The organism is Algibacter miyuki (assembly GCF_030409805.1).
Lineage (GTDB): Bacteria > Bacteroidota > Bacteroidia > Flavobacteriales > Flavobacteriaceae > Algibacter > Algibacter miyuki.
This window is the reverse complement of the sequence record NZ_JAUFQP010000007.1, coordinates 115,344-346,029: the sequence shown is the minus strand read 5'-3', so window position 1 is coordinate 346,029 and position 230,686 is coordinate 115,344. Positions and strand designations below refer to the sequence as shown.

At 34.8% G+C, this 230,686-nt stretch carries 196 protein-coding genes, 3 tRNA genes and 1 pseudogene (2 of these 200 only partly in view); 136 read left to right on the top strand and 64 right to left on the bottom strand.

What is annotated here, in order from left to right:
* The 9 genes from QWY92_RS04540 to QWY92_RS04500 form a co-directional block, all read right to left on the bottom strand.
* Positions 1 to 256 carry the 5' portion of a M48 family metallopeptidase gene (locus tag QWY92_RS04540; RefSeq protein ID WP_290268804.1) on the bottom strand. The gene continues 1,238 nt to the left of window position 1, outside the view, so the window shows 256 of its 1,494 coding nt (coding positions 1-256); the start codon lies at positions 254 to 256; its stop codon lies off the left edge, out of view.
* A 7-nt stretch (positions 257 to 263) separates the two neighbouring features.
* Positions 264 to 1,436, bottom strand: a complete 1,173-nt coding sequence (locus tag QWY92_RS04535) for a DUF6882 domain-containing protein (RefSeq protein ID WP_290268802.1) — start codon at positions 1,434 to 1,436, stop codon at positions 264 to 266.
* Between the two features lie 45 nt (positions 1,437 to 1,481).
* Positions 1,482 to 2,138, bottom strand: a complete 657-nt coding sequence (locus QWY92_RS04530; RefSeq protein ID WP_290268800.1) for a hypothetical protein — start codon at positions 2,136 to 2,138, stop codon at positions 1,482 to 1,484.
* 14 nt (positions 2,139 to 2,152) lie between these two features.
* Complete coding sequence (locus QWY92_RS04525; protein WP_290268799.1) at positions 2,153 to 3,016, bottom strand: hypothetical protein; 864 nt, start codon at positions 3,014 to 3,016, stop codon at positions 2,153 to 2,155.
* Positions 3,017 to 3,167: 151 nt separating this feature from the next.
* On the bottom strand, positions 3,168 to 3,578 hold the full coding sequence (locus QWY92_RS04520; RefSeq protein WP_290268798.1) for a hypothetical protein: 411 nt from the start codon (positions 3,576 to 3,578) through the stop codon (positions 3,168 to 3,170).
* Positions 3,579 to 3,684: 106 nt separating this feature from the next.
* A complete protein-coding gene (locus QWY92_RS04515; protein WP_290268795.1) occupies positions 3,685 to 4,422 on the bottom strand; it encodes a LytR/AlgR family response regulator transcription factor in 738 nt (245 codons plus the stop codon).
* A complete protein-coding gene (locus QWY92_RS04510) occupies positions 4,422 to 6,335 on the bottom strand; it encodes a tetratricopeptide repeat-containing sensor histidine kinase (RefSeq protein ID WP_290268793.1) in 1,914 nt (637 codons plus the stop codon). Before QWY92_RS04510 ends, QWY92_RS04515 begins: the two co-directional genes overlap by 1 nt.
* Positions 6,336 to 6,392: 57 nt before the next feature.
* Entirely contained in the window at positions 6,393 to 7,055 is a 663-nt protein-coding gene (locus tag QWY92_RS04505; protein WP_290268792.1) for a DUF2490 domain-containing protein, read from the bottom strand.
* A gap of 54 nt (positions 7,056 to 7,109) precedes the next feature.
* On the bottom strand, positions 7,110 to 7,673 hold the full coding sequence (locus QWY92_RS04500; RefSeq protein ID WP_290268790.1) for a DNA-3-methyladenine glycosylase I: 564 nt from the start codon (positions 7,671 to 7,673) through the stop codon (positions 7,110 to 7,112).
* 281 nt (positions 7,674 to 7,954) lie between these two features.
* Here QWY92_RS04500 and QWY92_RS04495 point away from each other — a divergent pair, with 281 nt between their 5' ends.
* The gene (locus tag QWY92_RS04495; RefSeq protein WP_290268788.1) at positions 7,955 to 8,572 is read left to right on the top strand and encodes a thioredoxin family protein; all 618 of its coding nucleotides are present in this window, start codon (positions 7,955 to 7,957) and stop codon (positions 8,570 to 8,572) included.
* Here the strand turns inward: QWY92_RS04495 and QWY92_RS04490 are convergent.
* From QWY92_RS04490 to QWY92_RS04475, 4 genes are read right to left on the bottom strand one after another with little or no spacing between them, the layout of a single operon-like run.
* Complete coding sequence (locus QWY92_RS04490) at positions 8,569 to 9,288, bottom strand: hypothetical protein (RefSeq protein ID WP_290268785.1); 720 nt, start codon at positions 9,286 to 9,288, stop codon at positions 8,569 to 8,571. The two genes, QWY92_RS04495 and QWY92_RS04490, sit on opposite strands and share 4 nt — an antisense overlap.
* 52 nt (positions 9,289 to 9,340) lie before the next feature.
* Positions 9,341 to 10,033 carry a tRNA pseudouridine(55) synthase TruB gene (gene truB, locus QWY92_RS04485; RefSeq protein ID WP_290268784.1) on the bottom strand — a complete coding sequence of 231 codons (693 nt, stop codon included), beginning with the start codon at positions 10,031 to 10,033 and terminating at the stop codon, positions 9,341 to 9,343.
* A 1-nt stretch (position 10,034) separates the two neighbouring features.
* Complete coding sequence (gene uppP, locus QWY92_RS04480; RefSeq protein ID WP_290268783.1) at positions 10,035 to 10,829, bottom strand: undecaprenyl-diphosphatase UppP; 795 nt, start codon at positions 10,827 to 10,829, stop codon at positions 10,035 to 10,037.
* A gap of 50 nt (positions 10,830 to 10,879) precedes the next feature.
* Entirely contained in the window at positions 10,880 to 11,902 is a 1,023-nt protein-coding gene (locus tag QWY92_RS04475; protein WP_290268782.1) for a LacI family DNA-binding transcriptional regulator, read from the bottom strand.
* A gap of 140 nt (positions 11,903 to 12,042) precedes the next feature.
* On the opposite strand from QWY92_RS04475, the gene QWY92_RS04470 reads away from it, so the two are divergent.
* The 4 genes from QWY92_RS04470 (at position 12,043) to QWY92_RS04455 (ending at position 19,083) form a co-directional block, all read left to right on the top strand.
* Positions 12,043 to 14,745, top strand: coding sequence for a TonB-dependent receptor (locus tag QWY92_RS04470; RefSeq protein ID WP_290268780.1), 2,703 nt, complete (start codon positions 12,043 to 12,045; stop codon positions 14,743 to 14,745).
* 101 nt (positions 14,746 to 14,846) lie between these two features.
* Positions 14,847 to 16,148 carry an amylo-alpha-1,6-glucosidase gene (locus QWY92_RS04465; protein ID WP_290268779.1) on the top strand — a complete coding sequence of 434 codons (1,302 nt, stop codon included), beginning with the start codon at positions 14,847 to 14,849 and terminating at the stop codon, positions 16,146 to 16,148.
* Between the two features lie 153 nt (positions 16,149 to 16,301).
* A complete protein-coding gene (locus QWY92_RS04460) occupies positions 16,302 to 17,948 on the top strand; it encodes a sodium:solute symporter family transporter (RefSeq protein ID WP_290268777.1) in 1,647 nt (548 codons plus the stop codon).
* A gap of 13 nt (positions 17,949 to 17,961) precedes the next feature.
* Positions 17,962 to 19,083, top strand: a complete 1,122-nt coding sequence (locus tag QWY92_RS04455) for a glycerate kinase (protein WP_290268775.1) — start codon at positions 17,962 to 17,964, stop codon at positions 19,081 to 19,083.
* Between the two features lie 70 nt (positions 19,084 to 19,153).
* Here the strand turns inward: QWY92_RS04455 and QWY92_RS04450 are convergent, their stop codons facing one another.
* From QWY92_RS04450 to QWY92_RS04435, 4 genes are all read right to left on the bottom strand, one after another.
* The gene (locus QWY92_RS04450; protein WP_290268773.1) at positions 19,154 to 19,408 is read right to left on the bottom strand and encodes a DUF3098 domain-containing protein; all 255 of its coding nucleotides are present in this window, start codon (positions 19,406 to 19,408) and stop codon (positions 19,154 to 19,156) included.
* A 136-nt stretch (positions 19,409 to 19,544) separates the two neighbouring features.
* Entirely contained in the window at positions 19,545 to 20,696 is a 1,152-nt protein-coding gene (trpB, locus tag QWY92_RS04445; protein ID WP_290268771.1) for a tryptophan synthase subunit beta, read from the bottom strand.
* A 50-nt stretch (positions 20,697 to 20,746) separates the two neighbouring features.
* A complete protein-coding gene (locus QWY92_RS04440) occupies positions 20,747 to 21,625 on the bottom strand; it encodes a cell division protein FtsX (protein ID WP_290268769.1) in 879 nt (292 codons plus the stop codon).
* Between the two features lie 140 nt (positions 21,626 to 21,765).
* Positions 21,766 to 22,680, bottom strand: a complete 915-nt coding sequence (locus QWY92_RS04435) for a DMT family transporter (protein WP_290268767.1) — start codon at positions 22,678 to 22,680, stop codon at positions 21,766 to 21,768.
* Between the two features lie 174 nt (positions 22,681 to 22,854).
* Here QWY92_RS04435 and QWY92_RS04430 point away from each other — a divergent pair, with 174 nt between their 5' ends.
* From QWY92_RS04430 to ald, 3 genes are all read left to right on the top strand, one after another.
* Entirely contained in the window at positions 22,855 to 25,956 is a 3,102-nt protein-coding gene (locus QWY92_RS04430) for a leucine--tRNA ligase (protein ID WP_290268765.1), read from the top strand.
* Between the two features lie 81 nt (positions 25,957 to 26,037).
* Positions 26,038 to 26,310 carry a SemiSWEET family sugar transporter gene (locus tag QWY92_RS04425; RefSeq protein ID WP_290268763.1) on the top strand — a complete coding sequence of 91 codons (273 nt, stop codon included), beginning with the start codon at positions 26,038 to 26,040 and terminating at the stop codon, positions 26,308 to 26,310.
* 285 nt (positions 26,311 to 26,595) lie between these two features.
* Positions 26,596 to 27,696: an alanine dehydrogenase gene (gene ald / locus QWY92_RS04420; RefSeq protein ID WP_290268761.1), complete on the top strand. Its 1,101-nt coding sequence runs from the start codon at positions 26,596 to 26,598 to the stop codon at positions 27,694 to 27,696.
* 226 nt (positions 27,697 to 27,922) lie between these two features.
* On the opposite strand, the gene QWY92_RS04415 is transcribed toward ald, so the two are convergent.
* Positions 27,923 to 29,338 carry an SDR family oxidoreductase gene (locus tag QWY92_RS04415; protein WP_290268759.1) on the bottom strand — a complete coding sequence of 472 codons (1,416 nt, stop codon included), beginning with the start codon at positions 29,336 to 29,338 and terminating at the stop codon, positions 27,923 to 27,925.
* A gap of 178 nt (positions 29,339 to 29,516) precedes the next feature.
* Between QWY92_RS04415 and QWY92_RS04410 the strand changes: the two genes are divergently transcribed.
* From QWY92_RS04410 to QWY92_RS04385, 6 genes are all read left to right on the top strand, one after another.
* Entirely contained in the window at positions 29,517 to 30,215 is a 699-nt protein-coding gene (locus tag QWY92_RS04410) for a zinc metallopeptidase (protein WP_290268758.1), read from the top strand.
* A gap of 29 nt (positions 30,216 to 30,244) precedes the next feature.
* Complete coding sequence (locus QWY92_RS04405; RefSeq protein ID WP_290268757.1) at positions 30,245 to 30,949, top strand: Bax inhibitor-1/YccA family protein; 705 nt, start codon at positions 30,245 to 30,247, stop codon at positions 30,947 to 30,949.
* 128 nt (positions 30,950 to 31,077) lie between these two features.
* Positions 31,078 to 32,847 carry a MutS-related protein gene (locus QWY92_RS04400; RefSeq protein WP_290268756.1) on the top strand — a complete coding sequence of 590 codons (1,770 nt, stop codon included), beginning with the start codon at positions 31,078 to 31,080 and terminating at the stop codon, positions 32,845 to 32,847.
* A 268-nt stretch (positions 32,848 to 33,115) separates the two neighbouring features.
* Positions 33,116 to 33,640, top strand: a complete 525-nt coding sequence (locus QWY92_RS04395) for a hypothetical protein (RefSeq protein ID WP_290268754.1) — start codon at positions 33,116 to 33,118, stop codon at positions 33,638 to 33,640.
* A gap of 7 nt (positions 33,641 to 33,647) precedes the next feature.
* Entirely contained in the window at positions 33,648 to 34,214 is a 567-nt protein-coding gene (locus QWY92_RS04390) for a hypothetical protein (RefSeq protein ID WP_290268751.1), read from the top strand.
* A 14-nt stretch (positions 34,215 to 34,228) separates the two neighbouring features.
* Positions 34,229 to 35,011, top strand: a complete 783-nt coding sequence (locus tag QWY92_RS04385) for an amidohydrolase (protein ID WP_290268749.1) — start codon at positions 34,229 to 34,231, stop codon at positions 35,009 to 35,011.
* Between the two features lie 214 nt (positions 35,012 to 35,225).
* Here QWY92_RS04385 and QWY92_RS04380 read toward each other — a convergent pair whose 3' ends face one another.
* Positions 35,226 to 36,206: a LuxE/PaaK family acyltransferase gene (locus QWY92_RS04380; RefSeq protein WP_290268746.1), complete on the bottom strand. Its 981-nt coding sequence runs from the start codon at positions 36,204 to 36,206 to the stop codon at positions 35,226 to 35,228.
* 205 nt (positions 36,207 to 36,411) lie between these two features.
* The gene (locus QWY92_RS04375; RefSeq protein WP_290268744.1) at positions 36,412 to 36,753 is read right to left on the bottom strand and encodes a T9SS type A sorting domain-containing protein; all 342 of its coding nucleotides are present in this window, start codon (positions 36,751 to 36,753) and stop codon (positions 36,412 to 36,414) included.
* A gap of 195 nt (positions 36,754 to 36,948) precedes the next feature.
* Here QWY92_RS04375 and QWY92_RS04370 point away from each other — a divergent pair, with 195 nt between their 5' ends.
* Positions 36,949 to 37,629, top strand: coding sequence for a response regulator transcription factor (locus QWY92_RS04370; protein WP_290268742.1), 681 nt, complete (start codon positions 36,949 to 36,951; stop codon positions 37,627 to 37,629).
* A gap of 24 nt (positions 37,630 to 37,653) precedes the next feature.
* Positions 37,654 to 38,706, top strand: a complete 1,053-nt coding sequence (locus QWY92_RS04365) for a sensor histidine kinase (RefSeq protein WP_290268740.1) — start codon at positions 37,654 to 37,656, stop codon at positions 38,704 to 38,706.
* Here the strand turns inward: QWY92_RS04365 and QWY92_RS04360 are convergent.
* Positions 38,680 to 39,735 carry a glycosyltransferase gene (locus QWY92_RS04360; RefSeq protein WP_290268737.1) on the bottom strand — a complete coding sequence of 352 codons (1,056 nt, stop codon included), beginning with the start codon at positions 39,733 to 39,735 and terminating at the stop codon, positions 38,680 to 38,682. The genes QWY92_RS04365 and QWY92_RS04360 overlap by 27 nt on opposite strands.
* 277 nt (positions 39,736 to 40,012) lie before the next feature.
* Between QWY92_RS04360 and trmB the strand changes: the two genes are divergently transcribed.
* From trmB to QWY92_RS04345, 3 genes are read left to right on the top strand one after another with little or no spacing between them, the layout of a single operon-like run.
* Positions 40,013 to 40,687 carry a tRNA (guanosine(46)-N7)-methyltransferase TrmB gene (gene trmB / locus QWY92_RS04355; RefSeq protein ID WP_290268735.1) on the top strand — a complete coding sequence of 225 codons (675 nt, stop codon included), beginning with the start codon at positions 40,013 to 40,015 and terminating at the stop codon, positions 40,685 to 40,687.
* A gap of 2 nt (positions 40,688 to 40,689) precedes the next feature.
* Positions 40,690 to 41,325: a LysE family translocator gene (locus tag QWY92_RS04350; RefSeq protein WP_290268733.1), complete on the top strand. Its 636-nt coding sequence runs from the start codon at positions 40,690 to 40,692 to the stop codon at positions 41,323 to 41,325.
* On the top strand, positions 41,322 to 41,651 hold the full coding sequence (locus tag QWY92_RS04345; protein ID WP_290268731.1) for an MGMT family protein: 330 nt from the start codon (positions 41,322 to 41,324) through the stop codon (positions 41,649 to 41,651). The genes QWY92_RS04350 and QWY92_RS04345 overlap by 4 nt, the downstream gene beginning before the upstream one ends.
* 13 nt (positions 41,652 to 41,664) lie before the next feature.
* Here QWY92_RS04345 and QWY92_RS04340 read toward each other — a convergent pair whose 3' ends face one another.
* Positions 41,665 to 42,516: a hypothetical protein gene (locus QWY92_RS04340; RefSeq protein WP_290268729.1), complete on the bottom strand. Its 852-nt coding sequence runs from the start codon at positions 42,514 to 42,516 to the stop codon at positions 41,665 to 41,667.
* A 229-nt stretch (positions 42,517 to 42,745) separates the two neighbouring features.
* On the opposite strand from QWY92_RS04340, the gene QWY92_RS04335 reads away from it, so the two are divergent.
* The 4 genes from QWY92_RS04335 to QWY92_RS04320 all read left to right on the top strand — a co-directional run bounded on the left by QWY92_RS04335 (position 42,746) and on the right by QWY92_RS04320 (position 45,415).
* Positions 42,746 to 43,882 (top strand): Mrp/NBP35 family ATP-binding protein, encoded by a 1,137-nt coding sequence (locus tag QWY92_RS04335; RefSeq protein WP_290268728.1) that lies wholly within the window; start codon positions 42,746 to 42,748, stop codon positions 43,880 to 43,882.
* A 4-nt stretch (positions 43,883 to 43,886) separates the two neighbouring features.
* A complete protein-coding gene (locus tag QWY92_RS04330; RefSeq protein WP_290268726.1) occupies positions 43,887 to 44,132 on the top strand; it encodes a NifU family protein in 246 nt (81 codons plus the stop codon).
* 194 nt (positions 44,133 to 44,326) lie between these two features.
* Entirely contained in the window at positions 44,327 to 44,656 is a 330-nt protein-coding gene (locus QWY92_RS04325; protein ID WP_290268724.1) for a 2Fe-2S iron-sulfur cluster-binding family protein, read from the top strand.
* Positions 44,657 to 45,073: 417 nt separating this feature from the next.
* Entirely contained in the window at positions 45,074 to 45,415 is a 342-nt protein-coding gene (locus QWY92_RS04320; protein WP_290268721.1) for a YegP family protein, read from the top strand.
* Positions 45,416 to 45,556: 141 nt separating this feature from the next.
* Here the strand turns inward: QWY92_RS04320 and QWY92_RS04315 are convergent, their stop codons facing one another.
* A complete protein-coding gene (locus QWY92_RS04315) occupies positions 45,557 to 45,955 on the bottom strand; it encodes an SPOR domain-containing protein (RefSeq protein ID WP_290268720.1) in 399 nt (132 codons plus the stop codon).
* Positions 45,956 to 46,173: 218 nt separating this feature from the next.
* On the opposite strand from QWY92_RS04315, the gene QWY92_RS04310 reads away from it, so the two are divergent.
* The 31 genes from QWY92_RS04310 (at position 46,174) to QWY92_RS04160 (ending at position 94,692) form a co-directional block, all read left to right on the top strand.
* A complete protein-coding gene (locus tag QWY92_RS04310; RefSeq protein ID WP_290269983.1) occupies positions 46,174 to 47,466 on the top strand; it encodes a c-type cytochrome in 1,293 nt (430 codons plus the stop codon).
* A gap of 71 nt (positions 47,467 to 47,537) precedes the next feature.
* Positions 47,538 to 50,792: a TAT-variant-translocated molybdopterin oxidoreductase gene (locus tag QWY92_RS04305; RefSeq protein WP_290268718.1), complete on the top strand. Its 3,255-nt coding sequence runs from the start codon at positions 47,538 to 47,540 to the stop codon at positions 50,790 to 50,792.
* A gap of 28 nt (positions 50,793 to 50,820) precedes the next feature.
* Positions 50,821 to 52,278 (top strand): NrfD/PsrC family molybdoenzyme membrane anchor subunit, encoded by a 1,458-nt coding sequence (nrfD, locus tag QWY92_RS04300; RefSeq protein WP_290268716.1) that lies wholly within the window; start codon positions 50,821 to 50,823, stop codon positions 52,276 to 52,278.
* A 3-nt stretch (positions 52,279 to 52,281) separates the two neighbouring features.
* The gene (locus tag QWY92_RS04295; protein ID WP_290268715.1) at positions 52,282 to 52,812 is read left to right on the top strand and encodes a DUF3341 domain-containing protein; all 531 of its coding nucleotides are present in this window, start codon (positions 52,282 to 52,284) and stop codon (positions 52,810 to 52,812) included.
* A gap of 80 nt (positions 52,813 to 52,892) precedes the next feature.
* Positions 52,893 to 53,444, top strand: coding sequence for a c-type cytochrome (locus tag QWY92_RS04290; protein ID WP_290268713.1), 552 nt, complete (start codon positions 52,893 to 52,895; stop codon positions 53,442 to 53,444).
* 22 nt (positions 53,445 to 53,466) lie between these two features.
* Positions 53,467 to 54,840 (top strand): quinol:cytochrome C oxidoreductase, encoded by a 1,374-nt coding sequence (locus QWY92_RS04285; protein WP_290268711.1) that lies wholly within the window; start codon positions 53,467 to 53,469, stop codon positions 54,838 to 54,840.
* A 30-nt stretch (positions 54,841 to 54,870) separates the two neighbouring features.
* The gene (locus QWY92_RS04280; protein WP_290268709.1) at positions 54,871 to 55,938 is read left to right on the top strand and encodes a cytochrome c oxidase subunit II; all 1,068 of its coding nucleotides are present in this window, start codon (positions 54,871 to 54,873) and stop codon (positions 55,936 to 55,938) included.
* A gap of 26 nt (positions 55,939 to 55,964) precedes the next feature.
* Positions 55,965 to 57,758, top strand: coding sequence for a cytochrome c oxidase subunit I (locus QWY92_RS04275; protein WP_290268707.1), 1,794 nt, complete (start codon positions 55,965 to 55,967; stop codon positions 57,756 to 57,758).
* A 201-nt stretch (positions 57,759 to 57,959) separates the two neighbouring features.
* The gene (locus tag QWY92_RS04270; RefSeq protein ID WP_290268705.1) at positions 57,960 to 59,840 is read left to right on the top strand and encodes a T9SS type A sorting domain-containing protein; all 1,881 of its coding nucleotides are present in this window, start codon (positions 57,960 to 57,962) and stop codon (positions 59,838 to 59,840) included.
* Between the two features lie 124 nt (positions 59,841 to 59,964).
* Positions 59,965 to 60,987: a Holliday junction branch migration DNA helicase RuvB gene (gene ruvB, locus QWY92_RS04265; RefSeq protein WP_290268703.1), complete on the top strand. Its 1,023-nt coding sequence runs from the start codon at positions 59,965 to 59,967 to the stop codon at positions 60,985 to 60,987.
* Between the two features lie 7 nt (positions 60,988 to 60,994).
* A complete protein-coding gene (gene queG / locus QWY92_RS04260; protein WP_290268701.1) occupies positions 60,995 to 61,924 on the top strand; it encodes a tRNA epoxyqueuosine(34) reductase QueG in 930 nt (309 codons plus the stop codon).
* Between the two features lie 154 nt (positions 61,925 to 62,078).
* Entirely contained in the window at positions 62,079 to 62,990 is a 912-nt protein-coding gene (locus QWY92_RS04255; protein WP_290268700.1) for a hypothetical protein, read from the top strand.
* 422 nt (positions 62,991 to 63,412) lie between these two features.
* Entirely contained in the window at positions 63,413 to 65,710 is a 2,298-nt protein-coding gene (locus QWY92_RS04250) for an NADP-dependent malic enzyme (protein ID WP_290268698.1), read from the top strand.
* A 35-nt stretch (positions 65,711 to 65,745) separates the two neighbouring features.
* Positions 65,746 to 66,327, top strand: coding sequence for a Holliday junction branch migration protein RuvA (gene ruvA, locus QWY92_RS04245; RefSeq protein WP_290268696.1), 582 nt, complete (start codon positions 65,746 to 65,748; stop codon positions 66,325 to 66,327).
* A gap of 66 nt (positions 66,328 to 66,393) precedes the next feature.
* Entirely contained in the window at positions 66,394 to 73,605 is a 7,212-nt protein-coding gene (sov, locus tag QWY92_RS04240; protein WP_290269981.1) for a T9SS outer membrane translocon Sov/SprA, read from the top strand.
* Between the two features lie 108 nt (positions 73,606 to 73,713).
* Positions 73,714 to 74,094, top strand: coding sequence for a glycine cleavage system protein GcvH (gcvH, locus tag QWY92_RS04235; RefSeq protein WP_290268694.1), 381 nt, complete (start codon positions 73,714 to 73,716; stop codon positions 74,092 to 74,094).
* Positions 74,087 to 74,461 (top strand): VanZ family protein, encoded by a 375-nt coding sequence (locus QWY92_RS04230; RefSeq protein ID WP_290268692.1) that lies wholly within the window; start codon positions 74,087 to 74,089, stop codon positions 74,459 to 74,461. Before gcvH ends, QWY92_RS04230 begins: the two co-directional genes overlap by 8 nt.
* A gap of 64 nt (positions 74,462 to 74,525) precedes the next feature.
* Complete coding sequence (locus QWY92_RS04225; protein ID WP_290268690.1) at positions 74,526 to 75,245, top strand: energy transducer TonB; 720 nt, start codon at positions 74,526 to 74,528, stop codon at positions 75,243 to 75,245.
* Between the two features lie 130 nt (positions 75,246 to 75,375).
* A complete protein-coding gene (locus tag QWY92_RS04220; protein ID WP_290268689.1) occupies positions 75,376 to 76,173 on the top strand; it encodes an energy transducer TonB in 798 nt (265 codons plus the stop codon).
* Between the two features lie 150 nt (positions 76,174 to 76,323).
* Entirely contained in the window at positions 76,324 to 78,450 is a 2,127-nt protein-coding gene (locus QWY92_RS04215) for a gliding motility protein RemB (RefSeq protein ID WP_290268688.1), read from the top strand.
* A gap of 328 nt (positions 78,451 to 78,778) precedes the next feature.
* Positions 78,779 to 79,030 (top strand): T9SS type A sorting domain-containing protein, encoded by a 252-nt coding sequence (locus QWY92_RS04210; protein WP_290268687.1) that lies wholly within the window; start codon positions 78,779 to 78,781, stop codon positions 79,028 to 79,030.
* Positions 79,031 to 79,107: 77 nt separating this feature from the next.
* Positions 79,108 to 81,423, top strand: a complete 2,316-nt coding sequence (locus QWY92_RS04205; RefSeq protein WP_290268686.1) for a chondroitinase-B domain-containing protein — start codon at positions 79,108 to 79,110, stop codon at positions 81,421 to 81,423.
* Positions 81,424 to 81,942: 519 nt separating this feature from the next.
* Positions 81,943 to 84,234: an alginate lyase family protein gene (locus QWY92_RS04200; RefSeq protein ID WP_290268684.1), complete on the top strand. Its 2,292-nt coding sequence runs from the start codon at positions 81,943 to 81,945 to the stop codon at positions 84,232 to 84,234.
* An 81-nt stretch (positions 84,235 to 84,315) separates the two neighbouring features.
* Entirely contained in the window at positions 84,316 to 84,690 is a 375-nt protein-coding gene (locus QWY92_RS04195; protein WP_290268682.1) for a cupin domain-containing protein, read from the top strand.
* A 458-nt stretch (positions 84,691 to 85,148) separates the two neighbouring features.
* The gene (locus QWY92_RS04190; protein ID WP_290268680.1) at positions 85,149 to 88,262 is read left to right on the top strand and encodes a SusC/RagA family TonB-linked outer membrane protein; all 3,114 of its coding nucleotides are present in this window, start codon (positions 85,149 to 85,151) and stop codon (positions 88,260 to 88,262) included.
* A 31-nt stretch (positions 88,263 to 88,293) separates the two neighbouring features.
* Positions 88,294 to 89,754, top strand: coding sequence for a RagB/SusD family nutrient uptake outer membrane protein (locus QWY92_RS04185; RefSeq protein ID WP_290268678.1), 1,461 nt, complete (start codon positions 88,294 to 88,296; stop codon positions 89,752 to 89,754).
* A gap of 27 nt (positions 89,755 to 89,781) precedes the next feature.
* Positions 89,782 to 90,726, top strand: a complete 945-nt coding sequence (locus QWY92_RS04180) for a PKD domain-containing protein (RefSeq protein WP_290268676.1) — start codon at positions 89,782 to 89,784, stop codon at positions 90,724 to 90,726.
* 11 nt (positions 90,727 to 90,737) lie between these two features.
* A complete protein-coding gene (locus tag QWY92_RS04175; RefSeq protein ID WP_290268674.1) occupies positions 90,738 to 91,661 on the top strand; it encodes a polysaccharide lyase family 7 protein in 924 nt (307 codons plus the stop codon).
* A gap of 135 nt (positions 91,662 to 91,796) precedes the next feature.
* The gene (locus tag QWY92_RS04170) at positions 91,797 to 92,501 is read left to right on the top strand and encodes a FadR/GntR family transcriptional regulator (RefSeq protein ID WP_290268672.1); all 705 of its coding nucleotides are present in this window, start codon (positions 91,797 to 91,799) and stop codon (positions 92,499 to 92,501) included.
* A gap of 84 nt (positions 92,502 to 92,585) precedes the next feature.
* Entirely contained in the window at positions 92,586 to 93,884 is a 1,299-nt protein-coding gene (locus QWY92_RS04165; RefSeq protein WP_290268670.1) for an MFS transporter, read from the top strand.
* Positions 93,885 to 93,927: 43 nt separating this feature from the next.
* The gene (locus QWY92_RS04160) at positions 93,928 to 94,692 is read left to right on the top strand and encodes an SDR family NAD(P)-dependent oxidoreductase (RefSeq protein ID WP_290268668.1); all 765 of its coding nucleotides are present in this window, start codon (positions 93,928 to 93,930) and stop codon (positions 94,690 to 94,692) included.
* 62 nt (positions 94,693 to 94,754) lie between these two features.
* Here the strand turns inward: QWY92_RS04160 and QWY92_RS04155 are convergent, their stop codons facing one another.
* Entirely contained in the window at positions 94,755 to 95,798 is a 1,044-nt protein-coding gene (locus QWY92_RS04155; protein WP_290268666.1) for a LacI family DNA-binding transcriptional regulator, read from the bottom strand.
* Positions 95,799 to 95,962: 164 nt separating this feature from the next.
* Between QWY92_RS04155 and QWY92_RS04150 the strand changes: the two genes are divergently transcribed.
* Together QWY92_RS04150 and QWY92_RS04145 are read left to right on the top strand one after the other, a co-directional pair.
* Complete coding sequence (locus QWY92_RS04150) at positions 95,963 to 97,009, top strand: sugar kinase (protein ID WP_290268664.1); 1,047 nt, start codon at positions 95,963 to 95,965, stop codon at positions 97,007 to 97,009.
* 90 nt (positions 97,010 to 97,099) lie between these two features.
* The gene (locus QWY92_RS04145; RefSeq protein ID WP_290268662.1) at positions 97,100 to 97,768 is read left to right on the top strand and encodes a bifunctional 4-hydroxy-2-oxoglutarate aldolase/2-dehydro-3-deoxy-phosphogluconate aldolase; all 669 of its coding nucleotides are present in this window, start codon (positions 97,100 to 97,102) and stop codon (positions 97,766 to 97,768) included.
* A 121-nt stretch (positions 97,769 to 97,889) separates the two neighbouring features.
* On the opposite strand, the gene QWY92_RS04140 is transcribed toward QWY92_RS04145, so the two are convergent.
* The 3 genes from QWY92_RS04140 to QWY92_RS04130 all read right to left on the bottom strand — a co-directional run bounded on the left by QWY92_RS04140 (position 97,890) and on the right by QWY92_RS04130 (position 102,225).
* Positions 97,890 to 98,702 carry an HAD family hydrolase gene (locus tag QWY92_RS04140; protein WP_290268660.1) on the bottom strand — a complete coding sequence of 271 codons (813 nt, stop codon included), beginning with the start codon at positions 98,700 to 98,702 and terminating at the stop codon, positions 97,890 to 97,892.
* A 126-nt stretch (positions 98,703 to 98,828) separates the two neighbouring features.
* A complete protein-coding gene (locus QWY92_RS04135; protein WP_290268658.1) occupies positions 98,829 to 101,336 on the bottom strand; it encodes a TonB-dependent receptor in 2,508 nt (835 codons plus the stop codon).
* Positions 101,337 to 101,409: 73 nt separating this feature from the next.
* Positions 101,410 to 102,225: a helix-turn-helix domain-containing protein gene (locus QWY92_RS04130; RefSeq protein ID WP_290268656.1), complete on the bottom strand. Its 816-nt coding sequence runs from the start codon at positions 102,223 to 102,225 to the stop codon at positions 101,410 to 101,412.
* Between the two features lie 148 nt (positions 102,226 to 102,373).
* Between QWY92_RS04130 and QWY92_RS04125 the strand changes: the two genes are divergently transcribed.
* From QWY92_RS04125 to QWY92_RS04070, 12 genes are all read left to right on the top strand, one after another.
* Entirely contained in the window at positions 102,374 to 103,381 is a 1,008-nt protein-coding gene (locus QWY92_RS04125; RefSeq protein WP_290268653.1) for a LacI family DNA-binding transcriptional regulator, read from the top strand.
* 306 nt (positions 103,382 to 103,687) lie between these two features.
* Positions 103,688 to 103,879 (top strand): hypothetical protein, encoded by a 192-nt coding sequence (locus tag QWY92_RS04120; protein WP_290268651.1) that lies wholly within the window; start codon positions 103,688 to 103,690, stop codon positions 103,877 to 103,879.
* Positions 103,880 to 103,938: 59 nt separating this feature from the next.
* Positions 103,939 to 104,130 (top strand): hypothetical protein, encoded by a 192-nt coding sequence (locus QWY92_RS04115; RefSeq protein ID WP_290268651.1) that lies wholly within the window; start codon positions 103,939 to 103,941, stop codon positions 104,128 to 104,130.
* A gap of 59 nt (positions 104,131 to 104,189) precedes the next feature.
* Positions 104,190 to 104,381 (top strand): hypothetical protein, encoded by a 192-nt coding sequence (locus QWY92_RS04110; RefSeq protein WP_290268651.1) that lies wholly within the window; start codon positions 104,190 to 104,192, stop codon positions 104,379 to 104,381.
* A gap of 59 nt (positions 104,382 to 104,440) precedes the next feature.
* Positions 104,441 to 104,632, top strand: coding sequence for a hypothetical protein (locus QWY92_RS04105; RefSeq protein ID WP_290268651.1), 192 nt, complete (start codon positions 104,441 to 104,443; stop codon positions 104,630 to 104,632).
* 59 nt (positions 104,633 to 104,691) lie between these two features.
* A complete protein-coding gene (locus QWY92_RS04100; protein WP_290268651.1) occupies positions 104,692 to 104,883 on the top strand; it encodes a hypothetical protein in 192 nt (63 codons plus the stop codon).
* A 59-nt stretch (positions 104,884 to 104,942) separates the two neighbouring features.
* Positions 104,943 to 105,134 (top strand): hypothetical protein, encoded by a 192-nt coding sequence (locus QWY92_RS04095; RefSeq protein ID WP_290268651.1) that lies wholly within the window; start codon positions 104,943 to 104,945, stop codon positions 105,132 to 105,134.
* A 58-nt stretch (positions 105,135 to 105,192) separates the two neighbouring features.
* The gene (locus QWY92_RS04090; RefSeq protein ID WP_290268651.1) at positions 105,193 to 105,384 is read left to right on the top strand and encodes a hypothetical protein; all 192 of its coding nucleotides are present in this window, start codon (positions 105,193 to 105,195) and stop codon (positions 105,382 to 105,384) included.
* Positions 105,385 to 105,442: 58 nt separating this feature from the next.
* Positions 105,443 to 105,634 carry a hypothetical protein gene (locus QWY92_RS04085; RefSeq protein WP_290268651.1) on the top strand — a complete coding sequence of 64 codons (192 nt, stop codon included), beginning with the start codon at positions 105,443 to 105,445 and terminating at the stop codon, positions 105,632 to 105,634.
* A gap of 58 nt (positions 105,635 to 105,692) precedes the next feature.
* On the top strand, positions 105,693 to 105,884 hold the full coding sequence (locus QWY92_RS04080; RefSeq protein WP_290268649.1) for a hypothetical protein: 192 nt from the start codon (positions 105,693 to 105,695) through the stop codon (positions 105,882 to 105,884).
* Positions 105,885 to 106,016: 132 nt separating this feature from the next.
* A complete protein-coding gene (locus QWY92_RS04075; protein WP_290268647.1) occupies positions 106,017 to 107,783 on the top strand; it encodes a tetratricopeptide repeat-containing sensor histidine kinase in 1,767 nt (588 codons plus the stop codon).
* Positions 107,784 to 107,792: 9 nt separating this feature from the next.
* The gene (locus QWY92_RS04070) at positions 107,793 to 108,467 is read left to right on the top strand and encodes a response regulator (protein ID WP_290268645.1); all 675 of its coding nucleotides are present in this window, start codon (positions 107,793 to 107,795) and stop codon (positions 108,465 to 108,467) included.
* 269 nt (positions 108,468 to 108,736) lie between these two features.
* Here QWY92_RS04070 and QWY92_RS04065 read toward each other — a convergent pair whose 3' ends face one another.
* On the bottom strand, positions 108,737 to 109,240 hold the full coding sequence (locus tag QWY92_RS04065; protein WP_290268643.1) for a DUF456 domain-containing protein: 504 nt from the start codon (positions 109,238 to 109,240) through the stop codon (positions 108,737 to 108,739).
* 136 nt (positions 109,241 to 109,376) lie between these two features.
* On the opposite strand from QWY92_RS04065, the gene QWY92_RS04060 reads away from it, so the two are divergent.
* From QWY92_RS04060 to QWY92_RS04050, 3 genes are all read left to right on the top strand, one after another.
* Entirely contained in the window at positions 109,377 to 109,742 is a 366-nt protein-coding gene (locus QWY92_RS04060) for a BlaI/MecI/CopY family transcriptional regulator (RefSeq protein ID WP_290268641.1), read from the top strand.
* Entirely contained in the window at positions 109,739 to 111,034 is a 1,296-nt protein-coding gene (locus QWY92_RS04055) for a M56 family metallopeptidase (protein WP_290268640.1), read from the top strand. The genes QWY92_RS04060 and QWY92_RS04055 overlap by 4 nt, the downstream gene beginning before the upstream one ends.
* A gap of 175 nt (positions 111,035 to 111,209) precedes the next feature.
* Positions 111,210 to 111,686: a hypothetical protein gene (locus QWY92_RS04050; RefSeq protein ID WP_290268638.1), complete on the top strand. Its 477-nt coding sequence runs from the start codon at positions 111,210 to 111,212 to the stop codon at positions 111,684 to 111,686.
* 210 nt (positions 111,687 to 111,896) lie between these two features.
* Here the strand turns inward: QWY92_RS04050 and QWY92_RS04045 are convergent, their stop codons facing one another.
* Together QWY92_RS04045 and QWY92_RS04040 are read right to left on the bottom strand one after the other, a co-directional pair.
* Complete coding sequence (locus QWY92_RS04045) at positions 111,897 to 113,021, bottom strand: glycosyltransferase (protein ID WP_290268635.1); 1,125 nt, start codon at positions 113,019 to 113,021, stop codon at positions 111,897 to 111,899.
* 2 nt (positions 113,022 to 113,023) lie between these two features.
* Positions 113,024 to 113,764, bottom strand: coding sequence for a lysylphosphatidylglycerol synthase domain-containing protein (locus QWY92_RS04040; RefSeq protein ID WP_496199479.1), 741 nt, complete (start codon positions 113,762 to 113,764; stop codon positions 113,024 to 113,026).
* A gap of 351 nt (positions 113,765 to 114,115) precedes the next feature.
* On the opposite strand from QWY92_RS04040, the gene QWY92_RS04035 reads away from it, so the two are divergent.
* The 8 genes from QWY92_RS04035 to QWY92_RS04000 all read left to right on the top strand — a co-directional run bounded on the left by QWY92_RS04035 (position 114,116) and on the right by QWY92_RS04000 (position 120,070).
* Entirely contained in the window at positions 114,116 to 114,736 is a 621-nt protein-coding gene (locus QWY92_RS04035) for a cell envelope biogenesis protein OmpA (RefSeq protein ID WP_290268631.1), read from the top strand.
* Positions 114,733 to 115,302 carry a crossover junction endodeoxyribonuclease RuvC gene (gene ruvC, locus QWY92_RS04030; RefSeq protein WP_290269979.1) on the top strand — a complete coding sequence of 190 codons (570 nt, stop codon included), beginning with the start codon at positions 114,733 to 114,735 and terminating at the stop codon, positions 115,300 to 115,302. The genes QWY92_RS04035 and ruvC overlap by 4 nt, the downstream gene beginning before the upstream one ends.
* Positions 115,303 to 115,422: 120 nt before the next feature.
* Complete coding sequence (gene hemW / locus QWY92_RS04025) at positions 115,423 to 116,586, top strand: radical SAM family heme chaperone HemW (RefSeq protein WP_290269977.1); 1,164 nt, start codon at positions 115,423 to 115,425, stop codon at positions 116,584 to 116,586.
* Positions 116,587 to 116,600: 14 nt separating this feature from the next.
* Positions 116,601 to 117,353, top strand: a complete 753-nt coding sequence (locus QWY92_RS04020; protein ID WP_290268629.1) for a cyclase family protein — start codon at positions 116,601 to 116,603, stop codon at positions 117,351 to 117,353.
* Positions 117,354 to 117,374: 21 nt separating this feature from the next.
* Positions 117,375 to 117,983 carry a DUF4230 domain-containing protein gene (locus QWY92_RS04015; RefSeq protein ID WP_290268627.1) on the top strand — a complete coding sequence of 203 codons (609 nt, stop codon included), beginning with the start codon at positions 117,375 to 117,377 and terminating at the stop codon, positions 117,981 to 117,983.
* Positions 117,984 to 118,024: 41 nt separating this feature from the next.
* Entirely contained in the window at positions 118,025 to 118,387 is a 363-nt protein-coding gene (locus QWY92_RS04010) for an MmcQ/YjbR family DNA-binding protein (RefSeq protein WP_290268626.1), read from the top strand.
* Positions 118,388 to 118,527: 140 nt separating this feature from the next.
* Positions 118,528 to 119,361: a hypothetical protein gene (locus QWY92_RS04005; protein ID WP_290268625.1), complete on the top strand. Its 834-nt coding sequence runs from the start codon at positions 118,528 to 118,530 to the stop codon at positions 119,359 to 119,361.
* A gap of 130 nt (positions 119,362 to 119,491) precedes the next feature.
* Positions 119,492 to 120,070 (top strand): PhnA domain-containing protein, encoded by a 579-nt coding sequence (locus QWY92_RS04000; protein ID WP_290268624.1) that lies wholly within the window; start codon positions 119,492 to 119,494, stop codon positions 120,068 to 120,070.
* Between the two features lie 42 nt (positions 120,071 to 120,112).
* Here the strand turns inward: QWY92_RS04000 and QWY92_RS03995 are convergent, their stop codons facing one another.
* On the bottom strand, positions 120,113 to 120,541 hold the full coding sequence (locus tag QWY92_RS03995) for a YybH family protein (protein WP_290268623.1): 429 nt from the start codon (positions 120,539 to 120,541) through the stop codon (positions 120,113 to 120,115).
* A 360-nt stretch (positions 120,542 to 120,901) separates the two neighbouring features.
* Here QWY92_RS03995 and QWY92_RS03990 point away from each other — a divergent pair, with 360 nt between their 5' ends.
* Positions 120,902 to 121,180 (top strand): hypothetical protein, encoded by a 279-nt coding sequence (locus tag QWY92_RS03990; protein WP_290268622.1) that lies wholly within the window; start codon positions 120,902 to 120,904, stop codon positions 121,178 to 121,180.
* A 23-nt stretch (positions 121,181 to 121,203) separates the two neighbouring features.
* Here QWY92_RS03990 and QWY92_RS03985 read toward each other — a convergent pair whose 3' ends face one another.
* The 10 genes from QWY92_RS03985 to QWY92_RS03940 form a co-directional block, all read right to left on the bottom strand.
* Complete coding sequence (locus tag QWY92_RS03985) at positions 121,204 to 122,304, bottom strand: DUF4407 domain-containing protein (protein ID WP_290268621.1); 1,101 nt, start codon at positions 122,302 to 122,304, stop codon at positions 121,204 to 121,206.
* 127 nt (positions 122,305 to 122,431) lie between these two features.
* A complete protein-coding gene (locus QWY92_RS03980) occupies positions 122,432 to 123,883 on the bottom strand; it encodes a T9SS type A sorting domain-containing protein (protein WP_290268620.1) in 1,452 nt (483 codons plus the stop codon).
* A gap of 28 nt (positions 123,884 to 123,911) precedes the next feature.
* Entirely contained in the window at positions 123,912 to 125,057 is a 1,146-nt protein-coding gene (locus QWY92_RS03975) for a cytochrome-c peroxidase (protein WP_290268619.1), read from the bottom strand.
* A 2-nt stretch (positions 125,058 to 125,059) separates the two neighbouring features.
* Complete coding sequence (locus QWY92_RS03970; RefSeq protein WP_290268618.1) at positions 125,060 to 126,538, bottom strand: hypothetical protein; 1,479 nt, start codon at positions 126,536 to 126,538, stop codon at positions 125,060 to 125,062.
* Positions 126,525 to 128,003: a RagB/SusD family nutrient uptake outer membrane protein gene (locus tag QWY92_RS03965; RefSeq protein ID WP_290268617.1), complete on the bottom strand. Its 1,479-nt coding sequence runs from the start codon at positions 128,001 to 128,003 to the stop codon at positions 126,525 to 126,527. Before QWY92_RS03965 ends, QWY92_RS03970 begins: the two co-directional genes overlap by 14 nt.
* A gap of 4 nt (positions 128,004 to 128,007) precedes the next feature.
* On the bottom strand, positions 128,008 to 131,367 hold the full coding sequence (locus QWY92_RS03960) for a SusC/RagA family TonB-linked outer membrane protein (RefSeq protein WP_290268616.1): 3,360 nt from the start codon (positions 131,365 to 131,367) through the stop codon (positions 128,008 to 128,010).
* A 3-nt stretch (positions 131,368 to 131,370) separates the two neighbouring features.
* Positions 131,371 to 132,486, bottom strand: a complete 1,116-nt coding sequence (locus QWY92_RS03955; protein WP_290268615.1) for a FecR domain-containing protein — start codon at positions 132,484 to 132,486, stop codon at positions 131,371 to 131,373.
* 222 nt (positions 132,487 to 132,708) lie between these two features.
* Positions 132,709 to 133,314 (bottom strand): RNA polymerase sigma-70 factor, encoded by a 606-nt coding sequence (locus tag QWY92_RS03950; protein WP_290268614.1) that lies wholly within the window; start codon positions 133,312 to 133,314, stop codon positions 132,709 to 132,711.
* A 102-nt stretch (positions 133,315 to 133,416) separates the two neighbouring features.
* Positions 133,417 to 134,277: a DMT family transporter gene (locus QWY92_RS03945; RefSeq protein WP_290268613.1), complete on the bottom strand. Its 861-nt coding sequence runs from the start codon at positions 134,275 to 134,277 to the stop codon at positions 133,417 to 133,419.
* 216 nt (positions 134,278 to 134,493) lie between these two features.
* Positions 134,494 to 135,882, bottom strand: coding sequence for a dipeptidase (locus QWY92_RS03940; protein WP_290268612.1), 1,389 nt, complete (start codon positions 135,880 to 135,882; stop codon positions 134,494 to 134,496).
* Positions 135,883 to 135,984: 102 nt separating this feature from the next.
* On the opposite strand from QWY92_RS03940, the gene QWY92_RS03935 reads away from it, so the two are divergent.
* The 22 genes and pseudogenes from QWY92_RS03935 to QWY92_RS03830 all read left to right on the top strand — a co-directional run bounded on the left by QWY92_RS03935 (position 135,985) and on the right by QWY92_RS03830 (position 172,256).
* Positions 135,985 to 136,066: transfer RNA gene (locus QWY92_RS03935), tRNA-Leu, on the top strand.
* A gap of 917 nt (positions 136,067 to 136,983) precedes the next feature.
* Positions 136,984 to 137,712 carry a phage tail-like protein gene (locus QWY92_RS03930; protein ID WP_290268611.1) on the top strand — a complete coding sequence of 243 codons (729 nt, stop codon included), beginning with the start codon at positions 136,984 to 136,986 and terminating at the stop codon, positions 137,710 to 137,712.
* Between the two features lie 11 nt (positions 137,713 to 137,723).
* Positions 137,724 to 138,494, top strand: a complete 771-nt coding sequence (locus tag QWY92_RS03925) for a phage tail-like protein (protein ID WP_290268610.1) — start codon at positions 137,724 to 137,726, stop codon at positions 138,492 to 138,494.
* Between the two features lie 2 nt (positions 138,495 to 138,496).
* The gene (locus QWY92_RS03920; RefSeq protein WP_290268609.1) at positions 138,497 to 139,291 is read left to right on the top strand and encodes a phage tail-like protein; all 795 of its coding nucleotides are present in this window, start codon (positions 138,497 to 138,499) and stop codon (positions 139,289 to 139,291) included.
* Positions 139,292 to 139,587: 296 nt separating this feature from the next.
* Positions 139,588 to 139,770, top strand: a pseudogene (locus QWY92_RS03915) (hypothetical protein); the annotation flags it as partial.
* Between the two features lie 163 nt (positions 139,771 to 139,933).
* Positions 139,934 to 146,284: a phage tail-like protein gene (locus QWY92_RS03910; protein ID WP_290268608.1), complete on the top strand. Its 6,351-nt coding sequence runs from the start codon at positions 139,934 to 139,936 to the stop codon at positions 146,282 to 146,284.
* A 121-nt stretch (positions 146,285 to 146,405) separates the two neighbouring features.
* Complete coding sequence (locus QWY92_RS03905; protein ID WP_290268607.1) at positions 146,406 to 146,912, top strand: hypothetical protein; 507 nt, start codon at positions 146,406 to 146,408, stop codon at positions 146,910 to 146,912.
* Complete coding sequence (locus QWY92_RS03900) at positions 146,912 to 149,509, top strand: hypothetical protein (RefSeq protein WP_290268606.1); 2,598 nt, start codon at positions 146,912 to 146,914, stop codon at positions 149,507 to 149,509. The genes QWY92_RS03905 and QWY92_RS03900 overlap by 1 nt, the downstream gene beginning before the upstream one ends.
* 137 nt (positions 149,510 to 149,646) lie before the next feature.
* Entirely contained in the window at positions 149,647 to 150,882 is a 1,236-nt protein-coding gene (locus QWY92_RS03895) for a T9SS type B sorting domain-containing protein (protein ID WP_290268598.1), read from the top strand.
* A gap of 22 nt (positions 150,883 to 150,904) precedes the next feature.
* Entirely contained in the window at positions 150,905 to 151,834 is a 930-nt protein-coding gene (locus QWY92_RS03890) for a PorP/SprF family type IX secretion system membrane protein (RefSeq protein WP_290268605.1), read from the top strand.
* 18 nt (positions 151,835 to 151,852) lie between these two features.
* On the top strand, positions 151,853 to 153,799 hold the full coding sequence (locus tag QWY92_RS03885) for an OmpA family protein (protein ID WP_290268604.1): 1,947 nt from the start codon (positions 151,853 to 151,855) through the stop codon (positions 153,797 to 153,799).
* Between the two features lie 580 nt (positions 153,800 to 154,379).
* Positions 154,380 to 159,632 carry a beta strand repeat-containing protein gene (locus QWY92_RS03880; protein ID WP_290268603.1) on the top strand — a complete coding sequence of 1,751 codons (5,253 nt, stop codon included), beginning with the start codon at positions 154,380 to 154,382 and terminating at the stop codon, positions 159,630 to 159,632.
* A 63-nt stretch (positions 159,633 to 159,695) separates the two neighbouring features.
* Entirely contained in the window at positions 159,696 to 160,367 is a 672-nt protein-coding gene (locus tag QWY92_RS03875) for a hypothetical protein (RefSeq protein WP_290268602.1), read from the top strand.
* A 66-nt stretch (positions 160,368 to 160,433) separates the two neighbouring features.
* Positions 160,434 to 161,276, top strand: coding sequence for a phage tail-like protein (locus QWY92_RS03870; protein WP_290268601.1), 843 nt, complete (start codon positions 160,434 to 160,436; stop codon positions 161,274 to 161,276).
* Positions 161,276 to 162,061 (top strand): phage tail-like protein, encoded by a 786-nt coding sequence (locus tag QWY92_RS03865; protein ID WP_290268600.1) that lies wholly within the window; start codon positions 161,276 to 161,278, stop codon positions 162,059 to 162,061. The genes QWY92_RS03870 and QWY92_RS03865 overlap by 1 nt, the downstream gene beginning before the upstream one ends.
* Complete coding sequence (locus tag QWY92_RS03860; protein ID WP_290268599.1) at positions 162,058 to 162,855, top strand: phage tail-like protein; 798 nt, start codon at positions 162,058 to 162,060, stop codon at positions 162,853 to 162,855. The genes QWY92_RS03865 and QWY92_RS03860 overlap by 4 nt, the downstream gene beginning before the upstream one ends.
* A gap of 28 nt (positions 162,856 to 162,883) precedes the next feature.
* Positions 162,884 to 164,119: a T9SS type B sorting domain-containing protein gene (locus QWY92_RS03855; protein ID WP_290268598.1), complete on the top strand. Its 1,236-nt coding sequence runs from the start codon at positions 162,884 to 162,886 to the stop codon at positions 164,117 to 164,119.
* A gap of 22 nt (positions 164,120 to 164,141) precedes the next feature.
* On the top strand, positions 164,142 to 165,071 hold the full coding sequence (locus tag QWY92_RS03850) for a PorP/SprF family type IX secretion system membrane protein (RefSeq protein WP_290268597.1): 930 nt from the start codon (positions 164,142 to 164,144) through the stop codon (positions 165,069 to 165,071).
* 18 nt (positions 165,072 to 165,089) lie between these two features.
* Complete coding sequence (locus QWY92_RS03845) at positions 165,090 to 167,036, top strand: OmpA family protein (protein WP_290268596.1); 1,947 nt, start codon at positions 165,090 to 165,092, stop codon at positions 167,034 to 167,036.
* Between the two features lie 499 nt (positions 167,037 to 167,535).
* Positions 167,536 to 169,101 carry a solute:sodium symporter family transporter gene (locus QWY92_RS03840; protein ID WP_290269975.1) on the top strand — a complete coding sequence of 522 codons (1,566 nt, stop codon included), beginning with the start codon at positions 167,536 to 167,538 and terminating at the stop codon, positions 169,099 to 169,101.
* A gap of 289 nt (positions 169,102 to 169,390) precedes the next feature.
* The gene (locus QWY92_RS03835; protein ID WP_290268595.1) at positions 169,391 to 171,763 is read left to right on the top strand and encodes a GAF domain-containing protein; all 2,373 of its coding nucleotides are present in this window, start codon (positions 169,391 to 169,393) and stop codon (positions 171,761 to 171,763) included.
* Positions 171,764 to 171,803: 40 nt separating this feature from the next.
* The gene (locus tag QWY92_RS03830; protein ID WP_290268594.1) at positions 171,804 to 172,256 is read left to right on the top strand and encodes a GNAT family N-acetyltransferase; all 453 of its coding nucleotides are present in this window, start codon (positions 171,804 to 171,806) and stop codon (positions 172,254 to 172,256) included.
* A 230-nt stretch (positions 172,257 to 172,486) separates the two neighbouring features.
* Here QWY92_RS03830 and QWY92_RS03825 read toward each other — a convergent pair whose 3' ends face one another.
* A complete protein-coding gene (locus tag QWY92_RS03825) occupies positions 172,487 to 173,683 on the bottom strand; it encodes a Pycsar system effector family protein (RefSeq protein ID WP_290268593.1) in 1,197 nt (398 codons plus the stop codon).
* A gap of 210 nt (positions 173,684 to 173,893) precedes the next feature.
* On the opposite strand from QWY92_RS03825, the gene msrB reads away from it, so the two are divergent.
* The 4 genes from msrB to QWY92_RS03805 all read left to right on the top strand — a co-directional run bounded on the left by msrB (position 173,894) and on the right by QWY92_RS03805 (position 180,341).
* The gene (msrB, locus tag QWY92_RS03820) at positions 173,894 to 174,340 is read left to right on the top strand and encodes a peptide-methionine (R)-S-oxide reductase MsrB (protein ID WP_290268592.1); all 447 of its coding nucleotides are present in this window, start codon (positions 173,894 to 173,896) and stop codon (positions 174,338 to 174,340) included.
* Between the two features lie 69 nt (positions 174,341 to 174,409).
* The gene (msrA, locus tag QWY92_RS03815) at positions 174,410 to 174,946 is read left to right on the top strand and encodes a peptide-methionine (S)-S-oxide reductase MsrA (RefSeq protein WP_377879452.1); all 537 of its coding nucleotides are present in this window, start codon (positions 174,410 to 174,412) and stop codon (positions 174,944 to 174,946) included.
* 54 nt (positions 174,947 to 175,000) lie between these two features.
* A complete protein-coding gene (locus tag QWY92_RS03810) occupies positions 175,001 to 176,563 on the top strand; it encodes a protein adenylyltransferase SelO (RefSeq protein WP_290268591.1) in 1,563 nt (520 codons plus the stop codon).
* 73 nt (positions 176,564 to 176,636) lie between these two features.
* Positions 176,637 to 180,341 carry a metallophosphoesterase gene (locus tag QWY92_RS03805; protein ID WP_290268590.1) on the top strand — a complete coding sequence of 1,235 codons (3,705 nt, stop codon included), beginning with the start codon at positions 176,637 to 176,639 and terminating at the stop codon, positions 180,339 to 180,341.
* A gap of 2 nt (positions 180,342 to 180,343) precedes the next feature.
* On the opposite strand, the gene QWY92_RS03800 is transcribed toward QWY92_RS03805, so the two are convergent.
* Positions 180,344 to 181,189, bottom strand: a complete 846-nt coding sequence (locus QWY92_RS03800) for a hypothetical protein (RefSeq protein WP_290268589.1) — start codon at positions 181,187 to 181,189, stop codon at positions 180,344 to 180,346.
* 47 nt (positions 181,190 to 181,236) lie between these two features.
* Here QWY92_RS03800 and QWY92_RS03795 point away from each other — a divergent pair, with 47 nt between their 5' ends.
* Positions 181,237 to 182,448: a BaiN/RdsA family NAD(P)/FAD-dependent oxidoreductase gene (locus QWY92_RS03795; RefSeq protein WP_290268588.1), complete on the top strand. Its 1,212-nt coding sequence runs from the start codon at positions 181,237 to 181,239 to the stop codon at positions 182,446 to 182,448.
* A gap of 61 nt (positions 182,449 to 182,509) precedes the next feature.
* Here the strand turns inward: QWY92_RS03795 and QWY92_RS03790 are convergent, their stop codons facing one another.
* From QWY92_RS03790 to gcvP, 4 genes are all read right to left on the bottom strand, one after another.
* Entirely contained in the window at positions 182,510 to 183,361 is an 852-nt protein-coding gene (locus QWY92_RS03790; RefSeq protein WP_290268587.1) for a glycosyltransferase family 2 protein, read from the bottom strand.
* Positions 183,362 to 183,370: 9 nt separating this feature from the next.
* Complete coding sequence (locus QWY92_RS03785) at positions 183,371 to 184,225, bottom strand: FkbM family methyltransferase (protein WP_290268586.1); 855 nt, start codon at positions 184,223 to 184,225, stop codon at positions 183,371 to 183,373.
* Between the two features lie 213 nt (positions 184,226 to 184,438).
* The gene (locus QWY92_RS03780; RefSeq protein WP_290268585.1) at positions 184,439 to 185,497 is read right to left on the bottom strand and encodes a 3-oxoacyl-ACP synthase III family protein; all 1,059 of its coding nucleotides are present in this window, start codon (positions 185,495 to 185,497) and stop codon (positions 184,439 to 184,441) included.
* 102 nt (positions 185,498 to 185,599) lie between these two features.
* Positions 185,600 to 188,449 carry an aminomethyl-transferring glycine dehydrogenase gene (gene gcvP, locus QWY92_RS03775; protein WP_290268584.1) on the bottom strand — a complete coding sequence of 950 codons (2,850 nt, stop codon included), beginning with the start codon at positions 188,447 to 188,449 and terminating at the stop codon, positions 185,600 to 185,602.
* A 46-nt stretch (positions 188,450 to 188,495) separates the two neighbouring features.
* Between gcvP and QWY92_RS03770 the strand changes: the two genes are divergently transcribed.
* Positions 188,496 to 189,404 (top strand): UbiA prenyltransferase family protein, encoded by a 909-nt coding sequence (locus QWY92_RS03770; RefSeq protein ID WP_290269971.1) that lies wholly within the window; start codon positions 188,496 to 188,498, stop codon positions 189,402 to 189,404.
* On the opposite strand, the gene QWY92_RS03765 is transcribed toward QWY92_RS03770, so the two are convergent.
* The 7 genes from QWY92_RS03765 to QWY92_RS03735 all read right to left on the bottom strand — a co-directional run bounded on the left by QWY92_RS03765 (position 189,401) and on the right by QWY92_RS03735 (position 195,774).
* Positions 189,401 to 189,664, bottom strand: a complete 264-nt coding sequence (locus QWY92_RS03765; RefSeq protein ID WP_290268583.1) for a hypothetical protein — start codon at positions 189,662 to 189,664, stop codon at positions 189,401 to 189,403. The two genes, QWY92_RS03770 and QWY92_RS03765, sit on opposite strands and share 4 nt — an antisense overlap.
* Positions 189,665 to 189,666: 2 nt before the next feature.
* Positions 189,667 to 190,218, bottom strand: coding sequence for a sigma-70 family RNA polymerase sigma factor (locus QWY92_RS03760; protein WP_290268582.1), 552 nt, complete (start codon positions 190,216 to 190,218; stop codon positions 189,667 to 189,669).
* A gap of 195 nt (positions 190,219 to 190,413) precedes the next feature.
* Positions 190,414 to 190,842, bottom strand: coding sequence for a hypothetical protein (locus QWY92_RS03755; protein ID WP_290268581.1), 429 nt, complete (start codon positions 190,840 to 190,842; stop codon positions 190,414 to 190,416).
* 374 nt (positions 190,843 to 191,216) lie between these two features.
* A complete protein-coding gene (locus tag QWY92_RS03750; protein WP_290268580.1) occupies positions 191,217 to 191,720 on the bottom strand; it encodes a GbsR/MarR family transcriptional regulator in 504 nt (167 codons plus the stop codon).
* Between the two features lie 144 nt (positions 191,721 to 191,864).
* Positions 191,865 to 193,901, bottom strand: coding sequence for a M3 family metallopeptidase (locus QWY92_RS03745; protein ID WP_290268579.1), 2,037 nt, complete (start codon positions 193,899 to 193,901; stop codon positions 191,865 to 191,867).
* Between the two features lie 162 nt (positions 193,902 to 194,063).
* Complete coding sequence (purE, locus tag QWY92_RS03740) at positions 194,064 to 194,543, bottom strand: 5-(carboxyamino)imidazole ribonucleotide mutase (protein ID WP_290268578.1); 480 nt, start codon at positions 194,541 to 194,543, stop codon at positions 194,064 to 194,066.
* Positions 194,544 to 194,619: 76 nt separating this feature from the next.
* A complete protein-coding gene (locus tag QWY92_RS03735; protein ID WP_290268577.1) occupies positions 194,620 to 195,774 on the bottom strand; it encodes a 5-(carboxyamino)imidazole ribonucleotide synthase in 1,155 nt (384 codons plus the stop codon).
* A 137-nt stretch (positions 195,775 to 195,911) separates the two neighbouring features.
* Between QWY92_RS03735 and QWY92_RS03730 the strand changes: the two genes are divergently transcribed.
* The 9 genes from QWY92_RS03730 (at position 195,912) to QWY92_RS03690 (ending at position 203,114) form a co-directional block, all read left to right on the top strand.
* Positions 195,912 to 197,021: an adenylate kinase gene (locus QWY92_RS03730; RefSeq protein WP_290268576.1), complete on the top strand. Its 1,110-nt coding sequence runs from the start codon at positions 195,912 to 195,914 to the stop codon at positions 197,019 to 197,021.
* A 109-nt stretch (positions 197,022 to 197,130) separates the two neighbouring features.
* Positions 197,131 to 198,129 (top strand): GTPase ObgE, encoded by a 999-nt coding sequence (obgE, locus tag QWY92_RS03725; protein WP_290268575.1) that lies wholly within the window; start codon positions 197,131 to 197,133, stop codon positions 198,127 to 198,129.
* Between the two features lie 268 nt (positions 198,130 to 198,397).
* On the top strand, positions 198,398 to 198,715 hold the full coding sequence (gene trxA, locus QWY92_RS03720) for a thioredoxin (protein WP_042496930.1): 318 nt from the start codon (positions 198,398 to 198,400) through the stop codon (positions 198,713 to 198,715).
* 84 nt (positions 198,716 to 198,799) lie between these two features.
* Positions 198,800 to 199,345: a ClpP family protease gene (locus QWY92_RS03715; RefSeq protein ID WP_290268574.1), complete on the top strand. Its 546-nt coding sequence runs from the start codon at positions 198,800 to 198,802 to the stop codon at positions 199,343 to 199,345.
* A gap of 71 nt (positions 199,346 to 199,416) precedes the next feature.
* Entirely contained in the window at positions 199,417 to 200,346 is a 930-nt protein-coding gene (locus QWY92_RS03710; RefSeq protein WP_290268573.1) for a DUF58 domain-containing protein, read from the top strand.
* Between the two features lie 81 nt (positions 200,347 to 200,427).
* Positions 200,428 to 200,501 (top strand) — tRNA-Asp (locus QWY92_RS03705).
* 257 nt (positions 200,502 to 200,758) lie between these two features.
* Entirely contained in the window at positions 200,759 to 202,219 is a 1,461-nt protein-coding gene (locus QWY92_RS03700) for a sulfatase-like hydrolase/transferase (protein ID WP_290268572.1), read from the top strand.
* A gap of 196 nt (positions 202,220 to 202,415) precedes the next feature.
* Positions 202,416 to 202,489, top strand: a tRNA-Asp gene (locus QWY92_RS03695).
* A 196-nt stretch (positions 202,490 to 202,685) separates the two neighbouring features.
* Positions 202,686 to 203,114: a GNAT family N-acetyltransferase gene (locus QWY92_RS03690; protein ID WP_290268571.1), complete on the top strand. Its 429-nt coding sequence runs from the start codon at positions 202,686 to 202,688 to the stop codon at positions 203,112 to 203,114.
* Between the two features lie 108 nt (positions 203,115 to 203,222).
* Here the strand turns inward: QWY92_RS03690 and QWY92_RS03685 are convergent, their stop codons facing one another.
* On the bottom strand, positions 203,223 to 204,089 hold the full coding sequence (locus tag QWY92_RS03685; RefSeq protein ID WP_290268570.1) for an MBL fold metallo-hydrolase: 867 nt from the start codon (positions 204,087 to 204,089) through the stop codon (positions 203,223 to 203,225).
* Between the two features lie 114 nt (positions 204,090 to 204,203).
* Between QWY92_RS03685 and cyoE the strand changes: the two genes are divergently transcribed.
* From cyoE to tsaB, 14 genes are all read left to right on the top strand, one after another.
* Complete coding sequence (gene cyoE / locus QWY92_RS03680) at positions 204,204 to 205,097, top strand: heme o synthase (RefSeq protein ID WP_290268569.1); 894 nt, start codon at positions 204,204 to 204,206, stop codon at positions 205,095 to 205,097.
* A gap of 2 nt (positions 205,098 to 205,099) precedes the next feature.
* The gene (locus QWY92_RS03675; protein WP_290268568.1) at positions 205,100 to 205,681 is read left to right on the top strand and encodes a cytochrome c oxidase subunit 3; all 582 of its coding nucleotides are present in this window, start codon (positions 205,100 to 205,102) and stop codon (positions 205,679 to 205,681) included.
* 296 nt (positions 205,682 to 205,977) lie between these two features.
* Positions 205,978 to 206,949 carry a cytochrome c oxidase subunit 3 gene (locus QWY92_RS03670; protein ID WP_290268567.1) on the top strand — a complete coding sequence of 324 codons (972 nt, stop codon included), beginning with the start codon at positions 205,978 to 205,980 and terminating at the stop codon, positions 206,947 to 206,949.
* A gap of 59 nt (positions 206,950 to 207,008) precedes the next feature.
* The gene (locus tag QWY92_RS03665) at positions 207,009 to 207,389 is read left to right on the top strand and encodes a cytochrome C oxidase subunit IV family protein (protein WP_290268566.1); all 381 of its coding nucleotides are present in this window, start codon (positions 207,009 to 207,011) and stop codon (positions 207,387 to 207,389) included.
* 98 nt (positions 207,390 to 207,487) lie between these two features.
* On the top strand, positions 207,488 to 208,204 hold the full coding sequence (locus QWY92_RS03660; RefSeq protein ID WP_290268565.1) for a hypothetical protein: 717 nt from the start codon (positions 207,488 to 207,490) through the stop codon (positions 208,202 to 208,204).
* Between the two features lie 8 nt (positions 208,205 to 208,212).
* A complete protein-coding gene (locus QWY92_RS03655) occupies positions 208,213 to 208,953 on the top strand; it encodes an SCO family protein (RefSeq protein ID WP_290268564.1) in 741 nt (246 codons plus the stop codon).
* Positions 208,946 to 209,476: a DUF420 domain-containing protein gene (locus QWY92_RS03650; RefSeq protein ID WP_290268563.1), complete on the top strand. Its 531-nt coding sequence runs from the start codon at positions 208,946 to 208,948 to the stop codon at positions 209,474 to 209,476. The genes QWY92_RS03655 and QWY92_RS03650 overlap by 8 nt, the downstream gene beginning before the upstream one ends.
* Positions 209,477 to 209,513: 37 nt before the next feature.
* On the top strand, positions 209,514 to 209,732 hold the full coding sequence (locus tag QWY92_RS03645) for a hypothetical protein (RefSeq protein WP_290268562.1): 219 nt from the start codon (positions 209,514 to 209,516) through the stop codon (positions 209,730 to 209,732).
* 149 nt (positions 209,733 to 209,881) lie between these two features.
* Positions 209,882 to 210,583: an ABC transporter ATP-binding protein gene (locus tag QWY92_RS03640; protein ID WP_290268561.1), complete on the top strand. Its 702-nt coding sequence runs from the start codon at positions 209,882 to 209,884 to the stop codon at positions 210,581 to 210,583.
* 37 nt (positions 210,584 to 210,620) lie between these two features.
* Positions 210,621 to 211,805, top strand: coding sequence for an ABC transporter permease (locus tag QWY92_RS03635; RefSeq protein ID WP_290268560.1), 1,185 nt, complete (start codon positions 210,621 to 210,623; stop codon positions 211,803 to 211,805).
* 2 nt (positions 211,806 to 211,807) lie between these two features.
* Positions 211,808 to 213,052, top strand: coding sequence for an ABC transporter permease (locus QWY92_RS03630; protein WP_290268559.1), 1,245 nt, complete (start codon positions 211,808 to 211,810; stop codon positions 213,050 to 213,052).
* Between the two features lie 13 nt (positions 213,053 to 213,065).
* On the top strand, positions 213,066 to 214,190 hold the full coding sequence (locus QWY92_RS03625; protein ID WP_290268558.1) for an efflux RND transporter periplasmic adaptor subunit: 1,125 nt from the start codon (positions 213,066 to 213,068) through the stop codon (positions 214,188 to 214,190).
* Positions 214,180 to 215,577, top strand: coding sequence for a TolC family protein (locus tag QWY92_RS03620; protein ID WP_290268557.1), 1,398 nt, complete (start codon positions 214,180 to 214,182; stop codon positions 215,575 to 215,577). Before QWY92_RS03625 ends, QWY92_RS03620 begins: the two co-directional genes overlap by 11 nt.
* Positions 215,578 to 215,711: 134 nt before the next feature.
* Positions 215,712 to 216,395, top strand: coding sequence for a tRNA (adenosine(37)-N6)-threonylcarbamoyltransferase complex dimerization subunit type 1 TsaB (gene tsaB, locus QWY92_RS03615; RefSeq protein WP_290268556.1), 684 nt, complete (start codon positions 215,712 to 215,714; stop codon positions 216,393 to 216,395).
* A gap of 89 nt (positions 216,396 to 216,484) precedes the next feature.
* Here tsaB and QWY92_RS03610 read toward each other — a convergent pair whose 3' ends face one another.
* The 3 genes from QWY92_RS03610 to QWY92_RS03600 all read right to left on the bottom strand — a co-directional run bounded on the left by QWY92_RS03610 (position 216,485) and on the right by QWY92_RS03600 (position 218,831).
* Positions 216,485 to 217,300: a mechanosensitive ion channel family protein gene (locus QWY92_RS03610; protein ID WP_290268555.1), complete on the bottom strand. Its 816-nt coding sequence runs from the start codon at positions 217,298 to 217,300 to the stop codon at positions 216,485 to 216,487.
* Positions 217,301 to 217,385: 85 nt separating this feature from the next.
* Complete coding sequence (locus QWY92_RS03605) at positions 217,386 to 217,739, bottom strand: DUF1304 domain-containing protein (protein WP_290268554.1); 354 nt, start codon at positions 217,737 to 217,739, stop codon at positions 217,386 to 217,388.
* A gap of 189 nt (positions 217,740 to 217,928) precedes the next feature.
* The gene (locus QWY92_RS03600) at positions 217,929 to 218,831 is read right to left on the bottom strand and encodes a NifU family protein (RefSeq protein WP_290268553.1); all 903 of its coding nucleotides are present in this window, start codon (positions 218,829 to 218,831) and stop codon (positions 217,929 to 217,931) included.
* A 172-nt stretch (positions 218,832 to 219,003) separates the two neighbouring features.
* On the opposite strand from QWY92_RS03600, the gene QWY92_RS03595 reads away from it, so the two are divergent.
* A complete protein-coding gene (locus tag QWY92_RS03595; protein ID WP_377879435.1) occupies positions 219,004 to 220,008 on the top strand; it encodes a PorP/SprF family type IX secretion system membrane protein in 1,005 nt (334 codons plus the stop codon).
* A gap of 263 nt (positions 220,009 to 220,271) precedes the next feature.
* On the opposite strand, the gene QWY92_RS03590 is transcribed toward QWY92_RS03595, so the two are convergent.
* Positions 220,272 to 221,441 (bottom strand): vWA domain-containing protein, encoded by a 1,170-nt coding sequence (locus QWY92_RS03590; RefSeq protein ID WP_290268551.1) that lies wholly within the window; start codon positions 221,439 to 221,441, stop codon positions 220,272 to 220,274.
* Here QWY92_RS03590 and QWY92_RS03585 point away from each other — a divergent pair.
* The 4 genes from QWY92_RS03585 to QWY92_RS03570 are packed head-to-tail and all read left to right on the top strand — an operon-like array spanning position 221,416 to position 225,170.
* Positions 221,416 to 221,631, top strand: coding sequence for a hypothetical protein (locus QWY92_RS03585; protein WP_290268550.1), 216 nt, complete (start codon positions 221,416 to 221,418; stop codon positions 221,629 to 221,631). The genes QWY92_RS03590 and QWY92_RS03585 overlap by 26 nt on opposite strands.
* A gap of 31 nt (positions 221,632 to 221,662) precedes the next feature.
* Positions 221,663 to 223,855 carry a histidine kinase gene (locus QWY92_RS03580; protein ID WP_290268549.1) on the top strand — a complete coding sequence of 731 codons (2,193 nt, stop codon included), beginning with the start codon at positions 221,663 to 221,665 and terminating at the stop codon, positions 223,853 to 223,855.
* 16 nt (positions 223,856 to 223,871) lie between these two features.
* The gene (locus tag QWY92_RS03575) at positions 223,872 to 224,606 is read left to right on the top strand and encodes a LytR/AlgR family response regulator transcription factor (RefSeq protein WP_290268548.1); all 735 of its coding nucleotides are present in this window, start codon (positions 223,872 to 223,874) and stop codon (positions 224,604 to 224,606) included.
* 48 nt (positions 224,607 to 224,654) lie between these two features.
* Positions 224,655 to 225,170, top strand: a complete 516-nt coding sequence (locus QWY92_RS03570; protein ID WP_290268547.1) for a gamma carbonic anhydrase family protein — start codon at positions 224,655 to 224,657, stop codon at positions 225,168 to 225,170.
* Positions 225,171 to 225,863: 693 nt separating this feature from the next.
* On the opposite strand, the gene QWY92_RS03565 is transcribed toward QWY92_RS03570, so the two are convergent.
* The 5 genes from QWY92_RS03565 to rodA all read right to left on the bottom strand — a co-directional run.
* Positions 225,864 to 226,664 (bottom strand): hypothetical protein, encoded by an 801-nt coding sequence (locus QWY92_RS03565; RefSeq protein ID WP_290268546.1) that lies wholly within the window; start codon positions 226,662 to 226,664, stop codon positions 225,864 to 225,866.
* Positions 226,665 to 226,714: 50 nt separating this feature from the next.
* Positions 226,715 to 228,301, bottom strand: coding sequence for a sulfatase (locus tag QWY92_RS03560; RefSeq protein ID WP_290268545.1), 1,587 nt, complete (start codon positions 228,299 to 228,301; stop codon positions 226,715 to 226,717).
* Positions 228,302 to 228,527: 226 nt separating this feature from the next.
* Positions 228,528 to 229,307: a glutamate racemase gene (gene murI / locus QWY92_RS03555; protein WP_290268544.1), complete on the bottom strand. Its 780-nt coding sequence runs from the start codon at positions 229,305 to 229,307 to the stop codon at positions 228,528 to 228,530.
* A gap of 1 nt (position 229,308) precedes the next feature.
* Positions 229,309 to 229,944 (bottom strand): peptide deformylase, encoded by a 636-nt coding sequence (gene def, locus QWY92_RS03550; protein WP_290268543.1) that lies wholly within the window; start codon positions 229,942 to 229,944, stop codon positions 229,309 to 229,311.
* Positions 229,945 to 229,965: 21 nt separating this feature from the next.
* A protein-coding gene (gene rodA / locus QWY92_RS03545) for a rod shape-determining protein RodA (protein ID WP_290268542.1) crosses the window boundary here: on the bottom strand, positions 229,966 to 230,686 show its 3' portion. Its footprint extends 557 nt past the window's final position; 721 of the gene's 1,278 nt are visible here — the last part of the coding sequence; the start codon falls outside the window, past its right edge — the gene reads right to left on this strand; it ends in the stop codon at positions 229,966 to 229,968.

Here is a 230,686-nt window from a genome sequence, read left to right as displayed (position 1 = left end):
TGTTAGTGTAGATTTGGGGTTCATTATCGGCTACAGCTTTATGATTTAAAGCGTTAATTTCTTCAATACGTTTGGTGTAATCTATAGCTAACTCTGTAGTTATATTTTGAAAATCAATACTTGCTACTTGTATTTTGATGTGGTTTCCTGAAGTTTGTGCTTCATTTAAATCTGCCATCATTTTTTCTTGAGCTGTGTTTAAAGCTGCTTGATGTTCTTTTTCTAAGTCTGAAATAGTTTCTGATGTATATGCCATAATATTTTTAAGCTTGAACTGTTAGTTTTGAATTAGAAATTTTCATAAGTCTTCCTTTTAAATCGAAAATGCCTAGAATTTGATCGTCATCCTTTTTAGCGATAATATTGTTGCCAGGAAGTTCTACTTGGTAACCTTTTGCTTTTAAGTAAAAGTATAAGCTGTATTTATGTGGAAATTTATAATTTGCAGCAGCTTGGGTAAAGTGAGAGCAAATTAAAGCCGGAATAGTTCGGGCTTTGCTGTCTGCTTCTTGAGAAGTAACGGTAACATAAACGGTTAAGCCTTTAAAAGTTAATGGTACGTAGCAACTCTCTTTTAGCATAGAAGATGCTATGGTTGAAAAATAAGCGCCAGGATCGGAGTTTAATTCTGTTTTAGGGTTTGTTAAATCGTTTATTTGGTAAGCTTCACCAATAGCTTTCATGGCTAAAGCGGTTTGTGTAAATTTTTCAGGAATGCCACTTTGGGTATTTGCCCATGCCCATAACCAGCTTTTTTCATTTTCCGCGTAAGTTCCTAACACTTGAATGTCAAAAACTTGATCGTCACCATAAGTTAATTTACCTTCTAGCATATCACAACTCCAGCCTAAACCTTCTACCATTTCGCTAAAAATCTCTTGCTTTTCTAGAGAAAGCACAAGCGATTGATTATACAATTCTTGTATTGTCATTTTGTTGGGAGTTTCTGTTGCTTCTTGTTTCTTTTCGGTTGTAGGAGCAGAAGTTTCTGTACTTGTTGTTTCAGGAGTGCCTTCAGCAAATTCTTCTAATTTGTCTTCTAATAAAGAAATGATACGTGCAGTTCTATCTTCAACCTTATCGGCATTAATAACTGGGCTGTGGTTTATTTTTAGTACACCAGATTCAAAAGTAATGGCACGTTCTATATTATGCTCGTTTTTTTCGTTTACAATAACCACTTCTTTTAATCCGGTTTGTAAAAGTTCAACACCCATAGAATCTACACAAATAGCTTTAAAAGCTTCTATTAATGGCAGAAAATATATTTTTGGAAACGTATCGTTGTAAATGTGAGAAAAGCGATCTTCCATAAGGGTATTCCATGAAATATTTAAAGGTACAGTGTAACCTGCAGCGGTGTTAATTTCAGTTTCTAATGCTGGAAATAGGTCGTTTTGAAAGGCTTGGATAATTCTTTTTTCTTTAAGTCCCATAATATTGTTTTTTTAAGATTGTATTTATTTTTTTGAGTGAATTTTTTATAATATTTGAAGAAGTTTTTCTTCTAAAGTGTGCGCTAGATTTTCAGGCAGCGCCTTATCTATAGCTAGAGATATGGTTAATGTTTTAGATTGAATTTTAAGTTGAAGTGTTTCGGCTTGTTCCAAGACAATGGTGTCAATGGTTTGATAAGCTTCCTGACCCAAGGCATCTATAATGATGTTATTTTTAGCGGTTTGTAATGCAGCAAACACGTCTTGAATATTCAATCTATTATTCAATACTTTTAAATCGAGTGTGTCTATTTTGAAATCGTTTATATGACTGCCTAATAGCAATTTTTCATTGTTTATCCAGCGTTTTAGTTGTAAAGCCGTCAGTTCTTGATTGGCAGATGATAAAGGCCTACTGATAGCGCCTTTAGATAATTCTACAACCATTTTTTTAGGTTGTTTTACCGTTACAAGTGTAATGTCGTGTATATTGAAAAATGATACGTTCTCGTTTTCTGAAAGCATACAAACCGATTTGTGATGCTTGTTTTCTGCTGAAATATCTAGGAGAGTACCTTCCATGTAACTGCCGTTGGTTAAAGAAATAGCTATTAAAATAGGTTCTTCTTTTTTTAAAATAGATTGTAGGATATCCTCTGGCGTTTGGGCTACAAACGCTTTATAATATGATGTTTTTTCCATGATGTAAGCGGGTGTTAAGGGTGCTCTATGAGGTATTGGTAATCTTCTGGTAACTGATCTATGAGATAAAGAAAGATGCCGTCTCTAGGTGTGGTTTTGTAGTCATAATAGGTTAAAGTTTTCATGTCTAGGTTGGGGTAGTTCATTTCTACCATATACACGCCCACAGCTTCCGTTAAATGTTTGTTTTTTTCGGGTCTTTTTAAAGGTTCATGATTTTCAAAAGCAATATAAAAGCTGTTTAATTTAGATTGATTTACCCAAATGTGCTTTAAATAAATAGGAGATTCGGGTTTCGAGAATTCCTGTTGTATCACATGGTCAATATGTTCTGCTTTTTTAGATCCCGAATTATTTGCAACAATAGCGTTTGGGTAATATCTAAACGTAAGCTTGCTGTCGTTATAGGTGTTAGGCTTTACTATAAGTTCGTAAAAACCTTTCTTTTCGTCTTTCAATTTAAAATCGACATGAGCTTCTTGAGTCCAAGTGTCTGGGTAATCTTGTAAAACGTAATCAATTTTTCTGGAAAAAGTTTCAAAATCTTTTTGCGTTGGCTCTTTCTCTAAAGTGATGCTAATGGTGTGGTTAAACACATTGACTTCCATATCCAAAACATCGTTGTCTAAGGTTTCATGAATTTCTTTTCTTAATACAATTTCTTGTTGTTGGTACCGTGTTAACGATTCAATGCTTAAGTCTTGTCTGTTATGAGACGATATGTATAGCGCATTATTTTTTGCATTCCAGTCAAAATTTATAATGATGTCGGGGTTTTCAATAAGTTTTAATTCTACCCAAAATAAATCAGGATTCATACTAGCGGTATTAAAGTCTCTTTTAAAAGTAAGCACCTCATACTTATCTTTATGATGCATTTTTAAATAAGCTATGAGCCCCCTTTTTGCTTCCATTCCAGAAACACCGCAACTAACAAGCGATAAAAACAATCCGATTAAAAAAATATAAAAAATAGATCTATACATATCAATAACTATTACCAATTAAACAACAGATTAAAACGCTTACTTATAAATTGTTTTCTAATAAATCAACGAGCACTTTGGTGCGTCTATCAACATCTTCCGCGTTAAGAATCGGGCTATGATCTAGAGTTAAAATTCCGTTAGAAAAACTAAAGGCATTGCTAGGATTGTGGTGATCTTGAGTATTTGTTATGTGTATTTCTTTTAAACTTTCAGCAAGCGCTTCTTTGCCCATATCGTCTGCTGTAATAGATGTGAAAGCTTCAATAAATGGTAAGAAATAAATTTTTGGGTAAGAGTCGTTGTAAAGGTGTAAAAAACGATCTTCGAATAAGTTTGTCCACTCAATATTTAAAGGTACATCGAAACCTGCCGCTTCAATTATTTGAGCTTTTAATTGTGGAAATTGTTCCTCTTGAAAAGTTTTAGTAAATCGGTTTTCTTTTAATCCCATGATTTTAAATTTTAAGGTTATTTGTTTATTTACCTCAAAACTAAGACTTGGATAGGATGATTTTAAAACCGTTTCACATGTGCCACTTTTCGTTTTGTATTTGCGCTTATAAAGTGTCTAAAAGTTGTTTTAGGTACGATTTTTTTCGAGTTGCCACTGGTATTTTTTCATCGTTTGTTAGGGATACTGTGTTATTCGCGCTAATCGTTTTTATGTATTTAATGTTAACTAAATGCGATTGGTGTACTCTAACAAAAGTGTGTTCGCTTAAAATGTTTTCGTAGTATTTTAGATTGCGCGCACTCATTATTTTTTTATCGACTGTATGGAAAATGGTGTAACTACCATCGGACTGGCAACGGATAATATCTTTTATTTGAAGAAAATATTGTGCGTCTGCCGTTTTAATTAATAATGTTTTTTGGTTTTCTTTTTCGTTAATTTCTGAAACCTTATCGATGGCACTTTTATAGACTTGTTCTTTTTTAAAGGCGACTCTAAAACGGTCTATACATTCTGATAATTCCTCAGAATCTATAGGTTTTAACAAGTAATCAATAGTGTCGAATTTAATGGCTTTTATAGCAAATTCATCATAAGCTGTTGTGAAAATTATTTTGAAAGCAATACTATCTAAAGCTTCTAAAATTTGAAACGCATTACCACCAATAAGCTCAATATCCATAAAAACCAAGTCTGGAGTTTGGCTTTTTAAAAAGGCGGTTGCTTCTATAATATTATCTATTTTAGCAATAACCTCAATATCTTTTTGAGTGTATTTAATTAGTTTGTCTAAGGTGTTTAGAGCGTTAAACTCATCTTCTATTATAACGGCTTTTATCATTAGAATTTTAATTTAAAAAACACTTTTGTGCCAATTGGATTATTGTTATCGTCAAATAAATCTTCGATAGTAAATGTTTTCTCTTCACCCTTTTTTCTCATTTTTAAGCGTTCTATAAAAATGGATGTGGCGTGTAACTCTTCGGTTATTTTTTCTTGTTTAGCTTTTGCTGATCGGCCTATGCCATTGTCTTGAATTATAAACAATAAACCTTGCTGTTCTTTTTCAATCCTTAAAAGTAGATTGCCTCCTTCTTTTTTCTCTTTTAAGCCGTATTCTATGGCGTTTTCAACAAAAGGCTGTAATAACATTGGAGGGACTTTTATTTCAGAAACAGCAATGGAATCTTCAATGTCGATGGTATAGGTAAATATGTTGTTAAAGCGTAATTGTTGGGTTTCTATATAGTTGGAAATCATGGCGATTTCTTTATCTAGTGTAATAGATTCTTTTCTAACATAGTCGAAATTCTGACGAATAAGTTTAGAGAATTTCGCAATATAATTAGACGATTTTATAGGGTTTCCTTCTAAAGTTACATTTTGAATGGCCGCTAAGGTGTTGAATATAAAATGCGGATTCATTTGCACACGCAACAAGCTTTGCTCTAATTTAGAGGCTTTGTTAGCGGCGCGTAACTTGGTGTTGTAAATATAAAATGCGGTTGCTATAAGCAGCATTACTGCCAACAGTACTGTGCTAATTAAAAGCCATTGATTTCTAGAGTTGATTTCTTTTTGATGATTAATTTCTGTTTCCTTTTGCTTGACTTCATAATTAACATTAGCAAAATCTAAAAGTCTGGTTTTTTCAATGCGACTTACGTTTAATTGTAAGCTATCTCTAACTATTTGATTGTTTAGTGCTTTTACGTAATCGCCAGCCATAATGGCTATTGCAATAAGTTTATCGCGTACTTCTATTTCTTCTTTTATGTTGTTGTTAGCCACATAGATGTCTAAGGCTTTTATGTAATTAACCTGAGCCGAATCATTTTTAGTGGTCAATAAAAACATAGAACCCAGACCCTTATAAGGTGCCGCGTTAATGACGTTTATGTTTTTATTTAACTGTATGGCACCTCTTAAAAATTGTTCGGCCATGCTATATTCTCCGGCTTCTATATACGTGTAACCAATATTATTCAAAATGCTAACCAATGCTTTTGGGTCGCCTTTAGATTGACTTAACGACATCGCTTCTGAGTAGCTTGATAACGCTTTATTATATTGCTTAAGCTGTAAGTAAACACTAGCGGTATTACTTTTTATCGCAATAATGGAGGCTGTGTCTGTGGTTTTAGAATATAAGCTGTCTGTAGCTTGTATATAAGTTAAAGCTTTGTCGTAATCTTTTAATTTAAAATGTAAACTAAAAAGTTGATTATAAGCTTTTCCTTCTATGCGTTTATCGTCTATTAATTGTGCTAAATGCAATGCTTTCAAGGCATAAACTTGGGCGGTTTCTATATCGCCCATGTGCAGTGCGGCGCCACTTAATGTGATTAATGAGCGGCTTTCGTTGTATTTATCTTTTAATTCAGAAAATAATGCATACGATTTTAAGTGGACGTTAAATGCTTCGTGAAATTTATCGTTTAGGTATAAGGCTTCCCCTTTGTTAAACAATAACATGGCGTGCTCTAAAGTGGTTAAATTGTCGCTTAGCAATAGGCTGTCTAGTTCTAAAATAGATTGCTCCGCCTGTGTTAGCGTTAACGAATCTAATGCTGCTAGACGTGTTTTTATATTAGGGCGAACGGTATCTTGCCTAGAACAGGTAGAAAAAAGTATTAAAAAAGAAATGACAAAGCCAAGTTGCCAAAGGCTTTTGTTTTTTACAATCATAAAAGCAAAAAGGGATGTTATTTGGAAAGGTAAAAATAAGCAATCATCAATGTTTAATGAAGACATTTAGCATTATGTTTTGCATTTTAACATATGGCCGTTCAATCTCGATATGTTGCATTTTTAAATACTTATAACTGCTTTTGTTAGAACAAATACATAATGTTGAGGTTCTATGTTAAAAGCTTCTAACCGATGCTCTAAACCGGCTTGTAGTTTTAATGTATCACTCAATAGCCAGCCAAATTGTGCGGTAGAACGTTCGTCTAGTTCAAAAGTTGTTTGCTTGCTTAAACTTAATAATCCTTCGAGTGCTCCAATAAAATAGGTGTCCGAATTTATAGGAAGGTTTAATGAAAAACGATAGCGTTCTCTAAAAATGGTTTTATTTTTCAAAACGCGTTGTTCAGCCCGGAATCTATGGCTAAAACGCATGTTTAATTTTCGCTTGTTGTAGGTAAACTGTTGGGTAAAGCGCAATTCATTGCTGCCACTATCAAACGGGTCTCGCGTTCTGTAATAAATGCCTAAACTTACGTTGTGACGTTTATCCAGTTTTAATTTTGAAAAATGATAGAGGTCTATTTGTTGTTGGTTGTATTTTAATTGATGATTGTTGTATAGAAAATATCGAGATCGTAACGTAAAGTTGGTTCCGTAGGTATTGGAAACCTTTTTATTTAGAGCAAATGTAGTTTCGCCTAAAGCACTAAAATGTTCTTGAGAAAAAGCTTCTACATTTATAAAAACAAAGATTAGAAAGATGAATTTTTTAATACAAGGCATGCTTAATATTTGGTGATTATTTTTTTTGAAATAATGATAAAACGTCGCTAAAAATCAAACTTCAGAATATCTAAAACAATTTATTTCATGGTCGTTTACCATACCTGTGGCTTGCATGTGCGCATAAACTACAGTACTGCCCACAAATTTAAATCCGCGTTTTTTTAAATCTTTACTCAAGGCATCGCTAATGGCGGTATTTGGTGGCGCATTTTTATAGAGCTCAACGCTGTTTTTAATAGGTTTCCCATCTACAAAAGCCCAAATATATTTACTGAAACTTCCAAATTCTTTCTGAATTTTTATAAAAGCTTGAGCATTGGTAATCGTAGCTTTTACTTTTAGTTTATTCCGAACAATTCCGGCATCTTGCAACAAGCTATCTTCTTTATTTTGGTCGTATGTTGCAATTTTTTTATAATCGAAATGATCAAATGCTTTTCTGAAATTATCTCGTTTTCGTAAAATCGTAATCCAGCTTAAACCAGCCTGAAAGGTTTCTAGAATCAAAAATTCAAAAATAGTAGCGTCATCAAAAACAGGAACACCCCATTCTTCATCGTGATAGGCTTCGTATAAAGCATCGCCTTGGCACCAGCCACATCGGTGTTTTGTCATGATTTTTGAGTTTTTAAATGAATTATAAAATCTGGTTTTTTTAGTCCACTTTAAAATGAATAGGCAAAATAGAGAAAATTGCTTACACATGAAAAGTCGGACGGATAAATGTTTTTTCGATACTAAAGAAACAGCACAACGTATTATGAAATTAGGACTTAAGGCTTCAAAGTTTTTATTCAATTTACAGTGTTGTAAGTTTTAGAAGTTAAACATGACAAATGTCATTATAAATATGAATACAAGATGTTAATTTTGTATAAGTTACTAAAATTAAAAAGATGAGCCCAAATTTAAAATCAGGATTAGAGAACGCCACAACCTATCAGGAGTATAGAACGTTAGTTAAACAATTAACCGAAGATGGCTTGTCGACAGGACCAGAACAAAATGCCGATTTGGCCAATTATACCAAGTTGAACAATCGTCGTATGAAGCGTTGGGATAAAACCATAAAAGTTTCAGAAAATGTTCAAAATCGTATTAAAAATGTGGAGCAAAAAACAACATGGTTAGTTATTACCGAAAGTTGGTGTGGCGATGCTGCGCATGTGCTGCCCGCCATTAATAAGCTCGCAGAGTTAAACGATAATATCAAAATGAAGGTGGTGCTTCGTGATGAAAATATCGGACTTATGGATGATTTTTTAACGAATGGCAACAGAGCTATTCCGAAGGTTATTATGATTGATGATGCATCGGGAGAGGTTATAAATACGTTTGGCCCACGACCTAGTGAAGCCACGAATTTAGTGAACCGTTTTAAAGCTGAAAATGGGGGTTTAACACCTGAATTTAAAGAAGATTTACAACACTGGTATAATAAAGATAAAGGGCAAAATATTATAAATGATGTTGTTAATAAGGTGGCGGAATTAAAAGCAGTAGCTGAAAATTAACCTTTACCAATAAAGTTAAACGTAATACTACCTATTTGCGATGCTTTCGATGCATCGCTGCTAAATCTAGATTTTTTAGCATACTCCAAAGCGTGTTTAATTAAGCAGTCGTTTGAGGAGTTTGATGAGGTGTTAACATAAGTATCGGTAACATCTCCACGCGCGTTTACGGTGATGTTTATTACAATTTTTCCGTCAACTTCACAAAGGTAAACTGGTATTGGAATATAGATTTTTGTCCTATTAACTAAAGAAAACCCAATAGTACTTTTTGAATTATTAGCCTCTTCATTTTGTTTTTTCAATAAGTCGTTAACTTTATTGAAAGATGATAAAGCGTCTTTATCTAATTTTGATTCTATGGCGCCGTATTTATCAGCATAAGTATTGGAAGCTATTACTGCAGCATCACTTCGTTGTTTTGGCACGTAATCTTCTGGCGGTGCAATGGTTTTGTAGGCTTGGGAAGCACGCGTGCTTTTTTGTGTTTCGTTAAAAGCCGAATTGGTTTCCGCTTTAGCGCTATTAAGTTTTTTTAAGGTTTCTAGAATTTTAATTTCTTCCTTGGTAAGTTCCTTTTCAGGTTCGAGTTCGTAATAACTTTCAGCAGCCAATTCTCTATGTTGGGTGAGGCCCAAATTAAACACAGTAAGTATAACCGTTCCTGAAATAAGGAGCGTTATAAGTAGGGCTTTATGTTGATCTGTTAGGTTCAAATCGATAGAATTACTAGCAATTATTTAATAAATATACGGAAAAATAAGGGGTTTAGACTTTTAATGCCGCTATAAACGCTTCAACAGAAAGGCCGTTATCTACCTTAAAGTCCCCAATTTTTGTACGGCGTAAGGCTGATAAATGGCCGCCAGATTGCACAGCCTTACCAAAATCGTTAGCTAATGATCGAATATAGGTGCCTTTACTACAAACAATTCTGAAATCAATATTTAAACCATCGATGTTCGTAATTTCAAATTCTGAAACATGAACGGTTCTCGGTTTAATTTCAACGGCTTCACCAGCACGAGCATATTCGTATAATCGTTTTCCGTCTTTTTTTAATGCTGAAAAAACAGGTGGAAATTGTTCAATATCTCCAATAAATTGCTCAGTTGTTTTGTGGATTAAAGCATTGGTAATATGTGCCGTTTCGAAGGTTTCGTTAATTTCGGTTTCTAAATCGAAAGATGGGGTCGTGCTTCCTAAAACGATAGTACCTGTGTATTCTTTTATTTGTCCTTGGAAGGTGTCTATTTGTTTCGTCATTTTCCCGGTACAAATCACCAATAAACCTGTGGCTAAAGGATCTAAAGTTCCGGCATGACCTACTTTAATTTTTTTAATGTTGAAAGCTTGACGAATTTCCCAACGCAGTTTGTTAACCACCTGAAAGGATGTCCAATTCAAAGGTTTATCAATTAATAAAACTTCGCCTGCTTGGTAGTCTTCTAACGTTTTCATCTTAGTTTAATAAAGTAAAAGTTATGGCAATAACACCAACAATTAAGCAGTAAATAGCAAAGTAGGATAGTTTACTTTTCTTCACTAGTGAAATCATCCAAGTACAAGCGAATAGTCCCGCAATAAAGGCCGCTACAAAACCAATGGAAAGGGCGGTGAAATTTCCGCTATCATAGGTTAAATCACCACTTAAAAGATCTTTTGCTATTTTTCCGAAGATTAATGGTACCACCATTAAAAATGAAAAACGAGCGGCTTTTGTTTTATCATTTCCTAATAAAACAGAAGTTGAAATGGTTGCTCCAGAACGCGAAATACCTGGTAACATAGCAATAGCTTGCGATATACCAATGATAAAAGCATTTTTAAAAGTCACGTTTTTATCGGTGTCTTTGGCTTTATCGGCTAAGTATAATAAAATAGCAGTTACAATAAGCATGCAGCCAACGAGTAAAATATTGCCGCCAAAAAGGGACTCTAATTGCTTTTCAAAAAATAAACCGACAATAACAGCAGGAATCATAGATACTGCAATTTTTGTAATAAACTGTAAATCCTCGTTCCATTCAAATTTTAAAGCACCTTTTATTAAGCTCAAAATGTCTTTTCTGAAAACAACAATGGTGCTTAAAGCGGTTGCAAAGTGCAGTACTACTGTAAAAAGTAAACTTTCTTCAGGAACCGAATGGTCTCCTAAAATCGCTTTTCCTAACTCTAAATGTCCGCTAGATGATACGGGTAAAAATTCGGTAAGTCCTTGAATAATACCGAGAATAATTGCGTCTATAATTTCCATGGCGCAAAAATATTAAAATAGAAGTTGTTAGCGATAACCTTTTTAATATTTTAAGCTTTAAAAGTAGAATCTCTAATAATTAAGGCTCCTTTAATTTCAATCATTTTATTAGAAATTGTAACGGATTTGGTTTCAATTTCTTCAATTAAATGTTTTACGGCATTCTTACCAATAGTTTCCCCGGGCTGATCTATAGTGGTTAAATTTGGCTCGATAACGGTGGATAGTCTGGAATTACTAAACCCAACAACTGCAATAGTTTCAGGGATTTTTATGTTGAATTTTTTTAACGTTTGTATCACGCCAACTGCAGCGCTATCAGTTATGGCAAAAATAGCATCGGGCGGGTGTTTTATACTTAATAAATGGCTGGTCATTTGTTTTCCGTTTTCCAAAGTAATATCATCTACACTCATAATTAATTTTTCATCAACTTCAATGTTGTTTTCTTTTAAAGCGCGTAAATAGCCAGCAAATCGTTTTTGAGAAGTGTATGAGAAGTCTTGTTCTTTTATAATTGCAATACGCTTTTTTCCTATATTTATAAGGTGCTCCACAGCGTCAAAAGCAGCTTGCTCATCATTGATAGTGACTTGCGTACACGGAATTTTACTAGAGACCTTGTCGAACAATATTAAAGGGAGTTTGTTTAATGTTTCTAATACATCATCAATCTCGCGTGTCATTTTTGTTAAGGATACTAACATGCCATCAACTCCAAATTGTAACATGGTATTAAGCATTTCGGTTTGTTTGGCGATATCATTATTCGATTCAGAAATTATAACCCGGTAACCTTTTATGGCAGCTTCTTCTAGAATACCTCTAACCATAGTGGTTGTAAAGTAATGGGTAATATTCGGGACAATAACTCCTATAATATTGGTTTTGTGTTGGCGGAATCCTTTTGCGAAAATGTTAGGTACATAGTGCATTTTTTTTGCGAGGTTTTTTACTTTTTCTTTTGTAGCCGCGCTAATATCTGGATGATCGTTCAATGCTCTAGAGACTGTAGAGGTCGATAAATCAAGTATTTGAGATAATTTTTTCAGTGTTACTACTTCTTTTTTCATCTTTTTAGAGGTGTTTTATTAGAATATTGTAAAAAACAAACGTTCCCGCAACCGTTTGCATAAATATATGGCAATTTTTTAGAACTTTTTTTATGTATGTCGTTATAAATTTGGACTAATATCAACTAAAACTAAATATTATGACCAAATTAATTTACACACTACTATGTGTTTTTAGTATTTCTACAACGTTTGCACAAACGGAAATTTCAGGTACTGTAAAAGACAATTCTGGAGTTCCCGTTACGGGAGCCAATGTAGTTATTGCGGCGAGCTCTTCTGGAGCCACAACCGATTTTGACGGTAATTACAGTTTCACAACAAGTGCTACTGGTGAACAAACCATTAAAGTTTCTTTTTTGGGTTATGAAACTTTAAATAAAGTAGTCTCATTAAATGGAAGTTCGATGACTTTGAATTTCGTTTTAATAGAAGGCGGAAACACTTTAGATGAGGTGGTGCTAACGGCATCTTCTACGTTTAGATCTCAAAAAGAAACACCAAATTCAATTTCATCATTAAAGACTCAAGAATTAACCCGCCTAAATGCGAATAGCCAAGCCGATATTGTGGCTTCTATCCCTGGTATTGTTGCCGATGGTGGTGGTGGCGAAGCGGCAACAAATATATTTGTTAGAGGTTTACCGTCTGGAGGTCAAAACGATTTTTCTCCTATACAATATGATGGGTTAACCTTGGCTGGTTACGGATTAAGTTCCACGGCCGGAGATGTTTATGCTAAAGTAGATCAAGGTGTAAAAGGTGTAGAGTTTGTACGTGGAGGTTCGTCTATTTTATATGGCGCAGGTTCTACTGCAGGTGTTATGAACTACATTTCGAAAACAGGTGATACCAACGATGAAAACATTATAAATTTTGAAGTAGCAACCAAAGGAAGAATAAAAGGAGAGTTTTATTCTGGTGGTAAAGTAGGAGGAGAAGATTCTAATACTTACTACGCTGTGTCTGGGTTTGTACGTAAGGATGATGGGCCTTTAGATTTTGGATTGCCAACAAAAGGATATCAGTTTAGAGGAAACTTAAAAAAGAAATTCGAAAACGGATCTTTTACTTTCTACACGCAGTTTATTGATGATAAAGCACAATTTCTATTAGGTCTGCCTTTAGATGGAGATTCTCGAGAAAGAATTACGGGTAATGATGGTGAAACGGTTTATCAATTAAATTCTTCACACGTTAGAAATATTAGTTTTTTAACTCCTGCCGGAGAATATAAAAGTCCGATAGGCGATGGTGTGCATACTAAAGGTTTCTATGCTATGGGAGTTTTTGATTACGATTTAGGTAACGATTGGAAAATTAATTCAAAAGTAAAAGTATCCGATTATGTAAATGATTTTGGACTATACGTTGCCGCTAGTGGTACCGTGAATACACCCGCTAATTTAAGCGATTATTTAGATGCCTATGGGTATGCCGGCGCTACTAATATCAATGCGTCGTATGTTGGAGGAACAGCGCTTGCTGCAAATGACAGAGTTATTGATAACTTAAATATCGATAGAAATAGACCTATTACAGATTTAACAGGGGAGTTTAGCATCACTAAAAAATTAGAAGGAGATAAAGTTGAGCACAATATTACTTTAGGTACGTATTTAACATCGTCTCAAGGAGAAGATAATAACTGGCAATACAGAACATTATCAGCTTTTAACGATGCTCCGGAATTAGTGAATCTTTCATTTACAGATGTTAATGGTAACGATGTTATTTTGGCACAAAATGGACTAACTGCTAGAATAGGCCGCACAGCTGCAACCTTTCTTACTCAAGATAGAACAGCGTTTTATTTAACCGATGAGATGGTTTTAGATAGATGGCGTATTGATGTTGGTTTCCGTGTAGAAAACCAAAAAGCCAGTAGAGAAATTGGAAGTACAGATACAAAACAAGTATATACTGATGTAGGTTTAACATCTGCATTACAAAACGTAGGTTACGCAACGGGAGAATATAAAAGAGCAGAGGTTAGTACTACTGGTTTTGCTGCTTCTTTGGCTGCACTTTATAAAATTAACGACAATTTAAATGCCTACGCCAACATGTCTAAAGGATATTTCTTCCCATTAACTAGAAGTATTAATGTGGTAAGTAATGATGTTATTGCAGGTGAGTATAAGCCTGAAAATATCTATCAAGTTGAAACAGGTTTAAAATATGGAAGCAGTAAATTCTCTGGAACCGTTGCGGCCTATTATACAACACTTGTTGATCGAGTTGCTATCCAAAGGTTGAATTATGGTGGCACTATAGGAACTGTAGATGGAATAAAAACCATTCAGGATACAAAAACACTAGGTATGGAAGTATCTTGGTTATGGAAATTTGCTGAGAATCTGTCTTTTAACGGAAACTTCACTTACCAAGGTCATGAGCTTAAAACAGATGAAAGAACGGTATTGCAATCTGGTACTGTAGATGGCGTGGTTTTAGTTGAAGGCGATGTTACAAATGGTGCAAATGTTGGAAAAAAATTAAGAAGACAGCCAACGACATTATCAACCTTACGTTTAGATTATGATAACAGAAAATTAGATGCTTTTGCATCTGCAAATATTAGAGGTAGTCAATTTAATGATGATGCCAATCTTGTAGAATTAGACGGATTCACAGTATTAAGAATAGGAGCTGGATATACTATAGGTTTTGAAGATGATAAGAAATTAAGACTTGGGTTTTCAGTGTATAACTTAGCCGATAGTCAAGGTTTATCAGAAGGCGATCCAAGAGCTTTTTCACAATCAACAAGTCAAGATTATTTTGTTGGTCGCCCAATTTTACCAAGACGTGCATTTTTCAATGCCACATTAACCTTCTAAACATTTCGTTTGTTTTAACCTGTGTAATTATAGGTTATATAAGTAGCTCACCACTTAAGGTTAAGTGTAAGTGGTGAGTTTTTTAAAAAAAAATATAAAATATGAAAGCATTAAAAGACAGAGCTCAAACAGTTCTAATTAACAATTTTAAAGATGGTTTTAGTATACCATGTGCCAAATTATATCCGTTTCAGTGGTTTTGGGATTCTGGCTTAATTGCCATAGGTTTTGCCCATTTTGAAATGGAAAAAGCCGAGTTGGAAATTAAAACTTTACTAGATGCCCAATGGGGAAATGGTTTTATACCGCACATTATTTTCCATACGGATACCGATACTTATTTTCCAGGAGCCGATTTTCATCGATCGGACTTACATCCAGAATCTTCAAAAAAATATAAATCGACCGGGATGACGCAGCCACCCGTTACAGGTTTTGTTTTAGAGGAAATGTATAGAATTAGTAAAGATAAACCAGCAACGCTAAAGTTTATTAAAACCGTTATAGATAAGGTTTACGATAACCATAATTACTTTTTTACACAACGCGATCCGCAAAAGGAAGGTTTAGTTTATATTTATCACAACTGGGAGTCGGGTACCGATAATTCACCAATTTGGGATGATATTTGGGATACCATGAATCCGCCAGAATACAATTTTGAAAGACGAGATACCACTCATGTAGATGCTGCACAAAGACCATCGAAAAGAGAATACGATCATTATTTACATATTATTGAAATTGCTAAAGAACATAATTACAGCGATGAGAAAATTGCCGAGTTATCACCGTTTTTAGTACAAGATCCTTTGTTTAATGCCATGCTTATTAAATCGAACCAAAGTTTAATTAATTTGTATGAATTATTAGGAGATCATACTAAAATTGAGCAACTTCAGCAATGGCAAAATAAAAGTATAAAAGCTTTTAATGAGAAATTATATGATGAAGAATTAGGAGCTTATATTCATTATGATTTAAGAAACGAAAAACCGTTGCGTTATTTATCATCATCATCTTTCGCGCCTTTATGCGCTAGCATTCCAAGTGAAGCCCGTGCCAAAAAAATGGTTGAGGTTATGATGGAAAAGTTTGGTGGAGAAGAACAGTATTTATGTGCTTCTTTCGATCCAACGAGTGAGCGCTTCAACCCTAAAAAATATTGGAGAGGCCCGGTTTGGATTAATTTAAACTGGATGTTGTTTAAAGGATTGAAACAATATGGGTTTACTGAAATTGCCGAACGTGTTAAACAAGATTCGGTTGATATGATTGATAAAAATGGCTTTTATGAGTATTTCGACTCGAGAAAAGAAATGCATAAAGATGGAACAGCAGGTTATGGTGGAAACGATTTTTCGTGGACTGCAGCGTTGCTAATAGATATGTTAAATGACTAATTAAAAAAACAAGGATTAATAGCAAATCCAATTCCTGAGTCTATATTATAGAACTAATTAAACAGGAGCTTAATATAAAAGGTTTTAGTTTTTATTAAAACCTTTTATATTCTAACTAACTAACTAAACCAACTAACAACAAAACTTAACATTATGAATTGGCTAGATTATAGTATCATAATATTTTATATCATATTCTTTTTAGGAATGGGGTTCTTTTTTAAAGACAATAAAGACTCTAAAGATTATTTTTTAGGCGGAAAAAGTATGGGCTGGTTTCCGTTGAGTTTATCAACCATGGCAACACAACTTTCAGCTATTAGTTTTATTTCGGCACCAGCATTTGTTGGACTTAAATTAAATGGAGGAATGAAATGGCTAACCTTTGAGTTTGCTGTGCCATTGGCCATGATTTTTATAATGATTGTTATTATTCCACCCTTATTTAGATCTGGTGTTGTTAGTATTTATGAGTTTGTAGAAAAACGCTTTAGCACATCAACACGATTAATTTTAAGTATTGTTTTTCAAATAAGTCGAGCGCTCGGAACCGGTGTTATGGTTTACACCATCGCTATTATTTTACAAGCTGTTTTAGATATCGATTTTGTGTATACCATTTTAATTATAAGTGTTATTACCATTATTTATTCATGGCAAGGCGGCATGAAAGCTGTGGTTTGGGGCGATGCCATTCAAATGATTATTTTGTTCGCAGGTTTAATAATTTGCCTGTATTTTGGATGGACGCTTTTGCAAGAGCATGGCGGTTTAGCCGCAGGGTTTGATCCGGAAAGATTAAAAGTTATCGACTATAATTTAGGTGTTGGCGAAGGCAACGAGTATGGTTTATTACCAATGATAATTGGAGGGTTTTTTCTATATACTTCTTATTATGGATGCGACCAAACGCAAGCGCAACGTATGCTGTCGGCCAAAGACGAGAAAACCATTAGAACACTTTTACTCGCTAACGGCTTGTTGAGGTTTCCCGTAGTTTTAGTGTATTGTATTATGGGGTTAGTATTAGGAGGCCTAATTACATTGGCGCCCGATTTTCTCACTGAAATAGCCGATACAACCCAAAAACATTTTCCTGGTGAGTTTGCCAAACATGGCATTAAAGCCGATTTAATGGTACCCGTTTTTATAATGAAATATCTACCACACGGTTTAATTGGTATATTAATGGTCGGCATATTATCTGCAGCCATGTCGTCTTTAAGTTCTACCGTTAATTCGCTTTCGGCAGTAACGGTTGAAGATTTTTTTAATCGTGGCGAAAAAAAGTTAAGCACCAAAAAATACATGATGATTTCAAAAGGGTCAGTCGTATTTTGGGGTGTAGTTTGTATTGCAAGTGCCTTTCTTTTCGGTGGTAGTAAAAATGCTGTTATAGAAATAATTAATGCCATAGGTTCCGTATTTTATGGTCCTGTTTTAGTGACTTTTTTTCTGGCTTTCTTTTCAAAAAAGGTAAACCATATCGGAATGAATGCTGGTATTATTTCAGCAGTATTAATTAATTTGATGTTTTCAAAAACAATTCAAGAGTTATTTCATATCGATTTAGGATTCAATATTTTTTGGATTTGGCTCAACTTTACAGGAGTCATTATAGCCTTAGTGGTGGCTTATTTAGTTTCTGCTTTAACGAGTAAAACTAAAGTAAAACGTATTTCTAACTTTAATGTAAGCATCAAAAAAGAAGATTTTATGATAAAAGAAGTGTATATTCTTTTAGTCTTTTTTGTTTTTATACTAATTTTCAGTTTGTTTCTTCCTTCTATTTTAAGCTAAAATATTTTAGACCATGAAAATTGTTCTCGCACCCGATAAATTTAAAAATTCCTTAACAGGTTTGGCTTTTTGCGATGCTGTTGAAGCTGGTATTCACGCTGTAGATCCAAACATCGATATTTTAAAATTACCATTGGCCGATGGGGGAGACGGCACTATTGAAGTGGTTGATTTTTATTTGAAAGGCGACATGATTTCTGTTGAAGTTAATAATCCTTTTTTTGAAAAAATAACCGCACGGTATTTATATGCTGAAGCTTCAAAAACCGCCTTTATTGAAATGGCTGAAGCTTCAGGTTTAAAATTATTACAATCCGAACAATTTGATTGTGTAAATGCTACCACGCTGGGCACAGGTGAAATGATTATGGATGCTTTAAATAAAGGGGCTAAAACTATTATTTTAGGTATTGGCGGGAGTGCCACTAACGATTGTGGTATTGGAATGGCAACGGCTTTAGGTTATCGTTTTTTAGATAAAAATGAAAAGGAAGTCAAACCTATAGGAGCTAATTTATCAAAAATAAAATCGATTGATGCAACGAATGTGCATCCTAACATTAGTGAAGTGAGTTTTAAAGTGGCATGTGATGTTACCAATCCGTTATACGGTAAAAATGGAGCTGCAGAGGTTTACGCTGCTCAAAAAGGAGCAACCGCGGACGATATTAAAATGTTAGATGCAGGTTTAAAGTCTTTTTCTGAAATATTAAATGCAGTCTTCGGTATCGATGTGCAAAGCATTCAAGGCGCAGGTGCTGCTGGTGGTATGGGTGCCGCATCAAAAGTGTTTTTAAAAGGGAGTTTAGAACGGGGTATTCAGCTTATTAAGGACTTAGCAAATTTTGACGAACAGTTGGAGCATACCGATTGGATTATTACAGGAGAAGGTAAGCTTGATACACAAACCATGTCTGGGAAAACCATTCAAGGCGTATTAACTTCAGCGAAAGCGAAACAAATAAAGGTTGCTGCCTTTTGCGGTGCTATTGATTTAGATGGAAAGCATGCGCAAAACTTCGGAATACAATACACCGATGCTGTTATAAATTACGCTAAAAACCTAGAGGATTCCATGGAGAACTCTAAAAATTACGTAGAAAAAATGGCTAAACAGTTTGCCGAACAATTATAGAAATCTACTTCAAAACTAGTGATTTCTACGATAGGATAAATCATATAAATGTGAGTTCCTTTAAAACATCTTACTTCTTATCCGGATTCAATAAAATAGCATAAACCTGAAAACCAAACCCAATAAGAATAAGCATTGGAGCCAAACGTATACGTCTCCAGCTAAAAATTTCTGGGTTAAAAACCGTAGGGTCGTCACTACCTCCACCAGACATTAGTATAAAACCAAGCGCAATAATGGCTAAACCAATAAACATAAATTTATAGTTCTTTTTTCCGAAGACAAATGTGGCTTTTACTGCGTCTTTTTGTTTTTTGTTTTCCATAGTAATTATATGTGCCTTAGTTTTTTACTAAAAAGCAAAGTAACAGTTTTTATTTCTTAAATTTTGTTAAGGGCATTTACTTTTTTTATTCTGGTATCCCGTAAGTGTCAATAATATAGTCTAAATCTTTATCGCCTCAGCCACTTAAATTAACTAAAATAGATTGTTGCGGATTTTTTTGAGCAAGTTTTATTGCGTAAGCCACAGCGTGCGAGCTTTCTAAAGCAGGAATAATACCTTCTAATCGGCTGAGTTCAAAAAAGGCATCAATACATTCTTTATCTGTAATAGAATCGTAGGTTACTTTTTCTAAATCTTTTAGCATACTGTGTTCTGGACCAACTCCTGGATAATCTAATCCACTAGCAATAGAGTGTACTGGTGCCGGTTCGCCGTTTTCATCTTGTAAAACGTAGCATTTAAAGCCGTGTATAGTACCTGGTTTTCCTAAAGTCATGGTTGCTGCGTGTTCTCCCATTTTTAATGATGTTCCACCGGGTTCAATGCCGTAAAGTGCACATTCATCATCAAATAAAAATGCAGAAAAGATGCCCATGGCATTACTTCCTCCACCAACGCAAGCCACAACGTTATCTGGCAGTTCTCCAGTCATTTCAAGAAATTGATCTTTAGCTTCAATACCAACAACACGTTGAAAATCTCTTACCATCATAGGGAAAGGATGAGGGCCAACCACCGATCCAATACAGTAAATGGAATTTATAGGGTCTTTTAAATAAGCTTCAAAAGCGCTATCTACAGCTTCTTTCAACGTTTTTAAACCATGGGTAACAGGTATTACGGTGGTACCTAAAACTTTCATGCGTTGCACATTTGGGTATTCTTTGGAAATATCAACTTCACCCATATGTATTTCGCATTCCAAACCAAAATATGCCGCAGCAGTAGCCAATGCTACACCGTGTTGTCCTGCTCCAGTTTCAGCAATTAGCTTTTTCTTACCCATATGTTTCGCGAGTAAAGCTTCGCCCATACAATGGTTTAGTTTATGAGCACCTGTATGATTTAAATCTTCTCGTTTTAAGTAGATTTGACCGCCATATTTTTGAGATAATCTGCCGCAATGGTATACTGGTGTTGGTCTGCCTTGAAAATGTTTTCTTATTTGTCGTAGTTCATTAATAAATTTATGAGACTTACTAATAGAGAAGTAAGCATCATTAATTTTTTTCATTTCTTCTTCTAAATTAGGCGGAATAAAAGCGCCTCCGTATGTTCCGAAAAACCCATCTTTATCAGGGTTATTTTTGAAATAGTTTTTAGACATTGGTATGATTTTTTTTGAAATACTAAATATATGTTTTTATTAGATTTAATCTAATAGTAAAGTTCGTCTGTTTTTAAATTCAAGAAACGTTGAGTTGCAAAATGGGTGCTTATCCAAGTGATTAAAATGCCTAAGGCAAAAATAACGCTGAATAAAGTAGCCACTAAAATAGGGTTGCTAAGCAGTTCCAATTCTGCAAAAGTTTTATCTAAATAATAGAGCACAACAGTCATGCCTATTAGTGCTAGTATAGCGCCAATAATGCCTAAACGCACACTTTTCCAAACAAAAGGACGACGAATAAAACGTTTTGTAGCCCCAACCATTTGCATGGTTTTTATTGTAAATCGTTTAGAATATACCGCCAAGCGAATAGAACTGTTTATTAATAATACTGCAATAAGTGTAAAAATACCACTGATAACTAAAACCCAAAAACTGATTTTTTTAACATTATCATTCATCAAGTTTACCAAGTCGTTATCGTAGGTAACTTCTTCTACAAAGTTTTTGTTTAACGCTTCCGCGGAAATTTTTTCAAGATGTTCCGATGTTACAAAGTCTGCTTTTAAGTGTACATCAATCGAGTTCTGTAATGGGTTATAGCCCACGAAATCCATAAAATCTTCACCATTTTCTGCTTTCATAAATTCGGCAGCTTGTTCTTTAGAAACGTATTCGGTAGATTTTACATAATCGGCCATGGCCAAACTTTTTTCAAGTTGTTTGGTTTCAACCTCTTTAGCAGAATCTTTCAAATAAATAGTAAGTACCACTTGCTCTTTAAAATGATCGGATACTTTTTTAGCATTTAAAACCAACATACCCAACAGGCCTAGTAAAAATAAAACTAGGGCAATACTTAAAACTACAGAAAAGTACGATGAAATTAGTCTGCGTTTTTGATGTTTTTCAAAAGATGAACTCATAAAAGGTGTCGATTAGTGCTGTAAAAATAATAAAGAATAAGCAATCTTCATTTATATAAACAGAAACATATTGAAATTGTTATTTTTCAACCTAAAATTATTTTAAATAACGCAAGTCGCAACTTGGTAAAACTTTACGGTTATGCTAGTTTTTTAGGCGGTTTACTAATAATGTAAACACCAACAACAACCATGAAGCAACTTAGTATTTTAACCAGGTTAATATCTTGTGCATATTCCTCTTTCATTAATACAAAAGCATAAATACTTACCATAGCAAAACTAATTACGGGTTGTAAATAAATATAGCTACTGGTTACCGATGGCATCACGTGGTTTAGCGCATACAAATTAAGTAAGTAGGTAGTGAATGTGGTAAATAGTACCACAAAACCAATAACTAAATACGTGTTGGTTGTAAAACCTGCAAAATCGGTTTCCATAATGGGTTTAATTGAAAACGGTAAAACAAAGAGTAAGCCAAACAAAAACATCCAACAGATAACGGTAAGGGCATTATATTTTCTCATTAAAGTTTTTGCAACTACTAAGTAAAGTCCGTAAGAGGTGGCATTGCAAAACACTAGGAAATTACCGAGTAGAGAGCTTGTGCCTTCAGATTTATTACCATAAGCAATAAGAAAAATGGCGGCAATACCAGCGATTATGGTACCTATAAATTTGTTCTTCGTCATGCGCTCTTTCAGAATAAAAAAACTGAAAATAAAAACCAAAACAGGCGTAACCGTCATAATAATAGAGGCATCTACCGGCGAGGTTTTATTAATACCATGGAAGAAAAACAGCATATTGGCCGCTGCCCCAAGTAAACCACAAAGCGCCAAACGTAATAAATCTTTACGTTCTACTTTTTCTTTTACAAAAATAAATTTAAGCGCCCAAAATAGCACAACGCAGCAAGCCAAACGGATAAATACAAAAGCCGTTGGGCTAATTTTATGTGGCATAATGCCTTTGGCAATAATATAATTGAGCCCGTAAATAACATTTGCGCCGAAAAGTGCAAAATGGGCCTTGTAGATGTTCGCGTTCAAGGAGTCTTGTTTTTAGCGTGCAAAAGTAAAAGTATCTAGTTAAAACAGCATGTTTTTTAACGGTTTTAACTTATGAAAATAAAAGATTTTTAAGTTGATTTATAAAACGTAAATTTGCGCCGAATATGGCCGTTTTAAAAACGACCTTATAGTAATACGAAAACAAGATATAGGATGATATACGATTTCAATAAAATCGAAGAAAAGTGGCAGAAATATTGGGCAACAAACCAAACTTTTAAAGCCGAAAACCAAAGCGAAAAACCAAAATATTATGTGTTAGACATGTTTCCTTACCCAAGTGGAGCAGGCTTACACGTTGGGCATCCGTTAGGTTATATCGCATCCGATATTTATGCGCGTTACAAGCGTCACCAAGGTTTTAATGTATTGCATCCACAAGGGTACGATAGTTTTGGTTTGCCTGCCGAGCAATACGCGATCCAAACCGGGCAGCATCCAGCAATTACCACGGCCGAGAATATAAAAACCTACCGTCGTCAATTGGATCAAATTGGATTTTCTTTCGATTGGTCTCGTGAGGTACGTACGTCAGATCCGCAATATTATAAGTGGACGCAGTGGATTTTTATTCAATTATTCAACTCTTGGTATAATAACGATACTAATAAAGCTGAAGATATTTCTACTTTAGAAAACATTTTTGCAACAGCAGGTAATACGAATGTCAATGCCGTTTGCGATGATAACATTGCGCCTTTTACAGCAGAAGCTTGGCAAGGATTTTCTTCGGAAGACAAACAAAAAGTATTACTTCAATATAGATTAACCTATTTGGCCGAAACGGAAGTAAACTGGTGCCCTGCATTAGGAACCGTTTTAGCAAATGATGAAATAGTAAACGGCGTGTCAGAACGTGGTGGTCACCCGGTTTTACGTAAAAAAATGACCCAATGGAGTATGCGAATTTCTGCTTATGCAGAACGTTTACTTCAAGGGTTAGAAACTATTGATTGGACCGATTCACTTAAAGAAAGTCAACGTAACTGGATTGGAAAATCGGTTGGAGCATCTGTTACTTTTAATGTGAAGGATAGCGATGCCGTTATTGATGTGTTTACAACAAGACCAGATACTATTTTTGGTGTAAGCTTCATGACGCTAGCTCCAGAGCACGAATTAGTAGCGAAATTAACAACACCCGAGCAAAAAGCTGAGGTAGAGGCTTATATTTTAGCAACTGCTAAACGTAGCGAACGCGATAGAATGGCCGATGTAAAAACCATTTCGGGTGCATTTACTGGGGCTTATGCCGAGCATCCATTTACAAAAGAGCCTATTCCGGTTTGGATTGGCGATTACGTTTTAGCAGGTTACGGTACAGGAGCTGTAATGTCTGTACCTTGTGGAGATGAAAGAGATTATGCTTTCGCGAAGCATTTCAATATTCCAATTATTAATATTTTTGATAGTGCCGATATTTCGGAAGCAGCCTTTACAGATAAAGAAAAAACCGTGATAGGAAACAGTGATTTCCTTAACGGCATGAACTATAAAAAAGCCACCAAACGTGCTATTTTCGAATTAGAAAAAATAGGGCAAGGTGAAGGAAAAACCAATTACCGCTTGCGCGATGCTGTATTTAGCCGTCAACGTTATTGGGGAGAGCCATTCCCGGTATATTATGTAAAAGGGATGCCGCAAATGATTGATGCTGCACATTTACCAATTAAATTACCAGAAGTAGAAAAATATTTACCAACCGAAACCGGCGAGCCACCATTGGGTAATGCAACCGTTTGGGCTTGGGACCGCCTCAAGGCGGAAGTAGTATCAAATGACTTAATTGATCATATAAATATCTTTCCGTTAGAACTAAACACCATGCCAGGTTGGGCAGGTAGTTCTTGGTATTTTAACCGCTACATGGATTCTACAAACACCGAAAAATTCGCTAGTAAAGAAGCGATGGATTACTGGAAAGATGTCGATTTATACATTGGCGGAAGCGAGCATGCTACAGGACATTTACTGTATTCTCGTTTTTGGCAAAAATTCTTGTTCGATAAAGGTGTTGTGCCTGTTGATGAGTTTGCTAAAAAACTGATTAATCAAGGGATGATTTTGGGGACTAGTGCTTTTGTGTATGGGCTTGTTAATTATGGAACAAGTGGTGTCGGAAAAGATGATAGTGGTGCTAAATTATCTAAGGTTTTTGTTTCAGAAAAATATGTTTCTGCTTTTAATCAACTTTTTATTGATAATAAAAGAGGTAATGATAACTTAGCTTTGTTTTTTACAAGAAATGGTGTCGAGCTTGATAATTTAAATGTTCAAAACGAGATTTTAGAAAAGTTAAGAGAAAAATTATTCGAAGTTGTTTCAGAGAATATTTCAGAAATATCGGTTGGAATTGATTCTTTTGGAAGAAGGAATGTCGATGTTTCATTAGTTAATTCATCTGAAGAAATAGATATAGATGGTCTTAGAAATTGGAGGTCTGAATTTAAAGAAGCTATTTTTATTGGAGATAAGGGTGAAATAATTGAAGGAGATAATGACGTTTACAAAGTAGGCAGAGAAGTCGAAAAAATGTCCAAATCGAAATACAACGTTGTCAACCCTGATAACATTGTTTCAGATTACGGTGCAGACAGTCTTCGTTTATACGAAATGTTCCTTGGGCCATTAGAACAATACAAGCCATGGAATACAGCCGGAATTACAGGGGTACACAACTTCCTTAAAAAACTTTGGAAATTGTATGTGGATGATAACGGACTGAAAGTTTCAGAAGCAGCAGCAACAAAAGACAATTTAAAAACCCTTCATAAAACCATTAAAAAGGTTCAAGAAGATATCGAGAATTTCTCTTTCAATACATCGGTTTCAACGTTTATGATTGCTGTAAACGAGTTAACCACTCAAAAATGTACTTCTAAAGCTGTTTTAGAGCCGTTATTGGTTTTATTGTCGCCTTACGCGCCACATGTAGCTGAACATTTATTTGCGAGTATTCAATTTAATAAAATTCTTAAGCCAGAAGAAGTTGAAGGTTTACCTAAAGAATTTAAAGGTGTTTCTACAGCGGCTTTTCCAGAATTCGATGCGAGCCACTTGGTAGAAAGCAGTAAAAATTACCCAATTTCTTTTAACGGAAAAATGCGTTTTACTTTAGAGTTACCAATGGATATGAGCAAAGACGAGATAGAAAAAACCGTTTTAGCTCACGAAAAAACACAAGAGCAACTTGCAGGTCGTACCCCTAAAAAGGTAATTGTTGTGCCAGGTAAAATTGTAAACATTGTTGGCTAACGGCAAATAACATATAGAAATAAGCCATCTTATTTTATAAGGTGGCTTTTTGTTTTAATCCTCTATTCTCAAATAAAAATTATGTTTGAAATTCAAGCTATAGAAATCGTTGGTTTGGTGGCGGCCACTTTAACCACATCGTCTTTTATTCCGCAGGTGTATAAAGCCTATAAAACTAAAGATGTCGAAGGTGTATCATTAACCATGTTTTTGGCCATGTTTGTTGGTGTCTTGCTTTGGTTGGTTTACGGGTTTTACATTAATAGTTTATCTATGGTTATTGCTAACATTATAACCTCTATATTATGCATGGCTATTTTAGTGTTAAAAATAAAACACAGAAAAAAAGTGTAAAAAAGACGTCGAAAACAGCCTGTTTTCCCTCAGTTCAAAAATGCTCGTTTTTGTTTAATTTCAGATAAAAACAGCTTTTTTTTTATCAATTTCTCTAAAAAAATACTTTTTTTGAGTAAAAAACCGACTATAATTCAATTTCCTATTAAACCGATGTAGATTATAGATTACTTAGTTTTATCGAGTTTGTGATGTTAAAAATTCAATAAAAATCAACTTTTGATTATAATTTTAAAATAATTAAACTAATTTTACTCCGATTTAAATTCATAAAAAGCTTAATAAATGAAGATTGGAGTTCCTATTGAGATAAAAAACAGCGAGAATAGAGTTGGTATGATACCTTCTGGAGTTTTCGAATTAACAAAAAGAAACCATGAAGTTTACGTACAAACAAACGCAGGTTTTAATAGTGGTTTTCTTGATGAAGAATATATAGAGGCTGGAGCCGTTATTTTAGACAGTATAGAAGCTGTTTACGAAATAGCAGAAATGATAGTGAAGGTAAAAGAACCTATCGAGGCCGAATACGAGTTAATTAGGGAAGACCAAGTGGTATTTACCTATTTCCACTTTGCATCTAGCGAGCCATTAACTATGGCTATGATTAAAAGTAAATCTATTTGTATCGCTTACGAAACCGTAGAAGATAACGACGGATCTTTACCACTTTTAATTCCAATGTCTGAGGTTGCCGGTCGTATGTCTGTACAACAAGGAGCAAAATTCTTAGAGAAACCTATTAAAGGTCGTGGTATTTTATTAGGTGGTATTCCAGGAGTTCCTCCAGCAAAAGTACTTATTCTAGGTGCAGGTATTGTAGGTTACCAAGCTGCAAAAATGGCATCAGGTTTAGGCGCACAAGTTACTATTATGGATATTAATATGAAGGCTTTACGTTATGTAAGTGATTCTATGCCAAACAACGTAATTAGTGAATTTTCTAGTGAATATAACATACGTAAACATATTGTAGATGCCGATTTAATTATTGGAGGTGTATTATTAAAAGGAGCAAAAGCGCCAAAATTAATAACACGCGATATGTTAAAAGAAATGCGTCCAGGTACCGTAATGGTAGATGTGGCCGTAGATCAAGGCGGATGTTTTGAAACTACACACCCAACAACGCACCAAGATCCAACATACATTATAGACGAGGTTGTACATTACACCGTAGCCAATATGCCAGGTGCTGTACCATACACATCTACAATGGGTTTAACCAACGTAACCTTACCATACGTTATTAAATTAGCAAACGAAGGTTGGGAGCAAGCTTGTCAAAACAGCGCGCCACTAGCAAGAGGTTTAAACATTATAAAAGGAAAAATTGTGTACAAAGAAATAGCCGAAGCTTTCGATATGTCTTTAGAAACTGCATAGTTTCTCAAAACACACAAACTATATGTTAAATCTGGTTTTAGGCATCGTGTCTAGAACCAGATTTTTTTTTTGTTTTAAATAATCATTTGGGCGTTACCCGAAAAGGGTCGGGCTATCACTACTCGCTCCCTCCCAAAAGGTCGGGGAGCTCAAACAGGCCGTTCTATCCCTAACGCAAAAAGATGTAACTGGTAAGTTGTGTCTTTTTTTTATGAAGGTGAAATTCTTACTCAGCTAAAGCCTTCAGCATACCTTTAAAAATAAACCCATGAAAAGGCAATACCGCATACCAATACAATCGGCCGGCTAAACCAAGCGGTCTAAAAGTTGCTGTTTGGGTCAGTTTGTTGTTAACCACTTTAAATTCCAGCCAAGCTTCACCCGGGAGTTTCATTTCAGCAAATAAAAGTAGGCGTCCTTCTTTTTTATCAGCATATAAAACACGCCAAAAATCAATAGAATCCCCAACGTTTATGGTCGCCGGATTGGTACGTCCGCGTCGCAATCCAACACCGCCAAAGAGCTTGTCCATATAACCTCTAATTTTCCAAAGCCATGTGCCGTAATACCAACCGGTATTTCCGCCAATAGCCCAAATTTTGTTTATAGAAGCTTCGCGGTTTTCAATAGCTTTCGTTCTACTATCTTTAAAACAACCAAAAGACGGGACTTGTATAAATTCCGATATATTAAAGTTTAATCCACTACTAGAGTAAGCATCTTTCCAACTCGAAAGAATTTCATTGCTTTCAATTTTACTAAAGGCGCGCTTTAAAGCTTCATTATAACTTAAAGGTGTTATGCCTAAAATGGTATTTATTCTGTTATCGCGACAAACCACTTCAACCTTCATGCTATGTACTAAAGACGATGCTAATTTGTACGATGTTGAGGTTACAAAATAAAGCCAGTATGATGATAGTTTGGGCGTCATTACCGGAACCGTATAAATTCTACGTTTTAAGTTTCTGGCTTTACCAAAATTTAAAAGCATCTCTTTATAGGTTAAAACATCAGGACCTCCAATATCAAAATTCTCATTATAAGTTTCGGGATTAAACATCGATTTAGAAAGGAAAGCCATAACATCGGAAATGCCGATCGGTTGACATTTAGTGTTTAACCATTTTGGAGTAATCATGATCGGGAGTTTTTCAACTAAATCCCTAATAATTTCAAAAGATGCACTTCCGGAGCCAATAATAATTCCGGCGCGTAAAGCTGTAAAGTTATAGTCTCCTTTTGCGAGTTCTATTTCTACGTTTTTTCTTGAGCTTAAATGTTTAGAAAGTTCGGTTTCGTTAACAATGCCACTTAAATAAACCACATGATTTACGCTGGTGTTTTTTAGAGCATTTCTAAAGTTTTTAGCTGATGTTTCTTCTAAAGACTTATAATCGCCATCCGAAGACATCGAATGGACCAAATAATAAGCACCATCAATATCTTTCGGAATATGTTCTAAAGAGCCCTGATCTAAAAGGTCTAATTGAAGTACCGTAATACTTTTTGCTAAAGATTCTGGCGGATTAAATCGTTTAGGGTCTCGTACGCAGCAAATCACTTCGTGTCCAGCTTCAACTAAAACCGGAATTAAACGTTTGCCAATATAACCTGTTGATCCTGTTAGTAGTATTTTCATTAGTATGAGTCAGAATGTCACGATATCAAATCGTTTCATTAATTAAAATTTGGTGGTAAACGAAGTTAACCATTTTTTTATAAAGCGTTATCCACTTAAATATTAACTGACAAACTAGCACAGCATAAAATTGGCTTTATTTTTGATATATTTACATTAGAATTAAAACTAAAAGAAAATGATTGGATATTATATATTATTAGGAGCCATAGGTTTAGTGAGTTGGCTAGTGAGTAGCACTTTAAAAAAGAAGTTTGCTAAATATTCTAAAATACAATTAAGAAATGGCATGAGTGGTGCCGAAATTGCTGAAAAAATGTTGGCCGATCATGGTATTACCGATGTTGAGGTTATTTCTACACCGGGGCAATTAACCGACCATTACAATCCGAAAAATAAAACGGTAAACTTAAGTGAATCGGTTTATAATCAACGAAATTCAGCGGCTGCTGCAGTTGCAGCGCACGAGTGTGGTCATGCTGTACAACATGCGCAAGCGTATGAATGGTTAGGAATACGATCTAAATTAGTGCCTATTGTTAGTGTAACTTCAAATATGTCGCAATGGGTTGTTATTGGCGGAATCATGTTGGGTGCAGCAGCTGGTTTAGGGCTTGGATATTGGATTGCTGTTGCTGGCTTGGTTATGATGGGTTTTGCAACATTATTCAGTTTCGTAACTTTACCGGTAGAGTACGATGCGAGTAACCGTGCTTTGGCTTGGTTAAAGAATAAAAACATGTTATCTCAAGAAGAATATGCCGGATCGGAAGATGCCTTAAAATGGGCTGCACGTACGTATTTAGTGGCGGCAATTGGTTCTTTAGCATCTTTAGTTTATTGGGCTTTTCAAGTCTTTGGTGGCTCTAGAGATTAATTAAAATAAAAAAAATAAAAACTATTTATATGAATCAAACATTTAATAATAAACTTATGGTAGGCGAACTATCCGAAGTGGATAAAGTCGCTTTTTATAAGAAAACCTACGCACATGTTGCTGGAGGTGTTTTAGTGTTTATTTTATTCGAATACTTGTTATTACAAAGTGAAACTGTTGTTCAGTTTGCTTTATCAATGACCGAAGGATGGCGCTGGCTTATTATGCTTGGTGGTTTTATGTTTATTACAAACTATGCCGAAGGTATGGCGCTTAAAACTCCAGATAAAAACAAGCAATATTTAGCTTACGGACTTTACATTTTGGCTGAAGCTTTTATTTTTGTGCCACTTATTTATATTGCTGCTTTCACCATGGAAACTGGGCTAGAGATTTTAAATCAAGCGGCCATTGTTACCTTATCTTTATTTTCTGGATTATCGGCTATTGTTTTAGTAACTAAAAAAGATTTTTCATTCTTAAAAGCGGGATTAACGGTTGGCTTTTTTATTGCTATCGGATTAATTATTGCGGGTAGCCTTTTTGGTTTCAACTTAGGACTTTGGTTTTCTGTAGGTATGTGCCTTTTAGCTGGCGGATCTATTTTATATCAAACTTCCAACTTGGTGAATAAATATTCTAATGACGAATATATTCCTGCTGCTTTAGGTTTATTTGCGTCATTAATGCTACTGTTTTGGTATATATTGCGCATTTTTATGTCTAGAGATTAGAATGACTAAACTGCGTTTTGAGCATTTTAAATAACATATTCAAATAACAAAAAAAGTATAATTAAAACGAAAGCTCTGAAATCAGTAATCAGGGCTTTTTCGTTTCTTTGCCACTTCAACCTTATATCATGAGTGCACACACAACCTATTACCAAGAACATAAAGTAAAGTACACGGCACAAGCCCAAAAATTGCATAAACAAATGATAACCTTGAGTATGCTGAGGTTGTTAGTGTTTATTGCTGCCGGTTTTGGTGTTTATTTTACAGTTGAAATCTGGCAAGTTACCTTGCTAATTGGAGTTTGTGGTTTGGCTGCATTTCTGTTTTTATTAACAAAATATAACGATATTAAACGTGAACGTGCATTTAATAAAGCGTTGGCAACTATTAATGAAGAAGAAATTGAAATAGGAGCTGGTCAGTTTCATGATCGCGATCAAGGTTTAGAATTTCAAGATCCTAATCATTTTTATAGTTTAGATATCGATTTGTTTGGGCGCGGTTCCTTTTTTCAGTTTATAAACCGTACCACCATTGCGGAAGGGCGAGAAAAACTAGCTGAATTATTAAAAGCGAATGTTACGGACGAGATTGTGTCTCGGCAACAGGTAATAAAAGAATTAAGTGCTAAACCGGAATGGCGTCAACATTATGCCGCAAATTCGAGTTTGGTAGAGGTTGAAACTTCAGCAAAACAAATTTTAAGTTGGTTAAAAAACTATAAACCCTTTTTGTCTAGTGTTGCAGCGTGGTTGCCTATAGCTTTTACTGCAGTTTCATTAGTTTTATTTGGTTTAGCTATTTTTAAAATTATTAGTGCCGAAATGGTGGGGTATTGGTTGTTTATTGGTTTAGGTTTTACAGGTATTTATGTGAAACGTATCAATAAACTTTCAGCTGGAGCTGATAAAGTAAAAGACACATTTCGACAGTATGCTTTGCTGTTGGATTTAATAGAGAATGAAACCTTTTCTTCGGAATTACTTCAGGAAAAACAAAAGAAAATTCAATCTGAAAATAAAAAAGCATCCCTGATCTTTAAAACGCTTTCCAAAAATTTAGATGCTTTGGATAATCGGAATAATTTAATTTCAGCCATTTTTGGAAATGGGCTATTTCTAACCGATATTAAAAATAGTTACCGTGTTGAAAAATGGATTAAGGAATACGGACATAAAGTATCCGATTGGTTCGAAGTGGTATCCTTTTTTGATGCATATAACTCGTTAAGTGGTTTCGATTTCAATCACCCTGAATTTGTTTTTCCGAAGATTGTGGATAATGGCGTCATCATCAAATCTGAGAATTTAGGGCATCCATTACTAAACAAAAACAAACGTGTAGATAGTGATGTGGTTATAGAAAACGAACAGTTTTTTATTGTTACCGGAGCAAATATGGCGGGGAAAAGTACGTTTTTAAGAACCATATCGCTACATATTGTTATGGCTAATGTTGGTTTGCCTATTTGTGCAAAACAGAGTGAATATTCTCCTGTAAAGCTCATTACAAGCATGCGCACCACCGATTCGTTAACCGATGATAGTTCGTATTTCTTTTCAGAATTAACACGTTTAAAATATATAGTTGATGCCATTCAAAAAGAGCCGTATTTTATTATTCTAGATGAAATTTTAAAAGGTACTAACAGTACCGATAAAGCTATTGGTTCTCGTAAGTTTGTCGAGAAATTAGTAGCCTCTCATGCTACAGGCATCATCGCAACACACGATTTAAGTTTGTGCGACATTGAAAAAGAACTTCCCCAAGTAAAAAACTATTATTTTGATGCTGAAATAATTAATGATGAACTTCACTTTGATTACACCCTGAAAAACGGTATTTGTAAAAACATGAATGCTTCCTTTTTATTGAAAAAAATGGAAATTGTTTAAAACAATCAATAAGATAGGCTTTAGGAATTAAAAGTAAATGCAGGCGCTTTTAAATATAAGTGCTAAGCTTTGCTTATTAGGTAATGCTTGCCTATTCTAACTTTAACATACTGCTTTTATGATAAATAGCGGGAATGTGGTGTTTAGCATCGGCTAATGTTACGTAAAAAAAGTAATAAGACTATTAGTATGTTAAAAGCGTGTTAAGCCAGTGACTAACACCTAAATTCGTGTCTAAATTATAAAGAGTCCTAAAAAAATATAGAATATGAAGTTGATAAAAATAATACCCATAGCATTAATTGGTGTTTTCATGTCTTGTGGCAGTGGAGAACGCGTTATTATGGAAGACGGAGCTGTTTATAAAGTTAAAAATGACACCTTTTATAGTGACGGTAAAGATATTACAGAACAGTTATCCGCAAACGAAAAAGAAGGGATTAAAGCCGTTTTAAATAAGCGTCTTGAAGCCGAGCGTCTTGCTGAAGATAAAAAAGAAAAGCTAGAAAAAGAACAAAATAAAATAGAAGAAACTATTGAAAAAGCTAAGGAAAAACAAAAGGCCTTAGAGGAAAGTCAAAAACAATTAGAAAAAAAGCAAGAAGCGAGAGAAGAGGCTCGTGAAGATGTTTTGAAAGCAAAAGAAAAACTACAGAGTAAAAAAGAAAAGTATAATAAACTAAAGGAAAAAGGTAAGCTATCACCTAGAGATGAAGAGAAATGGCAAGGTCGTTTTGAAGATTTAGAAGCAGAAATAGCAGAGTACAACACCATTTATAAAAAATTAAAATAAAATAATCATGAAAAAAATAATTGTAACCCTAGTCTTATTTGTGTTCTGTTTCGCTGTTAACGCGCAAGAGGTCGTATATAAAGAAGTAACATACCAAGTTAAAGGCAGTAAAATTTTAAAAGATGGAACTGATGTGACAAAAATATTATCTGTTGAAGATCAAGAACACATTAGGTCTGAATTTAATATAAAGAAAGAGGAGCTAGTAAAGGCAGAAGCCGAAGCTAAAAAGCAAAAAGAAGAGCAGGAAAAAGCGAAGCAAGCTTTAAAAAAGGAACAAGAAGAATACAAAGCCAAAGAGAAAGCTTTAAAGGAGCAAGCTAAAGAACAAAAAGCCCAAGAAAAAGCACTTAAAAAGGCTAAAAAAGAACAAAAAAAAGCTGAAAAAGCCCTAAAAGCTAAAGAGAAAGCAAAATCTAATTTTGAAAAAGCAGAAAAAAAGCATAAAGATGCTATTGCTAAGTATGAAAAGTTAAAAAATAAAGGTAAATTGTCTCCGGTTGACGAAGAGAAGTCGCTTGAGAAAATTGAAAAGCTTCAACAAAAGCTAGACAAAGCAAAAGATAAATTATAAAACAGAATCACGGAATGGGGAACGAACTTAAAGTAGCATTAATTCAAGCCGATTTAGTTTGGGAAAATCCACAAAAAAACCGTGAACAGTTTTCAGGTAAAATAGAACAAATTTCAGGCAGTATAAATCTAATTATACTGCCTGAAATGTTTACAAGCGGTTTTACCATGGCTGCTGAAAGGGTAGCAGAAACAATGCAAGGAGAAACCGTATGTTGGATGCGAACTATGGCTGCCAAAAAAGATGCTGCTATTATGGGAAGCATGGTGATATCAGAAAATAATACCTTTTACAATCGATTACTATTTGTAGAGCCTTCTGGGGAAATTACTATTTATAATAAACGTCATGCATTCACTTTAGTTGGTGAAGAAAAGACCTATACGGCTGGTCATGAGAAAATCATTATTAATTACAAAGGATGGCGTATTTGCCCTTTAATTTGCTACGATTTACGTTTCCCTGTTTGGTCAAGAAATACTGAGGATTATGAGTTGTTGGTTTATGTGGCTAACTGGCCAAAACCAAGAATTTCGGCTTGGGATACCCTTTTAAAGGCTCGTGCCATAGAAAATATGACTTATTGTATTGGTGTAAATAGAGTTGGTGTAGATGGTGTGCGAAGTGAGTATCCCGGACATTCGGCAGTTTATGATGTTTTAGGAAACGAAATTTTGAGTTTTCAGCCAAACGAAATAGCTACGCAAATAGTAACTTTAGAAAAGCGGCATGTGGAAGCTTACAGGAACAAGTTTAAGTTTTTAAACGATCAGGATACATTTCAGATAGATTTATAGCCCATAAAAAAGCCCGATTTTTTACATCGGGCCTAATAAATTAACCAAATTTATTACTAATCATTCTTTTTCTTAGCACTTATTTAGACGTAGGAGTGTTTCGTTTCTTACATAAAAAAATATTTTTATTTTTTTATGGTTTAGTTGGTCTTCATGTTTTGAGGATTAAAGCGGGCTTATGGCTTATTTTGGATATTATTTTTTTTAAATGAGGTTACAAAACCATTAAATTACAACCGCGAATATCCGAATTATCAAAGCGGCCTATAACTTCAAAAGAGCCATCGGGGTTAATGCGTCCCAAGTCTTGGGTGGCAATAAACGAGCAGGAATTTATATTTGCTAAATCAATCACATTAATACCACCAGCTTTGCCAATGGGGTTTATTGTGAGGGCATCTTCAGTATCACGGGTTAAGATATGCATCCAATTTGGGGTCTGGAATGTGCCATTGCCAAGAGAATAGGCCTGACTTAATAATTCTGTCATACCGTATTCACTATGTATGTGTTCTACTCCAAAACCAACTTTTAGTTGTTGGTGCAGTTCGTTTCTAATTAGTTCTTTTCGGCGCCCTTTCATTCCGCCAGTTTCCATAATAATGGTGTTGTTCAGGTTGAATTGATGCGCCTCAACCAAATCTAATAAAGCAAAAGAAACGCCAATAAGTAATATTTTTTTACCTTCAGTATCTAGTTTTATTAAGGTGTCTTTTAAATCGGATATGTTATCTAAGTAAAAGCCGCTTTCAGGGTGTTTAGAGGATGAAACCATAGCATCAACCATGTAAATTAAGGAAGAACCTTCGCGTTCTAAATAAGAAGGTAATAATCCTAAAATAACATAATCTTCAATCGGACCATAAAAATGCTCAAAACCTTTGGTGAAACTTTGCTCGTAAACTTCCAAATCGGTTACTAAGTGTTTGCTGGTGGCGCTACCTGTAGTTCCTGAACTTGTAAATGTGGTTTTTATTGCGGCTTCAGAGCTTAAAATATCATGGGTTTTAAAAAACTGAATAGGTAAAAAAGGAATATCTTCAATGGTTTTTACATCGCTAGGGTGGATGTATAGTAAATCGCAAAACGACCGATAGACGCGGTTATTTTTAAACTGAAACTGAAACACTTCCAAAGCTAAAGTTTCAAACTCGCTAGTGGTTTTAATATTAAAAATAGCGTTTTTATGTATCATAAATAGATGTCAATATCAGGTGAATTTCAAAAAAACAGAAATTTGAGTTAATCTTCATTCTAAATAAGACAAAAGTAAATATTAGCAATTGTTATTTGCTATTTCAGTAAAAGAAAATTCTGTAAAGTGAATTTTGTACGATATTAAGCATAAAAAAGCGCTACCAATTGGCAACGCTTTTTTTAGAGTTAGGTGTTTTGAATCCCTATTTTATGACTAATTTTCGGGTTTCACTAATATTGTTCTCTGTAATATTTAAAATATAAACACCTTTGCTTAAGTTTGAAATGTTAAGTGATTTTCCAATTAAATTAATCTGTAGCACTTGTTTTCCTAAAACATTAAAAATGCTAATTTTTTTAATTAAATTCTTGCTTGAAGCTATAGTTACCGTGTTCGTTTGGGTACTTACAGGGTTTGGGTAAATTGCTAACCCTTCAATACGTTCCTTGGATGGGTGGAAACTAGAATTGTTTTGTGCTTCCATAGTAGAAATAGCAAAAAAAGAACAAAGAGTAAAAAAGATTATAACGTAGAGTTTTTTCATGCCTTAAATTTTGTTATTCAAAATTACATATTTATTGCAATTTTAATGCCAAAAAATAGTTAAGATTTCTATGAATAGTAACCAAGATTAAGGATTTGTTTGAGGATTGTTACCTTAATGTTATTAAATTTATTATTTTAATAGAATTGTGTTATTAGCTTTACCTTTACGACAAGAAACAGATTTTCTTTACAAATGAAAAAAAAGGATATTAAAATTTTATTGGTTGATGATGAGCCAGATATACTAGAAATAGTGGGTTACAATCTATCAAGCGAAGGCTACCAAGTGATTACTGCGGAAAATGGAGCCGAAGGTGTGAGAAAAGCCAAAAAAGAATTACCTCAATTAATAATTTTAGATGTAATGATGCCCGAAATGGATGGTATTGAAGCATGTGAACTTATTAGAAAGCATCCCGATTTATCAAACTCGATTGTAACGTTTTTAACGGCTCGTGGTGAAGATTATTCACAAGTGGCCGGCTTTGATGCAGGTGCAGATGATTATATTACTAAACCCATAAAACCGAAAGTTTTAGTTAGTAAAGTAAAAGCACTTTTACGTCGCTTTAAAGAAGAAGATGTTGCGGATACTGTGAAAATAGGTAGTTTAGTAATTAATAGAGACGAATATAAAATCACTTTAAAGGGGAAAGAAATTATTTTGCCTCGTAAAGAGTTCGAATTATTATCTTTACTAGCCTCAAAACCAGGAAAAGTTTTTAAACGTGACGAAATTTTAGATGCCGTTTGGGGTAACGAAGTTGTTGTTGGCGGACGTACCATTGATGTGCATATTCGTAAATTGCGTGAAAAACTGGGAGACAAGAGTTTTAAAACCGTAAAAGGTGTAGGCTATAAGTTTGTCGAGTAATTAAATATTTTTAAGGGTATATCCATGCCAGTACAACAGACTAAATTCAAGAAATCGTATCGGTTTGCAACTATAACTTCGTTTTATATCACTTTATATATTACGCTTTTATTGGTTGCTTTTCTGTTGTTTTTCTCTAATATTGAGTTTTGGGAAATCCCAATATTTGCGATAAGCACTTATCTATTTTGTTTTATTGTTATCCAATTTCGAGTAGAGCACTTTATTTATCGCCGTGTAAAAAAAATATATGACGATTTAACACTTTTGGAATCTGCGAAACTCACCAAAGGCGCCATTACAACAGATATGCATACACTTACTCAAGAAATTGATAAGTTTGCCCGCGATAAAAAATTAGAGATTGAAACCTTAAAAGTTCGTGAGCAATATCGAAAAGAATTTATTGGTAATGTGTCTCACGAATTAAAAACACCACTTTTCACGGTTCAAGGTTATATTTTAACGCTGCTTGATGGCGCTATGGATAATAAGGAAATTCGTGAAAAATACCTCGAACGCGCCAGTAAAGGCATTGAACGCCTGAGTTACATAGTTCAAGATTTAGATATGATTACCAAGCTAGAGGTTGGCGATTTAAGACTAAGTATAGAAGATTTCGATATTGTAGAGTTGGTTGAAAATGTTTTCGACATGCTGGAAATGAAAGCCGCAAAAAAGAAAATTACACTCACTTTCGATATGAATTACAAAAAACCAATTTTTGTAAGGGCCGATAAAGAGCGTATTCAACAAGTATTGATTAATCTTATTGTAAATTCATTAAAATACGGTAGCGAAAAAGGAACCACAGAAATAAGCATTGAAAACCTGATAAAAAATAAGGTGATTGTGCGCGTAACCGATAATGGTGAAGGCATAGAAAAACCTCATTTACCCCGACTTTTCGAACGTTTTTACCGTGTGGATAAAACAGGTTCGCGTAAGGAAGGTGGCTCTGGTTTAGGTCTTTCCATTGTAAAACATATTATTGAAGCGCACGACGAAAAAATATATGTTGAAAGTGAATATAACGTAGGTAGCGAATTTTCATTCACTCTCGAAAAGACTGAATAACGCTTTAAAATTTACTTCAAAATCAAAAGCCTTTAATCCGGCATAACCTATAATGTTTTCTAGCTTATTCAAGCTAAATTCATCCTGACTACAAGTAGGTACTAAGCGCATCGCATTCAAACGCTCGGCCAAATATTCTTGTTCAAACTGTCCAGGTGTTGGTATAAAAAAGGCCTTTTTATTCAATTTAGCCAAATCCATCACGGTAGTATAACCCGATCGCGACACAATTAAAGCACTTTCATTAATGGTTTTTTCTAGCAAAGCGGAAGTCATAAAATTATAAATCGTTACATGGTCATAAACTACAAGGGTTTGTTCGGCCTCCATCACACCTTTTACAAAAACCACTTGCCCATTATAATATTTTAAATCCATTAGGAGTTTTTGCTCCAACATGCCACGCTGCGGTTCTGGCCCTGAAAGCAGCACCATTAAATCGTATTTTATAGGAATGTCCTTTTTAGTAAACCGGCTTAGTGGTCCAATATAAGTTGTCGGAATTTCAAAATGCTTAACATGACCTAATTTTCCGCTTAAATTAATATCGCCAGCCGTATCAGGAACCCAGCACGCATTGAACTTATTAATGATTTTTTGGTGCATTTTTGTGCTAAGCCACGTCGTACTGCCACTCAACACATTCAGTTGGTGGGTAATAAAAACCGACGGAACTTTTTTACTTCGAACACCCAATCTATTGTCCGAAATAATACCTGAAATCTCCATTGACTCCACTAAAAGTTTAGTGGTTTTCTTTTCCGCTTTAATAGCTTTCAAAAGCTTGGGTGAATCCTTTAAAAGTTTCAGTTTAAAATGTTTTCCGTTTTTAGCATACGTCACGTTGTAACTTGGTAATTCCACTGAAATTAAATCAGGAAATTCTTTCTTCAATAAAGTTAAAGCCACACCATCGCTTGCCAATACAGGTTCAAAACCATGTAAAATTAAAGCCTTAATAATCGGTACACAGCGTGTAGCGTGCCCTAACCCCCAATTTAATGGTGCTACCAATATTCGTTTTTTCATCTAAAAATATAATTATAAAAAGAAAGATTTGGGCGTTACCAAAAGGGTCGGGCTTTCCGCTATATCTTTTTAAAAGTTAGTTTAAAAAACTGTAATTGTCAAAATCAACCAAAAACGGTATCTTCCCCAATAATAGCTTTTTTTTACATTAAAAAGGATACCGCATCAATCCCTAACGCACATTTCCGCTAATTTCAAAGATAAGGATATAAACACTATTTTATATTTCCGTAATTTTACCAATTCAATAAAAATAATAACAAATAGTTAATATACTGTGGGTAGCAAAAACAAACTCAAACGATTTAGAGAAAACGATACATTTTCTAACGTATTTCAACCAACGCGAGACGAATTGGTACAATCCGATTTCGAATTAAAAGGCCATTGGCGAAGCAAAGTTTTTAAAAACGACAATCCGTTAGTGCTCGAATTAGGTTGTGGCAAAGGAGAGTATTCAGTAGCATTAGCAAAAAAATACCCTAATAAAAATTTTATTGGTATCGATATTAAGGGGGCTAGGTTTTGGCGTGGTGCAAAAACAGGTATTGAGGAAAATATTCCAAACTTAGCCTTTATGCGTACCCAAATAGAACTTATCGATCATGCGTTTGCAAATAATGAAGTAGACGAAATTTGGATTACTTTTCCAGATCCGCAAATAAAATACAAACGTACCAAGCACCGTATGACGAATGCTGTGTTTTTAGAGCGTTACAAACAAATTCTAAAACCAGAAGGCGTTGTAAACTTAAAAACGGATAGCGAATTTATGCATGGTTACACGCTTGGTTTATTGCATGGCGCTGGCCACGAGGTTTTGTATGCTAACCATAATGTGTACAAACAAGAAGGTAGCCCAGAGGAAGTGACTAGTATTCAAACGTATTACGAGTCGGTGTATTTGGAACAAAATAAGCCTATAACCTACATCAAATTTAAAATCAAATAATTTTGAGCATCACATTCATCTTTTTTTTAGGCTTATTTTTTGCGCTTATTGGTGTGGTTCCGCCGGGTTTATTGAATATGACTGCGGCTAAAATTAGCTTAAAAGAGGGGCATGTACGTGGTATTATGTTTTCTATAGGTGCTTGTGTTGTAGTGGTTATTCAAACCTATATTGCTGCTATTTTTGCTAGGTATTTAAGCAGAAATCATGATGTTATCGAGGTTTTACAGCGTGTGGCTTTCGTTATTTTTGTGCTCATCACAATCTATTTTTTGTTTATAGCAAAATCGGAGCCTAAAGAACAAGTAGAACCAAAAATTAGAAGTAAAGGTAGTCGGTTTTTTCAAGGCTTATTTTTATCGGGCATCAATGTATTTCCTATACCTTACCAAGCTTATATGACGATAACTTTAGCGTCTTTCGGTTGGTTAGATTTTAGTCAAACAAGTATTATTGCTTACGTTGCCGGTGCTGCTATGGGGACTTTTGTTACCTTATATATGTATATTTTCTTCTTCAATAAAATGAAAAGTAAAACCCTGACGTCTCAAAAAAATATGAATCGTATTATTGGGAGTATCACCGGTATTATAGCTATTGTAACTCTTGTAAATATTATTAGAGACTTATATCCATGAAGCCCGAAACCCTTAATTTTTATGATAAAGTGTATGCCGTAGCCAAGCTAATACCTTATGGTAGAGTGACGAGTTATGGCGCTATTGCAAAATATTTGGGCGCTGCTAGAAGTGCTAGAATAGTAGGTTACGCCATGAATGGTTCTCATGGAAAGGATGTGCCGGCTCACCGTGTGGTGAATAGAAAAGGGTTGCTTACCGGTAAACATCATTTTGATGGTACTAATTTAATGCAGCAGCTCTTGGAAAGTGAAGGTATTGAGGTTATTGAAAATCAAATTCAAAATTTAAAATCGGTGTATTGGGATCCTTCGGAGGAATTATGATTTTAGTATAGAATCAAAAAGCAACACCGATCCCCGCAGAAATAGTTGAGAATTCTACATCTCCCAATTTTAAATATTCGTAACCTAAACTGAATTTGTATTGTTTTTTGTAATAATTCAGTAAGGCATTAAATTTATTCACGGTATGATTGTTTACTAATACCTGATTGAAATTAGATTCCAAACTAAAGGGTTTCATAAAAAATAATTCAGCACCCAATCCATAAGTAAATCCAAATTTGTTCACAGCCCCATCAACGTATGCGGCGCCCAATCCCCAATAGGCGTTGAAACGTTCTGTACGCACCCGATTGTACTTTGCTAATGCCGTATAAATGGCCAAATTATCATTTCCAAAGTTGGTGTTTTTCTCCCAAAGTTGTAGATAATCTAGTTCTAAACCGAAACGTTGGAAAAAGTTCATATCAACATTTAGATGGTTTCCGTTGATTTTATTGGTTTCAAAAATAAAACGCGTAGCAATGGAAGTGGTAAATATTTCGCTGTCTTCTTGCCAATCGTAAGAATAATGCCCTGTACTCGAATTGTTATAAGGATGTTTTGTTAAAAACGCATTACTTGCTTTATGATCCATTTCAAAAGGACTCTCAATGGCGAGTCCGTAAGCGGTATATGCGAAAAGTTGGATGAATAAACCACCGACAATCTCTGTTAAAGTCTCATCTGCAAAACTGCTAGAGTTGTTATTGTAGTAGCTATTGGTTTCTTTCGGAGTGCTACTAGTTATTGTTTTAGGGGTAAATTCTTTTTTTAAACTCTTTTCGGCTTTATCAATTTTGCCTTGGCCATGGCTCGAAATTGAAATTAGTAAAAGGAATAGGAGCAGTGTAAAGTTGTTTTTCATGAACAGAGCGGGGTTAAAATGTTATAATTACACCACATAAATTATACCATTTTAAAATTCAAATGTTTAAAAATTAGGTTTGATAATTAAACCCTATCTCAACATAGTTAAATCTTCTAACTTAGGTGTTTCCACTTCCAACGATATTATTTATCTTTGCCCTTTAGAATTATTCTCAACTAAAAGGTCGTCTAACGTATTAGAGACCTGTTTTATTAGTAAAATACAGATGAAATTAGACAAACAAGATATATTAAAAGCGCTTGAATCTATAACGGTGCCTGGTGAAGGACAGAATATGGTTGAAAGTGGTGCTGTAAAAAACGTGGTTACTTTTGGCGACGAGGTTATTGTGGATATTACCATAACAAACCCAAGTTTACAAGCTAAAAAACGTACCGAGGTGGATATTTTAAAAACCATCCACGAGAAAGTTTACGAAAAAGCAAAAATTACTATTAACCTAAAGGTAGAAGCGCAAGCAAAACCTAAGGCAAACGTGATAAAAGGGAATCCAATTCCTGGAATTCAAAATATAGTTGCCGTAGCATCAGGAAAAGGTGGTGTTGGAAAATCTACAGTAACGGCAAATTTAGGGGTTACTTTAGCTAAAATGGGCTTTAAGGTTGGTATTTTAGATGCTGATATTTATGGACCATCGATTCCAATTATGTTCGATGTGGCTAACGAAAAACCTTTAGCTGTAAATATTGGTGGAAAGTCTAAAATGAAACCTGTAGAAAATTACGGAGTTAAAGTATTGTCTATTGGCTTTTTTACACAACCCGATCAGGCGGTAGTATGGCGTGGACCAATGGCTGCAAAAGCATTAAATCAAATGATTTTTGATGCACATTGGGGCGAGTTAGACTTTTTACTTTTAGATTTACCTCCAGGAACAGGCGATATTCATTTAAGTATCATGCAATCTTTACCTATTACAGGTGCAGTTGTGGTAAGTACTCCGCAAACTGTAGCTTTAGCAGATGCTAAAAAAGGAGTTGCTATGTTTCAACAGGAAAGTATAAATGTTCCTGTTTTAGGAATCATTGAAAATATGGCGTACTTTACTCCAGCAGAATTGCCAGATAATAAATATTTTATCTTCGGAAAAGAAGGTGCAAAGAACTTAGCAGAAGATTTGAACGTACCGTTTTTAGGCGAGTTGCCGCTAGTACAAAGTATTCGTGAAGCTGGTGATGTTGGTCGTCCAGCAGCATTACAATCGGGAACTCCAATAGGAGAAGCTTTTGAAAAGTTAACCCAAAACGTAGTGCAAGAAGTGGTAAACAGAAATGAAGATTTACCGCCTACTGAAGCTATAAAAATTACAACAATGGCTGGATGTTCAGCACCAAAAAAATAAAGTTATGACCAGCGAAGAAGTAAAAGTAAATGTAGAAAAAGCCTTAGAAGAAATTCGTCCGTTTTTGCAAAGTGACGGTGGCGATATTTCATTATTATCTATTGAAGATAATGATACACTTGTAAAAGTACAGCTTCAAGGGGCTTGTGTTGGTTGTTCTGTGAATCAAATGACACTAAAGTCTGGTGTGGAAATGACTATAAAAAAATACGCGCCTAAAATTGAAAAAGTAATCAATATTGAAGCATAGTTTCATATTTTGATTTATTTAAAAGACACGATTAAAATTGAATTTAAGAATCTTCGAATTGAAAAATTTTGAAGATTCTTTATTTTTTACAATAGTTTTTATTTTGTTCAATAAAAGGTGTTAAAATAAAGGAGTAAAACTTAAATTTGTGGCACGAAACATGACGTATCACAGATAGCATTACAAATTACAACATGGAAGATATAAATATTAAAATTACAGATAGAGACGGTGTAACCCACGAAATTGTAGCCCCTACAGATATGGCTATGAATTTAATGGAAGTTGTACGATCGTATGAGTTAGCACCCGAAGGAACCATTGGTATTTGTGGTGGTATGGCGATGTGTGCTTCTTGTCAATGTTACGTATTAAGCGAAACTGAATTGCCAGAGATGGGTGATGATGAAGAAGCTATGTTGTCTGAAGCTTTCGATGTTAAAGATAATAGCCGTTTAGGTTGCCAAATACAGATGACGCCTGAAATGGAAGGTTTAGAAGTGGAATTGGCTCCAGAAAGCTAGACATTTCTGTCTTGTTTGAAAAAGTAAGTTTGTTTGAGATTTATTTTGTCAATAGAACTTCTTCTAGTGTTAATAAATAGAAAACCAACATGTTGTTAGAAATGAGAACATGCTTGGTGTCGTTGAAAAATTAGAATAGCCTTCAGAATTATTTTCTTAATTCTGAAGGCTATTCATATTAAAAACAGTTCGTATTAAGTTAGTATAAGCGGTTTTTCTTCTCTAATGTTATAATGTTTTCATGTATCGGAAATAATCTTCGTGTACACATCGAAAAACTAATCTTACATTATCTGTACATGAACTATTATTTTACATTACATATCGTAATATCTCTGATTTCGTGTGGTTTACATGTGACTGTTTTCAGTTTAGGGTGTCTTAAATATTACCCCCAGTTATTTAAAACATGTTCAAATGCCATTATTTAAAATATTTACAGATAAGGAAGGGGTATATCGCTTCTTTTTAAAAACAGATTCTAAACATATTAGTTTTATAAGCACAGGTTGTTCTTCAAAATTTCAGTGTTTACAAAAGTTAGAATTATTCAAACAACAAGCTTTTAATAATAAGTGTTATATACGCTTAACTACGGAACGTGGTGATCCTTATTTTAAGTTTATTAAATCGGTTACTAATGAAGTTGTAGGAGATAGCGAGCTGTTTTTAAACCGTCGAATGATGGAGAAAAAAATTACTGAGATTAAAAAAGTGGTGCCTGTGGCTAAGGTGGATACGTTAACTTATTCGGGTTAATTTACAATTATAAGAATAGATAATTAACTGGAGTAATATCATGTTATTAATACAGTGTATTCTAAAAAAAAACCGCCTTACTATGTTTTTTGAACAAAGAGTAAGGCGGTTTTGTTGTATTTAAAAGGTAATGTTAGCGCGTTAGTTTTTTTCCTTTTTAGGTTTAAAGATAAATGCACTTGGGAATTTGTTTTTTATTTTCTTAAGGGCTCTGTCTGCTTCTAAACGTGTTACAAAATTTCCTGCCCAAATTTTAAAGTTTGGTGTTTCGTATTCAATTGAAGGTTCCCATTCTCCAAAAGCCTCATTAAAATTGTTTTTTGCACTTTGAGCGTCAGCACGATTACCAGAATAAATTTGAATCTTGTAACGATCAGAACTGTGTTCATTTTTATTCATTTCTTTTTTCAAATCTAATAAAACAGAAATGTTCTTATCTTGATTTATAGTGACATTTGACGCCTGTGAAAAAGTAATAGTAGAGGTGAGTAAAAGCCCTATAAGGCTTAGTTGTTTGATTTTCAATTTTATTGCGATCATTGTTTCCAAATATTTTGTACAAATGTATACGTTATAAATTTATTTTTGGTTTATTTGTTATTTAGAATCCCTCTAAATTATTAATTATCGTAGCTCTATTATTTCTAAAATCGACTTTTAATACTACTTTTGCGAGAGATTTTTTTAACTGTATTTTTTTCTATAATTTGTATATGAAAAAATCATACCAAAGTTTAGAAGTTAATTTAACCAACAATATGAGACAGGTGATTCACCGTATATTAAGTAAAAACACTCTTAGTTTCAGCTTAATTATTTTATTAGCGTTTACAACAGCTCTTTCTGCTCAAGAAGGCGATCCTGCAAAAGGGAAATCTTTATTTAATGCCAATTGTGCGGCATGTCATCAATTAGATAAGAAGATGACAGGTCCAGCTCTACGACATGTAGAGGCACGTTTGTCTGACGAGCAAGGTTTAGATCGTACTTGGATTGACGCATGGATTCGTAACAGTTCAGGTGTTATCAAATCTGGAGATGCTTATGCAAACAAAGTGTACAACGAGTATGGTAGTGCTGCAATGACAGCTTTCCCTCAATTATCAGATGATGATATTAGCAATATATTAGCTTATACTGCTGAAGAAAAGAAAGCTCCTGCCGCTCCTGCTGGAGGTGCTGTTGCTGTTCAAGCAAATTCTGATACTGGTGGAATTTCAAACGAAATTATATTAGGTGCTTTAGCAATATTATTTATTCTTTTAGCTGCTGGATTATATTTAGTAAACAAAACATTACGTCGTTTTGCTACTGCTCAAAATATTGAATTGCCAGAAGCTTCAGAAAGAACTCCAATTTGGAAAGCATTTGTGCAAAACCAATTTTTAGTAATGGTTGTTGCTATCTTCTTTTTGTTATCTAGTGCGTATTTTGTTTACGGCTATTTATCTCAAATAGGTGTAGATCAAGGTTACCAACCAGTACAGCCAATTCACTTTTCGCATAAAATACATGCTGGTGATAATGGTATCGATTGTAAATACTGTCACTCTTCTGCAAGAGTTAGTAAAACATCAGGTGTGCCATCGTTAAATGTTTGTATGAACTGTCATAAATCGGTTTATGAATATAACGGCGAAACATCTCCAGAGTATTCTAAAGAATTCTACGACGGCGAAATTAAAAAGCTTTATGCTGCTGCTGGATGGGATGATACGGAACAAAAGTACACCGGAGAATCGGAACCAGTTAAATGGGTTCGTATTCATAACTTACCAGATTTTGCTTACTTTAACCACTCACAACACGTAACAGTTGCTGGTGTTGAATGTCAAACATGTCACGGGCCAGTTCAAGAAATGGAAGAAGTTTACCAACACGCTCCATTAACTATGGGATGGTGTATTAACTGTCATAGACAAACAGATGTTAACGTAAAAGATAACGCATATTACACGAAGATACACGAAGAGTTATCTAAGAAATATGGTGTTGATAACTTGACAGCTGCTCAAATGGGCGGATTAGAATGTGGTAAGTGCCACTACTAAAAAAATGATTTCTCTTTTTCGCGAAAGCGGGAAACTATAAGTAATAATAAAAGAAGTAATTCAGATATAATATGTCATCAAACAAGAAATACTGGAAAAGTGTTGAAGAGCTAAACGAAAATAGCTCTATTGTTGAGACGCTAAAACAAAACGAGTTTGTAGCAGAAATTCCTACTGATGAATTTTTAGGTGATAAAGATACATTAGAAGAAAGCTCTACAACGCGTCGCGATTTCTTAAAATATGTTGGATTTAGTACTGCTGCAGCTTCTTTAGCGGCATGTGAAGGTCCAGTTAAAAAAGCAATTCCTTATGTAGTACAACCAACGGAAATTATTCCTGGTGTTGCTAACTATTATGCTACTACTGTAGCGAATGGTTTTGATTTTGCAAGTGTTTTAGTTAAAACTCGCGAAGGCCGTCCAATTAAAATTGAAAACAATGTTTTAGCAGCTACCAATGGTAGTGCAAATGCTAGAGTTAATGCTTCGGTTTTAGGATTGTATGATAGCTTAAGAGTTCAAGGTCCTAAAAAGGCTGGTTCTGCAGTTTCATGGGAAACGTTTGATGCTGAAACAACAAAGAAATTATCAGATTTAGCTGCGGCGAACAAAAGTATCGTGTTATTAACACAAACTTTTGCAAGTCCTTCAACAGATAAATTAATTTCAGAATTCAAAAATAAATATGGTAATGTAAGTCATGTAGTATACGATGCTATTTCAGAATCGGCTGCTCTTGATGCTTACCAAGCTAAATATGGTGAACGCGGATTGGCAAATTATGATTTTGCTAAAGCGATGACTATAGTTTCTGTTGGTGCAGATTTCTTAGGAGATTGGCAAGGTGGCGGATTCGATTCAGGATATTCGAAAAACAAAGTACCTACACATGGTAAAATGTCTCGTCATATTCAGTTTGAATCAAATATGTCGCTTACAGGAGCAAATGCAGATAAGCGTTTTCCGTTAACACCTTCAGAACAAAAATTAGCACTAGCTAAATTGTATAGTGCTGTTGTTGGTGGTTCAGTTTCTGGAACATTGCCTGCTCATTTAGATACGGCTGTAAAAAATGCTGCTAATCAACTTAAAAAAGCGGGAAGTAGTGCGGTTGTCGTTTCTGGTATACAGGACGTTAATGCGCAAGCTTTAGTATTAGAAATTAACGAAGCCTTAGGAAGTAAAGCTTTCGATCCTAATACACCAATAAAAACAAGACAAGGTAGCGATAAAGCAGTAGATCAATTAGTTGCTGATATGAAAGCTGGTAAAGTTGGCGCACTTATTATGAGTGGTGTTAACCCAGTGTATAGCTTACCAACATCTTCAGATTTTTTAGAAGGATTAAAAAAGGTTGAATTGTCTATTACGTTTTCTTTAAAAGAAGATGAGACGTCAACAGAATCAGAATATATTGCAGCAGCACCACATTATTTAGAATCTTGGGGTGATGTTGAAATCAAGAAAGGGCATTATTCATTAATGCAACCAACTATTCGTCCGTTGTTTGATACGCGTCAGTTTCAAGATGCTTTATTGAAGTGGATAGGTAGTGAGGAAACGTTTCATGATTATATTAAGAATAACTGGAACTCTAGTGTTTTAGGTGGTAATTCATTCAATCAAGCATTACACGATGGTGTGTTTGTTTACGGATCTTCAATAGGAGGTTTAAATGATGCTTCAACTAAAACGGTTACAACAACCACAACAGAATTAAAAGAGAAGAAGGATCGTACTTTAGTAGGTGGACTGCTTCATGGTGCTGCTGTAGGTGTTGGACTTAAAAAGGAAGATAAAGATGAGTATATTACAACATCTTCAACTTCAACTACTGTAGCTGGTGGTTCTAACGGATCTTCTACTATAAATGGTGGAGCTGCAGCGAATGCTTTAGCAGGTTCAGCAAAATCAACTGGTTTAGAATTAGTATTGTATTCTAAAACAGGAATGGGTGATGGTCAACAAGCCAACAACCCTTGGTTACAAGAATTTCCAGATCCTATTACAAGAACATCTTGGGATAACTATTTAACGGTTTCTAAAGCAGATGCAGAAGCACTTGGTTTAATGAACAAACATGTTGCAAACGGCGCGTTAAACGGTAGTTATGCTAATGTTACTGTAAATGGTGTAAGTTTAACTGTACCAGTATTAATTCAACCAGGACAAGCTAAAGGTTCGGTTGGTTTATCATTTGGTTACGGTAAAACAAAAGGTTTAAAAGAAGAAATGCAAACGGGAGTTAACGCCTATGCATTATATCATAACTTCAACACAACGCAAAACGTAACAGTGGAAGTTGCTGCTGGTGAGCATGAATTTGCCTCAGTGCAATTACACAACACGTTAATGGGACGTGGTGATATTATTAAAGAAACGACTTTAGAAATATTCAATACGAAGGATAAGCAAACATGGAATCCAATGCCGATGGTATCATTAAACCATCAGGAAACTCCAGTAACGTCTCCAGAGGTTGATTTATGGGATGAGTTTGATCGTTCTATTGGACATCACTTTAACTTATCTATCGACTTAAACTCTTGTACAGGTTGTGGGGCATGTGTTATCGCTTGTCACGCTGAAAACAATGTACCAGTAGTTGGTAAAACTGAAGTTAGAAGAAGTAGAGATATGCACTGGTTGCGTATTGATAGATATTATTCATCTGAAGAATCTTTTGCAGGTGATAGTGAAAAGAAAGATAATATTTCAGGTTTAGGTAGCTCATTAAGTGAGTTTGGTGAAATGGAGCATGCTTCGGATAATCCGCAAGTTGCTTTTCAACCAATCATGTGTCAACATTGTAACCACGCACCTTGTGAGACTGTTTGTCCAGTGGCAGCAACATCACACGGTCGTCAAGGACAAAACCACATGGCTTATAACCGTTGTGTAGGTACTAGATATTGTGCAAATAACTGCCCTTATAAAGTACGTCGTTTCAACTGGTTCTTATATAACGGAAACGATGAGTTCGATTATCATATGAATGATGATTTAGGACGTATGGTATTAAACCCAGACGTAGTAGTACGTTCTCGTGGTGTGATGGAAAAATGTTCTATGTGTATTCAAATGACACAAAAAACAATTCTTGATGCTAAGCGTGACGGACGTGTTATTAAAGATGGTGAATTCCAAACCGCTTGTTCTGCAGCTTGTAGCAGTGGAGCGATGGTATTTGGAGATATCAATGATAAAGAAAGTCAAGTTGCAAAACTTAAAGATGATAACCGTATGTATCACTTGTTAGAACACGTTGGAACAAAACCTAACGTACAGTATCAAACAAAAGTGAGAAATACAACCGAAGCATAAATCTAATTAAAGAATCAATTATATAATTATGGCGTCTCATTACGAAGCACCTATTAGAAGACCTTTAGTTACAGGGGAAAAATCATACCACGACGTTACTGTGGATGTGGCAAAACCTGTAGAGGGAAAAGCAAATAAGCAATGGTGGATAGTTTTTTCTATAGCACTTGCAGCATTTCTTTGGGGAATTGGGTGTATTACTTATACCATTACAACAGGTATTGGAACTTGGGGTTTAAACAAAACCGTAGGTTGGGCCTGGGATATTACTAACTTCGTTTGGTGGGTTGGTATTGGTCACGCAGGAACTCTGATTTCAGCAGTACTTTTATTATTCCGTCAAAAATGGAGAATGGCTATTAACCGTTCTGCGGAAGCAATGACCATCTTCTCTGTAGTTCAGGCAGGTTTATTTCCGGTAATTCACATGGGTCGTCCATGGTTAGGATATTGGGTATTACCAATTCCAAATCAATTTGGATCATTATGGGTAAACTTTAACTCGCCATTACTTTGGGATGTATTTGCAATTTCAACGTACTTATCAGTATCTTTAGTATTCTGGTGGACTGGTTTACTTCCAGATTTCGCGATGCTAAGAGACCGTGCAGTAAAACCATTCCAAAAGAAAATTTATGCTTTATTAAGTTTCGGTTGGTCGGGTCGTGCTAAAGATTGGCAACGTTTTGAAGAAGTATCTTTGGTACTTGCAGGTTTAGCAACACCATTAGTACTTTCTGTACATACTATTGTATCTTTCGATTTCGCCACATCGGTTATACCAGGATGGCATACCACGATTTTCCCACCTTACTTTGTTGCAGGTGCGGTATTCTCAGGATTTGCTATGGTAAACACGCTTCTTATTATTATGAGAAAAGTGTGCAACCTTGAAGATTATATTACAGTACAACACATCGAATTGATGAACATTGTAATCATGATTACGGGTTCAATTGTTGGTGTAGCTTATATTACTGAGTTATTCATCGCTTGGTACTCAGGTGTAGAATACGAACAATATGCATTCTTAAACAGAGCAACCGGTCCTTACTGGTGGGCATACTGGATGATGATGTCTTGTAATGTATTCTCTCCACAATTTATGTGGTTCAAGAAATTAAGAACAAGTATTATGTTCTCTTTCTTTATCTCAATTGTGGTAAACATCGGAATGTGGTTTGAGCGTTTTGTAATTATCGTAACATCGTTACACAGAGATTACTTACCATCATCATGGACCATGTTCTCTCCAACCTTTGTTGATATTGGAATATTTGTTGGAACTATCGGATTCTTCTTTGTATTATTCTTATTATATGCAAGAACATTCCCAGTAATTGCACAAGCAGAGGTTAAAACTATTTTGAAATCTTCTGGTGAACGTTATAAGAACATTAGAGAAAGAGGTGATAGTTTAGAAGGTACAGGATCGGACGCAAGAACGACTGTAAATAAAGTTACTAATAAAAAAAACGAAGCGTAGATAATGGAAGCATCTAAAGTAATTCACGCTATTTATACGGATGATGACGTACTCATGTCGGCTGTTAAAAAAGTTAAGGCAGAACGTTTTCATATCGAAGAAATATACACGCCATTTCCTGTTCACGGGCTAGACAAAGCCATGGGCTTAGCACCAACAAGAATTGCAATTACAGCATTTATATATGGTTTAATTGGTTTAACGGTTGCTACTGTAATGATGAATTTCATTATGATTGAAGATTGGCCACAAAACATAGGTGGTAAACCAAGTTTTAGCTATATTGAAAATATGCCAGCTTTCGTACCAATCATGTTTGAGCTTACGGTATTTTTCGCAGCCCACTTAATGGTATTAACATTTTATTTAAGAAGTAGAATGTGGCCTTTTAAAAATGCTGAAAATCCAGATCCAAGAACAACAGATGATCATTTTTTAATGGAAATAGCTGTTAACGGAAATGAGGAGCAACTTCAAGATTTATTAGCCGGTACAGGTGCCGTTGAAATTAATCTAGTAGATAAAGCGCATTAATTAATAGTACGAAAATGTAAGATTCAATAAAACGAATCAAGCAAAAGTCGTTCAATAATAAAGACAATATAAGTTGACCAATGAAAAGCTTAATTAAAATATTAGTAATAGCCGTTGTTTTACTAGCTGTTTCTTGTAGAAAAGATACCGCACCTAACTATCAATTCATGCCTAATATGTATGAGTCTGCTGGTTATGAAACTTACGGTGAGGCCGCATTTAAGAATGGTATTGAAGCTCAAATACCTGCTGAAGGTTCTGTAGCTAGAGGTCATGTACCTTTTGATATAGAAAACTCTACAGCTGGATATGAATTAGCGAAAGCGACTTTAAAAAGTCCGTTAAATGCTGATGATATTGATCTTGAAAGAGGTAAAGAACTTTATAATATTTACTGTGGAATCTGTCATGGAAATAAAGGTGACGGACAAGGTAACTTAGTAAAGCGTGAAAAAATATTAGGTATTCCTAGTTATGATGACGCTGGTAGAGCGATTAATGCAGGAAGTATTTATCATACAATTTATTACGGTAAGAATGCGATGGGATCGTATGCTAACCAAATAAATGAAGAAGAGCGTTGGCAAGTTGTCGCTTACGTTTTAGAGTTGAAAGCGGATTTAGAAAAGTAAGACTGATAAGATTATTATAGATATGTACACATTTTCAAATAAATTAAAGACATTTTCTTTTATCCTAATGATCCTTGGAGCAGTAGGAGTTGGATATGGTTTTTTCACATCTCATTTATCTTTTGAAGAGGTTGAAACCATGCTTGCAGAAAAAGAACACGGTGGCGGTCATGGTGAGCAAACAGCTCATGTAGCACCTGCACATGACGAACATGCTAAACCAGCACACGGTGAGCATGCAGAAGTAGGAGCACACCATGTTGATAAACATGTAGAGCATATCGAACATGTACAACATCAAATAGCGAATAGACCATGGTCTGCGTTATATGTTGCAGCATTTTTCTTTATGATGATTGCTTTAGGTGTTTTAGCATTTTATGCCATTCAAATTGCATCGCAAGCCGGATGGTCTCCAGTACTTTTCAGAGTTATGGAAGGTATCACAGCTTACTTATTACCAGGCGCTTTAATTGTATTAGCAATTGCAGTAGCTTCAGGTACAATTGGACATTACAATATCTTTATATGGATGAACCCAGATTTTTCAGATCCAGAGAGTGTTCATTACGATAAATTAATTGCTGGTAAATCAGGATGGTTAAACATTGGATGGTTTGCAGTAAGAGGTTTAATCTTTATCGCAGGATGGAGTTTATACCGTCATTTTGCACGTAAATATTCTATAGCACAGGATACTGCTGATGATAATAGTAACTTTAAGAAATCATTCCGTATCGCTGCAGCATTTTTAGTATTCTTTATTTATTCTGAATCTATTATGTCTTGGGATTGGATTATGAGTGTAGATCCACACTGGTTCTCAACATTATTCGGATGGTATGTTTTTGCGAGTATGTTTGTAAGTGGAATTACCGTAATTGCGTTAGTGACTATTTACCTAAAATCTAAAGGTGTTTTAGAGTTTGTAAACGAAAACCACTTGCATGATGTTGCTAAATTTATGTTTGCTTTTAGTATTTTCTGGACATACTTATGGTTCTCGCAATTTATGTTAATCTGGTATTCTAATATCCCAGAAGAGGTAACATATTTTGTAACACGTTTCCAAGATTATCAATTACCTTTCTTAGGAATGGTTGTAATGAACTTTGTATTCCCTTTATTATTGTTAATGAATGCAGATTACAAACGTATTCCATGGTTTGTAGTTATGGCTGGGTTAGTTATTTTATTCGGACATTACATTGATATTTTCAATATGATTATGCCGGCTACGGTTGGTGACCAATGGTTTATAGGAATTCCAGAAATAGCATCTGTTTTACTTTTCGCAGGGTTATTTATATTTGTAGTGTTTACCGCTTTAACAAAAGCACCACTACTTGTAAAAAGATATCCTTTTAGAAAAGAAAGCGAAGATTTTCATTATTAATTAAGATATAAATAAAGACGAACGATACCAATGACTGCTTTATTAACAATTATAGTTTTAGTATTTATTTTAGTTGCCATTTGGCAGATGGTTAAGATTTTCGATATAGCGCAAGCTAAAAACGAGAATACAGGCATAGCCACGGACAAAGACAATACCATGAATGGGTATTTAATGATGGGCTTTTTAGCTTTCATTTATATCATTACCATTGTGTGTTTTGTTAAATGGGGAGACTTGCCTTTGATGTCTAATTCGGCATCAGAACATGGCCCAACTATTGATAACCTTATGGTGATCTCAATGGTGCTTATTTTCTTTGTACAAACACTTACGCAGTTTTTGTTACACTACTTCGCTTTTAAATATAAAGGTGAAAAAGGAAAGAAAGCATTATTCTTTGCAGATAACAACAAGTTAGAGTTTATCTGGACTATTATCCCGGTAATTGTTTTAGCTGGTTTAATTATCTACGGATTAAGTACATGGATTAACATTACAAGTGTTGATGAAAGTGATGATCCTTTAGTGATTGAATTATATGCACAACAGTTTAACTGGAAAGCTAGATATTCTGGCGCTGATAATACCTTAGGAAAGGCTAACGTACGTTTAATCGATATCGATAGAGCTAACATATTAGGTTTAGATGAAGCTGATCCTAATGCTCAAGATGATATCATTACTACAGAGTTGCACTTGCCTGTAGGACGAACAGTATTATTTAAAATGCGTTCTCAAGATGTATTACACTCAGCTTATATGCCTCACTTTAGAGCGCAAATGAACTGTGTTCCTGGTATGATTACTCAGTTTGGGTTTACACCAACAGTAACTACTGCCGATATGCGTTTAACACCGCAAATGCAAGAGAAAGTTAAAAACATTAACGAGATTAGAGTTGAAAATAGTAAGCCATTGATCGCTAAAGGTGAAGAAGCTTTAGAACGTTATGAGTTTGACTATTTATTACTTTGTAATAAAATTTGTGGAACATCGCACTACAATATGCAGATGAAAATTATTGTAGAAACACAAGAAGAATTTGATGCTTGGATTGCTGAGCAAAAAGAATTTAAGAACTCTCTAATTAACTAATTCAAAGATAAAAACGATATAAGATTATGTCAGCACACGCAGATATTCACGCTCACGACGACGACCACGGACATCATCATAAAGAAACGTTTGTGACTAAGTATATTTTTAGTCAAGACCATAAGATGATTGCTAAGCAGTACTTAGTTACAGGTACTATTATGGGTGTTATTGGTGTTTTAATGTCATTAATGTTCCGTATGCAAATCGCTTGGCCAGAAGAGCCAAACGTATTATTCGAAGCGTTATTAGGTAAATGGGCACCAGGTGGTGTTATGGATGCAGATATTTATTTAGCATTAGTAACAATTCACGGTACCATTATGGTATTCTTTGTATTAACGGCCGGGTTAAGTGGTACGTTTAGTAACTTATTAATTCCATTGCAAATTGGTGCACGTGATATGGCATCTGGTTTCTTAAACATGGTATCTTACTGGTTATTCTTTTTATCAAGTGTAATCATGATCATTTCTTTATTTGTTGAAGCTGGTCCTGCTGCAGCTGGATGGACAATCTATCCACCGTTAAGTGCATTACCAATGGCTCAAGGTGGTTCTGGTATGGGTATGACGCTATGGTTAGTGGCTATGGCTATATTTATTGCTTCTTCATTATTAGGATCTCTTAATTATGTAGTTACAGTAATCAACCTGCGTACTAAAGGAATGTCTATGACTAGATTACCTTTAACAATTTGGGCCTTTTTTATTACTGCGGTAATCGGGATTATTTCTTTCCCAGTATTATTATCTGCAGCGTTATTATTAATTATGGATAGAAGTTTTGGAACATCATTCTTCTTATCAGATATATTTATTCAAGGTGAAGTTTTACATTACCAAGGTGGTTCACCGGTATTGTTCGAACACTTATTTTGGTTCTTAGGTCACCCAGAGGTATATATTGTAATATTACCTGCCATGGGATTAGTTTCTGAAATTATGGCGTCTAACTCACGTAAGCCTATTTTTGGTTACCGTGCGATGATTGCTTCAATTCTAGCAATTGCATTCCTTTCAACTATTGTTTGGGGTCACCACATGTTTATTTCTGGTATGAATCCATTCTTAGGTTCTGTATTTACTTTTACAACCTTATTAATTGCAATTCCATCTGCGGTGAAAGCCTTCAACTGGATTACCACCTTATGGAAAGGTAATCTTCAGATGAATCCTGCGATGTTATTCTCAATCGGTTTTGTATCAACATTTATTACTGGTGGTTTAACAGGTATTATTTTGGGAGATTCTGCTTTAGATATTAACGTTCACGATACTTATTTTGTAGTAGCTCACTTCCACTTAGTAATGGGGATATCTGCACTTTACGGTATGTTTGCTGGTATTTATCACTGGTATCCTAAAATGTACGGACGTATGCTTAATAAGAACTTAGGGTATATCCACTTCTGGATTACTGCAGTTTGTGCTTATGGTGTATTCTTCCCAATGCACTTTATTGGTATGGCTGGTTTACCACGTCGTTACTATACAAACTCTAACTTCCCGTTATTTGATGATTTAGCGAACGTAAATGTCGTTATTACAATTTTCGCTTTAGTTGGTGGTGTGGTTCAGTTAATTTACTTATACAACTTCTTTACAAGCATGTACTACGGAAAGAAAGCTGTTCAAAACCCATGGAAATCTACAACATTAGAATGGACTACTCCGGTAGAACATATCCACGGAAACTGGCCAGGAAATATTCCTCACGTATACCGTTGGGCTTATGATTACAGTAAACCAGGTCACGATGTTGATTTTGTTCCTCAGAATGTGCCATTAAAGGATGGTGAAGAGGAATTACAGCACTAAGCTTAAAATTAAAATATACATATTTAAAACCCTGTCTTATATAAAGACAGGGTTTTTTTATGGTCTTGTTTATTGTAGGGGGCCGTAGGTAGCAGATCAATTGTTTTGTTAAAAATATCGACATATTATCGAATTAACAGGTTTAAATGTTTTTCACATATTTATTTGTAGTATATTTAGGACTAAATATTAAATATTACTATGGGAAAAATTACTTTTTTACAATTTTTTATATTATCTGTTTTTATTGGTTATTCATCCTTTGCTCAGAGTGTGAGTATACTTCCAATATCTAATGACAGGGCGGAAGGTGAATCACAGGTGGCAATCGTTAAAAATGGAGGGGTTGATGTTGGTTACGTGATCTTTCATGCCGATAGAAGACTTCCTGTTGATGGTAACGATGTTTATTTACTTGCAAATTATTATGATCTTAATAATTTGCAAGTCGGAAGTTCTGTCGAACCACTTGGAGGGGGAAATAGTAGTGAGTACGATAATGCTAACGATTGGCAATTGGTTACGGATGATAATCTAGGTATGGCTGCTTCGTTTGAACAGGGTTCTAAAGATGCTACAGGATTCTACACCATCAATCCAAGTACAGGAAATATTTCAGAAGTGTTAAACGAAACTGCTGCCTCTGGACTTTCAGATTTAAACGGAACTTCTACAGTTGGAATTCTCAATAATGGGAATCTTATTTTTGTATATGCTAATAGTTATAGTGCAGGAGGAGATATTAGTTTTGATATTATCAATCCGATTACGGGTGTTGTAATTACTAGTGGAATGGTTGTTACATCAGTAGCGTCTAATCCAACGGTAACAGCGTTGCCTGATGGTGGTTTTTTCATTGCTTATGCAGAAGGTTCGGCAACACCATTCAATACCAAAGGGAAAAGATATAGTTCTAGTGGTGCTTTAGTAGGGAGTGAAGTAGTCATTTTTAATGGTACAGCAACTGTTTCTAATACAACAGAAACAACATTAAATAATGGTAATATCTTGATACAAGAAAGTGGTAAAGCCAAAATTTACGATTTTTCAGGAGGTAGTACACCTGTGCAAGTGGGCGATGAAATAGATATTCTACCTGGTGAATTTTCTACAGAAAAAGATGTTGGGGTTAAAGCTTTTAAAAGTGGTGGTTTTGTTGCGGCATACGTCGCAAGTGATGGTGCTGTGTTTCAGAATTTGGCTTACAGAGTGTTTGACAATAACGGAAACTCTGCAACATCTGGTCAAATTGATATTACCTCAAGAAGTAACCTCGATAGAATTGTAGTAACACCAGATTTGGCCACTTTTTCTGATGGTAGTTTTTTAGTTTCTTTTGGAAACGGAAACGGCTCAACTGGAGGGTATTCTAAAATCGAACGTGCTATTGTTAAAAACATGCATCCAATAATCGATTTAGATTCTGATAATTCTTCAGGTGCTACAGGTGTTACTTATACAGCTGAAACAGTAAATGGGCAATCAGAAGGGGTTGCTGTGGTAGATTCTGATGTATTAATAACAGATGCTGACGGTGAAGATATTCTTTCTATTGAAGTAGATATTTCAAATCAATTGGATGGCACTAGTGAGTTTTTAACTTTAAGCAGTGCAACAGGTATTACCATTTCTGGATCAGGCTCAAAAACATTGACATTAAGCAATAATGGTTCGGCTACCAACGCTAATTTCGAAACCGCTTTAAAGGCCATTCGCTATAAAAACACAAGTGCTTTAGATATGACAACCCGAAGTATCGTGATAACAGTTACAGATAACGAATCTTTATCGGCATCTGCTACAGCTACCATCGCAATTACAGGTTCTACTTTAAGCTCAGAAAAGAGTGTGTTAGAAAATTCAATAAGTTTATACCCAACTCCCGTAACTAATAAGTTGAATGTAAAAACAAATGCTGTTGAAATTCAAGAAGCCACTTTATTTAACATTGTTGGAAAATCAATAAAACACATGAATTTAATAAATGAAACATTAGATTTTACGACAATTAATTCTGGAATATATTTATTGAAATTGAAAACAAATAAAGGTGTACTTGTGAAAAAAATTATAAAGCAATAGCTTTTCGATTATAGCGTGTATATTTAAAAATCTAAAAAGCCTTTCCACTTCGGAGAGGCTTTTTGTTTATCTTTGCTATAACCGGTATTACACTAATACTTATACCTCTTTTGATTGCCTTGAAATGAACGAAAATCTAGATGCCACTAATGAGAATTTCTCTTCTGAGGAATTTGAAGTTGAAAAACAATTAAGACCACTATCATTTGATGATTTTACTGGTCAAGATCAAGTATTGGAAAACCTCCAAATATTTGTGAAAGCTGCCAATTTACGTGGTGAGGCACTCGATCACACCTTATTTCATGGCCCTCCAGGACTTGGTAAAACAACCTTGGCTAATATTTTAGCTAATGAATTATCTGTCGGCATTAAAATAACATCAGGTCCTGTACTTGATAAACCTGGCGATTTAGCGGGCCTGTTAACAAATCTAGATGAACGTGATGTGTTATTTATTGATGAAATTCATAGGTTAAGTCCTATTGTGGAAGAATATCTGTATTCTGCCATGGAGGATTATAAAATCGATATCATGATTGAGTCAGGACCTAATGCACGTTCTGTTCAAATAAATTTAAACCCTTTTACTTTAGTCGGAGCTACCACGCGTTCTGGTTTACTAACAGCGCCTATGCGTGCCCGTTTTGGAATACAAAGTAGACTTCAGTATTATAAAACCGATTTACTAACTAATATCGTACAACGAAGTGCCACTATTTTAGATGTGCCCATTTCTATGGAAGCAGCAATTGAAATCGCTGGTAGAAGTCGCGGAACACCTCGAATTGCCAACGCATTGCTACGTCGGGTACGCGATTTTGCACAAATTAAAGGCAATGGTAGTATTGATATAGAAATAGCAAGATACGCGCTAGAAGCCTTAAATGTAGATGCACATGGGTTGGATGAAATGGATAATAAAATCCTAACGACCATTATTGATAAATTTAAAGGCGGGCCTGTTGGTATTTCAACCATTGCTACGGCAGTAAGTGAAAGTCCAGAAACCATTGAAGAAGTTTACGAACCTTTTCTTATTCAACAAGGTTTTATTATGCGAACCCCAAGAGGACGTGAAGTAACCGAAGCTGCCTATAAACATTTAGGACGCGTAAAGGGACCAACTCAGGGCGGCTTGTTTTAACAACAATGTGATAAACGCTAAAACTAAAAATACAGACTTAATTAAAGCCGAAGCTAAACGCCTCGGCTTTATGTCTTGTGGTATAAGTAAAGCTGGGTTTTTAGAAGAGGAAGCGCCGCGTTTAGAAAATTGGTTAAACAAAAACATGAACGGCCAAATGCAGTACATGGAAAACCATTTTGACAAGCGCTTAAATCCAACCTTGCTGGTTGAAGATTCTAAAAGTGTGATATCCTTGTTGTTAAATTATTATCCATCGGAAACACAACAAGACCCCGATGCTCCCAAATTGAGTAAATACGCTTATGGTAACGATTACCATCATATTATTAAACATAAATTGAAATCGTTATTGTTTTTTATTCAAGATGAAATAGGAGAAGTTAGTGGCCGTGCGTTTGTCGATTCCGCTCCTGTTTTAGATAAGGCTTGGGCAGCAAAATCGGGTTTAGGATGGATTGGGAAACATAGTAATTTAATTACTCAGCAAGTAGGTTCATTCTATTTTATAGCCGAGCTTATTATCGATTTAGATTTAGAGTATGATGCGGCAACAACCGACCACTGTGGTACATGTACCGCCTGCATTGATGCCTGCCCAACCGAAGCGATTACGGAACCTTATGTGGTAGATGGGAGCAAATGTATTTCCTATTTAACCATCGAATTAAAAGAAAATTTACCCACTGATTTTAAAGGAAAAATGGACGATTGGATGTTTGGCTGCGATGTTTGCCAAGATGTTTGTCCATGGAATCGATTTTCTAAATCGCATAGTGAACCACTTTTTAATCCGCATCCCGAATTACTTTCCATGACAAAAAAAGATTGGGAAGAAATTACCGAAGATACGTTTAAAAAGGTATTTCAAAAATCGGCTGTTAAACGAACCAAATTCGCGGGGTTAACACGCAATATTAATTTTCTAAAAAAATAGATTTGATAAATAAAATAGGTTTTTTGAATTGTAGGTAAAACGAACGAGTTGTATCAATTATAAAAATAAAACACAAATTCAGAATAAGTGTAAATTACGTTTGAAAGGTTTAATAATTTAAATCGACTAAGCTTGATTAATTAACAAAAAGAACATGAAAATAAAAACACCATATAAACTTCTAGGTTTATTTTTAGTATTAAGTTTTGTAGCTTGTAAAGAAACCAGTAAAAAGGAAACTGAGAAAGTTGTAGAAATACCAGTATCTAAAACCGGATACGATATTCCAGACGCTTGGATTGAAAAACGAGTGGCTTCAGCTAATAAAAGATTGAACGCTACAGAGGCTGGTCAAGTATTATGGAATGCTATGGAAGCTCATGGCGGATTGGATAAATGGTACGGTAACGGTTATTTTTCTTTGCATTTTGACTATAAACCTTTAAATGGAAAAGGAATTAGAGACTCATACCAAACAATAAATACCTGGAGTAATCAGGCAAGACATAATAGTATTACAGATCCAACTTCTATTTATGGTTGGGATGGTGAAGAGGCTTGGATAAAAGCTAAAGACAGTACATCGTTTACTTACGATACCGAGTTTTGGGCTCTAACACCATTGTATTTTTCAGGTCAACCATTTGTGTTAGATGGTCAAGGTGTAAACCTAGAATTATTACCTGAAATAGAATTTCAAGGTGCTACCCAAAAAGTGGTTAAAGCAACTTATGATGCTGGCGTAGGTTCCGCACCAGACGATTATTATATTCTTTATATAAACGCAAAAACCAATTTGGTCGATGCTTTTAAATATATTGTATCTTACCCAAAGTACTTTCCTGATGGCGGACATGCTCCGGAAAAAATCACGGTAACTCAAGGGACTACTACGGTAGATGGTATTGTATTTGCAACGGGTTTTAAAACCTATTGGTCTACCGATGATAAGGATGGTTTAGGGGAATATATCACTAAAATTGATGTTAGCGATATTAGTTTTTCTCCAACCGTAGAAGATAATTTCTTCTCCAAACCAGAAGGAGCAGAGGTCTTAAACAAATAAGAGACGATCTAAAAATAATTAAAGCCTTAGCAATCATTTTTGAATGCTAAGGCTTTTTTAGTTTTAATATGTTTTTGTTTTTATCATTTCAGAATCTGTTTTTTGCATTGTTGAAGTTCGGATGAGCCTATGGGAATCTCCAATAATAAACTATTTTTAAACTAATGAAATATTAATATTTATTCAGGTATTTAAGAGAAAAAGACTTTATAGTATCAGAAACAGCAAAGAGTCCATCCAATAAAATGGCAAAATTTTATGGACGAAAAAGAAACACCAATTTTTTAAAAGTATAGCAGTTTACATAATAGGATTATTATATTTGTACGTTAGAAGTAAATGGTTTTTAGTTTAGATAGATTCAATAGATGAAGCGTTTAGAACTTGAAAACAGCTAACCAAAAATTAATATATCCAATCGTATGAGCGAAGAAAGCAAGCGTAGAGAAGCCCTTATTTATCACGCAAAACCAACTCCAGGAAAAATTAAAGTGGTTCCAACCAAAAAATATGCCACACAAAGAGACTTGTCTTTGGCCTACTCTCCGGGTGTTGCCGCACCTTGTTTGGAAATTGAAAAAGATAAAGAAGCGGCTTATAAATATACTGCTAAAGGAAATTTAGTAGCTGTAATTTCTAACGGAACAGCCGTTTTAGGACTCGGAAATATTGGTCCTGAAGCATCAAAACCTGTAATGGAAGGTAAAGGATTGTTATTCAAAATTTTCGCAGATATCGATGTATTCGATATTGAAGTCGATACAGAAGATGTAGATGCCTTTATTGAAACCGTAAAAAATATAGCGCCAACCTTCGGAGGTATTAATCTTGAAGATATTAAAGCACCCGAAGCATTTGAAATTGAACGTCGCTTAAAGGAAGAATTAGATATTCCGGTAATGCACGATGACCAGCATGGTACCGCTATTATTTCGGCAGCAGCCTTAATAAATGCCGTAGAAATTGCAGGGAAAAAATTAGAAGATGTCAAAATCGTAATTAGTGGCGCCGGAGCAGCAGCCATTTCATGTTCTCGTTTATACCAAGCTTGTGGTACAAAACGCGAAAACATGGTTATGTTAGATAGTAAAGGTGTTATTCGTGACGATAGAGACGTTTTATCTTCGGAAAAAGCAGAATTTGCAACCCATAGAAAAATAGATACCTTACATGAAGCTATGATAGATGCCGATGTTTTTATCGGATTATCAATGGCTGATATTGTAACTCCAGAAATGCTTTTAGTAATGGCCGAAAATCCTATTGTTTTCGCTATGGCTAATCCAAATCCAGAAATAAAATACCAATTAGCTGTAGATACCCGAAAGGATATTATTATGGCAACAGGTCGAAGTGATCATCCTAACCAAGTTAATAATGTATTAGGTTTTCCATTTATTTTTAGAGGCGCATTAGATGTTCGTGCTACTAAAATTAACGAAGCTATGAAAATGGCAGCCGTAAAAGCTTTAGCTAAATTAGCTAAAGAGCCGGTGCCAGAACAAGTAAATATTGCTTATGGAGAAACTCGATTAACCTTTGGTAAAGAGTATATTATTCCAAAACCATTCGATCCGCGTTTAATTGCCGAAATACCACCAGCAGTAGCAAAAGCGGCTATGGATAGTGGTGTTGCAAAACATCCTATTACAGACTGGGAACGTTATAAAGATAGTTTGTTATTGCGTTTAGGATCAGATAATAAATTAATTAGGTTGTTATTAAACCGTGCAAAGTTAGCGCCTAAACGTATTGTTTTTGCAGAAGCCGATCAATTAGATGTTTTAAAAGCAGCACAGATTGTACATGATGAAGGTGTGGCTATTCCTATTTTATTAGGAAGAAAAGAAACGATAAAGGAATTAATGGCAGAGATTGAATTCGATGCCGATATTGCTATCATCGACCCGAAGCAAGAAGAAGAAAATGAACGAAAAAATAAATACGCTAAAGTATACTGGGAACAACGCAGCCGTCGTGGTGTAACGTATTATTCAGCGCAACGCTTAATGCGCGAGCGTAACTATTTTGCAGCCATGATGGTGAATGAAGGTGATGCCGATGGATTAATTTCAGGATATTCTAGAAGTTACCCTTCCGTAGTAAAACCAATGTTAGAACTTATTGGTATGGCTCCTGGAGTTACTCGTATAGCAACGTCTAACTTAATGATGACAAAGCGCGGACCGCTATTTTTAAGTGATACGTCTATCAATATAGATCCAACAGCGAAAGATTTAGCCAAAATTGCGCAAATGACATCAAGCATTGTAAAAATGTTTGGTCTTGATCCTGTAATGGCTATGGTATCTTACTCTAATTTTGGGTCATCTATAAACGATCGTGCTTCAAAAGTAAGAGAAGCAGTATCTTATTTACATCGTCATTATCCAGAAATGAATGTAGATGGAGAACTGCAAACCGATTTCGCTTTAAATGATGATATGCTGCGCGAGAAATTTCCGTTTTCTAAACTAGTAGGAAAAAAGGTAAACACTTTAATTTTTCCGAATTTAGATTCAGCAAACATCACTTATAAATTATTGAAAGAGTTAAACGAAGCAGAATCTATAGGGCCAATTATGATGGGAATGCGCAAACCTGTGCACATCCTTCAACTTGGTGCTAGTGTGGACGAAATTGTAAACATGACGGCTATTGCGGTTATTGATGCACAACATAAAGAGAAGTTGGATGCCGATCAGGCGAACCAAAAATAATTTTATTACATTTGAAAGTGAACCAATAACTTTTTATGATAACACACATTCAAGGAAAGCTAGTAGAAAAAAATCCAACGCATGTTGTAATAGATTGCAACGGCGTTGGTTATATGTTAAATATATCGTTACACACGTTTTCAAATATACCAGATGCGGAACAATTAAAATTGTTTACGCATCTTCAGGTTAAAGAAGATTCTCATACATTGTATGGTTTTTCCTCGGTTGCCGAACGCGAAATTTTCAGATTATTACTTTCTGTAAGCGGTATTGGCGCTAGTATTGCACGCACCATGCTATCATCGTTAACACCTAAACAGGTGCGCGAAGGTATTGCAACGGCCGATGTGGCCCTTATTCAATCCATAAAAGGTATTGGAGCTAAAACAGCACAACGTGTTATTTTAGATTTGAAAGATAAAATTCTGAAAATTTACGATATTGACGAAGTTTCTGTTTCTAAAGGCAATACGAGTAAAGATGAAGCGTTATCTGCTTTAGAAGTGCTTGGATTTGTTAAAAAACAAGCAGAACGTGTTGTGGATAAAATTGTAATGGCTCAACCGGATGCCACGGTAGAAACTATTATAAAACAAGCCCTAAAAAATTTATAATACATTTTGAAAAAAATTAGCCTCAGTCTCTATAAGTCAATTAGTCACATTGCTTTTTTTGTGGTTATGCTGTTTGTTTCAACCTTGTCTTGGGGACAGGAGGTGGAGCAAGATTCAGTAAAAAAAGGATATCAGCAAGGTAATATTAAAACAGCGAGGCCTAATAGTATTGAGTCTAAGTATGTTTATGATGCCTTAACCGATCGGTATGTTTACACCGAAAAAATTGGGGAATTCAACATTAACTATCCCATTATTTTAACACCAAAGGAGTACTATGCTTTGGTGGCCAAACAAAACTTAAGTAGTTATTATAAAGAAAAAGTAGATGCTTTTTCGGGTAAAAAAGACGGCACTGATGATGCGCGTAAAAATCTGTTACCAGAATTTTATGTAGAATCAGATTTTTTCGAATCTATCTTCGGAAGTAATACTATAGAGGTTATTCCTCAAGGTTCTGTAGAAATGGATTTGGGAGTGTTGTTTTCTAAACAAGATAATCCTAATTTTTCACCAAGAAATAGAAGTAACTTCACCTTTGATTTCGATCAACGTATTAGTTTAAGTCTTTTAGGGAAAGTAGGAACACGCTTAACAGTAAATGCCAATTATGATACGCAGTCTACATTCGATTTTCAAAACCTTATAAAATTAGAATACGCACCAACCGAAGATGATATTCTTCAGAAAATTGAAATTGGTAACGTGAGTATGCCTTTAAATAGCTCCCTAATTACGGGTGCGCAAAGTTTATTTGGTGTAAAAGCACAACTTCAGTTTGGTAAAACGACTATTACAGGCGTGTTTTCCGAGCAACGTTCACAATCTAATACCGTGGTTTCTCAAGGCGGAGGCACGCTAGAAGAGTTTGAATTATACGTTCGTGATTATGATGAAAACCGTCACTTCTTTTTATCTCATTATTTTAGAGATAATTATGACGAAGCACTAAAAACTTATCCTTACTTAAATACAAAAGGTTTACAAATAACAAGAATTGAAGTTTGGATTACCAATAGAGCAAACCGAACGGATAACGTTAGAAATATTGTAGCCCTTCAAGATTTAGGTGAGAGTGACAGCGAAAAAGTTTACTCGGCAGTAAATATTTTAGCCGCTCCAGATGCTTATCCTAAAAATGAAAATAATGCATTCGATCCTACTAAAATTAATAGTTCAGCACCAACATCTCAATTAAATCAAAGTATTAGAGAGGTTTCAACCATCAAATCGGGTATTGAAGTATCGGGTATAAATGAAGGTTTCGATTATGCTAGTCTTGAAAATGCTAGAAAATTAACCGAAGGACAGGAGTATATACTCAATTCAGAATTAGGTTATATTTCGTTAAACTCACGTTTAAATAACGATGAAGTTTTAGCCGTTGCTTTCCAGTATACTGTGGGAGGTAAAGCGTATCAAGTTGGTGAGTTTGCCAACGATGGAGTGAATGCTACCGAGGTTACAGTGAATACTAATGGGGATGTTACCAATGTTGTAAACAGCAACCTTATTGTAAAATTATTAAAGAGTAGTATTACCAACGTCGATTTGCCTATTTGGGATTTGATGATGAAAAACATCTACGACACTGGAGCTTATAATTTAAGTTCGGAAGATTTCAAATTAAACATTTTTTATAATGAAGCGTCGCCGTTAAATTATATCACACCCGTCGGGACAACGCCATTTCCAGAGCCTGAAACCGGGTTAAAACCTTTAAATGAAACACCGCTTTTACGTGTTTTTAATTTAGATAAGTTAAATTATAATAACGATCCGCAAACAAGCGGTGATGGCTTTTTCGATTTTGTTGAAGGTATTACGGTATTTTCGCAAAACGGACAAATTATTTTCCCAAATGCAGAACCTTTTGGAGAACATTTATTCAACACTCTGTCTTTAGATGGTGGTAGTGATTCTTATGGAAATACAGCAACATACAACGAAAATCAAGCCAAGTATGTTTACGATGTACTTTATAGTAGTACAAAAACAGCTGCCTTAGAGGCTAGTGATAAAAATAAATTTAAACTTCAAGGTAGTTATAAATCATCAGGTAGCGATGGGATTTCAATTGGTAGTTTTAATGTGCCGCAAGGTTCAGTTAGAGTTACAGCCGGTGGTCGTTTATTGGTCGAAGGCATCGATTATACCGTAAATTATCAACTAGGAAAAGTTCAAATTTTAGATGAAGCTTTAAAAGCCTCTAGCACACCTATTGAAGTTTCAACAGAAAATAATGCTGTATTCGGGCAACAAACAAAGCGTTTTACGGGGTTAAATGTGGAACATAAGTTTAACGAGAATTTTGTTATTGGTGGAACATTTTTAAATCTTAATGAGCGCCCAGTAACTCAAAAAGCTAATTATGGTACAGAACCTATTAATAATACCATGCTTGGTTTTAACGGGAATTATGCCACAAAAGTACCGTTTTTAACGCGTTTAGTTAATAAGTTACCAAATATTGATACGGATGCCGAATCTAACTTTTCGGTACGTGGAGAAGTTGCTTATTTATTACCGGGTGCGCCTAGCGGAACAGATTTAGAAGGTGAAGCAACCTCTTATATAGACGATTTTGAAGGATCGCAGAATGCTATCGATTTACGGTCACAACAATCTTGGTATCTTTCAAGTAGACCAATCGGTTTAGGCGTGTCTACAAATCCTGATGAAGATGAGAATGGTATTCAGAATGGTTTCCAACGTGCTATGTTAAACTGGTACACCATCGATCCTGTTTTTTATACAAGCCAACGTCCAGACGGTATTACAGATGAAGATATGTCTAGCCTATATACGAGTCGTGTTTTTATAGATGAATTATTTCCGGAGCGCGATGTCGTACAAGGCCAAAATACGGTTATTTACACATTAGATTTAGCCTATTCGCCACAAGAACGTGGTCCTTATAATTACGATCCGGTTGCTGCAGATGGTATTGATGCTAACGAAGCTCGAGATAGTTGGGCTGGTATTACACGCCAACTTACATCGACAGATTTTGAGCAACAAAATGTTGAATATATCGAATTCTGGTTGCAAGATCCATTTCAAGAAAACCCTGCAAACCCAGGTGGTAAATTAGTTTTCAACCTCGGAAATATTTCAGAAGATATTATTAAAGATGGTAAAAAATTATATGAAAATGGACTGCCGGACGATGGAAATAACGATTTGCTTCAAAAAACAACTTGGGGAACCGTTGTACCACAAAACCAATCTTTAATTTATGCTTTTGATTCTACTGGAGATGAACGTGTAAATCAAGATGTTGGTTACGATGGTTATGCTGATAGCGATGAAACACCTGTAATACCCGGCGATCCTGAACTTACGGCGATTTACAATAATTACAGCTCCTTTGAAGATCCAGCGAACGATAATTACCAGTATTTTTTAAGTGCTGAAGGTAATATTTTCGATCGTTACAAACGCTATAATGGCGTTGAGGGAAATACACCTGATTCTTTTAGTAATACCGATCGTGGTGCCAATACACAACCCGATGTAGAAGATATCAACCGTGACAATACCATGAACACGATTGATAGTTATTTTGAGTATGAATTGGATATCACGAGACAAAACTTACCAATAACGGCAGCTGGGTTTGAAAACCTTGGAGATGCAAATCCGTTAAAAGAATTTTTACGCGATTTTAAAAGTCAGAAACGTACACTTCCAAATGGAGAAGAGGTTGATGTGCGGTGGTATCAATTCCGAGTTCCTGTGGAAGGAAGCCATGCGAAAGCTATTGGAGGTATTAGTGATTTAAGGTCGGTACGTTTTTCTAGAATTTATTTGAAAGACTTTACTGAAGCAACAGTTTTCCGTTTCGGAACTTTAGATTTAGTAAGAAGTGATTGGAGACGTTATACACAAGCGTTAGATAAAGATGATCCAACACCAGACGATCCGCAAACCGATTTTTCAGTAGGTATTATTGGTACTATTGAAAACGATGGAAGTTATGAAAGACCACCGGGTATTGAACCAGAAGAGCTATATAACAACAACACGATTGTAACTCAAAACGAACAATCTTTAGTATTGAAAGTTTGCGAATTAGAGGCGAAAGATTCTAAAGCGGTGTACAAAAACGTAAGTTTCGATATGCGTCAATACAAACGCTTAAGAATGTTTATGCATGCCGACGATGATGATTCTGGAGAGTTAGAAGATAAGGAAATGGTTGGTTTTATTAGAATGGGTAACGACCTTACTGAAAACTATTATCAAATAGAAATTCCATTAAGGTTGTCGTCATCAAATAGTCGTGACGATTTATGGCCAACAGAAAATGAAATTAATTTGCCTATTGAAATTTTAGGACAGATAAAAGCATTAGGGATTTCAGCAGGAACACTTGGAAATGAAGATGCTACTTTTTATGATGTTATTGGTGATGTTCCAGAACTCGTAGCCGATGAATTTGCTGGTTATGTGATAGGCCAACACCGTGTGGGAATTAAAGGGAACCCGAACTTTGGAGATATTAGAACACTTATGGTAGGTGTTAAAAACGTGGCCGAAAATGGCGATAATAACCTTTGTGGGGAAGTTTGGTTTAACGAACTCCGCTTATCCGATATGGATAATGAAGGCGGTTGGGCTGCTGTGGTAAGTATGGATACTAACTTTGCCGATTTTGCAAGTATTAGTGCTACAGGAAGCCAAAGCACATCGGGTTTTGGATCTATAGAACAAGGACCAAGCCAGCGTAATTTAGAAGACGTAAAACAATACGATGTGGTTGCCAATGTAAATGTGGGGCAGTTATTACCAAAAAAATGGGGTATTCAAATACCTTTTAATTATGGGCAAAGTGAAGAACTTGTTACTCCAAAATACGATCAGTATTACGAAGATTTAACTTTAGATTCTCGAATAAGTGCTGCGGATACAGCTGAGAAGAAAGAAACTATTAAACAACAATCTGAAGATTATACCAAACGCCAAAGTATTAACTTAATAGGTGTTAGAAAAAACAGAACAGGCGATGCTAAACCTCGTTTTTACGACGTAGAGAATGTTACTTTAAATTATTCATATAATAAAGTGGAGCATCGTGATTTCGAAATACAGAATTCGGTTAATAAAACCGTTCGGGTTGGCGCTAATTATGCGCATAATTTTCAACCGGTAACTATTCAGCCATTTAAAAAGAACGATTCGTTGTTTACGGGTAAATATTGGAAGATTTTAAAAGATTTTAATCTGAATTTAATGCCTTCAAGTTTCACTGTAAATACAGATTTAAACCGACAGTTCAACAGGCAAAAGTTTAGAGATATTGCTTTAGAAGGTACTACTAATATTGAAATTGAAGAACTATTTAGAAGAAATTACACGTTCGATTTTCAATATACCATCAATTATAATTTAACCGAATCGTTGCAGTTTAATTTTACAGCTTCGAATAATAATATTGTTCGTAATTATTTTAAAGATAATATTATTAATGGCGAGCAAGATTCAACACTCGATGTTTGGGATGGCTTTTTAGATTTTGGAGATCCAAACCGTCAAATGCAAAATTTAGGATTAACGTATCAATTACCTATCAATAAAATTCCAACGTTTAGTTTTATCAACGCAACTTACCAATATACAGGTAATTTTCAATGGCAAAAAGGGTCCGATTTATACGGGAATTTAGAATTAGATGGCGAAACTTACGATTTAGGAAATACCATACAGAATGCCAATACACATAATATTAATACCAATTTAGATATGAATAAATTGTATAAATATTTAGGATTGGTTAAAAAGCCAATTAGACGTGTGCGAACTAGAACTACTGGGCCTCCAGGTGCAAATTCTAGAAATACAAAAGCTCCTAAACCTAAAAGCCAGTCCACAACAAAATTATTAAATGCAGGTATTGATGTTTTAACAGCAATAAAACGGATACAGTTTAATTATTCGGAAAACAACGGAACGTATTTACCTGGTTATACACAAACGCCAGGGTTTATTGGAACATTAAAACCAACCTTTGGTTATACTTTTGGTAGCCAAAGTGATATTAGAAGTTTAGCGGCACGAAATGGTTGGCTTACTTTATATCAAGATTTTAATCAGCAATACACATCAACAAATACCAAGCAATTAGATGTTTCAGCTAGTTTAGAGCCTATAAAAGATTTAAAAATTGATATTGTTGGTAATAGAACGTATTATAAAAATTACACCGAGAACTATCAAGTCGATATTAATAATGATAACGAATACGTGGCATTAACGCCAAATACCTTCGGGAACTTTAATATATCAACACTTTTAATAAAAACGGCTTTCAGTAAAAGTGATGAAACAACCTCGGATGCTTTTAACGATTTTAGAAGTAACCGATTAATTATCGCACGAAGATTAGCTGCTGAAAAAGGTGCCGATGTTAACGATTTAGATGCCGATGGATATCCGAAAGGGTTTGGTAAAAACAACCAAGCGGTTTTGCTTCCTGCATTTTTATCGGCTTATACAGGTACCGATGCCAATAAAGTAACCACAAGCGCTTTTAGAGATGTCCCTATTCCAAACTGGGATTTAAAATATTCTGGTTTCATGAAATTTGCCTGGTTTAAAAAGCGTTTCAAACGTTTTTCATTAACTCATGGTTACCGTTCAACATATACCATTAATCAATTTCAAACTAATTTAGACTATAATGATCTTGATTATGATGGTACTGATATTAATTTTGCTTTAAGTTATGATGATCAGCCTGATAATACCAAAGATCAATCTGGGAATTATAAAAACGAACGCCTGTTTAGTAATATCAACTTAACAGAAATGTTTAGTCCGTTAATGCGTATTGATTTGGAGATGAAAAATTCAGTAAAAATCCTTGCTGAAATTAAAAAAGACCGATTACTTTCCTTAAGTTTTGATAACAACTTATTAACCGAGGTTATAGGGAATGAATATATTATAGGTCTAGGATACCGCATCAAAGATTTGCGCATCCGCTCTAAACTCGCAGGCCCAACAAAACGTATTGTAAGTGATTTAAATATGAAAGCCGACATATCGGTGCGTGATAATAAAACCATTATCCGTTACCTTGATTTAGAAAACAACCAAGTAACCTCTGGGCAAACTATTTGGGGACTCAAATATTCGGCCGATTATGCTTTTAGTAAAAACTTAACAGGTATCTTTTATTTCGATTATTCATTTTCAGAGTATGCTATTTCAACAGCGTTTCCATTAACAACTATTAGGTCTGGTTTTACCATTAGATATAATTTTGGTAATTAATAATCATTCTATTTGAATTTCAATTCTGAATAAATACATTTGTTCAAAATTAAAAGTGACCATTTTTGGTTAAATGAAAAGAAAACTTAAAAATTAAAGTATAATAATATGAATATTCCAGCAGAATTAAAGTACACAAAAGATCACGAATGGGTAAAAGTTGAAGGCGATGTTGTTGTCGTTGGTATTACCGATTTTGCACAAAGTGAGCTTGGTGATATTGTTTATGTTGAAGTTGAAACTGTAGATGAAACATTAGACGCCGATGAAGTTTTTGGAACTGTTGAAGCGGTTAAAACAGTATCTGATTTGTTTTTACCTGTTTCAGGTGAAGTTATCGAATTCAATGAAAGCTTAGAAGACGAGCCAGAAAAAGTAAACACAGATCCTTATGGAGCTGGTTGGATGATAAAAGTAAAATGTTCAGATGTATCTCAAATTGATGGCTTAATGTCTGCTGATGATTATAAAGCCTTAATTGGTGCTTAAAAAAATAGCATTACCCACAGCAATTTTATACACCATTGTTTTAACATTGGCCTGTTTGATGTCTTTAAAAAACGTACCCAGTTTAGGGGTTTCGTTTGCCGATAAAATATATCATTTTGGAGCTTATGCGGTGTTTACAACGCTTTGGAGTGCAGCTTTTGTATTCAATATAAAACTGAGTACAAAAAAAGCTTTAATTTATGCATGCGGCTTTGCTATAGTGTTTGGAGTTGTTATAGAAGTCTTACAAGGCACAGTAACAGCATATCGTTCGATGGATGTTTACGACATTGTAGCAAACAGCCTAGGCGCTTTACTCACCACTTTGATATTGTGGCAAATAAATAAAATGCAAGTTAAAAAGTAATAAAGACTTGCTTTTTTGATAAATAAATAGTTATTTTAGCATTCTTGATTAACTAAATTATATTATGGAACTTAAAAAAAATCATAAAGCAAATGTAGGACGTAACAGTTCTTTGTATTTCGCTATCGGCTTAGCGCTGATGTTATTTTTAACAAACTTCGCTATTAACTTTAAAACATATGATGATGTTATCACTGATATCGGAGTCGTAAGTATGGATGAAGAAATAGAAGAAGAAATTCCAATTACGGAGTTATTACAAACACCTCCACCACCACCGCCGCCACCTGCAGCTCCAGAAGTTATTGAAATTGTAGAGGATGAAGTGGAAATTGAGGAAACCATTATAGAGTCTACCGAAGTTGATCAAGAAACAGAAATTGTTGAGGTTGAAGAAGTAGAAGTAGTAGAAGTTGATGAAGATATTGAAGTACCATTTTCTGTAATTGAAAATGTACCAGTATTTCCAGGTTGCGAAAAAGGAAATAACGCAGCTAAAAAAGCTTGTATGTCTGAAAAAATTCAAAAATTTGTAACTAAAAAATTCAACACAGAATTAGCTAGTGATTTAGGATTATCAGGAAGACAACGTATCAATGTAATTTTTAAAATTGATAAAACAGGAAACGTTGTTGGTGTACGTTCAAGAGCACCACACCCAGGTTTAGAAAAAGAAGCAGCGCGTGTTATTAACATGTTGCCTAAAATGAAACCAGGTATGCAACGTGGAAAAGCAGTAACAGTACCTTACTCTTTACCTATTGTATTCCAAGTTCAAGATTAAGTTTTTTCATAGCTGTTGTAAAACAGCACTATAATATAAAATCCCGTTACATTTATTTGTAACGGGATTTCTTTTTTGGTACGCTTATTGTGACTTTAGCATAATATTAACATTTTAAATCATAATAATTATGAGTAATCCAAAAAAAACTCACGAACTCATTCGGCAAAATGAGCAACTCGTGAAAAAATCACAAAAGCATGATGCAAATTTACAAAAAAATTCCACCCTTTATTTTCAAGTCGGATTAATAGTCTGTTTGTTCATGGTCTACGGACTTTTAGAAATGAAGTTTGCAACGGAATTAGAAAGTATCGATGTCGGTATGGTTGAACCCAATGTTTCCGAAGAAATTCGAATTGAAAACTTCCAAGTTTATGAAGAGCCAAAAGTAGAAATGCGTCAAGAAGCTCAGCAGGTAGCAAAACTTATTGATGAAGTTACTATTGTTGATGATGATACGCCACTAAAAGAAGCTCTTAAAATTATTACTGCTGAGGAAAACACAACTTCCGATCCTATAGATATTATAGATATCGTTGTTGAAGGGGTGCCTGAAGAAGCGCCTCCTGTAGATTTTGTTAGCGTTGAATTTGTGCCTATTTATCCAGGTTGTGAAAACAAAAAAACAAATTTGGATAAACGAAAGTGCATGTCGGATAAAATCACCAAACTCGTTCAGAAAAAGTTTGATACCGATTTGGGTAGCTCATTAGGTTTGTCAGGAAAACAAGTCATTCGTACGCAGTTTAAAATTGATAAAACAGGGCGTGTTACCGAGATAAAAACTAGAGGAACGCATCCTGAATTGGAAAAAGAAGCCAAAAGGGTTATTAATTATATTCCAGAAATGACACCGGGAAAACAACGCGACAAAAATGTGAGCGTTATTTATACATTACCTATTGTGTTTAGTGTACAAAATTAGAACCTTCAATATGTTTTATTCAAAGCCGCTAATTGTTTAGCGGCTTTGTTATTTATACGAACAAGGGCGTGTTTTTAAGATGAAATGTAAAAAATATGGTATCTTTCACCCTTTAAGATATTTATTCGATTTGTCAATACCCTTCAAGCAATGAAACAAATTATTGTACTCCTTTTTATTTTTGTTCAATACTTTAGCCCTGCCCAAAACAATGCTTATTTAGAAAAATCTCCAATGTTCCCTAATTGCGATAGCATTGCGTTTAACGAACAGCGAAATTGTTTTGATAACAATGTATATAATCATATTTATAACTCGTTTAAAGTACCAGAAAAGGTTTTAAATGAAAACTATAAAGGTGAAGTTTCCGTGCTTTTCGAAGTTGATACCACGGGACAATTTAAAGTAGTGTATGTTGATGCGGTTTATGATGAATTAAAAACAGAAGTGAACCGTGTTTTTTCAATCTTTCCAAAAATAAAACCTGCCACGTATAATGGGCGTCCCAGTTTTAAGCAATACAGCATGCCAATAAAAATACCATTGGTAGACCAACGTTATACTCTAGAGTATAAAAGCAAGGCTAATGAAAATAACAAGAATAAAAGTATAACGGAGTTCTCTAAGCTAGAGCAAGAAGCAAAATCGGAATTCGATAAGGTGAATAAAGCATTAAAGGCTTTTGAAAATAAAGCGCACAGCAGTCAGTTAAATATTCAGTTCACGCATAGTGATTATGCACGATTCGATCGAAGTATGAATTTGGTTGGCACAAATAGTCATACAGCATCTAAGCCGTTGATTTATGAAGAGGTAGCGGCGTATTACGATTTTGATGCTGAAGCAGAAGCCTTGCAGCGAGAAACTAAAACTTGGGCAGGTGAAAAATTATGGAACGAACATTTAGTGCAGTTACAAAGTGATGATTACTGGTTTACTATCGATCCTATTTTAGATTTAGAAGTTGGAAAAGATACTGATGCCGACTTTAGTTCAACTTACAATAACACACGTGGGTTTTTAGTTCAAGGTGGTTTGGGTAAGAAATTCAATTTTTACGCTTCCGTTTTTGAAAGTCAAGGTCGTTTTGCCGATTATGTTAATCAGTATTCCGAAAGCTTAAAAGCCTTTGGTCCCGATCCAGCAATTATTCCTGGTCGCGGTATTGCGAAGCGTTTTAAAACAGATTCTTATGATTATCCAGTGGCCGAAGCGTACATGTCTTATGCTCCTGCGAAATTTATAAACATTCAATTCGGACATGGTAAAAACTTTATAGGAGATGGGTATCGCTCGTTGTTGCTTAGCGATGTTGCTAGTCCGCATCCGTTTTTAAAATTGAATACTAAGTTTTGGAAAATTAAATATACCAATACCTGGATGTGGTTAAAAGATGTACGTCCAGAAGTTACGGAAGATGGTGCTTTCTTAACCAAATATATGGCGAACCATTATTTAAGTTGGAATGTCTCTAAACGATTCAATTTAGGGTTGTTTGAATCTGTAGTTTGGAGCAATTCTAATAATAGAGGGTTCGATGTTAACTATTTAAATCCAATTATTTTTTACCGTGCTATAGAGTTTGAAACAGGACAAGATGCTGGAAATGCCATTGTAGGAGCTTCAGCAAAGTATAAATGGAACGATAATATCAATTTATACAGTCAATTTGTTTTAGATGAATTTTCGTTAAATGATATAAAAGGAGGAGAGAAAAGTTGGAAAAACAAATTTGGTTACCAGCTTGGTGTTAAATATTACAACGCCTTTGATGTTGAAAATTTATTGCTTCAGTTTGAATATAATCGCATTCGTCCTTACACGTATTCACATAATACAATAGCAACCAATTACGGCCATAACAATCAATCTATGGCGCATTTGTGGGGTGCTAATTTCAGCGAAGCCATTCTTATAGGGCGTTACCATTATAAACGTTGGTTTGCTGATGCTAAATTAATTTTTGGTGTACGTGGTTTAGATTTTAATGATGATACGGATGCATTTAGTTATGGTGCTGACATCTTTAAAAACTATAACGACCGGCCATTCGACGCGGGAGTTGAAGTTGGTCAAGGTTTAAAATCGAACATCTTTAACGGAAATTTACAAGCGGGTTATGTTGTAAATCCGGCATCTAATTTAAAAGTTTTTGCCGATGTTACCGTGCGTAATTTTAATCCGGAAGCTAATACTGCAACCACGTTTAAAAGTAATACGGTCTGGTTTAATTTTGGTATTAGAACCGATTTGTTTAATTGGTATTTTGATTATTAAGATATAAGCTTCTAGTAAACAGGTGCTTTTATTAATTTGTTACTTCACTAGCATTTATAATTATGTTTTTAGTTCGCATTTTTAATGTGCTAAGCAATGCCATCTTCAATTTAAAAAATAACTTGTAAATATACAGATATCTGTATTTTCTTATTAGAAAAGATCTATTCTTTTGAGTTTTTATCATTTTTCGTTAAAAATAATGCGTATTCATAATATTTTGTGTTAAAAAAATTTGGATAAGACCAAAATATGCATATATTTGGAAAACCAAACTGGTAAACCAATGTGGTTTTCCAGTGAAAACCCTAAACCAAACTAAACGATTGTGAAAAAAAAGGAACTTTTTACATTTTTGTTAGCGGCAGTTTCAGGATTTTATCAAGTTCATGCTGAAATAAATTTTAAAGCTACACATGTTATCTCATTAAATGGGAGTCATGTTGCTAGTAAATGCATGGCTTTAAAAACGAATTTGTTAAATAGTAAGTTAGATATATCAAGCTTGTCGAAAAGTGTTTATGCTATAAATATAATCGCTTCAGAAAAGAGCTTCATTAATAAATTAGTAGTTGAGTAGTTAGTTGTTTTAAAAAGAAGGTCTTTTTCCTAAAGAGGCCTTCTTTTTTGTTTAAATTAGTAAAAATATGTTTTTTTATGAATAAGTTGTTTTGTCTTTTAACTGTAGTGGTATTGTGTTTTTCTTGTGATAAGAAAGTTGATAATACAGGTGTTTTAGTGAAAACCAATGATGAATTGTACGAGGCTATCAAAAATGTAAAGGCCGGAGACGATATTATTTTAGCAAACGGTGTTTGGGAAAATGTTGAAATAAAGTTAATAGGAGAAGGCACTGAAGAAGCTCCAATTAGTTTAAGGGCAGAAACGCCAGGTCAAGTATTTATTGAGGGGGTTTCTAATTTAGAAATTGCCGGAAATTACTTAATTGTAGAAGGCTTGTATTTTAGGAATGGATATACGCCAACTGAAAACGTTATTGCATTCAGAACAAGTGAAGAAGAAGTTGCCAACTATTCTAGAGTGACCAATTGCGTGATTTTAGATTACAACCAAAAAGAACGCGATAAAGATGATCTTTGGATTCAGCTTTATGGAAAACATAACCAAGTAGATCATTGTTATATCGCAGGTAAAACGAATGGAGGACCCACACTTAGAGTCGATTTAAAAGGTAACCAAAGTATTAGAAACTTTCATCAAATTGTAAACAATCATTTTGGTCCAAGACCAAGAAAAGGTGGGGCTAGAGGAGAATCTATTCAACTGGGGAGTAGTTTTACATCGATGTCACCAAGTAATACTACTATTGCCAATAATTTATTTGAAGAGTGTAATGGAGAGGTGGAAATAATTTCTAGTAAAACCAATTTCAATGAAATTAGAAATAATGTATTCTATAAAAGTGAAGGTTCTGTGGTAACTCGTCATGGTAATTATGCTGTTATTGACGGTAATTATTTTATTGGAGATGGTAAGAATAAAAACTATGGAGGAATAAGACTTGTAAATACAGGGCATTGGGTTGTAAATAATTATTTCTATAATATTATTGGAGAAAACTTCCGAAGCCCACTAGCGGTTATGAATGGTATACCAAAATCGCCATTAAATAGATATAATCAAGTTACCGATGTTGTGGTGGCTTATAATACTTATGTAGATTGTAAATCACCTTGGCAATTTGGTGTTGGTACTAACATTGCGCAATCTGATGTGTTACCGAAGTCGGAAATTCGTTCAGCAAGACCTATTAGAACGGTTGTTGCAAACAATATTATTTATAACACAAAAGGCGATTTATTGCCAGTTGTTGAACATGATAAAGCTGATGGTGTACTTTTCAAAAGTAACGTTATCAATAATAAAAACGTCAAGTTTAAGGATTATAAAGGTGGTTTGCAGAATGCTAAATTAGAGTTGAAAAAAGTTTCTGAAAATATATCAATTCCGGTAGGTGTACCAAGTGAAATAACGCCTTATGTAGGTTTTGAATTTAATACTATAACGAAGGATTTATTAGGAAACTCAAGAGTAGGTAAAAATACAATTGGAGCTTTTGTAAATGCCGATATGCCAGATCCTAATATTTTAGATAAATCGAAGTATGGTGCGAGCTGGTATTCTAACGTAATAGAAGCTAAAGAAGCAAATACATTTGCTGTTGCTAATGCAGAAGAACTTCAATCTAAAATTAACGGGGCTCAAAATGGTGATATTATTGCTTTAGATTCGGGTGTTTTTCAAATTTCAAAATCTATAGAGATCAACAAAAGCATCACCATTCAATCTAAAGAAAAAGGGAAATCACAAATTATTTTCTCTGGAGAAGAAAACACACCGTTATTTGCTTTAAATCCAAAAGGGTTATTGACTTTGAAAGATGTGGTGTTAGTAGGAAATAACACTAATTATGCTTTTGCAAGTTTGAAGGAAAACATGTCTAACCATTTTGGTTTAACGGTTTCTGGTTGTGATATTAGTGAATTCAATTATATTTTAAAAGTGTATAAACAATCGTTTGCCGAGCGTATTACGTTTGAGAATTCTAATTTTTCAAACTGTGAAAATGGTATAGAATTATCTGAAGAAATTAATGATAAAGGCGATTACAATACAGAATACTTAACCGTAGAAAACTGCACGTTTAATGCTATTAAGCAAAATGTGATCGATTATTATCGTGGTGGTTATGATGAGTCTACTATTGGTGGAAATCTATTAGTTTCAAACAGCACATTTACAAACTGTGGTGCCAAAGAGAAAAATGGCATGTTGTTAAACCATCGTGGTATTGTGTATGTTAATATTAATAATAATACGTTCACAAATAATCCGGTAGAATTAGTTTCTATGCTGTGGGGAGCAAAAGAAAACTATGCAGCTGATAATACCTTCAATAATTCAGGAAGTATAAAAAGTGAGGAAAATCTAAAAATGAAGCTGATGTATTAATTCAGTATTTGTTTAAAATAATTGTAAAACAGTATTAAGAACTTGTTTTATACTTCAAAATCCATTTAATGTGTTTATTCTATATGAAGTTTAAAAAAGTTAATTTTAATGCTGTTTTTTTTGTTGCTAACTATAATGGTTTATGCTAGAGTTTTTCCTTCTGTAGGTGTTATTTAAACCGCGATCTTTAACTGTAAAGGGTATGCGAGTTTCTATAAAAAGGGAAATGAAACACAAACGAAATTACTTAATCCTCGAAAGATTGGTGTTTTCAATGGAGAATAATCTGGCTTTAATTTTTGTAAATTGTTAGTTTTAGATTGTTAAAATCGCTAAATTATCAATTATTGTTTTGGTTGACTAAGAAATATGTTTATATTTGGTCAACCAGTTTGGTTTACCAATTAGCTGTGTTTAGAAATAAAATAAAATTCAGAAGTAATAATTTCTTTTTAGAGTGACATAAATTGGTAGCAAGTTATAGAAATTAGATTTACGAATTATTTCAAATAAAGAACAATGAAGTTGACAAACAAAATAGTAATTCCTGTACTTTTTAGCGTATTATTTCTAGGCTTGATATCTTGCAAAGAACAAGAATCGAATCAAACCGAAGATGTTGCTTCTACAGAAGCCGATGGCGGTCACCCTAATTTAGTGCTTACCAAAAATGGCGTTAAAGAAATTCGTAAACATTTAGGGACGGTTCCTATTTTCGATAAGAGTTTAGCAGAAACAAAAGCGGAAGTCGATGCCGAAATTGAATTGGGTATCGAGGTGCCTATTCCTAAAGATTATTCTGGTGGTTACACACATTCGCGCCACAAGCTTAATTTTATAATGATGCAAAAAGCAGGTGTACTCTTTCAAATTTTAGATGATGAAAAGTATGCTGTTTATGTGCGAGACATGCTTATGGCTTATGCTAAATTATACCCAACTTTACCAGTGCACCCACAAACACGTTCGTATGCACGCGGTAAATTATTTTGGCAATGTTTGAATGATTCTAATTGGTTGGTTTATACTGCACAGGCTTACGATTGTGTTTACGATTGGTTAAGTGCCGAAGATCGTGAACTTTTTGAAAAAGATTTATTTGTTCCGTTTGCAAAATTTATTTCAGAAGGAAATCCGCAGTTTTTTAATCGCGTGCACAACCATAGTACTTGGGGAAATGTTGCGGTTGGAATGATTGCTTTAGTTATGGATAATGATGCGTTGTTAAAAGATGCTTTGGAAGGTTTGGAAACCGATAATTTAAAAGTAGGAATGAAGGATGATGATGGTGGTTTTATAAAAGTTGAAGGACAGAAATTAGGCTTTTATGGTAATTTGGATGAACCTTTTTCTCCAGATGGTTATTATACTGAAGGTCCCTATTACCAACGTTATGCCATGTATCCATTTTTAATTTTTGCTGAAGCACTTGAGAATGTAAAGCCGGAAATGAAGATTTTTGAATACAAAGATGGTGTGTTAATCAAAGCAGTAGATGCGCTTTTAAATTTAAGTGATGCTAATGGTGATTTCTTTCCGTTAAATGATGGTCAAAAAGGGATGAGTTACTACACGAGTGCAGTGGTTACAGCTGTTGATATTGCTTATTATTATGGCGGTAAAAACCCAGGATTATTGAGTATTGCAAAAAAACAAGATCGTGTGGTTTTGGATGATACTGGTTTAAGTATTGCTTTAGGTCTTAAGGACGGATTAGAGAAACCATTTGAAAAGAAATCGGTAGAACTTAGCGATGGTCCAAACGGAGACGAAGGTGCTGTCGGTATTTTAAGAAGCGATAATTTAGAAGTTGTTTTTAAATATGCAGCGCAAGGTTTAAGTCATGGACATTACGATAAATTATCGTATTCTTTATATGAAGATGGAGAGGAAGTAGCGCAAGATTATGGCCTAGCACGTTATGTAAATATTGAACAAAAAGGCGGTGGAAATTATTTAAAAGAAAATAAAACTTGGGCCAAACAATCTATTGCTCACAATACATTGGTTCAGAATGAAACGTCACATTTTCAAGGTAAATATGAAATAGGAAGTACGCATCATTCTGAAAAGTATGTTTTCGATGTTTCTAATCCAAAACTTCAAGTGGCTAGTGCTAAAGAAAACAATGCATATCCAGGAACAAAAATGCAACGTACTATGGTTTTTATAACTGATGACAGCTATAGCAAACCATACTTGTTAGATATTATGAAAGTGGTATCGGATAATAGCAATCAATATGATTTGCCTTTCTATTATTTAGGACAAATTATGCAAACCAGTTTCGATTATGAAAAATTAAATACGCCAACGGTTTTCGGGAAATCTAACGGTTACCAACATTTATACAAAGAAGCCGAAGGTGTTTCAGACGGCAGTAACGCGAAACTAAACTGGTTGCTTAATGGTAAGTTTTATTCCGTAACATCGGCAACTTCAAAAGGAGATGAGTTGATTTTAGCAAAAATTGGCGCTAATGACAAGGATTATAACTTAAGAAACGAACCTGGTTTTATCATCAGAAAAAAGAACGCTAAAAACACAGTTTTCGCATCGGTGGTAGAATCTCATGGTGCGTATAGTGCGGTTTCAGAATTTGCAGTTAATGCTTATAGTCACGTAAAACAAATGGATGTTGTTTTCGATTCTGATGCGTATACGGCTGTTGAAATTGAAACAGATAATGATAAGAAACAAATATTTGTGATTTCGAATTTAGATAATGATCCAGACTCGGAACACCAATTAACTATAAATGGAAAAGCATTAGCATGGACAGGTGCTTTTACTTTAAAAGCGTTAAATTAAATTCAAGAATAAACAACAAGAATGATACTTTACGATATTCTTGTTTTAGTAGGATTAAATAAATTATAAAAACAAAAAAAAATGAATCGATTTAGTGAAAAGTACGTCATCACAAAAAACATGGAATGGGAAGAGCTTGGAGGAGGAGTTTCAAGAAAGTTTTTAGGTTACGATAACCAAATAATGATGGTAAGAGTGAAATTTGAGACAGGAGCTTTAGGTTCTCCGCATCAACATTTCCATACGCAAGCTACTTTTTGTGCTTCAGGTAAATTTGAATTTGAAATTGATGGAGTAAAGCAAATTGTAGAAGCAGGAGATGGTGTGTATATTGAGCCTAATTTAATGCATAGTGCTGTTTGTCTGGAAGCAGGTGAACTAATTGATACATTTAGCCCGGTAAGAGAAGATTTTTTAAGTGGTGATGGTGTGTCTTATTTTGGAGATAAATCATAATTAAAAAAATATCTGAACCATTCTAAAAGTTAAAGTCTAGTAGCTTCTAGTGGCTGTTAGTAAGGGATTTATGAAAGGTGATTTCAGTATTATTTAGTTAAAATTTATCAAAAGGCTATAATTAACAAAATTTTGTATATATTTGGTAAACCAATCTGGTCAACCAAATTTTAGAGTTGTATAGCTTTAGATAATATATAAAAAAAAGGACGGGTGTGCGCCCATCCTTTTTTACTTGATTTACTTCTTTTAGGAGGGAAGTAAATTATAACATGCCATTACAGTAATAAAAACATGTGTTCTACAAAATTACAAAGATTACAGTAGTTCGTGTTGTTTTTAGGGTTGCTTTAAGAGTTAAATGTCTCTTAAAGTAATCAAGTTTTTTTGAACATTAAAGTGTTCAGTTAATGTTGGAGTAAAATTCCAAGCCAAATAAAAATTAAACTAAACCAATTATGAATTTGACAAACAAACTTACACTTATTGTAATATTACTGTTTAGTATTACAGTTTTTGCGCAAGACAAAAGGGTTCTTAAAGGTACCGTAGTGTCTGCCACAGATAACATTCCTATTCCTGGAGTAAATGTTATTGTAAAAAATACATCAAAAGGAGCTTCTACCGATTTTGATGGTGCTTTCGAAATACAAGTTGCAGCAGGAGACGTTCTTCAAGTTTCTTATATAGGCTTTGTATCTCAAACTATTATTGTAGCAAATCAAACGTCACTAAATATAGCACTAGAAGAAGATTTAGCTAAGTTAGATGAAGTTGTTGTTATTGGGTATGGAACTCAAAAAAAATCACACGTAACTGGTGCCGTTTCAAAAGTAGTAAACGACGATCTTGATCAAATTGCTGTATCAAGGGTTGATGATGCTTTAATAGGGCAAGTATCGGGTGTAAATATTCAAGCTACAGATGGTGAAGCTGGTGCAGCTCCAACAATCACGATTAGAGGTGTTGGTTCTATGGCTGGTGATTCTACGCCTTTGATAGTTGTTGATGGTATTATAGTAAGCTCAAGTTTTTTAGGTTCGTTAAATATGAATGATGTAGAATCTTTTGAAATATTAAAAGATGCAGCGTCTTCTTCTATTTATGGTTCTAAAGGATCTAATGGTATTATTATGATTACTATGAAATCTGGTGTTGCCGGAAAAACAAGAGTTAATTATAGTACGTTTACAGGTATGAAAACGGCTAGGCAAAGTGATGCTTATGGCTTTACAACTCAAGGTTGGGCAGACATGCAAATGCAAGAAAACGGTGTGATATCGCAGTATACACAAGCACAGTTACAAATAGGAACGGATCGTTCTTGGCAAGATGTATTTTTTGAATCAGGTGTTATAAAAAACCACTCTTTATCATTAAGAGGAGGAAATGAAAAAACTAAGTTTACTATAAGTATGAATTACTCTGAGGATGAGGGAGTAATGCTAGTGGATAATTATAAGAAAATTGGAACTAGAATAAAAGTTGATAGTAAATTAAATGATAAGTTTAGTGTTGGTGCTACTATAAGTCCATCTTACACAAACAGAAGAAGGTTTTCAGAAAACATTCATAACGTAGCAAGACATCAGCCTTGGTTACCTATTTATCATACGGAACAATCATTACAATATGTTGATCCAAATGGAGCTTATCCAGATTTAGCAATTGGTGATTATGCTAGACAAGATCATTTTACCATATTTGATTTAGATGGAGATGGTGAAATTAATGATATTCTTACCAATATCGGGAATAGTAATAATGCTAACCCTTACGCTAGAATTACTGAGCGTGACAGAACCGATAAAAAGTTTCAAATGTATGGTAACTTATATGGTCAATATAAAATAACCGATGATTTAAGCTTCAAGTCGTCTCTATCTGCTTCATATAACGATACTAAGCGTATTGATTATATGGGTACACAAGCTAGGGAAAACATTACTGATGCTTACATGGAAGAGATTTCTCAAAAAGAAAATTACATTATTTTTGATAACTTTTTCAATTATGATAAATCATTTGGTAAACATGATTTAGGGCTTGTTGCTGGTGTATCCATTGAAAGTAGAAACTTTTTCTATTCAGGATTTAAGGGTACAGGTTACACTAATGATATAGTGCAACAAATTACTAATGCCACATCTATTGCTGAATATGACGGTTTTGAATGGCAAAAACGTGGTATTTCTTATGTGTCAAGATTAACTTATGCTTATGATAATAAATACTTAGCATCACTTAGTATGAGACGTGATGGTAGTTCTATTTTCGGATCAGATTTTCAATATGGTAATTTCCCTGCTGCATCTGTAGGATGGAACATTGCTAAAGAAGACTTCTTACAAGATAGTAATGTTGTAAGTAATCTAAAATTTAGATTAAGTTATGGTGTTACAGGTAACGATAGATTAAATACAGGAGCGGTAGATCAAGACGCAAACGGAAGTTCTACAACCTTGAATACAGATAATATTCTAGTCGATTATTATCCGCATTTAGCTCTATTAGGAGCGTCAGGGAATAGTTATTCTGTAGATGGTACCATTACTGCTGGTATTTCTCCTGTAAACATCGCAAATCCACAATTAAAGTGGGAGCGTTTAGTTGAAATTAACCCAGGTATCGATTTTGGCTTTGCAAATAATAGAATAACAGGTTCTGTAGATTGGTACCAAAGAACAAGTGATCAATTACTATTAGATAACCCAATATCTGTAACTACAGGTTTTAAGGGGGCATTAGTTAACTTAGGTGAAGTTAAAAATGAAGGTTGGGAATTAGAGTTGAGAACAAAGAATATTACTGGAGAAAAGTTTCGTTGGAGTTCAACACTTATAGCTACTACAAATAAAAACGAATTAGTAGATTTTGCAGATTCAGATGGTCAGATTACAAGTTTAGACCCAAGTAGACCGGCAGAGTGGATAAATTTAGAAGGTCAACCAATATCTCAATATTATGGTTATGTTGTAGATAAGGAAATTCCTATAGAATATAGAGATAGACCATATAGACACGTAGGTGCAGAATCTGGTTTAGTATATGTTAAAGATTTAAATGGTGATGGGGTTTTAGATGAAGAAGATAAAACGGTATTAGGTAATCCTTATCCAGAGTTAATTTGGAGTTTAACTAACGAGTTTAATATTGGAGATTTCGATTTCTCTTTCATGTTCCAAGGTTCTCATGGTGCAGAAGTAAGAAATATAGCAGATCATTACTTGTTTAGTAATAACAATAACAGAACAATAGCAGCAGATACTCCAGATCAAGAGTTTTTAGTTGATAAGTATTTTACTAACAGTATTGTTCAAGATGCCTCTTACATTGCATTAAGAAACGTGAATATTGGATATAACTTCCCTAGCGCTGCTCTAGAAAGATTTAAAATTTCAGGGTTAAGAGTGTATGCAACAGGTCAAAATTTAATTTATAAAACCGCAGATAATTATACAGGGTGGAATCCAGAGGCTGTAGACAAAACAAGCCCTACCCAATATGGTTATCAAAGAGGTGGATCTCCAATTTATAGAACTATTTCTCTCGGTTTAAATTTAGATTTTTAATAATTTTTTTAACGATTTAATAAATAATATTATGAAATATTTTAAATATATCGCTTTAATGTTGATGGTGGGTTCCACGGTTTCTTGTAGTGACTTTTTGGAAGCGGAACTAAGCTCTGCGATAACAACAGATAATTATTATACCTCAGTCGATGAGTTGGAAACAGGTTTAATAGGTGTTTACGCCGCAATTAAAGGGGTAAATACTAGCAGTAAAGATTTGAACCACGGTGTGCAGTGGGAATTTTACTTAACAGAAATGCGTTCCGATAATACAAGTACTAAGAGTCCAGATTCAGAAGATGCTTCAGATGCGGGACAAATGGAAAGTTTTGCTGTACTTCCAACAAATAACTTTGTATTAAACTACTATACAAGTTCATTTGAAACTATTTATAGAGCTAATGTTATCATAGAAAAATTAGGAATTATTGAAGATGCTGAAGCAGCTGCAGCCATAGAAGGTGAAGCTAAGTTTTTAAGAGCATATTCTTATTTTAATTTAGTGAGATTATTTGGCGATTTACCGTTAATTGATCGCGTTGTCGCTCCGTTGGAAGTTGAAAAAGAGTTTACTCGAGTTGATACTGACATCATATATGATTTAATTGTTTCCGATTTAGAAACAGCTGCGAGTAGTATAGCAGATCATGGATATAAAACAAGAGCTTCAAAAGATGCCGCGAAAGCATTATTAGCAAAAGTACATTTAACTATAGGTACCTCAGAATCTTATACTAAAGCACAGTTACTTTGTGAAGAAATTATAAATGGAGGAAAATATAAGCTAGAAGATTTTCATGATGTATTTTATTCTGAATTGAACGATGAGGTTATTTTTGCCATAGGGTATAATAGTGGTGTACAAGATAACAGTCAGATATTCTCAGCAGAATGGATGAATGCTCAAGGACATACAAGTGGAGTTAATTACGCTACCACAGATGTTGTTGCTGCAATTGATGCTCGAGGAGGTAATAGAACGGAAAACTCTTACAGAGAAGATCCACTTACTCTTTTTGGAGGAACAGTTAGATATCAAGTTGCCAAATATTTTCCTGATGGTGATTCAGGAGGAACCAATGGACAAGATTTTACAGGTTTGCCACAGCTAGCAGGCAACGATTGGATCGTTTTACGTTATGCGGATGTGTTGTTAATGCATGCAGAAGCTATTTTAGCAGGTGGTACAGAAACAACCAATGGTAATGCTATAGGTTCTTATATGGAAGTTAGGGAAAGAGCTGGATTTACCGATACGCCTTCAACATTAACTAAATTAGAATTATTGGCTGAAAGACGCGTAGAATTGGCTTTTGAAAATCAAAGATTATTCGATTTAATTCGTTTTAATGAAGCACAATCTACACTTTCTGCGTTTGCAACTGCCAACGGGTTTAACTTTACTTCTACGGATTTGTTATTACCAATTCCTCAAAATGAAATAAATTTAAGTCAAGGCCTTATGAATCAAAATCCAGGTTATAATTAGGATAAATTAATTTTTAAATAAAAAGATATGAAAACAATTGTTAATTTAAAAAAACACGTATTTGGTACGTCGGTAAGTGCTTTGCTACTTATGGTGTGTATTTCATTTACATCTTGCGATCCTTCTATTAATGCTTTAGAATTTGATTTACCAGAAGCTAACTCCAAAGAGGATAAAACACCTCCAACGGCAAGTTTTTTGGCAATAGTAACATCAGAATTTGAAACCTATGATTTCTCTAACACATCATCGAATGCAACAGGTTATGTGTGGGATTATGGTGATGGTAATTCATCAACTGGTATTGATGGTGAAAATACTTACCCTGGAGAAGGAACATATACAGTAACATTAACAGCTACAGATAAACTTGGTAAATCAAGTACATTTACTTTAGATGTTGAGGTTGTTGAACCAGAAGTTCCACCAGCTATTAATCCAGAAATTGTAAATGGCGATTTTGAAAGCGGAACAAGTGGATGGAAACCGGCAGGTTGCTCTGGTTGTTCAACAAATGCATTTAACGCAAGTTCTGATGGGTCACCGCTTAATTATGAAGGTGGAGATTCTGGGGCAAGTAAAACACCAGGAGCTAAATATACAGGTTCTACATCTGCTGGACCTTCTTTAGGTAGTGGTACACGATATGGTTACCAAGCCATAACGGTAACACCTAATACTAATTATATTTTAGAATATGAATATGCTATTAAAACAGATAAAGATGATATTGAAGGTGGAGATAGAGCTATTATTTCAATAGTAGACGGTTGGTATGACGATGCCGCAACAGCAGCTTCTAGTACGCCTTTACTTACTTTAGTTGGTGATGAGGCTAACGGTAAAGGTAATTTTGAAGTCGTTAAACAAGTTTTTGCTTCAAATGCATCAGGTGAAATTGCAATATTAATGTATGCTATAACTAATGATGAGTTATACATTGATAACGTTAAAGTTTATCCAGCAGAATAATTAAAAATAAAATGAAAAATATCCGAAAAGAATTATTAGTACTTATTTTATCAATATTTCTATCTGTTAACGCGACTTCTCAAAACAAGAAAAGTGGCGTTACAGACTCGGATATTAAAACAGAAAAAAAAGCTAAGAAGAAGAAAAAAAAGAATAAAAAAGTTAAGCTTCCAAATATCGATTTAAGTCATTGGAGTGTTACCACGCCAGAACTTAATAAAAAAGGAGGCGCCATGAATATTGAACCACCAGAAATATTAAATTATGCCACAGACGAAAGGTTGATACCGTATATGTACAACGATTCTACTAGTGGAAGTTTGGTGTTTTATTCGTTCCCAAGTGTAGCTACAACAGCAAATACAAAGTACACCAGAACGGAATTAAGAGAACAAATGGTGCCCGGAGATAATAACACCAACTGGACTTTTGCACAAGGTGCCAACATGAAAGGGAAACTTGCCATGGATGAGGTTTCTAAAGATGCGGAAGGTAAATATCATAGAGTTATTATCATGCAAATTCACGGTAGATTAACTAATGAGCAACGGGATCTAATTGGTCAAAAAGATAATAATGCGCCACCGATATTGAAAATTTATTGGGATAAAGGTAAAATTAGAGTAAAAACGAAAGTACTTAAAGATTTAAGTGCGACTGGTGAAGCATTATTACATGAGGATGCTTGGGGAGATGACGATGGGTTTAATTTTGAACAAGAAGTAGGCTTTAGAAAGTTCACTTTAGAAGTTAAAATTTCAGAAGGAAAAATGGTTGTTATTTTAAATAATTCAGAATATAAAGTATATGAAGATGTGCACATGAGAAAGTGGGGCGTTTTCGAAAATTACTTTAAAGCAGGAAATTATTTTCAATCAAGAGATGAAGGTGCTTATGCTAAAGTAAAATATTATGATTTAGAGGTTAGCCATTAAAGATGAGGGTTTAGCAGAAATGAAAAAAACGAGATAGAAGCAATGGTATGTTTATCGGTTTTGTTTAAATTGGACGGCATTAATTGATTAGCCTAAAATAGATAGCGCTATTAATAATTATTAAATTAAGAACACATGAAATTAGAGATACTTACTATTAGCGAGAATCAGAAAACTCAAAACGATATTATAGGTAAGATAAAAGGTTTAATAAATTATAAAAATTTAGAACCGGGAGATAAGTTACCCTCCGAGCGCTCGTTGTCTGAAAAGTTTGAAGTAAGTCGTTCTAATGTTCGTGATGCCATACAAAAAATGGAATTTTACGGTCTTTTAAAATCTATTCCTCAAAGTGGAACATTTGTCGCAAACATAGGTGTTGTTGCTATGAACGGAATGATTGATGATATTCTAGGATTAGAAGCTCCAGATTTTAAGTCTTTGGTAGAAACTAGAATATTGTTAGAATTAAAAACAGTACGATTGGCAGCTTTACGCAGAACAGATGAAGATTTAGAAAATATAAAAATAAGCTTAGATGCTTATAAAGAAAAAGCCTTAGCGGGTGAAGACGCTGTTCAGGAAGATTTGCTTTTTCACTTGGCTATTGCGAAAGCCTGTGGAAACAGTACAATGAATACGTTTATGTTAACCATTACACCACAAATAATTATTGATTTTGGTAAGTATCATGTGTGCGACATCGATCAAGCTGTTGTTGGTATTCAAGAACATGAAGATATTTTTGAAGCTATAAAAAAACAAGATCCAGCATTGGCTAAACAAAAAATGAAAGATCATTTTAAAATACTATATCAATATTGTTATAAAATTAAATAAACGAACCTCTATTTTGAAATATAACCTTAGAGGTTATAGGTTTCAAATTTATACTAAACTAAATTAATTAAAACAAATAAACTTATGAAATTAAAAGGTCTAAGATGGTGGGTAATAGGCTTAATTGCTTTAGCTACTGTTATAAATTACATCGATAGGCAAGCACTGCCTGTGCTTTGGCCGGATATAGCAAAAGATTTGTATCCTGATAAAACACCAGATGAAAGAAAAGGTATTTACGCGATAATTTCAACTATTTTCATATTTTCTTATGCCTTTGGTCAAGCTATTTTTGGTAAAATCTTCGATAAGTTAGGAACTCGAATTGGGTTTACATTATCTATTGGGTTTTGGTCAATAGCAACGGCTTTACACGCTTTCGCAAGAGGTATTTTTACTTTAAGTTTATTCCGTTCGTTATTGGGGATATCAGAAGCTGGTAACTGGCCTGGTGCTGCAAAAGCTAATGCCGAATGGTTTCCTACTAAAGAGCGCGCATTTGCTCAAGGTTTGTTTAATTCTGGTGCCGCAATTGGGGGAATCATTGCATTTCCAACCATTGGATTATTATCGGTGTATTTTAGTTGGAATTGGATTTTCATCTTAGTAGGTGTAACGGGGCTGTTATGGCTTGTTCCTTGGTGGATTTTAGTAAAATCGCCACCTAAAAATCACCCTTGGATAACTGATGAAGAGCGTGAGTATATTTTAACAGGACAGAAAAATCAAGATGAAGATGACGATGGCGAGTTTGATGATGGGTATAACCCAGATACAAAAACGATGCTATCGCATAAAGAAAGCTGGGGTGTTATTTTGGCATCAGCAGCGTTAGATCCTATTTGGTGGTTATTCATTTTTTGGATTCCACTTTATCTAAACGAAGTTTATGGAATGGATGTAAAATCAATTGGTTTCTATGCTTGGGTGCCTTATGTAGGTGCTATGTTAGGTGCTTGGTTTGGAGGGTTATTAGCTCAAAACCGTATTAAAGTAGGTTGGACTGTAAACAAAACAAGAAAGTTTGTTATTACACTAGGTTGTGTAATTATGTTACCTGCATTATTGGCAATGGCAAATCCAGGAGGACCAGTAACAGCAGTATTATTAATGGCGGTTATTTTATTTGGTTTCCAAACAGCAATTGGAAATGTGCAAACATTACCAAGTGATTTATTTGGCGGAAAAACAGTTGGAACACTTTCAGGGTTTGCAGGAATGGCAGCTAAGTTAGGCGCATTTGGTTTAACAGCATTGGTGCCTTGGTTAACTTCAGGAGGTAATTATACTCCAGCATTTATTATTGGAGCAGGATTAGCAATTATTACAATGGCCAGTGTTTGGGTATTATGCCCTAAAATTGAACCATTAAAAGAAAAATAAAATTAATATCAAACAAGTATAATAAAGTTTAAATTTAGAGAATATGAGTAATTCAAATGTAAAAGTTGCAGTAATAACAGGAGCTACCGGAGGGATTGGTTTCGAAGTAGCAAAAAGATTAGGTAAAGACGGTTACACAGTAGTGTTAAATGGTATAGATGATGAAGCAGGTGCTGGAAGAGTAAAAGAACTTACTGACGCTGGAATCTCTGCTGAATATTATGGATTTGATGTTACTAAAGAAGAAGAAGTAACAGCAAACATCAATAAAATTGGTGAAAAATACGGAAAAATCAATGTACTTGTGAACAACGCAGGTGGGTTAGGTGGACGTTCTAGATTTGAAGAAATGACTACTGAGTTTTACAGATCTGTAATGGCTTTAAACTTGGATTCTACGTTTTTCGCTTCTAGAGCAGCAATACCTTTCCTTAAAAAAGGAGAGAATGCATCTATCATTAACTACACATCTATCGCTGGTTGGAATGCTGGAGGACCTGGTGCTGGAGTTTACGGAACATCTAAAGCTGGAGTTCACGCGATTACTAGAGCGTTAGCAAAAGATTTAGCTGAGTACGGAATTAGAGTAAATGCAGTATCTCCGGGTACTATTGATACCGCTTTCCACGCGCAAATTAAATCTACTAAGCCAGAAGTATTTGCTTCTTGGAAAAATAACATCTTATTAGGTGAACTAGGAAAACCAGAACAAGTAGCTGGTGTAGTATCATTCTTAGCTAGCGAAGATGCTTCTTTCCTTACAGCTGAAACGATTCAAGTTACAGGTGGTCAAGGTTTAGGAATCTAAGCTAAAAAAGTAATGTGAAAAATGGGTAGTTTTTTAAGCTACTTGATTTATAGAAATAAGCGTTACGGTGTAAAAACTGTAACGCTTATTTTTTTTTTAGAGGAGTCGCGAATCACTAATTCGGCGTCTAAAATTATTTTGTTTAACGTTTGTGTGATCGTGCTTTTTTTGGCGTGCTCTAAGAACGTTTTTGCAGCTTGTTTTCCTATTTGTACACTATGTTGCTCAATGCTGGTCATTGTTGGTGTTACCATAGCGGTAAAGGGTTCGTTTCCAAAACCAACCAGAGCAATATCTTCTGGCATGCGTATTTGTTGTTCGTTTAAAACCTGTAATGCACCTAAAGCGGCGTAATCTCCAGCTACGTAAACCGCATCTGGTCTATGTTTAAGGGCTAAAAGTTGTGTCATTTTTTCGCGACCATCTTCTATCGATAAACTGCTTTCAATTAAAAGTTCGGTATCTAACGGTAAATCATGTTTCTTTAAGGCATCAATATAACCGCGAATTCTATTATTGAAAATTCGTGTACGTTTAAACCCTCCAATATGCGCAATGCGTTTACAGCCTTGTTCTATTAAATGTTCAACAATCATGTGGCTGCTATGGTAATCGTTAATGCCAATATAATCTACATTCAAATCATTCTCACCACGATCAAATAAAATTAAGGGAATTCCACTCGATTTTACTTTTTCATAATAACTTAAATCTACTGTTTCATTAGCCATCGAAGCAATAATACCATCTACTTGTGTAAATAATAAGGTGTCAATATTGGCACATTCCTTTTTGTATGATTCGTTCGACTGGGTAATTATAATGTTATAACCTTCCTTATTTAAAACTTCTTCCATATTCTGGATTACTGAAGAAAAGAAGTTGCTATTGGTTCTCGGAACAATAACACCTACCAAGTTGCTTTTTCCTTTTCTTAAAGCACTTGCTAAATGGTTGGGTTGGTAGTTAAGGTTTTTTGCAACTTGTTTCACAGCTTTCTTCGTTTTCGCACTAATTCGCGAGTCGTCATGAAGGGCTTTTGAAACTGCAGCAGGTGAAATATTTAAAACGTTAGCAATATCTTTTATAGTAGTTTTTTTTTTCACATTAAAATTTTTTATATATTTGCTTAAACGTTTAAGCAAATATACTGAGTTAGTTTTTAGAATCAAAGCACTGCAATTAAAATATAGGGTTTTGATTTTATTTTAAAGACATTGGTTAAACGTTTAAGCAGAATTCAATTAAACTTAAATAAGTAGTAAAAAAAATGGGTAAAGTAGTAACATTCGGAGAAATCATGTTAAGATTAGCTCCTCAAGGATTTTTAAGATTTTCACAAGCAAATAATTTCGACGCTGTTTATGGTGGAGGAGAATCTAACGTAGCAGTTTCTTTAGCAAACTACGGTATAGATGTTGATTTTGTAACACGTTTACCAAAGAATGATATTGGCGAATGTGCCATGATGGAAATGCGTAAAAGAGGCGTTGGTGTTGATAAAATTGTTTATGGTGGCGATCGTTTAGGAATCTATTTCTTAGAAACAGGTGCTGTATCAAGAGGATCTAAAGTGGTTTACGACCGTGCACACTCTGCAATTGCTGAAATTGAATCAGGAATGATTAACTGGGATGATGTTTTTGAAGGATGTGAATGGTTCCATTGGACAGGAATTACACCTGCAATTTCTCAAGGTTCTGCAGATGTATGTTTAGAAGCTGTAAAAGCTGCTAGTGCAAAAGGAATTACTATTTCTACAGATTTAAACTACCGTGCTAAATTATGGAACTACTGTGATGATGCTCATAGAGAGGCTGTAATGACTGAATTAACATCTTACTGTGATATCGTTTTAGGAAACGAAGAAGATGCAGAAATGCATTTTGGTATTAAGCCAGATGGAGCAGCTGTTCAAACAGCAGGACATGATGTTAAGGCAGAAGCTTTCTTATCTGTTTGTAAGCAAATGACAGAAAAATTCCCAAGAGCTAAAAAAGTAATTACTACTTTAAGAGGTTCTATCTCTGCATCTCATAACACATGGGCAGGCGTTTTATACGATGGAAAACAAATGTTACAAACGCGTCAATACCAAATTACTGATATCGTAGATAGAGTAGGTGGTGGAGATTCATTCATGGGAGGTTTAATCTACGGATTATTAAAATACCCAGAAGATGATCAAAATGCATTAGACTTTGCTGTTGCTGCATCTTGTTTAAAACACACTATTAAAGGTGATGCGAACTTAGTAACTGTTGCCGAAGTTGAAAAACTTATGGGTGGAGATGCTTCAGGACGTGTTGCAAGATAATATATGAGTTTATTTGTTAAGCTGTTGAGTCGTTATTTGCGAATCAACAGCTTAACAGCTTATTTAACTTAACGAATAAAAAATAAAAAAATGGCACAATTTTCAAGATTAGAAGTGGCACAAGCTATGAAGGATACAGGAATGATTCCTTTATTTTTCAATAACGATATTGAACTAAGTAAAAAAGTACTAAAAGCGTGTTACGATGGTGGTGCAAGGTTAATGGAATTTACAGCTCGTGGCGATTTCGCTCACGAAGTTTTTGGAGCATTAACTAAGTATGCTATTGCCGAATTACCAGGTATGATTATGGGTGTAGGCTCTGTTACCGATGGTGCTGCAGCATCTCTTTATATGGCTTTAGGAGCAAACTTTATAGTAACTCCTGTTTTAAGAGAAGATATTGCAATTGCATGTAACCGTAAAAAAGTTTTATGGTCTCCTGGATGTGGAAGTTTAACTGAAATTGCAAGAGCTGAAGAGTTAGGTTGCGAAATCGTGAAACTTTTCCCTGGTGATTTATACGGACCAAAATTTGTAAAAGGTATTAAAGGCCCACAACCTTGGACAAGCATTATGCCAACTGGTGGTGTTTCGCCAACTAAAGAAAATTTATCGGGATGGTTCGATGCAGGTGTAACTTGCGTTGGAATGGGGTCTCAATTAATTTCTAAAGATATTATAGCGAATAAAGATTACGCTAAATTAGAGCAAGACGTAAAGGCTGCATTAGCTATTATTGAAGCTGTTAGAAAATAAGCAGAATACCGCTTTAAAAATTAAAAAGCCTTTCTTTTTCTTAGCTGAAAAATGAAAGGCTTTTTTTATTTCTTATAATGAAACACCTCAATTTAGTTAAGATGTTTCAGTTTAGTAATATCTAATCTATTTTAACGCTCTGTATTAAGTTTTCTAAAATAGTTTCTACACCTTGTTCCATATTGCTTTTAGTTTCAAAATTAGCCACTCTTTTTACGTTTGGGTGGGCGTTTTTCATGGCGTAACTAAAATGCGCTAGCTCTAACATTTGTAAATCGTTGTTATAATCTCCAAAAACCATAGTTTCATTTTTACTAATTCCCATGTCCTTTTGAAGCTTTTTGAGAGCATAGCCTTTGTTGGCGTCTTCATGCGAAATATCGAGCCAGTTCTGTCCAGAAACCGTGACTTGAAATTCTTTTTCAATGTCTGAAATATGTGGTAAAATACATGCTTCGGAAGATTCAAAATGGTAAACCGCAATTTTCAGGAAGTCGTCGTCGGTTACTTGTGTTAAGTCGTTAACCGATGTGTAGGCTGTGTAATATTCGCTAAATTTTGAAATAAAATCAGCATTTGTAGTTTCAATGTAAGCCGATTTTCTTCCGCATAAAACAATATAACAATCTGTAATTTCCCGAAGTGTTTTAATAGATTTCAGCACATCTTCCGAAGAAAGTTTTAATAGAATATTGGTTTCGTTATTATGTTGCATAACGCCGCCATTTTCAGCAATAATAGAAATGTCGTTTTTTATGCTGTCAAGCTTTTGTAAAATACTTTGGTACTGTCTTCCGCTTGCGGCAACAAAATGAATGTTTCGTTTCTTTAATTCTTCAAATTGATTAAAAAAACGATCGCTTACTTCGCTATTGTTGTTCAGTAAAGTGCCATCCATATCGGTGACAACAAGTTTAACTTCAGATAAATTCATATAATTTTTTTCAAAAAACAAAAATACAAACTAGAACTGAGAGCGATGTTAGTTAAATATTAAAATAAAAAACCCTGCAAAACTTAATGGTCTTACAGGATTTAATATATAATTTATTAAATGGTATTAAAATTCTTTTTTACCAAATTCACTATCAATAAATTTAGATTTATTTTTTACCGTATTAAAGGTGTATGATAGGTTTAAGGAAACCATATCGACTTCGTAAACATAATTTGTTGTAGTGTAAAATTGGTCGGGTCTCGAGGTTGTTATGCTTTGTTCGTTAGTGTTTAACATACCCATGTCGATGTTTTGCCATTGTAAAGTAGCGGTTAAACGATTATCAAGAAAGGTTTTTCTAAAGGCTAAATTAGGTGAGTAAAAACGAGAATCTTCGCCCATGGCTGTGTTTCTAGCAGATAGGTAGTTGAATGTAAATTGAAGTGATGCATTTTCCCAAAACGAGTAAGTCGAATTTACATTGAAAGAGTATATAGCAGATTCCGTATCAATATCATAACTACGAGAAACACCATCTCTATGGTTAAAATTTAAAACACCATCAATAGCATAATTATACACATTGGCACCAATAACATTGCTCCAGTTTTTGGTTGGTTTTATAGTAGCTCCAAATTCTAAACCAATAGCATTGCTTTTACCAACGTTAGAATATACACGGTTTATAACGCTGTCAATTACGGCGCCATTTGTTTCGTAAGCTAAAGTGTTTACGCGGTTTATTACATTATCGGTGTGTCTAAAATAAGCGGTTGCGTATATCGAGTTTCCGCCTTTTATCTTTTTGGTTAGGCCTAATTCAACTAAGTCGATAAATTCTGGTAATAGTGTATTATCACCTTGCTCAAAAACTTCAGAATGTTCGCGTTCCGCAAAACTATTCATTTTTAAAGTGGTGGTACGTTCTACACGTTTACTATAGGCTGCTTTAATATTTGTTTTTTCATTTAAAGCATATTGAAGCGATGCTGAAGGGAATAATTTTACAAAATCATATTCGTATAAATTGGTTGTGGTTTCGCTTTTTAAGGCTTCAGTATAAGTTCTATCCATTGATTCTAGACGAACGCCGGCTGCATAATCCCATTTGTTTTTCTTACCTGTTAATTGTGCGTAACCTGAATGAATAGCACGTTTTAATTGAATATCACTAGAAAATTCAGATACTAAATTACCATCACGTTCGTAAATAAACTCGCCTTTATGATCGATATCTCGGTATTGATAACCTGTTTCAATGGTTCCGAATGAAAACGGTTTCCATAAATAATCTAGGTTGAAACGGGTTCCGTAAAGCGGATTGTCATTCGTGTTGTATTCTTGTTGATAGATAATCGAGTTGTCCGGATGTCCTAAGTTATCATTCACTGTTGGGCCTCCTAAAAAGGTGTATTCGTATAGGATAGACGTTGATAATTTTGAGTTGTTATTAAATTTATGGGCATAATCAAAACTTCCTAAAGCAAAGTCTCCTTTACGAATTCTAAGGTTGTGGTTGTAGTATTCAAAAGTGTATAATCTGTTTTCGGTCCCAATTGGAGAAACGGCATGATTATCATAATATACAATATCTGCTAACCTTTCTTTGGTGTGTTTTCCTGCGAAAAAACCTAAAGAAAATTCGTTGTTTTCATCGGGTGTAAAATCGACATTAAAACGACCATTATAGCTAATGTCGTCAAAGCTACGTTCGCCATCCGAAGGTAGAAAGGTGGTTTTGTTTTCGGCATCGTTTATAATAAACATATTGCCTTCTCTTCGGCCAGTTTTATCGTTGCGTTGGTAACTGGCGCCAAGTGAGATGTTCCATTTATCGGTACGTTTGTTAACTGTAGCATCAATGCCGAAACGTTGTGCGGCTACTTTAGTGTCGTAAGGTTCAATAGATGGAAAGCCACCACGAAGATTTACCTGAGCAAAAGTACCGTTTGTAGCACCTTTTTTAGTTTTAATATTTAAAATACCGCCTTTGCCTTCCGGATCGTATTTTGCAGAAGGAGCTGTAATAAGCTCCACGGTTTCTAGCGCATTTGCTGGTAGTTGTGCTAAAATAGCGCTGGCATCACCTTGAGTGGGTTTGCCATTTACTAACACGGTAAAACCTTTACTGCCACGTACACTAATTTCGCCTTGGCCATCGACAGTAACCGATGGTAAGTTTTTAATAACATCGACTGCATTGCCGCCTTCGCTATTTTGATATTTTTTGGTGTCGAATACTTGACGGTCAATTTTATGCACTACGGCCGAGCGTTCAGCTTTTACTAAAACTTCATTTAACTGACTTCCTAAGGTCAGTTTTAAGGCACCCAAATCAATAGTTTGTCCTTTCCTGTTTACAGTAATAGTTTCGCTTTTAAAAGAGGTGTATCCCATAAAAGAAGCTTCCAAATAGTAGCCTCCTGCTTTTATGTCTTCCAAGGAAAAAGAACCATCAGCCTTTGTTACAACGCCTGTAATTAATTTTCCGTCGGTGTTAAATAATGCAGCTGTCGCATATTCTAAGGGCTCATTAATGTCTGCATCTATAATTTTACCAATTATTTGACTTTGCATTAATGATGTGGTGAAAAAGAGTAGTGTGAGTAGAATTGAAATTTTGGTTTTCATGCTTTAGCGTTAGGTTTTTGTTTGGGACAAAACTATGCTAATTGATTAAAATAAAATGGCTTTTTTGAAAAATTCATGGTATATATGAGGTGTTTGCTTTAAACTCACTTGGTGTTTGGCCTACGTGGCGTTTAAAATATTTAGTAAAATGAGAGTTATCTCTAAAAGAGAGTGAATACGCTATGTCTGAAATGTTTTTTTCTGAGTAGATCAGTAGGCGTTTGGCTTCGCTTAAAATAAAATCGGATAAGATTTCTGAAGCCGATTTGTCGCACTCATTTCTGCAATTTGTGTTTAAGTTTTGTGGGCTCGTGTTTAATAAGTTAGCGTAGTGCTTTACACTGTTCGAAAGCTTTTCTTGAGCATGTAATAGCTCTAGGTATTTGTGATAAATAGAGGTGTTTTGTGGTTGCTTTGGACTTTCAATTTGAAGTAGTTTACCTAATAAAGCTTTGAGTAAGCCTTCTATAACTGTTTTATTATTTGGGTTTGTGTTTTCTTTACTTAGAAGAATGAAGAGTTGCTCTATGGTGATGTTGTTTTCGGGTTCTAAATATGAAAACGCACTTATTTTTAGAAATTGTTGTTTGATTTCTATGTCTAAACATTGAGAAATAAAAGATTCTTTTATAATGATCACATAGCCTTCTGGCTCCGAATTTAAGTTCCAGTAATGCACTTGTTCTTTTCTTACTATGAAGAAAACGGGTTGTTTTATTTCTATTTTAAAGTTATCGATAACATGGTATCCGCTAGCTTTTGAAAAGTATATAAACTCTAAATATTTGTTATGTTTATGAGGTTTTGTTTGTCTAATGTTTTTTCTGAAAGGTTCAATTTTAATTGTTTCATCCGTGGTGGTTTTGTCTTTTATTATAAGCTCGGTCATGTTGGTGTTTATGAAAAAAATGTTTTATTAGCGAGTGTTATGTGTTTAAGTCTGTTTTGGTAAAAGTAAAATAAATAAAACTTAATTTTTGAGACAGTTATTGACAAAAAGTATTTTCGTAAATTGCATTTCTTTTATATAAAATTGTATGGTTACTTTAAAAATGTTGGCAAAAGAGTTAAACGTGTCTATTTCGACGGTTTCAAAAGCTTTAAATAATAGTGAAGAAATTGGAGAAGAAACTGTAAAACGCGTTAAAGAACTTGCCGAATTATATAACTACAAGCCCAATAAAGTCGCCCTAAGCTTAAAGAACAACAAGACGAAAACAATTGGTGTTATTATCCCAAATATTCTAAACCGGTTTATAGCCAAAGTCCTTTTTGGTATTGAAACTGAAGCCGCAAAACATGGCTATAATATAATTACTTGTATATCGAACGAGTCGTTGGTAAAAGAAAAAGAAAGTCTACAATTATTAGCAAGTGGTAGTGTTGATGGCTTTATTTTATCGGTGGCCGAAGAAACTCAAATTAACAACGAAATTGAACATTTTAAGCAAATTATAAAGCAAGGATTACCTATTGTTATGTTTGATAGGGTAGCTCATGATGTAATGTGTGATAAGGTTATTGTTGACGATTTTGATGCGATTTATAATGCTACAAAAAGCTTAATAAAAGAGAAGCGAAAGAACATTGCTTTTATAAGTAATATTAACGATTTGAGTGTTGGAAAATTACGCGAACGAGGGTATAATAAAGCTATTTTAGAACAAGGAAAACAAGAGCCTTTAGTTTTAAAAATTAAAAAGAAAAAAGATGATCATCAAAAGATAATAAAGAACTTTTTTAAGGAAAATAAAACTATTGACGCTATTGTTGCTGCCGACAGTTCTTCGGGTATAATAGCCCTAAATACGGCTATAAATTTTGGTTTAAAAGTGCCGAAAGACGTCTCTGTCATTGCCTTCGCGAGTAAATCGGACTCTAATCATACTTTGCCAAAATTGACCACAATTAGGCAACATGCGAAAGCTATGGGAATTAGTGCGGCTCAAATGCTTATTACGCGAATGCAAAATTTGCCCGCGAACCCTGATGTTAAAACAAAAATCGTTAAAACAAGCATCGTTAAAAACAAGTCTACTTTGTAAGATGAGTGCATTTCATCGATAAAATTTGTTTTTGTCCTTATTTTTCACTAAGAGAATTACTCCTCATCCTAGTGTTTATGGGGTTTTCTATGCGGAAAACCACACTTAAAAACATGTCAAAAAGGCATGTTTTTCCACTTTTTTTCATGTCAAATTTCATTTTGAGGCAAGATTATACAAATTCTTGTGTACTTTTGCAGTGTTGATTTTAAGATAATTATCAAGTTTTTTTACTGAAATTTAATAGTATTCTTCATCGTTATTTTACTCTCAATAATAAAAAATTCACCTAAAAACACACAAAAAATGAAAACATTAAAAATCACATTCGTATTAGCATTATTAGTAGTAGGATTTACATCATGTACTGAGCAAGATTTAAACGACGGAAACGTATCAGAAGATTTTACAGATTTCACAGGCGGCGATATTGATGAAGTAGCAGATGGGGAAGAAACTAATTTAGCATATTTCACAGGCGGCGATATCGACGAATAAATTACAATCCATAATAGCACACTTAAATAATAAAAAATTCACCTAAAAACACACAAAAAATGAAAACATTAAAAATCACATTCGTATTAGCATTATTAGTAGTAGGATTTACATCATGTACTGAGCAAGATTTAAACGACGGAAACGTATCAGAAGATTTTACAGATTTCACAGGCGGCGATATTGATGAAGTAGCAGATGGGGAAGAAACTAATTTAGCATATTTCACAGGCGGCGATATCGACGAATAAATTACAATCCATAATAGCACACTTAAATAATAAAAAATTCACCTAAAAACACACAAAAAATGAAAACATTAAAAATCACATTCGTATTAGCATTATTAGTAGTAGGATTTACATCATGTACTGAGCAAGATTTAAACGACGGAAACGTATCAGAAGATTTTACAGATTTCACAGGCGGCGATATTGATGAAGTAGCAGATGGGGAAGAAACTAATTTAGCATATTTCACAGGCGGTGATATCGACGAATAAATTACAATCCATAATAGCACACTTAAATAATAAAAAATTCACCTAAAAACACACAAAAAATGAAAACATTAAAAATCACATTCGTATTAGCATTATTAGTAGTAGGATTTACATCATGTACTGAGCAAGATTTAAACGACGGAAACGTATCAGAAGATTTTACAGATTTCACAGGCGGCGATATTGATGAAGTAGCAGATGGGGAAGAAACTAATTTAGCATATTTCACAGGTGGCGATATTGACGAATAAATTATAATTCATAATAGCACACTTAAATAATAAAAAATTCACCTAAAAACACACAAAAAATGAAAACATTAAAAATCACATTCGTATTAGCATTATTAGTAGTAGGATTTACATCATGTACTGAGCAAGATTTAAACGACGGAAACGTATCAGAAGATTTTACAGATTTCACAGGCGGCGATATTGATGAAGTAGCAGATGGGGAAGAAACTAATTTAGCATATTTCACAGGCGGCGATATCGACGAATAAATTACAATCCATAATAGCACACTTAAATAATAAAAAATTCACCTAAAAACACACAAAAAATGAAAACATTAAAAATCACATTCGTATTAGCATTATTAGTAGTAGGATTTACATCATGTACTGAGCAAGATTTAAATGACGGAAACGTATCAGAAGATTTTACAGATTTCACAGGCGGCGATATTGATGAAGTAGCAGATGGGGAAGAAACTAATTTAGCATATTTCACAGGCGGCGATATCGACGAATAAATTACAATCCATAATAGCACACTTAAATAATAAAAAATTCACCTAAAAACACACAAAAATGAAAACATTAAAAATCACATTCGTATTAGCATTATTAGTAGTAGGATTTACTTCATGTACTGAGCAAGATTTAAACGACGGAAACGTATCAGAAGATTTTACAGATTTCACAGGCGGCGATATTGATGAAGTAGCAGATGGGGAAGAAACTAATTTGGCATATTTCACAGGTGGCGATATCGACGAATAAATTACAATCCATAATAGCACACTTAAATAATAAAAAATTCACCTAAAAACACACAAAAATGAAAACATTAAAAATCACATTCGTATTAGCATTATTAGTAGTAGGATTTACATCATGTACCGAGCAAGATTTAAATGATGGAAACGTATCAGAAGATTTTACAGATTTCACAGGCGGCGATATTGATGAAGTAGCAGATGGGGAAGAAACTAATTTAGCATATTTCACAGGCGGCGATATTGACGAATAAATTACAATCCATAATAGCACACTTAAATAATAAAAAATTCACCTAAAAACACACAAAAATGAAAACATTAAAAATCACATTCGTATTAGTATTATTAGTAGTAGGATTTACTTCATGTACTGAACAAGATTTAAACGACGGAAACGTATCAGAAGATTTTACAGATTTCACTGGCGGCGATATTGATGAAGTAGCAGATGGCGAAGAAACTAATTTAGCATATTTCACAGGCGGCGATATTGACGAATAAATGCGATAAAGTTTAATATGATAGAAAAATAATAATACATTTGAAGGAATCTCAAATACATTACGGTTGCGGTTAAGCATATTCATATTAATATTTTTTTGTAATTTATCTTTTGCTCAAAGTAATAGAGGAGTGTTAAAGGAAATAGATTCATTAAAAAGAACTATTTTCAATTTAAAAACGCAAGACTCATCTTTAATTGCCGATACAGATTATCGTATTGGATCTTTATTCCGAAAGGAAACCGCTTATACAGATAGCGCCTATTTTTATTATCATAAGGCCGAAAAAATTTATAGAAATATAGGAAACGACTATAAATTGGCACTTACTATTTATGGTATTTCTGTAATTTTAAAAAACGAAAAAGACTTCATAGGTAGCGAAGTTGCAAGTTTTGAGGCGATTAGTTTATTGGAGCCGCTCTACGAGACGGAATCGGTAATGGTTACTAAATCGTATATTTATAACAATTTAGGAATTGTTTTTAAAGAGTTAGAGCAATTCGAAGAATCTATTGAGTATCATAAAAAAGCACTTGAACTAAAAAGTGTTTTGAAAGTTCAGGCTAGTATTGATGCATCTAAAAATAATCTAGCGAACACTTATAAAAAAAATCAACAATATAATTTAGCCTTAAGCTATTATAGTGAAATTTTAGCTAATAAAAATTTAAAAAATGAGCGTCCTCTTGTCTATGCGCTGGTTTTAGATAATTATGCTCACACATTATACCTTTCAAATAATCTTGAAAAATTACCAGGATTATATCATAAAGCTTTAAAAGTATCCGATAGTTTAGCTAAAGATGGCTATAATTCAATTATTATAAATCGGCATTTAGCAGAGTATTATCATGATAATAACAGAAACTTAGATTCATCAAGATATTATGCATATCGCACTAAGGATATTGCACAAAAATATTATACCGACGATTTATTAAAATCCTACCTTCTACTTTCCGAAATCGTGGAAGATAGTCTCGCTATAGAATATTATAATTCTTACATCAAACTCAGCGATAGTTTATATAAAAATGAACGTAATATTCGAAATAAATTCGCTAGAATTCGTTTTGAAACCAGCCAAAAAGAACAAGAAAATATACAACTTACCAAGGAGCGTATGTGGTTGTTTATTATTTCTGTAGTTATTGTTATAGCCTCTATTTTGCTATATCTTGTAATAACTCAGAGAAATAACAATGTTGAACTGCGTTTTATGCAAACACAACAAGAAACTAACGAAGAAATTTATAACCTGATGCTTTCGCAGAATGAAAGTATTGAAGAAGCGCGTACGCTAGAAAAGAAACGTATTTCAGAAGAACTACACGATGGTGTTTTAGGACGATTGTTTGGTACCCGTTTAAGTTTAGATAGCTTAAATATGAACAATAGTGAGGAAGCTATAAAATCGAGAGGATCTTATATAAACGAATTAAAAATTATTGAAGATGAAATTCGTAAAGTATCACACGAGTTAAATACCGATTTTGTTTCTGGTTCAGGTTATATCGATATTATTAAAACCCTAGTAGAAACGCAAACTCAAGTTTACGAATATGAAGCGCATTTAGAATATGATGAAGGCATAAGTTGGGATGATGTTAATAATAAGAAGAAGATTCACATTTATAGAATTATACAAGAAACATTACATAATATTTACAAACATGCGGGTGCAACTCAAGTAAATATTAGTTTAAAATCAAAAAATAATGTAATTTGCTTGACAATAAATGATAATGGATCTGGATACGATGTCGACAAAGCAAAAGCAGGAATTGGTTTAAAGAATATGAATTCAAGAATTAAAGATATTAACGGTACTCTAGAGATATCATCAATAAGAATGCAAGGTACCACCGTTATAATAGAAGTTCCAATCCTCTAATTAAACAACATGATTGAAAAATTAAAAATATTAATGATTGATGATCACCCTATGATTATTGAAGGGTATCAGAATACATTGCTTTTTTCTAAAAAAGACAATCAAGAGTTAAATATAGATATTGCAAATAACTGCGATCAAGCCATTGCGTATATGAACAAGGCTGTAGAGAGCCAATTATTATATGATGTACTCTTTGTCGATATCAGTTTACCGCCATCAACCGATGGTTCTATGAGTTCGGGGGAAGATTTAGCGGAATACGCTAGAGAGGTTTTGCCAACGGCTAAAATTATCATTCTAACCATGTTTAATGAGTCTTTCAGAATTCATAATATTATAAAAACCATAGACCCAGAAGGGTTTTTAATTAAAAGTGATCTTACATCAAGCGAGTTAGCGAGTGCTTTTCAAGCCGTACTTAATAATCCACCATTTTATAGTGGTACGGTAAATAACCATATTCGTAAATCTATAGTTAGCGATATTGTTATTGATGATAAAAACCGAAAAATACTTCATTTGTTGTCTCAAGGTGTGAAAACTAAGAATTTAGCAGCCCATTTAGATATTTCATTAAGTGCGGTAGAAAAAAGAAAAAGACAGCTAAGAGACATCTTTGATGTTCAAGACGGACAAGACGAAACTTTACTAAATGAGGCCCGAAAAAAGGGTTTTGTGTAGTTTTTTTACTGTTTTATCGACAAACCGTAGCAAAATGTAATGTTTTTCATTTTTTTTACACGCTCGAAACTAAGGCTATTATTGAATAGTATAGATTACCCGTAAATAACGTACGGGTTTCCCGCAGTTCAAAAAGGAAAGTAAATATTATCTTTGATGTATCAACACTTCGAAAATTAATTAATCCCTCAATTTTTTTTGTTGATAATAGCAATTTACATAGACCCTGTGGAGGTGAGAGACCCACAGGGTTTCTTCATTTTGTAACTTTAGGAAACAAAAATTGTAGAACCATAATCTATAAGTATCCCAATAAACAGGCCTAAATAAATAATAGCCACAACAAATTTTATAAATGTTGAGGTTAGAAATCCAATAAAAGATCCAAAAGCCGCTTTTGAAGCTGTTTTAATATCATTCTTATTAATAAGTTCTCCATTTAAGGCGCCTAGAAATGGTCCAATAATGATGCCTCCTGGTATAGGAGCAAACAATCCCACAATAAGTCCTATAGTAGTGCCAATAACACCATAGCGAGTGCCTCCAAAGCGTTTGGTGCCTATCACCGGAATAATATAATCGAGTATCCAAATAGCTGTAGCGATAAGTAGTGTAATAATCAGGAACGTTTTGTTCATAGGGATAGCATCGGTAAAATGAGCGATTAAAAGCCCGAGCCAGCTCGTTAATGGGCCGGGTAAAACGGGTAGAAAGCTTCCCATAATACCAAGTAGCATAAAAAGGGTAGCAATAATAATTAAGATAATATCCATAAAAATAATACAGTGTTTTATTATTAGACGCATATTTAGGCTTAATGTTACATTTGTAACTAAAAAGTTAGTTTGAACTAAATAATTAGTTATATTTGTTGAACTAAGTTTTTAGTTGAATGAATAATAATCTAAAATGAAGCAACTTACTAAAGCAGAAGAAGATATTATGCAAATACTTTGGCAACTCCAAAAAGCCAATGTAAAAGCTATTATAAAGCAATTTCCCGAGCCAAAACCGGCTTATAACACCGTATCAACCATTGTGCGTATTTTAGAGAGTAAAGGTTTTGTAGGCTATGAAAAAGAAGGAAAGGGGCATCTGTATTTTCCGTTAATGCAACAGCAGGAATACAGTAATCAATCTATAAATAAATTGGTCGATAATTATTTTCAAGGTTCATTTAAAAGTATGGTGTCGTTTTTCGTGAAAAAAAATGATATTAGTATTAATGAGCTAGAATCGGTTTTAAAAGAAATTAACAAAAACGAAACCAAATGATACATTATATAATTCAAACGGTAGCCTTTCAGGTGTTCTTTTTATTGGTGTATGATGTGTTTTTAAAAAAAGAAACCTTTTTTAATTGGAACAGATTTTATCTTATTACTACAGCTGTGTTGTCGTTAATACTTCCTTTTATTCAGATTGAAAGTTTTAGCGACATAGTACCTCAAAATTATATTATTGCATTGCCTGAAGTTGTTTTAGGTCAGGGACAGAGCAATGTGCTAACTCAAGACGCAAGCCAGACATTTTTATCAAATAGTTTGTCGTTTTTAGAAATTGCTTTTTACTTAGGCGTTGGTGTTTCTGCCATTTTGTTTGTGTCTAAGCTAAGTAAAGTGGCTAAGCTAATTCGAGTAAATCCTAAAGAATTTCGGAAACATTTAGTTTTAGTAAATCTTTTAAATAGTAGCGCATCATTTTCGTTTTTTAAATACGTGTTCTTAGGTGAAAATATAGCAAATTCAGAAAAGGAAACCATTTTGAAACACGAGTTAATACATGTGAAACATAAGCATAGTGCTGATTTAGTGGGGTTCGAAATATTGCGTATTTTATTTTGGTTCAATCCGCTAATCTATATGTATCAAAATAGAATTACCGAAGTACACGAATTTATAGCCGATGCTGAAGTTGTAAAAAACGAAAATAAAAGCGCCTATTATCAAAACTTATTAGCACAGGTTTTCGATACTCAAAAAATATCATTCATCAATCCATTTTTTAAACAATCATTAATCAAAAAACGAATCATTATGTTACAAAAATCAAAGTCAAAACAAACCCAGTTATTTAAGTATGCGCTAATAATACCCTTAGTTTTAGGAATGTTAGTTTATACTTCATGTAAAACTAAAAAGCACGTTACTGAAGCACATTCAGATACTGAAAAAAAAGAGAATATTATAGTTAGAGAAGATCAAGTGGACGAAGATATAGCGGTTCCTTTTGGTGTAGTAGAGCACGTTCCTGTATTTCCAGGTTGTGAAGAGTTAGAAACCAAAGCGGAACGTAAAGCATGTTTCTCTAAAAGCGTAACGACGCATGTGGCTAAAAATTTCAACACCAAAATAGCTGATAGTTTAGGCTTAAAAGGACAGCAGCGTATTAATGTTATATTTAAAATAAATAAAAAAGGCGAAATAGAGGACGTCCGTTCTAGATCACCACAGCCAGAACTAGCAGCCGAGGCCATTCGTGTTATTAATACACTGCCTAAAATGACTCCGGGTATGCAAAAAAATAAATTAGTTACTGTACCATATTCATTGCCCATTGTATTTTAAGTATCAGACTAAAAAGTGAAATGTATTTTTAATTATGAAAACCGAAGTTAATGCTTCGGTTTTTTTATGCTTTATTTTGAAAAGTATTGAAAATCAACTTTATTAAACGCCTTATTTTGAACAAAGCGGGATTAAAAACCAAAAAAATTGTATTTTTCGGCTTTAGTTTTAATTTATGAAACAAATTTGTGTTTTTCTATCTGTTTTAATGCTCTGTTCTTGCGAGTATTTTAATGTAAAAAAAACATCAACAGAAGCCATTTTAAAGGAAGAGTTACAAACGTTTAATTGGAGTGATGTTGATGCATATCCTAGTTTTTCGGTTTGTGATTCGGTACAGTCTAAGGCGGATCTTAAAACATGTTTTCAAGGGGTTTTAACGTTACATATTTGGGAGTTTTTGAAAGACGAAAGAATTGTGGTTACTCAAGATATTCAAGACACAATGCTTTTAAGTATGCAGGTTTCGGAAACTGGGGAGCTGAAATTGTTACAAGTTAAAATAGATTCTGTAACGCGTCACGAAATTCCAGAATTAGACAGCTTGCTTTATCATAGTTTAGAAGGCTTACCTGAAATTTTTCCTGCAACTAAACGTGGGCAACAAGTGAAAACCACTTTCGAATTACCCATCATCATTAATATGAAATAAGTTTATTTTTTTTCAAGTCATCTGGGCGTGAGAAGGTATCACAAAGAGTAACTTATATTTTGAGAACTATAGATAAATTCACAAACAAAATTTAGCGGTTAAACCTGCGTTAGGGATTGTAGCGTATAGCCCACAGCCCGACGCAGGAGGTGCGAGGACTTGAAGCGTAAAGCCCGACCCTTGGGTAACGCCCAAAATAGTATTCTAATCTTATTTTTTGAATTCGCGACCTTTCCATTTATAAGTCCTAAAAAGCGACAAAATAGCGATGTATACACTGAAAAAAGGATAGATAAAAAAGGCGAATAAATAGCTTTTTAAAACAGCTTTTTGATTGAAAAACAATGCTGTTTTATAGATAAGATAAAAGTCGATATTTGCTTTTATTATTAAAACATATAAGAATGTTTTTACTGAAAATAACCCGGAAATAGAAAGCCCAAGTAACACAATGACGAGCGTGTTTTGAAGTAGAACGATGAGTCCGGTGAGTTTACCAAAAAGATTACTGTAAGCACTTGTTTTGGATGCCCAACGTAGTCGCTGCGCGATTAAACTAAGAGTGTTGGGTTGTGCGTTTGTTTTTACAATGGCGTGTTTACACTTTAAATAATGAAGCATTTTTGGTTGCTGTTTGGCTGCTTTTTCGAGTAGGAAAATATCGTCGCCGCTAGCAATGTTGGTGTTGCCTTCAAAGCCGTTTATACTTTTAAAAAGTGTTTTAGTATAAGCAAAATTAGCGCCGTTACATAAAAATGGTTTTTTAATGCCAAAACCGCCAATAGTTGCGCATTGTAAACTGAGTATGTCGAGGAGTTGAAAGGTGTTTGAAAATCCTTTTTTATGATGATAGGTTACCGGAGCGGCAATGCAGTTCACGTTGGTGGTTTGTATGAATTCGTCGAAACTATCGAGCCAGTATTTTGGTAGGCTACAATCGGCATCGGTAGTGATTATCCATTGGTTTTTGGCTTGTTTTATGGCTGTGGTTATAGCATCTTTTTTAGGGGAATTTGTTAGCCTGATATTCTGAGTTATCTTTATGTTTTTATCTGTTTTATTAATAAATTTGGTAATTATTTCTACAGAATTATCGGTAGAATCATCATCGATTAAAATAATTTCGAATAGATGTTTCGGGTAATTTAGATTTTGAATGGTTTCTAAAAGAGTAGGAAGGCTCTCGGCTTCGTTTCGAAAAGGAGTAAGGACGGAAAACCGAGTTTTGGGAGTCACATCGTTTAAAGTAAAAGTTTCCACTTTATCAAAGCCAATAATAAAACTTCCGATTAAGGCAAGGTATAAGAGCGTTATAATTATGCTGACTAGAATCATGTTTAGGTTTCGGTTTTTGGTATTTTAAATTGGAGTACAAAATAGCTGCCTATAAGGCTTGGTAGCACAAAATTAAAAATCCACATAATGGTAATAATACTTAAAATTACCAGTTGATTTACACCCAGAAATGCGAACAAATATACAGCAACACTACCTTTTACTACAACATCTAATATAAATATTGACGGGATTATAGAGGTGAGTAAATACATTGATGTGATGCCTAGCATACTATTGAAATAGTTGAGTTCTATGTGAAATATTTGAAATAAATAATAAAATTGAAATGAAAAAATAAGGTAACGTGCAAGCGATAGTGTAAAACCAATAAATAATTGATGTTTTGGAAAGTGTTGAACAAAGGTTTTTAATTTTTGTATAGAAAACCCTTTGATATTGTATTTTTCGAGTCCGAAAATGAAGAGTCCAGTAGCGATTAAGCCAACCACTAGAATAATTAAAAGTCGGAAATAATGAGTTTCTAATTGGTATTTATTAATAAAAAAAAATAATCCAATCACGCCGAAAATGCTAGTAATACTCATTTGTTGGAGGTTACCGATGAGGTTTACGAGCATGACACGTTTTCGTAAGTTTGGTGTAAAATACATGGCTTTTGCACCGTATTCCCCAATGCGGTTTGGAGTAATTATTGAGGCTGTGAGCGATCCTAAGGTTTGTTTTAAAGCTTGATTAAAGCTAATTGTTTTTAATGTTGAAATTAAATTTTGCCATTTCAAAATCTCGAAAAACCAGTTGAAACAGGTTAAAATAAGGAGAAAAACAATGCTTTTTAGTGAAAAAAGTGCGTTTTTATTCAAAAATGCAATAAAACTTGAAAAGCTTAGTTGGTTGTTGTGCGCTAGTTTCAGATAAATAAAATAAAAAGCACCAAGTACTATGCTCAATTTAAGAAGCACAAAAAAGAATTGTTTAGTTTTGTGTGGTCGCATTTTAATGATAAATTTTCCTTGAAATAGTATTGAAAACGACTGATTTTGATGCTAAGGATATAATAAGCTTATAAAAACGGATGGCTTATTTTAAAGTGCAAATTAAATTAATATTATGAGATGCGTTCTATTTTTAAGATGAATAAGTATAAACTATTTGCTGTGGTATTTTTATTTTTTGCCGCTATCGGGTTTGCGCAGAGTGACACGAGCACCTTTAAAGCGCAATTTGCATTAGGTGTTAATAGTCCGTCGAGTTCCGGTTTTGTAAGCGATTTTGAAGCAAATTCTGTGAATTTTCCAAGTATTAATATGGGCTTACAGTATATTTTTAAGCCCTTAATTGGCGCCAAAGTCGATTTTGGTTATAACCGATTTTCTAACACCGATAATTCGCCGGAATTTAAAATGAATTACACCCGCGTAAATGCGCAATTGGTATATAATGCTTCGCGAATAGTCCGTTTTTCGTCCAATATGGGCGTGTTTTTTCATGCTGGTCCTGGGCTTACCATGATAAAGCCATTGGGCAATTTTGGTAATAATGATACCCGTTTTTTAAACGCAATGGCAGGTGTGGAGTTTCATTACGGTGTTTCCGATACGTTTTCGTTGTATTTAGATACCTCTTATATTTTAGGGTTTGGGAAAGATTTTAATCCCATTATCAACGGTTATGGTTCGTTTAATGGGAATTTATTAACAGTAACTTTAGGCGCTTCCATCTCGCTTAGCGGTTGTAAATATTGTGGCAGATAATGAAAGAAAGAATTATTTTGGGAATTGACCCAGGAACAACTATTATGGGTTTCGGACTTATAAAAATAGTTGGTAAAAAGATGGAGTTTGTTCAAATGAACGAATTGGATTTAAAAAAATACAGCGATCATTATTTGAAATTAAAACTCATTTTTGAACGCACTATAGAATTGATAGACACACATAATCCTGACGAAATTGCCATTGAAGCACCCTTTTTTGGGAAAAACGTGCAAAGTATGCTTAAGTTAGGGCGTGCTCAAGGTGTGGCTATGGCCGCAGGTTTAAGTCGTGAAATCCCGATTACGGAATACCTTCCAAAGAAAATAAAAATGGCGATTACGGGCAGCGGTAACGCGAGTAAAGAACAGGTAGCAAAAATGCTTCAAAGTTTATTAGGTTTGAAAACCTTGCCAAAAAACCTTGATTCTACCGATGGTTTGGCGGCAGCGGTGTGTCATTTTTATAATTCAGGACGTATCGAAATTGGCAAAAATTATACCGGTTGGGATGCTTTTGTAAAGCAAAATGAAAGTCGGGTAACAAAACGAACAACCAAAAAATAAGGGTTTTATAACTTCAGAAGGAGAACCTGTATTTAAAGTCTTAAAAGCTATAAATTGATACATTTAGAACAAATTCAAACCAGTATAAAATTGGCAAAGGTAGAACCTGTTGGTGGTGCCATTTATATTCATATTCCATTTTGTAAGCAGGCCTGCTTTTATTGCGATTTTCATTTTTCAACTTCTATGAAGAGAAAGGATGAGTTGGTTCAATGTTTAGTTAAAGAGTTAGAGTTAAGAAAAAATGAGCTTGAAAACCTAGTTGTTGAAACTATCTATTTTGGTGGCGGTACGCCGAGTTTGTTGACTTTAGATGAATTACAATTACTTATCGATACAATTTACAGTAATTATAAGGTTGTTGGAAACCCTGAAATTACTTTAGAGGCCAATCCTGATGATTTATCGAGTGCTGTAATTAAAGAATTAGCAAAAAGCCCCATAAACCGTTTGAGTATTGGCGTGCAATCGTTTTTTGAAGATGATTTAAAAAGCATGAATCGCGCGCACAATGCAGATGAAGCCAAGCGTTGTTTGCAGGAAGCAACACAATATTTTGATAATATTACTATAGATTTAATTTACGGCATCCCAAATATGAGTTTGGAAAAATGGAACCAAAATTTAGAGATGGCTTTTAGTTTTGGAATCAATCATATTTCTAGTTACGCCTTAACGGTTGAGCCTAAAACGGCTTTGGATACTTTTATAAATAAAGGCATTTATCCGCCAATAGATGAAGCTTTGGCCTTGCAACATTTTAATCATTTAGTTGAAAAAACAACTGCAGAAGGATTTGTGCATTACGAAATTTCAAACTTCGGAAAACCTGCTTTTTTCTCAAAACATAACACGAGTTATTGGCAAGGAAAACCGTATATAGGCATTGGGCCGTCGGCACATTCGTTTAATAAACAGCAACGTAGTTGGAATGTTTCAAACAACGCGAAATACATTCAATCTATTCAAAAAAAGGAGTTGCCAAATACTGTGGAAACCCTTTCGGAAGCTGATCAGTTTAACGAGTATATCATGACGGGTTTACGAACCATTTGGGGCGTTTCCTTAGAGCGAATTGCGGTAGAATTTGGGCCGTTATTTCTTCAGCATTTAGAAAAACATTCAGAAAAATATATCAATCAAGGGCTTTTAGAGCTGTCAAATGGAGTTGAAATCTCCGAAGAAAAATATTTGCAATCTACTTTAAATCAATCGGTTTTAAAAACCACTCAAAGCGGGAAGTTTCTTGTTGACGGAATTGCTTCGGAATTGTTTATGATTTGATTATATTTGGGATTATGCAAACAAAAATTCAATACAATTCAAGAAAGCTTCAAATAAATTTAGCACAACCAATCGATATTTCTATAGCTATTCAAGCTTCGGAAAATAATGTAAACGCTTGGTATATTGGCGCACCCAAAATAGAGCCTGTAAAAGATGGCGACCGGGTTGCTAGTGTTAAATCAGGAGCGAGTATAAATTTCAATAATATATATTTTAATCCGCATGCGCATGGTACACATACCGAATGTGCAGGGCATATTACCGAAAAAGTACATTCTGTAAACCAAAGTTTAAAGCAGTTTTTCTTTTTGGCTGAAGTTATAACTGTACCGCCAGAATTTGTTAATGGCGACTCGGTAATTTCTAAAAAACAGTTGCAATTTGCTTTAGGAAACAAAAAGCGAGAGGCTGTGGTAATTAGAACTTTGCCTAATACTACGGATAAATTGTCACGACAATATTCAAATACGAATCCAACTTATTTATTGGAGGAAGCGGCGCTTTATTTGCGAGAAAAAGGTGTAAAACATTTATTAATAGATTTGCCGAGTATTGATAAAGAAAAGGATGAAGGCGAACTTTTAGCACATAAAGCCTTTTGGAATATTAACGGCAAAGTACGTATGGATGCCACAATAACAGAGTTTATTTTTGTGCCAAACCATGTGGAAGATGGCGAGTATTTTTTAAATCTGCAAATTGCACCTTTTGAGAATGATGCCACGCCTAGTAAGCCCATTTTGTATAAAGTTGAAGCTCTATAAGGGAGATTTAGAAATAAACGTATGGAAGCATTTTTAGGAATTATAATCGGTGTTTTGTTTAGTTTGGCAGGTGTTACTTATGCGAAGTCGCTTAAGCAAAAACATCTGGTTAATGCACAGTCGGTTTTATTGCTAGACAAAATTAAAAAGGTGTGTAAGTTTATAACGGTGGAAGGCGATTTTGCTGAGATTTATCATTATGAAGATGTTAAAGAGCGCTTTTTAAGATTAGTGGCTAGCCGCAAAAAAGCGTTAGTGGTTATCAATGCGAAAGCCCATGTAGGTTATGATTTGGCGAAAATAGAATTAATTGCAGATACTCAAAAAAAGAGAATTATTTTAGAACATTTTCCGCAACCTGAAATTTTATCTATTGAAACCAATTTGAATTATTATGATAAATCAGACGGTTTATTTAATCGGTTTGAAGCTTCGGATTTAACAGGTTTACATAAAGAAGCTAAACGTCATATTCAGGATAAAGTGCCAGAAAGTGGCTTAATTCAAGTGGCGCAAAAAGAAGCGTTGGAAACTATTTTACTCATGGAAACTATTGTGGAAACTTTGGGTTGGACATTAGATTATTCCGCTTTAGAAATTGAAGGTAATAATAAAACCTTATTGAAATAAAACTGTTGATTTTAAACGTATATTCTGAATAAATTTTAAACATGAACATTGAACAATTACGCCAATATTGTTTAAAAAAGAAAGGCACTACGGAAGCTTTTCCTTTTGATAATGATGCTTTGGTGTTTAAAGTTTTGGGTAAAATGTTTGTTTTAACATCACTAGCAAAATGGGAGCGTGGGGAAGCTTCAATAAACTTAAAAGCCGATCCGGATTATGCGCTAGAACTTCGCGCAGCATACGATGGTATTCGTCCCGGATTTCACATGAGTAAAAAACATTGGAATACTATTTACCTTAATGAAGGCGATTTTAGTCCCAACTTTATATTCAAACTTATTGATCATTCTTATGACATGGTTGTTAAAGGTATGACGAAGAAAATGAAAGAAAATTTACTGTAAAGGCTTGATAGTCAATAAGTTTTTATATATTTGAAAGACTCTCCTATCCATAGAAATTTTTATTAGCATAATTTGAACTCCCTTAGATTCTAAAGTAGTATTTGATTAACGGATATATTCACTTTAAATTTAAACAGATTATGAAAACAACTAATTCATTTTTCGCAATAGGAGCGCTTATGCTTCTAATGCTATGCGCACCTTTACTTCACGCTCAAGAAGAAGCCGAAAACGAACTAAAATACCTTGTTATAACCAAAAAGCATTGGGACTTAAATAAAAAGGATTTTAAATTGTCAGAATGGAAAGCCTTGGAAAAAGAGTATCTCGAAAAAGTAACTAAGAGAAACGAATATATTCTGCTTGCTTCGGTGTATTTGCATAATATGACGGCTGATAATACAGAGTTGCTTGTGGTTGAAGGCTATAGCTCTTGGGAAAACATAGATAAATCGGCTAAAAGAAGTGCCGAGTTAGCAAAAGAGGTTTGGCCAGATGGTGAAATACGCAAGGCGCATTTCAAGAATATGGATTCGTACTATTCCCACGAGCATTCCGATGAAATTTATGCACCGTTGAATTCAACTTTTAAGTATTTGGCTGAAGCACCTACTAAAGATATGGTGGTTTATGTGAAAAGAAGTCATTTTGCTTATCCTGAAAACGGTAGCTACAAAGAGTTTGATGCTTTAAATATGGAAGGGCTTAAAGGTATCACTTTTAAAAACGAATATGTTAAAGGGTATTTTTCTTATGTTCACGCTTGGGGTGCCGATAATACAGAGTATTTAGAAGCATACTTCCTAGACTCTTTAGCTGATATAGATAAGATGTTTGATAGAGATGATGCGCTATTTAAAGAAACGTTTCCTGATAACGAAGAGAATAAAGCAAAAATTGAAACATGGCTTACTTACTTTACTGGAGTTCATGGCGATTATATATACACTTATATTCATGACCTTTCAAAATAAAAGTTTTAATTTTTTACTGAAAAACAGGCGCTTTATGGGCCTGTTTTTTTATTTAATAAAACATTACCGAATTCTAAATTTGTAGAAGCTTTATTTTATCTGTACTATTGCAAAATTAAAATTATACTTTATGAGCGTTTTACAAACATTACAAGAGCGAAGCAATTCTAGTTGCGAATTATGTACTGCTACGGGAAACCTAAGCCAATACACCATTCCACCATCATTAAATGAAAACGTGGGTAACGATGTACTTGTTTGTAAAACTTGTTTAGATCAAATTAACGAAGATGAAGATATGGACGCTAACCACTGGCGCTGTTTGAATGATAGTATGTGGAGCGAACATGTTGCCGTGCAAATTATGGCTTGGCGTATGCTGCAAAGATTACGTAACGAAGGTTGGCCTAAAGATTTGTTAGATATGATGTATCTTGATGATGATGCGATGGCGTTGGCTAGAGCTACTGGCGAACATGAAGATGCAGCTAGTAAAATTATTCATCGTGATGTAAACGGTGTTATTTTAGAAGCAGGCGATAATGTAGTACTTATTAAAGATCTAAAAGTAAAAGGATCGAGCATGGTGGCTAAACAAGGAACAGCGGTTAGAAACATTCGATTAGATCATGAAAATGCAGAATATATCGAAGGTAAAGTAGGTGCTCAACAAATTGTTATTATTACAAAATACGTTAAGAAAACGTAATTGTTTTTATCGTTTTTAATGGTTTTTTATGTGTGGAAAGTTTTAAGCAGAAGTATCAGCTATAATTTTCCATTTGCCATCGATTTTCTTGAAAATAAGCATAAAAATACCATCGGCATTCCCGACTTCACGTTTTAAATGAAATTCTCCCAATACGTAATATACCTCGGGACTTAGCTGTGTAATATCGTTTATTTTATAACTTAAAGTGCCGGTATGGTCTTTTGTGGGATAACTTTTTTCATATCTATCAAAAGTATTGTCCCACCCTAAAGTTACGCCGTTGTGGCCGTAAAACTTGAGCGAGTCACTTTTCCAGTAGCCTTCCATAAAGCCTTCCATGTTGTGTTTAGACCATGCTATGCGTTGGGATTTTAACACCTTTTGAATGGCCTTTTTATCTTTATCTTCAGTTTGAGAATAGCCGTTAAAAGCAGAAACGAGACAAATTAGTAAAATCAGTTTTTTCATTGTAAAAAATTTGAGGTTAAAATACACATTTTAATTAAACGTGAATCAATTCAATAATAGTATTTTATTTTAGGTAAAATTAATGTTTATCGCTAGTCGGCGTTTTTATGTTTATAATATGATATTAATCTTCTAATTAAGAAGGCGTAAATAATAGTTTTTTTGTTAGAGTAACACAAAAAGTGGAACAGTAATTGTATCTCGTCGATTAATTTGACAACTATAATTTTTTCAGCTAAGGTTGAATTCTTTTAGTCGATAAAATTAGGGGTGAAGCGTATATGTTTTATACTTTTAATTCATAATCAGTCGATTATGCTCCCTCAGATTTATTGTTTAATCATTTAAAATTAACTTATTATGGAATTACGTATTACAAACTGCAACAATTTTTTCAAAATTAAAGGCGTGTTAAACAAAAATAGTTTAGCTATTTTTAATAATGAATTTAAAGACATTTTTAATCGTGTAAGTACGCTTACCATCAGTATTGAAGACGTGAAAAGTATGGACCGCTATGGAGTAAAAGCTTTAGCTGAATTGCATAACGAAGCTGTTTTAAAAAAGAAAAACATGGCTATTGTTGGTGTAGGTAGTAAAGGTTTATACGATCACTTTAAATCTAATGTAGCGGCATAATTGATTAATAACCTATATTGAATCTATAAAATGTTCTTTTGATGTTTATAAAAAGCATCGGCCTGTAATTGCATGAGTTCTCTCGTTTTTTTGCGCTTATAGTTGTAAAGTTCATCTTCAGTTTCTATATCGGTATATACTCGATTGTTAATTGCATTATCAGTTTTTAGTAAAGCTTCTAATTGATTTTTATTTTGAAGGACATTGGTTTTAATAGCCAATTCTAAATCTTCTAGTTTAAAATCGTAAGCGCCTTTTGGGGATAATAATTTCGCCAATATAGGTGAGGTTTCTATAGCTAAAAACAACAGAAATATAAAAAATGATGGCAGCCATGATAATTTGTTTAAAGCATTTACACGCGCCATTAATCCATCAAAATTATTAATTACAGGTTGTGTAGTATCAACCTGTAATTGGTAATTTGTTTTTAGTGTGGTTTTCTGCTGCTTTAAATCGGCTTTTTTAGTTTTGTTTTCTAATTTTAATTCCTGAAGTTCGGCAAGTAAAGCATCGTGCTTTTCTCTTTTTTCTTTATAAACAGGGCCTTTACCCAGTCTATTAGTTCCTGCTGTACCCTCGGCTTCTGCGATGTAAATATTGTAAAGTGTATTAACCTCAGCTTCTTTACTGATAACCTCGTTTTCTAGAGTTGTTATATCTGTTTCTAGAGCGGTTATTTCTGGATTAAATTGTGCTAATATTTGATTTTGGTTGGCTAGGGTTAAATCGTTTTTTTGTTCTAATAAAACCTGATTAATTTCTTTTTCGAAAATCTTTAATTCTAAAGGTTTAGAAATGACAATGGCTATAATTACAGCAAGCATAATTCTTGGTGTAGCTTGGAGTAACTCGTCTAAAAAGCGACCGGTTTTCTTGATTGTAGAAACGATGTAACGGTCTAAATTAAAAATGAGTAATCCCCAAATAAAACCGAAGCCAATGGCAGCAAAGTAATTGTCGAAAACGGTGTAAAGTGCATAACTAGCGGCTATAAAAGCCATTAATGCAGTAAAGAAAACGGTTGCGCCAATGCCCGCGTATTTATTTTGTTCACCTTTAGAGCATTGCTCTAGAATATCGGTGTCGGCGCCAGAGCAAGTGATGAAGAATTGCTTTAGCATAATGTGATTGATTTTTGATTGATTGACTATTAGAACGTTGAAGCAGGTGTTTTGTTACAAAATTGTATAAAAAAAGCCTCGAATTAACGAGGCTTTTCAAAGTATAGAAAGAATAATTTGCTATTAATTACTTCACCATAATCTTTTTTGTAATGCTACTTAAGTCGGTTTTTATATTTAATAAATACATACCGCTGTTTAAATTTAATTCAATTTTTTCTGAAGAAATAACGCCTTGAGAGACTTGTTTTCCTGATAGATCATGAATTGTGTAATTTGTGTTAACCAAAGTTGTTGGAACCATAATGTAATCTGAAGTTGGGTTTGGATATACACTAATTATTTCTGCTTGAGTATTATCAACAGATAAGGTTGATGGGTCAAAGCTGTATAGTTCTTTACCTGTAGAGCCGTTATTGCCTTCAAAATATAACATACCGTTCAAGACTGTAACTTCATCTATCTCTTTTATGGTAGCGTCTAGTTGCGATACGGTTACACCATCAGTTCTAAATAAAAATTTGTCCGAACTAGTCCCATTCTCACCGCTATAATATACATAACCGTTATATGCTGTAAAATCTTCTGGATCATGGTTATTATCACTTCCTGAGATATTACTAATGTTTGTTACTGTATCTAAGGTTGGATTGAAAACATAAAGTTGATCGCCGTTTGTACCATCATCTCCTTCAAAAAATAATAGATCATTCCAAGCGTATAAATTTGCAATACCAGCAAGAGTCGATGCAGATGCTACAGCAAGAGTTCCTGCTGTGGTTCCATCGGTTTTCCATAGTGAGTTATCTGCTTCAAAATATAGTGTACTGCCCAATATAGTAAAGTTGCTAATACTTGAGTCTCCTGTTCCGGTGTCGATATCTTTAATTAGCGAAAAAGTATCTGCTGTCGGGTTATATGCGTATAGTTCATTTCCAACTGTGGCATCTTCTGTGGAGTAGTTCATGTACATGAAAATTTGATTGTTGAATACAATCATGTTTTGTAAAATCACTTCGTAACCCGCACCAACATCTGCAACTTGTACAGCATCGTTTACACCATCCCATTGCACTAATTTATTTACCGTTTCTCCTGTAGTGCTTCCAGGTTGGCCACCTACAGTAAAATAAGCTAAACCATCTAATTCTACAAAACGTTGTGGAGATTCGCCGGTAATGGTAGACATAAGGTCTACTTTAGTAGTTCCTGCTTCGGTACCGTCTGATGTCCATAATTCTGAACTTGTATCAAATGCGGTAAAATAAAGTTTGTTGTTAAAGGTAAAGAGATTACCGGGGTTACTACTAGAATTTCCTGTACGTATATCTTTTACAAAAGTGGTTCCTGTACTGGTGCCATCGGTAACCCAAAGTTCTTTTCCTAAATGAGCACCACCTGGTGTGTTTGAACCGTTGGAATCATCGGCTGAAAAAAATATTTGGCCATTGTGCACAGTAAGGTTTGCAGGGCTAGAATTAGAAGATCCCGCGTCGTTAATTTCTTTTACTAAGGTTACTTGAGCGTTTAAAATTAAGGCACCTGCAACGGCGACAATGGAGAGTAATTGTTTTTTCATAATTTAAAAATTTTGAGTTAATAAAAATTTATTGAGGAAGTTGTGGTATTAATGTTCTACCTCTGCTAGAAGACAAGGTTTCCATGAAAGCGATTAATGCTTCGATTTCATTTTTTTCTAGATCTAATTTTTTTAAGATCGGCGAGTTTGTAGGTATTAAAGAGTCGCGCCCTTTACCTAAGTATTTTTTCTGAACAACTGCAGGGTTGCCAAGGTTGTAAAATTGAACAACATCTAATAAACTAGGGAAGTGTCCATTATGCATCCAAGGCCCAGTTCTGGCAACTTCTCTTAATGTTGGAGTTCTAATTTTTCCAATATCATCCATGTTTTTGGTAACGTTGTAGCGACCAAAATCTTCATCTTTTGTGCCAAACAAGGTTTGCCCGTCGTTATGAAATTGGTTGTCAGAGAAGTAAGGTGTGTTGTGGCAATTGATACACCTTCCTTTTGTACGGAATACATGCAGCCCTAAAACCTCTTGATTGTTAAGTTTTGTAGAATCGCCTTCAACAAACTTATCGAACCTTGTTTTGTAACTGTTTACGGTACGTTCAAAGGTTGCTATGGCAAATTGAATACGTTCTAATGAAATGGTGTCATTTCCAAAGGCAGCTTCAAACAAGGGTTTGTAGCCTTTTATTTCAGCTATTTTATCAACGGCAATATTGAGTTTTTCGTTCATCTCTAAAGGATCTCCAATAGGGAACCTGGCTTGGTCTTCTAAGCTAGAAGCGCGACCATCCCAAAAGAGGCTGTGTGCAAAACCAGAATTTAAAATAGTCATAGAATTTCGCGCTCCGGTTTGACGATCGTGACCAAAAGAACGCGTGGAATTATCCGTCCATGCTAATTCTGGGTTGTGGCAAGACGCACATGCTATTTGTCCGCTAACCGATAATCTTGGGTCGAAAAAGAGTGTTTTACCGAGTTTAGATTTTTCTTGACTAAACGGGTTGTATTCTGGATGTTGTAATTTGGGTAAAGCGCCAATATCTTTAAAAGTTTCTTTGTTTACTGTACTATCTAAATCTGGCGCAGGCCATTTAGTAATATCTCCACTAGAGTAAATTGCTTTTAAGTCTGCAATATTGGTGTATTCGTCTTTATGTTCTGTTTTGCACGAACATATAAAAACACAGATAAATAAGGATAAAATTAGGTTGTTTCTCATGGTTATTCTAGTATGTATTCTGTAATGCAGTTGTTAGTAGTTAAATCTTCGGGGTCGGTATAACTGCTAGTGTTGTATAAGCGATATTCTGAAGTGATTGTACCTCCGAAAATGGCGTCGTTAGTCAGGTTTAGTTGAAATTTAAGTTCGAAAATACCTGGGCTTACTTCTTCGTAAGTACCTTCACCTGAAATAGCAAAAGAAAAACTTTCGTCACTTTTGTTAGAAATGGTTAAAAACTGAGGGATTATTAAAATAGAACCGTTAGTTGTGCTTGTTCCGTTTTCTGGGAAAAACTCTATAGCAGGTGTGGTATTAAATCCAGGAGAGTTTGCTCTACTTGTGCTCTCGTTACTAAAGTATCTTTTTAAGTTGAATGCATTTGTAGTGGTGGTTGCAATAGGGCTATCGAAACCAATTTGAAAGGCATGATGGTAAATGTCGTCTAGCGGATCGGCGGTACCATTATCACTATAAAGTACAGCGTTAGGGTTTGTAGATTCTACAACAATAGGGTAGGTGAAAGCAAAAGTAGATTGCCAAACGCATTCGCCATCTTCATTAAAATCGTTCCAATGCTCTATGTAGGTGCGATAAAATGAATCTGATAAATTGTAGAAATTCGCTGCTATATTAACAGTAACATCACGATCAGACTTAATAGGCTTTACAATTTGTAGTGTACTATTTCCGGTGGTTGTGTAGTTTTCGCTATCTATAAGTGTAATAATGGTTTGGTATAATACATCATCATTTTCAATAGATTCATTTAAAGTCATTCTGTAGTTTATAGTCGAAGTGTTTTCTCCTATATCTAATGGCTCAATGCTATAATCGAAGCCGTTTAAAAATTTAAAAATATTTGAGGTTTCAATTTCCGAAGGAAGATATCCGTTAGGAAAATTTACGGCAAAGTCTATTTGTTCACCTGCTGCACCTGTAATTTCAATTCTGTTTGCCAGAAATGTATAGGTGGTTGTAATAGGCTCTAAATTAATAGTGAATTCTGTATTAGTTTCGTTTGAATTTAAGTTGCCTAAATTTATCGAAGGGTCTGATACCGATTCTAGGTTTAAAATGATGCTTTCTTCACTAGACCATCGTTTATTAAAGTTGATATAAATAGTATCGGTTAATTGATTGTTTTGAAACGAAACTTGGTTTACCGGACTGATAGTAAATAGATCTTCATTAGAGGAAGATGCAACGCTGTAATTTACGGTTACTTCGTTTTCTAAGGTGTAAGATGTTAGAGTTACAGGTACTTTTAAAGTGTTAACCCCTGTGTTTGTATAACTAACGCTTGGTATAATGGCACTGCTTACTTGTGGGTATTCTAATGGTTCGTTGTTGCTGTTGGTTAAAAAATTAAACCGAACATAACTAGGCACGTTATCGGCTGTGTTATCATCATTTTTAGAGCATGAAAACATCATGGTAAAAATGGTTACTATGGCTAATATGGTTTTAGTATGTGTCATTTTGCTGTAAATTAGAGTTAAGTTCGATGTTGCTATCTGGAATTGGAAGTATGTATTTTCCTGAAGGATAAATTAAGTTGCAAGTTTGCGATACGCAGTCTGCACCTCTTACAATATTTTGTTGAAACCTCGCTAAATCGAATAAATATTGAGCTTCAAAACACATTTCTTTTCGGCGTTCTAATAAAAGTATATCTTCTAAATTGGTGGTCTCCGTTAATAGTGTGGCATTTGCTCGGTTTCTTAATATATTGATGTCGTCTTTACAATCTTCTAGGTTTTCAAGTCCTAATGATGCTTCGGCTCTTATTAAATACATTTCACTTAATCTGATGGCTACAAAGCCTGGGTTATCTTGAAATTTTTTGGTGAAATAATAGGGGCGATCTTCTAATTCACCATTAATTAAGGTAGGTAAATTGGTTTCAAGAAAAAGTTGTCCTCGCAAATCGTTAGTTTCAAAAAGGTTTAGTAAATCTTCCGAAGCGACGTAGTCTGCATAATCTGCTGTTGAGGTAAAACCATAGGAGCTCGATAGTGAGCCACCAACCGTACCACCAGTATCGCGCGGAATTGAAAACTCTAATAAAGTTTCAGAAATTGGTAAGTCTGTTTTTTCCCATTCTGCTATATAATCTTCCGAAGGTGTTAGTGTTTTTCCTGAATTCAGAATTACTTCATTTGCCAAATCGTAAGCATTTTGCCAATCGTATTTAGAAACGTAAACTCGAGCAAGTAAAGCTTGAGTGCTTATTTTATTAAAATAAGAATACGTTGGTCCATCTAAAAGTAAAGTGTTGGAGTAGTTGTTTATTGCTGAAGTTAAATCGTCAATAATTAAATCGTAGGTTGTTGCTAAGGTTTCTCTAGATGGGTACGTAATGCCGTTGGTTAAGGTTGTTTTGCTGTATACGAGTCCTAAATGACTAGCATCTGCAGTAAAACCATAATTTTGCGCATATATTTGAGATAATATAAAATGAACATAAGCTCTAATGGTTAAGGCTTCGGCTCTTATTTGATTTTTTATATTCTCATTAGAATCTGTTAGTGCATCCACATATTCTAGAATAAGATTTGCTTGGTTTATAATATCGTAGCTGTCATCATAAAACCCGTCTAAATTACTGTCATCTGCTAAATCTGTAAAGTTGTAAACGTTTTCTATATTAAAAGGCACCGTAATTTGCCCCGTATTATTACCCGTTTCTGTTGGTGTAAAGGTGATGTTGCCAGCTTGCATATCGGCGTAAGTAGCATAGCGCTCACCTCTCACGTTGGCTTCTAAATTATCGTAAGCACCATTTAGAGCGGTTACCACACCATCCGTAGTATCTAATAATTCTGTGATAGATGTTTGTGATCCTGGTTCTAGCTCTAAAAAACTGCTGCAATTAAGGCAGGTTGCTAGCAATGCTGTTAGGATGTATTTCGAAAATTGTTTGAGTTGTTTTGTTTGTATCATCACCTTAAAATTTTGCGTTTAATCCTATTGAAATTGTTCTGGCTTGTGGGTAGCTAAATCTAAATTCACTAATACCGTTTCTACCATTCAAGCTTTTTTCTTTATACCAATAAAGTACATTAGATACATCGGTATAAATAGATAATGCATCTAAAAAACCAACACTATTGCGCGGAAAGCTGTAGTTTAAATTCACGTTACTTATTCTTAAAGACGTAGCGTCGTATAAGTATTTATCGTAGTTAGAAATGGTTGGGTTGTTACTGGTTACAATTGGGTTTAAGGCAACATCGCCTTGGTTTCTCCAATAATCGTATGCGTTAACCGATAAATTTCTGTTTGAAGTAATATTGTATTTGGCAATAAGTTCATCTTCTGCTAAATAATCACCGCCTATTTGAAAGCTTCCTCGAATGGATAAGCTTATATTATTGTTGAAGGTGAAGGTGTTATTGAAACCACCGTAGGCGTCGGGTTGATAATCTCCAATAGGAACCCAATCGGCACTGCTAAACAAACTGTTGTAAGTTACGGCGTCGTAAATTTCGCCATCTTTTTTAAGTAAGTCACGTCCGGTAGCTGGGTCGATACCTGCCCATTTAATACCCCAAATAGTAGTGGTGCTGTAGCCAACTTTTTGTGCCAATGCTTTTTCTGAAAGTGAAAATTCATTACCTAAACCTTTAAGTTCTGTAACTTCACTTTGTAGTGTAGAAATGTTGAATGAAGTGGTCCATTTAAAATCCTCTTTTTGAAACCATTTAAACTTTGTTGATAGTTCTAACCCTTTGTTGTACATGCTTGCAGCGTTAATTTGGATGGAACTATAGCCGGTCTCGGTAGGTATGTTTCTACTTGTAATAAGGTCTTTAATATCGTCGTAATAATATTCAAGCGTTAAACTCACTGTGTTTAAAAAGTTGAAGTTTAAACCCGCATTAAATTTTTTGTTCTTTTCCCAACTCAGTTCGCCGTTAGGAGCTGCAGATGGGTAGGCAATATCTAAGTTATTATAACCATTGTCATCAATGTTGTATAAGCCTTTAGAGCGGTAAGAACCTATTCTAGAGTTTCCTGTAGTTCCGTAACTTAATTTCAGTTTTAATAAATCAACCCAATTATTGGTGTTTAAAAAATTCTCGTTAGATAAAATCCAGCTTACACCGGCACCTCCTGTGTAGGCCACATTGGTGTCGTCTCCAAAAACAGAACTTTGGTCTCGCCTAAAATTAGCTAGAATAAAATAGCGTTTTTTGTAATTGTAATTAAGTTGCGAAAAGAGTGATACTTTAGAGTTGTTACTAATGTCCGAACTATAAGTTTGGTTGCCTGTAGATTCATCGTCAGTCGTTGAAGGATCATCGTCTTGAACCGCATCGGTAACGCCGTTTATAATATTGGGGTTTACAAAGCCACGACCTGAAGCATAATCAAAGTCTACATTTTCTTCTGTAAGTTCAATTCCAAAAACACCATCAAAAGCGCTGTTTTCGGTTATTTGCTTATTGTAAAGTGCGCGTGTTTGCCAGTTCCATTTATTGGTGTGTCTGTTGTTTATTAAGCGACGACCATAGAGGGGGTACGATGTATCATTTAGCGTAAAACTACCATTAACTTGACCGCTTTCATTTTCTCCAGAAAAATAACGATCTTGTTCCTTATCTCTGTAAGAAAGACCAAAAAGAGACGATATGTTTAAGTCTTTTGTAATATGATAAGTAGCTTGTAAGCTTCCTAGCATACCGTAACTATTAGAAGTGTTTTTGTTTTGATCAATGGCTGCCAATGGGTTTCCTAAGCCGGTAACACCAACGTCAGCATATGATCCGTCTTCGTTATAAGGAGATAGGGTTGGAGCAAAAGCATAGCTGTAATAAATGTTTGGAGCATCTTTTGCAACGTAGCTCGGACTTAAAGATAAATTGATGTCTAATTTTTTATGACGATATCCTAAATTGATACTCGCGTTTAGTTGTTCATTGGTATTCCCTTTTTGAGGTTCGTCTATTTTTTTATAGGTTAAACTCGCACGGTATGAAAAGGCTTCCGAAGCTCCAGATACACTAAAGTTATATTTGTTGTAAACTCCTGTGCCATTTAGTAAGTTAAACCAATCGGTATCAACGCCATTGTATGGTGTTGGTGTGTAGCCAACGGTTGTGTTTTTTAAGTATTCATTTCTCAGTTCGTGGTATTGAGCACCATTTAAATATTCAATTTGATTAATTGCAGATGAAATTCCTAATTGTGATGAAAACCCAAATTTAGCAGCGCCTTTTTTTCCTTTTTTTGTGGTAATTAAAATAACACCATTGGCGGCATCGGCACCATAAATACTAACAGCGGCGGCATCTTTTAGAACCGTGAAACTTTCAATGTTTTCGGGAGAAATTTGAGATAACGGATTCGATAAATCTTCAGAAGAACTTCCGTTAGCATCAAAAAAGTTGTTGTCTATCGCCATTTCCTCGGCCATAATAACGCCATCAATAATAATAAGCGGTTGTGTTGAAGTTCCGTATACGGCACCGTTTAAAGGCGTTAAACTACCTTGTCCACGAATGTTGATACTTACCGGCCCGCCTATTCCCGATGTATTTTCAATATAAACACCGGCTATTTGTCCGTCTACCATTTTATCAATACTTTCTGAAGCTTGATCTACCGCAATATCTTTAGCATTAAGCGTTTCTATACTTCCAACAATTTCTTCTCTAAGTGTTTTTGTTCCGTAAGATGATGTAATAACCACCTGGTCGAGTTCATCAGCAGCTTCCTTTAAGTAAAATGTGAATTTCGAATTGTTACCAACGACCTGAGTTAAGGTTTCCATGCCTAAATAATGTACTTCAAGTTCCAAAGTGTTGAGGTTGTTGCCTTGTAAACGGTAAGTGAACTCGCCATTAAAATTAGTTATCGCACCTCGTTTTGTGCCTTTTATTAATACCGTAGCACCAGGTAAAGGAAGGTTGTCGGGGCTAGTATAAACAACGCCAGATATTAACCTTTGTTCTTTATTTTTTGTGATCGTAGGGACGTAGGTTATTTGTTTTTCAACCAGGAGTATTTGGTTGTTTTTTATAACGTAGGTGAGTTGTGTGTTTTCTAGTAATTTGTTTAATGCTATTTCTAGACTCACGTTGCTAACATTTAGACTTACTTTTTTGTTGAGGTCTATTTTGTTCGTATTGTAAATAGAGCGGTATGTAGATTGTTGCTCTATAAGCTTTAAAACCGAACCAAAAGGTTGCTCTGTGGCGTTAATTGTAATAGGGTTAGATTGTGCGTTAGCACTGTTGCAAAACAAAATAATTCCAAGGGCGAGAATTAGTACTTTTACATGTTGGTTTAAAAAATGCTTCATCTATTAATTGTTGCTAATTATTATTTGGTTGTCTTCTATGTTGTAATCAAAATATGTATCGAACTTTAATAAATCCAATATGTCGGCTAGGCTCGATGTTTTGAAGTTTATTGTTCCGCTAAATTCTTGAGCTTCTAGTAAGCTGTTGTTATTAATTATTTTTACATTAAAAGCACGTTCTAACTTTTTGGAAAAAGAGCTAAAATGTGCAGAATCAAGAATAATTTCACCATGTATCCAAGAGGTGTACAAATCTGTATTTACTTCTTTTATACTAAAAGCTTCAACTATAGGGGTCCATGTTGCTTTAAGGTTAGGTGTTAATATCGCATTGTTACTAGCGTCCTCTAAGTTGAAAATTTGCACAGATCCTTCTACTAAAACACACGAGGTTATAGAGTTTTCAGGATAAGCATTTACGTTAAATTTTGTACCTAAAACCTTTACTGCTATATCATTAATGTTTACTATAAAGGGGTGTGTTTTGTCTTCTTCAACTTCAAAAAAAGCTTCACCTTTTAAATATACCTGACGGTTTCCTGTGTTACTGAATTGTTTTGGGTATTTAAATGTAGTTCCGGCGTTTAGATGCACTTTTGTGCCATCGGATAATGTGACGTTATATGTTTTTCCTAACGGAATATTTAAAGTGTGATACTCGATAGGAGCTGATGTTTTTGATGGTTTGTATATAATTTCGTTGTGATTTTGTTCGGCAATAACTTCTCCAGATTGATCTGTAACATGCTGTATTAAGGAATCTAGTTGGATACTGTTGTCTTCAATTTCTAAAACAATCGTATTGTTTTGTTCTAGATTTTGATCTTGATTATTGTTGATCCATGCTAATCGGCCAATCGAAATGAACAGAACCAAAATGGCAGCATATTTAATCCACGTTTTATATTTAGAAGGTTTTGTTTTTGATATGTTTTTCTGAATTGCTTTCCATGCCATGTCTTTGTTAGTATTAGACACTTCGGTTAAAATCCATGCTTTTTTCAAGGCTATAAATTCCTTTTTATTAGTTTCGGATGCATCAATCCACTCAAAAATTAATTCGACTTCTTTTTCAGTGGCATCGCCATTTAAATATTTAGTTATTAAATTCGAAATCATACTTTGCTAATTTTATTTGGTTTCTTTAGTTGGTGCTATAGAAATAAGTACACGCCAATATTTAAAAACCCTAATGAATAATATTATTCTTATTTAGACTAATTAAAAATAAATGCAAAAATAGAATAATTATTCGTTTTATTTGACGGTGAATAGAGAAAAAAAACTAGTTTTTAAAGGGAGTAAATATGATGTTGTTTAAAGCTGAATAGCTTAATTTCATTAATACTTAGAGAGAATAAGCGTGATAAGAACCAGTGGAAGGTAATCGGATAAATTTAATCTTAAAATTTTTAAAGCTTTAGTCATGTGAGCTTCAACGGTTTTTACGGTAACATTTAATTCGTTGGCTATATCCTGGTTTTTTTTGTTTTCGAAGCGTTTTTTTAGGAATATCACTTTTGTTTTTTCGGGTAAATTCTCGATAGATTCTGAAATTAAATCTTCTAATTCTGATAAAGCTAACGTATCGAAATTTATGGAATTTAAAATATCGAAGTCTAATTCTCGCTCTTTTTCGTTTAAAGTTTTACTCTTGTACCGTTCTTTAACTTCATTATGTCTAATAGCATTGAGGCATTTCGATTTGGCATAGGTGTATAAAAAAGATTCAACACCACTAACTTTTTCAATTTTATCTTTATTAAGCCATAGGTTTAGAAAAGCGTCTTGGGTAATACCTGAGGCTTGTGGTTTATCATAAATAAATTGAATGCAAAAACCAAGAATGTGATTATAGTAGGTATTGAAAAAATACTCAAAGGCTTTTTCGTTTCCGGCCTTTAGGTTTTTAAAATGAAGTATTTCTGTCCTGCTATACGCTTTCATTGAGAGCACTGTTCTGGTGTTGGTTGAAACGTGTGAGCTTCAAATGTACAATAAATAAGAAAATAATGACATTTTAATAAATAAACAGCACTTTCATTTGTCTTATTTTTTGCCCGAACGAATGCTTTCTATAACAACGGTAGCTAATATTAGCGAACCGCCTATAAAGGTGTTTATGTTTGGTATTTCGTTTAGAAAAATAAAAGCGATGATGATGCCAAAAATGGGTTGAGCGCTGCCAATAATACTTGCTGTACTTACCGAAAAATGTTTTAAGCTACCAATAAATAGCGAATGTCCAATAGCTGTGGTGACTAGACCCAGAATTATTAGGTAGGGAAATTGTGTAGCTAAATTACTAGTATCCATGGTGAACATTACAGGAAGTAAGACTAGGGTAACAATAAAGGCTTGCTGCATCATGAGAGCGCTGCCATTGTATTGCTCTACATGACGTTTTAAAATAAGGTTACGGAGTGCATAACATAAAGCGGAAAATATACCGAACAAGATGCCTTTTAAATAGGTGTTTTCGAAGTTTATTTCTGGTGCGAGAATATATACACCTAGTAAAACCATAATCGCTAATAGTACATGTATTGGGTTGAGTTTTGTTTTAGTAAAAAAGGGTTCTAGTAATGCGGTAATTACTGGGAATGTAAACATGGATAACATGCCAATAGCTACATTAGAAAGTTTTAAGGCATAGAAATAGGTGACCCAATGGCCTGCCATAAATAAGGCGCTTAGTATAATGGTGGGCGCATCTTTTTTAGATTTTATTTTGATGTTGATTTTTTTGTAACGACAATATATAAAGAGAAAAAAAGCGGCTATTACACTGCGTCCCCAAATGATAACGGGGGTTGGCAAATCTATAAATTTACCTAAAGTGCCAGAGGTACTTATAAGGAGTGTTGCTAAAGTAAGTAGAAGTAAATGCTGACGATGTTGGTTATTCATAACGTGTATTAGATGGCTACTGACTTTGCAGGATTTACTGCTTTTGGCGTATTGGCCCGCGTTAGGGATTGATGCGGTATCCTTTTTTTTGTTTTGAATTATAGCCGTATTTTCAAAAGGATGACACTGTACTTTAATGTACAGCGCGTTTTTTGAAAATACGGCCTAAAAAAGATAAAGCGGAAAGCCCGACCCGAAGGGGAACGCCCAAATTATTTATTTTGAAAATTCGGTAAAATATTTATAGAACAACGGGATGGTTTCGATGCCTTTTAGGTAATTCCATACGCCGAAATGTTCGTTTGGTGAGTGTATGGCATCGCTGTCTAAACCAAAGCCCATAAGGATGGTTTTGCTATTTAGTTCTTGTTCGAATAACGCCACGATTGGGATGCTGCCACCACTGCGTTGAGGTATTGGTGTTTTTCCAAAAGTGTCTTGGTAGGCATGGCTAGCTGCTTTGTAACCTATGCTATCGATTGGAGTTACGTAGCCTTGGCCGCCGTGATGCGGTGTTACTTTTACGGTAACGCCTTGGGGTGCGATGCTCTCGAAATGGGTTTTGAAAAGTTGGGTAATGTTTTGCCAGTCTTGGTTTGGTACTAAACGCATTGATATTTTTGCGTAGGCTTTACTAGCTATTACTGTTTTTGCGCCTTCGCCAGTGTAACCGCCCCAAATACCATTAACGTCGAGTGTTGGACGTATGGCGTTACGTTCGTTTGTGCTGTAGCCGGCTTCGCCATAAACGGCATCGATATCTAAGGCTTTTTTGTAGTTTTCTAAATTAAAAGGGGCTTTTGCCATTTGGGCGCGCTCTTCTGTGGAGAGTTCTTCTACAGTATCGTAAAACCCAGGTATAGTGATGTGGTTATTCTCGTCGTGAAGCGAGGCTATCATTTTGGTTAGTACGTTTATCGGGTTGGCTACTGCGCCGCCATATAGTCCGGAGTGTAAATCTCGATTAGGACCTGTAACTTCGACTTCTACGTAACTTAAGCCACGTAATCCGGTGGTGATAGATGGGATGTCGTTAGCGATCATTCCGGTATCAGAAATTAAAATAACGTCGTTTTTAAGTTTTTCGTGATTATTTTTTACAAAAGTGGCCAAGTTAGCACTACCAACTTCTTCTTCGCCTTCTATCATGAATTTTACATTACAAGGTAATTGGTTGGTACGCGTCATAAGTTCCATGGCTTTAACGTGCATGTACATTTGTCCTTTATCATCACAGGCTCCCCGGGCAAATATAGCGCCGTCGGGGTGTTTTTCTGTTTTTTTAATTACAGGTTCGAAAGGTGGAGAATCCCAAAGGTTTATTGGATCTGGCGGTTGCACATCGTAATGCCCGTAAACTAAAATGGTTGGTAAGTTTTTGTCTATTGTTTTTTCTCCATAAACTATAGGGTAGCCATCGGTTGGGCAAATTTCTACAGTGTCGCAGCCGGCTTGTTCTAAACTGGTTTTTACAACTTCGGCAGTTTGAAGTACGTCTTTTTTATAGGCAGAATCGGCGCTGATAGATGGTATTTTAAGGAGTTCGATAATTTCGTTTAAAAACCGATCTTTATGTTCGTCGATGTAAGATTTTATGTTTTTCATGTTGAATTTTTGTTGTTCTTTTCAAAAGTATAAAAAAAAGAATGTTTTTTTTGACTTTAGGGTTTGCAATTTAAAAATCTTGTTTATATTTGCACACCTTTAGCGGGCGTGGTGGAATTGGTAGACACGCTAGACTTAGGATCTAGTGCCGCGAGGTGTGGGAGTTCGAGTCTCCCCGCCCGCACAATCTAAAGGAAAAGCCGACTTAGAAATAAGTTGGCTTTTTTATTGCTATAATCTTAATAACTCGGGCATCACAACTAGATCTAAAAGTTGTGGTTAAGCTAGCAAGAAATAAAATCTACATTTTTTTAATCCCTGATTTCGATAGGTATTCCTTCTTTTTTTTATCGTCATCCTTATTTTGCTTAGCGTTTTATAATGTTCCAGATACCAATAAGATTTGTTTTTAGAGCTGAGATGCTAAGTTTTTTAGAATAAAAGGTCGTTCTCCACTTTTTAATATTGTTGATTAAGTTAAAATAATTGATCTATAATAAATTTTATGAGTTCCGTTAAAAAAAACAAATAATAAGGTTTTAAGGGAGGAGCTGTTTAATTTGAATTTAGGTGATTATTGAATTTTATAATACTAAATCAGAGGTGTGCAGTTAGATTATTAGAACTATCTGTTTTTTTTGTAAGAATATATATGTGAAAATGTTGCATTTGGACGAATGTGATACTTTTGTGTTAGGTTGTTTTTTTGGAATTAATCGATTTGGAGTATTATTTGTATTGTTTAGGAAACGGACTACGTTGTTGTAGGTAATTAGGTAAACTTAGTAAGTATAAATACTCAAAAATTAAACCAATGAAATTAAGATTACTTACAATCGTATTTTTAGGTTTAGTCTATAGTAAGAACCTTGGTTTAATCAAGATAGAAATACAAAAGTAACTTTAAATACACAAAATATTAACCATACAGGAATTGTTGTTGTTCAGAAAGATGAAATTTTGATGGTGCCATAATAGCTATAGAAACTGAAGGTGCCAGTTTTGGTAATGTCTCGAATGTAACGGTTCAAAAAAATATAGTAAGTATTAAATTAAAAAGATTATTAACAATAAAGATTTTCGTTAAGTATCAATCAAAAAATGAAATATATACTTTACATAATGTTTTTATACTCACCTTTATACTTGTTTTCACAAGTTGGTGTTGGTACAAATAGTCCAAAAGCTAGTTTACATGTAGAACCTACAAGTAAAACAAATCCAAATGGTGCCGATGGTGTATTAATACCAAGGCTAGCAGACTTCCCTGGGAATGGTGTGGAAGAAGGGCAACTCATTTATTTAAAAAACCATGCTACAGAATTAGACGGGTTTTATTTTTGGGATGGTACAACTTGGGTATGGCTTATTAATAATTATGATCGTACTATAGATAGAGCTACTTATATAGCAAGTGGTACTGGTTATACAGGCACAGGAAATAATAGACAAGTTAATTTTTCAAGAATTGATGCTTTTGATACAACAGGGTTTTCTGTAGCGGGTAATAATATAACTGTGGGTAAATCAGGAAGATATTTGTTAGCTTTTACAACAAGTGTAAAAAGAAGTGGCACAGAAACACCTCTTAAGCAAGCAAATTTTTTATATGTTTTATTTGTTAATAATAATCAGCTTTCTTCAATAACAGGTCGTGTAACTGCTTCAACATCAAACGAAATTCCTTCTGCTACAAGTGCTGCATTAAGTACAATTGTAGATTTACAAGTAGGAGATGTATTGAATGTATATGTGTACAAAAGTAATGAAACGCCTAACGATTATTCTGGCTATGGAATAAATGGATTAACCTTAACCTTTTTGCGCTAATATAGTAGATTATGAAAATACATATACTAATCATAGCTTTATTGATAATCAATATTATAGATGCTCAAGTAGGGGTTGCTGGTATTAATGAATTAAACCCAAAGGCAACACTTCATATTGAAGCTAAGGATAATATAAACCCAGAAACGGGAGCAGGAATTTTAATTCCTTCAATGAAAGTGTTTCCTTCGGTTAATCCTACTGCAGATCAGTATGGTATGTTAGTTTATAGGTCTGAAGTTACTGGTAGTGGGTTTGAAGGTTTTTATTATTGGGATGCACCTAATAATACATGGGAATATATTGTTTCTAGTAAATTAAATGATATTGACCTAAATAAAACATCGGCTTATGGTACGGCCTTTCAAACAAATATTTTACAAGGAAATACAAGTTATGTTAAAATACCTTTTAGTGTTCTAGAGTCTCCTAAAGCAAATTATACTATTGATGCTAATGGCGATTTAAATATAGGCCAAACAGGTAAGTATTATCTATCTGTTACAGGAGGGGTTAATAAGCCTCACACAGGACAAAATCTAGCTGAACAAATTCAAACTTCAGTTTTTATTAATAATAATGAAAGTGCATCACTGGTGTCAAAAACGGTTTTTCCTGCTGTTTTTTACAATGAAAGATCGGTCACATTTGCCATATCAAGTATTATTACTTTACAGGCTGGAGATATATTGTCTTTACGGGCAAAGAGGTTTGATTCAAGTCAATTAGGAACTTTAACTGTGAACTCTCCTTTTACTATTATTTTATCATACTTAGATTAATTATGAAACATTATATATGTATAATATTCTTACTATTTTCTTTGAGATTTTTCGCTCAAGGTACAGTTGGTGGGAATGAACTGACGCCTAGTGTTACTATGGATATTAGTACAAAGGATGTGGATAATCCAGGGTTTTCAGAAGGTGTTATTATTCCTAGAGTAACTAACTTAAATGTAACGGACCCTAAAGAAGTCGGTTTGTGGGTTTTTTATGAAACATCAAACATAGATAGAGGTTTTTATTGGTGGGATGGAGTTACATGGCAGCCTTTTATTTCTATAACTCAGATTAGTGCAGATTTAACTATAGCGCATGCCTATTGTAAAAACATATTTAAAGAAGGTGATATGAGTGGCAACACAGCAACAAACTTAAGAACTATTGAGTTTGATGGTCTAGAAACCAATGATGTTGCTAATTTTGAAATTAATACAGATGGTGAGTTAGTAGTGAAAAAAGCAGGAAAATATCACGTATATGGAGTGGTTAATGTAAGAAATGTATCAAATGTTGTTAATGCAAATAAAAGAGACGGTATTGAAGCAAAACTTTATGTTAACGGCGCTAATGCATCGTTGATTAACGGCAATTTAAATATAGAAGGCGCGAATAGTTTTCCTACAGGGAATAATACGGTTGTGGTCTTTTTATCTGGAGCTTTAACATTAAATACAAACGATCGTTTGCTTTATAAAGTAGATAGATATTATAGAGATTCCGAACCTTTTATAGTAATAAGGCCTGATCCATCGGCTTTGTCAAATTTAACCTTAAAATATTTAGGACCTCAATAAGTATATTCAATATAAAACTTAACAATGAAAAAATATTACTACATATTACTTTACTGCTGTTTATAGTAAGCATGGTATCTCAAACAAGTAATATGGGGGTTTTAACCGTGAGTGAGGGGGACTGTGTTTTCCACGGTAAAACGTTTTGATAATCAAACAAGCGGTACCTTTTATAATGATGGAAACGCTTATGTCTGCAGTCATTTTATTAATGATGGTATTATAGATTTCTACGGCACTACAGGATTAATATGTTTTTTATAAAATAGTTGTTTTTATGCTTTTTACTGCATGTATTGTCTAATAACCGCGTAAAATCGACTATGGATTATAGCATAGCTAGTAGAATCAATCGCAACCGATTAAGTTTATGTGGTTATGGCGAAACGCAATTGGTTAATAAATGTTCAAACGCCGTACCATGTACAAAAGCAGAACATCAAGCCAACAGACGTAGTGAATTTATATTCGTGAAATAAACACATTGTAGCAGCAATATCTATTGTAAACATTGAGTTTTATTAATTAAATTAACGTAAATCGCTATGAATAATTTATAGTTATATGAGATTTCCTTAAATTGAGTGACTTTTGTGTGGTTTTTGTGTCTAATAATTATATTGATACTCAAAAATTGAACAAATGAAATTAAGATTACTTATAATCGTATTTTTAGGTTTAACCTATAATATGAATGCGCAAGTTGGAATAGGTACTCCAATGCCAAATCAGTCAACTCAATTAGATGTAGTTGCATCAGATAGAGGTGTTATGATACCAAGAGTAGCTCTTACTGATACTTTAGATCAAACAACTATTGTAAATGGAAACGAAGAAAGCCTTTTAGTTTTTAATGTTTCAGACAATACTCTTATTAAACCTGGTTATTACTATTGGTTTGATGGTAGTTGGAAGAGAATTATTTCGGGAGGAGATGATGAAATAGATTTTCAAGAAACTTTAACAAGTCTTGTTTATAATTCAACAGATAATACTTTAGTATATACCGATGAGAACACAAGTGATTCTGTAATTGATCTGAAAGATATTTTTGATCAATTAGAAACGGTAACTACTTTAGTAGATAATACCGACGGAACATACACTTACACTAGTGAAGATGGCACAGAAACCATCGTTGATATTCCTGCAAGCGTTGTTAATCAATTCGAAAACATCGTAAACGAAGGACCAGTAACGATCAACGGTGAAACTTTCAACACGATTGAAGAGTACATCGAAAACATTGTAACAACAAACGAAACGGTAACTACTTTAGTAGATAATACCGACGGAACATACACGTACACAAGTGAAGACGGGACAGAAACTATCGTTGATATTCCTGCAAGCGTTGTTAATCAATTCGAAAACATCGTAAACGAAGGACCAGTAACAGTAAACGGTGAAACATTCAACACGATTGAAGAGTACATCGAAAACATTGTAACAACAAACGAAACGGTAACTACTTTAGTAGATAATACTGACGGAACATACACTTACACTAGTGAAGATGGCACAGAAACCATCGTTGATATTCCTGCAAGCGTTGTTAATCAATTCGAAAATATCGTAAACGAAGGACCAGTAACGATCAATGGTGAAACCTTCAACACGATTGAAGAGTACATCGAAAACATAGTAGCAACAAATGAAACGGTAACTACTCTAGTAGATAACACCGACGGAACATACACGTACACAAGTGAAGATGGCACAGAAACTATTGTTGACGTACCAGCAAGTGTAGTAAATCAATTCGAAAACATCGTAAACGAAGGACCAGTAACGATCAACGGTGAAACTTTCAACACGATTGAAGAGTACATCGAAAACATTGTAACAACAAACGAAACGGTAACTACTTTAGTAGATAATACCGACGGAACATACACGTACACAAGTGAAGACGGGACAGAAACTATCGTTGATATTCCTGCAAGCGTTGTTAATCAATTCGAAAATATCGTAAACGAAGGACCAGTAACTATTAATGGAGAAACTTTCAATACCATTGAAGAGTACATCGAAAACATTGTAGCAACAAACGAAACGGTGACTACTTTAGTAGATAACACCGATGGAACATACACGTATACTAGTGAAGACGGCACAGAAACTATCGTTGATATTCCGGCAAGCGTTGTTAATCAATTCGAAAATATCGTAAACGAAGGACCAGTAACGATCAATGGTGAAACCTTCAACACGATTGAAGAGTACATCGAAAACATAGTAGCAACAAATGAAACGGTAACTACTTTAGTAGATAACACCGATGGAACATACACGTATACTAGTGAAGACGGCACAGAAACTATCGTTGATATTCCGGCAAGTGTAGTAAATCAATTCGAAAACATCGTAAACGACGGACCCGTAACTATTAATGGAGAAACTTTCAATACCATTGAAGAGTACATCGAAAACATTGTAGCAACAAACGAAACGGTGACTACTTTAGTAGATAACACCGATGGAACATACACGTATACTAGTGAAGACGGCACAGAAACTATCGTTGATATTCCGGCAAGCGTTGTTAATCAATTCGAAAATATCGTAAACGAAGGACCAGTAACGATCAATGGTGAAACCTTCAACACGATTGAAGAGTACATCGAAAACATAGTAGCAACAAATGAAGCGGTAACTACTTTAGTAGATAACACCGACGGAACATACACGTACACTAGTGAAGACGGGACAGAAACTATCGTTGATATTCCTGCAAGCGTTGTTAATCAATTCGAAAACATCGTAAACGAAGGACCAGTAACTATTAATGGTGAAACTTTCAACACCATTGAAGAGTACATCGAAAACATTGTAACAACAAACGAAACGGTAACTACTTTAGTAGATAATACCGACGGAACATACACGTACACAAGTGAAGACGGGACAGAAACTATCGTTGATATTCCTGCAAGCGTTGTTAATCAATTCGAAAACATCGTAAACGAAGGACCAGTAACAGTAAACGGTGAAACATTCAACACGATTGAAGAGTACATCGAAAACATTGTAACAACAAACGAAACGGTAACTACTTTAGTAGATAATACCGACGGAACATACACTTACACTAGTGAAGATGGCACAGAAACCATCGTTGATATTCCTGCAAGCGTTGTTAATCAATTCGAAAATATCGTAAACGAAGGACCAGTAACGATCAATGGTGAAACCTTCAACACGATTGAAGAGTACATCGAAAACATAGTAGCAACAAATGAAACGGTAACTACTCTAGTAGATAACACCGACGGAACATACACGTACACAAGTGAAGATGGCACAGAAACTATTGTTGACGTACCAGCAAGTGTAGTAAATCAATTCGAAAACATCGTAAACGAAGGACCAGTAACGATCAACGGTGAAACTTTCAACACGATTGAAGAGTACATCGAAAACATTGTAACAACAAACGAAACGGTAACTACTTTAGTAGATAATACCGACGGAACATACACGTACACAAGTGAAGACGGGACAGAAACTATCGTTGATATTCCTGCAAGCGTTGTTAATCAATTCGAAAACATCGTAAACGAAGGACCAGTAACTATTAATGGAGAAACTTTCAATACAATTGAAGAGTACATCGAAAACATTGTAGCAACAAATGAAACGGTAACTACTTTAGTAGATAACACCGACGGAACATACACGTACACTAGTGAAGACGGTACAGAAACCATCGTTGACGTACCAGCAAGTGTAGTAAATCAGTTTGAAAATATCGTAAACGAAGGACCAGTAACAATCAATGGTGAAACTTTCAACACCATTGAAGAGTACATCGAAAACATTGTAACAACAAACGAAACGGTGACTACTTTAGTAGATAACACCGACGGAACTTACACCTACACTAGTGAAGACGGAACAGAAACTATCGTTGATGTACCAGCAAGTGTAGTAAATCAATTCGAAAATATCGTAAACGAAGGACCAGTAACGATCAACGGTGAAACTTTCAACACTATTGAAGAGTATATCGAAAATATAGTAGCAACAAACGAAACGGTAACTACTTTAGTAGATAATACCGACGGAACATACACATACACCAGTGAAGACGGTACAGAAACCATCGTTGATATTCCTGCAAGTGTAGTAAATCAATTCGAAAATATCGTAAACGAAGGACCAGTAACAATAAACGGTGAAACCTTCAATACAATTGAAGAGTACATCGAAAACATTGTAACAACAAACGAAACGGTAACTACTTTAGTAGATAACACCGACGGAACATACACTTACACTAGTGAAGATGGCACAGAAACCATCGTTGATATTCCAGCAAGCGTTGTTAATCAATTCGAAAATATCGTAAATGAAGGACCAGTAACGATCAATGGAGAAACTTTCAACACCATTGAAGAGTACATCGAAAACATAGTAGCAACAAACGAAACGGTTACTACTTTAGTAGATAACACCGACGGAACTTACACCTACACTAGTGAAGACGGAACAGAAACTATCGTTGATATTCCTGCAAGTGTAGTAAATCAATTCGAAAATATCGTAAACGAAGGACCAGTAACGATCAATGGTGAAACTTTCAACACCATTGAAGAGTACATCGAAAACATTGTAACAACAAACGAAACGGTGACTACTTTAGTAGATAACACCGACGGAACTTACACCTACACCAGTGAAGACGGTACAGAAACCATCGTTGATATTCCAGCAAGCGTTGTTAATCAATTCGAAAACATCGTAAACGAAGGACCAGTAACAATAAACGGTGAAACATTCAATACCATTGAAGAGTACATCGAAAACATAGTAGCAACAAACGAAACGGTGACTACTTTAGTAGATAACACCGATGGAACATACACTTACACTAGTGAAGACGGTACAGAAACTATCGTTGATATTCCAGCAAGCGTTGTTAATCAATTCGAAAATATCGTAAATGAAGGGCCAGTAACGATCAATGGAGAAACTTTCAATACCATTGAAGAGTACATCGAAAACATAGTAGCAACAAACGAAACGGTGACTACTTTAGTAGATAACACCGATGGAACATACACATACACCAGTGAAGATGGCACAGAAACCATCGTTGATATTCCTGCAAGCGTTGTTAATCAATTCGAAAACATTGTAAACGAAGGACCAGTAACAATAAACGGTGAAACTTTCAATACAATTGAAGAGTACATCGAAAACATAGTAGCAACAAACGAAACGGTGACTACTTTAGTAGATAACACCGACGGAACTTACACGTACACCAGTGAAGACGGCACAGAAACCATCGTTGATATTCCTGCAAGCGTTGTAAATCAATTCGAAAATATCGTAAATGAAGGACCAGTAACAATAAACGGTGAAACCTTCAATACAATTGAAGAGTACATCGAAAACATTGTAGCAACAAACGAAACTAATACAGCTTTAGCAATAACTAATGGGGAATTAGTTTACACTAATGAAAATGCCGACAATGCTAACGTTAATTTAATTTCAGGAGATACAGATAATGCAATTGTTGTAGGTGCAGATGGTGCATTATTTGTGCCAGAAGTAGAAGGTAACACATCAGAAGTAACTCAAGTAGTAACTACAGGTAATGCGATTGCAACACATGATGATGGAACTGGCAACACTGTTGATGTTTTAGAAACAGTAACAACTTTCAATGATACAGATGGAGACGGTATATTTACATACACTTCAGAAGATGGTACAGAAACAGAAGTAGCAGGAAAAGAGCCTTGGTTTAACCAAGATACAGGTATACAGGCCACTTTAAATACTCAAAACATTTACCAAACAGGTAATGTTGCTATTCAGAAAGATGAAAATTTTGATGGTACGGCATTAGATGTACAAGGAGCTGTACGAGGAGGTAATGATCCAAAAGGTAGCGTAGGAGCATATTCAGCAGCATTCGGTCATCAAAATATAGCGTCAGGAGCGCAAGCAGTAGCATTGGTTAATAAATCTGAGGCAACAGGTAATTCTTCGTTTGCAGCAGGTAATGTAGCTAAAGCTAGTGGGCTTTATTCAATAGCGTTAGGTAGTCAGTCTGAAGCTTTAGAAAATTACAGTATTGTTATGGGAACAGGACTTATAGCAGATGATACAAATGAAACTGTATTAGGTAAATATAATGCTGATAACGCTTCATTAGATGCAGTATTCCAAATAGGAAATGGATCAAATGAGGGTTCACGCTCTAATGCTTTAACCATTCTTAAAAATGGTAATATTGGTACAGACACTGCAATTGATGCCACTGAAAAATTAGACATTGGTTCTGGTAACGTACGTGTAAGAGATATTAATACAAATATTGGGGCTGCTACTGATAATGTAGTAGTTGCGGATGCTAATGGAGTATTAAAAACAATTAGTGCAGTAAGTCTTGAAACTACTGCTTCAAATGGTACTAATATTGATGTAACAACTGGTGATGTCCAATTAGGAGGTAATCTTATAAAAGGAACTACCATCACGCAAAACGGAAATGAATTTGAAATAGAAACAGGAGGAAGTAACTTAGTGATATCTGGATTAGATAAAACCAAAGTGCAAGACTATACAGGTAACAAGGAGCAACATTTATTGGCGGTAGATGCTAATAATCAAGTAACAGCGCTTAAAGCAGCAATGCCAAAGTTTTTCTATATGCCATCGGTAATGGTTCCTACAGCAGAAAGTCATTTAGGACAAACAGGAGTGACCTACAATAACACTTCTAGAACGGGAACAATAGATCTGTATGCTATCTATGCCGCGCAGTTTGGTTCACCAGTTATAAGTAGTGAAGCCGTTGCATTACCAGTGCTTCCAGCTAATGAGTTAGTATATCATGTGACTTATGCTACGCCTGATGTATTTACAATTACAGGGCTTACTACAACGGGTATGCTTACTTATACAGTAAGTGCAACAGCAAGCCCTAACGTGGGTACATTTATGAATATTGTATTTTCTGTTAAAGAAGATTAATAACAAAGAGACCATCAAGAGTGCTTATTATAGGAGGTGCTCTTGAAGGCTTACTCTTCTGTTGTTTTTATAAAGAGTAGAAGAGCGTATAATCACAAATGAATACATAACATTTACAACGATGAGAATAAAAATATTATATATAGGAATGATGTTATGCTTTGCATGGAATATGCAAGCGCAAGACCTTCAAGTGGCTAGTTTAGAACATAAGGTGGCTAGCTTTTCTGCAGAAGAAAAAGAAAGCTTAAGTCGTTTAATTAATGGCACGCCCCAAAAGTTATTTGTAACCAAAGAAAATGGTGTCTTTCGCCATTGGGAAGTGGGAAATGTTGGAGGCGCTGCAACTCAAGTAGTAGAGGTGGAAAACCCTAGTTTAATTCATCAATTTAGTAATGCTGCTTATACTACAGATTTTAATGCAGCAAAAGTACTCGTGCTATATATAGATAATCTTGCAGCTATCAATCTAACTCAAGTCCAGTTAGATACTTTTAAAAACCTACAAGTTATATTAATACGCTCGTATAATAATATCAGTGTTCAAGAAGTAGAAAGTAAATTTAAAAATCTTGCTTTACCAGAATCGCTAGAGATTATTGTAGAGCAATTAAAACAAGCAAACTAATGCAAATTAGAAAAGAAAATATAAAACCATTTGGTTTGCATAAAATAGCGCTTATAGTGTTGGCTATATTGCTTACCACGATTAGTACTGTTTCCTATGCACAGGTAAGAAAACCTTTTACACATCGTACTTCTAGTGAAGCACCTGGAGAGTATCAAGGGGTTCAAAACTATAATTTACAAGGAGATTTCACCATGATTGGTAACACCAACATGACTTTGGTTAGTTACTCGGATACTCAACATAACAATTCAAATATGAAATATGTTGATATTGATGGAGACACAAATACCATAAACTCATCTTCTGCAATGTTGAATATAGATAATTATGAATGTACCGATATTATCTATGCAGGGTTGTATTGGTCTGGTAGAGCTCACAATGGAGGAGCTAGCCCAGATATATTTACAAATACAAAGGAATTAAATAAAAGAAAGGTAAAGTTTAAAATAGAAGGGAGTGCCTATCAGGAAGTTACTGCGGGAACTAACGACATTCATTTCCCATCTATTATAGATGATAATATATACGCTGCTTATGCTGATGTAACCGAATATGTAAGAGAGAAAGGAGTAGGAAACTATTTTGTAGCAGATATGGCGCTAACTGAAGGAACAGGCGGAAATACAGGTTATTACGGTGGTTGGGGTATGGTTGTTATCTACAAGAATACAAACCTTTCATGGAAAGATATTAGCGTATTTGATGGGTATGCTCTTATGAAACCTCCATCAGGAACCCCTATTGAAGTAGAGCTCGATGTAGATGGATTTACAGCAGTTCAAAACGGACCTGTTAATCTTCGCTTAGGTGTAATGGCAGGAGAAGGTGATGTAAATATTAAAAATAATTATTTTCAGATTCAAAAATTAGATAATTCTTGGTTGTCTTTAAATCATGGAGGCAACGATTCAAATAACTTTTTTAATTCTTCAATTTATACAGGTGGCAATACAAGAAATCCTAATTTATTAAATAATACGGGAATAGATATCAGTATGTTCGATTTACCTAATAATGATAATTCTATTATTGATAATAATGATAACGCTGTAAAATTCAGATATGGATCCAATCAAGACATATATTCTATTTTTAGTATAGTCTTTGCTGTCGATGCTTATGTCCCAGCAGTAATCGCAGAGAATAATGCAAATGAATATAATGGGGTAACTCCTTTTGATAATGGAACCGTAGAGCCTGGACAAGAGCTAGAGTTTGATTTAGATATTTTCAACAAGGGAACAGAGGGTGTTGTAAATGCTACAGTAGAAGTACAAGTGCCTTATAATCTACACTATATCGGAAGTGATATTATAGATACAGCAGGGGCTAATTATGGTCCGGTCCTTATTCCATCTGGCACTCAGGCAGTCTGGTCACACCCATCTGGAGCAACAGACCCTAGTACAACACCTGGAGGGGTGCTTACTTGGTATATTGGAGATATTATTAATTCGAATCAAGATAACCCACAAGGCAGCTTGAAATATCGTTTTAAAGTATCCGATAATTGCACATTGCTTTTATCTACTGTAGGAGATTGTGGATTGGATGTTGGGATTAACGGAACGATAACTGCGGAAGGGAAGTACTCTAATTTGGAGATGAAATCAAAGTTCATTAAGGGGTATGAAGTATTCCCTTGTGAAGGACGACCTATATATGATGATTTTAAAACTACAATTTCGATTAGTGATGATTTTAGAAATAACTGTGCACCACCTATTGAAGTTGGAGCTAGACAATTTAAAGCGTTTTGTGAGGCACCAGGATTTTCTTTTGATAGAGAAACTATTACTAACGAATACCCTATAGGAACTAAGTTTTTCACCGAAATTCCAGAAGAAGGTTACAATTCTACAGCAGGATTGGTTACGGGTGGATTCTCGGTATCTGGGAGTAATGGAGCAAAAAAACTGTATTATGTGGTTTCTCCTGATATGCTGACAGGCTGTTATATGTTGTTGGAAACAAGTTTAACCAATGTAAACTCACAACCTGCCGCAAATGACGTTTTCTTTTGTTATGGAGAATCAGTTGTTTTAGATGTAGAACTATCTCAGGAAGGTATAGATAATGGGTATGAACTAGTTTATTATGATAAAAATGATGTAGTTCTGATAGATGCCCCTGAGCCGACAGAAGTTGGCACATATAGCTATAAAGTTGCAGAAAAAGCAACCCAAGGAACTCTCGAGTGCGTTGGAGATAAAACTGTATTTACGGTTACAATAGGAGAAGGCCCAGAAGTTCAGTACTTCGAAGATGTAAATATGTGTGAAAACAGTGATGTGCGTATTGAATTAGAAACATTTAACCCGAGTTATACCTATACATGGGAGTATAAAATGAATGAAACAGCTACCACTTGGAATGTTATAGATAACTCATCGCTTACAGGAGTTTCTGTAAGTGGTAATAACTTAACGATTTCACATGCTTCATTGAGTTTAAATGGCGTTGTAGGAAGACTTATAGTTGCAGAATCTAATGGAGGTTGTGAATCGATATCCAATGAATTCATCATACAAGTAGGCGACTGTGGAGCAATCACAAACCCAATGATGCCAAACAAAACTAAGCAGAACTAATATTAACGATGGTTTATTTATAAGTAAATAGATATTCAGAACCTTTTATAGTAATAAGGCCTGATCCATCGGCTTTATCAAATTTAATCTTAAAATATTTAGGACTTCAATAGAAATATTGAATTTAAAACATAACAATGAAAAAAACATTACTACATATTACTTTACTGCTTTTTACAGTAAGTATGGTATCTCAAACAAGCAACACGGGAGTTTTAACCGTTAGTGAGGGGACTGTATTTTCAACGGTAAAACGTTTTGACAACCAAACAAGCGGTACGTTTTATAACGATGGCGACGCTTATATCTACAGTCATTTTAATAATGAAGGTATTGTAGATTTCTACGGTACCACAGGCTTAACGCGTTTTATAGGCGCTTCCCCCCAAGAGCTTAGCGGCTCACAGGTGAGTTACCTGTACGACGTCTTATTTGATAATAATAGTGTGTCAGCGCCTTTTGAACTTCTAGGAGCTTTAGATATCAGTGGTATCTCAGACTTCTATCAAGGCGTTGTGGACAATGATAATTTTGGAGGAAGTATCAATTTTTCAGCAACCGGAGGACACATCAACACTTCAGATTTGAGCCATGTTGATGGAGGTGTTCATAAAACGGGATTAAATAGTTTCACTTATCCCATCGGAGATGGTGGTTACTACCGTTTAGCAGGAACCTCAAATTCGGAATCAGAAAGTCTTTATAAATCAAAGTTCTTTTACGAAAACTCAAACCCACTTTACCCTCACGATTTACGCGCAGGCGCTTTAGAAGCTATTGATGATCAAGAATATTGGACCATAGAAAAAGAATCGACCAATACGGATGATGTACTGATTACATTATCATGGCGTGATGTAACCACACCCGCAAACTTTATAGCAGCAGCAGCAGAAGAGGCTCTGACGATTGTGCGTTGGGATGAACCAACCAATATGTGGGTGAATGAAGGCGGTGTTATCGATATGGATAACCAAACCGTAACCACCGCTGTAAGTGGTTATGGGGTATTTACCTTTGGAATGATAGAGGTTGGGGAAGTTTTAGCCTGTGGACTTACTATTTATAATGGGGTGACTCCAAATGGTGACGGCGTAAACGATTTCTTTTTTATCGATACAGGAAATTCGGACTGTGCGCGAAATATTCATGTCCAAGTCTTTAACCGTTGGGGTGTTCAGGTTTATCAATCAGATAATTATGGTGTAGATGGCGATGTATTTAATGGCTTTTCCAACGGCCGATTAACCGTAAACGGCTCTAACCAACTTCCCTCAGGAACGTACTATTACATTTTAGAGTTCGAATATGATGGTAGTTCAAAGGTTGAACATTTTAAAAAAGCGGGCTATTTATACCTGAGCGGAAACTAATTTAAAACAAAAACAAAATTCAATGCATAACCATATTTATAAAATAGTTGTTTTTATACTTTTTACAGGGGTATTGGTGGGTTTTGAGCCTTTAGAAGCTCAGCAAGACTCACAATACACGCAGTATATGTATAATACCGTAACAGTAAACCCGGCATACGCAGGAACCCGCGGATCTTTGAGTATGACAGGACTTTACCGAAACCAATGGGTAGGTTTAGAAGGCGCACCAGAAACCCTTAATTTTTCTTTAAACTCGCCTATAGGTATTCAAGGAGTAGGCTTAGGCTTTAGCTTTACGAGCGATAAGTTAGGCCCTTCCTCAGAGAGTTTAGTAACGGCGGATTTTTCATATACGATACCTGTTTCCGAGGCTTTAAATCTATCCTTTGGAATCAAAGCAGGACTTTCGATATTTGATTTAGACCCCAATAAACTAACGATATACAATCCAAACGACTATGATTTATCGCGCAAAAACTCATCATCACCAGTAGCAGGCCTTGGTTTATATTTACATAGCGATCGTTGGTATATGGGATTATCAACCCCAAACTTATTAGAAACAGAACACTACGACGAGGTTCAAGTCTCTACAGCTACGGAAAAACTACACGCCTACTTTATCGGCGGTTATGTGTTTGATTTAAACGAAAGTTTAAAATTAAAACCGGCTGTGTTAGTGAAGGCGGTATCAGGCGCTCCATTAGCGGTTGATTTATCTGCAAATGCGCTTATCAATAATGGTTTAATCTTAGGATTAGCCTACCGATTAGATGCCGCTGTAAGTGGTATGGCTGGCTTTCAAATCAGTGATAACTTAATGATAGGTTACGCCTATGATTATGAAACGACAGACTTGTCCCGTTATAACAGCGGTTCACACGAGATATTTTTACGATTTGAATTAGGCACCCGTTTCAGAGGTAAAGTCAACCCACGTTTCTTCTAATTCTAAAACACGACCTTAATGAAAAAAATTACACAATTACAACCATTGGTTCTACTGCTTTTATTGATTTTCTTATCAGGATTCAGTACGTTGTATGGCCAAGAACGTCAATTAGAAAAAGCCTCTAAAGAGTTTGAAGGGTTAGATTATATCAATGCCCAAAAAATCTACTTAAGTGTTGCAGATAAAGGCTTCGAATCCGAAGAGCTTTTTACCAAGCTAGCCGAAAGTTATTATTTTAATGCGCAATATGATGAAGCCTCAAAATGGTACGCGCGCTTATTTGATTTGGTGCCATCACCAGCGCAAAACGTTTCAAAGTTACGTTACTCTCAAGCGCTTAAAGCGATAGGAAAGAGTCGAAAAGCGAAAGACTATTATGATGCTTATCGAACCAAAGTAGGAGATACTGTTGAGTTACGATCAGCAATAGATTACGCCTCTATTATAGAAGCCAATTCAGGGCGTTATAGCTTAGATACCGTACACGGGCTTTATAATTTAGATAAAATAAGCTTTGGACATACCAAAATAGAAGACCAACTTATTTTTGCATCAACAGCCATTGAGAGCGATAATTTTATCAACCGTAAGAGTGGTTGGGATGGATTAAGTTATTTATCGCTATACGCTGTAGATTTAGATTCTACGAATCAAATCACGGGAAAAGAACGCAAGCTTAAAGGTAAATTAAACAGTACTTATCACGAATCCTCAGCGGTTTATACGAAAGATTTAAACACGATGTATTTTACGCGAAGCAACAATACGAGTAAAAAACGTAAAGACGATAAAAACCTAAAAATTTACAGAACACAAAAAGAAGACGGTAAATGGTCTACACCAGAGGAGTTAGACTTCAATAGTGATCATTATTCTTCAGCACACCCGGCGTTGAGTCCGGATGAAAAAACACTGTATTTTGCTTCAGACCGTCCCGGCGGATATGGAGAATCAGATTTATACCGTGTAAAAATCAATGAAGATTTAACATTAGAAGTCCCTGAGAATTTAGGTTCAAAAATCAATACCCCTGGTAAAGAAACCTTTCCTTTTGTCGATCAGGACAATAGTTTTTACTTTTCATCAGACGGACATTTTGGTTTAGGCGGATTAGATGTCTTTTACATAAAAATCAAAGCCGATGACACCTTTGATAACCTGTTAAATGTAGGAACACCAATTAACAGTTATGCGGATGATTTTGCTTTTGGAATTAACGAAAAATATGGATTTATAAGCTCTAATAGAGCAGAAGTACCTGGCACTTTTGTGTATGATAACATCTACACGTTTATAGAAAAGGCACCAATAAAAGATTTGTTTAAAGCCGAGATAGAAGGTGTTGTTACCGATAAACACACGGGTGAGCCTATAGCAGGAGCCCATGTAAAATTAACCAACGAAGCAGGAGAAGTTTATGCTGAATTAGAAACAGACCAAGACGGGTATTACCATGTAGAAACAGCACGTTATGATGTGTATACTATTTTGGTGTCAAAAACAGGTTATGACTCTGATGATAAACGATCTGAATCCGGTTTGGAGAAACAAAAAATTGACTTCCAATTAGTTCCTAAAATGAGGCTGACTCCAGGAACGGATTTATCAGATGCGCTAAATATACCTATAATTTATTTTGATTTAGACAAGTATAACATCCGTCCAGATGCGGGAGTAGAGCTTCAGAAAGTTGTAGAAGCGATGAAGTTGTATCCACAATTAAAGATCGATATACGTTCTCATACGGATAGTCGTGCTAGTGATCAATATAACATGGTGCTATCTAACAACCGCGCAAAATCGACTATGGATTATATCATAGCTAGTGGAATTGACCGCAACCGATTAAGTTCACGAGGTTATGGCGAAACGCAATTGGTTAATAAATGTTCAAACGGCGTACCATGTACAAAAGCAGAACATCAAGCTAACAGACGTAGTGAATTTATAATCGTGAAATAAATGCGATAAAAAATAAATATTCTGTAAAAAAGAATAAAGTACAACATAAATACCCCCTACTTTCATAAGATATCCTTTTCGTTTTAAGGGTTGATTAATAGTAATGAAAGTTAGGGGGTATTTTATTTTATTGGTATTACGGTTTATTTAAAGATTTCGTTCTTAACGAAACAATTGTGTTGGTGCCTTTTTTGCGAAAAAAAAACATATTCTACAATAATGCATATAGATTTATTTATGGGTCTTCTCGATTGTTGTGCAGAAAGTAAAAAATAAGCAAATAATAATACCATTATAGTTAGCCTAAAATAGCATGGAAAGTATTTTTTAACATAAAAATGGTAATAGAATAAATATAACATAGCTATAAAAAAAATAATTAAAAAAAAACACTTTTTTTTGTGTCGTACGTCGTAAAAGCCTGTGTTTCTGCGAATGTGATACTTTTGTGTTAGGTGTTTTTTTTGTGAATTATTGATTTGTAGGTTTATTTGTATGCTATTAGAAAATTGAATTACATTTTTATTTTGATAATTCTATAAACTAAATAGAAATAAATAGATACCCAAAAATCAAACAAATGAAATTAAGATTACTTTTAATTGTATTTATAGGTTTAACCTATAATATGTATGCCCAAGTAGGAGTTGGTACACCACTCCCAAATCAGTCAACTCAATTAGATGTTGTAGCATCAGACCGAGGTATTATGATACCCCGTGTCCAACTTACCGATACTTTAGATCAAACAACTATTGTAAATGGCAATGAAGAAAGTCTTTTAGTCTTCAATTTAACAGACAATAACTTGATAAAACCAGGTTATTATTATTGGTTAGATAACAGCTGGAAAAGAATTATATCTACAGGAGATGATGAAATTAGTTTTCAAGAAACCTTAACTAGCTTAGTTTATAATACTGTAAATAGTACATTGGTTTACACAGATGAAAATAAAGCTGAATCTATTATTGATTTAAAAGCAATTTTCACAGCATTAGAAACGGTTAGTACACTTGTAAATAACAATGATGGTACCTATACATATACTAATGAAGCTGGCGATGCTGTAACTATCGATGTTCCTGCCGATGTTATCAATAATTTCGAGGACATTGTTACAAATACAGAAGTTTTAGAACATTTAGTTACAAACCTAACGAACACCACAGTAGGAGGAAACGTATCTTACGATGGAGATGTTTTTACTTATGTTGATGAAAACAATGTAGTTCAGAACATTTCATTTGAAGAGATTGTTCAAGCTAATGAGACCATTACAAAACTTGTAAATAACAATGATGGTACCTATACATATACTAATGAAGCTGGCGATGCTGTAACTATCGATGTTCCTGCCGATGTTATCAATAATTTCGAGGACATTGTTACAAATACAGAAGTTTTAGAGCATTTAGTTACAAACCTAACGAACACCACAGTAGGAGGAAACGTATCTTACGATGGTGATGTCTTTACTTATGTTGATGAAAACAATGTAGTTCAAAATATATCATTTGAAGAGATTGTTCAAGCTAATGAGACCATTACAAAACTTGTAAATAACAATGATGGTACCTATACATATACTAATGAAGCTGGCGATGCTGTAACTATTGATGTTCCTGCCGATGTTATCAATAATTTCGAGGACATTGTTACAAATACAGAAGTTTTAGAACATTTAGTTACAAACCTAACGAACACCACAGTAGGAGGAAACGTATCTTACGATGGAGATATTTTTACTTATGTTGATGAAAACAATGTAGTTCAAAATATATCATTTGAAGAGATTGTTCAAGCTAATGAGACCATTACAAAACTTGTAAATAACAATGATGGTACCTATACATATACTAATGAAGCTGGCGATGCTGTAACTATCGATGTTCCTGCTGATGTTATCAATAATTTCGAGGACATTGTTACAAATACAGAAGTTTTAGAACATTTAGTTACTAATTTGACTAACACAACAGTTGGTGGTAATGTATCCTATGATGGAGATATTTTTACTTATGTTGATGAAAACAATGTAGTTCAAAATATATCATTTGAAGAGATTGTTCAAACATATGAAACGGTGACTACTCTAGTAGATAATACTGATGGAACATACACTTACACCAGTGAAGACGGCACAGAAACTATCGTTGATGTACCAGGAAGCGTTGTAAATCAATTCGGAAATATCGTAAACGAAGGACCAGTAACTGTTAATGGAGAAACATTCAATACGATTGAGGAATACATCGAAAACATTGTAACATTAAATGAAACGGTTACTGTTTTAAAAGATAACGGTGATGGAACTATTACTTATACTAATGAAAACGGTAATGATGTTACTATAAACATGGCGTCGGGATCTGCCGGACAAGACGGAACTTCAGTAACAGTAACGGATAACGGAGATGGAACATCAACTATTTCAGATGGAACAACTACAGTTATAGTTTCTGATGGTAAAGATGGTGTTGATGGCGTTGACGGAACTTCAGTAACAGTAACCGATAATGGAGATGGAACATCAACTATTTCAGATGGAACAACTACAATTATAGTTTCTGATGGGAAAGATGGAGTTGATGGAACAAACGGAACTGATGGTATTGACGGAGCTTCAGTAACAGTAACAGATAACGGAGATGGTACAGTAACAGTTAGTGATGGAACAACTGATGTTATTATTTCAAAAGGAGCAGACGGAGTAGATGGCGTTGACGGAACTTCAGTAACAGTAACGGATAATGGAGATGGAACATCAACTATTTCAGATGGAACAACTACAATTATAGTTTCTGACGGGAAAGATGGAGTTGATGGAACAAACGGAACTGATGGTATTGACGGAGCTTCAGTAACAGTAACCGATAACGGAGATGGTACAGTAACAGTTAGTGATGGAACAACTGATGTTATTATTTCAAAAGGAGCAGACGGAGCAGATGGCGTTGACGGAACTTCAGTAACAGTAACGGATAATGGAGATGGAACATCAACTATTTCAGATGGAACAACTACAGTTGTAGTTTCTGATGGTAAAGATGGAGTTGATGGAACAAACGGAACTGATGGTATTGACGGAGCTTCAGTAACAGTAACGGATAATGGAGATGGTACAGTAACAGTTAGTGATGGAACAACTGATGTTATTATTTCAAAAGGAGCAGACGGAGCAGATGGCGTTGACGGAACTTCAGTAACAGTAACGGATAATGGAGATGGAACATCAACTATTTCAGATGGAACAACTACAATTATAGTTTCTGATGGTAAAGATGGAGTTGATGGAACAAACGGAACTGATGGTATTGACGGAGCTTCAGTAACAGTAACGGATAATGGAGATGGTACAGTAACAGTTAGTGATGGAACAACTGATGTTATTATTTCAAAAGGAGCAGACGGAGCAGATGGCGTTGACGGGACTTCAGTAACGGTAACCGATAATGGAGATGGAACATCAACTATTTCAGATGGAACAACTACAGTTGTAGTTTCTGATGGTAAAGATGGAGTTGATGGAACAAACGGAACTGATGGTATTGACGGAGCTTCAGTAACAGTAACGGATAATGGAGATGGTACAGTAACAGTTAGTGATGGAACAACTGATGTTATTATTTCAAAAGGAGCAGACGGAGCAGATGGCGTTGACGGGACTTCAGTAACGGTAACCGATAATGGAGATGGAACATCAACTATTTCAGATGGAACAACTACAGTTGTAGTTTCTGATGGTAAAGATGGAGTTGATGGAACAAACGGAACTGATGGTATTGACGGAGCTTCAGTAACAGTAACGGATAATGGAGATGGTACAGTAACAGTTAGTGATGGAACAACTGATGTTATTATTTCAAAAGGAGCAGACGGAGCAGATGGCGTTGACGGAACTTCAGTAACAGTAACGGATAACGGAGATGGAACATCAACTATTTCAGATGGAACAACTACAGTTATAGTTTCTGATGGTAAAGATGGTGTTGATGGCGTTGACGGAACTTCAGTAACAGTAACGGATAATGGAGATGGAACATCAACTATTTCAGATGGAACAACTACAATTATAGTTTCTGACGGGAAAGATGGAGTTGATGGAACAAACGGAACTGATGGTATTGACGGAGCTTCAGTAACAGTAACCGATAACGGAGATGGTACAGTAACAGTTAGTGATGGAACAACTGATGTTATTATTTCAAAAGGAGCAGACGGAGCAGATGGCGTTGACGGAACTTCAGTAACAGTAACGGATAATGGAGATGGAACATCAACTATTTCAGATGGAACAACTACAGTTATAGTTTCTGATGGTAAAGATGGTGTTGACGGAACAAACGGAGTTGACGGAGTTTCAGTAACGGTAACAGATAACGGAGATGGAACATCAACTATTTCAGATGGAACAACTACAATTATAGTTTCTGATGGGAAAGATGGAGTTGATGGAACAAACGGAATTGATGGTGTTAACGGAACTTCAGTAACGGTAACAGATAACGGAGATGGAACATCAACTATTTCAGATGGAACAACTACGATTATAGTTTCTGATGGTAAAGATGGAGTTGATGGAACAAACGGAATTGATGGTGTTAACGGAACTTCGGTAACGGTAACAGATAACGGAGATGGAACATCAACTATTTCAGATGGAACAACTACGATTATAGTTTCTGATGGTAAAGATGGAGTTGATGGAACAAACGGAATTGATGGTGTTAACGGAACTTCAGTAACGGTAACAGATAACGGAGATGGAACATCAACTATTTCAGATGGAACAACTACGATTATAGTTTCTGATGGTAAAGATGGAGTTGATGGAACAAACGGAATTGATGGTGTTAACGGAACTTCGGTAACGGTAACAGATAACGGAGATGGAACATCAACTATTTCAGATGGAACAACTACGATTATAGTTTCTGATGGGAAAGATGGAGTTGATGGAACAAACGGAATTGATGGTATTAACGGAACTTCAGTGACAGTAACCGATAATGGAGATGGAACATCAACTATTACAGATGGAACAACTACAGTTATAGTTTCTGATGGTGCAGAAGGTCCTCAAGGTCCTGCAGGCGTTGTAGATCCTAAAGATTTAACAGCTGATGATACAACAATCGTTGTTACTGGTGGAGCCGGAGCAACATTAATAGATGCAAGTTTAAAAGTAGGAACAGAATCAATTACAACAACGCATATTCAAAATGGTACAATTGCACCAGAAGACATTGCGAATGCGGGTAATGACCAAGTATTAGTAACAAGCAGTACAGGAGTTCCTACATGGGTTGACCAATCTTCTTTAGAGATTGAAGCCGATAATGGTTTGACGAAAACAGATAATAAAATTCAATTGGGAGGTGCTTTAATTAAACCAACAACAATTACAACAGGTGCAAGTAACACTTTAGCAGTTGCTGGTTTAGTAGCGCAAACAGGTGCAGATCTTGATAATGTTGATGGAATTATGACTGTTGAAGCAGATGGTACTGTAAGAAAAGTATATCCAGTGTATAGCGCAACAGCTGCCCAAAACACACTTAAAAAATGGATTGACAATAGTACGGTTTACGAACGTGTTGGTAGTGTTACATTGTCAACAAATACTAACATTGTGAGTTTGTCAGGAGTTGTGCCTTCAGGTGCTAAATTATTAGGTGTAAGATTGATAAACCAAACTACGAATTCAATCAGTACTAATATTATTGAGTACAATTCAAGTACAGGTCAGTTAATCTTAGGTACAGCTGGATCATTAACAACATTACATCCTGCAGGGAGCTATCATGTGATAGTTGAATACGTAGAATAATAATTTATTAAATATAAAAAGCTACTGAAAGTCAGTAGCTTTTTATAACCAAAAAAATTATTTATGAAAAAAAATATTTTTATACTAGGCTTATTCCTTGTTATATTTAAAACTACTGTAATTGCGCAAACAACGGGTATAAATACAAATACTCCAACAGAATCTTTAGATGTAGGTGAAGGGAATGTAAGGGTAAGAGATATTAATACAAATATAGGAATAGGAGGACAAGACAGAATGGTAGTTGCTGATGCAGACGGCGTTTTAAGAACATTAGATCACGGAGCATATACTTTATTCCATGCGAGGTTAGCGGCTAATCAGAGCTTAGTTAAGTCAACGATATCTACTATGATATTTTCTGCGCCTTTAACTACATCTCCAATTTATTCTTATGATACTACAACAGGTGTTTTAACATTTAATCAAGTAGGGAATTATTTAATAACCTTACAAGGGAGTTTTGTTAACGTTACTGATCAAACCCAATTATTATTAGGGATTCGCCCTGTGCCAGATGGACCATATTTAGGAAGAGGTAGCCGATATGCAGCAATTGATACGGGTTCTACTATAGGGGAGTTGCTTAGTTATACTACTATGATTGTGGTACCTAGTGTAGGGTATCAAATTAGATTTATAGCAGCTCCAAATAGAAACGGTGGTTTATTAGCAACAGAGAGTGGTTCTACCGGTTCTGGAAATGTATCTAATGTAACGGTTCAAAAAATATAATAAATATTTAACCGAAACTATTTTAAGAATAAAGGTTTTAGCTTGAATATGAATAAAAAACAAAAAATGAAATTTATACTTTACATAATATTAGTGTGTTCTCCTACATGCTTGTTTTCTCAAGTAGGGATTGGCACTTTAACCCCTGATGATCATGCTGTATTGGAGATAGAATCTACCGATAAAGGGTTGCTTACACCACGTGTGCCAGTTAACGATTTATCCAATAAAGCACCAATTAGTGTAACGCCTAAAGATGGTTTAATAGTATTTAATAACAGTGCAACCATTAGAAAATCATTGGTGTATTGGAATGCTCAAACTAACTCAGGTAATGGTGCTTGGGATAAGCAACTGTTTTTTAAAGAAACGCCCAAAACGGCAGTGATAGGGTTGTCTGGTAATAATATGTCTGTATTAAACAATGCAGATGCTGGAGATGATGAAATTATTGGTTCAGTAAACACTAACTATACTATTCTCAACTCTGGAAATATGGATCAATTATCGGTAAGTTTAGATGAGGCTAACTTGAACGTGATAAATGTAGGTACTGGTATTTACACGTTAGAGGCTTCGCTTTTAATTTCGGCTCCAGCACCAGATTCAGGTAGAGGGGAGTCAATCGGTGGAGGTCTTTATAATATGGGGTATTATATGGATTTTTATGTTCCGTACACTACTGAAGGTGGCACATCAGGATATATATTGAACCGTGTGGAACGTTCGGTGGTATCTCCTTTAAATAATACACATCGGGTAACCTTTATAACAAGTCTAGAAAGAGGAGATGAAATAACTTCTTTTGATATTTATACATATTTAGGAAGAAGGTTGGGTTCTACACATCGCGATCGAGTAACGATTATTTCAGATGGTTCATATTATAAATTAACGAAATTAAAATAATGAAAACTCAAATAAAAATAATGCTAATATTGAGTGTTTCTTTTGTTGTAATGACTGCAAATGCTCAAACGATAACAAACTTTGTTAATGGTCATGCTTCTGCTGTTTTAGATATGTCTAATAATCCTGATGGGAAATTTTTTCTTCCACCAAGAGTTGAGTTGAAGGCACTTGATAATATTACAGACCCTATTCTAAATCCAGCCGAAGGCTTAGTTGTTTATAATAGTGGTAATGCGCAATTGCCTGGTTATTATATTTTTATAGATGGTGTTTGGAGTTTAATCGCAAGTAGAGAAAATTCAGTATCAAATGCGGTCTTTAATAAAACAACGACTTCAACTTTAACTTTGCCAACCGCGCCATCTTTTACTACTATTTCGGGGTTTACTCAATTGTTTAATAATACAGGAGGATTCATTGCAATATCTGGAAATAATATGACCCTGCAAGAAGGACAATATGTTGTAAATGTGGAGTTAAATATTACAACATCAGAAACCAACACAGGTAGCATTGGAAATGTTAACGGAAGAACACACGTTCATTTTTACTCCGCCCAACTATTTAATGGGAGTAGTGCAATAGGTGGTGTTGTTGATAGTAACTCAAGTTCTAATACATCAGGGAGTAAATCTCATATAGTATCCTTTACGTTTGCCTTTACACTGACCTCTCCAGAAACGGTTAGTTTTCAATTAGCGCGTCGCACAGGAGGAACTTATACGGGGGCTATAAGTATTAATGATGCCTTTATTCAAACTGAAAAATCTTTATTAAAATGAGAAGTTTATTAACAATACTATGCGCTTTTTTAGCTTTTAATAGCTATGCACAGGTGGGTATTAATACAAATACACCAGATCCTTCAGCAGAATTAGAGATCTATAGTGATGATAAAGGAATGCTTTTGCCTTCTTATGTTTTAACCGATTTAAATAGTGCCATAACGCCTGTTGCTAATCCGCAGGAAGGTGCTCTTATTTTTAATACAGGTGGTATGTTTATACGTGGTATATACTATTGGGATGGCGCGTCTTGGAACCGGTTTATTGTAAACAATGAAATAGATCAGATTTTAAATTTGCAAATTGCAGGAGTATATACAAGTTCTAATGATGAGTCTAAAAGGTTAATACCATCTGGCACAGCTAATAATTATATTAGTTTCAGTGCAGCCAATGAAACCAAATATATCAATACCATGGGAATAGCAAACCCAACAGGAGAAAATATTTCACTTCCGGCAGGTACGTATAAGGTCGATGTTTCTGTAGATTGTATTTCTCCTACCGCCCCTAATTCTAATTACTTGGTAGGGACTAGTCATCTCTATGTTATGGAAGCTGCAATTGTGAATGCTTCGAATGGGCTGCTAACAGATTTAAAAACGTCAACTATAATTTCAGGTAAAGGGATTTATAGTGTTCAAGGCTATATTTTCTCATTTGTTTTTAAAATTGATACACCCCAAACGGTAAAGCTGTTACTTAAGCATGGGACAGGACGTACAACCAATGTTGAAACAAGAACAAATCAAGCTGGGCTTACGGTTAACTTTTATAAGTTTTTTGAGTAATAGGAAAAAGATAATTTAAAACATAACAATGAAAAAAACATTACTACATATTACTTTACTTCTTTTTACAGTAAGTATGGTATCTCAAACAAGCAACACGGGAGTTTTAACCGTTAGTGAGGGGACTGTATTTTCAACGGTAAAACGTTTTGACAACCAAACAAGCGGTACGTTTTATAACGATGGCGACGCTTATATCTACAGTCATTTTAATAATGAAGGTATTGTAGATTTCTACGGTACCACAGGCTTAACGCGTTTTATAGGCGCTTCCCCCCAAGAGCTTAGCGGCTCACAGGTGAGTTACCTGTACGACGTCTTATTTGATAATAATAGTGTGTCAGCGCCTTTTGAACTTCTAGGAGCTTTAGATATCAGTGGTATCTCAGACTTCTATCAAGGCGTTGTGGACAATGATAATTTTGGAGGAAGTATCAATTTTTCAGCAACCGGAGGACACATCAACACTTCAGATTTGAGCCATGTTGATGGAGGTGTTCATAAAACGGGATTAAATAGTTTCACTTATCCCATCGGAGATGGTGGTTACTACCGTTTAGCAGGAACCTCAAATTCGGAATCAGAAAGTCTTTATAAATCAAAGTTCTTTTACGAAAACTCAAACCCACTTTACCCTCACGATTTACGCGCAGGCGCTTTAGAAGCTATTGATGATCAAGAATATTGGACCATAGAAAAAGAATCGACCAATACGGATGATGTACTGATTACATTATCATGGCGTGATGTAACCACACCCGCAAACTTTATAGCAGCAGCAGCAGAAGAGGCTCTGACGATTGTGCGTTGGGATGAACCAACCAATATGTGGGTGAATGAAGGCGGTGTTATCGATATGGATAACCAAACCGTAACCACCGCTGTAAGTGGTTATGGGGTATTTACCTTTGGAATGATAGAGGTTGGGGAAGTTTTAGCCTGTGGACTTACTATTTATAATGGGGTGACTCCAAATGGTGACGGCGTAAACGATTTCTTTTTTATCGATACAGGAAATTCGGACTGTGCGCGAAATATTCATGTCCAAGTCTTTAACCGTTGGGGTGTTCAGGTTTATCAATCAGATAATTATGGTGTAGATGGCGATGTATTTAATGGCTTTTCCAACGGCCGATTAACCGTAAACGGCTCTAACCAACTTCCCTCAGGAACGTACTATTACATTTTAGAGTTCGAATATGATGGTAGTTCAAAGGTTGAACATTTTAAAAAAGCGGGCTATTTATACCTGAGCGGAAACTAATTTAAAACAAAAACAAAATTCAATGCATAACCATATTTATAAAATAGTTGTTTTTATACTTTTTACAGGGGTATTGGTGGGTTTTGAGCCTTTAGAAGCTCAGCAAGACTCACAATACACGCAGTATATGTATAATACCGTAACAGTAAACCCGGCATACGCAGGAACCCGCGGATCTTTGAGTATGACAGGACTTTACCGAAACCAATGGGTAGGTTTAGAAGGCGCACCAGAAACCCTTAATTTTTCTTTAAACTCGCCTATAGGTATTCAAGGAGTAGGCTTAGGTTTCAGCTTTACGAGCGATAAGTTAGGACCTTCCTCAGAGAGTTTAGTAACGGCGGATTTTTCATATACGATACCAGTTTCCGAGGCTTTAAATCTATCCTTTGGAATCAAAGCAGGACTTTCGATATTTGATTTAGACCCCAATAAACTAACGATATACAATCCAAACGACTATGATTTATCGCGCAAAAACTCATCATCACCAGTAGCAGGCCTTGGTTTATATTTACATAGCGATCGTTGGTATATGGGATTATCAACCCCAAACTTATTAGAAACAGAACACTACGACGAGGTTCAAGTCTCTACAGCTACGGAAAAACTACACGCCTACTTTATCGGTGGTTATGTGTTTGATTTAAACGAAAGTTTAAAATTAAAACCGGCTGTGTTAGTGAAGGCGGTATCAGGCGCTCCATTAGCGGTTGATTTATCTGCAAATGCGCTTATCAATAACGGTTTAATCTTAGGATTAGCCTACCGATTAGATGCCGCCGTAAGTGGTATGGCTGGCTTTCAACTCAGTGATAACTTAATGATAGGTTACGCCTATGATTATGAAACGACAGACTTGTCCCGTTATAACAGCGGTTCACACGAGATATTTTTACGATTTGAATTAGGTACCCGTTTCAGAGGTAAAGTCAACCCACGTTTCTTCTAATTCTAAAACACGACCTTAATGAAAAAAATTACACAATTACAACCATTGGTTCTACTGCTTTTATTGATTTTCTTATCAGGATTCAGTACGTTGTATGGCCAAGAACGTCAATTAGAAAAAGCCTCTAAAGAGTTTGAGGGGTTAGATTATATCAATGCCCAAAAAATCTACTTAAGTGTTGCAGATAAAGGCTTCGAATCCGAAGAACTTTTTACCAAGCTAGCCGAAAGTTATTATTTTAATGCGCAATATGATGAAGCCTCAAAATGGTACGCGCGCTTATTTGATTTGGTACCATCACCAGTGCAAAACGTTTCAAAGTTACGTTACTCTCAAGCGCTTAAAGCGATAGGAAAGAGTCGAAAAGCGAAAGACTATTATGATGCTTATCGAACCAAAGTAGGAGATACTGTTGAGTTACGATCAGCAATAGATTACGCCTCTATTATAGAAGCCAATTCAGGGCGTTATAGCTTAGATACCGTACACGGGCTTTATAATTTAGATAAAATAAGCTTTGGACATACCAAAATAGAAGACCAACTTATTTTTGCATCAACAGCCATTGAGAGCGATAATTTTATCAACCGTAAGAGTGGTTGGGATGGATTAAGTTATTTATCGCTATACGCTGTAGATTTAGATTCTACGAATCAAATCACAGGAAAAGAACGCAAGCTTAAAGGCAAATTAAACAGTACTTATCACGAATCCTCAGCGGTTTATACGAAAGATTTAAATACGATGTATTTTACGCGAAGTAACAATACGAGTAAAAAACGTAAAGACGATAAAAACCTAAAAATTTACAGAACACAAAAAGAAGACGGTAAATGGTCTACACCAGAGGAGTTAGACTTCAATAGTGATCATTATTCCTCAGCACACCCGGCGTTGAGTCCGGATGAAAAAACACTGTATTTTGCTTCAGACCGTCCCGGCGGATATGGAGAATCAGATTTATACCGTGTAAAAATCAATGAAGATTTAACATTAGAAGCCCCTGAGAATTTAGGTTCAAAAATCAATACCCCTGGTAAAGAAACCTTTCCTTTTGTCGATCAGGACAATAGTTTTTACTTTTCATCAGACGGACATTTTGGTTTAGGCGGATTAGATGTCTTTTACATAAAAATAAAAGCCGATGACACCTTTGATAACCTGTTAAATGTAGGAACACCAATTAACAGTTATGCGGATGATTTTGCTTTTGGAATTAACGAAAAATATGGATTTATAAGCTCTAATAGAGCAGAAGTACCTGGCACTTTTGTGTATGATAACATCTACACGTTTATAGAAAACGCACCGATAAAAGATTTGTTTAAAGCCGAGATAGAAGGTGTTGTTACCGATAAACACACGGGTGAGCCTATAGCAGGAGCCCATGTAAAATTAACCAACGAAGCAGGAGAAGTTTATGCAGAATTAGAAACAGACCAAGACGGATATTACCATGTAGAAACAGCACGTTATGATGTGTACACTATTTTGGTATCAAAAACAGGTTATGACTCTGATGATAAACGATCTGAATCCGGTTTGGAGAAACAAAAAATTGACTTCCAATTAGTTCCTAAAATGAGGCTGACTCCAGGAACGGATTTATCAGATGCGCTAAATATACCTATAATTTATTTTGATTTAGACAAGTATAACATCCGTCCAGATGCGGGAGTAGAGCTTCAGAAAGTTGTAGAAGCGATGAAGTTGTATCCACAATTAAAGATCGATATACGTTCTCATACGGATAGTCGTGCTAGTGATCAATATAACATGGTGCTATCTAACAACCGCGCAAAATCGACTATGGATTATATCATAGCTAGTGGAATTGACCGCAACCGATTAAGTTCACGAGGTTATGGCGAAACGCAATTGGTTAATAAATGTTCAAACGGCGTACCATGTACAAAAGCAGAACATCAAGCTAACAGACGTAGTGAATTTATAATCGTGAAATAAATGCGATAAAAAATAAATATTCTGTAAAAAAGAATTAAAGATAGAGGTGATTGGAAATGAATGATTTCAACGTTGTTCATTTTTATGTGTACTAGGCTAGAAAATCTAGTACAGCGTAGCATGGGAGCTCAAACCTTCCTTGTTCGCAAATTTAAAGGAAAAAGCCAGCTTAGAAATAAGTTGGTTTTTTTATTTCTATAATATTAAAAAAAGTCAGTTTTTTTTGGTGTAATGTGTTCATTTCGTTTTATTTAAGTTTATTAGAGCTGATAATTTAACATAATACAGATGTTGCATATTCAATAAATTTTTCTGTGTAAAAAAGTTATAAATATAGTGAAGGTTATAGTTGAGTTATTAAAAAATAACAACTAGGAGTACAGATGTTCCAATATTTTTTATGACATTGTAGCGCCGTTTGTTTTATTCTGAATAAAATGATAAATACAATAACTAAAAAAAAACAGAAAATTAACTAAACCAAACTATATTTATTATGATGGGTATTATCTCTTTTGCAGGGTTTACTTTGCTAGTTGCACTTATTGCATGGTGGTCAACACGAAAAACAGACGAAACATCTTCCGATGGTTACTTTCTTGGAGGGCGTAGCCTTACAGGGCCTGTAATTGCAGGGTCGTTATTATTAACTAATTTATCTACAGAGCAAATTGTAGGAATGAATGGTGTTTCCTTTAGAGACGGTGCTCCTATTATGGCTTATGAGGTGCTTGCCGCCATTGCTATGGTGTTTACCGCATTTGTGTTATTACCAAAATATCTAAAAAGTGGGATTGCAACTATACCTCAGTTTTTAGAAAATCGTTACGGTAAAACAACAAAAACAATTGTTTCACTTTTATTTCTTTTAGGGTATGCTATATCTATGCTGCCTACTGTTTTATACTCGGGAGCGTTGGCGTTAAATACCATGTTCGACATACCTGAAATGATTGGTATGAAGCCTGAAGCTACACTTTGGGTTACTGTAATTTCTATTGGGGTTATTGGTAGTATTTATGCTATTTTTGGAGGCTTAAAAGCTGTTGCAGTATCCGATTCTATTAATGCTGTAGGCTTAATTGTAGGTGGGTCTTTAATTCCAATTTTTGGTTTAATGTATATTGGAGATGGTAATGTGTTCACGGGGCTAGATACCTTAACAACGGCACTTCCTGAGAAATTCGATATTATTGGTGGACCGGATTCCGATGTGCCTTTTTGGACACTTTTCACCGGGATGATTATTGTTAATTTCTATTACTGGGGAACTAACCAAGCTATTATTCAACGTGCCTTAGGTGCAAAGAATTTAAAAGAAGGTCAGAAAGGCCTTTTATTAGCTGCTTTTGTTAAAATATTAGGGCCTATTATTGTGGTTTTACCTGGTATTATTGCTTATTATATTTTTAATGGCGATTTGGCAAATGCCGATGAAGCATACCCAATGTTGGTTAAAAAAGTATTGCCTGTAGCGTATATTGGTTTCTTTGCTGCAGTACTATTTGGAGCTATTTTAAGTTCATTCAATAGTGCTTTAAATAGTTCAGTAACACTATTTGGATTAGATTTTTACAAGGAATATATAAATAAAGAAGCTACTGAATTACAGGTTGTGAAAGCAGGAAAAACATTCGGTATTGTGTTAGCTTTATTCTCTATAGGTATTGCTCCGTTATTATACGGTGTAGAAGGTGGTATTTTTACTTATTTACAGCAGTTAAACGGAACACATAGTGTGCCTATTTTAGCTATTATTATTGTAGGCGTATTTTCTAAACGTGTGTCTGGGAAAGCAGCAAATATTGCTATTCTATTTAGTGTAATCACCTATTTAACTACTTTATACGTTATAAAGCCAGATATTAGTTTCTTACACTTAATGGGGATTTTGTTTGTACTAACCGTAATTATTATGTTTGCTGTAAGTCACTTTATTCCTAGAGAAACTGATTACGAACAAGTGTACACCAAGCAGGTAGATATTACCGAATGGAAGTATATGAAACCAGTTGGTGCTATTGTTGTAGCTATGGTTATTGGTTTATATATTTGGATGTCTTAGACTTTTTTTGAGCACGTAAATCAAGGTTTAACGTGCAATTTATAAATATGAAACGCTTTAGTTTTTTTTGAAATTCGCATGTTAATGTGAAGAGTAATAAGCTAAAGCGTTTTTTATTTGAAGTAGGTTTTACTGAAAAAATAAAAGCAACCAAAGTTTATTGGTGATAAAGCTATTATGAGTATGCCTTGTTAGGATGTGGGATTAATAGCGACGAACCTATTTAATTCGTAACTTTGCACTCGAAACCTTATTGAGATAAAAAGAAAAGGTAAATGGTATTAACGGAATGGATATAAACGATAACATAGAATCTCCTTTAAAAATTAAACTTAGTTTTGATAAGTTATTACAGCAATATGATGTTTTAGCTGATTCTGATAATGATTTTGTTGCCGAAAAAGCCAAGAGAATTTTAGAGGTCGCTAAGCAATACCCAGAGCTACGTGATGGTTTTAGTAAAATAGATCTTGTTAAAGAAAGAGAAGAGGAAATTGCTTTTTTACTTCAAGATACCTTTAGTCCGTTACTAACCCATAACGAGATTAAAACCGCTACAGTGCCGTTCCATGATTTGATTTTTAATGCTTCGGCCCGTTTTAAAAAAATAATTAAAACCGCAGGAGACGATTTTGAGCTTCATATAAAAAATATGCCGGACGATGATGAATATATCGTAGTTTGCGCCATTATTTTAGGGTTTTGTTATGGTTTTAACCTTAATTTTAAACGTCCTTTTTATTACGAAATTCCTGATGAAAACGGAATTATTCGTTATTATAAAATATTATACAATGCCGATTTTTGCGAAATAATTCCGAATGAAAATGCACCTGTAATTACTCAGGATGATTACGATGAATTACTCGATAATTTTGAAAACATAGACCTTTGGAAAGCTAAATTTCCACCAAACTCATATACGTTTAAAGGTTTTGTTATTTCTAATATTTTCGATGTTACAGACGATCAATCTATATCTAATATAAAATCGAGTCTTATTAGTAAAGACAAACGTAAACAAAATAGTTTCGTAGAAGGTTTTCAAGATATTTTTAGTTCCCTTTTCGGAATTAAAGATTTAAAGGTAGGTTTTTCAATTTACAATAGAGAAGATGATGTTTTTGAACGCATATACGGTTCTGGCATGCACAGTTATTTGCTTGGTGAAACCACAACAAAAGAATGTGCAAACGCATTGTGTACTTGGTCTTACGATAAACTATTAAAGGAATTTAAGCATTTTTCAGTATCCGATGTTGATAAAATGTTCGAGTTATCTCAAGGTAAAGCACCACATATTTCAAGCTTACATCAGCAAGGTGTAAAAAGTGCTATTTTCGCGCCTATAGCCAATGATAAAGGGCTTATGGGGATTATCGAAATTGTATCCAATAAAAAGCAAGTTTTAAATAGTGTCAATGCTAATAAATTAGGCGATGTGTTACCATATATCGTATCCGCCGCAGAACGTGCTATTGAAGAAGAAGCGAATTTAATTGAGGCTATTATTCAAAAAGAATGTACCTCAATTCACCCAAGTGTGCATTGGAGATTTGCTAAAGAAGCTAAAAACTTTATAAAAGCAGAATTGATTGGAGAACAAGCCATTTTCAAAAAAATAGCTTTTGAAAATATTTATCCGCTATATGGGCAAATGGATATTAAAGGGTCTTCGGAAGCAAGAAATACCGCAACAAAGCAAGATTTAGCATTACAATTAAGTGCAGCAAAAACCATTTTTGAAATGGCAATGCAAGTTGAGTTTCTACCTATTTACGATCAGTTTGTTTTTCAAATAGATGAGTATCTAAGAGGTTTAAACGAACAATTTCAAGTAGATAGTGAACAACAAATTTCAGACTTTTTTAAGAATGATATTGATGTTGCCTTAAAGCATCTGTATGTTATCGATGGTTTGAAAGCAGAACTAGATATTTATTTTGATACACTCGACGATAAATTAAACATGCTTTATAATAACCGTAAGCAATACGACAATACGGTAGCTATGATTAATAAAAATATGGCGGCTATGTTGGATAAAAAGCAACAGGATGCGCAACGTATGTATCCGCATTATTTCGAGCGCTTTAAAACCGACGGGGTAGAACACAATATGTATATTGGAGAATCGATTACCAAAGCTGATTCTTTCAATCCTATATATCTTTATAATTTACGTTTGTGGCAGTTACAAGTGATGTGCGAAATGGAAAATAGTTTCTATCAAAAGCAACATAAATTCCCGGTGGCTTTAGATGTAGCTTCCATGATTTTAGTGTTTAACCAGCCTTTAACTATAAGTTTTAGAATGGATGAAAAACAGTTTGATGTGGATGGAACTTATAATGCTAGATACGAAATTGTTAAAAAACGCGTAGATAAAGCCTATATAAAAGGGACCACGGAACGCGTGACGCAAAAAGGGAAAATTAGTATTGTATATTCTCAAAAACAAGATGAAATAGAATACTTACGTTATATAAAATTCTTGCAGGCTAAGAACTATTTGGATACCGATGTGGAAATTGTGGAACTTCAAGATTTGCAAGCCGTAACAGGTTTAAAAGCCATTCGAGTGAGTGTGCTTTATCATAAAAGTGAAGAAGATAAATCGTTTTACACTTATGAAGATTTAATGAAAGAAATTAAAGCCTAATTTTTTCTTCTGAAAAGCAGTTACCCAATTTAGTTCGTTTATGATAAGCATTAAAAAAGCAAATTCAGATAATTTGGATTTTCAAACCTTGGTTTCCGAATTGGATTTTGATTTGACGGCATATTATAAAGAAGAAAACGCATTCTACGAAAAACTAAATAATACCGAAAGCATAAAACATGTGGTTGTAGCTTATAATGAAGCAGGACTGCCTGTGGGATGTGGCGGTATTAAGGCATTCTCAAAAAACGAAGTAGAAATTAAACGCATGTATGTCTCTCCTCGCTGTCGCGGAAAAGGAGTGGCTACTGTAATTCTGGAAGCTTTAGAATCTTGGAGTATCGAGTTGGGTTTCTCAACATGTATTTTGGAAACTCTTAAAGCAAAACCCTACGCAATCAGTTTCTATAAAAAGAATAACTACCAAGAAATTCCGAATTTTGGCGATTACAAAATAGCCGATAATAGTATTTGTTTTCAGAAGAAATTATAGTGAAATAAAAAAGAACTGACGGCTTTATTGAAATGTAATGATGATCTCAATCGTTCTTCATTTTAAAACATTATTATCTGTGTCTTTTATCTTTATATAATGGCTACCATACCATAAAAGTACTCTGGTAAGGGATAAGCTTGTGGTTAGTAAAAATATATTTCCCGAAAATGGCAGGGCTTTCTATTTAAGAAAGTAGAAGCGTTTTACTTAAAGCAGAACATGGTAAATTACATAAGTATGCCAACAGAGTAAAAGGAAATAAGAAATGCAATAACACTAACAATAATACCAATCATAAATACAGTGTAGGTAAGGCGTAGTATTTTGTATTTTTTATCTAAAACTAAGCCCAGAAAATAAAGGTCTTTTTTCATGGAAGAGTAGAGGTAGTCTCGATCCTCCATCATTTCTCCCATAGCCCATTCAAAATCTTGAAGGCTCATTTTATGGAAATTTCCGAAGAATAATAAATTTACTTTTTTATTAGCAACATCTTCTTTGGTGAACTTTCCGCTTGTTACATTAGGACGTGTTGCCATAATTGATAAAATAATAGAGGCTACAGTAAAAAGTACAAAAATAATTGTTGGGATAATTAAATATTCATTAGAAGGTTTGTCTAGTTTAGATGCTAAGTTTGAGAGCACTAATGATACAATAATAGCATTTACAGAAAGCAGAATATTTGCTTTAGTATCCGCAATATTACTCAGAGTGATATGGTTTTTTAAAGTCACTCTAAACATGGTTTCTATACCGCGTTCAGGCAATTCTATTTTCTCTTTTTTGAATTTTAATTCAGCCTTTTTTTGACTTAATTTATTGCTGTTTAGGGTGTGTTTTTTTTGAGTACTCAACAAATTAGACAGGTTTTTGCTTTTTCGTTTTTCCCAATGAGATGCGGCTTCATTTGTGTAAAATCGATGTTTTTCGGTTAAAAAACTGATATTTTCATCAAACCATTCTTTTTCTGTATAGGTTTTGTTGTAAGTCAGTTCCCATTCTTTTCGGAGTAACTCTGAAATTTCAATGTAGTTTTTGCTGCCAATATGAGAACAATCGGCATCTTTTATAATTTTTTCTAAATCCGTTACTGGAGTAACGTCCATTTTGGTCGCCAATATTATTTTAGAAATAGTAGCAATATCTGCTTCCGGACATTTTTCATCACTTAAAAAACTTTGAGCAATAGTAACACTAGCAGCTTCGTGATTGTTTTTATCTTCCGTGTAACCTGTGTCATGAAACCATGCTGCAATTAAAAGTAATTCTTGCTGTGCAGCATCAATATTAGCAAGCTCAGCTAGTACTTTTGCGTTTTCAACAACACGTTGTGTGTGTGCAATCGTATGGTATGTAAAGTTGTTTTCTAAATTTTCATTTAAAAGGTTAATAACAAATTTTTCAGCTTTATCGAGGAGCATATATGGCGCGTGTAAAAAGATTATTTAGTAAAAATACGAAACTTTAAGGATATCAAATTAGTATTTAATAAGCATAACGGTTTATTTTGTCGTAAATTTCGTAAATACTTTCAATAATATGGAAGGCTTAAAATAGTAAGGTTTAAGGTGGTATTACGACCAAGCTTTACGTTGAAATATAATTAATTTAAACAAAGAAAGGAATAACAGATGTTAACTTGGAAAGATATTATTAATTTTTCTGTTAAAGGAAATCCAACACCTGACAAGCGTGTGGAGAAAACAGAGGCTGAATGGAAGGATGAATTAACTCCGGAGCAATTCAGAATAACAAGATTGAAAGGTACTGAGCGCCCACATACTGGCGATTTATGCACGGCTTACGAGGCTGGAAAATATAATTGTGTGTGTTGTAATACACCACTTTTCGACTCAACTATTAAATTTAGTTCGGGAACCGGATGGCCGAGTTTTACACAACCTATTGCCGAAAATGCCATTAAATATGAACGTGATACAGCGTTTGGTATGGTGCGCGTAGAGGTGATGTGTAATACTTGCGACGGGCATTTGGGGCACGTATTTCCTGATGGACCAGAACCTAGCGGATTGCGTTATTGTGTGAATTCAGAATCCATGCAACTCGAAAAAGCTTAGCATAAGCATATTAATCTGTTTTGTTTTTGATGGAACAGGTTACCACTTTTTTAAAAGGAAGATATAAAGATGAAAAATATTCAATTAGCTACCGTTGGTGGTGGCTGTTTTTGGTGTACCGAAGCGGTGTTTCAGGAAGTTAATGGTGTTGAGAAAGTAGTGTCTGGATATTCAGGCGGTACGGTTCCAGGGCATCCCACGTATCGTGAAATATGTTCAGGATTAACAGGGCATGCCGAGGTTATTCAAATAAGTTTCGATGCTGATATACTGTCGTATCAAGACCTTTTAGTGATTTTTATGACCACGCATGATCCTACTACGTTAAATCGTCAGGGTGCCGATAAGGGTACGCAATACCGCTCGGTTATTTATTATCATAATGAAGCACAAAAGGAGATAGCTGAAGTTGTTTTAACTGAAGTTGCGCCGTATTATGAAAATGACATTGTAACCGAAATTTCAGCTTTAGAACCTTTTTATGAAGCTGAAAAGGAACATCAAAATTATTATAGAGATAATCAAACACAGGGCTATTGCAGTTTTGTAATAACTCCAAAACTTGCAAAACTTAGGCAGCTACATGCCGATAAATTAAAAGCTTAATTTTCTAGGAAACAAGATCATTATAGCGATCTAAAAAACTAATTATAACACGGTATGAAAGTCAATTTAAAAGACACCTTTACAACACAATTACCAGCCGATCCCATACTCGAAAACACAAGAAGACAGGTGGAAAATGCTTGCTTTTCGTATGTAACACCAAAGCAAACTCAAAAACCAGAGTTATTGCATGTGTCTCCTGAAATGTTAGAAAATGTGGGTTTATCGGAAGTTGATGCGCAAAGTGATGCTTTTTTGAAGGTATTCACTGGTAATCAGGTTTTGGAAAACACCAAACCATTTGCCATGTGTTACGGCGGACATCAGTTTGGAAATTGGGCAGGACAATTAGGAGACGGACGCGCTATTAATTTATTCGAAGTTGAACATCAAAATAAACATTGGGCATTACAGTTAAAAGGTGCTGGTGAAACGCCGTATTCTAGAACTGCCGATGGTTTGGCGGTGTTACGCTCGTCTATCCGAGAGTATTTATGTAGCGAAGCCATGTTTCATTTGGGCGTGCCAACCACTAGAGCATTATCTTTGGCGTTATCAGGCGATCAAGTGATGCGCGATATGCTTTACGATGGGAATCAAGCTTACGAAAAAGGAGCTATTGTAACTCGAGTGGCGCCTTCTTTTTTACGTTTTGGAAGTTTTCAAATTTTGGCGGCTAGAGGCGATGTGGATACTTTGAAAACATTAACCGATTATACGATATCTAGCTTTTTTTCGCATTTAGGAAAACCTTCAAAAGCTACTTATTTAAACTTTTTTCAAGAGGTAACTACGCGCACTTTAAAAATGATTATCGATTGGCAACGTGTGGGTTTTGTGCATGGTGTTATGAATACAGATAATATGTCTATCCTTGGTTTAACTATAGATTATGGTCCTTACGGATGGTTAGAAGATTTCGATTTTGGTTGGACTCCAAATACCACTGATAGACAACACAAACGTTACCGTTACGGCAATCAGCCTAATATGGGGCTGTGGAATTTATATCAACTTGCTAATGCGTTATATCCCTTAGTTGAAGATGTAGAACCGCTGCAGGCTATATTAGATGCTTATCAATCGGAATTTGATACGCAGTCTTTAGCCATGATGAGAAAGAAGCTTGGGTTATCAAAGGCCGATGAAAACGATGCTATTTTATTTCAGAAATTAGAAGAAAACTTACAGCTTACAGAAACGGATATGACAATTTTCTTTAGAAGCTTGAGTCATTTTTCATTTAAAAAACCTTCCGAAGGAATAAACGTTGTGAAAGATGCATTTTATAATTTAAATGAAGTTGAAAACGGTGTAGAACAGCAATGGGAAACCTGGTTTAAAGATTATGCTAAGCGTCTGGAAGATGAAAATCTTTCTGTAGAAATTAGAAAAAACCAAATGCATAGCGTAAACCCAAAATATGTGTTACGAAATTATATGGCGCAACTTGCTATTGATGATGCGAATAAAGGTGATTATAAATTAATAGACCAATTATTTCAGCTCTTGAAAAAACCTTATGATGAGCAGCCAGAAAACGAAAAATGGTTTGCCAAACGTCCCGAATGGGCACGTCATAAAGTAGGATGCTCTATGCTGTCTTGTAGTTCGTAAATTAAACTATGCCATTAAAAATAAAAGGTATACGTTGCGTATTATTACCTTTACAATATTAAATTTCTTTAGAATGAATATTCAAAAAATTACACTTGTTTTTGTTGCTACTTTAGTCGTAAACGCATGTGCCACTTATAAAACACAATATAATAAAGCTTCTGAAGTTAATTTTCCAGACAAAGCCATTAGCCATTCATTTTATTTAATTGGCGATGCTGGAAATTCTCCAATAGGTTCAGAATCTGCGGGATTAACAGCATTTAAAAATGAAATAAAAAATGCGCCAGCGGCGAGTACGGTGTTGTTTTTAGGGGATAATATTTACCCTAAAGGTTTGCCGGATGAGGGAGAAGCAGGACGTGAGTTTGCCGAGTATCAACTTAAAATTCAAACCGATGCTGTTAAGGACTTTAAAGGTAATGCTGTTTTTATTCCAGGAAACCATGATTGGTATAGCGACGGATTGAAAGGATTAAAACGTCAAGAAAAATATGTTGAAGACGCTCTAGGGAAAAACACGTTTTTACCAGAAGATGGTTGTCCGATAGAAAAAGTTGAGATTTCAGATGATGTGGTTATGATTGTTGTAGATACGGAATGGTATCTTACAAATTGGGATAAACACCCGACAATAAATGATGATTGCGACATAAAAACCCGCGAGAAATTTTTCGAAGAATTGGAAGGTTTAATTAAGAAATCTCGTGGTAAATCTACCATTATTGCTATGCACCATCCGTTGTACACTAGTAGTTTACATGGAGGGGAATATAGTTTTAAGTCGCATTTAAAACCATTGCCTGTTTTAGGAACTTTAAAAAATGTACTTCGCGAAACTACAGGGGTTTCACCTGCCGATTTACAAAATAAGAGATATAATACGCTTAAAAAACGTGTGGTAACCCTGGCTCAAGATAACGAAAAAGTAATTTTTGTGTCTGGTCACGATCATAATTTACAATATTTAGTACAAGATAATTTACATCAAATTATTAGCGGAGCAGGTTCAAAATCAACACCAACCCGTAACGTTGCTGGTCAGTTTTCGTCTAGTGATGCTGGTTTTGCAAGATTAGATGTTTTTACCGATGGATCTTCGTTTGTTCGTTTTTATTCTGCTAAAAAAAATAAAGTAATTTATCAAAGTGAGGTGTTGCCATCGGATAAAAAAGTAAACGAAATTCCATATAACGAGAATATTTCAAAAGAAAAAATAGCGGCTATTTATACAGCAGATGAAGTTGATAAATCAGGATTTTATAAAAGTATTTGGGGTGATCGTTATCGTGAAATTTATGGAACGGAAATAGCAGCGCCAACCATTAAACTCGATACGTTATTTGGTGGATTATCGCCGTTTAGAAAAGGCGGAGGACATCAGTCTAAATCCTTGCATTTAAAATCGGACACCACAGGAAAACGTTACGTTATGCGGGCACTTCGTAAAAGTGCTACGGTATATTTACAGGCCATGGCATTCAAAGATAAATATATTGGAGACCAATTTGATGGCACGGTTACCGAAAGTATTTTACTAGATTTTTACACCGGATCTCATCCTTATGCACCATTTGTAACGGGGGTTTTGTCCGATGCTGTTAATTTATATCATACCAATCCGGTTATATATTACATCCCAAAGCAAACGGCTTTAACGGGGTATAATGATGAATTTGGAGATGCTTTATATATGATTGAAGAACACGTATCAGATGGGCATGGTGATTTAGAAAGTTTCGGGTTTGCTAATAAAATAGAAAGTACGGACGATATGTTGAAGAATCTTCGAAAAGATGAAAAATATAGTGTAGATGAAGTTACATATTTACGTGCACGATTGTTTGATATGGTTGTTGGAGATTGGGATAGGCACGTGGATCAATGGCGTTGGGCAGAGTTTGAAGATGAGGCTACAAAAGCAATTATTTATAAACCAATTCCAAGAGATCGTGACCAAGCATTTTCTATCATGGGTGATGGCGGTTTAATGAATGTAGCCACTAGAATTATCCCGTCTTTAAAGCTTATGGAAGGTTTTAAAGAAGATGTTCGTAATATAAAAGGTTTCAATTTTAGTCCGTATTCTTTAGATATGACTTTGCTGAACAAAACCAGTAAAGCGCAATGGGAAGCACAAATTGCTTTCATTCAAAAGAATTTAACTGAAGCAGTAATCGATGAGGCTTTTTCTAATTTTCCGAAGGAAATACAAGGCGTATCCATTGCGAAAATTAAACCTGTTTTTTTAGAGCGTATTAAAAACTTATCCACTTTTGGTATGGATTATTTTGAAGTTTTAAGTGGTTGCTCGGTAATTACAGGTACTGATAAAGACGATTTATTCGAAATTGAACGTATGCCAAATGGAATAACGAAAGTTACTGGAAGCCGTATTAAAAATGGTGAAAAAGGATTTGTATTTTTTGATAAAACGTACTCGGCAAATGAAACTAATGATCTTTGGATTTATGGTTTAGATGATGATGATGAATTTCGAGTTTTTGGTGAAGGCGACCATTTAATAAGAGTGGTTTTAGTTGGCGGACAAAACAATGATATCTATACGGTTGAAAACGGAAAAAAAGTGACATTCTACGATTATAAATCGAAGAAAAGCACCATTACTACTAATAATGGGAAGCAAAAATTAACCGACGATTATCTTTCTAATGTTTATGATATTAAGAAGTTAAAAAACAGCACTAACCAATTGATTCCTGTTTTAGGTGCAAACCCTGATGATGGTTTTAAAATCGGGTTTGTAAATACGCTTACTAATTACGGGTTCGAAAGAAATCCGTTTAGTTCGCAACACACCATTGGAGCATCGTTTTATTTTGCAACTAGTGGTTTCGATTTAGAATATACAGGTGAATTTGCAAACGTAGTTGGTAACTGGAATTTAGGTTTAAATGCAAAAATTACAAGTCCGAATTATGCTATTAATTTCTTCGGATATGGAAATAGTACACCAAATTTAAATATTGATGATGAAGATCAGTATAGCCTAGATTATAACCGGGTAAAATATAGTACGTTCAGTTTTGCCCCGTCTTTAAACTGGCGTGGTCAATTAGGTGGGCATGTTAAGGTGAGTTTAACTTACGAAGCGATTGAAGTTGAAGAATCGAATGATCGATTTATAAATGAGTTTTATGTTGCCAATGGCGAAGAAAATAACAAGAAATTTGTTGGAGCCGATGCCATCTATACCTATCAAAATAAGGATAACGAGGCTTTTCCAACTATGGGAATGCAAACTAGTTTACAAGTGGGATATAAAACAAATGTCGACGAATCTAAAGGGTTTGGTTATTTAATTCCTGAGCTTGGTTTCGATTATAAATTAATCTATAGCGGACAATTAGTTTTGGCTACTAACGCAAAAGCGCATATTACTTTTGGTGACGATTTTGAGTTTTATCAAGCCGCAAATATCGGTGCTAACAATGGTTTGCGCGGATATAGAAACGAACGATTTTCAGGTAAAAATGCATTTTATCAAAGTACCGATTTACGTTTGAATTTACATAAGGTAAGTACCGGTCTTTTACCACTAGAAATTGGGGTTTACGGCGGTTTCGATTATGGTCGTGTTTGGATTGATAACGATTTATTGCTAACCAATGATTTAAGTCTCAATTCTAGCAAATGGAATACCTCACTTGGAGGAGGTATTTACGCTAACGCAGCCGATGTGGCCACGTTAAATTTATCGGCCTTTAATAGTGATGATGGGCTGCGTATTGCTTTTAAAATTGGGTTTGGTTTTTAAGCTTAGTTTAAGTTAAATTCATATAAATTACCGTCGCTTCCATGTGCTTTTTCATCGGTAATATAGACCGTGTTATTGTCTTTGAAGCAAATGCTCTCTTTTTGAGATACACGGCCGCTAAGCGGAATTTCTGTAGGAGTTCCGCTAAAAAAATCGTTACCATCAAAGTCGGTAAATACCCATACTGATTTTGGGCTTAATAACACCATTTTTTTACCATCGGTGCTAATATCTGCAGCAGTTATCCAGCAATCCATAGTGTCACAGGTATTAAAACGGCTTATTAATTCGGCTTCGTGATGGCCTTTTTCGGCGGGTACTTTATATAAATTGGTACTGCCAAAATCACCTTTTACACGACTTTTAGTAAACAAATAAAAGGCATTGTTAAAGTAGAAAAAAGCTTCGCAATCAAAATACATTTTCTTGTTTTTAGGCGGAAATTTATCTTGATTGGGATATGAAAAAGAAATACGTTCTACATCAACTTTTCCTTTATCACCTAAATCTTTTTGTTTGATTTTTAAGATGGCTAAATTTTTGCGATCGTTGTCGTTATTGCCAAAATCTCCAATATAAAGATTGCCTTTTTCGTCTGAAGTTAAATCTTCCCAATCGTGATTTTTAGCATCAATTTTCAACTCTTTTTTAATGTTTCCTTTTGCAGAAACACCGTAAAGTTTTGATGAATTTCCGCCATCGTTTAACATCCAAATATAATCCGAATTCGTGGCGATTTCAATACCTGAAACTTCATTTAAGGCTTTCGGTAAATCGGCTATAACAGTAATATTTTCGTTTTCACAACCTGCTGCAAGAATTAAAAAGGATATAATAAGTTTGTTCATCTTAGCTTTAAAATTTAAGTGGTAAATTTACTGAGTTTTTTAGACTTATGAAGAGATACGATGTTATTATTGTTGGCGGAGGCGCCGCAGGTTTTTTTGCAGCTATTAATATTGCTGAAAAAAATCAGGATTTAAAAGTGGCTATTTTAGAGCGTGGAAGTGAGGTGCTTACTAAAGTGAAAGTTTCCGGTGGCGGACGTTGCAATGTAACGCACGCTGAGTTTATTCCGCAGGAATTAGTACTGAATTATCCGCGTGGCGAAAAAGAACTTCTAGGGCCGTTCCATCAATTTATGACAGGTGATACCATCGCGTGGTTTGAAAAACGAGGTGTGACGCTTAAAATTGAAGATGACGGACGCATGTTTCCGGAAAGTAATTCGTCGCAAACCATTATCGATTGTTTTTTGAATGAAGCTGAAAAACATGGCGTTGAGGTTTTAAAAAACCATGCAGTGAAAAACATTAAGCATTTAGAATCGGGTTATGAAATAGAAAGTACAGGAGGCGATTTCTCTGCTGAAAAATTAGTTGTTTCCACAGGAAGCAATCCGAAAATTTGGAAACTTTTGGAAGCTTTCGGTCATGGTGTTTCTCAACCTGTACCATCACTTTTTACTTTTAATATTAAAGATGAACGCATTACGGAAATTCCAGGTGTTGTGGCTTTAAATGTTGAAATTAAAGTGGTAGATACTGATTTATGGAGCGAAGGCCCGTTATTAATTACGCATTGGGGGATGAGTGCGCCAGCTATTTTGAAGTTATCTGCTTTTGGTGCTTTGGAATTAGCGAAACGTGATTATAAATTTCAGATTGAAGTGAATTTTATTCGTCAAGCTTTTGAGGATTGTTTGGATACTTTAAAAACATTAAAACTCGATTTAGCTAAGAAAACGGTGTTTAAATCGACCCAGTTTGATTTGCCAAAACGCCTTTGGCATAAATTGGTTTTGGCCTCAGAAATGACCGAGGATACACGTTGGGCAGATTTGAATAAAATGCAATTAGAGGCATTGGCGAGTCAGTTAACTGCTGCTGTTTTTAATGTGGACGGAAAAAGTACTTTTAAGGAAGAATTTGTAACGGCTGGTGGTATTAACTTAAAGGAAGTTAATTTTAAAACCTTTGAAAGCAAGCGCCATGAAAACCTGTTTTTTGCAGGTGAAGTTTTAAATATTGATGCGGTTACTGGTGGTTTTAATTTCCAAAATGCTTGGACAAGTGGCTATATTGTTGCTAAAGCCATTACTGGATAAGGTTAAAATATAGAGTCGAAATGATGCCGTATGTATGGTTGTGATTCTGGAATTAGATGGCTTAATTTTTAAACTTGCTAAAAATACCTTTCCAACGTAAATCTCGAATAAACTGACCTTCATCAATAGAAACTAAAGGTGTTATGTTTTCTTTTTTTGCTTTAAAATAACCCGACATATAATCTTTAAACAAACCGAAACTTCCTTTTTTATATGCTAGTTTTAATGCCGAAATAAAGGTGATGGAAAAGCCGTAGCGCATTTTATACATGGCTTCGCCTTGTAAGTACTTAGAGGCTTTGTTGTAGCTAATGCCTGTGGGTTTTAAATGTTTTACGTGCAACGATTCATCAGTTAAAAGTGTCCAGCCGTAATATTTGGCAAGCAACTCATCAACGGTATCCCAACCCATGGAAGGTTTTAATTGTCCTATGGTATTAAAACAAGATTTTCTATAAGCTTTGAGTGCGCCACGAATATGGTCTTTGTTGGTTAAATTTTCTAAGACCCAGTTATTGTTTTTTTCAATGTAGCAAAAACCAGCGGCCATGCCGAGTTTTGGGTTGGCTTTAAAATGCATCGAAATTTGTTCTAAATAATGCTCAGGAAAAATTAAATCGGCATCAAATTTACAGATGATGTCATAATCTTCATCTAAAGTTTCAAAACCTTTGTAAAAGGCCTTTATAATTTTAGAACCCGGTAAATGCGCTTCGGAAGATTGATTATTAACCAAAGAAATAAAGGCATATTTTTCCGCGTAAGCGTTGATGATGTTTTTTGTATTATCCGTAGAATTATCATTTACAATCACCACACGTTTGGGTAAAAGGGTTTGATTTACCAAAGATTCTAAAGTTAGTCCAATGGTGCTTTCTTCGTTGTGTGCGGGAATAATAATGTGGAATTTCATTCTAAAATTTTATTGGTTATAGATGAAATTTTCAACGAGATGTAGTTTAGACTTCGGAACGAAAAAACAGTTTCTTACGCCATTATCTGTGCTTCTTTTTATGGTTGAAACTTTTTCTAAACCTTTCAATGTATGATTGAAAAAAACGTAGTCTAAAGCTTTAAAATAACTGTCTAATTCGGCTTCAATAGTATTGAAAAGTGTTTCGCAAATAACGATTGGTTCGTGAGATTTTATAATGTCTATACCTGAATTTAATATATGAATTTCAGTGCCTTCAGTATCAATTTTAATAAGATCTATTTTGCTTATTTTTTCCGTTTCAACGAATTTATCTAAAGTGGTGGCCTGTACGGTGTTTTTTATAAAATTTCGCGAGGTGGTTTTGGTTCCTGCGTTACCTTCGCCGGCTAAATTGTATTTTAAGTTTTTATATTTTAAACTTTCTACTTCATAAAAATCTATACTTCCTGTAGTGTCGCTTAAGGCTAAATCAACAGGTTTTATCTGGTTTTCAAAATTATTTAAAACAATATTTTTATTTAAATAATGTTTCGGGCCTAGTGCTGGTTCAAAAGCGTAGGCTTTAATTTTAGGGTTCGATTTACAGGCGATTAAGGAGTAATATCCAATGTTAGAACCAATGTCTAAAAAGGAATCAACATCTTTAGAAAGCATTTCGAAAAGTGCCGAATATTCAAAGTTTTTATAACCATCCCAAAATAAGAGTTGTGTTAAGTAACTTGTTTGGTTCGTGGCTATTTTAATGATTCCAGAATCCGTTTTAAGGTTTAAAATACCTGAAGGCGGAATTTTAATTTTATTTAAAAAAAGGCTTTTTAAAACATAATTTAAGTGTCGCAAAACATAGTTTATATGTTTCTGATAAATTATTTTATAAAAGTATTGTACTACCATGCTGTTTTAATTATGAAGCGTTGGTAAATATATACAGATTAATTAATTTAAAGCAGGAACTTAATTTTTTTATCCTGCAAATAATAAGTAGTTTTTAATATTTCCGCTTTAAGTGAAAGTTGTGGTTATGTAAATGGTATTTTACAATAAAAAATGAAATTAATGTTTGTAAACAATAGCATTAATATTCATACCCGCACCAACACTTGCAAACATAATAATATCACCTTTTTGAATGTTTTGATTTTCGAGTTCGCCTTTTAAAATGAAATCGTATAAGGTTGGAATAGTCGCGACACTAGAGTTTCCTAGTTTTGCTATAGACATCGGCATAATACCTTCTGGCATGGCCATATCGTGAAGTTCGTAAAAACGTTTCACAATAGCTTCATCCATTTTTTCGTTCGCCTGGTGTATCAATATCTTTTTTACATCTTTGATATCTACTTGGCTGTCTTCAAGACAAGATTTCATTGCTAAAGGCACATTTTTAAGTGCAAATTCGTAAATTTTTCTACCATACATTTTAATGTATCGACGGTCTTCTTTTATTTTAGGATTGTAGGTTTCTCCGAAGTAAATAAAATGAGCTTCATCGAAAGCGTATGTTGCTGATTTATGACTTATAATACCTCCTTCGTCTTCCGTGTCTTCAATAATTACGGCTCCTGCACCATCGCTGTAAATCATAGAATCTCTATCGTGTGGATCTATAATTCGTGATAATGTTTCGGCTCCGATAACTAAACATTTTTTAGCAATACCTGCTTTAATAAAAGCATTGGCTTGAATAACGCCTTGTACCCAACCTGGGCAACCAAAAAGGAGATCGTAAGCAACGCAATTCGGGTTTTTGATACGGAGTAAGTGTTTCACACGTGAGGCCATACTTGGTACGGTATCACTTTGCACACTATCGTGACGCACATCGCCATAATTGTGAGCAACAATAATATAATCTAAATCTTCACGATTAAGTTTAGCGTTTTCAATAGCTTTTTCTGCAGCAAAAGAAGCTAAATCGGAAGTGTTTAAATGGTTTTTGGCATAACGACGTTCACCGATGCCTGTGATGGCTTTGAACTTTTTGACTATAACTTCAGTTGGAGCCTTTATAATGGTTCCGTCACTATTTAAAAATTCATGATTATGGAAATCTTCATTTTTTTCAACATTGGCAGGAATATAGCTTCCTGTGCCCGTTATTTTAATATTCATAGGTAAAAAAAATTGCCGATATGGTTAATGTATCGGCAATATAAATACTTCTGAAAAAACAGTAGATTATTTTTATTTTATTTTACGATGTTCAGAGCAAATTTAGGCTTCCATATAAGCTTCAATAGGTGTACATGAACATACTAAATTTCTATCTCCGAAAGCGTCGTCTACACGGCGAACGCTAGGCCAAAATTTATTATCTCTAACATAATCCAACGGAAAAGCAGCTGTTTCTCTTGAATATGGAAACTGCCATTCATTGGCTGTAATCATATCTAAAGTGTGCGGTGCATTCTTTAAAACATTGCTTTCATCGGCTTTAGAAACTTGGTCTATTTCTTTTTTAATAGAAATCATAGCGTCGCAAAAACGATCTATTTCAGCTTTACTTTCGCTTTCTGTAGGTTCAATCATTAATGTTCCTGCAACAGGGAAGGATACGGTTGGTGCATGAAAACCATAGTCCATTAAACGTTTCGCGATATCCGAAACTTCAATGCCATTGGCTTTAAATGGACGACAATCTACAATCATTTCGTGAGCTGCACGACCACGTTCTCCAGAATACAGCGTATCAAAACTACCTTGTAAACGTTCTTTAATGTAATTGGCGTTTAGAATAGCAGTTTTTGTTGATGCTGTTAAACCTTCGGCTCCTAACATTTTTATGTAGCCGTAAGAAATTAAACAAGCTAAAGCAGAGCCAAATGGCGCTGCGGAAATAGCGGTTATCGCATGTTTTCCTCCTGTTTTTACTAATGGATTTCCAGGTAAAAAAGGCACGAGTTGTTTGGCAACACAAATTGGTCCTACACCTGGTCCGCCACCTCCATGAGGTATAGCAAAGGTTTTGTGTAAGTTTAAGTGACAAACATCGGCTCCAATGTTTCCAGGATTTGTTAATCCTACTTGGGCATTCATATTCGCACCATCCATATATACTTGTCCGCCGTTATCGTGGATAAGTTGTGTGATTTCTTTAATGGCCGATTCGTAAACACCGTGAGTTGATGGATACGTTACCATTAAACAAGATAGGTTGTCTTTGTGTAGTTCTGCTTTTTCACGTAAATCATCAACATCTATATTACCTTCTGCAGTAGATTTTGTTACCACTACTTTCATACCGGCCATAACCGCACTAGCAGGGTTTGTTCCGTGTGCCGAAGATGGAATTAAACAAATGTTTCTATGATGATCGTTACGAGATTCATGATATGCTTTGATCACCATTAAACCTGCAAATTCGCCTTGAGCTCCTGAGTTTGGTTGTAAAGATGTAGCCGCAAAACCTGTGATTTCAGTAAGTTGATCTTCAAGTTCTTTAATAACAGTTAAATAACCTTTAGCTTGTTTTTTAGGAACAAAAGGGTGGATGTTGGCCCATTTAAACATACTTAATGGCAACATTTCTGCGGCAGCATTAAGTTTCATGGTACATGATCCTAAAGAAATCATGGAATGGTTTAATGATAAATCTTTACGTTCTAATAATTTGATATAACGCATCAACTCCGTTTCAGAATGATGGGTGTTGAAAATATCGCCAGTTAAAAAATCAGATTGACGTTGAATAGACGCTTCAATATAATTAGCCGATTCAATAGAAGAAATACTTATGGTTTTCTTTTTTGCAGCTTTGGCGAAAACTGAAATTAGGTAATTGAGGTCTTTAATAGACGTTGTTTCATTTATAGAAATGGTTACCGTGTTTTTATCAGGGTAATGAAAGTTTACTTTCTTTTCTGTAGCAATTTTTTTGATTTTTTTCGCTTTCGTTTTAATTTGAAGCGTATCAAAATATGAGCTGTTAACTTGTTTATAACCTAGTTTTTCTATGGCTGCTGCTAAAGTTGCTGTTTTGTTATGTACTTTATTAGCAATAAACTTTAAACCTTTTGGACCATGGTAAACCGCGTACATACTTGCCATAACAGCTAAAAGTACTTGTGCAGTACAAATGTTAGAGGTTGCTTTGTCTCGTTTTATATGTTGCTCGCGGGTTTGCAAAGCCATACGCAAAGCGCGGTTACCATTAGCATCTTTAGTTACACCAATAATACGACCAGGTAAATCACGTTTGTAAGCTTCTTTTGTTGCGAAATACGCGGCGTGTGGACCACCATAACCTAACGGAATTCCGAAACGTTGAGTTGTTCCAACAACAACATCAGCACCAAATTTTCCTGGCGCTTCAAGTTTTACTAAGCTTAAAATATCGGCAGCAACGGCTACTTTTATTCTGTTTTCATTAGCTGATGAAATAAACGATTTGATATCTGTGATTTGTCCGTCTTTTCCTGGGTATTGTAAAATAGCACCAAAAAATTCCGAAGAAAAATCGAAATCAGATTCTTTACCAACCACTAATTCAATCCCAATTGGGTTTGATCTGGTTTGTAATAAAGAAAGGGTTTGAGGTAATATATTTTCTGAAACAAAAAACTTGTTAATCCCTGCTTTTTTCTGATCGCGTTCACGAACGGCGAATAATAAGCTCATGGCTTCAGCAGCTGCAGTACTTTCGTCTAAAAGTGATGCGTTTGCAATTTCCATACCGGTTAAATCAATAATCATGGTTTGAAAATTCAATAAAGCTTCCAGTCTACCCTGTGCAATTTCTGCTTGGTAAGGCGTGTAAGCGGTATACCAACCCGGGTTTTCTAAAATATTTCGTTGAATAACCGCAGGTAAAATAGTAGGATGATAACCTAAACCGATGTAGGTGGTGTAAGCTTTATTTTTGTCGGCTAATTCATGGATATGTAATAAATATTCATGTTCCGTCATTGGTAAATCTAACTGTAATCCTTTTTTCAATCGGATATCGTCGGGAACGGTTTCGTAAATTAGTTGATCTAAAGAATCTACACCAATGGTTTTTAACATGAGATTTTGGTCGTCTTCTCTAGGACCAATATGACGCAGGGCGAAAGCATTTGTATTCATTTAAATTGCAATTTATTAGCTAAAAGGCAAAAATAAAGAATAATTGATGCTTTATATAGGTGAAAGCGTAAAGTTTTTAACCATTTGGAAGTGTTATCAACAGTTTATGTATTTTTACGGCATGAAGCTTGTAAAACAATTTTTTAATTTTTACTTGAATAGCAGTATTCACGTCGCTTTCTCGGTTTGTGCCTTAACTTGGGTCTCTCTTTTGGAGTTTGGTTTTTCTTTTGAAGAAAGCGTGCTTTGTTTTGTGTTTTTCGCGTCTATTACTGGGTATAATTTTGTAAAGTATTTTGGAATAGCCAAATTTCACCATCGCAGTTTAACGCCTTGGCTGAAAGCAGTACAGGTTTTTTCGTTCTTCAGTTTTATTTTTATGTGTTACTATGGGTTTCAGTTGCATTTAAAAACGCTTTTTTATATCGCAGGTTTTGGTATAGTAACTTTCTTGTATGCCATTCCTTTTTTACCGAAACGGATATTTTTAGATCAACAGAATAATTTGCGAAGTATTGGCGGACTTAAAATTTACTTAATCGGCCTGGTTTGGATGGGGGTTACCGTGTTTCTTCCTATTATAGAAAATGATTATCCAGTGAATGCAGATGTTGTGTTAACAGCCGTGCAACGTTATATGTTCGTGCTTGTTTTAATGTTGCCTTTTGAAATAAGAGATTTGCTTTTTGATAGTTTGAAGCTATCTACCGTACCTCAAAAAATAGGCGTAAAACGTACTAAAATAATGGGGATGGTGTTGTTGACGTTTTTCTTTTTAATAGAATTTTTTAAAGATGACACGCATCAAATTAATGTATTAGTCTCTTTAATCTTAATTGTAGTTACCGGATGTTTTGTATGGTTCTCTAGTAAAAATCAAGGAAAATACTATGCCTCATTTTGGGTGGAAGCCATACCTGTTTTTTGGTTGCTACTTATGCTGTGGTTTGTTTAATGTAATTGCTCTTTTAAAGCTTTTTCTAAATCTTTTTTCATGTCTTCTTTGCACTTCGGATCTAAACATTCTAGCTTAGAATCTTCAATGCGTTTAGTTAACTTAGAATTGTTTAGAGAATATCCTCTACAGGCCTTACAGTATATTAAATGAAGGTTTAATTTTAGCTTCTCTAGCAAAGATGCTTCCTTATATTGTGCCTTATTACATATGTTGTTTGCTTCATTGCAAGGCATAAATATTTTTATTTTTCTACTCATAATTAAAACCAATTTTCTTTTAAGCAATCGGCCATAGCAGTTCGTGCTCTGTGGATGATTACCCATAGGTTAGACGCAGTGATGTTAAGTTCATTACAAATCACCTCAGTTTCATAATTAAGTATCGTTTTCATTTTAAAAACGTTCGCTTGTTTCTTTGGGAGTTTGCTTAAACAATCATGTATGGCATCGCCTAACTCGCTGTTTTGCATGCTGTCTTCGGCTGTTTTATCGAACGGGTCGGCCACGCGTTCTTCAAGCCAATCTCCTTCTGATTCTGAATCGTTATATTGGATTCTAACTTCTGCCTTGCCCTTATTTGAGTTTATTTTGCGGTAGTGATCAATAATTTTTCGTTTTAAAATAGAAATCAACCAAGTGCGCTCGCTTGCTTCTCCTTTAAAATTTTTCATTGATTTTAGCCCTGCCAAAAAGGTGTCCTGTACCAAATCTTGTGCGATCTCTCTGTCACTTACGCGCGTAATGGTGTAATTGAAAAGATAATCAGCATAAAGATCTATCCACTTGTCGGGATGTATTTGATGTTTCGGCATTGTTAATCGAAAATTAATAGTTGGCCAAAAATAAGGTAAAAAAATGACTTATTATCTTCTACAAGTAATTATGTAGTAGCCGAAACTTGTAAAATGTAGTCCAGAAAGTAAGGCGTAGAATGATCCTTTTAGGTTCTGTAAGCTTTCACGTTTTAAAGTTTTGGTGAATTCATGTTTTTAAGATTTAAGGTTGAATTAAAAATTTAAATTGAAGATAAAGAGCCATGTATACACTACTGCGAAAAGGGTAAATAAAGTATTCATGAAGTAACTTCCAATTTTAAAAATGGTTTGTTGCGGAATTTGATACATGGGATAATAAGCAATTTGCGTAGCCACTTTTCCTACCCAATACGCAGCTATTAATCCGGTAAGCGCTATGGCTAGGTGAGATTGATTTTTCAAGTCGCTAGGAATGAGGATAGCAATAAGCCCGAAAGAAAAGTTTAAACCCTGGATATATCGTCCGTAGGTTTTTGCAATTTCTTGGTTTAAGGGCTTAAGTTGTTTTACATCGTTATACCAATCGAAAACTTGGTGCCGTATATAAGGGTAAATCATAGCGGTAAATATTTGCCCGCAGCCACCGAGAATGATAAGCCAATTTGGAATTTGATTAGACATAGTTTTTTATTTTGAAGGTTATAAAAAGATTAAATAGGGCTAATAGCATGGAGACTACAATCCAAACAAACATGAGCGCCAAAGTATCGAAAGCTTGATGTTGCAGGGTTTTGAAAATGACTATTAGTGTGATAGTTGATAAAATATAAGTTATAAAGAGGTTTTTACAAACCTGATTTAGTGTCTTGAAGATGGTCCCTATTTTTATGCTTATTACTATTTGGATAAGTGCTAAAATCCAGATAGCGAGTATGCCTCCCTAAAAAGTAAAGAAGAGTAGGGTTGTAATTATAACTGCCCATTTATTGATAAGATATATTTGTTTCATAATTTTTAAACTTTCAGAAAATACTGAAACTATAATTTAAATTTTTTTATTTCAATAGTTTTAGTAAAGATTTTGTAATCCAGGTTTGTTCTTGGTTTACCATTTTATTTAGCATAGCATCGGCTGTTTCAGCCAAATCGTGTAGAGCTTTGGTTTGTTTTATCAATTCTTTGGTTTTTTCGGTCCCATCATCTTCAATGGAAGAAACTTCCTTTAAAACTTTAATAACTGGTTTTATTTCACGGCGACTACGTTCTTTAGCAATGTGTCTTGCTAATTCTTGTACATCTTTTTCGGTAGTAAAATACTCTTTACGCTCGCCAGGAATAGATTCTTTCGTAACAATGCCCCAATCCATAAGTTGGCGTAAATTCATGCTGGTATTACCACGCGAAATTTTAAGTTCGCCCATAATATCTTCCATGGTTAAAGGCTTAGTTGAAATAAAAAGTAACGATTGTATTTGTGCCATAGCTTTGTTTATGCCCCATAATGTGCCTAAACTTCCCCATGTGCTGATAAATTTTTCTTTGGCTTCTTGATATTCCATACGGCAAATATATAAATTATTTCTAAACTTTCAGTAATTATTGAAAGTTTGTTTTAAATGGACTTTATTTTCTACGAATGCATAAATAAAAAACCCATCGACTAAATCGATGGGTTTTTAAAATGTATGTTTGAGAATGATAGTTTAATCAATCAACCCAGCACGTTTTAATAATGCTTCAGGTTTTGGTTCTTGCCCTCTAAAGCGTTTGTAAAGTGTCATTGGGTTTTCGGTGCCGCCTTGAGAAAGCACGTTATCTTTAAATTTACTAGCAACTTCTTTGTTGAAAATGCCAGATTCCTTAAAGTATTCAAAAGCATCTGCGTCTAAAACTTCGGCCCATTTATAACTGTAATATCCTGAGGAATATCCACCTTGAAAAATATGAGAAAAGGCTGTGCTCATACAGGTTTCTTCCGTTTCTGGGTATAAGCTTGTGTTTTTAAAGGCTTCTGATTCAAAAGCTTTTACATTGGTAATTCCAGAAGGATCTTGACTGTGCCAATCCATATCTAAAAGTCCGAAACTTAATTGACGCAACGTTTGCATACCTTGATGAAAACTTGCTGAATCCTTAATTTTTTCAACTAAATCCATCGGGATAACCTCACCGGTTTCATAATGTTTGGCAAACAATTCCAAGGCTTCTTTTTCGTAACACCAGTTTTCCATAACCTGACTTGGCAATTCTACAAAATCCCAAAACACGCTAGTACCCGATAAGCTGGCGTACGTGGTGTTGGCTAGCATGCCATGTAAGGCGTGTCCGAACTCATGAAAAAGCGTGGTAACTTCATTGAATGTTAATAATGAAGGTTTACTTTTTGTAGGTTTTGTAAAATTGCAAACTATTGAAACGTGCGGGCGGCTATTTTCGCCATTTTTAATGTATTGTGGTTTGTAAGACGTCATCCAAGCGCCATTGCGTTTTCCTGCTCTAGGGAAAAAATCGGCATAAAAAATAGAAACTAAATCACCTTTATCGTCGGTAACTTTATATGTTAAAACATCGTTGTGATATTTATCGATGGTATTAATTTCTTCAAAATTTAGATCGAATAATTTATTAGCAACCGTAAATGCACCATCAATTACATTTTCTAGTTTGAAGTAAGGTTTTAGTTTTTCATCATCTAAACTGAACAATTTCTGTTTTAACTTTTCAGAATAATAAGAACCATCCCATTTTTGAAGCTGATCGATACCGTCCAAATCTTTAGCAAAAGCTTCTAAATTTTCAAATTCACGTTGTGCTGCAGGTTTCGATTTCTCTAATAATTCATTCGAAAAATTTAAAACCGTTTCAGGAGTTTCCGCCATACGTTCCTCCAAAACAAAATGCGCATGTGTTTTGTAACCTAATAAATTCGCACGTTCGTGGCGTAAATTCACTATTTGTATTACAATATCTTGGTTGTCTAAATCGTCTCCTTTAAAGGCTTTGCTTCCTGCTGCTAGGGTTAACTTTTTGCGTAATTCGCGATTATCGGCATAGGTAACAAAAGGAATGTAACTTGGGTAGTCTAAAGTGAATAACCAACCAGATTTTTCTTTAGATTCAGCCAGCTGCTTTGCTGCTTCAATGGTGCCTTCTGGTAAGCCTGATAAATCTTTTTCATCAGTAATTAGCATTTCAAATTTGTTGGTTTCTGCTAAAACGTTTTCACCAAATTTTAAGCTTAACTGACTTAGTTTTTTATCAATATCGCGGAGTTTTTCCTTTTTGTCTTCGGCTAAATTGGCGCCGTTTCTAGAAAAACCTTTGTATTTTTTATCTAATAGTGTGGTTTGTTCGGTGGTTAAATCTAAAGTATCTTTAGAGTCGTAAACTGCTTTTACACGTTTAAATAAAGCCTCATTTAAAGTAATGTCGTTACTAAATTCTGATAGTAATGGCGATACTTCTTGAGCTATTTTCTGAATAGTTTCATTTGTTTCCGCAGAATTCAAATTGAAAAATATACTGGAAATACGATCTAATTGCTCTCCGGAAAAATCTAAAGCAACAATAGTATTTTCAAAAGTAGGAGCTTCAGTTTGGTTAACAATAGCATCAATTTCAGCTTTTGCTTGTGTAATCGCTTCTTTAAAGGTTGGTAAATAATCGTCATTTTCAATAGCTGAAAACGGCGCGGAGTGGTATGGTGTATTGAACGGAGTGGTTAAGGCTTGCTTTATCATTTTAATTAAAGATATGTTAAATTAAAAATTTACCATGCGTACATAGTAAATTTTCATATATTTGCGGCAACAATTTTAGAGTGACTAACTCTTAAAAGATTATTGTTAATAGCTAGAAAAACCTCGAAATTTATTTCGAGGTTTTTCATTTTATACTAAATGCTATAAATTCTTAGCCGATTCGTTTACTTTTACTTTTAAGTCTTCTTTGTAAGCTATTATTTTATCGAGCACTTTTGGGTCGCTAGCTCCTAAAATTTGAGCAGCCAAAATTCCAGCGTTTTTTGCACCATTTAAAGCTACAGTTGCTACAGGAACACCACCTGGCATTTGTAAAATGGAAAGTACAGAATCCCATCCATCGATAGAATTACTACTTTTTACAGGTACGCCAATTACAGGTAATGGAGATAACGAGGCAATCATGCCTGGTAAATGCGCAGCGCCACCGGCTCCTGCAATAACTACAGCAAAACCTCTGGTGTGTGCATGTTTTCCGTAATCGAATAATTTTTCTGGGGTACGATGTGCAGAAACAATATCTACTTCAACGTCTATATCAAATCCTTTTAAAATGTCTATGGCATCTTGCATTACTGGCAGGTCGCTTTTGCTTCCCATGATGACTCCTACTTTATTCATTTTTAAATTGAATTAAATTTATAATTATTTTATTTTTTCTTCTGAACGGTTTCAAATATGATAACCACAAAAGATTTTATTCTGAAATGACTCTAATGGCCTTTTTAACTTCTTCGGCAATACGACGTGCTTCGTTTAAATCTTCATTTACAATGGTAACATGTCCCATTTTTCTAAACGGTCGGGTTTGTTTTTTACCATAAATATGAGGTGTAACACCATCCATATTCATTATTTTTTCGATGTTTTCGTAAACTACATTTCCGCTGAAACCTTCAGCACCTACAAGGTTTACCATAACACCACCAACTTTATTATCGGTGCGCCCTAAAGGTAAATTTAAAACAGCACGAATATGTTGTTCAAATTGCGAAGTGTAACTAGCTTCAATAGTTTGGTGTCCTGAATTGTGAGGTCGTGGAGCTACTTCGTTTATTAAAATATCATCGTTTTCTGTTTGAAACATTTCAACAGCTAAAAGTCCGACATGGTTAATGGCTTTTGATACTTTTAAGGCGATATCTTCTGCTTTTTTTGCTACTGCAGCATCAATACGCGCTGGGCAAATAACGTATTCTACTTGGTTGGCTTCTGGGTGAAATTCCATTTCTACCACCGGATAGGTTTTAGTTTCACCATTTGCATTTCTGGCAACAATAACAGCCAATTCATTTTTAAAAGGGACTAAGTTTTCAGCAATACATTCTACGTTTGGTAAATTGGTTAAATCGTCGATGCTTCTTACAATTTTAACACCAGTACCATCGTATCCAAATTGTGCGCATTTCCAAACAAAAGGTAGCTTTAATCCACCGTGGTTTATGGCTTCTTTAATTTCCGAAGTAAAGGCAAAACGCGTAAACGGAGACGTAGGAATATTATGATCTACATAAAACAGTTTTTGCGTTGCTTTGTTCTGAATAATCCGAAGGGTTTTAGCCGATGGATATACTTTTACGCCTTCTTTTTCAAGGGCTTCCAAAGCATTTATGTTTACGTTTTCAATTTCAATAGTTAAAACATCAACTTGTTTTCCGAAGTTATAAACGGCATCATAGTCCATTAAATCACCCAAGTGAAATTCGTCGCAGGCCGTTTTGCATGGTGCTTCGTTGCTGCTTTCTAAAACACAGGTGTAAATATCAAATTTTCGGGTATTGTAAAGTAACATTTTACCTAGTTGACCACCACCTAAAATACCAAGTTTAAAATTGGAAGAAAAGTAATTCATTTGTTTGTTTTAACTAAAAATTCTTAAATAGATAGCAAAAATACGTTTAAATCTCAAAATAGACTTCAATTCCTAAATCAAAAAAGCCTAATTACTTAATCTATTGGTTATCTTTGCAACTTCAAAAAATAATAACCGTGATAAAGCTACACGAAAAATATTTTAAACCTTTTATTTCTGCACAGCAAATCGATGATGCGTTGGCACGAATGGCAGAGGAGATTGCGAATGATATAGGCGATGAAATTCCTGTGTTTATTGGTATTCTTAACGGCTCGTTTATGGTAGTAAGCGATTTTGTAAAGAAATATCCAAAACCTTGCGAAGTTACTTTTATCAAATTAGCATCTTATGAAGGCGTGAAATCTACCGAAGATATTCAACGTTTAATTGGGCTTACTCAAGATTTAACGGGACGCACTGTTGTTATTTTGGAAGATATTATAGATACCGGAAATACGCTTGCTGAGGTGCACCGCATTTTTAGAAATGAAAACGTGAAAACGTTAAAAATTGCGACACTCTTTTATAAGCCCGAAGCCTATAAAAAAGACTTTAAACTCCATTACGTTGGTATAGAAATTCCTAATAAATTTATTGTAGGTTATGGCCTAGATTACGATGGCTTAGGAAGGGATATTCCAGAAGTATATCAAATAAAAGAAACACAACATATGACAAATTTAGTGCTATTTGGCCCTCCAGGCGCAGGAAAAGGAACACAAGCAAACTTTTTAAAAGAAAAATACAACTTGGTACATATTTCTACCGGCGATGTTTTTCGATTTAATATTAAAAACGAAACAGCTTTAGGTATGTTAGCTAAATCGTTTATTGATAAAGGTGAGTTGGTTCCAGACCAAGTAACTATAGATATGTTGAATGCTGAGGTTGAAAAAAATGCCGATGCCAACGGATTTATTTTTGATGGTTTCCCAAGAACAAATGCACAAGCAGAGTCTCTAGATAAATTAATGGAATCTAAAGATTCGCAAATTGATGCAATGATTGCACTTGAGGTTGACGATGAAATTTTAGTTGGTCGTTTATTAGAAAGAGGAAAAACAAGTGGCAGACCTGATGATGCTGATGAGTCTATTATAAGAAATAGAATTACAGAATATTACAGCAAAACCGCAATTTTAAAAGATTACTACAATGCACAAAACAAATATTTTGGTGTAGATGGTGTTGGTAGTATCGAAGATATTACTGTGCGTTTAAGCACAGCTATAGATAATCTATAGGCTTAAAAGTTTATTCGTTTAGCTGTTTATAAAAAAGGAACTGATGTTTTATTTTAAAAAATAGCCAACTAAATAACTTTACAATAAGCAAGTTAATAAAGAAAGAAAAATGACAGAAGGAAATTTTGTAGATTACGTAAAAATGTATGTAAGCTCTGGTAAGGGTGGCCGTGGATCGGCGCATTTACACCGCGAAAAATATATCACCAAAGGTGGACCCGATGGTGGTGATGGTGGTCGTGGCGGACACATTATTCTAAGAGGTAATGATAACCTCTGGACCCTTCTGCATTTAAAATTTAAAAAACACATTCGTGCTGGTCACGGTGGAAACGGAAGTAAAAGTAGAAGTTTTGGTGCCGATGGTGAAGATTTTTACTTAGATGTGCCATTAGGTACAGTTATTCGTGATACTGAAACGAATGAAATATTACTAGAAATTACCGAAAACGGTGAAGAGCGAATTATCGCTGAAGGCGGAAAAGGTGGTTTAGGAAACTGGCATTTCCGATCTTCAACAAATCAAACGCCTCGTTATGCCCAACCCGGTATGCCGATGGAAGAGAAGTACATTACTTTAGAGTTGAAAGTACTTGCCGATGTTGGTTTAGTTGGATTTCCAAATGCTGGAAAATCTACGCTTCTATCTGTAGTAACTTCTGCTAAGCCAAAAATTGCAGATTACGAGTTTACCACACTAAAACCTAATTTAGGTATTGTGGAATATCGTGATTTTCAAACTTTTGTAATGGCTGATATCCCTGGGATTATTGAAGGTGCTGCGGAAGGTAAAGGATTGGGGCATTACTTTTTACGCCATATTGAGCGTAACTCGATTTTGTTGTTTATGATTCCTGCTGATGCTGAAGATATTCGTAAACAATATGATATTCTTTTAGATGAGCTACGTCGTTATAACCCAGAAATGCTGGATAAAGACCGTGTTATCGCCATATCTAAAAGTGATATGTTGGATGACGAACTTAAAGCTGAAATGAAAATTGAATTAGATAACGAATTACCAATTCCTTATTTGTTTATCTCGTCTGTTGCCCAACAAGGCATCACAGAGCTAAAGGATGTGCTTTGGAAAATGTTAAACGTTTAATATTATTTTAACGGAACATACCGTTTTAATAATGATATAGCCGAGTGCCCGCGCTAGGGATTGCAGTGAAAAGCCCACAGCCCGACAACGGAGGTGCGCGGACTAGCAACGTAAAGCCCGACCCTTGTGGTAGCGCCCAAAACCTTATTAAATAGCTCTACTCAATGCCGTTATAGGTAAAACAAATGATAGCTATGTAAGGAATCGGGAAATTTTTGACTAAATTTGTGTTGTTAAAACGAATTAAGAACTTTAAAATATAAATATTATGGCATTAGAGATTACAGATGCGACGTTTGAAGAAACGGTTTTAAAAAGTGATAAACCGGTATTAGTTGATTTTTGGGCTGCATGGTGCGGACCTTGTAGAATGGTTGGACCAGTTATTGAAGAAATTAGTAGTGAATACGAAGGTAAAGCAGTTGTTGGTAAGGTAGATGTTGATGCAAATCAAGAATTTGCTGCAAAATACGGTGTGCGTAACATTCCTACAGTTTTGGTTTTTCAAAACGGTGAGGTTGTTGGTAGACAAGTAGGTGTAGCGCCTAAGGCAACTTATGCTGAAGCGATTGATGCGCTTTTATAATATATACTGAAAAGAAAAGTGAAAAGGTTTGCCATTTATGGTGAACCTTTTTTTATTTTAGATGAAAATTAAATTCAAGAAATAATGAGTGGACATAAAAAAATTCAAGACGCTATTGATAGTAACTTTATTGAACAACGTAAGGTGTTTTTATGGGGTCAGGTTGATGATGATTCGGCGAAACATGTGATTGATAGATTAATGTATTTAGATGCTTTAGGTACTGAAGATATTACACTTTATATTAATAGTCCGGGTGGTTATGTAACTTCTGGTTTTGCTGTTTACGATTGTATTAAGGCGCTAAAAAGTGAAGTTTCTACAGTTTGTACAGGTTTTGCTGCTTCTATGGGATCGTTAATTTTATCGGCTGGTGAAAAAGGTAAACGTTTTATACAACCTCACGCACGTGTTATGATTCACCAACCTAGTGGCGGTGCGCGTGGACAAGCGAGTGATATTGAAATTACGGCGAAAGAAATTGTAATTACTAAAGAATTAAGTGCGCAGATTTTAGCTGATAATTGCGGGCAAAGTTTTGAAAAAGTAATGAAAGATTTTAATCGTGACCATTGGATGGGGGCTGAAGCTTCTGTGGCTTACGGTATTGTTGATGGTATTGCAGGTTAAGAAAAGTAAAAGAATAATACAGTGGTCTGTTTTAGTTTCAATTGAAATTTGAAACAGATCATTTTTTTTATATGAATATACAAAACGAACTAAATAAAGCAGAAGGTTTTAAAAATCTTGGGTTACTTGCAAAACAAGTAGTTGAGGGGTTTATTGCCGGTATGCATAAAAGTCCGTTTCATGGGTTTTCGGCCGAGTTTGCCGAGCATAAAATTTATAATCCTGGTGAAAGTACTCGCCATATCGATTGGAAATTATTCGCCAAAACAGAAAAGCTTTACACAAAACGGTATGATGATGAAACGAATTTGCGTTGTCATATTATATTAGACAATAGTAGCTCGATGCATTTCCCAGAAATGAATGCGTTTGCTATTGATCATTTGAATAAGGTGGGTTTTTCTGTATTAGCTGCGGCGGCTTTAATGCAAATGCTGAAAAAGCAACGTGATGCCGTGGGGTTGAGTATTTATAGTGATGCATACGATTTTTATGCTTCGGAAAAGGGCAGTGAACGCCACCATCACATGTTGTTAAATGCATTAAGTGAGGCGGTGCTAGCGAAGCCTGTAAACAAGCAAACAGAAACGTATAAGTATCTGCACGAAATAGCCGAAAACGTACACAGGCGATCGTTGATATTCTTATTTACCGATATGTTTCAAACTTCGGAAGATGATGTAAAGTTATTTGAAGCCCTTCGTCATTTAAAATACAACAAGCATGAGGTGGTTTTATTTCATGTTTTTGATAAGGAGAAGGAATTGGATTTTGACTTTGATAATAGGCCTAAACGCTTTATTGATGTTGAAACTGGTGAGCATATTAACTTATATGCAGATACTATTAAAGAAAACTACAGCAAAACAGTAAATACTTATTTTAGTAACCTAAGGTTGAAATGTGCGCAATACAAAATTAATTATGTAGAGGCAGACATAAATAAAGATTTTAGTAACATATTGACAACCTATATGATAGCACGTCAGAAATTTATTTAGTGAATTATTTTTAAAAATAAACTTAAAAAAGTTTTGTGTAACTAAAAAAGGAGTGTATATTTGCACTCGCAATAATGCAACGGTCTGGTAGTTCAGTTGGTTAGAATGTCGCCCTGTCACGGCGAAGGTCGCGGGTTCGAGTCCCGTCCAGACCGCAAAAATTGCAAGCAAGAAAGCTCTGAGAAATTAGGGCTTTTTTTGGCAATAAGAAGTTGTGTTGTCCCGATTTATTCGGGAAGTAGTTTACCAAATTGTGTTTGGTATACCAATGAGAAGCTTTCCTTTTTTCTGTGAAGAAGATTGGGATGCTTTTTTGTTTTACGGCCTTTCTGTTCTTTAGAAATGATGTTTAAATAAAAGTTATCTTTGGTTTTCTTGAAAAGATAAAATTACCTTTATTAAACAAAAAAGTATGAATTTACTATTACGCAGGATTAATAAAAGCATAAGTTTTTTATCGCTTTTCCTAATCTTAACTGTCGTTTCGTTATCGGCCTGTAAAAACACAGCAGAAACGAAAGTGTTTCCGGCAAAAATACAACCCCCAAATGTTATTGTTATTCTTGTTGACGATGCAGGTTATGCCGATTTTGGTTTTATGGGCTGTGAAGATTTAGAAACTCCCAATATAGATAGACTTGCCAAAAGTGGTGCTGTTTTAACCGATGCACATGTTAGTGCTACGGTATGTGCGCCATCGCGTGCGGGGTTAATGACGGGGAAATATCAACAACGTTTTGGGTTTGAAGCTAACGGTACTGGTTATGGGGGTTCTGGTGATATTGGTTTGTCGGATAATGTGGTTACCATGGCCGATGTGTTTAAAGAAAATGGGTATAAAACCTTAGCTTTAGGGAAATGGCATTTAGGAGCAGAGCAAAGCGATCATCCTAATCAACGTGGTTTCGATGAGTTTTTTGGTTTCGAGGCCGGAAGCCGTTCTTATTTTCCTGAAAAAAATCCAACAAAGAAAAAAATGCTACAGCATAATGGTAAGCGCGTCTTGTTTGATGGCTATCTAACCGATGTTTTGGGCGATCAATCGGTGAAGTTTGTAGAAGAGAATAAAAACAATCCCTTTTTTATGTATTTAGCATTTAATGCCGTGCATACGCCTATGGAGGCTAAAGTAGAACATTTGGAGAAATATAAAGACCATTCGAGGCAAAAACTGGCAGCCATGACTTGGTCTTTAGATGAGAACGTAGGGAAGCTGCAACAAAAATTAAAAGATTTAGGTTTAGAGGAAAATACGCTTATTTATTTTTTAAGTGATAATGGTGGCGCTGCTAATAATAGTTCGAGTGGAGGCCCTTTAAAAGGTTGGAAAGGTAATAAGTTTGAAGGCGGACACAGAGTGCCTTTTGTGGTTAGCTGGCCAAAACAGATTAAAGCAGGCCAAACGTTTGATGGTTTATCTTCGTCTTTAGATATTTTTACAACAGCTTTGGCGGCGGCTGATATTAAAAAAGCTGATGATTTAGTTTTAGATGGCGTTAACTTATTGCCTTATTTACAAGGAGAAAAAACAGGTGATCCTCATGAAAAACTATTTTGGAGGAAATTAGAAGAAGCAGGGGCTAGGGTTGGCGATTTTAAATTGGTGCGTTTGCAAGATTATGGAGCAACCTTATACAATTTAGAAGAGGATTTAGGTGAAACCGTAAACTTAGAAACTTCGGAAACGAAAACATATCAATTATTACAAGATGAATTAAAAGCTTGGGAATCCAAAATGATGGCACCTTTATGGGGAGAGGAACGTTCGTGGATGGATGTTACTTACCATATTCACCAACGTCTAATGGAAAACAAAGCGGTTTTATACTCTAATCCCGGGGCTATGAAAAATAAGCGGTCTAAAAAGCAGTAAAATTAATATTTGTTTTTTTGAATATAAAACGAATGATTTAGTTGTTATTTAGTTGTATTTGTGTTTGTTATGTTTTGATATTTCAATGTGTTTCATAATTTTAAAAATTCAACTTAAAATTATTTTTAATTTATATTGTCATTAAAATTGGTCATATAATAATAATATAGTATTCTTGCACTCGCAATAAAGCAACGGTCTGGTAGTTCAGTTGGTTAGAATGTCGCCCTGTCACGGCGAAGGTCGCGGGTTCGAGTCCCGTCCAGACCGCAAACATTGCAAAATAAGAAAGTCCTAAGAAATTAGGGCTTTTTTTATTTATAAGGTTTTGTTGTATTTCTTCTTTAGTTTTAAAGGCTTTGCATCTGCTGGCTTCCTACGTGATCTTAATTTCAGAATTAATCTAAAATAAGGCAACCCGAATAAAATATATTGAGTTGTTTTAAAAATTGCTAATTTTGTATCTATGAAGATATATAGATTAGTTACTGTAACGGAACATGTTGTAAAAGCGATGCAAGCTTTAATTGTTCAACTGACCTCCAACTGTGAGCTGCCTAATCGGGAAGTGTTGGAACATATTGTTAATTCTGATAGTACATTGCTTTTTTTAGCAGAAGATAATAACGAGATTATTGGCACCATGACATTGGTGTTAAATAAAATACCCACAGGCGATAAAGTTTGGATTGAAGATGTTGTGGTCGATCAGGCTGCTCGAGGAAAAGGAGTAGGGAAAGCATTAATTGAAGCTGCAATAACATACGCTACTGAAAATAATATTGAAAAAATCAATTTAACATCTAAGCCAGAAAAAGTAGCGGGAAATAGATTGTATCAAAAAATGGGTTTTGTGCAACGAGAAACTAATGTGTATCGGTATACCATTGGTTAGTTTTATGGTTTGAAAACTAACATAAAAATAAATTTAGAAATAAAGAAGCCCTAATAGATTAGGGCTTCTTTATTTTATAGACTTTTTGTGTTTTGTTAAGTTTGATAATTACTCTTTTAAGCTTTTATAAAAAGTACGTCTCATTTTTTCACTATTAATAAAATGATCGCCATAACCTAAATTATCAAAAGTTTTGGTTAGTGCACTGTTACTAGCTACTTCATCTTCAGATTTACCGTTGTTAATTTCTTGTAAAACAGCAATTTTTACAGTTTCTAGCATATTCAAAAAGGTGAAGTATTCAGCTTTGTTAGATAAATCGCCGTGACCGGGAATAATTTTGGTTTCTTCATCTATAACCATCAATCCAGATTTTACAGCATCAATATAACCATTTACGCTGCCGCCAGAGTTTAAATCGATAAACGGATAACGCGCATTAAAATAGGTGTCTCCAGTATGTAAAACATTACTTTCTGTAAAGTAAAGCATGGCGTCACCATCGGTGTGAGCGTTTTCAACATGGAATACCATAACTTGCTCATTATTTATTTGTAGGTGTAATTTATCGTTAAAGGTGATTACAGGTAAAGCTGATTTTGGACTTTTATCAATAAGACGTTTTCTTACATTGTCGTGAGCAATAATAGTGGCGCCTAAATCGCCAATATTTTCGTTTCCGCCGGTATGGTCGCCATGGTGGTGCGTGTTTGCAACTATTTTAATAGGTTGGTCGCTGATGTTTTGGATGGCTTCTAAAATTTTTGGAGTTAAAGGCGCGAATTGGGTATCGATGATGAAAACACCATCTTCGCCAACCGAAACACCAATGTTTCCGCCACTGCCAACAAGCATATAAACTTGGTCTGTGAGTTTGGTTGTGGTTATTTTTACATCGTCGAAATTACGCTGGGCGTAAACTGAGATACTGAAAAATAATAGCATTAAAATAGCGGTTGGTTTTAATGATTTCATGGTGTATGGTTTTACTTTATGTTAAAGGTATTAAATTTCCTGTCAATATTGCTCAAATTGTTATTATAGAGTATCTTTGCATTCGCAATATAAAATGCACAATTACACATAGGTTTGAGCAGATCGAAAACAACTATAGAAAATCCGTCTTTAATTTCAGATTTTAAGGAAATCACAAAAATGCGATTAGCGCTAAGCGTTGTGTTTTCTTCACTTGCCGGTTACTTACTTGGCGTGGAAACAGTCGATTTTAAAACCTTAACCTTACTCGCTTTTGGTGGTTATTTTATGGTAGGCGCCTCGAATGCGTTTAATCAAATTATAGAACGGGATTTAGATGCTCTCATGCATCGTACTAGAAATAGGCCTATTCCAGCAGGCCGTATGTCGGTTAACACGGCATTTGCTATTGCAACTATTTTCACGGTTTTAGGTATCGCGATTTTATACAGTATAAACAAGCAAACTGCTATGTTTGGTGCTATTTCTATCTTTTTATACACTTGTGTTTACACCCCTTTAAAAACAAAAACACCAATTTCTGTTTTTGTTGGAGCTATTCCGGGTGCTATACCTTTTATGTTAGGATGGGTAGCGGCTACAAACGATTTTGGTATTGAACCAGGAACGTTATTTGCTTTGCAGTTTTTTTGGCAATTCCCTCACTTTTGGGCTATTGGCTGGTTTTTATATGACGATTATAAACGTGGTGGATTCTTTATGTTACCTACCGGAAAACAAGATAGAGGTACAGCAGTACAGACAATTATGTATTGCATTTGGACCATCTTAATTTCTATTGTTCCAGTATTTGGTTTTACTGGAAGGTTACAACTTTCAATTGTGGGAGCGGTTATCGTTTTTATACTTGGGCTAGGGATGTTGTATTACGCAATTCAATTATTTAAAAAAATGACCGAACAATCGGCGAAACAACTTATGTTAGCTAGTGTAGCTTATATTACGTTGGTGCAAATTGTTTATGTTGTCGATAAATTTATAAGTTAGTAATGGATTTAACTCAAGGAACAAAACAAGAAAAAAATAGCAGAGCAAAAAAAATGATGCTTTGGTTTGGCATTATTTCGCTTATTATGTCTTTTATGGGCTGGACAAGTGCTTTTATTGTAAGTAGTTCACGCCCCGATTGGTTAAGCGATTTTAAATTGCCAAATGCTTTTATTATTAGTACGGTGGTTATCGTGGTTAGTAGTATTACCTTTTTATTGGGTAAAAAAGCTTTGGAAAAAGGGCAGCACAAAGCAACGTCTATGTATTTATTAGCGACCTTAGTTTTGGGTGTGGTTTTTATTTACAATCAGTTTGTGGGCTTTAGAGAAATTATAGACTTAGGTTATAATTTCACAGGACCAACGAGTAATATTACCATGTCTTACATTTATTTAATTGCTTTGGTGCACATTTTACACGTTGTGGTAGGACTGATTTGTTTGTTGGTTGTAATTTATAATCATTTTAAACAAAAGTATACGGCAACCGATATGTTAGGTTTTGAACTGGCTGCAACCTTTTGGCATTTTATAGATATCCTTTGGGTATATTTATTTTTGTTTTTATATTTTGTAGGGTAGTTTTTTTTTAACGGAAGACTTGTGACTCACTGTTTTTGTTGAGGTTGACTTTGTTTTTTGTTGAAAATTAAACATTACAAGTAGGCCCGCGTTAGGGATTGAACGGCATGTTTGAAATCCTTTTTGTTTTATTTAAAAATAAAAAGATTGAGTAGTGAAAGCCCGACCCTTGGGGGACGCCCAAAGATTTTTTAACGTTTAATTAAGGATAATTTTAAAAATTAGGGTTGGATATTTTATTAGATAAATAAAATGATTATTTTTGTCCAACTTTTTATAAATAACAACCATTATATATGAGTACAGCAGTAGCAGAAGGCAAAACTTGGAATGGCGGGAATGAACCGTTGAAAGCAAGTTACGGTAAAATGATGATGTGGTTTTTCATCGTATCGGATGCTTTAACATTTTCGGGCTTTTTAGCAGCTTACGGATTTTCTAGATTTAAATTTATGGATGCCTGGCCAATTGCGGATGAGGTGTTTACTCACTTTCCATTTTTACATGGTGTAAATGCACCGATGTATTATGTGGCGTTTATGACGTTTGTACTTATTATGTCGTCGGTAACGATGGTGTTAGCGGTTGATGCAGGACATCACTTAAATAAAAGTAAGGTTACTATTTACATGTTTTTAACCATTATTGGTGGTATTATTTTCGTAGGCTCACAAGCTTGGGAATGGAATACGTTTATTAAAGGTGAATATGGTGCTATACAAACTAAAGGTGGTAATATTTTACAGTTTGTGGATACTGAAGGGCACCGTGTTGCAGTAAAAGATTTTGTGGCGCTTGCCGATCATAAGGATAGAACGATACACGAAAAGAAGAATGGTTTATGGTTTGTTAATGAATCATCATTACCAGCTTATACTGTTGAAGAAGTTGTCAATGGTTTAGAGGCTCATGAGAATGTTTTAATTAGAACTCAAGTTTTAAATGAGGACGGTGAAAAAACAGTATTGTCTAGAGCTGAATCTTTAAAAGCATTAAAAGATAACGGCACATTATACGTAGAAGGTGCTAACTTACAAGTTAATGAATATGGTTCGCCATTGTTTGCTGATTTCTTTTTCTTTATTACTGGATTTCACGGTTTTCACGTATTGTCTGGAATTATCATTAATATCATTATTTTCTTTAATGTGGTATTAGGAACTTACGAAAGACGCGGAAGTTACGAAATGGTTGAGAAAGTTGGTTTATACTGGCACTTTGTAGATTTAGTTTGGGTATTTGTATTTACCTTCTTCTACTTAGTTTAATTGATTTAAAAAAAAGTTTCATTTCTCATCTTTAAGGGAAATATAAAAAAGCATTAAAAATGGCACACGAACATAAATTAGAAATATTTAGAGGTTTAGTAAAGTTTAAATCTAATACTCAAAAAATCTGGGGCGTATTAGCGTTTCTTAGTTTTGTAACTGTTATAGAGGTTGTATTAGGTATTATTAAGCCTGAAAGTTTAATGGGATATGTTTTAGGGATGAAACTTCTAAACTGGATTTTCATTATCTTAACTATTGTAAAAGCCTACTATATTACATGGGATTTTATGCACATGCGTGATGAAGCACCAGGATTAAGACGTATGGTTGTTTGGACGGCTATATTTTTAGTTTTATACTTAGTATTCATTTTATTGCAAGAAGGTGGTTACGTTTTCGATGTGTATGATAACGGTTATATCAAAAGAGATTTTTAACTAATAATTATTAGTTAAATAGGAATATAAAGACGGTTTTTAAACCGTCTTTTTTTATTTTTGCACCATGCTACTTTTAGAGCAAAAAAAAAGTTTTTATGGATTATAAAAAAGTGGGTCGCTACGTTGTATTAGGAGTTTTATTCTTCCTACCTGTGACGTTTTTGTTGTTTCTATATCCAGCAACACACAACTACCAACCTTTAGATATTATTAACGAATCGGTTTTAGATTTAGAAGCATTTTCTTCAGACACGGAGGAGCCTATTGTGCTTAAAGATCATATTACCGTTTTAGGGTTTTTAGGTACTCATCCAATGCAAAACGCTATTCAAGCATCGAACCTAAAGGAGTTAATTTACGATAAGTTTAAAGGCTTTAAAAAATTTCAAATGGTTATTTTGATGCCTAAGGGCACAGAAGCTGAAGTCAAAAAGTTAAAGGCGGAAATAACGCAGTACGAAGATATCCGATTTTGGCATTTTGTTTATGGTGAACCTGCCGATATTAAACGAGTTTATTTTAGTTTAAAAACAAAAACGGATTTAAACGAAGATTTATCAGTAGAGGATGTTTTTATTGTGGATAAAGATTTAAACCAACGTGGACGTATTGATGATAGAACGGATAATGAACTTGAAAAAAAGGCTCCGGTTTATGGCTTAAACGGATACAATTGTATTGAAGTAGCCGAAGTTAAAAATAAAATGAGCGACGATTTACGTATTGTTTTTACTGAATACAGACAGAAACGTAAAGGTGAATTTAACTCTGATACCCGTCGTGCAAGCGATTTATCGGGAACCACTAAATAATATTTAAAATGAAAAAAAACAACTACTCATACATTGGTATTGCTTTAACTATATTAGTTTTCGGAATTATATTTATTCCTAGAATTGTGGATAGGGTTACTAATGGCGATGTGTCTAGACAAAGTGGTCGCAGCGACCAAAAACAACCAGAAACAGGACTATCAGATTTAGCGTTTATTGAGATTAACGGTGAAGCTAAAAAAGTGCCTGCTTTTGCATTTACAAATCAGGATGGTAAAACAATTACCAACAAAGATTACGAAGGTAAAGTGTATGTTATCGAGTTCTTTTTCACAACTTGCCCAACCATTTGCCCGAGAATGAGCCAGAACTTGGTTCAAATTCAAAATACTTTTAAAGGGTTTAACGATTTTGGTGTGGCATCATTCACCATAAACCCATCGCACGATACACCAGAAGTACTTAAAGCTTATGCTGAAAAATACGGTGTTACTAACCCTAATTGGAATTTAATGACGGGTGATAAAGATGCCATTTATACCCTCGCCAATCAAGGTTTTAATTTATATGCAGCGGAAGAAGAAAGTGTTGCTGGAGGTTTTGAACATTCAGGAAATTTTGCTTTAGTCGATAAAAATGGTTTTATCCGTTCTAGAGTGGATGATTTTGGAAACCCTATAATCTATTATAGAGGCGTTGTTTCAGAAGCTGAGAAAGTGGATGACGATGGTATAAAGGAAGAAATTTCAGCACTAAAAGCAGATATTAAAAAATTACTTAATGAATAAAGAAAAGAAAGTTTTAGACGATACGAAGTACAATAAACTGATTATTGCGCTTTCTGTTATTATTCCTGTGGTAGTTGCTATTCTATTTGGTGTGAAAATTGATGCAGAATTGCCTGTGTTTTTACCACCAATTTATGCATCGGTAAATGCTTTAACAGCCTTTGTTTTGGTCTTAGCTTTTATAGCAATTAAAAAGAAAAACGTTAAGCGTCATGAATACTTAATGAAGTTTGCCATTAGCTTATCTGTATTGTTTCTAGTAATGTATGTAGCCTACCACATGACGAGTGATTCCACTAAATTTATGGGCGAGGGCGTTATAAAATATGTGTATTATATTATTTTAATTACGCATATTATAATGTCTATTGTGGTTATTCCTTTCGTTTTAATAACTTATGTTCGTGGTATTACCAATAACATTGAAAAACATCGAAAAATAGCAAAAATCACATTTCCGCTTTGGCTTTATGTTGCCGTTTCTGGTGTTGTTGTTTTTATTATGATTTCGCCTTACTATTAATAACCTAGAGTTATCATCATTTTTAAAGTATTAAAAGATGAAAAATAAAATACTATTCTTTTTATTTACAATTTGCATGTTTTTGCAAACTAACGCGCAATGTGCTATGTGTCGTGCCGTTTTAGAAAGTGAAGAAGGTCAAACCACAGCCGAAGGTATCAACGACGGTATTGTTTACTTAATGGCTATTCCGTATGTTCTTGTTGCTGGCATTGCATTTGCAATTTATAAAAAGTATAATAAAAAAGAAGCGTAAATAGCTTGTTTTTAGGTCTGTAAAATATTTGTTTTACTGTTACTAAACTTTTTTTATTATTTATGTAACATTCTTATGGGTTTATAGTCTTATTAATAGAGCTACCATATTTTACCATATGGAAAAGTGATATCAATCAACCAGGAAGTATGTTAGAAATTCGTCAATTACACAAATCCTATCCTATAGGTGATTCAAGTTTACATGTTTTAAAAGGCATCGATCTTTCTGTAAAAGAAGGGGAAATGGTTGCCATAATGGGGTCTTCAGGTTCAGGTAAATCTACTTTGCTAAACATCATTGGGATGCTGGATGAAGCTGATGCGGGTGAATATATCCTAGACGGTTTACCAATTAAAAATCTTACTGAAAAGAAAGCCGCCATTTACAGAAATAAATTCTTAGGTTTTATTTTTCAATCTTTCAATTTAATAAATTACAAAACGGCACTCGAAAACGTAGCGCTTCCGTTGTATTACCAAGGTATTAAACGAAAAGAACGTCTAGAGTTGGCTATGTTTCATTTAGAAAAAGTGGGTTTGGCCGATTGGGCAAAACATTTACCAAAAGAACTTTCCGGAGGGCAAAAACAGCGTGTTGCTATTGCTAGAGCGTTAGCAGCAGACCCTAAATTATTATTGGCTGATGAGCCAACAGGAGCTTTAGATACTAAAACCTCTCATGAAATTATGGATTTTATCCAACACCTTAATGATGAGGGCAAAACAATTCTAATGGTGACTCACGAAGAAGATATTGCAGCCATGTGTAAACGTAATGTTAGGCTTCGTGATGGGATTATTATTGAAGATAAAAAAGTAGAACAGGTAAGAGCTTCACTTTATGTTTGATTTAGACCTCTGGCGCGAAATTTTCCAAAGTATTAACATGAATCGTACACGGAGTTTACTCTCTGGGTTTACGGTGGCATTTGCTATTTTGCTGTTTGCTGTTCTATTCGGTATAGCAAATGGTTTGCAAAACACCTTTGAGGAAGCTTTTGGTACCGATGCGAACAACTCAATACAAATCTTTTCAGGACGAACAACTAAAGCGTATAAAGGACTTCAGGTTGGACGAAAAATTCAATTTAAAAATGAAGATCGCGACTTTATAAAAGATAAATACGGCGATAAAGTCCAGTTTATTACTTCTAAAGTAAATAAAGATGTTACAGCTTCTTTTAAAGGAGAGAAAAATAACTATCAACTTCGTGGCATATATCCTGAATTCATGTTTATTGAAAATAACGTGGTTAAAGAGGGACGCTACATTAATCAAAACGACTTAAATCATAAAGCTAAAGTTGCTGTTATTGGGCAAAAAGTAGAAGAGGAATTGTTTTTTAAAGAAACTGCTATTGGGAAATATATTAACCTAAGTGGTATTCAATACAAAGTGGTTGGTGTTTTTACGGATGATGAAGGCGATACCGAAGAAAGTATTATTTATATCCCTATTACTACCACACAGTTTGTGTACGGTAATAATGATTTTGTAGATTTAATACATTTAACTTTTAATCCTGAAATGAACTCTAATGAAGCACTTGCTTTTGGGGTGTCTATAGAAAAAAGCTTAAAACAAAAATTTGACGTAGCTCGAAGCGATCAACGTGCTATCCGACTGCGAAATATGGCTGAAGGCACTAAAAAAGTGGATTTAATGACGGCGAGTTTATCTATCATTATCCTCGTTATTGGTTTCGGAACTTTAATTGCAGGTATTGTTGGCATTAGTAATATCATGATTTTTATTGTGAAAGAACGTACAAAGGAAATCGGTATCCGAAAAGCCTTAGGCGCATCGCCACGTTCCATTGTTTCCATTATTTTAATAGAATCTATTATTATAACAGCTATTGCCGGTTATGTGGGGTTATTGGTAGGTGTTGGTGTTCTAGAACTCGCCGCACCAAGTCTAGAAACGTATTTTATTAAAGATCCAGGTGTTAGTAATAGTTTGGTGTTTGGAGCAACAATTACGTTAATAATTGCTGGTGCCATCGCAGGCTATTTACCAGCAAAAAAAGCATCACAAATTAAACCTATTGTAGCCTTAAGAAACGATTAACTATGTTTAAATTTTTATTCGAAAGAGATACCTGGCAAGAAGTTTTCGATAGCTTGAGCAAAAATAAGCTCCGGTCTATTTTAACCATGGTTGGTGTTTGGTGGGGTATTTTATTACTTATTGGTCTGTTGGGGTCTGCACGTGGATTAGAGAATTCTTTCAACCGTTTGTTCGGTAATTTTGCAACCAACAGTGTATTTGTTTGGGGCCAAAGTACAGGCAAGCCTTTTAAAGGTTTTCAGGAAGGGCGCCAAGTGAAATTATCCTTAAGCGATGCTAAAAAAATAGAAGAAAATGTTGAAGGTATCGAGTTTGTACTTCCAAGAAACCAAAGAACAACCATTGTTACCAAAAACTTTTTAACGGGCAGTTTTCAAATGGCTGGTGATTATCCGTTGTTAGATCAACTTCAGAAGAAAAAATTAATAGAGGGGCGTTTTATCAATCAAAATGATATTGACGATAAGAAGAAAATTGTCGTCATTTCTGATGAAGCCTACAAACAACTTTATGAAAAGGACTCTGAAGTTATAGGAACTTACGTTATTATTAACGGCATTAATTTTATGGTTGTTGGTATGTTTGAAGAAGGCGATATTAATATTGGTCCAAAATCTGATATGCATATTCCGTTTACCACTTTCCAACAAATTTACAATCAGGGCGATCGTATTGGTTGGATGATGATTACCGGAAAACCAGCGTATGACATTACTCAAATAGAGGAAGATGCCAAGTTATTGCTTAAAAATTTAAACCATATTCACCCAGAAGATAAACGAGCCTTCGGAAGCGCCAACTTAGGGAAAGAGTTTGGGAAACTAACCGGTTTTTTAACAGGCATGCAGTTTCTAACATGGTTTGTGGGCATTGCTACACTTATCGCCGGTGTGTTTGCTATTGGCAATATTTTGTTGATAACCGTAAAAGAACGCACAAAAGAAATAGGAGTGCGTCGTGCCTTGGGTGCCACGCCTTTTGAAATTAAACGCCAAATTGTAGTCGAAGCCGTGTTTTTAACTTTAGTAGCCGGCCTGTGTGGTATTATATCGGGTGGTTTAATTTTAATTATCCTCGATCATTTCTTTGGGCAAGGGGCCGATGCCGCCATTGTAAACGCCTCAGTATCTATTGCTGTAGTATTTGCAGCCTTAGTAATATTAGTAGTTTTAGGCACATTAATAGGCCTTATTCCTGCAACCAAAGCAACCAGTATTAAACCAATAGAAGCATTAAGAGAAGAATAAACAATCAAAAAAAATGAATAAAACAGTCAAAATTATTTTAGTAATAGTAACCATCTTACTATTGGCGTTTGTATTGAAATATTTCAAAGATTCAAACTCAAAAGATATTGAAGAGTTTAAGGTTGAAACGCCTTTCTTCACGTCTATAAATACGAAAGCCGTAGCTACAGGGAAACTAAACCCTGAGGAGGAAATTGAACTTAAACCACAAATTTCAGGTATTGTAGATAAAATTCTTGTGGAAGAAGGTGATAAGGTTAAAAAGGGCGATTTAATTGCAACAATTAGAGTAGTACCAAACGAGCAAAGTTTAGTGAGCGCAAACAGTAGAATTTCAACAGCAAAACTATCTTTTGATAATTCAAAGGTTCTTTATGATCGAAATAAAACACTTTTTGAAAAAGGCGTAATTTCTCAACAAGATTTCGAAAATAGCCAATTGGGATACAATCAAGCCAAAGAAAGTTTAAAACAAGCACAAAACGATTATCAAATTATTAAGCGTGGTTCTATTTCGGGCGGAAGTTCAGCAAATACCAATATTGTAGCGCAAATTCCTGGAACTATTTTAGAAATTCCGGTACGCGAAGGTGACCAAGTTATTGAAAGTAATAATTTCAACGCAGGAACAACTATTGCTACGATTGCAGATATGAGTTTAATGATTTTTGAAGGGAAAGTAGATGAAGCTGAAGTTGGAAAATTAAAAGAAGGGAAAATTATTAAAGTGATTTTAGGAGCCATTGCAAACAAGGAATTTCCAGCGAAATTAACGTTTGTTGCACCTAAAGGTATTGAAGAAAACGGTGCCGTTCAGTTTACCATAAAAGCCGACGTTGAAATAGATTCAACCACAAATATTAGAGCAGGTTATAGTGCCAACGCTGAAATTGATATTGAAGCCAGAGACAGTGTACTCGCTATTCGAGAAGCGCTTTTACAATATAATAGAATTACAGAAAAACCTTTTGTTGAAATTTCCGAAGGCGATAATAAATTCCGTAAAGAAAATGTAGAATTAGGCTTATCCGATGGTATTAACGTTGAAATACTTGAAGGCGTTAAGGAAGGCGACAACATTAAAGTTTGGAATAAAGCATCAAAAGACAATGAAGATGAGGACGAAGATGAAAAATAAAAACACCAAGGTACAAGGTATTAAAAGCCTTATCGTTTTAACTGTTTTATGTATTTCAATGTCTTCTTTTTCGCAAGAAAAAATATGGACGCTGCAGGAATGTGTAAGTCATGCATTAGAATATAATATTTCTGTAAAGCAAACAGAACTGGATGCATCATTAGCTGAAGAAGATATTACCACAGCAAAAGCTAACTTTTTGCCTACAGTAAGTGGTTCGGCAAGTCATAGCTATAATTTTGGTTCTTCAATAGGGAATTCAGGAACACGTGTTTCATTAGATCGATTATTCAATAGTTTTGGTTTAAACACAGGGATAACCATATTTAATGGTTTTAAAAATATAAATTTATATGAGCAAGCCAAATTAGGATTAGAAACGAGTCAACTCCAATTAGCAATATTGAAAGATAATATTTCATTAAATGTTGTTAATGCTTATTTAAATATTTTACTTAACAAAGAAGCCTTAAAAATAGCTGTTGATCAAGTAAATATTAGTCAAAAAAGTCTAGATCAAATTCAGGGTTTAGTTGATGCTGGTGTTCGTGCTAAAGCAGATTTATTTGATGCGCAATCGCAATTAGCAGCCGATAATGAACGTTTGGTAAATGCACAGAATAGTGTAGACTTATCTTTATTAACCTTGTCTCAGTTATTACAAGTTTCAAACAAAAATTTTAATATTGAAAATATAGAGATAGACTTAACTAATGCTGTTTTATTATATAATAATACTAACGAGATTCTATCATATGCTTTAGTTAATAGACCAGAAATAAAGAATGCGGAATTAAATCTTAAGAATGCCGAATTGAATATTGCAATAGCAAAAAGTTCATATTACCCTACTTTAACATTTGGAGCAGGTATGAGTACGTCTTATCAACACGTTCAGGGGCAGAAGGATATAATTCCTATATTCGATAGTAATACCGGAACTATAATAGAACTTAGAGATAATGGATTTGGTAAACAAATAGATAATCAATTAGGTTACAATTTTGGGTTTAATTTAAGTATTCCCATATTTTCAGGGTTTAGAAACAATGCGAGTCTTAATAAAACCAAAATTAATAAAGAACAGTTAAACCTATCTTTAGAGCAAGAAAAGCAAACATTAACAACTAATGTAGAGCAGGCATTTGCTGATGCGAAAGCATCATTAAAACAGTATGAGGCTTCGGAAACTTCTAAAATTGCACAAGAAGAATCTTTTAGAAATGCACAGGAAAAATATAACCTAGGTGTTAGTACTTCTTTTGAATTGGAGCAGGTTAGAAATAGGTTGATTAATGCTCAATCTTCTTTCTTGAACGCAAAGTATAATTTTGTTTTCAAAACCAAAGTATTAGACTTTTACATGGGGAAATCCTTGGTAGAATAGTTTCTTCGGAATGTATTCAACGATATAATTAAAGCTATCATAAATTAAATGATAGCCTTTTTACTTTTTATAGCGCGGTAATATCTTTCTAATAATAAAAACAATATTTTTGCAATTCCAATGAAAATGAAAAGATGAGTACATTTATATTAAACATAGAAACTGCAACCACCAATTGTTCGGTATCTATTTCTAAAAACGGCGAAACCGTTGTTTTAAAAGAAGATAACGATAAAAGTTATTCGCATGCTGAAAGATTACACGTGTATATCGACGAAGCTTTAAAAGAAGTCGGAATTACCGGAGCAGATTTAAGTGCTATAGCCATTAGTAAAGGTCCTGGCTCTTATACTGGGTTACGTATTGGAGTTTCTACCGCAAAAGGACTCTGTTTTGCTTTAGATAAGCCTTTAATTGCTGTGCCTACTTTAGAAGCGTTAGCGCATCAAGTTGCATTGGAGAGTGGAGTAGTGGTTGCTATGTTAGATGCGCGCCGTATGGAAGTGTATTCGGCTATTTACGATGCGTCATTTACGGAGATTAGAGAGACTCAAGCACAGATTTTAGAAGATAACGCTTTCGCGGAATTATTACAGAGCGGAAAAGTATATTTTATAGGAAATGGTGTTGAAAAAACGAAAACACTTATTACGGATTCTAATGCCATTTTTGTTGAAGATAAATTGCCATCAGCTAATGAAATGAGCGCCTTGGCTTATGAAAAATATCAAAATAATAACTTTGAAGATGTCGCTTATTTTGAACCGTATTATTTGAAAGATTTTGTGGCTTTGAAACCTAAGGCGAAAACAAAGTAACTTTTTAAAGCGTTTGTTTGTAGATAAAAAAAATCCCTGATAGTTAAACTATCAGGGATTTTTCTATTAATAAAGTTTAAGCAAAAGGCTTACCCTTGTTTATGTATTTCGACTTGGTGTGGGTAAGGAATTTCAATTCCAGCCGCATCAAGCGCTTCTTTTACATTTTCAGTAATACCGAAATAAACATCCCAGTAATCGGCTGTTGTACACCATGGTCTAACCGCAAAGTTAATTGAGCTATCTGCCAATTCTGACACGTTTACCGTTGGCGCAGGGGTTTGTAATACTTTTGGATGTGCTGTTAATACATCCATTAATACTTGTTTTGTTTTCTTAATATCAGAGTCGTAACCAACACCGAATGTTAAGTCAACACGGCGAGTACCTTCCGTAGAATAATTAATAATATTACCGTTAGATAATGATCCATTAGGAATAATAATTTCTCTATTAGATAAACCTGTTAATTTGGTTGTAAAGATTTCAATTTCTTTAACCACACCAATTTCACCTTGTGCTTCAATTAAATCGCCAATTTTTATAGGCTTAAAAATCATAATTAAAACACCCCCAGCAAAATTCCCTAAAGAACCTTGTAAGGCTAAACCAACAGCCAAACCTGCGGCAGCTATAATAGCAGCAAATGATGTTGTTTCTACACCAACAGTACCAAGAACAACAATAATTAAAATAATTTTTAAAGCCCACGAGATAAGGTTTAATAAGAATTTTTGAAGACTTATTTCGTAATTTCCTTTGGCCATTACGTTTTGGGTAGCTTTTAATATTTTTTTAATAACCCAAGAGCCAATAATCCATATTGCAATGGCACCTATAATTTTAATGCCATATTCAGCTCCTAGAGCAATCCATTTTTCTGTGTCAATGTTTTCTAAATCCATAATTTTTGTTGCTTTATTTTTGTTGTAAAATTAAAAACTAATATGTTGCTTTATTTAATTTTTATGATAAAAAATATTAAATAATTTAAATCAAATTGAGTATTAGTGCAATAATTGCAGGAATAGATTGCACATAAAAAAGTTTAATTTGCTTCGTAGAGTAAGACCCATAAATACCTGCAATAGTCACACAAACTAGAAAAAATAGTATAAAATCTTGATTTTCTATAAGTAAAGCAAGTAATACACCAGAAGCAATAAAACCATTGTATAAACCTTGATTGGCGGCAAGTACTTTAGTTTCTTCGGCAAATGTGGCTGATTTAATACCAAATGCTTTAATGGTTTTGGGTTTGGTCCAGAAAAACATTTCTAAGATTAAAAAATAAATATGTTCTAGAGCGACGATGATCGTAAAAATAAATGCTAAAGTTTTCATTTGTTGTTATTTTGTTTTAGTGACGTTTTGCTTGTTTCAACTAAGGCATTAATATGAAAAGGCGAAAATTTAGAGTCGTTTTATATCTCAAAGTTAATTAAATATTGTGAGATGCTTTAGTAAATTAAGGTCATAAAAAAAGCGCTCTAACTTGTAGAGCGCTTTTTCCATGTTGTATTTTTAAAAGACCTATCCGTTTATGGCTTCTACCATTTCTACTTTTCCAGGAAGCATTTCTTTCAACATATTTTCAATACCACTTTTTAAAGTATATGTAGACGATGGGCAACCGCTACAAGCTCCTTGTAGTAATACGCTCACGTTTTTGTTTTTTTTATCATAAGAAATAAACTGAATATTTCCACCATCACTAGCTACAGCAGGTTTTACGTATTCTTCAAGAATATTTATAATTTCCTTAGAAACATCATCCAAAGTATCAAAATGAGTATCTTGTTGTTCTGTAGATTTTTTCAATGTATCCACAGCGCCAGGAACTACAATGTCTTTTCCGTTTTCAATATAGCTTCTGATGAATTCGCGAAGTTCTAAAGTAATATCATTCCATTCGGCCATGTCATATTTGGTAATAGACACGTAATTCTCATCCATAAAAACAGCTTTTACAAACGGAAAATGAAATAATTCCGTCGCTAAAGGCGATAATTTAGCCTCGTCTATCGAAGTGAATTCGAAAAGGGCTGCGACTATTTTTTTATTGGCAACAAATTTCATTACTGTTGGGTTCGGCGTACTTTCAGCATAAACCGTTACAGGTACTTTTTTAGGGGAAGCAGTTTCTTCAACCACCACACCATTATCGTTTAAGTACGATTCAATTTGCTCAGCCATTTCATCTTGCACATCGCTCCAGTCTACAATACTATAGCGTTCTACGGCAATAAAATTACTTGTGATATATACTTTTTTTACAAAAGGCAAATAAAATAATTGCTGTGCTAAAGGCGAGTTTTTAGCCTCGTCGATATTATTAAATTCGAAACTTTGGTGCTGCGTAATAAATTGATTTAATTCAAATTTTACTATGGCATCGTTAGATGTTTCTTGCACGGAAACTTTGAAATTGCTCATTTTCTCTTTTTTTTTACAAAAATACTAAAAGAAAACTGTAGATATCCATATATTTGAGTTTTGTTGCCTGTTTATAAAGTTGAATAAAAATGATGTTTTAATATTCATTTTAGATGTAACTTTTTAATTCTAAAGGCGTTTTATAAGTGTAAATCAACCTGGTGTTCAAATTATGAGATGTAAAAATATGTTTTTGGTAATTGCTGCAATGCTGTTTACTCACATGGCAACCGCGCAGGAAGGTTTACCGATTTACACCGATTATCTAACAGATAATTACTACTTAATACACCCTTCTATGGCTGGTGCTGCAAACTGCGCAAAAATTCGCATGACGGCACGCCAACAATGGTTTGGACAAGATGATGCACCTAAGCTTTTAACCGTAAGTGTTAATGGTAGAATTGGCGAAACATCATCTGCAGTTGGAGGTATTTTGTATACAGATAAAAACGGATATCATTCTCAAACGGGGGCCTATGCAACCTACGCGCACCACATTATGTTTTCACGTTCTCCAGTAGATTTAAATATGCTTTCTTTCGGTTTAAGTGCCGGGATTATTCAATATAGATTAGATGAAACCTCGTTTCTTTTCGATGGGCCAGATCCAATAATCGACGGTATAGTGCAAAGTGAAACCAATTTAAATATGGATTTTGGATTTTCTTACCAGTTTCTAGATTTTTATGCGCACGGTACCGTAAAGAATTTATTAAAAAACGCAGGAATCAACGACGATCCTAATATCACCAGTAATTTAAGACGATACTTACTTTCTGTAGGTGGTGTTTTTGGTGGTTATGGTAGCGATTGGAGTTACGAGCCATCTATCATGCTTCAGTATCGTGATGCTACAAAAGAGGGCGGTATCGATATTAACGCAAAGGTGTACAAGCAAATGGAATTTGGTAAAATTTGGGGTGGGGTATCGTACAGACGAAGCAGTGACGGTGCCGAATATTTAACCAACGAAAACACAGTTACCAGTCAAAAATTACAACAAATCACACCTATTGTAGGTGTTAATATGAATAATTTCATGGTTGCTTACACGTACACCTACCAAGCGAATTCATTGGTGTTTACAAATGGTGGTTTCCATCAATTTACGCTAGGGTATAACTTTGGTTGTAGAAAAGAGCCTTACCACTGTAATTGTCCGGCGGTTAACTAAATTAAAAGAAATTACAATTTATATAAAAATCCTACCCGTATATCAGGGGTAGGATTTTCTGTTTTTATACCACGCCTTATTGGGGCGTATCAATTCCTAAGGTTGGCGTCGGGCTTTATTCGTTATTGTCTATTTTAAATTAAAGAACTCATAAATATAAATATTGTACTACTCGCTCTTTCTTAAAAAGTCCGGGTGCTCAAACATACCATTCAATCCTCACGCGAAAATCGTAGCGTTAGCTTGTAACCCAATGCTTATTGTTATTTCCAACTATAATTCTTCTTTTTAGCTTGTTCTTTAATAGCGTTGGTCATCGCGTTTTCTAAACCATTATCAGTTGTAGTTTTGGCTTTCGAAATAAATACTTTGCGCTTCGTGTTTAATTCCTGAATTTGATCCTGAATATCCTTACGCTCAATGCGTTTGTCTTCAATATACGTTTTAATTTCTGTAGCTGTTTTTCCTTTTAACTCTTCTGGTAAAGACGCTTCTTTCAATTCAGAAATAACCACTTCGTCCTGTTCCTCGGCATCCACCAAATCCCAAGATTTATTTTTATACAAATGCGAACTTTTACTTACCGTTCTGCTAACAGCATTAGCAGTGCTATATCCGGCAGCATTTTTATCTTGTTCGGCTTGCATGGCCATTTTACGTTTGCCTTGATTACCATAAACTACGTAGGTTTTGTTTAGTTTTTTGTTCAGAATTAAAATTTCATCATCATAAGGCGAAGCAATATGTACGGTTTTGTTATTTTGGTTTATCGCCATATAATCTCCGCTTGTTAACTGCGCTCCAGTTTTCCATTTCGTAGAAATACCTTGCTCATAATCGCCACAAAAAATGGTATTTATAGTCACATCTTTTTCTTTCGCATTGGCCGATGCATCTGTATATTTCACGTGTCCTTGATTAAAAGGTTCGTTTCCGGCGATAAAAATGAGTTTTAAATCGTCTTTATTTTTTTCCCAATCCAGTTGGTTTAACGAGGTTTGTATTACCTGTCCACAATATTCTTGGCCACCATTTGTAGTTAGAGAAAATAACTCTTTAGAAATATCATCCAAATCATCACTAAAAGCTAAAACCTGTTTAATATAACCTTCTCTGGCATTTAGTTTGTCATTTCCATATTCATATAGGGCAATTTGTAAATTCGGTTTGCCGTTCCCGCATTTGGCGTACGACAGCTCGTTTACAATATCCCAAAGTTGTGCTTTTGCTTGATCTATCAAACCGTCCATGCTATTACTCGTATCTAATAAAAGGGCTACTTTTATATACTGTTTGTTTGGTTCGGTATGTGTCACTTTTTCCATAACTTGATTTTCGGCGTAAAGCGTTGGTTGTTTTTTCGTTTTGGCGTTGCAGGCCGTTAGTCCTATTAAAGTAGCACAAAGGGTGAAGAATTTAAATGATGTTTTCATAGTGTTTTCGTTTTTTAATTATGATGAATTTTTCTACTGTAAATCTAAAACCAAACAATCTCTAATAAAATCACCAATGAGTAAAGTGGCTGTTTCAATGCGTAAAGGACAATTTAAAATGTATAAAGCCGATGTTTTAGTTGATAATAAAGTGTTTTTTGTAAAATCATCATTTTATTATACCAAGTAAAGTGCGTAAGTTTAGCATTGGAAAAAATAAAATGAGCGCATTCTTAAAACATATTGTTATTTTAAATTTTATAGTGTTCAGCACCTTGGTGTTGGCGCAAAATAATAATGTATTTAATAACCAGAATACACGATTTACAGTGCGTGGGAGTGTGGTAGAAAGCGATACACGTAATGCTATACCTGGTGTTAATATTGAAGTCAATGGCGGCGGGTATACTACAACCGATATGTCGGGTGATTTTAAAATAGAAGTCCAACTTGGCGACGAGCTTACTATAAGGTCTAAAGATTTTGAAACCGTTTATTATACCATAAAAAGCAATGAGCGCATTGAAGTGCGTGTTGAAAAAAATCAAGACGATAAGGTTTTGTTTCGGTCGAGTAAACGCTTAAGAAGTAATCCAGAAACCTTTAAATCTCTAATTGATTCTGCGGAAGCATATCTCAAAAAAGACGCACAAAAAAGTATTAGATTTATAACTGAGGCGTTATCCGAAAGTTCCTCTTCTAAAGAAAAATCTTTGGTTTATGACGTTTTAGGCGATGTCTATATGCAATTAAAGCAGTACGATTTAGCCGTTTCAAATTATAGAACGAGCATTCAAAATACCGAAACTAACGATACATCTTTAAAGCTAGCCCAAGCTTATAAACTCAATAAAAACTATCAGGAAAGTTTACAAATGTATCTCGCTTTAAACAAATCAAATCTTAGTAATTGGCAATTGGTGTCTTTACACGAAGGGTTGGGCGATGTGTATTTGTTAACCAAGAATTTCGACGCTTCCATCGCGGCCTACAAAGAAGGTTTAGCGGTAGCGCAAAAGCATTTAATTACGCCTAAAATAACCGATTTAAACTCTAAAATAGCTCAGGTTTATGGTGTAAAAGGTGATGCGGAACAAGCCAAAGGGTTTTTCAGTAAATCGTTACAATTGGCCAATACGGAAAATAAAAAACGTGCAGTTTCCGAAAAATTAAGAGTGGCCGATTTTCAGAATGAAATCAGTGATTATTCCGAAGAAATTCAGCTGAGAAAAGAAGCTTTAAGCACCATAAGTGAAATTGAAACAGATTCCGTTTTCGATAATGAAAGTCCGTTAACGCCACAAAATCAAAACTATAAAATAGGAAAAGCTTATGCCTCGCAAGGCGATGTGGGAAATGCCATTACTTATTTAGAAAAAAGTATTGTTGAAGCTGAAAGCAAAAGAGATTTAATCGTCAAGAAGGAAGCTACTCGAAAATTATCTGAAGTTTATGAGAATGCTGAAGACTATAAAAAATCATTACAAGCTTTTCAGGATTATGTCGATTTAGTTGATCAGGTTTATGCTGAAAAAGAAAAAGAAATTTCGCAAGCTGCCCGTTTTAGCCGAGAATTAACAACTAAACAAAACCGCATTACAAGTTTAGAAAGCGACCGCGAACTTTCCGAAAGTAAATACCAATTAACCAACGAGCAAAGCAAACGCCAAACGCTTATTATTTATTCTTTAATTGGCGGGGTTTTGTTACTATTACTCACGGCATTTTTAATGTACAAATACATTAAACAACAACGCTTAGCCAATAATTTATTGGCCTTAAAAAGTTTACGAAGCCAAATGAATCCGCATTTTATTTTTAACGCCTTAAATTCGGTAAATAGCTTTATAGCTTCTAATGATGAGCGCACGGCAAATAAATATTTAACCGATTTCTCATTACTTATGCGAGCTGTTTTAGAAAACAGCGAGCAAGATTTTATTCCGTTAGAAAAAGAAATAAAACTTTTAGAATTATACACGAAACTCGAACATTTCCGATTTAAAGATAAGTTTGATTACAACATTAAAGTTGATGAGAATATCAAGATAAACGATTTTCTTATTCCGCCGATGTTGCTGCAACCATACATAGAAAATGCGGTATGGCATGGTTTGCGGTACAAAAAAACAAAAGGACAATTAGAAATAGGCATCACCCAAACTAAAGCAAACGAAATTTCAATAAGTATTACCGACGATGGTATTGGTCGCGAAAAATCGATAGCTTTAAAAACCGAACATCAACAAAAACAAAACTCTAAAGGCATGGGGAATATTAAAAAACGCGTTAGTATTTTAAATACCATGTATAAAGATAAAGTGGATGTGGCCATTTCTGATTTTAAAAAGGATGGAGACACGGGAACTCAGGTTATCGTGACGTTGAAAAAAATTAACATGCTTAAAAATTAGAGTAACAAAAACGCCCATGAAACTAAACGCGATTATTGTTGAAGACGAAAAAACAAGTCGAGATATTCTAAAAAACTATCTGCAAAAATACTGTCCTATTGTACAGGTTTTAGGCGAGGCGGAAAATGTAGACGAAGCCCTAGTTTTAATTAGAAACAACAGTTTAGATCTTGTATTCCTAGATGTCGAAATGCCTTATGGAAATGCCTTCGATTTACTCGATAAAGTTGGAGATATTCAATTCGAAACTGTTTTTGTAACGGCATACAACCATTACGCCGTCGATGCACTAAATGCCCACGCCAGCTATTATTTAATGAAACCTATTTCTATAGACGAACTTATAAAAGCGGTAGATTATGTTACCGAAATTAAAACCAAAGAAAGCGAACTGCAAAACGCTATTTTAGTGCCAAAAATAACAAGTGTAAATGGTAAAATTACCATTCCGCAATTGGACGGATTTGAAATTTTAAACACCGCCGACATCCTATATTGCAAAGCCGACGATAATTACACCGAAATATATTTAAACAATAACAAGAAAAAACTCGTTAGTAAAACCTTAAAATATTTCGACGATGCTTTAACAGAATCTGGTTTTTCCCGGGTGCATAAATCCTATTTAGTAAACGTCAACGAAATTGTAAAATACCAAAAAGGCAAGGGTGGAAGTGTGCTCCTTAGTAACGGAAAACAAATCATGGTTTCTGCTTCCAAAAAAGCCCAATTATTAGCCTATTTCAAATAAATAAACCGTATTATTTCCGCGTAAGCGATACCTTAAAAAATAAATATTATGCCAATAATTAAAAACATAAACGGAAAAACACCACAACTTCCAGACGATTGTTATATTGCCGAAAACGCTGTCATTGTTGGCGATGTTACCGCAGGAAAACAATGCAGTATCTGGTTTAGTGCTGTAATTCGCGGCGATGTACACTACATCAAAATGGGCGATAAAGTAAATGTACAGGACGGTGCCGTAATTCATGCCACCTATCTAAAATCGCCCACAACCATTGGTAATAACGTCTCCATTGGCCACAACGCCATTGTGCACGGCTGCACCATTCACGACAATGTTTTGGTGGGTATGGGCAGTATAATTATGGACGATTGCGTTATAGAAAGCAACAGTATTATTGCCGCAGGAGCTGTGGTTACAAAAAACACACGTGTCGAGTCGGGTAGCATTTACGCCGGTGTACCCGCAAAAAAAGTGAAAGATATTAGTGAAGAACTCATCTCTGGAGAAATTAACCGCATTGCCGAAAATTACATCAAATATTCCAGTTGGTTTAAAGAATAGTATTTGGGCGTTCCCCGTCTCGATAACAATCGATACGGGGCGGGCTTTCCGCTATATCTTTTGTGTGCCAAATAGTTGAAAAATGGAAGTTTTCGCTTTTGTGTAAAGTGTTTAGAGTATAACCATTATCTAGTTGTTTTTTGCACACAAAAGGATGCCGCATCAATCCCTAACGCATGTGTTTGCTAAGAGTAGTTTTTACGGATTGTATACAATTTTGTTTCAAATACTTAAGCTTTCCATTTATGTTTAGAATCATGTTCTTCCAAGTCAGAAATTCGCTAGAGTAAATCATTCTTCAAATATTCTTCTTTCAATTTTTCATTTGTCCCTGTTTATAATGTATTCGCGTTTAAATACGTTAGGCAAAAATGAAAACAATCTTTGCCAAGTTTGTAAAGGTAAAGCGCGCCCTGACATTATATTAATTTCTCCACCAGAGTAGCAAAACCTTTTATTTAAAAGTATTTCTGAAATGTTCTTAAGTTGCTGTTGTAGCTAAATCCATTAAATAAAATAAAAGCATCACGTTCTAACTCTTTTCCTTTTTAACTTTTTTCAGATATATTTAATGCGGGATATTTTATTTAAAAAGTGGATAAGGGGCTTGTCTACTCTATAAATTTAATAAATCACAGATAGGAAGCTTGCGAAACCTTTTATAGGCAAGTAAATTAATATTGGAAAGGGATTTTATTTGATTATCTCTATTTCGTCTATTTTATCTTTCCTATAAACCACATTTCCATTTGATTTTAAATTTCTAAGAAATAAATAATTCCTAGTTTGACCTATAAAAACTAATGTATCGTTAGTCTTTACGTTTTTTCCTTCTTTTATAAATGATATTTGAGTTTTGGATTCTCCATTTAAAATGATGTTGGCCTTAGTAGTTTTATAATACCATATAAAACTTAGTATTGACGGAGTTATTATAGCATAAAGAAGATATATCTTAGCTTTGTCTGAATCATTTTGAACTTTAATTGTTCTGTAAATAAATAAGATAATTAATAGAATACTCCAAAGAATAAGGTAGTTTTTTAACCATAGAAATTTTGGCTTAAATAAATAAGGTTGAAATATTAAAACTATAAGAGGTGATCCAAAAAGAATTAAAAGTATAGTTATAGCGGAAATTCGACGAAATAAATATATTTTTTTTGATTTTTTATTAATTGTTAGGTCTTCCGTTAACACATTTTCAACATTTTTTTTCTTTCTAGTTTGGTCCTTAGGTTTAATTAAGACAATTATAGAGCCTATTAAGCCTGATATATATATTGAAGCGAATATGATAGAAAGTATTAAAACTGAAGTGATTGGTAAAAAAATAAATAGATACTCATCAAAATCAAGATATGATACAATATCAATATTAAAATTGTTAAAAAAAATAGATTTTTCAGCATACCCCAAGCAAATAAGTAAAATATACCCAATTGTTATGGCCTCGGTCGGTAAACTCCATTTTAATTTTCTTTTTTTTGTCATTAGCTGCTTGTAGTTATAATGTTTACCAACATGTAATAATCCAAAACTTATTAATCAATAGTTCCTTGACTTCCCCACCAATCGTTTTTCGGGTCGTAATCTGGTGATAACATCTTTAGACGTTGCTTCTCCAGGTTTTGCATGTTTTTGGTTGCTATTTTTTCTAAATACGCTTTTTCGGCTTCGGCATCATAAAGCGGATCTTTTTCAGGGAAATTAGCATTTACACTTGCTAAATAATCAAAAAGTTCTGTTTTTAAAGTTTTTACTAATGCCGTATTTTCATCGGCTACGTTGTTAGATTCCGATTGATCTTTGGCGATATTATAAAGTTCGTTACGGCCATCTTCGTAGTAATGAATAAGTTTCCAATCGCCTTGTCTAATCACCGATGAAGGCTCTCCACCTTGGTTTCCGTAATGCGGATAATGCCAGATCAGGTTACGTTCTTGTATGGTTTCACCTTTTAAAATCGGTAGTAAGCTAACACCATCGTTATGCGATTCGGGTTTTAAATCTGCACCTACTAAATCTAAAATAGTAGGGTAGAAATCGGCACCAGAAACAGGTGTGTTATTCGTTTTGTTCTCTATGTTTAACCAAGGCACTTTAATAAAGTAAGGCTCTTTAATTCCACCTTCAAACTGGTAACCTTTACCACCTTTTAATGGTAAGTTTGATGAGGAATTGCTATCACCCGCTGAAACGCCACCATTATCTGATGTAAAAATGACGATGGTATTCTTATCTAAGCCTAAATCTTTTAAACCTTTTAAAACAATACCAACGGCATCGTCCATGCTTTCTACTAAACCACCATAAACAGGATTGTCTTGGGTTTGACGAATAGGAAGGAATTTGCCCATTTTGTAACCAGTATCGGCAATGCCATTTTGCTCGGCTTTATTACGATATTTTTCCCATTTTTGTTGGGTTGTTTGTATTGGTCCATGTACGGCATAAAAAGATAAGAAAGCGAAAAACTCCTTATCTTTATTTTCTTTCATAAAGTTTACGGTTTCGTTCGCTAAGGTTGCGCTTAGGTTAGTGCCGGTTTCGTATGGTTTTAAATTCGGGTTTACAAATGGCGCAAAGTAACCGCCTTTTGGGCTTCCGGAATCCCAACCACCAACGTTAATATCAAAACCGTGATCTTCAGGCCATGAGCCTTTTTCTCCTAAATGCCATTTTCCTGCAAAAAATGTTTTGTATCCATTGGCTTTTAAAGCTTCCGGTAATGTGGTGTATTCGTGTAATAACTCGTGATTGTAAGCAGCTGGAAGCAGTTTGTTATGTCTGTTTTTTTTACGCCATGCTTCGCCTTCTAAAGCACCAATCCAATCGGTGATGCCATGGCGTGCTGGGAATTTCCCACTCATTATACTAGCACGAGATGGGCTACATACTTGGCAGGTAGCATAACCTTCGTTAAACACCATACCTTCGTTGGCAATACGATCTATATTTGGTGTTTCGTAAAAGCTATTGTTGCGGTAACTTAAATCGTTATAACCATAATCGTCCGCCAAAATAAAGATGACATTTTTCTTTTCTGGAACTGTTGTTTCGGTTTGTTTGTTACACGATAGTAGCGTGGCGATGCTTGTTGTTAATAGCAGTAGAGTATTAAGTTTCATGCTTTGTATGGGCTTTTATTTAGTCGTTGTATATTTTCAGTTTTCTGCACACGAATTTAAGTATTTTTATTGAAGTAAATAAGTAATGCGCCCAGCAGTTATGTAATAATTTTGGCTGATATATGCGTTAGGGATTGTAGTGAAAAGCCCACAGCCTGACGTAGGAGGTGCGCGGACTTGCAGCGTAAAGCGCGACCCTTTTGGGGAACGCCCAAATTGTTTTTATTTAAAAGTTTAAGAAGTTAACGGCATGATTTCCGTTTAGAAGCGAAGCCATGATTTCTGGGTTTCCGTTGGTGAAAAATTGATTCTCACCTGGCGTGCTGGACGTATTTAAAAGGTTGTTTTGTTCTAAAATGGCTTTAGTTTGACGTGCTACGGCCTGCCCAGAATCTATTATTTTTACATGCGGTGGCAGTAGTTTTAAGAGTAATGGTGTGAGATACGGATAATGTGTGCAGCCTAAAACAAGGTGGTCGATGTTGGCTTTGAGCATGGGCTCGAGGTATTGTTTTAGGAGATCTTGCATGGCGGTAGAATGTAAGTTTCCGCTTTCGATGAGGTCTACAATGCCTTCGCCAACTTGCTCTATGATGTTAATTTTTGTAGCAAACATGCCTGAGGTTTTTGAGAACAACGCGCTGCTTAATGTGCCTTGTGTCGCCAAAATACCGATAGCGTTGGTTTTGGTTTGCAGGGCGGCTGGTTTTATGGCGGGTTCTATACCTATGAACGGTATGTTATAAGTGTTTCGTAAATGTTCTATGGCATTTGTGGTTGCTGTATTACAAGCTACTACAATGATTTTGCAGTTTTGGTCGCGCAGATATTCGGTGTTTTTTATGCTTAAATTGGTAATAGTTTTTGCGCCTTTTGGTCCATAGGGTGCGTTGGCACTATCGGCTAAATATAGCATGTTTTCGTTTGGAAGAAGCGCGTTTATTTCTTTCCAAATAGATGTGCCTCCAACTCCAGAATCGAAAATACCTATAGGTTTTTTGCTCATGTTAGTTGGTATTGTTATTGGCGTCTTTAATTTCTTTTTCGAGATGATCGAGGTATAAAATACCACTAAGGTGATCTATTTCATGCTGGAAAATTACCGCTGTGAAATCGGTTACCGTTTCTTGTCTGTGAAAGCCTTCGATGGTGTCGTATTCAATATCTATAGAAAACGAACGGCTGTTGAGCATATCGCTGCGATCTGGGATGGATAAACAGCCTTCTTTTACAGCTTGCTTTTTATTAGAATAGGTATTGATTTTTGGGTTTAAATAGACTTCAAAAGGCAAGTTTTCTTTATCGAAACGTTGTACCCAAATGATGTTTTTTAAAACTCCTACTTGAGGTGCGGCAATGCCAACGCCCATAGAAAGACTATCTCTAACGGTTGCAAACAAACGGTTTACAAAGGTTTTTAAAACCACATTATTGGGGTCGGGTTTTATATAGCTGCTTTTTGTGCGTAATAACAGCGAATCACTAGTACTTGTTATTTTGTAAACACGCATAGGTGTTAAGCTATCGGCGAGTAAGATGAGGTTTTCTTCGCTAGAGGAAAAGCTTTGGTTTACCGTGTTTTTAGTGCTTGAACAACTTAAAACAAGGATTAGAATAATAGTGACGCCGTAGAGTTTTTTCATTTTAGTAAACAAATTAGTGATTTACCATTCGTTGATTTTGTTGGAATCTAATTTAATAAAGATAAAAATTAAAATGGTAAATGCCCAAAGTCCGGAACCTCCATAACTAAAAAGGGGGAGTGGAATACCGATGGTAGGGATTAAGCCCATAACCATACCTATATTAATTAGGAAATGGATAAAAACAATGGCGGCTACCGAGTAACCATAAACACGGCTAAATTGCGATTTTTGTAACTCGGCGAGGTGTAAAATACGGAGTAATAAAAGCACGAAAACGATGACGACAAAGGAACTTCCCAGGAAACCCCACTCTTCGCCAACGGTGCTAAAAATATAATCGGTGTGTTGTTCTGGTACAAATTTACCTGTTGTTCGGGTGCCTTCCATAAAACCTTTTCCGGTGAGGCCGCCAGACTTTATGGCTTTTTCCGATTCGTTCAGGTTGTACGCAAAGGTTTGTTTCATTTTCTGAAGTTTATCAGGATCTTTTTCTAAGCGCAGCCAAAGGCTTATTCTGTCTTGCTGATGTGGTTGAAGAATGCTTTGGTAAAAGAATTTTACTCCAAAAGTAACTGTTAATGCTGCACCCAAAATGAGTAGTAATTGAAAGGTTCTGAGCTTTTTCTTAGTTAAAAAATGAAAGGCTGCAAGCACTAAAACAGCAATTATTGACGTGATTATAGGTCCGAACTTTAAGGATAAAATAGATAATAAAATGGCCGAAACTGCTATGGTTAAA

Bases quoted from the DNA above. Each gene is read 5' to 3' on its own strand.
- QWY92_RS04535 (WP_290268802.1), bottom strand. From the start codon at position 1,436: ATGGGACTTAAAGAAAAAAGAATTATCCAAGCCTTTCAAAACGACCTA.
- QWY92_RS04530 (WP_290268800.1), bottom strand. From the start codon at position 2,138: ATGGAAAAAACATCATATTATAAAGCGTTTGTAGCCCAAACGCCAGAG.
- QWY92_RS04525 (WP_290268799.1), bottom strand. From the start codon at position 3,016: ATGCATCATAAAGATAAGTATGAGGTGCTTACTTTTAAAAGAGACTTT.
- QWY92_RS04520 (WP_290268798.1), bottom strand. From the start codon at position 3,578: ATGGGATTAAAAGAAAACCGATTTACTAAAACTTTTCAAGAGGAACAA.
- QWY92_RS04515 (WP_290268795.1), bottom strand. From the start codon at position 4,422: ATGATAAAAGCCGTTATAATAGAAGATGAGTTTAACGCTCTAAACACC.
- QWY92_RS04510 (WP_290268793.1), bottom strand. From the start codon at position 6,335: ATGTCTTCATTAAACATTGATGATTGCTTATTTTTACCTTTCCAAATA.
- QWY92_RS04505 (WP_290268792.1), bottom strand. From the start codon at position 7,055: ATGCCTTGTATTAAAAAATTCATCTTTCTAATCTTTGTTTTTATAAAT.
- QWY92_RS04500 (WP_290268790.1), bottom strand. From the start codon at position 7,673: ATGACAAAACACCGATGTGGCTGGTGCCAAGGCGATGCTTTATACGAA.
- QWY92_RS04495 (WP_290268788.1), top strand. From the start codon at position 7,955: ATGAGCCCAAATTTAAAATCAGGATTAGAGAACGCCACAACCTATCAG.
- truB (WP_290268784.1), bottom strand. From the start codon at position 10,033: ATGAAAACGTTAGAAGACTACCAAGCAGGCGAAGTTTTATTAATTGAT.
- uppP (WP_290268783.1), bottom strand. From the start codon at position 10,829: ATGGAAATTATAGACGCAATTATTCTCGGTATTATTCAAGGACTTACC.
- QWY92_RS04475 (WP_290268782.1), bottom strand. From the start codon at position 11,902: ATGAAAAAAGAAGTAGTAACACTGAAAAAATTATCTCAAATACTTGAT.
- QWY92_RS04470 (WP_290268780.1), top strand. From the start codon at position 12,043: ATGACCAAATTAATTTACACACTACTATGTGTTTTTAGTATTTCTACA.
- QWY92_RS04465 (WP_290268779.1), top strand. From the start codon at position 14,847: ATGAAAGCATTAAAAGACAGAGCTCAAACAGTTCTAATTAACAATTTT.
- QWY92_RS04460 (WP_290268777.1), top strand. From the start codon at position 16,302: ATGAATTGGCTAGATTATAGTATCATAATATTTTATATCATATTCTTT.
- QWY92_RS04455 (WP_290268775.1), top strand. From the start codon at position 17,962: ATGAAAATTGTTCTCGCACCCGATAAATTTAAAAATTCCTTAACAGGT.
- QWY92_RS04450 (WP_290268773.1), bottom strand. From the start codon at position 19,408: ATGGAAAACAAAAAACAAAAAGACGCAGTAAAAGCCACATTTGTCTTC.
- trpB (WP_290268771.1), bottom strand. From the start codon at position 20,696: ATGTCTAAAAACTATTTCAAAAATAACCCTGATAAAGATGGGTTTTTC.
- QWY92_RS04440 (WP_290268769.1), bottom strand. From the start codon at position 21,625: ATGAGTTCATCTTTTGAAAAACATCAAAAACGCAGACTAATTTCATCG.
- QWY92_RS04430 (WP_290268765.1), top strand. From the start codon at position 22,855: ATGATATACGATTTCAATAAAATCGAAGAAAAGTGGCAGAAATATTGG.
- QWY92_RS04425 (WP_290268763.1), top strand. From the start codon at position 26,038: ATGTTTGAAATTCAAGCTATAGAAATCGTTGGTTTGGTGGCGGCCACT.
- ald (WP_290268761.1), top strand. From the start codon at position 26,596: ATGAAGATTGGAGTTCCTATTGAGATAAAAAACAGCGAGAATAGAGTT.
- QWY92_RS04415 (WP_290268759.1), bottom strand. From the start codon at position 29,338: ATGAAAATACTACTAACAGGATCAACAGGTTATATTGGCAAACGTTTA.
- QWY92_RS04410 (WP_290268758.1), top strand. From the start codon at position 29,517: ATGATTGGATATTATATATTATTAGGAGCCATAGGTTTAGTGAGTTGG.
- QWY92_RS04405 (WP_290268757.1), top strand. From the start codon at position 30,245: ATGAATCAAACATTTAATAATAAACTTATGGTAGGCGAACTATCCGAA.
- QWY92_RS04400 (WP_290268756.1), top strand. From the start codon at position 31,078: ATGAGTGCACACACAACCTATTACCAAGAACATAAAGTAAAGTACACG.
- QWY92_RS04395 (WP_290268754.1), top strand. From the start codon at position 33,116: ATGAAGTTGATAAAAATAATACCCATAGCATTAATTGGTGTTTTCATG.
- QWY92_RS04390 (WP_290268751.1), top strand. From the start codon at position 33,648: ATGAAAAAAATAATTGTAACCCTAGTCTTATTTGTGTTCTGTTTCGCT.
- QWY92_RS04385 (WP_290268749.1), top strand. From the start codon at position 34,229: ATGGGGAACGAACTTAAAGTAGCATTAATTCAAGCCGATTTAGTTTGG.
- QWY92_RS04380 (WP_290268746.1), bottom strand. From the start codon at position 36,206: ATGATACATAAAAACGCTATTTTTAATATTAAAACCACTAGCGAGTTT.
- QWY92_RS04375 (WP_290268744.1), bottom strand. From the start codon at position 36,753: ATGAAAAAACTCTACGTTATAATCTTTTTTACTCTTTGTTCTTTTTTT.
- QWY92_RS04370 (WP_290268742.1), top strand. From the start codon at position 36,949: ATGAAAAAAAAGGATATTAAAATTTTATTGGTTGATGATGAGCCAGAT.
- QWY92_RS04365 (WP_290268740.1), top strand. From the start codon at position 37,654: ATGCCAGTACAACAGACTAAATTCAAGAAATCGTATCGGTTTGCAACT.
- QWY92_RS04360 (WP_290268737.1), bottom strand. From the start codon at position 39,735: ATGAAAAAACGAATATTGGTAGCACCATTAAATTGGGGGTTAGGGCAC.
- QWY92_RS04345 (WP_290268731.1), top strand. From the start codon at position 41,322: ATGAAGCCCGAAACCCTTAATTTTTATGATAAAGTGTATGCCGTAGCC.
- QWY92_RS04340 (WP_290268729.1), bottom strand. From the start codon at position 42,516: ATGAAAAACAACTTTACACTGCTCCTATTCCTTTTACTAATTTCAATT.
- QWY92_RS04335 (WP_290268728.1), top strand. From the start codon at position 42,746: ATGAAATTAGACAAACAAGATATATTAAAAGCGCTTGAATCTATAACG.
- QWY92_RS04330 (WP_290268726.1), top strand. From the start codon at position 43,887: ATGACCAGCGAAGAAGTAAAAGTAAATGTAGAAAAAGCCTTAGAAGAA.
- QWY92_RS04325 (WP_290268724.1), top strand. From the start codon at position 44,327: ATGGAAGATATAAATATTAAAATTACAGATAGAGACGGTGTAACCCAC.
- QWY92_RS04320 (WP_290268721.1), top strand. From the start codon at position 45,074: ATGCCATTATTTAAAATATTTACAGATAAGGAAGGGGTATATCGCTTC.
- QWY92_RS04315 (WP_290268720.1), bottom strand. From the start codon at position 45,955: ATGATCGCAATAAAATTGAAAATCAAACAACTAAGCCTTATAGGGCTT.
- QWY92_RS04310 (WP_290269983.1), top strand. From the start codon at position 46,174: ATGAGACAGGTGATTCACCGTATATTAAGTAAAAACACTCTTAGTTTC.
- QWY92_RS04305 (WP_290268718.1), top strand. From the start codon at position 47,538: ATGTCATCAAACAAGAAATACTGGAAAAGTGTTGAAGAGCTAAACGAA.
- nrfD (WP_290268716.1), top strand. From the start codon at position 50,821: ATGGCGTCTCATTACGAAGCACCTATTAGAAGACCTTTAGTTACAGGG.
- QWY92_RS04295 (WP_290268715.1), top strand. From the start codon at position 52,282: ATGGAAGCATCTAAAGTAATTCACGCTATTTATACGGATGATGACGTA.
- QWY92_RS04290 (WP_290268713.1), top strand. From the start codon at position 52,893: ATGAAAAGCTTAATTAAAATATTAGTAATAGCCGTTGTTTTACTAGCT.
- QWY92_RS04285 (WP_290268711.1), top strand. From the start codon at position 53,467: ATGTACACATTTTCAAATAAATTAAAGACATTTTCTTTTATCCTAATG.
- QWY92_RS04280 (WP_290268709.1), top strand. From the start codon at position 54,871: ATGACTGCTTTATTAACAATTATAGTTTTAGTATTTATTTTAGTTGCC.
- QWY92_RS04275 (WP_290268707.1), top strand. From the start codon at position 55,965: ATGTCAGCACACGCAGATATTCACGCTCACGACGACGACCACGGACAT.
- QWY92_RS04270 (WP_290268705.1), top strand. From the start codon at position 57,960: ATGGGAAAAATTACTTTTTTACAATTTTTTATATTATCTGTTTTTATT.
- ruvB (WP_290268703.1), top strand. From the start codon at position 59,965: ATGAACGAAAATCTAGATGCCACTAATGAGAATTTCTCTTCTGAGGAA.
- QWY92_RS04255 (WP_290268700.1), top strand. From the start codon at position 62,079: ATGAAAATAAAAACACCATATAAACTTCTAGGTTTATTTTTAGTATTA.
- QWY92_RS04250 (WP_290268698.1), top strand. From the start codon at position 63,413: ATGAGCGAAGAAAGCAAGCGTAGAGAAGCCCTTATTTATCACGCAAAA.
- ruvA (WP_290268696.1), top strand. From the start codon at position 65,746: ATGATAACACACATTCAAGGAAAGCTAGTAGAAAAAAATCCAACGCAT.
- sov (WP_290269981.1), top strand. From the start codon at position 66,394: ATGCTGTTTGTTTCAACCTTGTCTTGGGGACAGGAGGTGGAGCAAGAT.
- gcvH (WP_290268694.1), top strand. From the start codon at position 73,714: ATGAATATTCCAGCAGAATTAAAGTACACAAAAGATCACGAATGGGTA.
- QWY92_RS04225 (WP_290268690.1), top strand. From the start codon at position 74,526: ATGGAACTTAAAAAAAATCATAAAGCAAATGTAGGACGTAACAGTTCT.
- QWY92_RS04220 (WP_290268689.1), top strand. From the start codon at position 75,376: ATGAGTAATCCAAAAAAAACTCACGAACTCATTCGGCAAAATGAGCAA.
- QWY92_RS04215 (WP_290268688.1), top strand. From the start codon at position 76,324: ATGAAACAAATTATTGTACTCCTTTTTATTTTTGTTCAATACTTTAGC.
- QWY92_RS04205 (WP_290268686.1), top strand. From the start codon at position 79,108: ATGAATAAGTTGTTTTGTCTTTTAACTGTAGTGGTATTGTGTTTTTCT.
- QWY92_RS04200 (WP_290268684.1), top strand. From the start codon at position 81,943: ATGAAGTTGACAAACAAAATAGTAATTCCTGTACTTTTTAGCGTATTA.
- QWY92_RS04195 (WP_290268682.1), top strand. From the start codon at position 84,316: ATGAATCGATTTAGTGAAAAGTACGTCATCACAAAAAACATGGAATGG.
- QWY92_RS04190 (WP_290268680.1), top strand. From the start codon at position 85,149: ATGAATTTGACAAACAAACTTACACTTATTGTAATATTACTGTTTAGT.
- QWY92_RS04185 (WP_290268678.1), top strand. From the start codon at position 88,294: ATGAAATATTTTAAATATATCGCTTTAATGTTGATGGTGGGTTCCACG.
- QWY92_RS04180 (WP_290268676.1), top strand. From the start codon at position 89,782: ATGAAAACAATTGTTAATTTAAAAAAACACGTATTTGGTACGTCGGTA.
- QWY92_RS04175 (WP_290268674.1), top strand. From the start codon at position 90,738: ATGAAAAATATCCGAAAAGAATTATTAGTACTTATTTTATCAATATTT.
- QWY92_RS04170 (WP_290268672.1), top strand. From the start codon at position 91,797: ATGAAATTAGAGATACTTACTATTAGCGAGAATCAGAAAACTCAAAAC.
- QWY92_RS04165 (WP_290268670.1), top strand. From the start codon at position 92,586: ATGAAATTAAAAGGTCTAAGATGGTGGGTAATAGGCTTAATTGCTTTA.
- QWY92_RS04160 (WP_290268668.1), top strand. From the start codon at position 93,928: ATGAGTAATTCAAATGTAAAAGTTGCAGTAATAACAGGAGCTACCGGA.
- QWY92_RS04150 (WP_290268664.1), top strand. From the start codon at position 95,963: ATGGGTAAAGTAGTAACATTCGGAGAAATCATGTTAAGATTAGCTCCT.
- QWY92_RS04145 (WP_290268662.1), top strand. From the start codon at position 97,100: ATGGCACAATTTTCAAGATTAGAAGTGGCACAAGCTATGAAGGATACA.
- QWY92_RS04140 (WP_290268660.1), bottom strand. From the start codon at position 98,702: ATGAATTTATCTGAAGTTAAACTTGTTGTCACCGATATGGATGGCACT.
- QWY92_RS04135 (WP_290268658.1), bottom strand. From the start codon at position 101,336: ATGAAAACCAAAATTTCAATTCTACTCACACTACTCTTTTTCACCACA.
- QWY92_RS04130 (WP_290268656.1), bottom strand. From the start codon at position 102,225: ATGACCGAGCTTATAATAAAAGACAAAACCACCACGGATGAAACAATT.
- QWY92_RS04125 (WP_290268653.1), top strand. From the start codon at position 102,374: ATGGTTACTTTAAAAATGTTGGCAAAAGAGTTAAACGTGTCTATTTCG.
- QWY92_RS04120 (WP_290268651.1), top strand. From the start codon at position 103,688: ATGAAAACATTAAAAATCACATTCGTATTAGCATTATTAGTAGTAGGA.
- QWY92_RS04115 (WP_290268651.1), top strand. From the start codon at position 103,939: ATGAAAACATTAAAAATCACATTCGTATTAGCATTATTAGTAGTAGGA.
- QWY92_RS04110 (WP_290268651.1), top strand. From the start codon at position 104,190: ATGAAAACATTAAAAATCACATTCGTATTAGCATTATTAGTAGTAGGA.
- QWY92_RS04105 (WP_290268651.1), top strand. From the start codon at position 104,441: ATGAAAACATTAAAAATCACATTCGTATTAGCATTATTAGTAGTAGGA.
- QWY92_RS04100 (WP_290268651.1), top strand. From the start codon at position 104,692: ATGAAAACATTAAAAATCACATTCGTATTAGCATTATTAGTAGTAGGA.
- QWY92_RS04095 (WP_290268651.1), top strand. From the start codon at position 104,943: ATGAAAACATTAAAAATCACATTCGTATTAGCATTATTAGTAGTAGGA.
- QWY92_RS04090 (WP_290268651.1), top strand. From the start codon at position 105,193: ATGAAAACATTAAAAATCACATTCGTATTAGCATTATTAGTAGTAGGA.
- QWY92_RS04085 (WP_290268651.1), top strand. From the start codon at position 105,443: ATGAAAACATTAAAAATCACATTCGTATTAGCATTATTAGTAGTAGGA.
- QWY92_RS04080 (WP_290268649.1), top strand. From the start codon at position 105,693: ATGAAAACATTAAAAATCACATTCGTATTAGTATTATTAGTAGTAGGA.
- QWY92_RS04070 (WP_290268645.1), top strand. From the start codon at position 107,793: ATGATTGAAAAATTAAAAATATTAATGATTGATGATCACCCTATGATT.
- QWY92_RS04065 (WP_290268643.1), bottom strand. From the start codon at position 109,240: ATGGATATTATCTTAATTATTATTGCTACCCTTTTTATGCTACTTGGT.
- QWY92_RS04060 (WP_290268641.1), top strand. From the start codon at position 109,377: ATGAAGCAACTTACTAAAGCAGAAGAAGATATTATGCAAATACTTTGG.
- QWY92_RS04055 (WP_290268640.1), top strand. From the start codon at position 109,739: ATGATACATTATATAATTCAAACGGTAGCCTTTCAGGTGTTCTTTTTA.
- QWY92_RS04050 (WP_290268638.1), top strand. From the start codon at position 111,210: ATGAAACAAATTTGTGTTTTTCTATCTGTTTTAATGCTCTGTTCTTGC.
- QWY92_RS04045 (WP_290268635.1), bottom strand. From the start codon at position 113,021: ATGATTCTAGTCAGCATAATTATAACGCTCTTATACCTTGCCTTAATC.
- QWY92_RS04035 (WP_290268631.1), top strand. From the start codon at position 114,116: ATGAATAAGTATAAACTATTTGCTGTGGTATTTTTATTTTTTGCCGCT.
- QWY92_RS04020 (WP_290268629.1), top strand. From the start codon at position 116,601: ATGCAAACAAAAATTCAATACAATTCAAGAAAGCTTCAAATAAATTTA.
- QWY92_RS04015 (WP_290268627.1), top strand. From the start codon at position 117,375: ATGGAAGCATTTTTAGGAATTATAATCGGTGTTTTGTTTAGTTTGGCA.
- QWY92_RS04010 (WP_290268626.1), top strand. From the start codon at position 118,025: ATGAACATTGAACAATTACGCCAATATTGTTTAAAAAAGAAAGGCACT.
- QWY92_RS04005 (WP_290268625.1), top strand. From the start codon at position 118,528: ATGAAAACAACTAATTCATTTTTCGCAATAGGAGCGCTTATGCTTCTA.
- QWY92_RS04000 (WP_290268624.1), top strand. From the start codon at position 119,492: ATGAGCGTTTTACAAACATTACAAGAGCGAAGCAATTCTAGTTGCGAA.
- QWY92_RS03995 (WP_290268623.1), bottom strand. From the start codon at position 120,541: ATGAAAAAACTGATTTTACTAATTTGTCTCGTTTCTGCTTTTAACGGC.
- QWY92_RS03990 (WP_290268622.1), top strand. From the start codon at position 120,902: ATGGAATTACGTATTACAAACTGCAACAATTTTTTCAAAATTAAAGGC.
- QWY92_RS03985 (WP_290268621.1), bottom strand. From the start codon at position 122,304: ATGCTAAAGCAATTCTTCATCACTTGCTCTGGCGCCGACACCGATATT.
- QWY92_RS03980 (WP_290268620.1), bottom strand. From the start codon at position 123,883: ATGAAAAAACAATTACTCTCCATTGTCGCCGTTGCAGGTGCCTTAATT.
- QWY92_RS03975 (WP_290268619.1), bottom strand. From the start codon at position 125,057: ATGAGAAACAACCTAATTTTATCCTTATTTATCTGTGTTTTTATATGT.
- QWY92_RS03970 (WP_290268618.1), bottom strand. From the start codon at position 126,538: ATGACACATACTAAAACCATATTAGCCATAGTAACCATTTTTACCATG.
- QWY92_RS03965 (WP_290268617.1), bottom strand. From the start codon at position 128,003: ATGATACAAACAAAACAACTCAAACAATTTTCGAAATACATCCTAACA.
- QWY92_RS03960 (WP_290268616.1), bottom strand. From the start codon at position 131,367: ATGAAGCATTTTTTAAACCAACATGTAAAAGTACTAATTCTCGCCCTT.
- QWY92_RS03955 (WP_290268615.1), bottom strand. From the start codon at position 132,486: ATGATTTCGAATTTAATAACTAAATATTTAAATGGCGATGCCACTGAA.
- QWY92_RS03950 (WP_290268614.1), bottom strand. From the start codon at position 133,314: ATGAAAGCGTATAGCAGGACAGAAATACTTCATTTTAAAAACCTAAAG.
- QWY92_RS03945 (WP_290268613.1), bottom strand. From the start codon at position 134,277: ATGAATAACCAACATCGTCAGCATTTACTTCTACTTACTTTAGCAACA.
- QWY92_RS03940 (WP_290268612.1), bottom strand. From the start codon at position 135,882: ATGAAAAACATAAAATCTTACATCGACGAACATAAAGATCGGTTTTTA.
- QWY92_RS03930 (WP_290268611.1), top strand. From the start codon at position 136,984: ATGAAATATATACTTTACATAATGTTTTTATACTCACCTTTATACTTG.
- QWY92_RS03925 (WP_290268610.1), top strand. From the start codon at position 137,724: ATGAAAATACATATACTAATCATAGCTTTATTGATAATCAATATTATA.
- QWY92_RS03920 (WP_290268609.1), top strand. From the start codon at position 138,497: ATGAAACATTATATATGTATAATATTCTTACTATTTTCTTTGAGATTT.
- QWY92_RS03910 (WP_290268608.1), top strand. From the start codon at position 139,934: ATGAAATTAAGATTACTTATAATCGTATTTTTAGGTTTAACCTATAAT.
- QWY92_RS03905 (WP_290268607.1), top strand. From the start codon at position 146,406: ATGAGAATAAAAATATTATATATAGGAATGATGTTATGCTTTGCATGG.
- QWY92_RS03900 (WP_290268606.1), top strand. From the start codon at position 146,912: ATGCAAATTAGAAAAGAAAATATAAAACCATTTGGTTTGCATAAAATA.
- QWY92_RS03895 (WP_290268598.1), top strand. From the start codon at position 149,647: ATGAAAAAAACATTACTACATATTACTTTACTGCTTTTTACAGTAAGT.
- QWY92_RS03890 (WP_290268605.1), top strand. From the start codon at position 150,905: ATGCATAACCATATTTATAAAATAGTTGTTTTTATACTTTTTACAGGG.
- QWY92_RS03885 (WP_290268604.1), top strand. From the start codon at position 151,853: ATGAAAAAAATTACACAATTACAACCATTGGTTCTACTGCTTTTATTG.
- QWY92_RS03880 (WP_290268603.1), top strand. From the start codon at position 154,380: ATGAAATTAAGATTACTTTTAATTGTATTTATAGGTTTAACCTATAAT.
- QWY92_RS03875 (WP_290268602.1), top strand. From the start codon at position 159,696: ATGAAAAAAAATATTTTTATACTAGGCTTATTCCTTGTTATATTTAAA.
- QWY92_RS03870 (WP_290268601.1), top strand. From the start codon at position 160,434: ATGAAATTTATACTTTACATAATATTAGTGTGTTCTCCTACATGCTTG.
- QWY92_RS03865 (WP_290268600.1), top strand. From the start codon at position 161,276: ATGAAAACTCAAATAAAAATAATGCTAATATTGAGTGTTTCTTTTGTT.
- QWY92_RS03860 (WP_290268599.1), top strand. From the start codon at position 162,058: ATGAGAAGTTTATTAACAATACTATGCGCTTTTTTAGCTTTTAATAGC.
- QWY92_RS03855 (WP_290268598.1), top strand. From the start codon at position 162,884: ATGAAAAAAACATTACTACATATTACTTTACTTCTTTTTACAGTAAGT.
- QWY92_RS03850 (WP_290268597.1), top strand. From the start codon at position 164,142: ATGCATAACCATATTTATAAAATAGTTGTTTTTATACTTTTTACAGGG.
- QWY92_RS03845 (WP_290268596.1), top strand. From the start codon at position 165,090: ATGAAAAAAATTACACAATTACAACCATTGGTTCTACTGCTTTTATTG.
- QWY92_RS03840 (WP_290269975.1), top strand. From the start codon at position 167,536: ATGGGTATTATCTCTTTTGCAGGGTTTACTTTGCTAGTTGCACTTATT.
- QWY92_RS03835 (WP_290268595.1), top strand. From the start codon at position 169,391: ATGGATATAAACGATAACATAGAATCTCCTTTAAAAATTAAACTTAGT.
- QWY92_RS03830 (WP_290268594.1), top strand. From the start codon at position 171,804: ATGATAAGCATTAAAAAAGCAAATTCAGATAATTTGGATTTTCAAACC.
- QWY92_RS03825 (WP_290268593.1), bottom strand. From the start codon at position 173,683: ATGCTCCTCGATAAAGCTGAAAAATTTGTTATTAACCTTTTAAATGAA.
- msrB (WP_290268592.1), top strand. From the start codon at position 173,894: ATGTTAACTTGGAAAGATATTATTAATTTTTCTGTTAAAGGAAATCCA.
- msrA (WP_377879452.1), top strand. From the start codon at position 174,410: ATGAAAAATATTCAATTAGCTACCGTTGGTGGTGGCTGTTTTTGGTGT.
- QWY92_RS03810 (WP_290268591.1), top strand. From the start codon at position 175,001: ATGAAAGTCAATTTAAAAGACACCTTTACAACACAATTACCAGCCGAT.
- QWY92_RS03805 (WP_290268590.1), top strand. From the start codon at position 176,637: ATGAATATTCAAAAAATTACACTTGTTTTTGTTGCTACTTTAGTCGTA.
- QWY92_RS03800 (WP_290268589.1), bottom strand. From the start codon at position 181,189: ATGAACAAACTTATTATATCCTTTTTAATTCTTGCAGCAGGTTGTGAA.
- QWY92_RS03795 (WP_290268588.1), top strand. From the start codon at position 181,237: ATGAAGAGATACGATGTTATTATTGTTGGCGGAGGCGCCGCAGGTTTT.
- QWY92_RS03790 (WP_290268587.1), bottom strand. From the start codon at position 183,361: ATGAAATTCCACATTATTATTCCCGCACACAACGAAGAAAGCACCATT.
- QWY92_RS03780 (WP_290268585.1), bottom strand. From the start codon at position 185,497: ATGAATATTAAAATAACGGGCACAGGAAGCTATATTCCTGCCAATGTT.
- gcvP (WP_290268584.1), bottom strand. From the start codon at position 188,449: ATGAATACAAATGCTTTCGCCCTGCGTCATATTGGTCCTAGAGAAGAC.
- QWY92_RS03770 (WP_290269971.1), top strand. From the start codon at position 188,496: ATGCTTTATATAGGTGAAAGCGTAAAGTTTTTAACCATTTGGAAGTGT.
- QWY92_RS03765 (WP_290268583.1), bottom strand. From the start codon at position 189,664: ATGAGTAGAAAAATAAAAATATTTATGCCTTGCAATGAAGCAAACAAC.
- QWY92_RS03760 (WP_290268582.1), bottom strand. From the start codon at position 190,218: ATGCCGAAACATCAAATACATCCCGACAAGTGGATAGATCTTTATGCT.
- QWY92_RS03755 (WP_290268581.1), bottom strand. From the start codon at position 190,842: ATGTCTAATCAAATTCCAAATTGGCTTATCATTCTCGGTGGCTGCGGG.
- QWY92_RS03750 (WP_290268580.1), bottom strand. From the start codon at position 191,720: ATGGAATATCAAGAAGCCAAAGAAAAATTTATCAGCACATGGGGAAGT.
- QWY92_RS03745 (WP_290268579.1), bottom strand. From the start codon at position 193,901: ATGATAAAGCAAGCCTTAACCACTCCGTTCAATACACCATACCACTCC.
- purE (WP_290268578.1), bottom strand. From the start codon at position 194,543: ATGAATAAAGTAGGAGTCATCATGGGAAGCAAAAGCGACCTGCCAGTA.
- QWY92_RS03735 (WP_290268577.1), bottom strand. From the start codon at position 195,774: ATGAATTACTTTTCTTCCAATTTTAAACTTGGTATTTTAGGTGGTGGT.
- obgE (WP_290268575.1), top strand. From the start codon at position 197,131: ATGACAGAAGGAAATTTTGTAGATTACGTAAAAATGTATGTAAGCTCT.
- trxA (WP_042496930.1), top strand. From the start codon at position 198,398: ATGGCATTAGAGATTACAGATGCGACGTTTGAAGAAACGGTTTTAAAA.
- QWY92_RS03715 (WP_290268574.1), top strand. From the start codon at position 198,800: ATGAGTGGACATAAAAAAATTCAAGACGCTATTGATAGTAACTTTATT.
- QWY92_RS03710 (WP_290268573.1), top strand. From the start codon at position 199,417: ATGAATATACAAAACGAACTAAATAAAGCAGAAGGTTTTAAAAATCTT.
- QWY92_RS03700 (WP_290268572.1), top strand. From the start codon at position 200,759: ATGAATTTACTATTACGCAGGATTAATAAAAGCATAAGTTTTTTATCG.
- QWY92_RS03690 (WP_290268571.1), top strand. From the start codon at position 202,686: ATGAAGATATATAGATTAGTTACTGTAACGGAACATGTTGTAAAAGCG.
- QWY92_RS03685 (WP_290268570.1), bottom strand. From the start codon at position 204,089: ATGAAATCATTAAAACCAACCGCTATTTTAATGCTATTATTTTTCAGT.
- QWY92_RS03675 (WP_290268568.1), top strand. From the start codon at position 205,100: ATGGATTTAACTCAAGGAACAAAACAAGAAAAAAATAGCAGAGCAAAA.
- QWY92_RS03670 (WP_290268567.1), top strand. From the start codon at position 205,978: ATGAGTACAGCAGTAGCAGAAGGCAAAACTTGGAATGGCGGGAATGAA.
- QWY92_RS03665 (WP_290268566.1), top strand. From the start codon at position 207,009: ATGGCACACGAACATAAATTAGAAATATTTAGAGGTTTAGTAAAGTTT.
- QWY92_RS03660 (WP_290268565.1), top strand. From the start codon at position 207,488: ATGGATTATAAAAAAGTGGGTCGCTACGTTGTATTAGGAGTTTTATTC.
- QWY92_RS03655 (WP_290268564.1), top strand. From the start codon at position 208,213: ATGAAAAAAAACAACTACTCATACATTGGTATTGCTTTAACTATATTA.
- QWY92_RS03650 (WP_290268563.1), top strand. From the start codon at position 208,946: ATGAATAAAGAAAAGAAAGTTTTAGACGATACGAAGTACAATAAACTG.
- QWY92_RS03645 (WP_290268562.1), top strand. From the start codon at position 209,514: ATGAAAAATAAAATACTATTCTTTTTATTTACAATTTGCATGTTTTTG.
- QWY92_RS03640 (WP_290268561.1), top strand. From the start codon at position 209,882: ATGTTAGAAATTCGTCAATTACACAAATCCTATCCTATAGGTGATTCA.
- QWY92_RS03635 (WP_290268560.1), top strand. From the start codon at position 210,621: ATGAATCGTACACGGAGTTTACTCTCTGGGTTTACGGTGGCATTTGCT.
- QWY92_RS03630 (WP_290268559.1), top strand. From the start codon at position 211,808: ATGTTTAAATTTTTATTCGAAAGAGATACCTGGCAAGAAGTTTTCGAT.
- QWY92_RS03625 (WP_290268558.1), top strand. From the start codon at position 213,066: ATGAATAAAACAGTCAAAATTATTTTAGTAATAGTAACCATCTTACTA.
- QWY92_RS03620 (WP_290268557.1), top strand. From the start codon at position 214,180: ATGAAAAATAAAAACACCAAGGTACAAGGTATTAAAAGCCTTATCGTT.
- tsaB (WP_290268556.1), top strand. From the start codon at position 215,712: ATGAGTACATTTATATTAAACATAGAAACTGCAACCACCAATTGTTCG.
- QWY92_RS03610 (WP_290268555.1), bottom strand. From the start codon at position 217,300: ATGGATTTAGAAAACATTGACACAGAAAAATGGATTGCTCTAGGAGCT.
- QWY92_RS03605 (WP_290268554.1), bottom strand. From the start codon at position 217,739: ATGAAAACTTTAGCATTTATTTTTACGATCATCGTCGCTCTAGAACAT.
- QWY92_RS03600 (WP_290268553.1), bottom strand. From the start codon at position 218,831: ATGAGCAATTTCAAAGTTTCCGTGCAAGAAACATCTAACGATGCCATA.
- QWY92_RS03595 (WP_377879435.1), top strand. From the start codon at position 219,004: ATGAGATGTAAAAATATGTTTTTGGTAATTGCTGCAATGCTGTTTACT.
- QWY92_RS03590 (WP_290268551.1), bottom strand. From the start codon at position 221,441: ATGAAAACATCATTTAAATTCTTCACCCTTTGTGCTACTTTAATAGGA.
- QWY92_RS03580 (WP_290268549.1), top strand. From the start codon at position 221,663: ATGAGCGCATTCTTAAAACATATTGTTATTTTAAATTTTATAGTGTTC.
- QWY92_RS03575 (WP_290268548.1), top strand. From the start codon at position 223,872: ATGAAACTAAACGCGATTATTGTTGAAGACGAAAAAACAAGTCGAGAT.
- QWY92_RS03570 (WP_290268547.1), top strand. From the start codon at position 224,655: ATGCCAATAATTAAAAACATAAACGGAAAAACACCACAACTTCCAGAC.
- QWY92_RS03565 (WP_290268546.1), bottom strand. From the start codon at position 226,664: ATGACAAAAAAAAGAAAATTAAAATGGAGTTTACCGACCGAGGCCATA.
- QWY92_RS03560 (WP_290268545.1), bottom strand. From the start codon at position 228,301: ATGAAACTTAATACTCTACTGCTATTAACAACAAGCATCGCCACGCTA.
- murI (WP_290268544.1), bottom strand. From the start codon at position 229,307: ATGAGCAAAAAACCTATAGGTATTTTCGATTCTGGAGTTGGAGGCACA.
- def (WP_290268543.1), bottom strand. From the start codon at position 229,944: ATGAAAAAACTCTACGGCGTCACTATTATTCTAATCCTTGTTTTAAGT.